The following is a 164002-nucleotide window of genomic DNA, read 5'->3' as shown; positions in this document are numbered from 1 at the left end:
GAAAATGCAGCCCGCTGGCCACAACCGAATTTACACCACGTTGACGGACACGACCCAACACACAAGCCAAAGGCCGTCCCATGGGGCGGCCTTTGGCGCATCTGGAAGATCCAAACAAATGATCAAATTCACGTTCTACGATATCGAAACGGCCTGGGATGACGATTTGCACGCAGCGTACCGCTCCATCGATCGCCGGGTGAAAGCCCGGGTAAGGATGGCAAGCAGGCGTGTCTTTGCAGCCGCAGCATTCGACGTCACACTCCACAGCGATGGCGCGATCTGCTTCGAGAGGATGGCGAGCTGGACCGAATACACCCATGGGGATGAGCAGGCCGTGGTTCGCGGCCTTTTCGACCATCTGCGCGCAGTCCCGGACAATATTGCCACGGCCTTTGGCAGTGTGGCGATGGACCTGCCGATCCTGACGCTCGCCGCTATGGAACACGGTCTGCCACTGCCGACCCAACTGCTGCTGCGCAAGCCGGCTCCCAAGCGCGGGCCGATCCGGCCGCATCTCGATCTTGGGCTGCAGCTGAAGGCTACAGGCAAATCCTGGACGCACCTCAGCGAAGTGCTGATTCGTCTTGGCCTGCCGGCGACATTGATGCAGGGCAAGAAGCGGGTCGAGTTTCCGACCGATCCGGCTGGCTGGGCCGCTGCCCGTGCTCACTGCGAGCTCGACACCGCGCTGCTCGCCATCGCGACCATGGCTTGGCAGCGGTCCCAAGGTCAGTGCAGCCTTGACCCCAGGATCGCCAGCTTTGTGACCCTGGACTGGCTGCGGCGCAACCGGCCGCTGACACCCGCGATGCAGGACAAGCTTGCTGAAATCTGCGCAGCGATGTCGGAACAGTTGGCGGACCACCTCCTGCGCGCCGCCTGAAGGAGGGGCCGGGGGGAGGGGACTCCTCCGGCCCCGTCAGGACAGGTTGTAGGACTGCTGCAGCAGCGGCTTGCACCGCTCGAAATCCTCAAGCGACGATATGCTGATCTCAAGGTCACCCGTTCCGACGTGGCCGATCTTTCGCACGTCGCGCGTAAATCCCGGCTCGAGCTGCACCGTGTCGGGATTGACCTTCACGAACACCAGCAGCTTCTTCGCTTGGTTGCGCAGTTCGACGCTGGCAAAGTTCTTGATCCGGCGGAAGGCGATGTAGAAAGCCGTGGTCCTGGTATCCACGTCATCCCCCAGCGCGAGCATATAGTCCGCCAACAGGTGATACAGATCCAGCAGCTCCTGCGGTGCTTCCTTCATCTGTTCGGTGATCGTCTTATAGGTCGTTTTGGAGGCGCTGCCGGCCGCGGTGCCGCTGACGGGTGCGGTTGTGGCAGCGCTGGCGCTGGTGAGTTGATCGAGCAGCAGCAGGTCGCTGTCAAAGCGCCGATACCGGATTAGTGCGATATTGCGGTTCATCTGCTTCACCGCATGCTCATCATATTTGCCGAAGTCGGTGGCGATGCAGATCAGGCGCGGGCCGGTCCAGTCTACCAGCCTGGCCGCCTCGGCCCCCAGCCGCTCCAGCACCAGCCATTCGAAATCCTTGCGATGGCCCATCAGCCAGTCGAGATAATATAGCCCTTGATTGATGACATTCTCGTTCGACGATCGCTTGTACTCAATCACGACCGGGCTGTTGTTCTCGTCAATGCCCAGCGTGTCCATGCGGCCACCTTCATTGGTCGGGAACTCGCTCGCCAGAAACCGGACGCCGAGCAGCGTCTCCAGATTCCTCTCGAAAACGGTCTGCAACGATTTTTCCAGCGCCATCGCGCCACCGGCCAATTCGGTGACATCAGACCCTGCCATCCGATAAAGCTTGATGTCGCTCATTGCGCGCCATTTTCCTTCGATGCAGCCGCGCGATGCAATCGAGCCACCAGGTCTTTCAATTCCTGCGCGCGCTTGGTTTTGCGATAGCCGAGCTCGGCAAGCACCAGTGTGAGCTCAACGGGGTCGCGCTCGCTTGTTCGGGTATGGGCTTCGAGCGCCTCGATCGAGAGGTGGCCCATGGGGCGCCCTGCCGTGCCAACGCTGCGCTTCATGCCGCGTACCGTCCGTCCTTGAGCCGTCGGGCCATGCCGATGCCGGTCAGCGCGTCGAGCACCGGGCGGACGGTGGCGGCGCGCTTGCCCTTGAAGCTGCGGGCGATGTCCTGCGCGGCGAGGGGGGAGGGGGCGGCGGTGAGGATCGACTGGACGGCGCTGACCTGTTCGGGCAGCGTCTTGGGCCATGCGATGACATTGTCGGGCAGAACCACCGCCGCCTCGCCGAAGTCGAGCGTCTGGTTGACCGGGGCGGAATAGCCGGGGTCCTGAAATTCGGGGCGCAGATAGCGGATCAGGCCGCGCGCCTCTTCGGCGGCGCGTTCCTTGTTCAGCGCGACCAGCCGGGTAAGGATGTCCTCGTCGGACAGGTCCACCGGCCAGCCATAAGCCTCGGCCACCAGCGCGTCGATGGCATCATGATGCTGGCGGATCAGCGTGACCAGCCCGCGATCATGCATGTCGCGCTCCGGCTCGGTCAGCGCGCGGCCCTCGCGCAGGGCTTCCAGCACGTTGTAGAGCTTGGTCAGCGTAAGGTCCTCGTGCGCTGCCAGCACGCGCTTGCGCAGCGCGTCGAGCGCCTCGGCCTCGCTGCGGATGCGGTCCTTCAGCGGTTCGGGAACGTCGGCGGGGAAGGGGAATTTCCCGAAGCAATCTGAATGGTTGTAGTTTGAATCATTCCCCATTCCAAGCCATCCGCCGGTGCGTACAGCCCAAGCTAAATGAGTCCGGCTAGATAGCACGCCAAGATGAAACCCGTCATCGAGGCCAATCCCGATTATCTTTGCGTCCAGAATGGTATTCGTGAAGACGAAGGAAAAAATCCGATGCTTCGCTGTCCGGCAGGTGGCAATAGCACGGGGCAAGCCGTGGATTGCCCTGCGGAGGGCAGGTGCGTTCTCACCAAACAACCACCAGTTGTCGCGGCGTGTTGCTCGTCGATTTTGATCGCGCTCGGGTTTGACCGAGTTTAGGATGTGCTGATACAGGATTGGTGACGCCAAAGCAGCAGCATTTTCTGATAACCCGTGGAAATCTATGACCCATTTCGGTTCATGTCGCTGAACCAGATCTCGCCCAATAAGATACTCCTTCAGGTTCGGGGGCAGGGCATTGCGGTCAAAACCGTAACGGACAAGATCATCTGCCTGAAGCCGAAACCCAAGGCCAAGCGGGTTCATGCCCTGAACCGCCAAGCCATGGTTAGCGCGAAGGTCGCTCGTATCTTCGGCGTTGGCCCCAATATTTAGGGCGCTGTTAATGTGGCCTCGTTGGGTGTGCAAGCTTACCGCTACCTCGCCATAGGCATTTGGTAGAGCCAATTCATCGGTCACTTCAATGAGGACGCCAAACGGTTCATTCGGCGAGCCGACGGTCATGGCAATCCTCACTGCCGCACCATCCTTCTCATCAACCCACGGATGGTCGGGGATGGCGAACGCCAAGGTGCAGTTGCTGTTTTCAATCACATACCGGTTGAAAGGCTGCGTTATCGAGTTTGTCGTGATGAAACCGAAACGCCTGCAGCCTTTTGTCGTGCATTCTCGGGCGGCGATGTCCCACCAATACATCACAAAATCCACTGACGCGCTGACTTTCGGAAATGCCTTCCGCACCGCTTCGGCATAGCCGTCGCCAAGCCGCTCCCGCATGCGTTTGTTGCCAATGAAAGGCGGATTGCCGACGATGAAATCCGCCTTGGGCCATTTCGCCGCGCGCGGCTTCACATAGCTGTACACTTCCACCCGAGCGTCCTCGTCGGGCACCTTGCGGCCGGTGACGGGGTGCAGCTTCATCGTCTCGCCGTCCCAGCGGGTGACGGGCTTGCCGCTTTCGTCCTTCACCAGCTCGCGCTTGTCGTATTCGATCAGCGCGTCGCGGTTCTCGATGGTGCGGATGTCCTTGAGGATCGGCTCGGGCGGGCTGCGGTCCTTGCCGTTGACGCGGAAATGCCATTGCAGATAGCCGATCCAGAGCACCAGCTGCGCAATCGCCGCCGCGCGCGGGTTGATCTCGATCCCCAGGAAATTCTCGGGGGTGATGGTATGGCCGGACAGCTCGGCCAGATACTGGTTGTCGCCCAGTTCCTTGAGCAGTTCCAGTACCTCGCCCTCCAGTTCCTTCATTCGCGCCATCGCGACATACAGGAAGTTGCCGGTGCCGCAGGCCGGATCGAGCACCTTGGTCTGAGCCAACTGGGCGTGGAAGGCCTCCACGACCGCGCGGGCGGCATCGACCTTGTCTTCGCCCATCAGGCTTTCCACCGCCCCGCGCACGCCGTCCCAATCGCTGCGCAGCGGTTCCATGATGGTGGGGGCGATCAGCCGCTCGACATAGGCGCGGGGGGTGTAATGCGCGCCCAGCTTGGCGCGCTCCTTGGGGTTGAGCGCGCGTTCGAGCAATGTGCCGAAGATCGCGGGTTCCACCTCGGTCCAGTCCTTGCCCGCCGCCTCGATCAGCACCAGCAGCTCCTCGCGCTCCAGCGGCAAGGCCTCGCGTGACTTGAACAGGTATCCGTTGAAATGCTTGACCGGAATGCCGAGCGAGGGGGCGAACTCGCCCTTGTCCATCGCGGTCCACAAGGCGGTCAGCTGGTGGTGCAGATGTTCGGGATGGTCGAGCTGCGCCTTCAAGAGGTCGGTGAACGACTTTCTGGGCAGCAGCACGCCGGTATCCTCGGCGAACATCGTGAACAGCAGGCGCATCAGGAAGCCGCTCACGGCCTCGGCATTGTGCCCGCGCGCCTCCAGCCGCCGCGAAATGGTGGCGAGATAATCGGCAATCTCGCGCGTCGCCTTGGCGGCGCGGGTGGAAGGGTCGAGCGCCTTGGGGTTGGTCCAGATCAGCGCCAGCCGCTCGCGCACCTTCTCGTCATGCAGGTCGTCCAGCATGATGCGGTAGGATGCGCGGTCAGGGAACTGGGCATAGGCTTTGCCGGTGCCGGTGAAGTCCGCGTACACGTCGATGCAATAGCCGATGTCCGCGATCAGCAGGATCGGCGGCCAGCCATGATCGGTCGGCAGCGCCTTGGCGTAGCGTTCGGCCTGGCCCTTGGCCTGAAGCATCGCGCGGGTCCATCCGGGTGTGCCCCGCCTTGCGGTGCCTCGCTTGACGCGGGCGCTCGCGGACTGGCCGAATATGTCCAGATCGTCCTCACCGCGCGCCGCAGCCGCCTTGTCCGCCTCGCTGCCCTGCTTGGCCTCAAGGATGAAGCAGTCGCGCTTGTAGCAGTCGATGCGGCCAAAGCTCTGCGTGCCGTCGCCATTGTCCTGAAAGACCCGGCGTTCGAACACGTAATCGTTGTGCGCGTCGTCGGTCCGGCTGCCATCGGGCGCGGGCACGCCGATCAGCGCGCACAGGCCGTTGATGAAGCTCTGCGTGTTCGCCAGCTCAGACCCGCCCGTATCGCGCCACTGGGCGATGAAAGCGTCAATATGCTGCTGTGTGGAAGCGTCCCCTAGCATCGGTTCACATAAGCACCGAGGGCAGGGGGCGGCAATCAGAGATTGATCCAGGTTGGGGCTTTGGACCGGATGGACGCGGCCACTGTGTCGGCGCCAAGGCGACCGCTAGTTGAGAGCGCACGCCGGTCGACATCTCGCGCAACGAGCCTGCCATCTCGCGCGAGCGCAGCAGCCGATAATATCTCACAAGAGTGTTTGATTTTGCTCGTCCATCCAGCGCGCTGGCACTTCGGCAGGCGATCGAAATCGATCTGGAGCTGACGGCAACGAGCTTTGCTGCGATCTTGCTATAGGGGGCGCAGTGGTGACTGCCGCGCTTCGTGCGTTCAGCTGCTTCCTAATGACACTACGAACGCGATCGGGACTTGGCAGTGTACCCGCAACGATGCCGGTCTGGACCAGCTCATCCAGTATGGCTCCTGCCACAGCAACGGTTTCGGTTGCGTCCAGACCGGTGGTCATGGCGGCAACTTCATCCAGCACTTGTTTGACCAGCGCTTCCAAGTTGATGCGCTTTTCACGCTCCTCACGTGCCTTTGCGATACGCTCCTGCGCGAGGCGCTTCAATGCCTGTTCGAATCCATCGTTCACCACATAATGTTGCGATGTACGTGGTCTTACGGATGATGCTTTTGTTGATGGTAGTTTGTTTTTCGGCATACCAAGATCCTCCATTTGTTAAAATATAGGATGAATGTTTTTGGTTTGCAAACAGAAGAGAAGGGAGGATAATAAGGAGTTAACTTTAGAGAGGTAGCAAGTAATGTCGTGTCCACCTTTTTTGCCCATGGCCTCTGTCGCTTTGCTCTGTCGCCCTGGGCGGTGGAACGACTTGCCTTGGCGGGAGGAGCTTGGCCCCTCCCACGCCCACCCCAGATCCGGTCCTGGCGCATGACCCGCGCAACCAAGACCGGAAAGTCAGCCCGGCCCAAGCCGATGGATTTTCGGGTGAAGCTCACGGCGGAAAACTACAGGGCGCTGACAACTCATATTGCAGCGGCCGGTTTCGACGGGCCGCACGCAAAGCAGGCATGGCTGCGGTCTCTGATCCCTGCCATGCAGCCTGCCAGGTCGGACCGCAAAGTGAACCCAACCTGTGCAGCCGGCGCTGACATCTTCAGGCGCCTGCCGATGCCCGGTGGACAGGAGGCCCTGGCGATACTGGGCAACATCGGCACGGACCTGCGCGAGACGCGAGCGGGTCTGAAGAAAATGGTCGAATGGCTTGATCGCATCGATCCTGTCTTTATTGCCGAGGAACATAGGGCGCGTGTCAGAAACGAGCTCCCCAAATTGATGGCTATCCTACTGCAGAGGCTGGACGAAACAGAGGCCCAGGTCTCGCCACGCTTGTCATCCGCCATCGATGGCTTGCTCCAGGCGCTGCGACAGTGATCATCAAGGTCAAGCGTGGCAGCGATTTCCAGGGGCTGTTCCGCTATCTTCTGCGCCACGGCCAGCATGGGCATCGCGGTGACGCTCGGATCATCGCCATGGCAGGCGTGTACGATGAACGCACTGCAGCAGCGCAGATGGCCTACAACGCTGCGTTGGCGCCGGAACGCGCCAAACCTGTCGTACACCTCATCGCGCGAGCCGAAACAGGAATCAGTGATGAGCAAAACGTGGAGCTCGCGGAATGGATGATCCGGGACGCGGGCCTTGCCGGTCGTCCATATGTGGCAGTTGCACACGATGATGGTCATCTTCATGTCGCCGCCTGCGAAATAGACGACGAAGGCAAGGCACCAGACCGTATCCTCTGGTCCAGCGCGCTCAAGAAGGCGGTCAGTCCTGAATTGGCGAGTACGCTTCCCCCAGGCTCGGTTCGGAGCAGAGCCTGGGACAGCCATATTTCATGGCGCATGTCGAAATTGGCGAGACAGGTGGAGAAACGTTGGGAGCTTAGGCGGCTGTCATCCGCTCCACGGGCTACAGCAACCATTGAGCCCAGGATCGAGCGTTGGCAGGATGATCGCTTGCGTCATCGGGGGCAAGTTCCTCTGCAAGACCGGTATTTCGAACAGGTACGGAGCGCTCTGACCCATCCTACCTGGCAGCGGCGTGTCGATGCCCTCGCACTGCACGGCCTCGAGATCCGGGTTTTCAACTCCGGCGCCAATGCGCGTGGACTTCGCGTTTGCAGCATGTCCAACGATCGTGACTTCGCAAAAATCTCGGATTTCGGTTTGGGGGGCATGAGGAAACTCGACGCCTCTGCCGATCAAACTTTCGTGGCTTTTTGCGCCGGGCGAGGCAGTAGGCCGATCACCTTGGCAAAGCCGGAACACACCTTCGATCCGGTTATGCGGCGGGTCCAGGTTTCGTTTCGACACGAACTCAAGGAGTGGCACCGGACTGCCGGCCGAAGGCGAGCTGCGTTTGACCGGTACAAGCGCAGCCAGCGCGCTATCGGAATCGAAGTGTCGTCGCTTACCGGGTCGTTTGCCCATCATATGAGCAGTCGGGGACGGAAAGCCGCAGAATGCAAACTCAAGCGCGAACTGCTGTTTAGAGCCAGAGCCGAACTCGACTTCGCCCTGCGTGAAGCAGGCCCGGCCCGGACCAAGCCAAACTTTGCCGATTTTGTTCAGCGCGAGGCAGAACTCGGGAACACTGACGCCTTGCGCGTCCGAGATCAGCTTGTCGCGCGAGTTTCGGAAACGCAGCGACGTCGTTGTGCGGTGATGGCTTTGGTGCTCTCAAAATCGCTCGCCGAGCTAAAGGCGCGTGCCGCGCAAATTCACCAGCAGTTGTTGACGGGCACCGAGTCGCTCAAATCGGCTCGGGATAGCCTGCTGACCCAAACCAGAGCCCTGCAGGCTGCGGCGGAGGAAATCAGGGCGCGGAACGCAAGGCGACGGGCACACGAAATTGCCGAAGAGCGGCGAAGAGCTGAGGCCAAGACAAAAGCTGCTGCTGCGGCTCAACACGACAGGCTCCAGTCCGAAAAACGCCACATCGACTCTTCCAGAAGCGCGGGTGCACGGTTTGCGGCCTGGTTCGCACAGGTTGCCGCGCTCATGGTGTGGTTGACCGAATTGAAGAATGCGGATCTCGAATCCAAGCGGCTAAAGCGGGAGCAGGCAGAACGCCTTGCCCACGAACGCGAGCGCATTGCGCGGGAGAGGGCTGAAGCTGAAAACCACCAAGCAGGGCACGCCATACCTAAAATACACGCAGCAATTGCCGAGCATCGTCACCAGCCGCAGCCTAACGGGCAGAGTCGCTGTCAGAGCGATGCTGATTGCGCTCCGGCAGGCCGGACACCATCACAAGCAGTTCCTGAACGCCCGCAAGATCCGCTCGCATCTGTCCATGCGCAACGAGCGTCACTTTGGGCCGCCCTCGTCCATCGTGAGAACGATTCTGCTGCGACGCGCGAGTATCTAAATACATGGTCAGTCGGCCTTAATACGATCCCCACCGACCGGGCGATCACACGTGCCGACCTTGTCGCTATCGAGACTATGGTGATTCTCGAACTGGCAAGAGGCGGGCGTGGAATCGAGGTTATCGAGAAGATCGCAATTTCGCGCTCGCCGGCCAAGGATCATGCCAAGCCGATCTTTCTAGCTGCAATGGACAACCAGATCGTGCGCGACACGCTGGCCGAGCAAGGTGTAAAGGCCCTGCGGCGCGAGGCGAAAATTGCCCTGTACAAACGGGACCCGCAGACCGACGTTGGAGAAGAGTTTGTCACATGCTGGGCGGAGATCATTGACGAACTGCCGATCGATTTGAGCCTCCCTCCAGAAGACTATTTTCGGGCTATAGACTTTGAAGTGGCACAGATTTTGGTCAAACGCGGGCATCCCATTTTGGGGGTGGCGGGGGCGCTGGCGGTGCATTCGCCGTCAGTCGAGGCGACGGTCTGGCAAAGCCGAGGTGAGTATCTCGAAGATGTGCTGGCGGATTTGGCGGAGCGCCAAGGTTTGGTACCGGGCTGGGCTAAAGCGGTCATTGCCGCAGCATCCACTGGTGATCAATCAGCGTCACCGGCAGTGGCGTCGTCATCATATGCGGTCGGTGCGCCAGGATCCCTCACGGGCGCAGAATCGATCGCTGGGCCAATGCGGCAGCAAATACCGAGTCAGCAGGAGCGCCGTCCGGATCTCGTCGATCCGGTGTCCAGACAGGACCCAAAACAGCCCCATGCCATAGCCGATGCCCGGAGATTGCCCCCAGACGCGACACCAGGGCACTCTCGGTAGATTGCGGTCGCCCGATGGATCTGAATGGCATGAACTGGGACTTTTCGGCCGTTCGCGGATGATCCGACCAACGGCAGGTGCTGCCGTTAGCTGTCCTTAAATAAGCCGCAGCCTTGTGCGGTTTCGAACTGCACAAGGCTGCCAAACTTGTCAGCATTGAGGTTGGCGGTCTAGATCGCGGGGAAATCGACGTCCGTGCCGGCAACATTATTGATCAGGTTTGTGAAGAAGTTCTCAGCGACTACCGCCACGATCTCGACGATCTGCGCTTCACTGAACCCGGCATCGCGGATCGCTGCGAGGTCATTGGCAGTAACCTTGCCCCGGGCCTCGGCTACCTTGCGGGCGAAGGCAGCAGCGGCTGCGGCGTGGGGATCATCCGAAGTGCCCCGGCGTGCAAGCTCCACTTCCTCCCGGCTCAGCTTGGCGAGGGTGTAGCCGGTGAAGGTATGGGCCGCGTCGCAGTATTCGCATCCGTTTACCGCCGCCACGGCCAACGCAATGCGCTCGCGGGTCTTGAGGTCGAGCGCTTTGCCAAGGCCTTGGTTGAGCGCGGCATGGGCAGTGATCACGGCGGGGCTATTGGACAGGACACGGAAAAAGTTGGGCACGCGGCCCAGCTTGCCGTTGATGGCATCAAGCGTGGCCTGCGATCCCGCGGGAGCTGCGGTCGTTTCGGGGAGGGTAATTCGCGACATGATGATTTCCTTTCTTGCTCGAGAGAGCCGACTGCCACTCAGGCGCCGGTCGGGATGGGGTTTTTGACCAGACTCTGGTTGAAGGCCTCGAACAGGGCGTGTTCGCCCGCGCCAGGGTTGTCGCGCATCGGGCGGATGGCATCGATGATCACCTCGGGTGCATCGGTTGCCAGCGCCACCAGCGTCTGCTCGATGAAATCAGCCAGCGGCATCGCGCGCGGATCGCCGCTCTTGTAGATCAGATCGGTGTCGACCCACGGCGGCGCGATTTCCTGCACCCTCACGCCGGTTTTGCGCAGCTGGAACCGCTGTGACAGCGCGTAGGAATGGAGCGCGGCCTTTGTCGCCGAATAGATCGCATTGCTGGCGATCGGCACATAGGCGAGCACGCTGCTGGTGTAGAGCACGGTTGCTTCTGGCTTGGTTTTCAGATGCTCGATCAGGGCAGAAGTTACCCGGATCGGGCCGAGCAGGTTGGTGGCAATCAACTCCTGCGCCAGATCGTCGTCCACCGGCCCGCTCACATCGTCGAACGGCATGAAGCCTGCATTGTTGAATACCACGTTGAGGTCGGGGAAGCGTTCGACCAGTTCGCTGGCCGCGCCCTGGATGCTCTCAAGGCTGTTCACGTCCAGCTGGACCGAGGCCATGCCGGGGTTGGATGCGGTCACCTCTTCAAGCAGTGCGATGCGGCGGCCCGAGATGATCACCTGATTGCCGAGCTTGTGCAGCGCCTCGGCCAGGCCACGGCCGATGCCGCTGGTGCCGCCGGTGATGAAGATGGTGTTGCCGGTGAGTTTCATGTCGAATGGTCCTTTTTCTTGAGAGAATTGCGGGAGCGTGGGATCAGGCCGCGACGTGGAAGCGCGGGGCAGAACGGGTGGCCGAAAGCTGCGGGCCGAGCGCAGCACGGGCCGCTTCGAAGGCGTTCCACAGGGCGATGTCGCGCAGCGCCGGGATCGTGGCCGTTTCACCCTGGTCAAGGCCGGCCAGCGCGGCATCGACCATGTCTTCGGCGTCCATCACGATCTCGCTCGGCAGGTGCTCCACTGGCAGTCCGCCCAGTGCCCAGAAGTCGGTGCGGGTGGCGCCTGGAAGCACGGCTTGGGCGCGGATGCCCTTTTCGGCCAGTTCGTGGTTGAGCGATGTGGTGAAGGCCTGGACGAACGCCTTGGTCCCGCCATAGACGCCGTTGAGCAGTTCAGGGGCAACCGCGACGATCGAGGCGATGTTGATCACCGTGCCAGCGCCGCGCGCCACGAAACCCGGCACCGCAGCGTAAGTCAGCCGCATCAGCGCGGTGACGTTCAGCTGCACCATCGCCGCCATCTTCTCGACATCGCTTTCCAGCAGCGTGGTGTGCGTGCCGATCCCGGCATTGTTGACCAGCGCGGTTACGCTGGCATCCTCGCGCAGCACCTTCTCGACGCGGGCCAGATCGTCATCCTTGCCGAGGTCGGCCGCGAGCACTTCGATAGCACGGCCGGTCTTGTCGGCAATCTGCGCAGCCAGCGCCTGCAGCTTGTCCTTGTTGCGGGCAACGAGGATGAGGTCATAGCCGCGAGCGGCAAGACGGTCGGCATAGATCGCGCCGATACCGGTCGATGCGCCGGTGATCAGAGCAGTTCCCTTGGAATTCGTGGTCATGGTCATGGTCCTTCCTGATGTCGGTGAGAGCGCCATTGCTCTCGACACGGACCTTATGGACGCGAAGTGCTTTGGCTGATATGACGTAGAAACTACGTTTTACTGCCATCAGTTGTCGGAGGCCGCATGCCGCACGTTTCCATGGTGCTCACCCCCGGCTTCCAGTTCCTCGCGCTGGGCGTGCAGGCCGCGTTCGAACTCGCCAATGCGGTGAAGGGTGAGGCCTATTACACCCTGTCGATCGCCTCGGTCGCAGGCGGGCCGGTGACTTCATCCAGCGGCTTTGCCGTGCCTACCGTCCCCCTCGCCGAAGTCGGCCCGGTCGATACCCTGCTGCTGCTCGCCGGTCTTCTGCCCCCACCCCCGCAGGAGGAGACGACGCTCGAGACACTGCGCACCATGGCCCGCGAATCACGCCGCGTCGCCGGGCTGTGTACCGGTGCTTTCCTGTTGGGACAGATGGGCCTGCTCGACGGACGCCGCGCTACCACGCACTGGTCCTATGCCCGCCAGATGCGCGAGGATTTCCCTAATGTCCGCGTCGAGGACGATCGCATCTTCATCAATGAAGGCGCGGTCTGGACTTCGGCAGGGCTGACAGCGGGTCTCGACCTTGCCGTTGCCCTGATCGAGAAGGATCTGGGGCGCGACATGGCCGGGGCGATTGCCCGCCGGCTCGTGATGCATCACCGCCGCGCCGGCGGGCAGTCGCAGCACTCCGAACTGCTTGAACTCGCCCCAAGCAGCGACCGCATCCAGAAGGCGGTGATATTTGCCAAGGCCCATCTCGGCAATCCGCTGACGGTCGAGGAGCTGGCCGAAGTCGCCGCGCTATCCCCGCGCCAGTTCGCCCGCGCCTTCCGTGCCGAAACCGGCCAGACCCCGGCCAAGGCGGTCGAGCAGATGCGGCTCGAAGCCGCGAGGCTGATGATCGAGGAAACCCGCCACCCGATGGACCAGATCGCGCGCGAGGCTGGTTTTGTCGACATCCGCCGCATGCGCGAGGCGTTCATGCGCCAGTATGGCCAGCCACCACAGACCCTGCGCAGGCTTGCCAAAGCGCTGTAGTCTCCAAATTTGTCTTACTTGCCAACAAGTTGGCGACTGCTTGGCCCTCAAACATTGATCAGACCATAGGCAGGTTTTGGGTTAAGCTGCCATTCCGATGTCTGTTGCGTTCTGGCCAGTTCTGGGTCGGTTGCTGCCCAGCGCGAATGCCGCAGCTTTGGGCAGTTTCCGCTATTCATTAGCGCCTTGCTGAATGGCAGGCCCTATCAGCCGCCGACGGTCAATTGGCTATGCGGTCGACGGGAGCGGTGGCAAAGACGCGACGCACTGCTTCCGCTGGCCGTTCTCGCATGATGGTGACACTTGACCCTCGAGGCATTCGACAATCGCAGTCGATGCGCGGCCCCAAGAGGACGGATGCCTCCCCCACCAGCGTTGGGCTACCGAGCAGGTGGGGGCTAGAGCACCATTCAAGACGCTGGGACTCGGCTTTCGATTGCATCTTCGATCAACCCTTGCATCTCCTGTTCAAGCTCCACGCCCTTGGCATCGCCGCCGCTGGATATTTCGGTGGCGATCAGCGCGTAGTAGCCGGTCTGCCGGTCGATCCAGCCGGTCCAGCCAAAAGCGCCCGGAGACGAATTGATCTTCGAGGTTGCGCACGCCGCAGGCGTGTCGCATTCGACAAACGAGCCCAGAGCATATTCCCAGGTCGAGGCGCTGCCGGGGACGAAAAGGCGCGTCAATCCGGCGGTCCGCTGCTGCGTGAAGGTGTCCATGTCGACGATGAAGGCACCTCCCAGAAACGCGCGCAGCAGCTTGGCATAATCGCGGGCGGTGGAGTGGCCTCCGCCTGCGATCCAAGGGTTGGTCGGCGCGCTCCCTGCAGGATCGTACAGGGCCGTGCTGGTCATCCCCAGCGGCGTCGTGATGTGCTGGGCAAACAGTTCGTGAATGTTGCGCTGTCGTGCAGGGGATGTACCCGGCGCAATGCTCGTGTCCTTGGCCTCAAGATATGCTGCGGCGACCTGCAGCCCATGGGGTCCATAGCTGAACTGAGCGCCAGGCGCATTGCCGGGGCGCAAGGCATCGTACCGGAGGTCATGAATGCTCTTGGCGCAGTTATATAGCGACATGGTGGGCAGCAGCTGGCAGCCGCCCACGAGCGGATTGGCGTTGAAGCCCGATGTCATCGACAGCGTGTGCTTCAACTTGACGTCTTTCTTGGTTCCGGTCGTCGTCCAGAATACCAACGGTGGAGGCATCGGATCGTCCAGCGTTGCCAGCCCCGCCTGCACCATCCGCATCGCCAGCGCGCCGGTGAACCATTTGGAGGCCGAGGCAATGGGAGTCACCCGATCGATGCTGAAACTGCCTTTCTCGAACTCGTACAGATACTCGGAGTCCGTCGCATTGCCGACGATGATGTAGGCGTTCTCGACCTGTGCATCATCCATGATCGCTTCTTCAAGCGCGGTCCAATCATAGGTGAAACCGCCGACTGTCTTGAACACACCTGCCGGCGCGGAAGCGGGAGAGGCGACCAGGGGAACAGACGATCGCTGCGGCGATGTAGGCGGCAGCTGGACCAGAAACCCGCCGGACCCTGCCGACCCGTCCTGCTGCGATTGTGCCGCCAGCGCCAACGCACCGCTCGCCGCGGCTGCTGCCAGCCACACTCCCGTCTTCAACCTTGCCATGTCCATCTCTCCTTGCTTGCTTGGGTTTATCAATAGCTGGCAGGCGAAGCTGGCCGCTGCGGTCAGGGGTTCACCCCCGTCCGCTGCGCATGCACCTTGAGCAGATGGTCGAGTTGAGCCTTGCGAAATTGGGGCACGATAGCCGTTTGCGGGCCGAACACGGCGGCGCGGTCACTCGCGCTTTCGTATCGCGGCCACTGAGGAGCCAGCGGGCAATCCGGCGCGCTGGTCTTGGCAAATGCCACCCAGCAGGCGGATATGCTTTCGCTAAAGCTGCGATCGGCGGCACTGACCGGCCCGGCGACAGACGCGAGATAATCGAGCGTGCCGAACAAATATGGGATTTCAGACCCGTGCGCCGCGCCCTTGGCCCGCGCCCGCCGCTCTTCAGCCACGTAATCGAAATGGTAGAGGTAGCTTGGTGCGCCCTTGGCGGAACGCTGCGCTAACCAGCGCGCTGGGGCGACGAACCAGGCATCACCCAGCACCTGCCTCGCCAGTTCCTCGTCGGCCAATCCCGCCCCATACGCAGCGCGCCCGACGGCGGGATCATCGCCAAGGTATAACAGCGCAGCCTCAGGCGGCACGCCCATAGCGAGGATGACGCTGGCCTCGTTGCTATTGGCGCCAACCAGCAGCGGCACGTCGATCAGCTCACTACGGGCAAAGACCCGCCACGGTGATTCGCGCACCAGGCGGCCATCGATGAACGGCCCGGCCATCCCCCCGGGTTTGCGGACCTCGCCAGCCTTTACCAGCGCCTCGACCGGCAGCGCGCGCAGATCGTCCGCAGTTGCGGAAGAATCTGCCCCGGCCCGGGCGGCTATCGCCAGCCCGCGCGCTTCTTCATCCGCCAGCGTCTTCATATCCGCCAGACCAACCCCGGACTGAACGATGGCGCGCGCAAAAAGCCCTTTGGCTTGCGGATTGGCGAGCAGGGTCGAGATCGCGACCGCCCCGGCGGATTCGCCGAACAACGTGACCTGGCGCGGGTCGCCACCGAATGCGGCAATGTTCGCCTGCACCCATCGCAAGGCCGCCAACTGGTCCATCAGCCCGTAATTGCCAGTCGGCTCACCAGCCGGGGCCGCACGTGTGAGCGCGGGGTGCGCGAAATAGCCCAGCGCGCCCAGGCGGTAGTTCACCGTCACCACGATGACCCCCTGCTGAGCCAGCGCAGTGCCATAGAATGCAGGGAATGTTCCCGACCCGATGACGTGTGCACCGCCGTGGATCCACACCATCACCGGCAGCTTGCGCGCGCCTGCAGGCCGCCAGATGTTGAGCTGCAGGCAGTCTTCGGATTGATTATCGGCAACGCCCCCTGCCACCACCGCAGGCCGGATCGTCTGCGGACATGCCGGCCCCAGCCGGGACGCATCGCGCATGCCCGTCCAGCGCGGCGCAGGCTGCGGCGCACGCCAGCGCAACGGGCCGACCGGCGGCGCGGCGAACGGGATGGCGTGGAACCGCTCCAGTTCCCCATCGCGCTCCCCTGCCAGCTGGCCTTGCTCCACCTTGACCACCGGCCCCTCGGTCGGCTGCTGTGCCATGGCACCGGTCGGCACAAGCCATGCCAGGGCCGCAGCGATGAAGGTAAAACGGCGCATAAGTGCATGCCTTGATGTTGGACCGGCTTTCCACCGGACGATCAACTGTCGCGATCAGAACCGGGCGCGGGCCTCCACGCCGAACACGCGCGGCTGGCTGTAGCGGTTGATCGTGGGTGCCTGTGCGACGAAGTACACCTTGTCGAACACGTTGTTGGCAAAGGCGCTGATGCTGAAGCCGCCGACCTCGACGCCCAGGCGCAAGTTGACCAAAACATAATCGTCCAGATCGACCGAGGTCGCGGTCAGTTCCTGCTTGCCGCCCCATTGGCCGTTCACCAGCACGTTGCTGATCAGCGTGACATCGCGGCTGACCGGATAGCGCAGGTTGAGGTTGGCCGACGCCAGCCAGTCGGGCACCTGCGCCAGATCAAGCCCGACAAAGCGGCCCGATTTCACCTCCCCGCCCTGATGCGATCCGCTAAGCGCAAGCCGACCGGAGCCGTCCCCCAGATCGAAGCCCTGGCTGTATTCTGCCTCAATGCCCCAGCTTTCAGCGTCGCCGGCATTGGTGAGATATGCGACCGCGGCCACCGGGCAAGCCGCGTTGGTCAGCGCGCAGCCATCATCGACCTGTGCGATCAGGTCTTCCAGCTTGCTGAAATATCCGGCGATCGCGAAATATCCACGCCGCACCGGCGATCCCTTGAAGCCAAGCTCGTAGCTCGTGCTTTTCTCGTTGCCGAACAGAACCTCGACCGGGCGCGGCGCGCGGGGATCGGACAGGCGGGTGTTGAATCCCCCCGCGCGATAGCTGCTGCCGACCTTTCCGTAAGCAAGGATGTCCGGCGAGATCTTATATGCCAGCGTTGCATTGTACGACAGGTTGTCCGCCGTGATACTGTCGTCGATGATCCGGGACGGACCGCCGGTGGGCAGCAATGTCGCCAGATCGACCAGCCGGGCAGTGATCGTGCGGCTGTCGCGCGTGTAGCGCAGTTCCCCGGTGAGGTTCAGGCTGTCGGTCAGGTCATAGCCCAGCGACCCATACGCGGCGTAGCTTTCAAAATTCAGCCGCGCGGGCGCAATGTTGCCGGGCGAAGGATTGGCAGGCGTCGGCGTGCGGGTGGTGGTAACCGAAAAATCACTGTCTAGAATATAGGCGTCGGCCCCTGCAAGCCAGGTCAGCCGCCTGGATTTGCCGCTGATGTGCAGATCCTGCGAGAAGATATCGGTGGTATCGACAATGAAGCTGGCGCTGCTGGGGTCCAGCGGCGTGGCCGCACCAATCTGCCCGACCGCACGCGCCCTGGCGAGTTCAGCAGGGCTGATCGCGTCATTATCGAGGTCGTATTCCGAATGACGTCTGCGGTACGATGTCGTCCCGCTCAATTCTGCTCCGCCCAGGTCGATCTTCAGCAGAGCCTGCAAGCCATCGACATCCTGGGTGGCGCGCGGCGCGGTGTTCCAGGGGTAACTGAATCGATCTTGCACATATCCACCCGGAAAGCCTGGTGTGCCTGCCGGAATGAATATCTGATAATGGATCGTGGGGATGGTGAAGGACTGGGTTTCCGCCAGGATGGTCAGATCGACCGGGCCCCGGTTTAGCCGCAGCTGGCCGCGCATACCGTGGCCCTTTTGCTGGTCGAAATAGACATCGTTGTCGGGGTTGTAGAAAAAGCCATCGTCCTGCTCGACCAACTCACCGCTCAGTCGGAACGCAAGCCCATCGGCCACCGGCACATTCACCGCGCCCTGCACCTGCAAGGCGTTGTTTTCAAACGTATAGCGTGCGCTGCCCCAGCCGGACAGGTCGAACTCGGGCGCAGCCGAGATGATGTTGATCGCGCCGCCCACCGCATTGCGGCCATACAGCGCGCCCTGTGTCCCGCGCAGCACCTCGACGCGCCCAATGTCGAGAAAGTCGAGCCGGGTGAAGTTGCGCCCGCCGATCGCGCCGCCACCGATATACGCGCCATTGCGGTACAGGCCGATGCTGGGATCGCCGTTGGTGGCACGCGCGGTCGATGATGCGCGGATCGAGATTTCCGACGTTATCGACGAATTGAGGTTGTTGAAGCGTACGCTGGGCTGATCGGCGAGCAGTTCGCCGCTGCCGGCCGCACCGCCCCGGTCGTACAGCGATGCAGCATCGATCACCGAAGCGGCGCTCGGCACATCGGCCAGCCGCTCCTCGCGGCGGCGTGCGGTCACCACGATCGAGCCGTCATTCGCCTCTGCCGCGCTGTCCTGGGTGGCCGCCTCGGCTTCATCATCCACCGCCTGGGCAAAGGCCGGAGTTGCCATCGCCGTCCAGACTGCCGCCGAGCAGTAAAGTAGGTGCGCGGTGCCCCTCATAGATCCCTCTCCATTTTTTCCTGTTATTATTATCGATAATTCTCTGCATAAGGCGCATCGGTGTCAAGGCCAAAACCGCATGGCCGTGCTTGAGCCTTAGATCTTGGGTTGGAGAGCAGACGCGATTAGCGCGCAGCAACCTCTCGCAGCAGCGTGCAGTGCATCGGGCAGGATCGTGTCTAGCGTGTCCGAAGCCGCATGGTGCTGGCGATGCGCGCCAAAAATGCCTGCGTGGCGCGGATAGCCGGCCTTGACGATTTCCTGCAACTCGCCCGCGGCACCTTCTGCCGACGAATAGGCCGTCTCAAGCCCCGGCTGCTTGCGGAATGCTGCGCGCGCATTTGCGACCAGATCGTCCGATGTCATCAGGAAGCGGAAAGGATCGGCGCTGGCCAGAGGCAGCAGCCGATCCGGCAATTCATGCCAGTCGCGCGTGGCGACATTTGCACCCAGGTGCAGCCAAAGGGCAGTCTGCTGTGGTGGGGGACCAAAAGTCTCGATCATGCGCCTGGCACCCAGATTTTCGTACTCGTGGCCCGAGTTGTTGACCATCAGGATGTTGTATGATCCGAAGTAGCGCGGCAGCCACTGCGCCAGCGCCAGCCAGATAGCCACCCCCGGCCCACGCTCGCCGACGCAATCGGTCCAGCCCGAACGCGGGGTCGAAACCACGACCCAAGGCGCGCGCGGACCGGTGCGCTGGCCGATGATATTCTCTGCCGGACGCTGGCCCGCCTGCCCCTGAATGTGCAGCAGCGCCGCACGCCCGGCCTGCGCGGCTTCCACGACCGGTCCTGCCTCGCGCGGCGCAAGCAGTACGATCGGGACCGGTGCGAAGGGGGAATCACCACGCGCATTGAGCAGCAGGGCCTCGCCGGTCGGCCCGGTGGTGACGACGATGACTGCCACCGCCCCGCGCGCCACCGCGTCGGCAACCGGCTTGCGTACCCCAGCATCGATCAGCGACGACCAGCGCCGATAGGGCAGACGGACCACCGCGATGCTGCCTTCAAGCGTGCCGCCAATATCCGTCAGCCTCAAAGGTGCACTGGTTCCCGCTGGTGGTGTGGCCACGACGAGCGGTTGCGCAATCAGCGGGATCGCGGCATTGCCTAGCAATAGCTCGCAGCGCCCAGGCTCAAAGAACGGTGCATCAAACGCCTGCCGCTGAACTGCAAAGCCGGATGCTGCCAGCCGCTCTGCCGTCCAGTCCGCTGTCGAGCGATCCCCCGCGCCACCAGACTGCTTGTTGCCTGCCGCGGCATAAGTGCGCACATCTTCCATCAGCCGTTCGACGGATAGCGGCGCACTGCTCAGCGTCTCGGCGGCTGGCACGGCGAAGGGAGCTGCAAGCGGGACGGCAAGCCCTGTCTTCAACACGGCTCGCCGACGCATGTCGCTATGGCTCATGCCGGTTTGCTCCGGCGCCGCGCGGGCCTGGCCTTACTCCTGCGGTCCTTGTATTCCTGCAGTGCCTCGGCAAAGCTCGCCTGTGTAACGCCGATCAGCTCACGTGCGGTCGCGTCGGCCGCATCCGCCTCATGCGCCACGATATGGCGACAGAGTTTTTCGTACAATACCGCCGATTGCTTTCCGGCCTCACTGGCATGCTCGGTCAGGTAGGTTTCGGTGTAGACATTGTGCTGCCAGCGCGCGAGCAACGCGACCCGGTCGAGCAGTTCCAGCGCCAGCGGCGCGTTGCAGCGCCGGGCAATGAATCGACCGATGCGATTGGAGACGCGGATATGTTCGAACGTATTGTTCGACCGCTGGGTGATGTCCTTGTACTCGACCAGCCGGTGCATCAGTTCGCGGCCATCACGGTCACTCATTGTCTGGCTTGCCAACCGGCAGACCACACCGAAAAGAGCCTTCCACAGCTCGTACACCTCGTTGGCGGCATGGTCGTCGACATCGATCACGAACGTGCCCCTCCACGGCACCACCTTGACCAGGCCGATGCGCGCCAGATGGCGGAACGCCTCGCGTACCGGAGCATGAGAGACATCGAATCTCGCCGCGATTTCGCGCTCCCGCAGCCAGGTGCCCGGCGCGATTCGCCATTCGACGATGTCGTTGGTCAGCAGTCGCGCAATGACCCGGTCCTGGGTAGGGGGGGGTTCCTCATCAGTCATTCGGGCGGTCATGGCTTTCAAGCTGGAGCAATTCAGGAAGCAAACGACATTAACATCCTAGCCATGCTGAAACCGCTGGCAATCGATCGTTGTCAAACATATTATTATCGATAATATATGCAATGACAAGAGCAGCTGACAGAGGAGTTTCCTGTGATGAGGCATTGGCGGGCACTGGCACTGGTGACAGCCGTATGGCTTGCTCCGCAGGAGGCGGTTGCCTCAGCGCCAACCATCCCTGGATGCGATGCTGCCATCGCCTACTCAAAAGCGCATGGCGGCGTCGCGGTGCTGGTGCTGGCAGACGGTCGCGCTGTTTGCGCCTCGCCTGGCGTGGAACTGCCGCACGAATTGTGGTCCGGCACCAAGAGCTTGATTGGGTTGGTGGCAGCCGCGGCCGTGCAGGACGGCCTCCTTACCCTCGACGAGCCAGCCGCCGCCACGATCACCGAATGGCGCGGCGTCCCGCAAAAGAGCGCAATCACGATCCGGCACCTGCTGTCGATGACCAGCGGGCACCCTTCTGCCGTCGGTCGGCCGCTGAGCTATACTGAATCGTTGAGTGTGCCGCTGACGCAGCAACCGGGCGCAGCCTTTCAATACGGACCGACACCGCTGCAGATCTTCGGCGAGATTTTGAAGCGCAAGCTTGCCGCTGCAGGCCAGAGTGACGACCCCCGCGCCTATGCCGAGCGGCGCCTGCTGCAACCTCTGGGCGTGATGGTAGCTGATTGGCGCAATGGACCGGACGGCCAGCCGCTGATGCCGCAGGGCGTTGTGATGTGCGCCGAGCAATGGGCAAAGCTTGGCGAGTTCGTGCGCGCAGGCGGCATGCAGGATGGAAAGAGGCTGGTCGACGAAGCTGCCCTGCGCGCACTGTTCGACGGCAGCACGCCCAACCCTGCCTATGGCCTCACCTGGTGGCTTCCGCGCGCCACCCCTGCCCAGGACGCCATTACCGCCGCTACCGACATTACGAAGGCAGGCCCCGAGCTTCCCCGTGACATGGTGGTGGCAGCAGGGGCAGGCGACCAGCGGCTGTACGTCATCCCCTCGCGCAAACTGACCATCGTGCGGCAGGCAAAGCTCAACATGGCGGATATGCTAAGCGGAAAGCCGAGCGGCTGGTCCGACCGGCGGTTCCTCAGATTGCTTCTGGGTACCTGACCTTGCCTAGCGCCATAAACTAATGATGCGATGCTCGTTCTCAGGATTTCCGGGGAAGATGGACCCCGCATATAGTCGTTTGCGATAGTGCGACCACCGATATTGCGTGCCAGTCATTTTGACGAACGCTTGGATGGGGGCGTCTATCATGCATTTGACCGCGCAACCTCAATCCGGCGGCTTCTGTCGGGAGCTGACGTTTGCTGTGAAAGCCGTGAGCGACCGAATCTGGATCGAAAGGCGTCGCGCGATTAGGCTTGCCGAGCGTTCTCCAATCGGCCAACCCGGCCTTAGGCGTATGACTATGGACGAGTCTCCTGGCGACACCGCTGCTGCTAGACGGCAAATCGGCGATACCGGACGTGCATCTGAGGCAAAGCGCGCCGTGAAACGGCGCAGTCGCCTAGCTTTTGTCCCAGATCCAACGATCGTAAAGGCGCGGCCACAACCGACTTCACGCAACGTCGCCTGACAATATAGCGGGCGCGTCAACCAAAACATTCACCACGTTGACGGACCCGACCTAACGCGGCAAAACTTTTGCACAGTGTGTCGGGGGCGAAATGGCAAAATGCAGGGATTGGATTTCGTGGCACGCATAACAGATCGGAAATGGAAACGCTCGTTTATCGCGCTAAGCGCGACATCATGCCTGGTGGGACTGGCGTCGTCAGGGTCGGCCTTGCAGAAGAAGTTCGATCTCGACGACTCGGCTGGTAGGCCTGCCATTCAGGCACCTGCAACAGGTGAAGCGCTCTGGCCAGTACCGTCGCGCACCCAATGGGGGCAGATAATAACCCAGAAGGGTCCCAATGTCTGGCAGGACGCGGTGTTTACCGATCCCGAGGGGCGCTGGCAAATCGTCTATCCCGCAACGCTTACTGAACCGCATGGCGATGCTCTGGGGCGCGACCGCTGGTTCTCCTATCCCGGGCAGCCGCAGATTATTTGCGGTGCCATGCTGGTGCGTGGAGCCTTCAGGTCGCTCGGCGATAATGCGATAGTAGAAGCACCCGCTGCGCTGGTGCGGGATTCCGGTGCCTATGTGTCGCAGGTTGCAGACGGTGCATCGCCGGTCCTGTCGCAAAAGGTTGTCGCGCTCGCTTCGCCCGGTGGGGTGAACGGCACGCCAGTTCAGGCGGTGACGTTCGACCAGCGGGGCAAGCTTTTCGAGCTGCTGGGGGTCGACCGCGAGGTTTTCGTTCGGCATGTGCTGGTTTCTGACGGCACGGACTTGCTGGATGTGTTCTGCGGTGCGCAACCGGGGCAGAAGGGTTGGGTGGAAAAGCAGGCACTGGCTGCGGTCCGCCTGACCACAGCAGCACGGACACCGCGGTGATTCAGCGCATTGCCAAGGCCGCCTGTATGCTGGCGGCGGCATGGCTCGGCAGTGCCGCGCCCGCCTATGCGCAGGCACTAAGCATCAAGGAAAAGCTGGTTCTGGGCAGCTTCAACATGTGCTGGGAGGGCGAGGAACAGGGCAATCTTGCGACGCGTCTGAAAGAAAACGGCTTCCGGCTCGCGCCCAATTCCGAAACACTTTACATGCGGCAGGAGCAAAATACGACGATCCTATTTACCGCCTTTTACGGAAAGGATCCGGAAGGCGGGCCGGAAACCATGTGCCGCATCACGGCGCTGAAGCCGCAGATTGTCAGCCCCTGGACACCCAAAAGCCCTATTTTCGATGACTTTTCCGGTCTGCTAGAGCGGATCGTAGATGGCGCGGCAACGATGGGAAGTGGCTATCGCACGACCGCGATGCGCGAAATCGAGCCCGGTAGCCGCGATCTGCGCCGCACCAAGCTGTACCTCGACGAACGGGTACGGGGCCGTTTGATCCATATCGAGGAAGCACCCACCTATTATGAGTTCGTGTATATCAACTCGCTGCGCAGCCGGATCGCCAGCCCTGCGACCCTCTCGGAAATCATCCGGCCTGATGCGCGGGCCGCAATGCAGTTGATGGTGGATGACAGCTGGGAAGTGGCATTCTGCCGTCTTAATCCACAAAACTGTCTGACCGAGGAACAGCGGCGGCAACAGGCCGAAATGGCCGCGCGCGCTTCACAGCGGCGCGAGCCCATTCCCATCCCGTTCAGCGGGATTGGGGCCATCCGTTCAGGCGACAATCGCAGCAACGAGCAGCGTCAGCGTGATCGGGCGTTCTGGGATAACTTTCACCGCTGCGGCAGCGGACGCTGCTGATGGGGATCTGCATCGCGGACTGGAAATCGAGTCAGGCTTCATTCTCGATTGCCGATGCCAATCGCCGCAAACGTTCTTTGAGGCCGGCTGGAGCGCTTCCGCCTATCAGCCAAAATCTGTCGACATCTTCTGATGAAACGACCAGTGCGCCCGTCGAGCAGCATCAGCCTTGAGCGAATTCCGCTATTCGTCCTGGCGCTCATGATCATTCGGGCTTGGGTCGGAGGCAGACTGGGAGCTGCCCCCGACCCATCATGTGCATCCGATTAGAAGTCCATTGGCGGCGTGGCCGCAGCGCGCTCTTCCTTCGGCGCTTCGGTCACGATCGCTTCGGTCGTGATCAGCAGGCCCGCCACAGACGCAGCATCCTGCAGCGCGGTGCGTACGACCTTGGCCGGATCGATCACGCCCGCTGCCACCAGGTCCTCGTAGGTGCCGGTAGCCGCGTTGAAGCCGCGCGAGTATTCGTTGGCCTCGAGTAGCTTGCCGACGATGAACGCGCCGTCCTCGCCCGCGTTTTCCGCAATCTGGCGGGCAGGCGCGCGCAAAGCCCGGCGGACGATGTCGATGCCCGATTGCTGGTCGTCATTGGCCGCCTTCAGCCCTTCGAGCGCCTTGATGGCGCGCAGCAGCGCGATGCCGCCGCCCGGCAAGATGCCTTCCTCAACCGCCGCACGCGTCGCGTGGAGCGCGTCGTCGACCCGGTCCTTCTTCTCCTTAACCTCAACCTCGGTCGCGCCGCCAACGCGGATCACCGCCACGCCCCCGGCGAGCTTGGCGACGCGCTCCTGCAGCTTTTCGCGGTCGTAATCGCTGGTCGTGGTCTCGATCTGCGCGCGGATCTGCGCCACGCGGCCATCGATATCGCTGCGCTGTCCGGCGCCGTCGACGATCATGGTGTTGTCCTTGTCGATGATGACCTTCTTGGCGCGGCCGAGCATGGGAATGGTGACATTTTCCAGCTTGGTGCCCAGCTCCTCGCTGACCACATTGCCACCGGTGAGGATGGCGATATCCTCGAGCATCGCCTTGCGACGATCGCCGAAACCCGGAGCCTTGACGGCCGCGACCTTCAGGCCGCCGCGCAGCCGGTTGACCACCAATGTCGCGAGCGCCTCACCCTCGACATCCTCGGCGACGATCAGCAGCGGACGACCCGACTGCACCACCTGTTCGAGCAGCGGGATCATCGGTGAGAGGCTAGACAGCTTCTTCTCGTGGATCAGGATGTACGGGTCTTCCAGCTCGACCCGCAGCTTTTCGGCATTGGTCACGAAATAGGGCGAGAGATAGCCGCGATCGAACTGCATGCCCTCGACGGTCTCGAGTTCGGTCTCGAGGCTCTTGGCTTCCTCGACCGTGATCACGCCTTCATTGCCGACCTTGTCCATCGCCTCGGCGAGGATACGGCCGACCTCCTGATCGCCATTGGCCGAGATGGTCGCGACCTGCGCGATCTCGCTGTTCGACACGACCTTCTTGGCGTGCGATTCCAGATCGGCGACCACGGTCCTGACTGCCAGATCGATGCCGCGCTTGAGGTCCATCGGGTTCATGCCAGCGCCGACCGCCTTGGCGCCTTCGCGCACTATGGCCTGGGCCAGCACGGTGGCGGTGGTCGTGCCGTCGCCGGCCTTGTCATTCTGCTTGCTGGCAACTTCGCGCAGCATTTGCGCGCCCATGTTCTCGAACTTGTCCTTGAGCTCGATTTCCTTGGCGACGGTCACGCCATCCTTGGTGATGCGCGGAGCCCCGAAGCTCTTCTCGATCACCACATTGCGGCCCTTGGGGCCGAGGGTTACCTTGACCGCATTGGCCAGGATATCGACGCCGCGCAGCATCCGGGCGCGCGCGTCTTCTGCGAACACTACTTCCTTGGCAGCCATGATGGCCTACCTCCTTTTCCAGATTTCGGTTGAACACATGGAAATGACGACGGGAAAGGTCAGGCCGCCTGTTTCAGCTCGGCCACGGTCTCGACCACGCCCAGGATGTCGCTCTCCTTCATGATGAGCAGATCCTCGCCGTCGATCTTGACCTCGGTTCCCGACCATTTCCCGAACAGGATGCGATCGCCAGGCTTGACCTCCAGCGCGATCAGATCGCCCTTGTCGGAACGGCTGCCCGGGCCGGTGGCGACCACCTCGCCTTCCTGTGGCTTTTCCTTGGCAGTGTCGGGAATGATGATGCCACCGGCCGTTTTCTCGTCGGCCTCGATACGGCGAACCAGCACGCGATCGTGCAAGGGACGGAAATGCATGCATAACCTCCAATTGCAAAAACGTTGATGGAAGCCTCCCCCGGAGACACCAGCAGGAGGCGAGCGGCAAAATTGTAAGCCTGTCGGGGCAGTTCAAGAGGGCCACTCAAATTTTCAGCACTCACCGCCAGCGAGTGCCAGCAAATTACATCATATCAATGGGATAGAAGGGATTTGCGCTGCAAGCGTCCTTGACACGGCCCGCTGTTCGAAAGAAATATGCCCACGATTTTCGTCCCTATTCGCAAAGGCCATCTGAACAGCATCGGGAGAACGCACCATGGCGGGAGATCAGGATTTTCGGTTGCAGCTTCTGGGCTACAGCCTGACGACCGTGGAGATCGCCTATTATCTGCCCGACCATCCTTCGCTGCTGCAGCTGTTCGTCTGGCAGCAATATGACGAAGCCCCCGAATATCCCGGGCTGCGCCGCTTCCTCGACACGTGGCGGCGCGATATCGAGGCGGTGCTGCACTCCGTGACGATCGCCAATGACCGCAATATGGGGCCGCGCACCTGGAGACCAACCGACGCTGTCCGCTGCATTCAATAGCGGCGGCGGGCGAACGCGGTGCAGGGCCAGCCGCACAAATTCCGCGTTCGCCTGATCACGGTGCAGCGTCTGCGCCGCCCGCTGCGCGATAGAGCGCTATGCCCTGCCGCCTTGCGCTGGCCAGTGCACTGACCGCTGCCTCGGCCGATGCAAGCCGGACGCGCTCCGCTTCCAGAACGGTCAGAAAGGTTGAAAGGCCCAGGCGGTAGCGCTCGCGCGCAATCTCCGCTGCGGCCCGGTCAAGTTCGGACTGGCGCAAAAGGCCTTGTGCGTTACGCCTTGCCGCGTCGAGGCCGCCCAGCGCTGCTTCGGTTTCCCCTAGAGCGGTGAACAGCGTCTTGCGGTAATTCGCAAAGGCCTCCCGCCCCTCGGCCTCACGCTGATCGATACGCGCACCCACACGGCCGAAATCCAGCAACGGCCCGGAGATCGCGCCGCCCAGCGAACCGATGATTGCGTCCTGGGTCAGCAGATCGCCGAGCGCCAGCGAGATCAACCCCAGGCCCGCCGTGAGGCTGAAACTGGGAAAACGCTCTGCCGCCGCTGCCGCGATCTCGGCATCGGCAACAGCCAGACGGCGTTCAGCGGCGACCACATCGGGGCGGCTGCGCAGGGCCGCCGTCGCAATGGCAGCAACCGGCTGGGCAGCGGCATCCTCGGTTGGCACCGGCTGGGCCAGCTTCGACAGCACGGCATCGGCCGGCAGACCGGTGAGTGTGACGAGCCGCCCGATCACCTCGGCACGCTCGCCATCGATGGCGTCCAGACGCGCCGCAGCCTGCTCCTCGAGCGAACGGGCGCGCACCGCATCGGAGGCCGGGGCGAGCCCCGCGCGCACGCGTTCTGTGGTCAATCGGGCCAGCTGTTGCGCGCTGTCGCGGTCGTCGCCGATCACTAGGCGGCGCTGTTCGATCTCCCGGAAATCCGTGACGGCAGCTGCGATATCGGTCACCAGCGCCAGCCGCACCGCAGCAGCATCCGCCGTGGCCGCATCGAGCCGCGCGGCGCTGGCCCGCTGGCTGGCGCGCAAACGCCCGAACAGGTCAAGGTCCCAGCTCGCATCGACCGCGGCGTTGAAGCTGCTCTGATATTGCTGGATCTGGATGTTGGGCGGCAGCGCGCCGAACTGGGCGGCGCTGATACGTTCGCGCGAGGCTCCGCCGCTGGCGCTGACGTCCGGAAGGCGTGCTGCGCGTGCCCCGCGCAGCCCGGCTCGTGCTGCATCGACCCGCGCGGCTGCTACGGCAAGATCGGGCGCCTGCGCCAGCGCCTGATCACGCAGGGCGACAAAGCCGGGATCGGTGACCGGCAACAGCGAGGATAGCGCCGTGGTCGTGGTGGTGTCGGGCCGGGGGCCTTGCAGGGCAAAGCTCTCCGGCAGCGGGACGGACGACGCCGCCTGGGGCCGTTCGACCGGCGCGCAGGCGGCAAGGCCGATGGCAGTCGCCGTCAGCAGCATCCAGGATGCGGAAGGGCGGCTCATCGGGCGGCGGCCTTCTTTCCGGTGCCCGATGTGCGGGCCGGCACGAACGCATCGACCTGCTGCCCCACGAACAGTCGATGACCCTGCTCGGGCAGCGCATAGATCAGCTGCAGCACGCGGATATCGACCCGCTCGGTCGAGGCATTGGTCAGCGATCGCTTCGGCACGACCAGCGGCTCGGCGCGGACGAAGCGTGCGGTGACGCGGGCTGCGGCATTTCCGCGCGGGCTGATCACGGCATCGCGGCCGATGGCGGTGCGGTCGATCTCGTTCTCGTCGATATCGACGCGGACGTGCAGCGGCCTTGTCACGCCGAGCGTCATCAGCGGGTCGGAACTGTTGCCCGGTGCAGGCCCGGCGGTCGCATATTGCCCCTCGCGCGTGCGTACCTGCAGCACCTGCGCGGCGCTCGGTGCGCGCACGGTCAGCCGGTCGAGCGTCACGCGCGCCGATTGCAGCTGCGCCTGCGCCTCGCGCATCTCTGCTCGCGCAACGGCCAGCTGCGCGCCAGCTGTCTGCGCATTGCCTTGCCGCTCTATCACCTCCTGGCGCGAGATGGCACGATCGTCATTCACATCGCCGTACAGCCCCAGCTGGCGCCTTGCGATGGATGCGGACGTCTGGGCCGCCGCCACGCTCGCCCGCAGCCGCTCGACCCGCGCCTCGGCCTCGGCCAGGGCGGCACGGGCATCGCGGCTGTCGATCGAGAAGAGCGGCTGGCCCGCTGCCACCTGATCGCCGGCCCGGACATGGACCCGCTCGACCACGCCGGGCAGGAACGCGCCGATCTCGATCAGCTCGCTGGACGGCTCGACCACGCCCGCGCCGGCCACTGTTCCGCCTTTCTGCTCCGGGGGCACCTGGGCAGGCGTTTCCGTGACTTGAGCGAGCGCGCGATCGGGCTGGCTGCGCGCGACGAAGATCGCGGATACCAGGATGCACAGGACAGCCAGCGCGGGCAGGATCTGGCGGGAGAAGCTGAGATTGGCCATGGTTCAATGGTCCTTGGGCATGTGCTTGCCATCATGGGTGATACGGCCGTCCTCCATTGCGAGGATGCGGTCGGCGAGGTCGAAGATGCGGTTGTCATGGGTGACGACGACGACCGCGCGGTCGGTGACGAGCGCCACCTCGCGCAAAAGGTCCATCACCCGCCGCCCCGAGCGCGCATCGAGTGCGGCGGTGGGCTCATCGCACACCACCAGCCGCGGCGAATGGATCAGCGCCCGGCCGATCGCGACCCGCTGCTGCTGCCCGCCCGAAAGCTGGCGCGGCAGTTTGTCGCACTGGTCTCCGATATTGAGCTGGTGCAGCAGTTCGCGCGCGCGTTCGATCGCCTCCTTGCGGGGCACGCCGGACGCGATCAGTGGCACCGCTGCGTTGGCCGCCGCACTAATCGACGGGATGAGATTGTACTGCTGGAAGATGAAGCCGATCGTGCTCAGGCGAAAGCTGACGAGCTCGGTATCGGTCAGCCGGTAGATATCGGTGCCGAACACGCTGACACTGCCTTCGGTCGGATAGAGAATGCCGGCGATGATCGAGATCAGCGTCGTCTTGCCCGACCCGGATTCGCCGACCAGATAGGTCAGCTCGCCCGAGCGAATATCGAGATTGATGTCGTGCAGCACGCGCAGATGGCCGTCGCCCATCGGGAAATCCTTGACGACATGCTCGACATGGATGGCGCAGGCCTCGCTCACCGGAACACCTCCGCCGGCTCGGCCTTCAGCACCTGGCGCAGCGCGACAAAGCCGGTGATGAGGATCATCAGCGCGACGACCGCCGCGGCGATCAGCGGGATCTGATAGGGGGTGTAGAAGCCCTTGAAGGCGTCCGAATAATATCCACCGATCTCGAGGAACGCGACCGCCATGATGAGGCCCAGCCCATAGCCGGTCAGCGCGACCAGCGCGGACTGCGCGACGACCATCTGCCGGATGCGGGCATTGGTCACGCCGATCGCCTTGAGCGCGCCGAACTGCTTGATATTGTCGCGGATGAACAGGCTGAAGGTCAGGCCGACAATGGCAATGCCGACGATCACGCCGAGCGCCACGGTGATGCCGAAATTGATCGGAATGCCGGTATTGTCGATGATGTAATCGACGCCGTCATCGGCAAACTGCTGCGACGTGCGCGCGCGCAGGCCCGTCACTGCCTCGATCCGGCGCGCCACAGTGGCCGCGTCTTCGCCCGCGTCCGATCGGGCCAGCACGAACGACAGCCGGTTGCGCGTGCCCGGCACGTAGTTGAGCGCATTCGAATAGCGGGTGTAGAGCATCACGCCCGAGGTGAAGGTCGGCTCGGCATCGACCAGGCCGCGGATCACTGCGCGCTGGTCGTTAAGTTCGAGCCGGACGCCGAGCGCGGCAGCGTCTTCACCGAACAGCTTGCGCGCGCCGACAGCGTCGATGAACACCGCGTCGGGCTCGAACAGCATTTCGCGTTGCCCCATCAGCAGCTTGCGCGGCAGGCCTGTCAGTGTCGCATCGTCGAGCCCGATCACGGTCACCGGTTCGAGCGCGCCGTCGGGCGTGCGCACATTGGCGCCGGAGCGGATCAGCGGCACCGCCCAGTCGACGCCCGGCACCCCGCGCACGCGCTGCAGATCGGTCGATGGCATGGGCAAGGTGACATCGGATGTCCGCCCGGCTGGGTCCATCACCCAGATGTCGGCGCTGGGTATCTCGTGCACCGCCGCCGCGCCGCGCAGCAGCAGGTTGACGAAGATCGTCAGCTGCTGGGTGATCAGCAGCGTCGAGAAGGCGACACCGAAGACCAGCCCATAGAATTTCACCCGGTCGCCCGTCAGCATCCGGATCGCGATCCACATCATGCGCGGAAATCCCTCAGGAAAGCTTGCAAACAGCGAATCATGCTGTACGCTGGCGTTCAAAATATAACCTATTTAATGAACGTCAACGTTTAGTTTTTCGTTGGCTGCCAGAAGCTTGTGGGATGATCGGTAGTGGCGGGTGAAAAACGGACGACCAGCAGGGCGGGGCGGCCGCGCGACCCGGCCAAGCACGAGGCGATCGTGCACTCGGCGCTGCACACCTTTCTGGAGCGCGGCTTCAACGCTGCCACGATCGAACATATTGCCGCGCGCGCGGGCGTCTCGAAGGTCACCATCTATAACCGCTTCACCGACAAGGAGACGCTGTTCGAGCAGGTGGTGAAGGAACAGACCGACCATTTCGCCGCCGCGACGATGGACGATTCCGTGCCGCGCGGGGATCTGGCGGCAAGGCTGGACGCGTTCGGTTGCAGCCTGCTGCATTTCCTGTTCGCATCCGATCATGTGGCGCTCGATCGCATGCTGCCGCAGGAACTCGCCCATCATCCGCAAATGGCGCAACGCTTCTTCGATGCCGGGCCCGGCCAATGCCGGACGAGGCTTGCGGAAATCCTCGAACAGGCGCGGTCGGATCGGCAGGTCGACTTCGAGGACAGCGTCCAGGCGGCCGAAGACCTGATGGCCTTGTGGAAGGGCTTTGCCGATGTCGAACTCAAGTTCGGCGTGCGCCAGCGCCTGTCGGACGAGGAACTCGATGCCAAGGTACGCCACGGCACCCGGATTTTCCTGAGAGCATACGGGGTCTAGGGTGCCAACGCGCGTTCTTGCCGTTTCATTGCCATCAACTCTCATCTGTCAAACTGAGATGAGGCCCTAGCGCTGTTCGCCGATGAATATCGCGAACGGTGCGTCGCAACCGCGCTCAGGCGCCCAATTCTTGCACAATCGTGAAGTGCGAATGGCGGCATCTGGCGAGAATGGCCATTCAAGTCGACTGCCGACAGTGACTGAGTTTGGGTCGGCACCGGCCGAAGGCGGAACGCCGCATCATGGGACGAACCTGCCTATCCAAAGCACTCCCTGGAAGGGCCGGTTACGCCGGAAGCGGGCGTCGCTGCCAATATCAACGAATGACTGCGCCCGGATCAATCGGACGTCAGGATAGCAAACTCCAGCAGAAACACAGGTAGGCCAGTGTGCCGGGAGGGCAAGGCCAGCCCTCCCGGCCATCGGTCTCGTCAGAACAGTGTTTCGGTGAAGAAGGGCAGCATCTCCTGGCTGACGTTCACCGCGCTGAAATCGCTCACGCCAAGCAGCGTCACCGATCCGCCAAAGGAAAGCGTCAGTTCGAGATCATTGACGCCATCGCGGTTCACGTCGCGCACGCGGGTGCGCAGGATATCGACGCCGCTGTCGAGCAGGATCGTATCTTCAGCCGTGTTGAAGTCGGTGATAATATCGTTGCCTGCAAAGAAGCTGAACGAGAAGGTGTCGCGTCCCGCGCCGCCCGTGAGCGTGTCGTTGCCGCCATCGCCCGACAGCCGATCGTTGCCATTGCCGCCATCGAGAATGTCGTTGCCCAGACCGCCGGAGAGCAGATCGTTGCCATCGCCGCCGAACAGCTTGTCGTTGCCCAGACCACCCCACAGCTCATCATGACCGCCCAGGCCATATAGCGTGTCGTTGCCGGTAAGGCCGTAGAGTGTATCTTCGCCACCGGTGCCGTTGAGCGTGTCGGAGAACAGCGAACCATAGCGGGTGATGCCATCGGCGATGCCGGTGACCCGAACCTCGACCGTCGCGGTGCTGGTCAGGCCGCCCGCATCGCGCACGGTATAGGTGAAGCGGTCGGTGACGACCTGGCCGGGCGCGAGCTCGTCGAAGCTGTCATCGTCAGCGACATAGCGCAGGCTTTGCGTCGTCGGATCGAACACCAGCGTGCCCAGCGTCTGGCTGTCATCGATCGAGGCGATGGTGAGCGTGCTGCCTGCATCGGGGTCGGTATCGTTGCCGAGCAGCAGCGACCACAGATTGTCGGTGGTGCCGTCCTCGTTAACCGAAACCGTATCGTTGACCGCGAGGGGCGCTTCGTTGACATCGGTGACGCCGACCTGAAAGGCCTTTTCGGTGCTGAGACCGCCCTGGTCGGTTACCTTGGCGGTGATCGCGAAGGAAGGGGTCACCTCGAAGTCGAAGGCCTGGGTCGTGGTGATGATGCCGGTTACCGCATCGACAGCGAAGCGGCCGCCGGCATTGTCGACCAGTTCATAGCGCAGCGTATCGCTGGCCCGGTCGGTGGCGCTCAGCGTGCCGACCACGGTGCCGACCGCGCTGTTCTCAGCCACGCTGGCATTGCCCAGCACCAGATCGGTCGGCGCGGCATTGGGCAGCGGCAGCAGGAACGAGGCGAGCAGCGGATCGTGATCCGAGACGCGGTTGGGCCCGGCGGGTTGCTCCGAATTGATGTGAACCGCGTCGACGATGATGTTTTCCAGCAGCCCCGGAGTGACCAGGAAATTGTCGAGCGCCTGGGCGTTGCCGCCGAAATAATAGGTATAGCGCTCTGCCTCGGGCAGCTCGCGCAGAATGTTGGACAGGATGCCGCCCGCTTCGAGCAGTTCGAGCGACTCTTCGAAATAGAAGCCGTTGAAATCGCCCAGAACGGCGATGTTCGCGCCGGGATTGTTGCTCAGGATGTTGGTCACATAGGCGCGAATTGCCTCGGACTGGGCAATTCGCGCGCCTTCACCGGCATTCACCGGCGGCTGCTGTGCGCCGAACAGCGGGCTGCTGCCACCGCGCGAGGTCGAATGAACGTTGATCGCGGTGATCGTCTGCTCGTTGAAGGTGAAGGTCGCGGCAAGCGGCGAGCGGCTGTTATTGAAAGCCGCGCCGGGCACCAGCGTCGCGCTGCCCTCGACATAATCGACTCGGTTGACCTGATACAGGTAACCGTTGCGGATATTGCCGTTGGGCTCGCCCCCTGTGGTGTTGGGCGCGCTCGGGGCCACTTCGACATAGGCATATTGCGGACCGCCGGCGGCGTTGATCGCTGCGATGATCAGATTAGCGGTGACGGTGCCTGACAGGTTCGATCCGCTGCCCGCGCCATCGGCATCTTGGATTTCCTGCAGCGCGATGATGTCGGGCGCGCGCAGGTTGAACACGATGTCGCTGGCGAGCAGGTTGAACTTGACCGCGCCATCGCTGGGGTCGAGATTTTCGACATTATAGGTCGCGATGGTCAGCCGATCCGGCGTGCCGAACAGGCTGGTCGTCTCGCGCGAGAGCGGACCGGCATCGGTCGTCACGGTCACCGCCTCGGTCACCTGCAGCTCGTAGGACTGGAAATTGTAGCTGATGATGCCGGTGACGTTCGAAAGCACGTCGCCCTGCGTATAATTGGGGGTGAAGCCCGCGAACAGGTTGGTGTTGTCGTCAATCTGGATCCGCTCGGGATTGTAATCGTCGACATTGTTGGCATCGCCCGAGATGGTGATGCCGCCGCGGCTGTTGACGCCGGTCGCGCCGGTGCCGCCCGAAGCGACGACGAAGGTCTCGCCGAACTCGTTGGTGTTGCTGGTCACCAGCGGCGCAGCGATGGTGACGCGCATTCCTTCGAGCGATTCATAGAAATCGGCGGCGTCGTTTTCGGGGTCATAGACCTGGAAATTATCGTCTTCGAACACGGCGCTCGGCGGCAGAACCCCGCCCGGCCCTGCGCTGATCAGCGTGGCGGCCGGCAGCGCATTGCCGGTGGAGACCAGCGTCGCAGCCGACTGGTTGATCTGCGTGATCGTGAGATTGGTGGTGTTGTTACCCGGCAGGAACTCCGCAACGGTGCCGCGCACTTCCACTGCATCGCCGACCGCACGGCCCGGCGCGCCATTGGTGAAGACGAAGACCGCATCCGAAGTGCGGGTGTCGCCGTCGCCGGTCGCGTCCTGCAGATAATAGCCATTGGCGTCGACCGCCGTAACGATGCCCCGCGTCACCACCGTCTGGCCGACATATTCGGAACGATGGCCAAGGCCCTGGATGGTGTAGATCGCCAGGTCGACCGGATCGTCATTGGTGATCGTGCCGACGGCCTCACCATCGATGATCGTCGCATTGACGGCATTGGCGAGCGTGACGCTCAGCGTCTCGTTGAGTTCGGGAAGCGTCTCGCCCTGGACGGGCACGACGATCTGCTGAGTGCTGACGCCTGGCGCAAACGTCAGGGTGCCAGCGAGGACCGCTCCGCTGCCCAGATCCGCAGCACTGGCGCTGCCATCGAGATTGATCGTGTAATCAACCGTCGTGGTCAGGCTGCTGGCACCGGCCCGGCGCACCGTGAACACCAGGTTGCGGGTCCCGGCATCACCCTCGACCACCGACGTGTCGAGAATGCGCAATTCGCCCGGAGCATTCGGCGACAGGAACGATTGGCCGGTATTGACCGCAGCATTGGTGCTGGTCTGGGCAGGCGCCCAGACGAAATCCTCGTAGTTCGATCCCGTGCCGGTCAGTTGAAGCGAGGTGCCGATGGCATCGCCATCCTGCGCCACGCCGATATCGGTGCTGGTGAGGCCGGCAGCCGGGCCGTTCGTCGCGGTGAACGTCCCTTCATAGGACAGGAACTGAACGACACGGCCCAGATTGTCGACAAGGGCAAATCCGTCCGGAGCGCCGTTCTGGATACCCGGTGCCGGGAAGGACAGCGTGCCGAAGCCGTTGTTCTGGTCCGGGATGATGCCGCTCAGCGCGATGCCGTTCGCTGATCCCCCCGTGGCGGCATAGGCGACGCCGCCATTGCCGTTGTACAGCACGATGCGCCAGCCGGAGAGGTCGGTACCGGCGACGCCGGCAACCTCGATCGCCTCGTTTACGTCGCCTCCGGCATTGTCATAGTGGAGTTCGTTCACAAAGACGTTGGCAATGGGGGCGGGCGCAACATCGTCATTCAGGATCGTTCCGGTCGCAGTCGCCGTGCCGATCTGCGTGCCCATATTGGCATTTGACAGCGTGATGGTGAAATCTTCGTCGGGTTCGACGTCCGTATCACCCAGAACATCGAGCGTGATGACATCGACCCATTCGCCATCGACCAGCGTGACACGACCGACAAAGGCGCTGCTTGAGCCGAAATCGGCGGCATTGGCACTGCCGAAATTGACCGTGTAATCTGCGGAAGCTTCGCCGCTGCCGCTGCCGCTACGGGTCACTTCGAAACGGATCTGGGTGGTGCCGCTATTACCTTCGGTGACGGTGGCATTGGCGATCGAGAGCGAGGGCGGCAGCGGCGAGTCATCGTCGTTGATGATCGTGCCGGTCGCGGTGGCGGTGCCAATGGTGCCCGCGCTCGTGCCGGTCAGCGTTACCTCGAAAGTCTCGTCACCCTCGAACACTGCATCGTTGGTCACTGCCACGCGAATGGATTTCTGCGTTTCGCCATCGGCAAAGCTGATGGTGCCGGCAGTCGCATCAAAGTCCGTTCCGGCGGTGGCGGTGATTGCGGCCAGCGTGTAGCTGACGGTTGCCGCGCCACTGGAGCCGCCCGTGCGGGTTACCACCAGATCGACAAAGCCCTGCGCCTCGCTGGCCGAGGCTGATGCGATCGAGAAAGTGCCCGGATTGGCCGTCTGGCCGATCGCGGTGATCGAGAAATCGTCAATGCCCAGGCCGTCGTCGGACCCGCTGGCGTCGAGATCGAGCCAGCGGATCCAGAAGGTTGCACCGGCGGGGATGCCTGCCAGAATGTCGTAGGTACCCGAAACCGCAGTGCGATTGGCAGCTGCATTGCCATCGAGCCCGCCAACCGTCCCGGCCGTGGTCGGAGAGGTGAAATCTAGAGCGTCGACGTCGATCCAGGTGCCGGTGGTCAGGCTGGTCGCATCGAAGCTGATCTGGAAATCGAGCCGGTCGGCGCGGCCTGCCGTGCCCAGACGCCATTGTTCGCCGGTATAGGCGATCTGCAGCGAGGAGATGACCGTTCCGGTATCGTTGGTGAATTGCGCGCCGATGGTGGGCACGTTGGTGCCGCTGCGTAACGTGCCGAGCGCGCGATCGGTACTGCCCGCTGCGCCGAAGCTGTAGGTATCGCCGCCATTGCCCGATCCGGTGCCTGCCGCATAGAGCCCGTTCACCGTCGCGCTGGTGCCCGATTCGCTGATGAACCAGCCGCTTGGCAGCGTGCTGCTGGTGCCGGTGTTGGCCAACGTATTGAAATCTTCACGGAACGCGGTGCCAAGGGTCGTCAGGCTGGGCATGAATTTTTCCTCTTCTGTCGGGCAGGCGCGCCCTTTGCGGGGGTCTGCCCCCGAAGCCGCGCTGGCCTAGCCAACGTGCATGACGCTTCGATGAAATAGCAATTGCAGTCGCGATTTTTCTGTGGATGGCGTGATGACGGTGTCCCAATCCTGGACCGGCCCGCACTGTCATGAAAACGCCATCGAATTGCGCCAACGCGCGTTCTGGCCGACGGACCTGCCGATTCCGGGCGACCTAGGCATGAAGGATCTGCATTGCGCGTGTTTCTGGTATCGGCGGCGCTTGGCCTGGTTTTGATCGGCTCCATGGCCCGTGCGCAGCCCGCCGGTCCCTCCGCCGCACTCCCTGCCCCTGCCACCGATCCGCTGGCGATCGACATGGACGCCGACCCGCTGCTCGCGCTCGAACGGCAGGATGGCGGCCTCCATCAGTTCAAGCAAAGGCTGCAGGAGGCCGCGACCGAAAGCCCTGCCATCGCGGAGGCCGAGGCGCGCAACCTGGAAGCCGTGGCCGGGCGCCGGCTGGCCAAGGCCGGCCAACTTCCTGCAGGCGAACTCTCCATCTCCAGCTTCCGCACGCTCAGCCGCGAATTTTCCAACGATCCGCAGAACATCATCGAACGCTCGCGCGCGCGCCAGCGCACCGACGCGCTGATCTCGCTCACCCAGCCACTGATCGATTTCGGCGCGAGCGGCGACCGCATTGCCGCAGCCGAGGAGCGCGTGACGAGCAGCGAGGCGCGCTTTACTGGCGTCGCCGAGGATGTCGGGCTGCGCGCCATTTCCGCCTGGTATGATCTGTTCACGGCGCGCACGCTGGTCGCGCTGGGCGAAGCGCTTGATGAAAGCCATGTCTCGCTCGGCGAAGCGATCGATCAGCGCATCGCGCAAGGAGTGTCCGCCCGGGCCGATCGCATCCGTATCGACGGGACGATCGCGGCGGCACGCGCACGGCTCGCCGGCTTTCGTCGGTCCGAGGCCGGGGCTGTCGCGCGCTTTACGGAACTGCTCGGCGTGCCTCCCGAAACGATCGAACGCGCCCCGCTGCCGACGCCGGTGCGCATTCCTGATGCCGAGAGCATTGCCCAGGCGATCGAGACGACTCCGGCGGTCCGCGCCGTCGACGCCGAGGCCAAGGCCTCGCGCCGCGATGCCGAGGCCCTGCGCGCCGACCTTCTGCCCAGCATCTCGGCCAGCGTCGACGCCGGGCGCTATGGCGTGTTCGAAACCGATATCGATTATGACGTACGCGCGCGGCTCAATGTCCGGCTCAGGCTGTTCGGCGGCGGCGATGCCCGCGCCGACCAGGCGGCCGCGCGCGCGATGGCCGATGGCGCGCGTGCCGACCGGGTGCGCGACGAGGCGCTGCGCGAGGCCAGTATCGCAGCGTCCGACGTGCGCGCGCTGGAGGAGCAGCTTGTCGCGCTGCGCAACAACTATGTCGCCGCGCGCATCTCTCGCGATGTGCTGACCGAGCGCTTCCGCGTCGCGCGCGGATCTCTGTTCGACGTGCTGAGTGCCGAAGACGCGTTCTTCGCCACTGCGACCGCCTATATCCAGGGCATTGTCGATCTCGATCTGGCGCGCTACGTACTGCTGGCGCGCACCGGCGGGCTCCTCCCGGCTCTGGGGCTGGACCGGCTCTCGCCCACCACCTGGGAGGCTGTCCGGTGAATATCGTCGAACGCCCCCCGCGCTTTGCGCGCTGGTTGACCGAGCCGATGCAGCGCAACCGCGCCATCTATGCCAAGGTCGCGCTCGCCGCGACGGTGATCAACCTGTTCGGCATCGTCACCTCCTTGTTCACGATGACCGTCTATGACCGCGTGCTGCCGAACAACGCGACCTCGTCGCTGATCGCGCTGACCATCGGCCTTGCGATCGTGGTGATCTTCGATTTCGTGCTGCGCACCTTGCGCGCCTATTTCGCCGATATCGCGGGTGCGCGGATCGACGAGGAGATCGGCGACACGGTGTTCCGGCGGCTGCTGGCCATCCGCATGGACGTGCGCTCGGGCTCGACCGGATCGCTCGCTGCCATGATGCGTGAGCTCGAAAGCCTGCGCGATTTCTTCGCGTCGATGACGCTGACAGCCCTGGTCGACCTGCCGTTCATCCTCGTGACGCTCGCCGTCATCGCGATCATCGGCGGGCCGCTGGTGTTCGTGCCGCTGCTGATGGTGCCGCTGGTCATCATCGTCTCGCTGCTCGCCCAGCCCGCGCTGGACCGGCTTTCGGCGCGCGCGATGCAGCAGGCGCAGCTCAAGCAGGCGGTACTGGTGGAGGCGATCGGCGGGCTGGAGACGGTCAAGGCCAACAATGCCGCGCCGCTGCTGAGCGCGCGCTGGCAAGCGGCGATGGAGAAGCACTCGCATATCTCGCTCAACCAGCGGCTGGTCTCGACCTTCGCGGTCAATATCGCGGTGATCGCCAACACCATATCCTATGCGGGCGTGGTCGTCGCGGGCGTCGGCATGATCGCCAGCCAGAACCTCACGATGGGCGGGCTGATCGCCTGCTCGATCCTCGCCGGACGCGCCGTCGCGCCGCTGGGCCAGATAGCGCAGCTGATGACGCGGCTGACCCAGGCGCGCACCGCCTATGCGCAGATCAACGGCTTGCTCGAGCATCCGCCCGAGGGCCCGGCGGAAACGGCTATAGCGCCGAAGGTGACGGGCCAGATCGAGCTGCGCAAGGTCAGCTTCCGCTATCCCGGCCAGGCCGAGGCGGCGCTGAGCGATGTGTCGTTGCGCATCCGCCCGGGAGAGAAGGTCGCGATCCTGGGGCGCATGGGATCGGGCAAGTCGACCATCGCGCGGCTGATCATGGGGCTGTATCAGCCCGCCGACGGGCTGGTGCTGGTCGATGGCACCGACATGAAGCAGATCGATCCTGCCGCCTATCGGGGGCGCATCGGCGTGGCATTGCAGGAGAGCGTGCTGCTGAGCGGCGGCATCCGCGACAATATCGTGCTGGGCCGCGAGAGCGTCGACGATGCGGAGATGCTGCGCGCGGCGCAGATTGCGGGCGCACATGACTTCATCGGGGTGATGGCCAATGGCTATGACCTTGTGCTCGCCGATCGCGGCGAGAGTCTCTCGGGCGGTCAGCGTCAGGCGATCGCCATGGCGCGCGCGCTCGCCGGATCGCCGCCGCTGCTGGTGTTCGACGAACCCACCAGCGCGATGGACGTGCAGACCGAAGCGCGGCTGATCAAGCGGCTCGCGGTCGAACTGGCCGACCGCACGCTCGTGCTGATCACCCACCGCCCGCCGATGCTGCGGCTGGTCGACCGCGTCATCATCATGCAGGGCGGTCGGATCGTCGCCGACGGCCCGCGCGACGAGGTGCTGAACAGGGCGGGAGCAGCCTCGGGTGGTGAGGGTAGCGCACCGACGGTGCGGGCGGTGTGAGCATGGATGAGACGATGATCGAACAACGGCTCGATCGACTGCGCCCGACGAGTGCCTCGAACCTGCTGCTCTGGGCGATCCTGGCGTTTCTGGCGGTGTTCGTCCTCTGGGCGGCGCTTACCGAGATCGACCGCACGGTGCGCGGCGATGGCCGGGTGGTTCCGAGCTCACGGCTGCAGGTGATCTCGAACCTCGAAGGCGGGCTGATTGCGCAGATTTTGGTGCGCGGCGGCATGGACGTGAAGGCGGGCCAGGTGCTGCTCAAACTCGACCCGACCCAGACCCGCGCCGAGCTGGGCAGCAACAGCGCGGCAACGGGCGCGCTCGCAGCCAAGATCGCGCGGCTCGAGGCCGAGCTGGACGGTCGCGAGCCGGTTTATCCCGCCGGAGCCGATATTGCACAGGTGCGGATCGAGCGCGCGTTGCATGACGCGCGCATGGCAGAGCTGGCCAGCCTGCTCGCCGGGGCCGGGGCCCGCCAGGCGCAGGCGAGCCGCGCGGTCATGGAAGCGCAATCGATGCTCGCAGCACGCCAGTCCGCGCGCGAGGCGGCAGCGAGCGAGCTCGAGATGATCCGCCCGCTGGTCGAGCGCGGTATCGAGCCGCGCCTCGCGCTGGTCCAGGCGCAGAATGCCGCGCGGATCACCGCGAGCGAGGCGCTGGCGCAGACCGAAGCACTAGGCCGGGCGCGCGCCGGTGCCTCCGAAGCCGCTGCCGAAGCCAACCGCGTGCGCCAGGAATGGCGTGCGCGCGCCGCGACCGAGCTCGCCGGTGTCCAGGCCGAACTGGCTGCCCGCACTCCTTCCACCCCCGCGCTCACCGATCGCGTGCTGCGCACAACGGTGCGCGCACCGGTTGCCGGGCGGATCAACCGGGTGCTTGTGACCACCATCGGCGGCAGCGTAGCGCCCGGCCAGCCTCTGGTCGAGCTCGTCCCCCTGCGCGACCAGCTGCAGATCGAGGCGCGTATCCGCCCGCAGGACATCGGCAGCGTCCATATCAATCAGCGTGCCAAGGTGGACGTCACCGCTTTTGATTCTGCGATTTATGGTTCGCTCGAGGGTAAGGTGACCAGCATCTCGCCCGATGCGGTGGTCGATGAACGGACCGGCGAGTCCTTCTACCTCGTCCGGGTGCTGACCAGCGCCTCGGCACTCGCCGACAAGTGGGGCAGAAAACTCCCGATAGGACCGGGCATGGTCGCCTCGGTCAGCTTGCTCGGCGACAAGCGCAGCGTGCTCAGCTATATTCTCACCCCCATCACGAGGATAACCGATGAGGCGTTTCGCGAGTAAGCTGCCGCAAGCTGAGCAGAGCGGGGCCTGAACGCGGTCAAGCATGCCTAAATGGGCTCGTTAACGGCAACACCAAGTTATCGCCCAGCGGCAGCTTTTGACGAGCGCAGACATTGAAGGCAGCCATATGGAACGACCGGCTCTGGGTCGGGTGCTGCCGTTCAAAGGCAGATAGGCGAAAGTCCGGCTTTGGGTCGGCTGCTCGCATGGGTCGCACGATGCCCGGGCTACCAGGGAAGCCCGGGCAAAGGGGCTTACAACTGCTTGATCGGGTAGGCCTTGAGCCGTTTCGTGACCTTTGGGATCGTGTCGACCACCTGCTTCATGATTTCGAGCCGGGTGGCCTTGGTGTACGTTCTTGCGGTTTCGCTGGTGTTGATCGTGTGCCCCAGCAAATCCGCGCGGCGCTCTTCCGACACTCCAAGATTGGCAAGCTCGGTTGCAACAAAGTGGCGGATCGAGTGCATGTCCTTGTTTTCGGCGACCAGACCCGCTCGGATGAACGCGCGCCACCATTTCTTGTAGAACGCGTCGCCATAATTGGATGCTCCGAGACCCAGGTCGGCAAAGATGGCCCGATGCCCATGTTCACGTTGGCGCTCGACGAACTTCAGGAAACCAAGGCGAATGACTTCATCGGCGATCGGGATATCTCTAACCGACGACCCGGTTTTCACCCGTCCCGTTTCTGTGGGCCGCACCTTTATCGCCCATAGCCCCTGCATCTTCTCGACATCGCTGACCATGAGCTTGGCGATTTCTTCGCGACGCGCTCCAGTGTACGTCAGCAAGATCGGAATCCAATAGGCACTGTCATGCCAGACATGTTTGCCATGCTTGAGACGCCTGACCTTTGATTCGCTGCCGTGCCATATCGGCCCGGAGAACAGGGTTTCAAGCTCCTGTACGCTGAATGCCGGTCGCTTGTCCCGCTTAACTCGCTTGTCGGCGATGACATAGGCCGACCAGTCGATAGGTGGGCACCCCGGAATACGTTTCATGGCCCAGTCGAACACTAGCTTCAGGAAGCGCATATGGCGATTCGTCGTTGCCGAGCTAAGGCCTTTGCCCTTGTTCATTGCTGCGATCTCATCAAGTGTCATCTGAGCATGCATCGGCGTCTTGTGATGGTTCGATGGCAATGACCGCAGCGTCCTGAAAAGGTTGGCGATCATCGTCTCATCGATCGCACTGATGCTCATTTCTGGACCAAAGTACTTCTCGGCAAGGAAGATGGCCGCGTCAAACTGTGATCGCGTTTTGCTCGTCCAGCGTGACGACTCCAGGCCCTGGTCGAACGCGGGGTTGGCGTTCAGGAAAGCGGCTGCAGCGCCTGCGATCGTCATTTGGTTGCCAGCGGTTGCAAGGTTTGTGCAGAGCGGGGGAGGCACCGCCACCCGAGCGTTGTGGCTTTGTACAGGCATAACCGCGCCCCGGAGCGCATGGTGCCCGGCAATGGCAGCAGAAGCCGCCTGCCATTCGGTGGTATCTTGCTGCAACACCGAAGGGGGCATGGAGAGCGAAGCCAGCATGTCATCAAGCGCCCGTTCCGGCTCGCGGGTATCTTGTTCCGCCTCTCGCAGCGCAAGGAGTACGCCGAGGAGCATGTGGCGCCGCGCCATGACGATGTTAGCCGGTGTAATCGGCAGGTTCCGATCGAGGAGCGCTTTGCGGGCACCCGCATCGGTTGCATCGGCGAGTTGACCAGCATTCTCAAGAATTTCCTGGATGCGCAGCTGCTGCTCGAAATCGAGGTCTGGCATGCCGTTCACAAAGCGCTCGAGGAAATGATCGAGTGAACCAAACGAAGGTCCGATACCGTTGGTATACATGTCGCGTGCAACGTACCGAAGGCCTCGAAGCGTGCGAAGATGCTCGAGCGTTGCATATCTTGCATCGTCGTGCCCGTATGCCTGCTCCCGCGCATGCAGGTGCTCGAGGCCATTGCGAACTTTTATCGCGGTCGCGCGCAGGATGGACGCCTTGTCCGTTTCGTTCAGACCTTCGAGCTCGCTCACGATCTTTTGCCACTGGTCCTTCAGCAGTTGGTCCATCAGTGCCGCCCGCTGGCGTGCAACGGACCGGTCTGCGGTTCGCAGCGAAAGCCTTATCTGGTAAACCTTTCCATCCAGTGAGAATGAAGCGCGGTAATAGTACCGGCCGTCGCGCCGGGCGATATTAGGATTGCCTCTAGACATGAATGTGCCCCTCGTTGGATCCTGCGACACACAATAGGTCACAGGATGCGTCACACTCTCGGCGGCTGCCGAGTGTGGGGCGAGATGACAAATTCCTATTTATCAATCACTTGAAGCAGAACGTGGCTGGGGTGGCAGGATTCGAACCTGCGAATGCCGGTACCAAAAACCGGTGCCTTACCACTTGGCGACACCCCAATGCCGTGCTGGCCAATGCCGTGCTGTCTATGGCTGCCGGGCGAGGGGCCGGGGCAGCGCGGGAGCGGCCTATATACGGAAAAGCCTCGCCGCGCCAAGCGCCTTTTTGGGGCGTTGAACGGGGCGTGTGCCTCAGGCGATGCGGTGGACCCAGCCGTGCGGATCGGCAGCGTCACCGCGCTGGATCGACACCAGAGCCGAGCGCAGACTCGCCGTCACCGGACCCGACTGATTGCCGCCGATGGTGAAGCTGCCTTGCGGGGACTTCACCGTGCCGACCGGGGTCACCACCGCTGCGGTGCCGCAGGCGAAGGTCTCGCGCAGCTTGCCGCTCTGAGCATCGGCCTGCCACTGGTCGATCGAATAGGGCTGTTCGCTGACGGTCAGCCCCTGCGCACGGGCGAGGTCGATGATCGAGCTGCGCGTGATGCCGGGCAGGATCGTACCGGTGAGCGGCGGGGTGATGATGCTGCCGTCGTCGAACACGAAGAACAGGTTCATGCCGCCCAGTTCCTCGACCCATTTGTGCTCGGCGGCATCGAGGAACACCACCTGGTCGCAGCCTTGCGCGGTCGCCTCGGCCTGCGCGACGAGGCTGGCCGCGTAATTGCCGCCGCATTTGGCCGCACCCGTGCCGCCGGGCGCGGCGCGGGTGTAATGCTGCGACACCCAGATCGTCACAGGCGCAATGCCTCCCTTGAAATAGGCACCCACGGGCGATGCGATGGTGATGAACAGATATTGCTTGGCCGGGCGCACGCCGAGGAACACCTCGGACGCGAACATGAACGGGCGCAGATAGAGCGCGCCGCCCTCGACCTTCGGAAACCATTGGGAATCGATCCGCACCAGCTGCTCGACCGATTCGACGAAGAGGTCGTGCGGCACATGCGGCATCGCCATGCGCGTCGCGGATTCGTTAAAGCGGCGGGCATTGGCATCGGGGCGGAACAAGGCGGTGCTGCCGTCGGACAGTTTGTACGCCTTCATGCCTTCGAAGATTTCCTGCGCATAATGCAGCACCGACGAGGCCGGATCCATCGGGATCGGCGCACGCGCGGTCACCTTCGCCTCGTACCAGCCGCCCTTGTCCTCGTCATAGCGCACCACGACCATATGGTCTGTGAACAGCTTGCCGAAGCCCGGATCGACCAGCGCCGCATCGCGCGCATCTGCGGGGGTCGGGTTGGTCGTCGGCTCGATGGTGAAAGGCAGCATGGCATCCTCTGGTGGCGCAAGGATCGGAACTGGTGATCGGCATCCCGGCAATTGGCCTTGCTGCAACGCGGGCTTGCCAAGACCTAATCTCGCTGGCAATCAAGGTCAACATGCCTGTCCCATCTTCCCCCTCGGCTTCCGCGCTTTTCCTGCGCGAGGATGAAATCCGCCACGGCGTGGAGCTCTTGTTCTTCGGCTATACGCGGCTGACCAAATCGATCGATGACCAGCTCGCGGTGCAGGGTCTTGGCCGCGCGCATCACCGCGCGCTCTATTTCATCGCGCGCAATCCCGATCTGACGGTGAGCCAGCTGCTGCGCGCGCTCGCCATTACCAAGCAGTCGCTGGGCCGGGTGCTGACCGAGTTGCAGCGTCGCGACCTTATCGAGACGCGCAGCGGCGAGACCGACCGGCGGCAGAAGCTGCTGCGGCTCACCCCGGCGGGCGCGGCGCTCGAGGCCGAGCTGTTCGATGCGCTGCGCAGCCGTCTTGCCCAGGCCTATCGGCGTGCGGGGCAGGAATCGGTCACCGGCTTCTGGCGCGTGCTCGAAGGACTGGTGCCCGATGCCGATCGCGCGCTGCTGGCGGAGCTTGGGAACGATCGCCGCCCCGGCTGATGGTCCGCACTGACAGCAATGTCAGCATTTCTGCTTTGCTAATGGTATCGGTTATGCAATCAAGTGCCTAACGATAACAGGACAGGAGCGGGAAGAGGTCATGGCGACGATGCGCAGCGTGGTGCTCAAGGCACCGATCGACGGGCTGCCGCAGCCGCATGACTTCGCGATTGTCGAGCGGGAGGTTCCCGCGCTCGAGGACCAGCAATTCCTGATCGAACATCGCATTGCCTCGGTCGATCCCGGGGTGCGGTCGCGGCTGCACGCCACCGGCGCGAGCTATGCCCCGCCGATCCCGCCGGGCGGCACGATGGATGGGTTCATGGTCGGTATGGTGACCGAAAGCCGCAATGATCGCTTTCCTGTCGGCACCTGGGTGACGGGCAGCGGCGGCTGGACAACGCACTCGATCGGCAACGGGCGCGGCTATGTGATGCCGATTGCCGACAACGGCCTGCCGCGCACCCTGTGGCTCGGCGTGCTGGGCATTCCAGGCATGACCAGCTGGTTCGGCATGAAACGCGTCGGCGAATTTCGCGAAGGCGCGCATGTTCTGATCAGCTCGGCAGCGGGCGTGGTGGGCGCGACGGCGGGGCAGCTCGCCAAGGCCTTGGGGGCGGCGAGCGTGACCGGCATCGCGGGCGGCAAGGCCAAGTGCGACTGGCTGGTCGAGGCTTGCGGCTTCGATGCAGCGATCGATTACAAAGCCGTGGACGATCTCGGCGCGGCGATTGCGGCGGCCTGTCACAAGGGGGTGGACATCTTCTTCGACAATGTCGGCAATGCGATGATCGACACGGTGCTGCCCTTGATGCGGCTGCATGGCCGGATCGTGATGTCGGGCCAGGTCGCCGATTACAATGTCCCGCAGGGCGAGCGTGTCGGCATCACCAATACCGGCGAGATGATCGCTAAAAGGCTGACGATGCGCGGCATCCTGGTGTTCGATGACATTCCGCAATTTGCCGAGGCGCAGGCCGCGATGGGGCAGATGATCCGCGATGCAAAGTTGGTCTATCGCGAGGAGCTGTATGACGGGCTCGAGGCCATGCCGGAGGCGTTTTGCGGGCTGTTCACCGGCGCCAGCTTCGGGCGGCGGCTGGTGCGTTTGGGAGATATCGGATGAGCCACGAATTCCGCATCGAGGACCAGAGCTACACGCGCTTCACCTTCGAGCGCGATGGCCGCGTGCTGAGAGCGTTCATCACCTCGGACCATCCCGTCAACGGCGTCGACGGCCCGATGCACGACGAACTGGCGCGGGTGTTCACCGATCTGCAACGCGATAGCGGGAGCGACATCATCGTGCTGGCCGCGAAGGGCAGGGCGTTCTGCGCGGGCGGCGATTTTCAGTGGTTCCAGCAGCAGATCGACGATCCGGCGAGCTTCCGCGCGATCGCCTGGGACGCCAAGCGCATCGTCTCCAGCCTGCTCGAGATGGAAAAGCCGATCTTGTGCCGCCTGAACGGCGCGGCGGCGGGGCTGGGCGCGACGATCGCGCTGCTCTGCGACATCATCGTGGCCGACGAAAAGGCGGTGATCGGCGATCCGCATGTCAAGGTCGGGCTGGTCGCGGGCGATGGCGGCGCGCTGATCTGGCCGCAGCTGATCGGCTATGCCAAGGCCAAGGAACTGCTGATGACCGGCGACATGCTGAGCGCCGCCGAAGCAAAGGACCTGGGCCTGATCAACCATGCAGTGCCGGGCAATCAGCTTGATGCGAAGCTCGCTGAGATCATCGCCAAGCTGCAGGGCAACCCCAAATGGGCCGTGCGCTGGACCAAGAGCGTGACCAACATCCCGCTGCGCGCACTCGCCGCACAGATGATGGACGCTGCGATCGGCTGGGAGAGCGTGAGCAATTATCTGGGCGATCGGCGCGAGGCGGTGGCGGCGATGGCCGAGAAGCGCAGCCCCAAGCTGACGGGGGAGTGAGATGATAATCCAAGCGCCCATATGTCGTCACCCTGAACTTGTTTCAGGGTCCATTTATCCCCACGCACCTTCGGCTTTCAGGGCACGATGGATCCTGAAACAAATTCAGGATGACGGAAGGGGGGAGAGGCAAGCATGACCCTCCAGAGCTTCACCGACGAGCCCGAGCACGTCAGCGCCCTGCGCACCACGATCCAGCGGTTCATCGCCGATCATGCCCCGCGCGAGGCGCGGCAGGCCTGGGACAGGGCGGCGGAATGGCCGCGCGATGTCTATGCGAAACTCAACGAACTGGGGCTTACGGCACTTACAGTGCCCGAGGAACATGGCGGGGCAGGGCAGGATCTGGTCGCCGCCATCGCGGTGATCGAGGAGCTGGCGACCGCCGGGCCGTGCCTCGCGGGGCCGTTCATCCATACCAGCTTCTATGGCGGAATGAACCTGAGCGAAAACGGTTCGCCCGAGCAGAAGGCCGAGTTCCTGCCACGTCTGGCCAAGGGTGAAATGTTCTTCGCCTATGGCCTGTCCGAACCCAATGTCGGCGGCGACCTGGCGAGCGTCGCGACGCGCGCGGTGCGCGAGGGTGACGAGATCGTCATCAACGGTGCCAAGCGCTGGTGCACCGGCGCAGACTGGGCCGATTACATCTATTGCCTCGTGCGTTCCGGCCCGGTGGAAGAGCGCTATCGCAACCTCTCGTTCGTGCTGGTGCCGACGAAAGCGCCCGGCGTGACGATGCAGGACATCGAGCACGTCAATCTGCGCTACACGCACAGCCAGGACGTGTATTTCGACAATGTGCGGCTGCCCGTGAGCGCCATCGTCGGCGGCGAGGCGATGTGGAACCAGGGCTGGAAGCTGCTCGCGGGCCGCGCGCTCGATGTCGAGAAGCTCGAGATTTCCGCCGTCGCGCTCGGCATCGCGCGCGCCGCGATCGACGAGGCCTGGGCCTATGCGCAGGAGCGGGTGCAGTTCGGCAAGCCGATCAGCCAGCATCAGGCGATCCGGAACAAGCTGGTCACCGCGAAGACCAAATGGCAGGCCGCGCGGCATCTGCTGTATCACGCCGCGTGGCTGGCCAACGAAGGACGGCCCTGTTCGGTGGAGACCAGCATGGCCAAGCTGTTCGTCGCCGATACCGGGGTGGAGATCGCACTGACTTGCCAGCAGGTGATGGGGTCGTACGCGCTCAGCGATGCCTATGAGATGGAGCGCCATGTCCGCGACCTGCTGGGCATGCCGATCGTCGGCGGATCGAGCGACATGCAGCGCAACAATCTGGCGAGCCTGATGCGGTTATAGGCGAAGCGCGACGGAGGTTTTCTCGTCACCCTGAACTTGTTTCAGGGTCCATTGTGCCTCCAGGCAAAGATGGAGAGACATCGCAAAATGGATCCTGAAACAAGTTCAGGATGACGGTTAGGGAAGGGCGAAGGAACGAGATGCAACCACTTGAAAGCATAGAGCCGCTGGGCCATGCCATCGCCATGCTGCTGCCGGGCATCGCCTCGCGCGCGGACGAGATCGAGCAGACGCGGCATCTTCCTGCCGATATTGCGCAGTCGATGGCGAAGGCCGGTGCGTTCAACATCCTGCGCCCCAAGAGCCTGCAGGGGCTGGAGCTGACGCCGATGGAGATGGTCGCGGTGCTGCACGCCATCGCGCGCGCGGAAGCCAGCGCGGGCTGGTGCGCGATGATCGGATCGACCACCGCGCTCAACGCGGCCTATCTCGCGCACGATGTGGCGAAGGAGATTTATGCCGACCCGCATTCGATCACCGGCGGCGTGTTCGCGCCGATGGGCCGCGCGGATGACAGGGGCGATCATTATGTCGTCTCGGGCCGCTGGCAATGGGGATCGGGCAGCGCCAATTGCGATTGGCTGTCGGGCGGCGCGATGATCTTCAAGGACGGCGAACTGCAGCGCTTCGACAATGGCGCACCCTATCACCGGATGATGATCTTCCCGGCAGAGCAGGCCGAACTGCTCGATACCTGGCATGTCATGGGGATGAAGGGCACCGGCTCGGGCGATTTCGCGGTGAAGGACATTATCGTGCCCAAGGAGCGCAGCGTGTCGCTGATCGCGGACAAGCCGGTCGAGCCGGGTGCGCTGTATCAGTTCCCGATCTTTGGCCTGCTGGCGCTTGGCGTCGCGTCGGTCGCTCTGGGCAATGCGGCGGGCGCGCTCGACGAGATCGAGGCGCTCGCCAAGGCCAAGAAGCCGCAAGGGGGGCAGCGCAGCCTCGCCGAACGCGGCGTCGTGCAGACCGAACTGATGCGCGCACAGGCGAAGCTCGGCGGGGCCGAGGCCTATCTGCGCGAATGCGTCGAAGCCTGCTGGCACGGCGCGACCGCGCGCGGCGAGCTCTCGCCCGAGGAGCGCGCGCTGCTGCGCCTTGCCGCGACCTATGCCACCGAGACTTCAGCCGAGGTGGCGAAGACCGCGTTCACGATCGGCGGCGGCAGCGCGGTGTATATGACCAGCAACCTGCAGCGCCGCTTTCGCGACGCGCATGTCGCGACCCAGCATATCGCCACCGCGAGCAGCGTGTACGAGCTGGTCGGCCGCGTCGCGATGGGACTGCCGACCGACCTCGCGATGCTCTGACCTCAGGCCAGCAGCGAGACGTTCCCGCCTGCCGCGGTCGTATCGATGCAGACATGGCGTTCGTGCACGCAGCGCGGCGCGAAACCGGCCTCGGTCAGCAGCGGCAGGATGGCACCCTCGCGCGCGGCCAGCGCCTTGCGGATCGCGCGCTGGTCTTCGCTGGTGCTCCAGATGGCGACCGCGTCGAAGCCCTGGATGCGCTGCAGATCGGGGCGCTCGATAAAGCCGTCGATCGCATGCGGCCCCTTGGCGCCCTGCACCACGATCAGCGCCGCACAGCCCTCGCCGCGCGCGATTTCCGCCTGCTGCGTTGCCGCCTCGACGCTCGGCCCGAGGCACAGCACCCGCCCGCGCGCGAAGGTCGATAGCACGTTCGATTCGCCCGTCGGCCCCGGCATGGTCTGCGTGTCGAGGGGCAGCTCAGTGACGCGCGGCAGCGCAGCGAGCGCCGCCTCGACCTCGGCCTGGCCTGCGATCCGCGTCAGCGGCGGCAGGTCGATCTGCGGTCCTTCGGCATCAGCAAAGCGCGGCAGATAGCGCGGCCCGCCCGCCTTGGGGCCGGTGCCCGAAAGCCCTTCGCCGCCAAAGGGCTGCGCGCCCACGACCGCGCCGATCTGGTTGCGGTTGACGTACATGTTGCCCGCATGGATGCGTGCGGTGATCGCGTCGACACGGGCATCGATGCGCGTCTGCAGCCCGAAGGTCAGGCCATAGCCGCGCGCGTTGATCCGCTCGACCAGCGCGTCGATCTCGCCCGCCTCGAAGGTCGCGATGTGCAGCACGGGCCCAAAGATTTCCTCGGCCAGATCCTCGATGCCGTTCACCGCGATCGCGGCGGGGCCTACGAACCAGCCGGTCTCGGGCGCATCGAGCTGCTTCAGCAACCGGCCGTCGCGCCGCGCCGCCTCGATATGCGCGGCGATCTTCTCGCGCGCCGACTGGTCGATCACCGGGCCGACATCATTGGCCAGCCACCACGGATCGCCGAGCGTCAGCGCATCCATCGCGCCAAACAGCATTTCCTTCAGCGAATCGGCAATATCGTGCTGCACGTAAAGCATGCGCAGGGCTGAGCAGCGCTGGCCCGCCGACTGGAAGGCCGAGGCGACGATATCGCGCACCGCCTGTTCGGGCAAAGCGGTCGAATCGACGATCATCGCGTTGAGGCCGCCGGTCTCGGCGATCAGCATCGCATCGGGGGCGCAGCCTTCGGCCATGGCGCGGTTGATCGTCTGCGCGGTCGCAGTCGATCCGGTGAAGCAGGTGCCGGCGATCGCCGGATCGCTGGTCAGCACCGCGCCGACCACCCGGCCCGGTCCCGGCAGCAGCTGAAGCGCGGTGACGGGAACGCCCGCCTCGTGCAGCAACCGCGTGGCGAGATGTGCGATTAGCGGCGATTGTTCCGCCGGTTTTGCCAGCACGGCATTGCCCATGGCGAGCGCGGCGGCAATCTGCCCCGTGAAGATCGCCAGCGGGAAATTCCAGGGCGAGATGCAGGTGATGATTCCGCGTGGGCTCGATGCGGGCGCGGCGAGCGCCTCGGCGGCATAATAGCGCAGGAAATCGACCGCCTCGCGCAATTCGGCAATGGCGTCGGGTGCGCACTTGCCTGCCTCGCGCGCGAGCAGCGCGAAAATCTCGCCATGGTTCGCTTCGAACAGATCGGCAGCGCGGGTCAGCGCTGCGGCACGTTCGGCCACCGGCGTGTCCCAGATGCGCGCGGCGGCGATCGCGGCCCTGGCCTCGGCTTCGCCGGCATCGGTGACGGTGCCCACCTGCCGGTCGGTCTGGGCGGGGCTGAACACCTCGCGCGGTGCTGTGCCCGAACCCGCTTCGACCGCGAGGATCGGGGCGGCCTGCCACTGATGGTCGGCAAACGCCCCGCGCGATTCGAGGAATTCATTGAGGTCCGCGCGGTTGGCGAGGTCCCAGCCGCGCGAATTGACGCGCGACGGGGCATAGATCGCGGCGGGGCGGATGATCTTCGCATCGGCCTCGGCGCGCGCCGCCTCGAGCTGCTCGAACGGGTCGGCAGCGATCGCCTCGGCGGGCACGGCATGGTTGGCGAGCTGGTTGACGAACGAGCTATTCGCGCCGTTCTCCAGCAGGCGGCGCACCAGATAGGCGAGCAGTTCGCGGTGGCGCCCGACCGGTGCATAGATGCGCGAGCGGACCTTTTCGTTGCGCAGCAGCGCATGGTGCAGCGGTTCACCCATGCCGTGGAGGCGCTGGAACTCGAAATCGTCGCGGTTGCCGGCCATCTCCAGGATCGCCGCGACGCTGTGCGCATTGTGCGTGGCGAATTGCGGATAGATGCGGTCGGTGAGCCGCAGCAGCTGCGCGGCGCAGCAAATATAGGATATGTCGGTCGCGGCCTTGCTGGTGAACACCGGAAAATCGGGCACGCCATCGACCTGCGCGCGCTTGATCTCGCTGTCCCAATAGGCACCCTTGACCAGCCGCACCATGATCTTGCGGTCGAGCGATTTCGCTAGCTTGTACAGCCAGTCGATGACGAAGCTGGCACGACGCCCGAAGGCCTGGACGACAACGCCCAGGCCATCCCAGCCCGCGAGCGTGGGATCGTTCATCACCAGCTTGATGATGTCGAGCGACATGCCCAGGCGATAGGCTTCCTCGGCATCGATATTGAGCCCGATCTTCGCATCGCGCGCGGCGCGGGCGAGTTCGAGCACCCGGTCGGCGAGCGCGGGGACGCATTCGTCTGCCTTGCTCATCTCGTAGCGCGGGTAGAGCGCGGAGAGCTTGATCGACAAGCCCGGATTGGTCCGCATGTCGTCGGTCTTGGCGGCATCGGCGATCGCGCGGATCGCGTTCATGTACGATGCGAAATAGCGGTCGGCATCGGGGAAGGTGAGCGCGGCCTCGCCGAGCATGTCATAGCTGAAGGTCGCGCCTTCCGCCGCCCATTTGCGCGAGCGCTTGAGCGCCTCGTCCATGTCCTCGCCTAGCACGAACTGGTTGCCCAGCTCCTTCATCGCGCGGCGCACGGCAGCGCGGATGACGGGCTCGCCCAGCCGCTTGATCGCACCGCGCAGCGCATCGAGCGGCCCCTTGCTCGACGGGCCTTCGAGCACCGACTGCGTCATGGAAAGCGCAAAGGTGCTGGCATTGACCAAAGTGTTTTCCGACTTGCCGAAATGCTCGCGCCAGTTGGCAGGGCTGATCTTGTCCTCGATGAGGTCGTCGATGGTCTCGGCATCGGGTACGCGCAGCAGCGCCTCGGCCAGCGTCATCAGCGCGAGGCCCTCGTCGCTCGACAGGCCATAGGTGCCGAGGAAGCTTTCCATCAGCGTCGGGCCCGAGGCGGCGCGGACATCCTCGACCACGCGCACCGCGCGCGCACGGATGCGCGCACGCAGCTCGGGCGAGGGGGCGTAGTTCGCCATCAGATAATCGAGCACCGCGCCTTCATCGGCACGATGGTGAGCGCGCACGGCATCGCGCAGCGCAAGCAATTCGGTCATGGGTGTCGGCCTTTTCCGGGGAGGACCATGGCGCTGCCCCTTACAGATATTTGCGGGCAATTGAAGCCTTGCAAGGCGCCATGCGTCACAAAGCGGTGGGTAGCCGCATGGAACGCCGCCAAAACGGGCAGAAATCGCTTTGCACCGGCAATTGTTACAGATATGCGGCGGTTTTGTGACAGGGGACACGCCATTCGCCAGATAGCTGCATTGCCGTATCGCACGGCGCGTGACGATGTGAACGCGCCGGTGACGATCCTGCTCGTCACCTCGCGCGAGACGCGGCGCTGGGTGCTGCCCAAGGGCAACATGATCGAAGGGCTGCAACCGCACGCCGCCGCCGCGCACGAGGCGGAAGAAGAGGCGGGGGTTCGCGGTGCGGCCTGCCCGACGCCGCTCGGCAGCTATCGCTATCGCAAGAAGCGCAAGAACGGCGCGATGCTCAATGTGACGGTCGAGGTGTTCCCCTTCTCGGTGACCGACGTGATGGACGAATGGGAAGAGCAGGACCAGCGCGACCGGCAATGGTTCTCGCTGGAAGAAGCCGCGCAGATGGTGGATGAGCCCGAGCTCGCTGAACTGATCCGCCGCTTCCGCGCCAGCGACGCCGACCGTCGCATCGCCAAGGGCGGTTTTCTTCCAGATACGCAAAAGGCTTCACCGAAAATGGCGGTTTTTTCTTGGGTCCAGGCCCTTCTGCCCAAGCAGGGCAATTTCTTCGAGCTGTTCGAGGCGCATGCGCTGACGCTGCTATCCGGTTCCAACGCGCTGGCGCGGCTGCTCAACGGCGGGCCGGGCATGGCGGATCACGTGCAGGAGCTGGTCGAGCGCGAGCATGAGGCCGACCAGATCACCCGTGAGGTGCTGCAGACCGTGCGCCGCACCTTCCTCACCCCGTTCGACCGCAGCGCGATTACCAGCCTGATCGGCGCGATGGACGATGCCATCGACGAGATGCAGAAGACCGCAGGCGCGATCGACCTCTACGAGGTGACCGAGTTCAAGCAGGAGATGAAGGATATCGCCGCGATCATCGTCGATTGCGCGCGGATCACGGTCGAGGCGCTGCCGCTGCTGCGCAGCGTCAACAAGAACGCGCAGCGGCTGCACGAACTGACCGAACGCCTCGTCATCATGGAAGGCCATGCCGACGAGATCCATGCGCGCGGGCTGAAGGCATTGTTCAAGGAACATGGCGCGGCGAGCCCCATCCAGTTCACCGTCGGGCGCGAGCTGTTCATGCATCTGGAGCGCGTGGTCGACCGGTTCGAGGATGTTGCCAACGAGATCGACGGTCTCGTCATCGACCACGCCTGACGCGCGCCGCACCCCATGGAAACCACCATCATTGCCATGCCGCTGCTGATCGCGCTGATCGCGCTCGCGCTGGCGTTCGACTTTCTCAATGGCCTGCACGATGCGGCCAATTCGATCGCGACCGTGGTGTCGACCCGGCTGCTCAAGCCCGTGCACGCGGTGCTGTTCGCGGCGTTCTTCAATTTCGCGGCCTATTGGATCTTCGGGCTCAAGGTCGCCGAGACGATCGGCAAGGGCATTATCGATGCCGATATCGTCAACCCGCAGGTGATCTTCGGCGCGCTGGTCGGGGCGATGTTCTGGAACGTCGTCACCTGGTGGAAGGGCATCCCGTCCTCGTCGAGCCATGCCCTGGTCGGCGGGCTGATCGGCGCAGGGGTGATGCGCGCCGGGCTTGACGGCATCGTCTGGTCGGGGGTGCTCAAGACCGCCTCGGCGATCGTGCTGTCGCCAACGATCGGCATGATCCTGTCGATCCTGCTGGTGGTGCTCACCTCCTGGATTTTCCTGCGCGCCACCGCCAAGCGGGCCGAGGGCGTGTTCAAGAAGCTGCACCTGGTCTCGTCCGCCGCCTATTCGCTCGGCCATGGCGCGAACGACGCGCAGAAGACGATGGGGATCATCACGGTGCTGCTCTATTCGCAGGGCATGCTGGAGGGCGAGTTCGCGGTGCCCGAATGGGTGGTGCTGAGCTGCTACATCGCCATCGCACTTGGCACGCTGTCGGGCGGGTGGAAAATCATCGAGACCATGGGCACGCGCATTACCAAGCTGTCGCACCAGCAGGGTTTCTGCGCCTCGTCGGGCGGATCGGTGATGCTGTTCGCCGCGACGGCGTTCGGCATTCCGGTCTCGACCACGCACACGATCACCGGCTGCGTCGTTGGCGTGGGGGCGGCACGGCGCGCCTCGGCGGTGCGTTGGGGCGTCGCCGGGCGGGTGGTCATCGCCTGGCTGATCACCATTCCGGCTTCGGCTGCGGTCGGCGCGCTGTTCTACTGGCTGACGACGATCTGGGGCTAATCGGTACCGCCGGGATCAGATGATCCCGACATCCTTGCCCGCTGCCTCGAAGATACCAAGGATTTGCGTGACCTGCTCGCTTGAATGCTCGGCGCAGAGCGAGCAGCGCAGCAGTGTCATGCCGGCAGGGGTTGCGGGCGGGCGGGCGAGGTTGACGTAAAGGCCGCGTTCGAGCAGCGCCTCCCACATCTGTGCGCCCTTGAGCATGTCGGGCATGATCACCGCGATGATGCCGCTCTGCGCCTCAGGCGTACCCAGCGAGAAGCCGAGATCGCGCAGGCCCTGGTGCAGGCGCTTGCTGTTCTCCCAAAGATGCGCGCGCTTGTTGCCTGCGTGCATGAGCTTGCGGATGCTGGTCGCGGCAGTCGCGACGACGCTGGGCGGCAGGCTGGCGGTGAAGACATAGGGGCGGCAGACGAGGCGCAGCACCTCGAACTTGGGGTGGTTCGACACGCAGAAACCGCCGACCGTGCCGACCGACTTGCTGAACGTGCCGATGATGAAATCGACATCGTCGATCACGCCCGCAGCTTCCGCAACGCCCCGGCCATGTTCGCCGATAAAGCCCATCGAATGCGCCTCGTCGACCAGCACCATGGCGCCGGCGGCCTTGGATACCGCGACCATCTCCTTGAGTGGGGCGATGTCGCCCAGCATCGAATAGACGCCTTCGAGAACGACCAGCTTGCCCGCTTCGGGGGGCAGGCGCTTCAGCCGCTTTTCCAGTGCTTCGACATCATTGTGGCGGAAGGCGACGATCTGCGCGTTGCCCAGCGCGCAGCCGTCATAGATCGAGGCATGGCTGTCGATGTCGAGGATGATGTAATCGTCCTTGCCCGCCATGGTCGAGATGATGCCCAGATTGGCCTGGTAGCCGGTGGAAAAGACCATCGCATGGTCCATTCCATAGAATTCCTTCAGCGCTTCCTCGCACTCGCGGTGTCCGGCATAGGTGCCATTGAGCACGCGGCTGCCGGTGGTGCCCGATCCGAAACTGTCGAGCGCCTGCTTGCCGGCTTCGAGCACGTCGTCGTCAAAGGTCATGCCCATATAGTTGTAGGTGCCCAGCAGGATCGTCTCCTTGCCGTTGCACATCGCGACCGTGGGCGATTTGACCGATTCCATCACCAGCGAGAAGGGATCGCGCACGCCGGTGGAAAGCAGCGCCTCGCGCTCGCCGATCAGGGCGTCGAACTTGGAAAACAGGTCGGTCATTCGGGGGTCTCTACACGGTTGGGGAAGGTGCGCACGATAGCGCGGGGTCAGGCGGTGAGCTTCTCGACCGCGGCGACCAGCTGGCCGACGGTCTCGATCTCGGCCTGCATGTTCATGGTGATGATGATATCGAACTCGTCCTCGATCGCCGCGACGAAATCCATGACGGTGAGGCTGTCCCATTCCAGATCGGAGGCGAAGGTGGTGCTCTCGGTCAGCGCGACGCCCTTCTTGTTGAAGGGTTCGATCTGCGCAGCAATCCGGTCATAAATGGCGGTGTCGGTCATGTCGTGCTTTCATCCGTAACGGTTGTCTCTGCCCATGCCCCGCGAATGCGGCACAATCGCGGCAGCTTGTTGCAGCCAGAAGGGCAGTGCAGGGGCGCTTGTCAAGCGCAGTGCGGCTGTGTCATCAATCTGTCATGGAAGAGGGTGGGGTGAAAATGCGAGTCGATGCGAGCCGTCCGGCGATCCCGAGCCCCTGGCCGCAGACGCCGCACACCTTCTCTCCGCACGCGATTCACCTCATCCGTACCTCGGTGCAGACCAACCTGTCCCTGAGCCAGATGGCCGATCAGAAGGCGAGCATCCTGATGGGTGCGACGTTCGTGGTGTTCACCATCGCAGTCGGCCAGGCGCGCGGCGGCAATGTCAGCCTGCCGCTGATGGTGCTGGCGCTGTTCGCCTTCCTGTCGGCCATGTGCGCGGTGTTCGCGATCCTGCCCTCCGTGCGCGGCACGCCCAAGCCGAAGGCCGACGTGCCGCCCGGGGCGACCAATTTCATGTTTTTCGGCAATTTCTCGCAGATGACCGAGGATGATTTCGCCGATCTGGTGATCGACCAGCTGCACATGGACGAGACGATCTTCCGCACCATGCTGCGCGACGTGCACCAGAACGGCATGGTGCTGCAGCACAAAAAATACCGCTATCTGGGCCTTGCCTATCGGCTGTTCCTGATTGGTCTCAGCATCACCTTTGCGCTGTTCGTCGTCGAAATGGCTCTCGGGCACCCGCTCATCAGCGTTTGAGCCACCCGTTGGCGCGATACCAGCGCGCGGTTTCGGCCAGCCCTTTCGGCGTCGCTACTTCCGGTTGCCACAGATCGCGCGGCGGGCGACGCAGCGGATCGGATGTCCAGTCGCTATGCGCGATATAGCGCGCACGATCGGGTGTCAGCTTGGCTTTCTTGCCGCGCAGCAGCCGGTCGGCGCGCGCTGCCATGAACAGGGCCGGCTTCGGCGCGCGCGCGGTGCGCACCTTGCGCCCCACCGCGCGGCCCAGCGCATCGGCAAAGCCCTCATGGCTCCAGCCCTGCGGGGTTCCGTCATCGGCCTCGTAGATCGCGTGCACATCGCCCGCGCCGCCCGCGAGCCGCACCAGCAAGGCGGCCAGATCGGCGACATGGATCACCGACATGCGCCCGCTCGGCGGCAGCATGACCAAGCCTTTTGCCGCCATGCGGAACAGGTCGAGCATCTCGGTATCGCCCGGGCCATAGACGGCAGGCGGGCGCACCATGATCCAGTCTAGGCCGGAGGCGGTGACGCGGTCCTCGGCCTCGGCCTTGGACCAGCAATAGTTGGACAGGGCGCGCTCGCGCGCTGCCAGCGACGAGACATGAACGAAGCGATCGACGCCCGCCGCTTTTGCCGCGGCGAGCACGTTCTCGGTCCCGGTAATGTTGCCCGCGATGAAGCCTGCCCGATCGGGCGCGTTGACCACACCTGCGATATGCAGCGCGACATCCGCGCCTTCGCAGAGCTGCGCAAGGCTGGCCGGATCGTCGAGCGCGCCTCGCACCCAGGTGACGCCTTCGCGTTCGCGTTGCGGCTTGCGGGCGAGCGCGCGAACGCTGTGTCCTGCGGCAAGCGCCTGATCGATGGTCGCGCCGCCGACAAAGCCGGTGCCGCCGGTCATCGCGATCACGCTCACAGCAGCACCATCTGGTCGCGATGGACAAGTGCGCTGCGCGGTGCATAGCCCAGTATCTCGGCAATACCATCGCTGCGCAGGCCGATGATGCGCGCAGCATCGCTGGCGTCATATTCGCTGAGGCCGCGTGCGATCACTTCGCCGCTCGCCGTCACGATCTCGATCACGTCGCCGCGCGCGAACTTGCCTTCGATGGCGGTTGCGCCCGCTGGCAACAGGCTCGATCCCTTGGCGAGCGCGGAAACGGCGCCGGCATCGACCGTAATCCTTCCGCGCGCGGTCATCCGTCCGGCCAGCCACAGCTTGCGGCCCTTGCCCTGCTTGCCGGCGGTGAACACGGTGCAGCGCCCGGTCTCGTCGAGCCGCTTCAGAGGGTGTTCGTGCGTGCCATTGGCGATGGCGAGATGCGCGCCCGCGCTGGTCGCGATCCGCGCGGCTTCAAGCTTCGACAGCATGCCGCCCGATCCCATGCCCGAAGCCGAGCCGCCATCGGCCATCGACCGGATCCGCGCATCGATCCGCGCGACGTTTTCAATCAGCCGCGCATCGGGGTCGCTCTTCGGATTGGCGGTATAGAGCCCGTCGACATCGGAGAGCAGCACCACGCCACCCGCGCCCGCCGCCTGCGCGATGCGCGCGGCGAGCCGGTCGTTGTCGCCGAAGCGGATCTCCTCGGTCGCGACCGAATCGTTCTCGTTGATCACCGGAACGACATCGAGCGCGATCAGGCGACGCAGCGTCGCCGAGGCGTTGAGGAAGCGCCGGCGATCCTCGAGGTCATCCAATGTCACCAGCATCTGCGCGGCGGTGATGCCGTGTGCGCCGAGCAGTTCGGCCCAGCACTGGCTCAATGCAATCTGACCGGTCGCGGCGGCGGCCTGTGCATCCTCGAGGCTCGCGCGGCCGCCCTTGGGCAACCCGAGCCGCCGCGCGCCGAGCGCGATCGCGCCCGAGGAGACGATGACGATGCGCTGGCCGGCCTTGATCCGCGCGGCAATATCCGCGACCAGCGAAGCGAGCCATTCGCGCCGCACCTTGCCCTCGGGCGCGACGAGCAGCGCCGAGCCGACCTTGACGACGAGGACTGGGCATTGCGTGGGGGAGAGGGGTGCGGGGGCGTTCATCGGTCTCTTCCTTGTTTTCCGGCGAAAGCCGGAATCCAGAGCGAACGCAATGCTATCTCGCCCCTAGACTCCGGCTTTCGACGGAGAACGGCTTAACTCGTCAAATTCAAACCGGCGACCATGTGCCCGGCTCGTCATCGCGATCCGGGTCCACCCCTTCGGGCTGTTCGGTCGCGGTCACATGCGGCAAATATTCAAGCAGCGCATCGAACAGCTGCTCGATGCCCTTGCCGGTCGCACCCGAGATCGGGAACACCCGGTCCGCCCCCTCCGCAATCAGCTCGCTGGCGAAATGCTGCATCAGTTCGTCGTCGAGCAGGTCGCCCTTGTTGAGCGCGACCAGCTTCGGCTTCTCGTCCAGCCCAGCGCCGTAATTTTCCAGCTCGCCATCGACGATGCGCATCGCCTCGACTGGATCGTCGCCATTGGCGTCGATCAGATGGATCAGCACCTGGCAGCGCTCGATATGGCCGAGGAACCGATCGCCAATGCCTGCGCCTTCCGCCGCGCCCTCGATCAGGCCGGGAATATCGGCGAGCACGAATTCGCGGTTGCGGTGGCGCACCACGCCCAGTTGCGGGCGCAGCGTCGTGAATGGGTAATCGCCCACCTTGGCATGGGCGTTGGTCACCTGGTTGATGAAGGTGGACTTGCCCGCATTGGGCAGGCCGACCAGCCCCGCATCGGCCATCAGCTTCAGCCGCAGCCACACCCACATTTCCTCGCCCGGCCAGCCCGGCCCGTGCTGGCGCGGCGCGCGGTTGGTGCTGGTGGCGTAGCTCAGGTTGCCGCGCCCGCCATCGCCGCCGCGCAGCAGCGTGATGCGCTGGCCGGCATGGGTGAAGTCGGCGAGCACGTCTTCCTTGTCTTCGGACAGGATCTGTGTGCCCACCGGCACCTTGATGATCAGATCATCGCCGCCCGCGCCGGTGCGGTTGCGGCCCATGCCGCCGGTGCCGCGCTTCGCCTTGAAATGCTGGGTATAGCGAAAGTCGATCAGCGTATTGAGACCGCTGACCGCTTCGAAGATGATGTCGCCGCCCTTGCCGCCATTGCCGCCATCGGGGCCGCCATATTCGACATATTTTTCGCGGCGAAAGGACACTGCGCCCTGTCCGCCCGCACCGGAACGAATGAAAATCTTGGCTTGATCGAGAAAATGCATGGCCGCGCCCCTAACGGAAAGCGGTGCGAAACGCCAGAGTAACCGAATCGGCGCTAGATGGCTGCGTCAGGATGACGGGGCAGCGCGTCGCATTTTGCGCGCAGCCCCTTGCCTGAGGCCTCAGAAATACGATATTCGAGACGACCTATGCACAGCACGACAATCCGTTCAGCGTCTCCCCGACGCCTCGCTGCCATCGTGGCAGGCGATGCAGGCCTGGTCGTGCGCGCCGGGCCCGATCGCGAAGACGATGACGGTCCGCCCGATATCGGCATTGCGGTCAAGACCCGCGCCAAGTCGAAAAAGCCCAGCCAGTACAAGGTGCTGATGCTGAACGACGACTATACCCCGATGGAATTCGTGGTACTCGTGCTCAAGCGCTTCTTCAGCATGAACATGGACGAGGCGACCCGCGTCATGCTCCACGTCCACCAGAAGGGCGTCGGGGTGTGCGGGATCTTCACTTACGAGGTCGCCGAGACCAAGGTCAATCAGGTGATGGACTTCGCCCGGCAGAACCAGCACCCGCTGCAGTGCACGCTCGAGAAGGTTTGACCTTTCGGGCCTTGGCGCCCTCTTGCACCAGCCCGTGCAGCCGCTAAACAGCGGCGATGGACAAGATCATCATTCGCGGCGGCAAGCCGCTCTCGGGCCGTATTCCGATTTCCGGAGCCAAGAACAGCGCGCTGACGCTGCTGCCGTGTGCGCTGCTGACCGATGAGCCGCTGACGCTGCGCAACCTGCCGCGGCTCGCCGATGTCGACAGCTTCGGGCATCTGCTCAACCAGCTCGGCGTCTCGACGATGATCGAAGGCGCGCGGCCCGAGGATTTCGGCCGCGTGATGACGCTGCGCGCGGGCCGGGTGACCTCCACGGTCGCGCCCTATGACATCGTGCGCAAGATGCGCGCCTCGATCCTGGTGCTGGGCCCGCTGCTCGCGCGCGCGGGCGAGGCGACCGTCTCGCTGCCCGGCGGCTGCGCGATCGGCAACCGCCCGATCGACCTGCACCTCAAGGCGCTCGAGGCTCTCGGCGCGGAGATCGAGATCACCGCAGGCTATGTTACCGCGCGGGCGCCCAAGGGCGGGTTGCCTGGCGGCGATTTCGGCTTCCCCGTGGTCTCGGTCGGCGCGACCGAGAATGCGCTGATGGCCGCCGTTCTGGCCAAGGGAACGTCGACGCTGCGCAACGCCGCGCGCGAGCCGGAGATTGTCGATCTGTGCAACCTGCTCGTTGCGATGGGCGCGAATATCGAGGGCATCGGCGGATCGACCCTGGTCATCCATGGCAAGGACCGGCTGCACGGTGCGACCTATCGGGTGATGGCCGATCGCATCGAGGCGGGCAGCTATGCCTGTGCCGCCGCGATCACCGGCAGCGCGCTGGACCTGATCGGCGCGAAGCTCGACGAGATGGAGGCGACCATTGCCGCGCTGCGCCAGGCGGGCGTGCACTGCGAGGAAATCGCCGACGGCATCGCGGTGCGTCCCAATGGCAAGCTGCAGGCGCTGACCCTGTCGACCGCGCCATTCCCCGGCTTTGCCACCGACATGCAGGCGCAGTTCATGGCGATGCTGTGCCTCGCCGAGGGTGCAAGCGTGCTGACCGAGACGATCTTCGAGAACCGCTACATGCACGTGCCCGAACTGAACCGCATGGGGGCGCATATCGAGGTCAAGGGGCGCACCGCGGTGGTGCACGGCGTCGAACGCATGGTTGGCGCGCCCGTCATGGCGACCGACCTGCGCGCCTCGATGAGCCTGATCATCGCTGGGCTCGCGGCCGAGGGCGAGACCGAGGTTAACCGGGTGTACCATCTCGACCGCGGCTATGAGCGGCTGGAAGAGAAGCTGCAGGCGGTGGGCGCCGATATCGAACGCGTCGGCGGGGATTGATCATCGCGCCACGTTTTCCGGCGAAAGCCGGAATCCAGGGCGAGATGGCACAATCCGGCTCCTGGGCTGCGGCTTTCGCCGGAGAACGTAAAGCGCTGAGCACCAACCGATCAATTCGCGCGTTCCCCCCCCTGGTCAGGGAGGGGAGTCCTGTTGTGCGGCTTGACTATCCGCAGCGCCACCGCGCGCCTCTATCACATCCCTGACCAGCCAAAGCCTTATCGCACTCGCCAGATTGGGCGGCTCCTCCACCGCGATCCGCTCGACATCGATCTGCGCGACGAGGGCGTTGAGCGGCAGGCCGCGCGCTTCGGCGGCGGCCTTGAGCAGATCCCAGAATAGCGGCTCCAGGCTGATCGAGGTCATGTGCCCGGCGATCTGGATGCTGCGCTTGACCGGGCCGTGGAACAGATCTTCGGGCGGGATCGTCATGCAGGCGGGTAGAGCCGGTTCATTTCGGCGACATTGTTCGCGATGATCTCCTCGAGCACATCCATGTCCACCTGATCGAGCCGGCTGATGTACAGGCACGATTTTTCCATCTTGTGCTTGCCGAGCCGGCCGAGCAGCGCTTGCTGCTGCCGCGCGGCGGCATCGTCGCAAGTGCCGCACATCAGGTAGATGCTGTGCTTGCCCTTGCGCGGTGCGAAGCCCGAGCGCATCGCGGTGTCGCTACGGCCGCTATCATAGGTGTAATCATAGGAGCCGAAGCCGATCATGCTCGGCCCCCACATTTTCGCGGGTTCGCCGGTGATGCGCTCGTACAGCGCGACCAGCGCACTTGCTTCCTCGCGCCGCCGCTCGGGCTCGAGCGCCGCGACATAGGCCGCCACATCCGCGTTGGTGGCCACGGTCTTGTTCTGCGCCTCAGCCATCTTGCATCCCCCTTGCTGACCGCCTAAAGGCTAGCACGTCTGATGGGGAGTAGCCAACCGGCGCCATGCCGGTCCGTGCGTCAACACACTTGGCCGAGAGGCCATGGCGCAAGGGTTTCCGGGTCCTTGGGATCCGGCTTCCGGCAAGACCGATGACACCTGAACCCATTGTCCGGCCGGGCAGGGGCGATGGTGCCATTGTGTCCACTTGCTGCCCGGCCCTGAAAGTCTCGTCGGATGGAAGCCTTTCTTGCCTCGCTGTCGCTGGTCGCGCTCGCCGAAATGGGCGACAAGACCCAGCTTCTTGCGATCCTGCTCGCTGCGCGCATGCGCAAGCCGGTGCCGATCATCGCCGGCATCTTCGCCGCAACGCTTGCCAACCATTTTCTTGCGGCGCTGGTGGGGCAGCAGGTCGCCGGTTTGCTCGACAGCCCCGCCTTCCGCTTCGCCATTGCCGGCGGGTTCATCGTGATGGGCCTGTGGGCGCTGATCCCCGATAAATTCGACGAGAATGACGAGCCCAAAAGGCGCGGGGCGGGCGTGTTCGTCACCACGCTGGTCGCGTTCTTCCTGGTCGAGATGGGCGACAAGACACAGATCGCCACCGTTGCCATGGGCGCGCATTACCAGAATGTCGTCGCGGTCACCGCCGGAACCACTTTGGGCATGATGATCGCCAATGTCCCCGCCGTGCTGCTGGGTCACAGGATCGAGCGGATTTTGCCGATCCGCGCGCTGCAGATCGGCGCGGCGCTGATGTTTGCGGGGCTGGGCCTGTGGATCGCCGCACAGACCGCCGGCTGGGTGTGATGACCCTTGCCCCCATGCCCCCGCGCTGTTAGGCGGCGCGCAATCTCGTTCAGCAGGAAAGTGGCTTCATGGCTCAAGGTGTCAAGCGCGTCGTTCTGGCCTTTTCGGGCGGTCTGGATACCAGCGTCATCCTGAAATGGCTGCAGCAGACCTATGATTGCGAGGTGGTGACCTTCACCGCCGATCTCGGCCAGGGCGAGGAGCTGGAGCCCGCGCGCGCCAAGGCGCAGATGATGGGCGTGAAGCCGGAGCACATCTTCATCGACGATCTGCGCGAGGAATTCGTGCGCGATTACGTGTTCCCGATGATGCGCGCCAATGCGCTGTACGAGGGCACCTATTTGCTCGGCACCTCGATCGCGCGGCCGCTGATCGCCAAGCGGCAGATCGAGATCGCGAAAATGGTCGGTGCCGACGCGGTCAGCCATGGCGCGACCGGCAAAGGCAACGATCAGGTGCGGTTCGAGCTCGGCTATTACGCGCTCGAGCCCGATGTGAAGGTCATCGCCCCCTGGCGCGAATGGGACCTGACCAGCCGCACGAAGCTGATCGAGTTCGCCGAGGCGCACCAGATCCCGGTCGCCAAGGACAAGCGCGGCGAAGCGCCGTTCTCCACCGACGCCAACCTCTTGCACACCTCGTCCGAGGGCAAGGTGCTGGAAGATCCTTGGGATGAAGTGCCCGATTATGTCTATTCGCGCACCAACCATCCCGAAGAGGGGCCGGATACGCCGGAATATATCACCATCGATTTCGAACGCGGCGACGGCGTCGCGCTGAACGGTGAGGGGATGAGCCCCGCGACGCTGCTTGCCAAGCTCAACGATCTCGGCAAGACGCACGGCATCGGGCGGCTCGATCTGGTCGAGAACCGTTTCGTGGGCATGAAGTCGCGCGGTATGTACGAGACGCCTGGCGGCACGATCTATCACATCGCGCATCGCGGGATCGAGCAACTGACGCTCGATCGCGGCGCGGCGCACCTCAAGGACGAGCTCGCGCCGCGCTATGCCGAGCTGATCTATAACGGCCTGTGGTTCAGCCCCGAGCGCGAGATGCTGCAGGCGGCGATCGACCATAGCCAGAGCCATGTTACCGGCACGGTGCGGCTGAAGCTGTACAAGGGCAATGCGTGGGTCGTGGGCCGCAGGTCGCCTTATTCGCTGTACAGCGAAAAGGTGGTGACGTTCGAGGACGATGCGGGCGCCTATGACCAGAAGGATGCGGAAGGCTTCATCAAGCTCAACGCGCTGCGGCTGCGGCTGCTGGGCCGCCGTCAGGGCTGAGGGCGACAGGTGGCGGCGCGCGGAGCGGAAAACAACCGCCTGCTGGTGCAGGGCCTGACCTATTCGGGCGCGCTGCCGTTCATCGCGGGCGCGGTGAGCCATGTCGTCGGTTTTGGCGACGTCAATGCGGCGAACCTGACCTGCTATTGGGCGTTCACCATACTGATGTTCATGGCAGGCACGCTCTGGGGCATCCAGGTGGTCGCACCCGAGCGGGTGACGCCCAATCTGTTCCTCGCCAGCAATGCAGTGGTGCTGGGCACCTGCGCTGCGCTCTGGTTCGTGCCGTTCAACGAGGCGGCGCTGCTGTTCGCTTTGGGCTTCGGTGTGCTGTGGTGGCTCGACAAGCAGGCAGTGCGCGCAGGAGCGACCGATGCGGCCTATGGCACGATGCGCAGCCGGGTGACGGGAATCGTTGTTGCCTGCCTGGTCGTCCTCGCCGTGGTGCCGATGGGGGCGATCCCGATTTTCTGACCGTTGCGAATTGCGCTGCTGACTCCCCTCCCTGAAAGGGAGGGGCAGGGGGTGGGTCCGCGAGATTACGCTACGATCGGCGCAAACGACCCACCCCTAACCCCTCCCTGGCCAGGGAGGGGAACGCGAATCGTCGTGAGGGTGGTGCTTGCCGAAACGCCTTTGTTACGCCCCAATGAAACATTCGTGTCGGCACACTTTAATCCATTGCTATCCACCATTTTATCCACAGCGAAGCCGCGCTGGCTGTGGATAACTCATGCAATTTTGCTGGTCGCGACTCGGGTCTCGTGACACCTTCAAGAGGTCGGAAGGACAGACGGAAAGCGGACTGAAAGTCTGAAAAACCAAGCGAATACAGCGATGTAGAGCGCAGGTTTGAGAGCTGGAGAGACCGCCCGGACCGGAAGCTGGCAGCAGTGAGCGGTGCGGATGGAAGGCCGGTGTTATGCACAGGCCGGAAGGGATGGCCCCAAGGGTTCCGGAGCAGCAGTGCTAGGGAGTGCAAGGGGCGGTCTGAAAAGGTTCGGATGGACGGACGATGATCGGCAGGCAGGCAAGATGCGGGTCGCAAGACCTGGATGGAGCGGTCCGCCGGTGCGATGCCTCAGGGCAGGGCCTTAAGGCTCAGGACATTCGGTTAACGCGCACGGCTTTTCGGAGTGGTGTTGCTGGGGCCGGATGATCTGAACCGGATGGCGCAAGCCGGGGGTGTCAGGCAGAGCGCGGACTTGGGGCGAAGGTCTTCGGACCAGGGGCCCTCGGGCCAATCGACCCAAGCCTCGCGCGAAGCCGGACGCCGGAAAGGGTGATCGGGATCGCAGGCGGCACGCAAGCAGCGATGCGGGCGTGCAACCATCGACAGCCTGGAACGGACATGTCAGCCCCACCGCTCGCGGCGCGGCAGACAGACCATCTTGAGGCGGGAAACCGCTTTCACGGGCATCGGATCAACGATCCGGAAAGCCAGATCAGGCGCAGTGGGGGCCGACAGCAATGTCGGCCCCCGTTTTGCGTGTGCGCCGTGCAGACTGCGATGCGGCGCTTGATGCGGACGGGCGATGGCAATAGGCTGGGTGCCTTGAAACGCGCGGTTGAACGCCATGGGCGAGGCGCATCGGAAGGGGGATCGATGACAGGAAAGATGTTCGCAGCGGCTGCAACGGCCGTGATGCTCGTGGCACCCGCCATGCCCGCCAGTGCGGCCACTCCGGCGGAACTCGCCGCCGCCAAGCGCTATGTCGAAGGCATCTATGCCAAGCTGCCCGGCGATTTCGACTATCGGTCGGCGCGTTATGCGCCCGCGCTCAAGGCGCTGATCGCCAAGGACGATGCCTGTGCGGAAGCCGGGGGCGGCATCTGCGTCATCGACACCGTTCCGTTTTGCGACTGTCAGGATACCGGAAGCGATTACAAGCTCCTCAGCAGCACCGTCGTGGCCAAGGGCGACGCTGGCGCGCGCGTCACCGTGCAGATGCGCAACGGCGGCCCGAAGCGCTATTCGGTCGATCTGGTGTTGATCAAGGGCAGCTGGTTCGTCAGCGACATCGTCACGCCGACTACGCCCAGTTTTGCTGCCAAGCTGCGCAGGGAGCTGAAATAGGCCAGTCCGAATTGCCTTGCGGCCCCCCCGCCGATCTCAAGACCACCATGTGCCTCCCCGCACGGGGGTTGCGCATTTCCCATGGCCCGGTAGGACACGCTCAAGGGACAAAAGGGCAGGACCATGGATCGCAAGCTTACCTGGTATATTTTCGCCGGCATGGTGCTCGGCGTGGCGGTCGGTTATGCCGTCCATGTCGGCGTCGCGGCGGACAGCCCGATGTTCGAATATATCACCAAGACGTTCAAGCTGCTCTCGGACATCTTCCTCAACCTCATCAAGCTGCTCGTCGCGCCGCTGGTGCTCTCGACCATCGTCGTCGGCATTGCGCATATGGGGGACAGCAGTGCCTTGGGCCGCATCGGCGTGCGTGCACTGACCTGGTTCATCACAGCCAGCTTCATCTCGATCGGGCTCGGCCTGTTGATGGTCAACCTGTTCCAGCCGGGCATCGGCGCGCCGATTCCTGAAGCGGCAGAAGCCGCCAAGATGGTCGGCGAGGTGAAGAAACTCGACGCGTGGGAGTTCACGCTATCGATCTTCCCCAAGAACGCGCTCGAGGCACTCGCGACCAACAACATCCTGCAGATCCTGGTCTTTTCTGTGTTCGCGGGCGTGGCGCTTTCGGCCATTGGCGAGAAGGGCGCGGCGCTGGTGCGCGGGTCCGAAGCGCTGGCCGAGATGATGCTGCAGATCACCGGCTATGTGATGCGCTTTGCACCCATCGCGGTGTTCGGCGCGATCGCCAAGGTGGTAGCAGGCAGCGGGCTTGCGATCCTGGGCACCTATTTCGAGCTGCTGGTCGAGTTCTACGCCTCGCTGGTGCTGCTGTGGATCATCCTGCTGACGATGGGCTGGGTTTTCCTGCGGGCCAAGATCTGGCAGCTCATCCGCTATATCCGCGAACCGCTGCTGATCGCCTTCTCGACCGCCTCGTCGGAGGCCGCGCTGCCCAAGATGTTCGAACAGCTCGACCGGTTCGGCGTGCCGCGCCGCATCTCGGGCTTCATGCTGCCCTTGGGCTACAGCTTCAACCTTGATGGCTCGATGATGTACATGAGCTTTGCGACATTGTTCATCGCGCAGGCTTATGGCATCGACCTTTCAATCACCACGCAAATCCTGATCCTGCTGACGCTGATGGTCTCGTCCAAGGGCATCGCCGCCGTGCCGCGCGCGAGCCTGGTGGTCATCACCGGCACGCTCGCGCAATTCGGCCTGCCGGTCGAAGGCGTGGCGATCATCCTCGCCATCGACCAGTTCCTCGACATGGGCCGCACAGCAACCAACGTCGTCGGCAACGCGGTCGCCACCAGCGTCATCACCAAATGGGAAGGCATGCTGGAAGTGCCCGAGCCGGCCGAAATGGAGCTTCCCCATGCACCGCACGACACGCCCGAGCATGGCAAGCGCGGGCTCGATCTCCCTGTCGGCGAATAAGAAAAGGGCCAGCCGTTGTGCACGGCTGGCCCTTTGAATTTCAGCGTTGAACGAGCGGATCAGTCGATCGTCACGGTCACCGCGCGGCGGTTCTGGGCCCAGCTTGCCTCGTCCGAACCCATGGCGGCGGGGCGTTCCTTGCCATAGCTGACGACGCGCAGGCGCGACTCGCTGACGCCCAAGGAGACCAGATAGTTCTTCGCTGCATTGGCGCGACGTTCGCCGAGCGCGAGGTTGTAATCGCGGGTGCCGCGCTCGTCGGCATGGCCCTCGATGATCGCCTGCTTGTTAGGATACTGCGCCAGCCACTGCGCCTGGCTCTGCAGCGTGATCTGGTCGTCGGCATCGACATTGTAGCGATCGAGATCGAACAGGATGCGGTCTGAGCGCACCTTGGCGAGGAAATCGGCCTGGCTGCCGGGAACGGCGACATTGCCGACGCCCGAATTGTCCTGTCCCTGCGAATTGTCGACTGCCGGACCCGGCGCGGGCGGCAGCTCAGGCGGAGCCTTTTTGGCGCAAGCGCCCAATGCGATGACGGCAGTGGCCAGGACAAGCGTGTTGCGGACAGTTCTCATCGAGCGTCTCCTTCTTGTGGGGGGCCATACAGACGACACAGACTAGGCCCCGTGGGGAATTGCGGGGTGTCTGGCAGCATGCCGTTCGGGCCCCATTGTGAAACATAACCAATGTTAACCTGAAGGAAGTCTGACTCCATTCATCGCAAGGGTAAACCCACAGGAACCATAAAAGGCTCCCATCAGGGCAGGATCGGGCCCCAGGCGGGGTCGGACCCATCGACCGGGGTCGGCAGGCGGCGCTCGTTCGCACCGGTCAGGTCCACCTGCCACACGGTCGAGCTGACCGCGCCGCGCCCGGTGCGGAAGAACTGAATCACGCGGCCATTGGGCGCCCAGGTCGGGGCCTCGTCCTGCCAGCTGTTGGTCAGCAGCCGTTCGCCGCCGCCCGAGGGGCTCATCACGCCGATGCGGAAATTGCCCTGCATCTTGGTGAAGGCGATCAGGTCGCCGCGCGGGCTCCATTCGGGCGTGGCATAGCGCCCACCGCCAAAGCTGATCCGGCGCTGGTTCGATCCGTCGGCGTTCATCACATAAAGCTGCTGGCCGCCGCTGCGGTCGCTTTCGAACACGATCTGGCTGCCATCGGGCGAGAAGCTGCCGCCGACATCGATGCCGGGGCCGTCGGTGAGCCGCACCGGCGTGCCGCCTTCGGCCGAGATCTTGTAGATGTCGGTATTGCCGCCGATCGCCATCGAATAGAGCAGATACTTGCCATCCGGCGACCAGCGCGGCGCGAAGGTGGGGTTGCGACTCTGCGTGACCAGCCGCTGGCGACCGGTGCCGAGATCATAGACATAGATGCGCGGGTTGCCGTCGACATAGCTGAGATACGCGATCTGCTTGTAATCGGGCGAGAAACGCGGGGTCAGCGCGGTCGACTGGCCATTGGTGATGAACCGGTGGTTCGCGCCGTCCGAATCCATGATCGCCAGCCGCTTGGTGCGGTTCCCCTTGGGGCCGGTCTCGGCGATATAGGCGATGCGGCTGTCGAAGAACGGGCTTTCGCCCGACAGGCGCGAATAGATGCTGTCGGCGCATTTGTGCGCGGCGCGGCGCCAGTCCGCCGGTTCGACGACAAAGCCCTGGCGGGTCAGTTCGCTGCCCAGCGCCACATCGTAGAGATAGCAGCCCACGGTGATCTTGCCGTCGCCATTCGATTTGACAAAGCCCTGGATGAGGGCGGCGGCGCTGCGGCCCTGCCAATAGGGGAAGGTCGGCGCGGTGACCTCGTCGACGGTGATGCGCTTCACCGCATTGCGCCCGATGGGCTTGAACAGGCCCGACCGGTCGAGGTCCGATGCGATGACGTCGCTGATGCGGTTGCCGAGATCTTCGGTGGTGCCTGCGAGCGTGTTCTCGCTCTGCGGGGTGGGAAGGGCAGGGACCGCGATGACGAGGTCCGCGCTGCCGGCATTGTCCACATCCACCGCCAGCTGGGCGTGCGCGGGGGTGGCCATCATGGCGACCACACCAAGCGAGAGCCCGACAAACCACCTCCGTTTGTCCCGAGCGTGTCGAGGGACGTATGCGCTACCCTTTCGATCACGTCTCTCGACTTCGTTCGGGACAGACGGGGAAGTGGAGAGGAAAGAGGTGATGGTGCGCATAGCTTACAATCCCAGGTAGAAGGTTGGCTCGATGGTCTGCCATTCCGCATAATATTGCGCGGGGAACTTGAACGGGGCGGCGCGGCGGACGGCGGCGATGGCGCGCTCCTTGTGCAGCGCTTCCTGCGCGCGGTTGCTCGCATTGACCCCGGTGGTCGTGGCCTGCGGCGTTCCGACGATATTGCCGTTCTCATCCAGCTTCACGACGACCCGCGTGCGCAAGAGTTCCGCGTCCGCGCCGGTCGGCGGCACCCAGTGCGGCTTGACCTGGCGCAGCAGCTCACGCTGCAGCGAGGCGACCACCGCCGGGCCGATGGTGGCGGCAGGCGGGGTCTGCGCGCGGCTGGTCGAAGGCTTGTCGGTCACGCCCTCGAGAAAATCCTTGCCGATCCGCGGTGCGCGCGCGGTGGTATTGGGGCTGGCCTTGGCGGGCGACGAGGTGGACGGCTTGGCCGCTGGCGTCGATTTGGGCTTGTCGGGGCGGCGACGCTCGGACGTGTCGGCAGGGGGCTTGGGCTTGGGCTTCTCGGCCGCCTTGGGCTGCGGCTTGGCGGGCGGAGGCGGGGTGCTGCGCGCGGGCTTGGGCACGGGGGCAGGGCGCGGCTTTTCCGCCGCCTTGGGCTTGGGCGGGGCGGGGCGCTCGATTGCCTTGGGCGCGGGCGGTTCGGGTCGCTTGACCGGGGGCGGCGGCGCGGGTTCGGGCTCGCTCTGGGCGGCGGGCGCGGCTTTCTCGACCTGGGGTGCGATCTCGGGAGCGGTCGCGGTTGCCGCCTCGACATTGGGCGTAGGCGATTCGGATTCCAGCCCCACCTCGTCGGTGAGCTGCACCTCGATCGGCTTGACCGGCATCTTCAGCTCGCTGCGGCTGGCAATGCCGAGCGACAGTACGCCGAACAGCGCGACATGACCGACCACCGCCACCGAAAGCCCAAGACGCTCGCTTTTCTCCATTCCTGTGCTCGTAAGCCTTTCTGCTCAACCGGTTATGGGCGGTCGGATGAACCGGTGGTGACCAGCGATACGCGGTTGAGGCCTGCGCGGTTCAGCTCACCCATCACCAGCATCACCTTGCCGTAATCGAGCGAGCGATCGGCACGCAGCATCACCTGCGGCGCATCGCCATTATCCTCGCCGCGCTGTTTGCGCAGCGCCTCGAGCGCATCGGGCAGGTCGTCCATGCTGACCTCAGCGTCGTCGATGAACGCCTGGCCCTCGGCGTCGAGCGAGATCTGCACCGGCTCCTTTTCCTGTTCCAGCGCATTGGCGCGGCTATCGGGCAGGTCGATCGGAACGCCCGCCACCAGCAGCGGCGCGGTGACCATGAAGATGATCAGCAGCACCAGCATCACGTCGACGAACGGGGTGACGTTGATCTCCGCCATCGGCGCGCGCGAACCGCCGCGCCGCCGCCCGCTGCCGCCCGAGGGGCCAACTGACATGGCCATCAGAAGCTGTCCTTTTCGAGCTCGCGGCTGAGTTCGCCGTGGAACGCGTCGGAGAAGCGGAAGAGCTTGCCCTCCAGCTTGTTCAGCCGGTGCGAGAAGCGGTTATAGGCGATGACCGCCGGGATCGCCGCGAACAGGCCGATCGCGGTCGCGAACAGTGCTTCGGCAATGCCCGGCGCAACAACCGCGAGCGAGCTGTTCTGCTCGGCGGCGATCGCGGTGAAGCTGCGCATGATCCCCCAGACGGTGCCGAACAGGCCGACGAACGGCGCGACCGAACCCACCGTGGCAAGGAAGTTCAGCCGATCGGACAGGGTATCGATCTCGTGGCCCACGCTTGATTGCATCGCGGTGGCGAGTCGCTGGCGGGCGCCGTCGCGATCGGTGACGCGACCCTTGGTGGTGCGCCGCCATTCTGCGACCCCCGCCGCAAGCACGCGCGCGCTCGGCAGCTTCTCGTGCCCGCGCGCCTTGTAGAACGCGTCGATATCGCCTGCCTTCCAGAAATCCTGCTCGAACGCGGTGTTGTCCTTGCCGATCCTGGCGATCTTCAGCCCGAAGCTGATGATGATCGTCCAGGTCCAGATGCTGGCCAGCGCCAGCCCGATCATCACCAGTTTGACGACGAGATCGGCCTGCATGAACAGCTTGAGCGGCGACAGGGTGACGGCATCGGGGGTCAGGCCCATGGTATCGATCATAGCGGGGACGGGTCTTTCTGGTCGGTAGCAAGGATGGTGTTGAACGCCTCCACCCAGGCGCGCGGCTGGCGGATGGGGCGCCCCTCGGGGTTGATGAAGGCAGCGGTAACCTCTGCCTCCAGCAGTGTCTCAAACGATTCGACGACAGATTGGCTGCGCCGGATGACTCGTTGATGAATGATGCACGCCGCGGCGCGCAGCCGAGTGACCTGGCTCATCACGATCAGCGCATCGTCCATCTTCGCCGGGCGCACGAACTTGAGTGTCATGTCGGCGACGGCATAGACGCCGTTGCCGGTCTCGAACGTGCCGCGCTGGTCGATGCCGAGACGGCTCAGCATGTCCGATCGCGCACGCTCCAGATAGCGCAGATAGTTGGCATGATAGACAATGCCTGAAAAATCAGTGTCCTCGAAATAGACGCGCAGCGCGAAATAGTGCGTGCGCCCCTCGAACCGGCCAGCGAACGGGATGATGTCGGGAGGAACCATGGCCATCCGCTTAGAGTCTTTGCGACATCAAAGGCAAGGCTTGGCGGCCCGCATTGGAACATTAATGCCGATTGCCTGCTGCATTTTGCGCCCGACATTGCTATGGGGCGCGGCCCGGCGTACCTTGCCGGCTGTATTTTTTGGAGTGATTGACGTGGCAGGCAAGTGGACCCCCGATAGCTGGCGAACCCATGAGGCGCGGCATATCCCGGCGTATCGCGATGCCGCAGCCCTCGCCGATGCCGAAGCCACGCTCAAGACCTATCCCCCGCTGGTCTTTGCCGGCGAAGCCCGCAGCCTGGAGAAGGAACTCGCGCGCGTCGCCGCCGGCGAGGCGTTCCTGCTGCAGGGCGGCGATTGTGCCGAGAGCTTTGCCGAGTTCCACCCCAACAACATCCGCGACACCTTCCGCGTGCTGCTGATGATGGCGGTGGTGATGACCTTTGCCTCGAAGCGCCCGGTGGTGAAGCTGGGCCGGATGGCGGGCCAGTTCGCCAAGCCGCGCTCCGCGCCGACCGAGAAGCAGGGTGAAATCGAGCTGCCAAGCTATTTCGGCGACAATATCAACGGCATCGAGTTCGAGGCGGCGACGCGCGAGCCCGATCCTGCGCGGATGGTCCGCGCCTATTCGCAGAGCGCAGCAACGCTCAACCTGCTGCGCGCCTTTGCCAGCGGCGGCTATGCCAGCCTGCAGCAGGTGCAGCAGTGGATGCACGATTTCATGGGTCGCAGCCCCTGGGCCGAGCGCTATGCCGAGACAGCGGACCGGATCAGCGAGGCGATGGACTTCATGCGCGCCTGCGGCATCAGCACCGATACCGTGCCGCAGCTTCAGGGCACCAGCTTCTACACCAGCCATGAGGCGCTGCTGCTGCCGTTCGAGGAAGCGATGACCCGGCGCGATTCGCTGACCGGCGATTGGTACGATACCTCGGCGCATTTCCTGTGGATCGGCGACCGCACCCGCTTCGAGGGATCGGCGCATGTCGAGTTCCTGCGCGGCATCGGCAACCCGATCGGCATCAAGTGCGGGCCTAGCCTGAGCACCGATGCGCTGCTGAACATGCTCGACACGCTCAACCCCTCGCGCATTCCGGGCCGGATGACGCTGATCAGCCGCTTCGGGCATGACAAGGTCGAGGCCGGGCTTGCTCCGCTGGTCCGCGCGGTGAAGAAGGAAGGCCATCCGGTCATCTGGTCGTGCGACCCGATGCACGGCAATGTCGTGAAGTCCGAAAGCGGCTTCAAGACGCGGCCGTTCGAGCGGATCATGGCCGAACTGCGCGGCTTCTTCGCCGTCCACCGCGCCGAGGGCACGCATGCCGGCGGCATTCATATCGAGATGACCGGGCAGAATGTCACCGAATGCACCGGCGGCGCGATCGCGATCACCGACGAGGCGCTTGGCGACCGGTACCACACCCATTGCGACCCGCGGCTCAACGCGGCGCAGTCGCTCGAAGTCGCCTTCGAGGTGGCCGAAATGCTGAACGCTGAGGTCGCGGCTTCCACCCGGAAGGCAGCATGAGCGAACGCCGGGTCATCGTCCAGAAAGAGGTCGTCCGCAACGGCGTCGGCTTCGGCAGCGCGCTCGCCATCGCGATCAGCTATACCGCGCACAAATCGGTGCTCTGGGCGATCATCCACGGTTTCTTTTCGTGGTTTTATGTCGTGTATTTCCTGCTGACGCGGGATTAGACCTATCTGTTCCCCTCCCTGGACAGGGAGGGGCCAGGGGTGGGTCGTCTGCACCAGGGATGCGTCTGGACGCTTCACCCACCCCCAACCCCTCCCTTGAAGGGAGGGGAGCAAGATCGATACAAGGGGAAGCCATGACCATCCGCCGTTTCGTTGCCACGCTTGCGCTGAGCGCCACACTCGTCGCTCCCGCCTTCGCGCAGGACGCCGCTGCCGCCAAGACCGCGCTGGCGGGCGATTATGACCGCATCGTCCAGGAACTCATCACCATCACCGAAATCCCCGCGCCGCCATTCGGTGAGCAGGCGCGTGCGGCCTATTTCCAGCAGCAGTTCAAGGCGCTGGGCCTAACCGAAGTCACGATCGATGCCGAGGGCAATGTCACCGGCATAAGGCGCGGGACGGCCCCGGCGGGCGGGCCGCTGGTCGCGATCACCGCGCATCTCGACACCGTTTTTCCCAAAGGCACCGATGTGAAGGTGCGGCGCGAGGGCAATACGCTCAACGCGCCGGGCGTCGGTGACGACACGGTCGGGCTGACCGGACTGCTCGCCTGGATCCGCGCGATGAACGCCGCCAAGGTGGAAACGAAGCACGACATATTGTTCGTCGCGACCGTGGGCGAGGAGGGGCCGGGTGATCTGCGCGGCGTGCGCTTCCTGTTCACCAAGAATGCCTACAAGGACCGGATCGCCGCTTTCGTCTCGGTCGATGGCTCGGACCCCTCGCGCATCGTCAACCAGGCGGTGGGCTCGAAGCGCTACAATGTCGCGTTCACCGGCCCCGGCGGGCACAGCTATGGCGCGTTCGGCATCGTCAACCCGATGGTGGCGATGGCCGACACTGTGCGCCGCCTCTACGAGACCGACGTGCCCGCAAGCCCGCGCACCAGCTATGCCGCGAGCGTCGTCTCGGGCGGGACCTCGGTCAACTCGATTCCCGACCGGATCGAGCTTCAGGTCGACATGCGCTCGCCCGATCCCAAGGCGCTCGACCGGCTCGAACAGCGCTTCCTGGCTATCGTCGACGAGGCGGTGACCGCGGAAAACTATGCCCGGTCGACCAATGTCGGCGTGATCTCGGCGGAAAAGAAGCGGATCGGCGACCGGCCTGCGGGCAGCACGGCCGACACGCATCCGCTGGTCGTCACCAGCCGCAAGGTGCTCGGCGATCATGGTTTCGAAACGCAGCTCCAGGCCTCTTCGACCGATGCCAATATTCCGATGAGCTTGGGCATTCCGGCGATCACGATCGGCTCGGGCGGTGGCGGCGGCCGTGCGCATTCGGTCGACGAATATGTGAACATCGAACGCAACGCCTTCATCAACGGGCTCTCGTCCGGCCTGGCGCTGGTGGTCGCGGTGGCCAATCTCGACTGGACGAAGAAATGATCCGCGCATCGGCGCTGGTCGCGGCAGTGTTGCTGGCGGGATGCGCCTCGCCGGTGTTGACGCGGGTCGATGCCACCGCGCCTCGGCCGCTGCCGCCGCGCGCCAGCTTCGATCTGGTCGCCACGGCCGATGACGGTGACATGTTTCCCGGCCAGGCGCGCGACATGGTTGCCGCCGCACTGCGCCAGCGTGGCTGGAACCAGCAGGCAGGGGGGGACTATCTGCTCGCGGTGACGCTGGCCGAACGTCCGGCGAACATCGCGGTCAAGGCTGGCGATGATCTGGGCAAGGTTGCAGGCACCATCGCCCCGGCGGCGGACCGCAGCAACAATAGCGGCTGCGCCAGAAGCGACCATCGGCTGACGATCACGCTGACCGAACGCGTGACAGGCGACGTCGCCTTTGCGAGCGACGCTGCCGAATTTCACTGCAGGGCGCGGCTCACCAACAGCCTGCCGCATCTGGTCAGCGCTGCCGTCGACCGGCTGGATGTCGGCCCGGGCAGCGTGCAGATCGCTCGCAAGGGCACGCGCTAGTCGGGATCGTCCAGCGGCAGCGTCAGCTCGAATGCCGCGCCGCCATCTGCGGCATTATGCGCAGCGATCGTGCCGCCATGGCGCTCCACCACGGCTGCGACATAGTTGAGACCCAATCCCACGCCCTTGACGATATGGCCGGCATTCTCGCTGGCAAAGCGTTCGAACAGGTGCGGCATGACTGCGGGGTTGATGCCCTTGCCCTGATCGCGAATGCTCAGCCGGACCTGCCCCGACACGCGGTCTATCTGTACCGTGACCGTGCCGGAATCCGGGCTGTACTTCACCGCATTGTCGATCAGATTGGCGACGGCGCGGAACAGGCTTTCGCGTTCGGCCGAGACAAAGGCGCAGTCGCTTTCGTCGACGACGCGGATCTGCACACCGCGCTGCTGGGCGATCGGCCAGAGGCTGTCGGCAGCCTCGCTGGCAAGGTCCGCCGCGATCACCGGCTCGGGATCGAAGCCGCGCTCCTGCATCCGGGCGAGATCGACGAAGCTGTCGGCCAGGGTCAGCGTCTGCCGCGCGTGCCGCGCGATGCGCGCTCGGTCGACCGAGTCGCCATCGGTGGACAACAGGGCCAGGATCGCCGCCTGGGGCGCGCGCATGTCGTGCGACAGCAGTTGGAGCACCCGCTCGCGCTCCCGCCGGGCCTGCGCGATGACAGTGATGTCGGTGAGATAATCGATCCGCCCGCGCGGCTGCCCGTCAGCACCCACAATCGCGGCGCGCCGCAGCACGAAAGCGCGGCCATCGCCAGCCTCGAATTCGATATGGCCGCTGTCCGGGGTGGCGAGATAGGCCGCAATCGGCTTGCGCGCTGCCGTCTCGGCGATATCGGCAAGCAGACCGTCGACTTCCGCCCCGATCAGCCCATCGCCGAAACCGGATGTTGCCGCAGCATTGGTGAGCACGATACGGCCCGACAGATCGCTGACCAGCGCCGGATCGGGCAGGCCCGCCAGCGCATCGCCGACCAGCCGCTTGAGATCGCGCAACTGGGCTATCGCGCGCGCCAACTGCTCGGCCTGGCGGGTCACATGGTCGCTATCGCCTGCCACTGGAAGGCTCAGGGGAAGCGAATCTTCGTTCTCGAGCCGCGCGAGTTCGCTGCGCATGTAATCGCTGGTCGCCTGCAGCCTGCGCCAACCCCAGAGCGGATAGACCAGGGCGATACCCAGCAATGCAGGGCCGGGCTCAATCCAGCAGTTTGCTGCCAGCGCCGCTGTGCTGAGCAAGAGCGTTCCCAGCATCAGTCCGATCGCGAGCAGGCTGGCGGCGCGCGGGCGGATGCGCCAGAAGCCGAGCATCAGCAGCCAGGCCGGAGCAAGCGCGAGGGCGATCTGCAGCGGGCGCGGGAGCGAATGCACCCAGCCATCCTGCAACTGGGCATTGGCGACGTTCGCGTTGATCTCCACCCCCGGCATGATGCCGCCATCGGATACGGGCACCGGATAGCGATCGCCCAGGCCCTGCGCCGTCATGCCGATCAGCACCCTGCGGCCGGTGAGCAGGGCAGGCGGGACCTCGCCGCGCAGCACGCTGACATAGGAAATGGTCGCAAAGCTTTCGGGTAGAGCAAAGCGCAGCCGCCGCGCCGTATTGCAGGCGCGCGCGGGCGGTCCGAGCGCCATGAGATGCGGTAGCGGGTCGGTATCGTCCGTGGCGGAAAAGCACAGCGCCGCAGCGCGCACGGTGCCGTCGGCGTCGATTTGCGTGTTCGCATGGCCGATGGCAGCGGCCCTCCGCGCAAGTGCGTCCACCGGATCGATCCGCTCGAAGGCCTGGCCGTTGCGACCGGGGACGAGGAATTGCACGGGGAGACGCACGCCCAGGCGCTGCATGGCTTCGGCCAGCGCCGGATCATCGGCGGCAGGCTCGGTGAGCAGCAGGTCCATCGCTACCGATTGCGGACGCGCATCGGCGAGCCGCTGGAGCAATTCTGCATGCAGGCGGCGCGGCCAGGGCCAGCGGCCGAGCGCGGCCAGGCTAGGCTCGTCGATCGCGACGATCAGGATATCCGGATCGGCTTCGGCCGGGGCAGCGCGCATTGCGGCATCGTAGAGCAGATCGTCGGCGGGGCGCGTCCAGCCGCCGAGCAGGGCGGCGATCACGAGCACCGACGAGAGCGCCGTGACCCAGACCCACTCGATATGGAAGCGGCGGCGCAATCCTGCCGATCCGCCCGGTGCGCCTTTCCTCGGCTCATTCACCAAGGACAAAGCTCTCCATCGCGGTCCAGTCGGTATCGGTCTCGTCCTCGCTGTGCGTCGTCGTGCCGACACGCCAGAGATAGCGGCCCGGCGACAGGTCGCTCAAGATGATCGAAGATCCGGCCAGCCCCGCTTCATCGACCAGCCAACTTGGGCTGTCCTCGCGGCGCAACTGGAAGCGGTAGCGCCGCATGCCCTCGCCGGAACCAATCCATCGGAAGACATAGCCATCCTGACCGGGCACCGCCGGCTGGGTGGTAGTGGCCAGCCGCCGCCGGAAGGCGATGGTGCCGGGCAGGCCTTCGAGGCCCGATGCGGCAATCGCTGTGAACCGGGCGAAATAGCGTCCATTCTCGAGCGAGGGCACAGTGAAATCCGGGCTGTTGCCAGACACATCCTCGACGATGTCCACAAAACCGCTGTCGCGGCCTATCTGCAACCGATAGGCTTGCGCACCGGCCACGGGCTGCACCGCAAAGGCAACCATCGGGGCGCGCTGGACACCTGCTCCGCCGATTAGCTGTGGGGCGGGCAGGAGGGGCTCTACGGCGATGGCGCCGGTCTTGCCGATCACTGCGCCGAACTCGGGTTCGAGCTGCGTGTCTTTTGCCGATCCCGTCGTCAGTGCAATGCCACCCTCAAGCAGCTCGGATCGCGAGGTTTCGGTGCCGGCATCGAAATGCGTGCGGAAATCGGTCCCGCGAACGGCGGACACCGCAATCGGGTTGCGCAGGCGGAAGCGGTCGTCGCGGTTGCGGAACGGCGTAACACGGCTGCGGGCCGATCCGGTCTCCAGCGTCAGGTCGTAATCGATGCTGTCGGTAATCAGCAGCTTGCGCAGTCGCCCGATTCTCAGCGCACTGTTGGACGGCAGGGTGATGACCGACCCATCGGTTAGCGACAGCGAGAGCGAGGAGGCAGGCCCGGTGGTCACGCGCGCGCCTTCGCCCAGCACCTGGCCCATGGCTACGCTGCGCAGTGGAGCATTGGCCACCGATGCGAGCGCCTGACCTCGAAAAGCAGCGACCGTGGCGCTGGCCGGGCGCGACCGCAAAAGTCTAATCGGCAGCGACAGCTGGCTGGCGATCGGCAGCTTGTAGGGATCGGCCACGCGGTTGATCCGCTGGACCTCCCTCCAGTCGGTCTCGCGCAGCATGTAATCGCGCGCTAGCGCGATCAGAGTGTCACCCCTGCGGACGGTATAGACGATGGCGTCGTCATCGCGCGCCTGTGCTGCTGCCGGCTCGGCCAGGGCCAGGCCGCCGGCGAGCAGCATCAGCAACATCAGCCAGAACGTCGGCACGGCACGCAGGGTCATCCGGTTGCTTCAGGGTCCTTGGACGGATCGGTCGTTTCGAGCCGATAGCCATAGCCGAAAACGGTGAAGATGCGAAAACCGTTTTCCGGCTTGAGATTGAGCTTCGCGCGCACCCGCGAGATGTGCATGTCCAGCGTGCGCGTCGCGAGATCCGCGCTCGTGCGCCAGATCGTTTCCATGATGTACGCGCGCGACAGCGTCCGGTCCCGGTTGCGGAACAGCAGGTCGGCCAGCTCGAATTCCTTGGCGGTGAGCACGATATCGGCGCCATCATGGCGGATCGTCTGCGCCATGCGGTCGAGGCGATAGCCGCCGAACTCGGCAATCTTCTCCATCGTCGCGCCGCCATGCGTCCGCCGCAGCACCGCTGCAATGCGCGCGGCAATCACGCTTTCTTCCTCGGGCTTGCAGATATAATCGTCGGCCCCGGCGTTGAGCGCATCGGTCACGTCGCGCTTGGCGGTGCGCGCGGTCAGCATGATCACCGGCGGCGGGCTCTCGAGCGTCGTGTGCATCCACTCGACAACTTGCAGACCGGACTTGCCAGGCATGTTCCAGTCCAGCATGACAAGATCGAACGTATCTCTTAACAGCGCAGCCGCAAGCCTTTCTCCGTCGCCGAATTTGGCGCAGATATGACCCATGCCAATGACAACGTTTTCAAGAAAGGCCAGACTGCCTGCGTCGTCATCCGCGATTGCGATGCGCATCAAATTCCCCCGACATGCGCCCGGATTGGTCTTAACTCTTGTTAAGCATGCAAATGCCTGTTTTTGCGGTAATTGGCGAGTCCCCTCGTATACGTTTTTACATAGCTTTACACGAGAATGGTCTCAGGGCGGCGGAATTCCGGGACTTTTCGTATCCAGGCCGATCAAGAATTGACATCAGAGGACAAGATGAACCCGAGCAAAGTTGATATTGGATATATTTACTCCACTTTTGGTGTGGCCATTCCGGAAGGTAATCGCGAGATATTCAGCCCGGTAGACGGAATGACGATCGGCGGCTTTACGCCCGCCTCGGCGGATCAGGTCGGCCTTGTCGCGGATCGCGCCCTGGCGGCTTTTTCCCATTGGCGTTCGGTACCTGCGCCTCGCCGGGGAGAACTTGTCCGGCGTTTCGGTGAGGCGTTGCGCGCACGCAAGACCGAACTGGGCCTGCTCGTCACGCTCGATTGCGGCAAGCCATTGTCCGAGGGACTGGGCGAAGTGCAGGAGATGATCGATATCTGCGATTTCGCGGTCGGCCTTTCGCGCCAGTTGCATGGCCTGACCATTGCCAGCGAGCGCCCCGGCCACCGCATGAGCGAGACCTGGCATCCGCTGGGCCCGGTCGCGATCATCACCGCGTTCAACTTCCCCGTCGCGGTATGGGCCTGGAATGCGGCGCTTGCCCTGGTCTGCGGTGACAGCATCGTGTGGAAGCCATCGGAAAAGACCCCACTGACCGCGATCGCGGTGCAGGCGCTGTTCGACAAGGTGGCGGGCGAATTCGGCCCTGATGCGCCCGATGGCCTGTCGCAGCTGGTGCTCGGCGACGCCACGACCGGCGCGGCGCTGGTCGATCATCCCGCCATGGCGCTCGTCTCTGCCACCGGCAGCACGGCGATGGGCCGTACCGTCGGCCAGGCTGCGGCGAAGCGCTTTGCGCGCAGCCTGCTGGAGCTGGGCGGCAACAACGCGACCATCGTCGCGCCGAGCGCGGACATGGAGCTGGCGCTGACCGGCTGCGCCTTCGGCTTCATGGGAACCACCGGTCAGCGGTGCACCTCGCTGCGGCGGCTGCTCGTGCATCGCTCGGTCTATGACAGCTTCGTGCCGCGCATCATCTCGGCCGCGGCCCGCCTGCCGATCGGGGATCCGCGCGATCCGGCCAATCTGGCAGGGCCGCTGATCGATGGCGCCGCCTATTCGGCCATGCGCGACGCGCTGGCCGACGCGCGCGCGGCGGGTGCCAATGTACACGGCGGCGAACGGATCGCGGGGCCGGGCCAGGGGGTGTATGTCCGCCCCGCCGTGGTCGAGATGCCGGCGCAGACCGGGCCGATGCTGCGCGAAACCTTCGCGCCGATCCTCTATTGCCTGCGCTATGACGATCTCGACGAGGCAATCGTGCTCAACAATGCCGCCACGCAGGGCCTGTCGTCTTCGATCTTCACCAATGAACTGCGCGAGGCCGAGAGCTTCGTCGCGGCCGCGGGCAGCGATTGCGGTATCGCCAACGTCAATATCGGAACCTCGGGTGCAGAAATCGGCGGCGCGTTCGGTGGCGAGAAGGAAACTGGCGGAGGCCGCGAATCGGGATCGGACAGCTGGAAGGCCTATATGCGCCGTCAGACCAGCACGGTGAATTATTCGCGCGCACTGCCGCTGGCGCAGGGCGTGCGGTTCGAATTGTGATGGGCGGTCAGTTGATCGAAGGACCCAGCGCGTCGATGATCTTCCTGGCGAGATCGTCCACGCTATAGGGTTTGACCAGCAGTACGACATCGCTGTCGATCACGCCGTTGTGCAATATGGCATTGCGGGTATAGCCGGTGGTGTAGAGCACCTTGAGATCGGGCCGGGATTCACGCAGCCTGTCAGCCAGCTGGCGCCCGTTCATGTGCGGCATCACCACGTCGGTGAACAGCAGGTCGATGGCCAGGCCATTCTCGATCAGCTGCACCGCCTCGATCGGGCTGTCGACATCGTGCACGATGAAGCCCAGTTCGATAAGGCTGGCGCGCGCCATCGCGCGGACCCCGTCATCGTCCTCGACCACCAGCACGGTAAGATTCTGGGGCGGCGTGAAGCGCATGGCGGTCTGGCTGCCGGGCTCTTCCTCTCCGGACAGCTCGGGCGCGCGCGGCAGATAGAGCTTCACCGTCGTGCCCTTGCCCTGTTCGGAATACAGGTTGAGGTGCCCGCCCGACTGCTTCAGAAAACCATAGACCTGGCTGAGGCCGAGGCCGGTGCCCTTGCCGACATCCTTGGTGGTGAAGAAGGGATCGAGCGCACGCGCCTGCACCTCGGGCGACATGCCGATCCCGGTATCGCTGATCGCGATACGGACATAATCGCCCGGCGCAAGGTCTTCCTGCTGACCGGCATAGGCCGCGTCGAGCGTGACATTGGTCGTCTCGATCATCAGCTTGCCGCCATCGGGCATGGCGTCGCGGGCGTTGACCGCCAGGTTGATGATCGCGGTTTCCAGCTGGGTCTGATCGACCGTACAGGGCCAGACATCGCCATCGAGTTGCAGTTCGACGACGACCTGTTCGCCCAGCGTCCGCTCGAGCAGCGCATGGACCGATCCGACGAGCGCGTTGATATCCAGCCGGCGCGGGTCGAGCGGCTGCTTGCGCGCATAGGCAAGCAACCGGTGCGTCAGCGCTGCGGCGCGGTCGGCGGCATTGGCGGCATTGTCGATATGGCTGACGATCCGGGCATCGCCCTGGCTGCCTAGCCGCCGCTTGGCCAGATCGAGCGAGCCGGTAATGATTGCCAGCATATTGTTGAAGTCATGCGCGATGCCGCCGGTAAGATGCCCGATCGCATCGAGCTTTTCCGCCTGGTGCAGCCGGGCCTCCGCAATCTGGCGCTCTGCGACCTGCTGTTCGAGCTGCGCGGTGCGTTCTGCCACCAGATCGTCCAGCCCGGCATTCAGCCGAGCCAGTTCCTCGGCCACGGCCAACCGATCGTCATGCGCCCGGAACACGCTCTCGATGATCAGCGAGATCATCAGGCTGGTGAGCAGGAAGAAGGTCATCGGCAGCCAGTCGAGATCATGCGATCGTGCCAGTGCCATGCTTGGCATGATCAGCACTTCCAGCGCGATGGCCCCGAGCACCGTTGTCAGCATCGCCGGCCAGAAGCCTGCGAAAAATGCGGCGATGACGATCGCTCCGAACAGCGTGATGAAGGGCACGCCGGTCAGATAGGCATCGAGCGCCAGCCGCCCGCCCACGCCCACCGCAAACGCCGCGATCGCGATCCCGATGCGCAGGGCCGGGGAGCGCCGCGTTCTGCGCGCCCAACCGGTTGCGATGGCCAGTCGTTTCAGCATGGATGATGTTCCGTTCGGAAAGCATCCCTTGATAGACCGGTTCGCGTCGCCGACGCAAACTTATGTTGGTTTTGCAAAGCTTTGCGACATTACTGGTCGCTTCACAGCGATGCGGTCGCGAGGTCCTCTGCGCCCGACCGCGCACCATGGCCCAAGGCCAGATAGCTGTCGGACTGCATTTCCATCAGGCGCGAGATCGTCCGGTCGAATTCGAACCGGCCATCGCCGCTGGCATACAGGTCGGCAGGCTCTGCATCGGCCGCGGCGATCAGCTTGACCTTCATCTCGTACAGCGCGTCGATCAGCGTGACGAAGCGCGCCGCTTCGTTGCGGTTTTCCGGACCCAGGCGCGGGATGCCGACCAGGAACACCGTGTGGTAGCGCCTTGCAATGGCGAGATAGTCCGGCGCACCACGCGCCTCTCCGCACAATTTCTTGAACGAGAAGACGGCAACGCCCTTGAGCGACTTGGGCACATGGATGGTGCGGCCGCCGCTGATCGGTACATCGGCGCTCGGCACGTGCGCGGCATCGTCCGGCGAATAGTCGGTCATGCGGAAGAACGCGGCCCGCAGCGCAGCGGTCGCTTCCGGGCCGTTGGGCACGTGCCAGGTGTCGGTGCCCGACAGGCGCTCGAGCCGGTAATCGACCGGGCCGTTTAGTGAGAGCACGTCGAGCCGCTGCTTGATTAGCGCGATAAAGGGGAGGAAATGCTCGCGGTTCAGCCCGTCCTTGTAAAGATCGTCGGGCGGACGATTCGATGTCGTGACGATGGTGACCCCGGCCTCGATGATCGCGGTGAACAGCCGCGACATGATCATCGCATCGGCGCTGTTGTTGACGACCATCTCGTCGAACGCGATCAGCCGGTAATTGTCGCTGAACTGGCGCGCGACCGGCGGGATCGGGTCGCCCTGCATCTTGTCGCGCTCGACGCGCAGACGCGCATGGATGTCCTGCATGAACTCGTGGAAATGGACGCGGACCTTGCGGTTGATCGCGACCGATTCGTAGAACAGGTCCATCAGCATCGATTTGCCGCGCCCCACCCCGCCGAACATGTAGAGGCCGGGCACGGGGTCGGGCTTGGCCTCGCGCGCCATCAGCCGCCACAGCAGCGATCCGCGCGGCGGCACCGCCTCCAGCGCATCCTGCATCGCCTGCAGCCGCACGGCAGCGGCGCGCTGATCGGCATCGGGTCGCAATTCGCCCGCGCTGACCATCCTGTCGTAGCGGGCGAGCGTTCCGGTCATTGCGATTTCGCGCGCGGGGCAGGGGTCTTGCGGATGGTGCCGGTGAATGCGCAGACGGTTTCTCCCGCCTGCACCACCAGCCCGCGCAGGAACATCAACCGACCGGTTTCGCGGATGATCTCCACCTCGGCATCGAGCGGCTGGCCGACCTTGCCGGCGCCGACGAAATGGCTGTTGAGATCGAGCGTCACCGCAGGCCCATGACGCAGCGCACCATGCAGCCGCGCGCAGACGAACAGCGATATGTCGACCTGAGTCAGGATAGCGCCGCCATGGACGTTGTTGGCGAGATTGCCCTGCAGATGCCCCGGTTCGGTGCGCACAACGACAATGCCGTCATCGCGCTTCATTACCCACATCGGCCCAAGCGTGCTGTTATAGCGGTTCTGCTCGCGCAGTGCCCAGCGCATCCAGCCCGGACGGTCGGGGTCCGGGCCGAACGCGAAATCGTCGGGCATGTCGAGAGTGGTTGCGTCCACCTTTGCGGGGGTATCGAACGGGTCTGTCGGCGGATGCGCCGATCAGACGTGCCGTTCGACCTCCATTTTCTTGATCTCGGCAATGGCGCGCGCCGGGTTGAGGCCCTTGGGGCAGACATTCGCGCAGTTCATGATGGTGTGGCAGCGATAGAGGCGGAACGGATCCTCCAGCTCATCGAGTCGTTCGCCGGTCATCTCGTCGCGGCTGTCGGCCAGCCAGCGATAGGCCTGGAGCAGGATGGCCGGGCCCAGGAACTTGTCCGAATTCCACCAATAGCTCGGGCAGCTGGTCGAGCAGCAGGCGCACAGGATGCACTCGTATAGCCCGTCAAGCTTGGCGCGATCCTCGGGCGACTGCAGCCGCTCCTTGCCCGACGGCACCGGCGTCACGGTCTGCAGCCAGGGGCGAATCGACGCATATTGCGCATAGAAATGGCTGAAATCGGGAACCAGGTCCTTGATGACGTCCATATGCGGCAGCGGGGTGATGCGCACCTCGCCCTTGCAGTCCTCGATCGCGGTGGTGCAGGCCAGGCCATTGCGGCCATTGATGTTCATCGAGCACGATCCGCAAATGCCCTCGCGGCACGAGCGGCGGAAGGTGAGCGTCGAATCCTGTTCCGACTTCATCTTGATCAGCGCGTCGAGCACCATCGGGCCGCAATCGTCGAGATCGATGTCGAACGTATCGTAGCGCGGGTTCTCGCCGCTGTCGGGATCGTAGCGATAGACCTTGAACCGTTTCAGCCGCCCACCGGTCTTCGCGCTGAACGCCTGGCCCTTGCCAGTGATCTTGCTGTTCGCCGGGAGCGTAAACGTAGCCATGGAAAATCCCTCGTCCTTCAATGCGTCCGGGAGCCTAGATAGTCATTTTGGTGCCTAGGCTCAATTGCATATGGCACCTTGAACCGAAAAGGATTTTCAATCCATCAACCCGTGGCTGCGCAGGCTTTCCGCGACGATCGTCTCGATCAGCTGTTCCTGCGTCCAGCCGGCGCGCACGGCGGAGCGGCCGAAGACCTTCTGGCTCCACAGATTGCAGTTGAGATTGACCTCAAGGAAGTTCAGCTCGCCCTTTTCCTCGTCCAGCCGGAATTCGTAGCGACCATAATCGAAGGGCACGAATTCCTGCGCCAGATTGGCGGTATGCGCGGCGATCTCTGCCTCGAACGGCGAGCCTTCGAAATCGACCAGCTCGTACTTGCTCGCGCGCTCGACCAGGTCGCGCTTTTCCCAATAGGTGCGCAGGTGCGTCGGATCGGCCTGTTCGAACAGCATCATCGGCAGGATCAGCGGGCGGCCGTGCATCGTCACCACCGGCACCTCGACATCGCTGCCGGTCAGGAAGGGCTCGACGATCGCGTCATGGCCTTCCTCGTGGATCGCGGCGATGGCGTCCTTCACGCCCGCCCAGTCGCCTGCGTCGCGCACGCCCCAGCTCGCCGACGAGGCGTTGGGCTTGATCACCATGCGCTCGGCCATCGGGCACAGCTTCTCGTCGACCGGGCCTCCCTTGCGATAGATCGCCCAGTCGGCCGTCGGGATACCGCGCGCGCGGGCCACGAGCTTGGACAGGTGCTTGTCGTCCGAAAGGCCGCGCAGGATGGGGCTGCCGCCCAGATAGGGCAGGCCCTTGCGGTTGCACAGCAGCGGTACCAGCATTTCCGAATTCACGAAGCCACCGCGGTTGAGCAGCGAGAAGACGAAATCGACTTCCGGCGGATCGAACAGCATCGCGTACTGGTTGCCCACCAGCAGATTGTCGAACAGCCCCTCCAGGATGGTGCGCACCTCGTTGTGGTACACGGCATGGTTGCCGTCCTCCGGATGCAGCGAGCCATCGCCCAGCGCGTGCTTGGCGAGGAACAGCACCTTGAGCGTCTCGCGGGTCTTCGCATCGATGGTCAGCGGGGCAGGATATTGGTTCACGGCAAAACGCACTTTCTTTGAGTTTGCGGACGGGCGTCGGGCCAAAGCGGCTTGCCTTAATGGCCAGCGCCCCTATAGCCGCGCCCTTATCCGCTTCGGGGGCGCAGCGAAAGATAAGTTTGATGCAACAGGAATTGCACAAGACGGTCAGCCATCTGCTCACGATCGGCGGAGACGAGCGAATCGTCCCGGCGCATGCCGATGGCACCAACAAATATTTCAGTTCTCCCTTCCCGCGTCAGACGGTGACCTATGCGTCGTCGACCGCGAACGATATCTCGCAGCCCGCCTTCGACCATCTGTGCGATTTCGTGGCTGATCATGGGCTGAACGCGGACATGGTGGGCACCGATTACGCCGGACACCTTTCTGTCCTGCGCGATCGCATCGCGGTCGCCTATGGCCTGCCCAAGGGGACGGATATCGCGTTCTCCGCCTCGGGCACGGACCTCGAATATATCGCGCTCCAGGCCTTTGCCGGCCGCGCGCCGCAGGGCATCCACAACGTCTTGCTGGGCGCCGACGAAGTGGGCAGCGGCTGCATCCTGAGCGCGGCAGGCCAGTATTTCGCAGGCCAGACGGCACTGGGCGTCCCGACGAGCAAGGGACAGCCGGTCGCTGGTCTCGCGCCCGTGTCGCTTTCCGAAGTGTCGGTGCGCAACGGTTTCGGCGAGGCGTTCGACAGCGCGGTGATTGTGGCTGCGATGCGCAGCGAGATCGAACGTGCGCTGATCGCGGGCAAGTTTCCGCTGCTGCATGTGGTGCATGGATCGAAAACCGGGCTCATCCTGCCGCATCTCGACGATATCGATGCGCTCATCACGCAATTCGGCGACTCGATCGGCTTTGTCGTCGATGCCTGCCAGGCGCGGATCACGAGTCCCGCGATCAGCGCCTATCTGATGCGCGGCGCGGTGGTGCTGCTCACCGGTTCCAAGTTCATGGGTGGTCCGCCCTTTGCCGGCTTTGCGCTGGTGCCGCGCGCGACGGCGCAGCGGATCGCGCCGCTGGGCGAGGGCATGGCCACGATCTTCCGCCGCGCGGAGCTTCCCGATAGCTGGGCAGGGGCGGAAAAGCTTCCGATGAGCGGCAATGCCGGGCTGACGGTTCGGCTGGCGGCAGCCTTGTTCGAGCTGGAGCGATTCCAGGCGCTCGATTTCCACACGATCGCGCGGGTGGTCGAACAGTTCCGCTGCGCCTCGCTGGCGCTCGTCGATCGGATCGGCGGCACGCGCGTGACGCCCTATCCCTTTGCCGATCGCGAATCCGCAGGGGCACATCCCATCGAGATGCGCACGCTGACGACCGTCGATCTGAGCGGGGAGGGGCGTGCGATCGATTTCGACGGTGCGACCGCGATCCAGCTGAGGATGATGCAGTCGGGCGTGCGGCTGGGCCAGCCGGTCAAGTGCGCGCGCTTCCAGGGGCCGGACATGATGGGCAAGGTGCGCGGCACATTGCGCATCGGCATTTCGATGCCGCAGATGGTGGCGCTGGCGGCGCTGGGAGACGCGGCCGAAGCGCAGCTCGATTCCGATATGGCGGCGATTGGCGACGCGTTCGAGGCGGCGCTCGCGGCTGATTGAGCCCGGCCCGCCCGACCAGCACGAAAAAGGGGTGCCCTGCCGGTCTGGCGGGGCACCCCTTTTTGTTGCGACTTAAAACCCTTTAATTGCCGAAAGTGCGCTGCCACCAGCCGCGACGCGGCGGTTCGGTGCTTTCGGCGGGTGCTTCGGCGGCCTTGGCCGTATCGGCTGCGGCAGGTTCTGCCTCGGCCACCGGCTCGGGCGCAGGTTCGGCTGCAACCGTTTCGGCGGCTTCGGCCTTCGGCGCTGCCTTCTTGCGCGGCGCGCGCTTGGCCTTGGGCTTGGCGACAGGTTCGGCTTCCGCAGCAGGCTCAGCCTCGGCAGCGGGCGCTTCGGCAGGTGCCTCTGCCTCTGCCTCGACGACCGGCTTCTTTGCCCGCGAAGCGCGCTTGCGCTTGGGCTTTTCGGCCACCGGCTCGGGCTCAGGCGCTGCGGGTGCTTCGGCAGGCGCTGCTTCTTCCTCGCTCACCGGCTCGGCAGGCGCTTCTGCCGCAGCGTCGTCGCCAGCGGTTTCGACGCTGTCTTCGCTAGCCTCGCCAGTCTTGCGGTTGCGACCGCCACGGCGACCACGGCGGGCACGCTTCGGCTTGGCCTCGCCACCATCCTCGGTGGTTTCGCCGGCTTCAGTCGCCTCGGCTTCGGCCGGGGCTTCGGCGTCAGCCGATTCGACCGGTTCCGCGACCTCTTCGCCGTTATCGATCTGCGCCTCGCTACCGATTTCGCCCTGGGGGAGATCGCCATCGCGCCGTCCGCGCTTGCCGCGACGCCGACGGCGACGCTTGGAACGGCCACCGCCTTCGCCTTCCTCGCTGCTGCGCTGCTCGGCGGGGCGCTCGCCGCGCTCGCCGCGATCCGCACGATCGCCACGGTTTCCGCGGCCGCCGCGCTTCTCGCTGACCTCTTCCTCTTCCTCGATCTCGTCGATTTCGTCTTCGATATCGTCGTCGTCATCGTCGATGATCGGCTGGAAGGTGACGACCTTTTCCGGACGCGGGCCGCTCGCGGTCACTTCCATCTTCGCGCCTTCATTCTCCCCATTGGGCAGAATTTCAATGCGCACGCCGAAGCGCTCCTCGATCTCGGCAATGTCGCGGCGCTTGTTGTTGAGGACGTAGATCGACGCTTCCTGGCTGGTGCGCAGCGTGATGATGCTGCCATGGCCGCGTGCGGCCTCTTCCTCCAGCAGGCGCAGCGCCGACAGGCCCGCCGACGATGCGGTGCGGACAAGGCCCGTGCCGTCGCAATGCGGGCAGGTGCGGGTCGATGCCTCGAGCACGCCGGTGCGCAGACGCTGGCGGCTCATTTCCATCAGGCCGAAGCCCGAGATGCGGCCGACCTGAATGCGCGCGCGGTCGCTCTTCAGCGCATCGCGCATGGCCTTCTCGACCTTGCGGATGTTTGAGCCGTATTCCATGTCGATGAAATCGATGACCACCAGGCCCGCCATGTCGCGCAGACGCAGCTGCCGGGCGATCTCGCGCGCCGCTTCCAGGTTGGTGTTGAGCGCAGTCGCCTCGATCCCGTGCTCCTTGGTGGAGCGGCCGGAGTTGATGTCGATCGATACCAGAGCCTCGGTCGGGTTGATGACCAGGTAACCACCCGACTTGAGCTGCACCACCGGTTCGTACATCGCCGAAAGCTGGTCTTCGGTGCCATAACGCTGGAACAGCGGCACCGGGTCCGAATAGCTCTTCACCCGGCGCGCATGGCTGGGCATCAGCAGCTTCATGAAGTCCTTGGCGGCGCGGTATCCGGCTTCGCCCTCGACCAGCACTTCCTCAATGTCGCGATTGTAGATGTCGCGGATCGCGCGCTTGATGAGGTCGCTGTCCGAATGGATGATCGCAGGCGCGGAGGCCTTGAGCGTCTTTTCGCGGATCTCGTCCCAGAGGCGGGCGAGATAGTCGAAGTCGCGCTTGATCTCGGGCTTGGTGCGCGAAAGGCCGGCGGTGCGCACGATGCAGCCCATGGTCGCGGGCAGCTTCATCTCGGCGATGATCGACTTCAGCCGCTTGCGGTCCGACGCGTTGCTGATCTTGCGGCTGATGCCGCCGCCATGCGCGCTGTTGGGCATGAGCACGCAATAACGGCCCGCGAGCGAGAGATAGGTGGTTAGCGCCGCACCCTTGTTGCCGCGCTCTTCCTTGACGACCTGCACCAGCATGACCTGACGGCGCTGGATGACGTCCTGGATCTTGTAGCGGCGGCGCAGCGCCATGCGGCTGGTGCGTGCCTCGTCGCTGGCCTTGGCCTTGCCGCCACGGCCATCGCGACGACGACGACGACCGCCATTGCGGCCATTGCCGTTATTCTCGCGCGATTCTTCGGCTTCGCTTTCGCTCTCGCCTTCGTCGCTGTCGGAATCGCCGTCATTGTCGCCCGAAAGCGTCTCGGCACGGATCGGCTCTTCGTCGGTCTCGATCAGACCCTCGTCCGACAATCCGTCGTCATAGCTGCCTTCTTCGCCACCGCGGCCGGCGGCGTCATCTTCCTCTTCCTCGGCGGCGAGGGCTTCGGCCTCCTCGCGCGCGTGGCGAGCCTCTTCGGCAAGCAGCGCGATCTTGTCCTCGCGCGGAATCTGATAATAGTCGGGATGGATTTCCGAGAAGGCGAGAAAGCCGTGCCGGTTGCCGCCATAATCGACGAAAGCCGCCTGCAGCGAGGGTTCTACGCGAGTAACCTTGGCGAGATAGATATTGCCCTTGATCTGCTTGTGTTCGGCAGATTCAAAGTCGAATTCCTCAATCCGGTTTCCCTTGAGCACCGCCACCCGGGTTTCTTCCTGGTGGCGCGCATCGATCAACATGCGCGTTGTCATTCAATATTCTCCGTGCGCGCGCACCGGGCGGAACCGGCCGGGTCGCTGCGCTTCTGTCTGTTATGGCGCTGCCGCTCCCGATCAGGGGGGCGGTGCGCAAACGGGTTTGTTCGATAAGGATTGTGTCTGCTGAACGGGTTTGCAGGGCGTCAAGCGCACTGGCCGCGTCGCTTTTCCGCAGCCAACCGCTCGGAAGCGGGGTGGCGGAAAAGGCGGTATTCAAACCCATAAAGCGTCAACCTGGTGATACGGCATCCGCGGCAATCGAGGCCGCAATGCTGTCAGTGAGTACGGGCGATGGCCGTCAAGCCAATGAGCCGCAAGGCTTTGCTAGCATCGCCCGCGCAATACAGCAACAAAAAGCTCAACCGCACGAACGCCCGGCCGTTATTGAACAGGGACGCGGCGCAATAGCGTATGTTGCCCGCGCCCAGTCTTGCCGATTCATGCTGAAATTCCTGTTAACCAGGTCGTTTCACAGGGTTTTTCCCGCTTAACCCTAATCCTGCCTTCATCAAGCGATCAGGCAGGAATCCGGGAATCATGAAATTGCACTGGACCGGACATTCGCGCCGGGGGCATAACAGGGCTATGCTGTGGCTGACCTCCCTCTGCGCGTCGATGGCATGCACCATGCCCGTCCATGCGGGCGAGGTTTCGAATGTCGAAATCCGCGCCAACCAGGTGGTGCTTCATTTCAATGATCCTATAGAAAGCGCCAGCAGCTTCGTTTTGAGCGGCCCCGACCGCATCGCGATCGACATCAAGGGGGCCACCGCGCGCGCCAATGCGCTGACCCAGCAGGGCCTGTTCCGCAATGTCCGCATGGCGCAGTTCGACAGCGATACCGCGCGGATCGTGCTCGATCTCGATCGGCCGGCGATGGTGAGCGCAGGGACTTTCTCCGACGATGGCCGGAGCCTGACCCTGTCGGTCAAGGAGCTTGGCTCGTCCGAGCTTGCCGGCGTGCTCAATGCCCCGCGCCAGTCGTTCGTCCCCCCGGCCAATTTTCGCGCAGAGCCGCCGCAGCGCCGCTACAGCGTGCGCATTCCGCTGCCCAAACCGAGCAAGGCGCCGCCGCTGCCCAGAATTGAAGGCCCCAAGGATGACAGCCGTCCGCTGGTGGTGATCGATGCCGGGCATGGCGGCCACGATCCGGGCGCGATCAGCCCGCATGACGGGACGCGCGAAAGCAAGGTCACATTGCAGGTCGCCCGCGCCATTCGCGACGAACTGCTCAAGACCGGCCGCGTGCGCGTGGCGCTGACGCGCGACAGCGACACCTTCCTGGTGCTGCAGGAACGCTATGGCATTGCGCGGCGTCTGGGGGCGGACCTTTTCATTTCGGTCCATGCCGATGCCGCCGCCTCGCAGACCGCGCGGGGCGCCACCATCTACACGCTGTCCGAAGTGGCTTCGGATCGCGAGGCCGCTCGGCTCGCCGCGCGCGAGAACAAGGCCGACATACTGAACGGCGTGAACCTCGCCGATGCGCCGTCGGACGTGTCGTCGATCCTGATCGACCTGACCCAGCGCGAGACGATGAACCTCTCTGCCGATTTCGCGCGGTTGCTGCGGCGTGAAGGCGAGGCGAAGATGAACTTTCGCACCGATTCCCACCGTTTCGCCTCGCTGATGGTGCTGAAGGCGCCCGATGTGCCGTCGGTGCTGCTCGAGACAGGCTATGTCAGCAACGAGGAAGACATCGCGCTGCTCAATTCCCCCAGCTATCGCAAGCGCATCGCGGAATCGGTGAGCCAGGCGGTAACCGTATTCTTCGCGCGCAAGCTGGCGTCGCGCTAGGAACTGTAAACTCCTCCCGCAGCTTGCTGGGGAGGATTGAATGTCTCCAATCCGCTCTGGCCCAATCCGCTCTGGCCTTGTTCAGGAATCCTGTGCTAGTCGCGCGGGCATGAGCGAGGGTGAAAGCGGCGGTTCCGCCTATAGCATGCGGCGTGACGGCGAGGGCGCGATGGTGGCCCTGCGCGATGCGTGGCAGAAGCGCTGGGTGCGCTGGGCGACCTATCTGCTGGGTTTGGCCTTGCTGGGCGTTTTCCTGATCTGGGTGATCTTCGCGCGCGATCTGCCCTCGGCCGATACGCTGGTCGACTACGAACCCGATCTGCCGACCATGGTGCGCGGCGTCGATGGCGAGATCGTCAACAGCTATGCGCGCGAGCGCCGCGTGCAGTTGCAGTACAAGGATTATCCGCTGCCGCTGATCCGCGCGTTTCTGTCTGCCGAGGACAAGAACTTTTTCTCGCACAATGGCCTTGATTATCCGGGCCTCGCGTCTGCCGTGTTCGATTATGTGACCAAGCTGGGATCGGGCCAGCGCGCGCGCGGCGGTTCCACGATCACCCAGCAGGTCGCGAAGAATCTGCTGCTGGGCGACGAATATTCGATCACCCGCAAGATTCGTGAGGCCATCCTCGCCTATCGCATCGAGGACGTGCTGACGAAGCAGGAAATTCTCGAGCTCTATCTCAACGAGATCTATCTCGGCCGTAACGCCTATGGCGTGCAGGCAGCAGCACGCGCCTATTTCGGCAAGGACGTGGCCGACCTCAAGCTGCACGAGGCGGCGTATCTGGCGATCCTGCCCAAGGCGCCGTCAAACTATCGTCCCGAAGTCCACATGGAACGCGCGCTCGAGCGCCGCAACTGGGCGCTGGGCGCGATGCAGTCGAACGGCTGGATCACGCGAGCGCAGATGCTTGCCGCGCAGGCCGAACCGCTTGGTACCATCCCGCGCACCGGCGACAATTTCGAGAAGGTCGGCGGCTATTTCGTCGAGGAAGTCCGCCGCCAGCTCGTCGAGAAATTCGGCGAGAAGCGCGAGGACGGCCCTAACAGCGTCTATGCTGGTGGCCTCTGGGTGCGCACCTCGCTCGACCCCGCTATGCAGCGGGCCACCACCGAGGCGTTGCGCGATGCACTGCTGCGCTATGATCGCGGCAGCGGCTGGAGCGGTCCGCTCAACACAATCGAGATGGACGATCAATGGGCCTCGCGCCTCGCATCGACCTATATCGATATCGATTACGAGAACTGGCGCGTCGCGGTGGTGATCGACAAGTCGGCCAGTGCAGCCGAAATCGGCTTTGCCAATGGCGACAAGGGCGTGCTGCCGCGCTCGACCGCGACGATGCCGCGCAAGCGCGTCGGCAGCACCGCGTTCGATTCGATGAAGCCCGGCGATATCATCGCGGTCGCGCCGATGGCGGGCGATACCTATGCGCTGCGCAACGTGCCCGAGATATCGGGCGGCATGGTGGTGCAGAACCCGCGCTCGGGCCGGGTCTATGCGATGCAGGGCGGGTTCGATTCGCAGATTAGTCCGTTCAACCGCGCCACCCAGGCCGATCGCCAACCGGGTTCGACGATCAAGCCTTTCGTCTACGCGACCGCGCTCGACAACGGGATGACCCCGGCGACGCAGATCGTCGATGGCACGTTCTGCGTCTATCAGTCGGCGAGCCTGGGCAACAAGTGCTTCCGCAATTTCGGCGGATCGGCGGGCGCGGGTCCGCAGACGATGCGCTGGGGCCTCGAACAGTCGCGCAACCTGATGACGGTGCGCGCCGCCAATGATGCGGGCATGACCAATGTGGTCAAGACGATCAAGGCGGTCGGCATCGGCGACTACAAACCCTATCTGTCGATCGCGCTGGGCGCGGGCGACACCACGGTGATGAAGATCACGAACGCCTATTCGATGCTGGTCAACCATGGCCGCGAGCTCAAGCCGACACTCATCGATTATGTGCAGGACCGTCGCGGCAAGGTGATCTTCCGCTCGGATCCGCGCGTGTGCGAACGCTGCAACATGCCCAAATGGGATGGCAAGCCGATGCCGCGCTTTGCCCAGCGCGGGCGGCAGATCCTCGATCCGATCACCAGCTATCAGGTCGTGCACATGCTCGAAGGCGTGATCACGCGCGGCACGGCGGTGACGCTGGCAGACCTCAAGCGGCCGATGTTCGGCAAGACCGGCACCACCAGCGGCCCGACCAATGTGTGGTTCGTCGGCGGCACGCCCGATGTCGTGGCCGGCGTCTATCTGGGCTTTGACCAGCCGCGCAGCATGGGTGGCTATGCCCAGGGCGGCAGGCTCGCCGCGCCGGTGTTCAAGCAGTTCGCCAAGGAAATCTTCCCCAGCCTGCCGGTCAGCGAGTTCCTCGCCCCGCCGGGCACGCGCATGGTGCGCATCGATCGCCGCTCTGGCCGCCGCGTCTATGGCGCCTGGCCGGGCAACGAGGCCAAGGCGGCGGTGATCTGGGAGGCGTTCAAGCCCGAAACCGAACCGCGCCGTTCGATCCGTCCGGAAGAAATGGCCGCAGCGGTCAAGGCAGTGCAGAAGCGCACTGGTCCAGCCGCGCGTGCGCGCAGCGACAGCGAGTTCCTGCAGCAGCAAGGCGGCATCTACTGACGCGCCGAGGGCGACGCATCGCGCAGGGCGTTTCACTCTACCGTTCGGGTTGAAAAATCGGGCTGGGAAGCGTAACGGGCATTGGACCATGCTCAGCCAGAAAGTCCGCTACACCATCCGTGCCTTGCAGCACCTCGCCGATCATTACGGCCAGGGGCTGGTGCATCTGGACGAGATCGCCTCTGCGCAGAACATTCCGCCGAAATTCCTGACCGTGATCCTGTCGGAAATGGCGCGGGCAGGGCTGGTGCATTCGCAGCGTGGCAAGGATGGCGGCTATGCGCTGGGCCTGGCGCCGGTCGATATCCGCTATGGCGATATCGTTCGCATCACCAGCGGATCGTTGGCGCTGGTGCCCTGCGCCAGCCGCTATGCCTATGAAAAGTGCAAGAACTGCCTGGCCGAGGATGAGTGCCGGCTGCGCGCGCTGATGCTCAAGGTGCGCGACGAGACGGCGGTGATCCTCGATCAGATCACGCTTGCCGATCCGATCGCACCGGTGGCTGCATTCGAAGGCGCCATGGTCGATTGATTCCAGGCGCTGGCCGGTTCAGGCGGCGAAAACCACCTGCCAGGCCGCGCCCTTGCGCAGTCCGGTCAATGCCTTGACCTCGCCGCCCAGCTGCGCGGCAAGCGATTGTACAATCCGGGTACCCAGGCCTTTGCCTGCCGTGATATCGACACCCTGCGGCACTCCGCGGCCATTGTCGCTGACGGTCAGTGCGAGCCGCTGAGGATCGAGCTGTTCGAGCTTGAGCGTGATCGTGCCGCCATCCTCGGCAAAGGCGTGCTTGAGGCTGTTGGTGACGAGTTCGGTGACGAGCAGCGACAAGGTGGTCAGCCGTGCGATGTCGAGCTTCACCGCAGGCATGTCGACCAGGCACACGATGTTGCGCGCGCCTGTCGCCTGCAGCAGGTCGGTGCAGATTTCCTGGAAATATTCGGCCACCGGCAGATCGACCGAGGCGGGATCGTAGAGCCGGCGGTGGATGCGCGACATCGTCTCGATCCGGCTCTGCGCCTCGTCGAGCGCCGAGCTGGCCGAGGCCGGATCGGTCGCCACCTTGCGCTTCTGCAGCTGCAGCAGCGCCGAGACGAAGGTCATGTTGTTGGCGACACGGTGCTGCAGTTCCTGAAACATGGTGCGCTGCTGGTCGTACAGCTCTTCGGTGACCTGCTTCTTGGCTTCCAGCCGATCGGCGGCGCGGTGCATGAAATGGATCAGCGCAATGTCGACCGTCACGATGAAAATGTAGAAGCCGATCGCGATCGTGCTCGCCCCGTCCATCACGAAGCTGTTGACCGGGGGGATGAAGAAATAGAGCGCCGCAAGGCCGCACAGCACGGCACACAGGACCCCTGGCCACAAGCCGGCCAGAAAGGTCGTTACGATCACGGCGGGGAAAAAGGTGAGATAGGGGAATCCAGGCGGGAGCGTGCCCTGCAGGTGGAAGCGGCTGAACAGTGCCAGAGCGAAAGTGCCGATCGAGAGGCCATAGCCCAATCGCCAGTCACGACGAAACAGCGTGCCTGCCTTTACGAACCGGTTCATCGTCACTCTCGTCAGCAGGATAGCGGATGCAAACGTCCGCGAAACGTCTTGTAAAAGCCAATTTTTGGCGGTGCAAGCCGATGACGTGGTCGATTTCGCCCAGAAATGGCGCGATTTTGCGCTCTGGCGCTTGCCCGAGGCGGTTGGTCGTCCGGCTTGGGGGAGCAAGAAAATCTATCTTGCCAACTGGAATGGTAGAGAATAGCCTTTTTGTTGCGGGCCATGCTGCATGCAGCCGGTCCGCACCAGATTTTCTCGAGGAGTGAACCGATGCCTCCTGCCAAGTCCGACACCGCCGCACTGCGTGCGCCGCTGCCGATCTCGACCATTTCCGATGCCATTTCCCGACTGCGCTATGGTGCCATCGTGCTGACCGTGCACAACGGCAAGCTGGTGCAGATGGACGTGACCGAGCGCCAGCGCTTCAGCTGAGCTTCCACGCCAAGCTATCCCTCTGACTGCCGGGACCGGGCTGACCGGACGGGCATTTTTCGAGCGTTTCTCCATGTTGCCCAACACGCTGCGTGCCGACCGGACATCCGGAAGCACTTCCAATTCCGGGGGTCTTTCCAAATGTCCATTTCCGTATCCGCGCGCGCATCGCTTGCGGCGCTGGCCTTCGCACTCGCCATCCCTTTCCAGGCGCAGGCAGCCGAAACCGATGGCGATGCCGTGCAGGCCGATTCCGTTGATCAGGCCGATGCCGCCGATGATCAGGGCGATAACGTGATCATCGTGACCGCGCGCCGCCGAGACGAGGATATCCAGGACGTGCCGATCGCGCTGTCCGTGATCGATGCGGCGCAGGTGGATTCGCAGGGCTTGTTCAACATCAACCGGTTGACGCAGATCCAGCCAGCGCTGCAATTCTATTCGACCAATCCGCGCAACACATTCATCAATATCCGCGGCATCGGTGCACCGTTCGGCCTCACCAATGACGGGTTCGAACAGGGCGTCGGCATTTATATCGACCAGGTCTATTACAACCGCATCGCCTCGGCGACGCTGGACTTTGTCGATGTCGAACAGGTCGAGGTGCTGCGCGGACCGCAGGGCACGCTGTACGGCAAGAACACCACCGCAGGGGCGATCAACATCCGGACGCGCGCGCCAAGCTTCACCTTCGAGGGTCGTGCGGAACTGAGCGTCGGCAATTACGATGTCAAGCAGGCCAAGGCGACGATTTCCGGTCCGATCTCGAACACTCTCGCGGCGCGGCTGAGCCTGTCCTCGACCGATCGGCGCGGCACTATACTCAACGTGAAGACCGGGCAGAACGTCAACAGCCTGGATAATCTGGGCATTCGCGGCGCGCTGCTGTGGCAGCCGAGCGACAGCTTCAAGGTCACCCTGTCGGGCGATTACAATATCCAGGATCCGATCTGCTGCGCGCAGATCTATGCCCGTGTCGGCACCACCCAGCGTGCGGCGAACAGGCAATATGCCGCGCTGATTGCGCGCTTCCCGGGCTATCGGGTGCCCAGCACCGATCCGTTCGATCGCGTCACGGATCTCGATGCCAATATCCGCGCGCGCAACGAACATGGCGGGGTGTCGGCGCTGGTGGAATGGGAGCTCGGCAAGTTCGCGCTGACCTCGGTCAGCGCCTATCGATACTGGGACTGGACCCCGGCCAATGACCGCGACTTTACCGGCCTGCCGATCTTCCTCAAGGTCAACAACCCGACCCAGCAGAAGCAATATACCCAGGAATTCCGCCTGAACTATGAGGCGGAGCGGCTGAACTTCGTGCTCGGTGCATTCGCCTTCTATCAGGAAATCCGCACCCAGGGCATTCAGGAACAGGGCCCGGCGGCGAGCGCCTGGCTGCTCAACCCGACCAGCGCGCTGTCGAACAACCCGGCGGTGCTCAACGGCGTGGTCGCGAACAACGACATCCGGCTCGACAACACCAGCCTCGCCGCCTTCGGAAAGCTGAACTGGAAGGTCACCGATCGGTTGACCGTCTCGCCCGGTATCCGCATCAATTACGACAAGAAGCAGGGCCAGTATGACTCGGTGGTGACCGGCAATGCCTCGAACGGCACGCGGCAGATCGTCAGCAATGTGCCGACCAGCCCGTTCTTCGACGATCCCTGGATTGCCGCGCAGCGCGGGGTTCAGGCCTCGCAGTTCTTCGAGGTCGATTTCAGCGACTGGAATCTCTCGTACGACCTCAATCTGGGCTACGAGATCAGCGATACCGTCAACGCCTATGCAACCTATGCGCGCTCGTTCAAGACCGGCGGCGTCAACCTCAACGGCGTGCCCGGCCGCGCGGACGGTTCGGCGGCGCTTGAGGTCGCGGTAATCAAGCCCGAAAAGGTCGACCATTTCGAGATCGGCCTGAAGACCAAGCTGTTCGATCGCAAGGCGACGCTCAATCTCGCCGCCTTCTGGACCGACATCCAGGATTTCCAGGCCAGCGTCATCAGCAATATCAGCGGCAGCAACGTGCTGCGCGGGTATCTCGCCAATGCCGACAAGGTGCGCAGCCGCGGGGTCGAGGCGGACTTCCGCGTCCAGCCTTCGGATCGCTTCACCGCCTATGTCAGCGGGGCGTTCACCGATGCCGAATTCGTGCGCTTCGTCGATGCGCCGTGCCCGCCGGAGCTGGCCGGCGGCACCACGGTGACGGGAACGCAGGTGCCGGGCCCGGCCGCAACGCCCGGCGCGCTCAGCCCGGCCAATTGCGATGTCTCGGGCCAGTGGCTGCCGGGCGTGTCCAAATGGGCCTTTTCCTGGGGTGCGGAGTACAATGTTCCGGCCACGGTGTTCGGCCTCGATGGCAATGCCTATGCGGGCTATGACGCGAACTTCCGCTCGAAATTCTCGTCAAACGCATCGCGGTCGATCTACACCGATATCGATGCCTATTCGCTGCACAATTTCCGCGCCGGATTCCGCACCGACAAGTTCGATTTCTTCGTGTGGACCCGCAATGCCTTTGACGAGGAATATTTCGAATCGCTCGCCGTTACCCCCGGCAATACCGGCCTCATTTCCGCTCAGATGCCCGATCCCCGCACCGCTGGCCTCACGGTCTCGGCGCGGTTTTGAGGGTGATTGAAACTTCCTCCAGCAGAAGGGACCGCACGTGCCGGACCTTGGAATACTGAACCCTGCCGATATCTGGCCCTATATCCTGGTCGGCGTTGCCGCGCAGATGGTCGATGGCGCCCTGGGCATGGCCTTTGGCGTCATCTCCAGCACGCTGCTGGTCTCGGTGCTCGGCGTGCCACCGGCGCAAGCCTCGGCAGGCGTGCATTTTGCCGAAGTGTTCACGACCGGTGCGTCGGGGCTCAGCCATGCCTGGCACCGCAATATCGATTGGGGGCTGTTTGCCAAGCTGGTGCTTCCGGGGGTCGGCGGCGGGATATTGGGCGCCTATGTGCTCGCCAATGTCGATGCGGGGGTCGCCCGGCCGCTGGTCATGGCCTATCTGACCGGCATCGGGCTGGTGCTGCTCTATCGCGCCTGGCGCTTTCCCACGCCAAAGTTCCATGATCCGCGCATCGTCGCGCCGCTGGGTGCGGCCGGGGGCTTTCTCGACGCTGCGGGTGGCGGCGGATGGGGACCGGTCGTCACCTCCAACCTGCTCATCCAGGGCGGCGAGCCGCGCAAGACCATCGGCACGGTCAGCGCGTCCGAATTCTTCCTCACCGTGTCGATCTCGGTCACCTTCATCCTCACCATGGGGTTCGAGGCCTTCACCACCGCGACGATCGGTCTGCTCATCGGAGGGGTAGTGGCCGCGCCATTTGGCGCGATCCTCGCCAAGAATGTGCGTCCGCGCCTTTTGCTGTTCATGGTCGGCACGGTGCTCACCATCACCAGCGTTTACAGCATCTGGAAGGCGCTCAGCTGACCGACCGGGCTCAGATCTCTTCGCGGACCTGTGCATAGGCCAGGGCCGCGAAGATCACCGTACCGCCGATGACATTGCCGACCAGCGCCGGGAGGATGCCGCCGAACACGGCCTCGATTGGACTGATTTCACCCTTGAGCATGACGATGAACAGCTCGGTCGATCCGGCGACGACATGCGAGAAGCCGCCCAGACCGATCATGTAGGTGACGATCGTGATCATCAGCACCTCGCCCGCGCTTTCGATCCGCGGCAGCATCCACACAAGCGAAGCGATCATGAACCCGGCCGGCATGCCCCAGAGCATATGGTCAAGCGGGGCGACCTCGGCATAATGGCGCGAAACGCTCAGCACGCCTGACATCTGGAGCGGCGGAATGATCCCGGCATGCACCATCAGGATGGCCGCTATCAGGCATCCGGTCATGTTGGCGGCAAACACGATACCCCAGAGCCGTGCTGTCCGGTTGAGCCGCGAAATCGACGGGTAGGCGAGCAGTGGCAGGATGGGGGTGACCGTATTCTCGGTGAACAGCTGCATCCTGCCCATGATCACGACGAGAAATCCCACCGAATAACCCAGGTTAGTGACCGCCGGTGCCCATGCAGTATCGGGGAGCAGGGCGGTCAGGATGCCCTTGCACAGGATCGACAGGCTGATGGCCAGCCCGGCCCCGACGCCCGACCACCACAGGGCGGAAAACGGGCGGGCAAGCTCGTGGCGGCCCGAGCGGCTGATCGCGCGATAGATCAGCGCGGTGGTGACGTCCGCCAAGTCCTCGAGCGCGGGCTCTGTCGTCTTGCGCCTGCTGTTTCGTGCCATGTGCCCCCCGTGTGAACGCGCGTATCGCTGTCCAACGCGCCAGGGGGAGCGATCGTTGCCTTCGGCCTAGAAGCTGACCTTGGGCGCTGCGCCGACCGTGGCGCGCTCGTCGCTGCCCAGTTCCCAAAATCCCTGCGGTTTGAAGCCCAGCGCGCCTGCGAACAGCACGGCAGGAAAGGATTCGATACCCGCATTATAGTCGGCGCTCGCGGCATTATACGCGCGGCGCGCGGCGGCGAGCTTGTCCTCGACATCGGCCAGTTCGTGCTGCAGCGTCTGGAAATTGGTATTGGCCTTGAGGTCGGGATAGGCCTCGGCCAGTGCGAACAGGTTCTTCAAGGCACCGCCCAGCGCCATTTCCGCGCCCTGCGCCTCGGCCGGGCCATGGGCGGCCAGCGCACGGCCGCGGGCCGCGATCACCGCTTCGAGCGCGCTTTTCTCGTGCGCGGCATAGCCCTGGACGGTGCTCACCAGATTGGGGATCAGGTCGTGCCGCTGGCGCAGCCCCGCATCGATATCGGCCCAGCCCTGGCGGCAATTGGCGCGGAGCGACACCAGCCGGTTGTAGATCAGGACCACCGCCAGCAGGACGATGACTACGATGCCGAGTATGATCCATTCCATAGACAGTCCCCCGATATACGGCCTAGCATTACCATGGCGCTAGAGGCGGGGGAATGCCGGTGATCACAATAGCCGATGTCGATACGCTGCTGGCGGGCGAACTTGGCCAGTGGCTGCAGGCCCAGACGAGCGCACGCGAGGAGGCCAAGCGCAAGGCAGCAAAGCGCATGGTGGGCGGCCTTGTCCTGGGGGCGCCGTTCCTGCTGGGCTTTTTCTGGGACGGTGGCTGGGGGCAAGCCGTCGGTTTCGTCGGCCTTGCCATCATCGCCATCGGCTTCACCATGGGGGGCATCATCCGCCAGAACATGGTGAGCAGTCTGAAGCGCGAGATCAACAGCGCGCTCGCGCGCAGCCTCGGCGTCGAATACAGCCCCGAAGCCGCCTTCGGAGACGAGTTCAACCTCGCTTATGCCTATGATCTGCTCCCGGGCTATACCCGCAAGACCTGCGAGGATTGCTGGCAGGGCGAGATCGGCGGCACGCCTTTTCACCTGTACGAGGCGCATCTGATCGAGCGGCGCGGGTCGGGAAAGAATCGGCGCGACGTCACGGTGTTCCGCGGGGTCATTCTCAAGATACGCTTCGCGCGGCAATTCCATGGCGTGACCCTGGTGGAGCGCCAGCGCATGCGGCTGACCTGGTTCGGCGACAGCCAGACCAAGAACGGCATGAAGCTCGACCGGGTGAAGATGGTCGACCCCCGGTTCGAGGACACGTTCGACGTCTATGGCAGCGATCCCGTGGAGGCGCGGTATCTTGTCCACCCCGCTTATTGCGAGCGGCTGGTCGCGCTGGAGGACAAGTTCGAGGGCAAGGGCCTGAAGGCCCTGTTCCACAAGGGCGATGTCGTGGTGACCGTGAAAAGCGAGGATCTGTTCGAGAGCGCTTCGCTCAATCCTGATCGCGACCGCGAATTGCTCGGACGGACGATCGAACAGTTTCGCGCATTGGCCGAGATGATCATGAGCTTGAATGAACGGCGAAGGGAAGGGGCTTCAACGTGAGGCATTCGTCACCCCCGCGAAGGCGGGGGGCCGCTATTTCGAATGAGCGTAGAACAACAGCGGGATTCCCGCTTTCGCGGCAATGACGTAGCAATAGCGGACGCCTAAAGCCCCATGATCGCAGCGGCGATCCAGCGCTCCTCGGAGCGCAATATGCCCCAGGCGCGGGCGGCGGCGCGGCTGTCCATCACCTCGACGCCGATACCGCGCTCTTCCATGGCCCGGATGAAGGCGCGGGGAGGGTGGGTCATGGCGCCACCTGTGCCGAGCAGCATGAACTCGGGCGGCGGGTCGAGCGCCAGCACCTGGCCCATCGCGCTGACATCCAGCGCCTCGACCGCCGGTGCGTCCCAGGGCATGGCCGAAACCGGCGTCAACACCAGCGCGCCGTCGACCCGGCGCTGGCCCAGATTGTCGCCGTCTAGCTTGAAGCCGCGCGCGGTAAAGCCGGTAATCACCGGGCCGGACGCGCGCGGATCCTGCGTGAACTCAGCCATGGATGACGCGACCAGCGAATCCGGCGATCACAGGCCTTCCTTGAGCTTGGCCTCGGCCTTGTCCGCCTCTGTCTGCTGCGGCACGAAGCTGTGCGGGCCGACGCCGAGCCAGACCAGGATGGGGTTGGCCATGTAGATCGACGAATAGCAGCCGACGAACAGACCCAGCGTCATCGCGGCCGTGAAGCCGAAGATCACGCCCGGGCCGATGAGCAGCAGCGCCAGCAGCGCGATCAGCATCGTCAGCGAGGTCATCACCGTGCGCGACAGCGTCTCGTTGGTCGACAGGTCGAGCAGCGAGATCATGTCCATCTTGCGATATTTGCGCAGGTTCTCACGCACGCGGTCGAACACCACGATGGTATCGTTCAGCGAATAGCCGATGATCGTCAGCAGCGCGGCGATGATGTTGAGGTTGAACTCGAGCTGGGTGAGCGCGAAGAAACCGAAGGTGATCGCCACGTCATGGAACAGCGCGAACAGCGCCGCGACCCCGAACTGCCATTCGAACCGGAACCAGATGTACACCGCGATCGCGATCATCGCGAAGACCAGCGAATAGACGCCGGTGGTCAGCAACTCTTCCGACACCTTGCCCGAGACCGAATCCACCCCGTCGATTCGCGCGCCCTGCGCCGCATATTCCTTGGTGATCATCGTGGTTACGCGCTTGGTGACGGCGTTGACCTCATCCGGATTATCGCCGTCCAGCCGCATGCGGACCGAGACCTGGTTGGGCTGGCCGAAGCGCTGGATGGTCGATTCGCCGAGGTTCAATGCCTCGATATCCTCGCGCAACTCGGCCACCGGGGCTTCGGCCACCTTGTCGAACGTCACCTGGATCATCTGGCCGCCGACGAAATCGACGCCGAGGTTGAGGCCTCGCACGCCGACCAGCACGAGCGATGCAACGATCGAAAGCAGGCTGATCGTCATCGCCAGCTTGCGCCAGCGCAGGAAGCGGAAATTGGTGTTGTCGGGGACAAGCTTGAGGAGCTTCATGGTTTCAAGCCTTCCTTAAATGTGCAGTTCGCGCGGACGTTCGCGCTTGAGCCACAGGGCGACGAACATGCGCGTCACATAGACCGCGGTCCAGACCGAGGTGACGATGCCGATCATCAGCACCACGGCAAAGCCGCGCACCGGGCCCGAGCCGAACAGGAACAGCAGCACGGCCGCAATGACGTTGGTGATATTGGCATCATAAATCGCGCGCGAGGCTTCGGTATAGCCGACCTCGATCGCCTGGATGATCCGCCTGCCGTTCTTGCGTTCCTCGCGAATGCGTTCGTTGATCAGCACGTTGGCGTCCACCGCCGCGCCGATGGTGAGCACGAAGCCGGCAATGCCCGGCAGCGTCAGCGTGGCGTTCATCAGCGCCATGATGCCCAGGATCAGCAGGATGTTGAGCACCAGTGCGATATCGGCATAGACCCCGAACCGGCCATAGGTGAGCACCATGAACACCAGCACCGCCAGCGTGCCGAGGCCGCCTGCGATTAGACCGAGCTGAATCGATTCCGTACCCAGATCAGGCCCGACCGAACGTTCCTCGACCACCTTGAGCTCCACCGGCAGGGCGCCGGAGCGCAGCGCGATCGCGAGCTGGTTGGCGCTTTCAGTGGTGAAGCTGCCCGAAATCTGCGCCGATCCGCCCAGGATGGGCTCGTTGATATTGGGTGCGGAGAGCACTTCGCCATCGAGGATGATCGCGAACGGCTTGTTGACATTCTCCTGGGTCAGCCGCGCGAAACGCGCGCCGCCATCACGGTCGAAGGTGATCGACACGACAGGCTCGTTGGTTTGCGGGTCGAAGCTCGCCTGCGCATTGGTCAGCTTGTCGCCGCGAATGCCGCCCAGACGCCGTACCGCGATCGGGGTGCCGCCTGCAGGGTTGGTCGGATAGGGAATGATCTCGCTGCCCACCGGCGCGCGGCCGGCGGCGATATCCTCGGGGCTGGCGGCCTGGTCGACCAGCTTGAACTCGAGCTCGGCGGTCTTGCCCAGCAGATCCTTCAGCGCCTGCGGATCGTCAAGGCCGGGCACCTGCACCACGATACGGTTGTCGCCCTGGCGGATGATCGTCGGCTCGCGCGTGCCCATTTCGTCGATGCGCTTGCGCACGACTTCGGTCGCGGTTTCCATTGCCTGGTCGAGCGCCTGGGTCAGGCCCGCCTCGGTGGGGGTGAGCACGATGCGGCTGGTATCGCGCACCTCGATGTCCCAGTCGCGCTGCCCAGTCAGGCCCGCGCCGCTGGTCAGCGGCAGGATAAGCTCGCGCGCGGCATCGACTTGGCTGACGTCGCGCACCAGGAAGGAGAGCTTGCCGCCCTCGCGCGAGATATCGCCGATGCCGATCCGCGGCTTGGCGCTGCGCATCGCGGCGCGCACGGTCTCTTCCATGTTCTGCAGGCGTTGCGCGGCGACGTCCTTCGGGTCGCCCTCCAGCAGGATATGGCTGCCTCCCTGAAGGTCGAGCCCCAGGTTGATCTTTTCCTGCGGCAGGAACGAGGGATAATATTTGGCCGCGCCCGCAGGCAGCAGGCTGGGGATCGCCATCAGCACGCCCAGGGCGAGGATCAGGCTGATCGAGATCGTTTTCCAGCGCGGAAAATCTAGCATTCGTGTTGCTTCCTTGGCAGTGCTGGCTCGGACGCGGCGGTGTGCCTGGTCCGCTCAGCGCGGGCCGGATGTGCGCGCCATATATTCATGCGCGCAACAGGCGGCAAGGCGGCAGGTCGTTCCCGCTCGCCGCTCAATCGTTGGCGGGCGCGCCGCCCGGCTGGATGACGTCGCTCAAGGTCGCCTTGACCGCGCGCACCTTGGCGCCACCCAGATCGATCTCGACATAGGCGTCGTCGACCTTGGTCACCTTGCCGACCAGACCGCCGCCGGTGATGACCTGATCGCCGCGCTTGACCGCATCGATCTTGGCCTTGTGCGCCTTCATCTGGCGCTGCTGTGGGCGGATGATCAGAAAATAGAAGATCGCCAGCAACGGCACGAACATCAAAAGCTGGGTCCAGGCCGGTGCGGCGCCAGGGGCAGCGGCGGCCAGTGCGAGCAGGAGTGTCGAGTCCATGGGCGTGATATCCGAATGTCTGAAAGGAAAAGGGGAGCGATTGGCCGATAAACAGCCGGTCGCAGCGATGCGCGCGCCTATCATCATCGGCCGCGCAAGGCAATTGGCGATCACCTTGCGCCAACTTGTGCATCACGGGGTTGCCAAGCGCGCCGCATCGCCATATAGGCGCGCTTCGCTTTTGCCGCAGGCGCGGTGAAAGCCCGGTCGGGACGTAGCGCAGCCTGGTAGCGCATCACACTGGGGGTGTGGGGGTCGGAGGTTCGAATCCTCTCGTCCCGACCAATTCATCGCCGCAACATTGGTGCGGACGACTTACCCGAACATCTCCGTCTCGATCGTCCGCTGCATCGCCTCGCTGTAGCGCGGGCCGCTGACGGTGTGTTCGTTGATCAGTTCGTCGATGCGGGCTGCGGCGTCAGCCGGGATGATCCAATCCTTGCGCGCGAAATTTTCTTCCATGTGCGCGATCGAGGCAGTGCCGGGGATGGCGACGATATGGTCGCCGCGCGAGAGCACCCAGGCGAGGGATAACTGCGCCGGTGTCACCTCCAGCTCGGCGGCGATCGCGTTGAACGCTTCCGCCAGCGCGCGGTTCTTCGGCCAGTTCTCGGCATTGAAGCGCGGCATTCCGCGGCGTAGGTCCTTGTCGGTCAGCGCGTCGGCATCCTGCACGCCATTGGCCAGCACGCCGCGCGCGACCGGCGAGAAGGCGACGAATGTCGTGCCAAGCTCTGCGCATGCATCAAGCACGGCGATTTCCGGCTCGCGCGTCCATGGCGAATATTCGGTCTGCATCGCCGCGATCGGGTGCTCCTTCGTCGCACGACGCAGCGTTTCGGCCGACATCTCGGACAGGCCGATGCTTCCGATCTTGCCCTCCTTGATCAGGTCGGCCATCGCGCCGACCGATTCCTCGATCGGCACGTCGCGGTCGCGGCGGTGCATGTAATAGAGGTCGACATGGTCGGTCTGCAGGCGGGTGAGCGATTCATCGATACAGCGCCGGATCGTCTCGGGACGGCAGTTGATGCCGCGCTTCTCGCCTTCGATGACGATTCCCATCTTGGTTGCCAGGAAGAATTCCTGCCGCCGCCCTTTCAGCGCCTCGCCGATCAGCGTCTCGTTATGCCCCAGGCCATAGATATTGGCAGTGTCGAGATGGTCATAGCCCAGGTCCAGCGCGCGATGGAGCAGCGCGGTGGCGGTCTCGCGCGCAGGCAGATTGCCATAGCCCCAGCTCAGCGACATGCAACCCAGGCCGATCGCCTGGACGGGGCGGTTGTTGATCGTGCGTGTGGTCACTGGTGGTTCCTGCGGAGTGAGGGGGGAAGAGCGTTCGTGCCGATTGCGCTCGCACACCCGGCAAGCTCAGGTCAAGACGCTGATTCGGGCGTCGGGGCATCGGCGAGTGGCGCTGATGCCCGTCTGTCCCAACCGGGTGCTGCTCGCGCGCTTCAACTCAACGCACGGCGTGCTGACGTTCCTTGGCTTGGAAAGCCAAGGGGGCAAGTAAGTAACGGAAAAATAGGGGTGTTCGTTCATCGTCTTGCCACCTGGGGTCATGGTCCCAGCGCGCATGAAGGGGCTGCACTGGACATTCGTCAGGCTGTGTTTTTCGGAACAAAAGACACCTTGGCTGTCAGTATTTTATCCTCTTTTCGCCCCCTCACAAACCGGCTATATGCACGGTTCCCAAGGGTGCGGGGGAAAGGGGTCGGGCCGATGCGGCGTGTCCTTCCTGCGCCAGTGCAAGAAATAAATCTTGCCAGAGTCCCTAGGGTGTCGATACAACGCGGGCTCTTGTTTCCGCAACGAAGGGGAAAAGTACCATGAAGTCCATTCTCAAGCTGAGCCCGGTCTTCGCCGTCGCTGGCGTTCTGGCTCTCGCCGCTTGCTCGCCGGAAAAGGCTGAAGAAGCTCCCGCCGAAGAAGCCACCACCGAAGCTCCGGCTGAAGAAGCCGCTCCGGCTGCTGACGCCGGCATGGAAGCTGGCATGGAAGCCGGTGCTGAAGCTGGCGCCGAAGCCGGTGCCGCTGCTGGCGCCGAAGCTGGTGCAGAAGCTGCTCCGGCCGCTGACGCTGCTGCTCCGGCCGCTCCGGCTGAAGAAAAGAAGTAAGCTTCACGCTTGCTTCGCCCGAAAGGGCCAAGCCTTAAAGACGCCCGGTAGCCTCGTGCTGCCGGGCGTTTTTGCGTCTGCGGTGACAGCGCGCTTCGGACGGGGTCCGCCTGTCGTCATGTTTTCTTCACCTATGTTTACGCTCGATTAGGCTCTGTGCGCTATATCGCCGGGCGGTTGCACTCCTGCCGTTTTCCCCCGGGCGGCACCGAGCCAAGAACGAGGGTTGCTGGAGGCCGTTATGGCAGCGTTGACAGGCAGGCAGGGCCAGCCAGGCGAGCAGGCGGCGGAACGTCGCTTCGCCATTCGCATCAACGTCAATATCGAGGCCGATCTGGTGGATCAGGGCCGCAGACACTGCACTGTTGCGCTGACCAACCTCTCGATCACCGGATGCCGTTTCGAAAGCGACCTCCCGCTGCGCATGCATGCACCGGTGACGCTCACGATCGATGGTGTGGCCCCGATCGAGGGTGAGATTGTCTGGGCGGAAGGCAAGCTGATGGGGTGCCATTTTGCCGAGGCGCTGAGCCCGACCATCTGCAACCGCATCATCCGCACCCTGCGCGAGCGTCAGGAGCGCCGCTGAAACGACAGCAGCCGTGAAAAATGCCGGTGCAACTCATCGGCATTGCGGTTCCACGTAAAATTGGCGACGGCGCTGCGCACGCGTTCGCGGTCGGGTGCCAGCGCCAGCAGCTCGCCGATCGCGGTGGCCAGCGCCTCGGGCGTCGGCTGCACGATCCGGCCTGCGACAGGGTCGGTCAGCAGCTCGCCCGCACCGCCTGCATCGCTGATGACGATCGGCGTACCGCAGGCGAGCGCCTCGACCCAGGCATTGGCCAGCCCCTCGGACTTTGACGGCAGGACCATGATGTCGGCTGCGGCCAGCCAGCGGGGCAAGTCGTCATGCGGCAGCGCACCTGCAAAGATCACGCGCGCCTCCACACCCAGCTTTTGCGCCAGGGCGCGATAGCTGCTCTCCTGCTCGCCGGCACCCGCCAGCACCAGCGTGGCATCGGGCAAGTCGGGCAGCGCCTCGATCACCAGATCCTGTCGCTTGCGCGCGATCAGCGCACCCACCGTGATCAGCATCGGGCCTGCTATCCCGAGCTCGGCGCGCAGCCCGTCATCGGCGCGGGGCGCAAAGCGCCGTTGGTCGCAGCCGGTATAATGGACAGTGATCTTCTCCTCGGCCATGCCGAGCGCGACCATGTCGCTCTTCATCGCCGCCGACACCGCAAGCAGCCCGGCCGCATCCAGCCCGGCGCGCAGCACCTGCTCGCGCGTCTTCGGGTCGCTGCCCCAATGGTGGATATCCGCACCGCGCGCCTTGACCGAATAGGGGATGCCCAGCCGCTGCGAGAGCTCGCGCGCTGCGGGGCCGTCGGGATAGAAGAATTCGGCGTCGATCAGATCGAACGGCCTGGCGCGGTGCAGCCTCTCGATCAGCGGCCAGATAGCGCGGACCATCAGCTTCGGCTGAAGATGGTTGCCAAGGCCGGGCAGGTGCGGGAACTGGGGGCGATACACGTCCAACCCGCGCCAGGTTTCACGAAACGGCAGCTTTGCCAAGGTGCGATAGCGCGGATGGCGGGAAAGCGGCCAGGGGGGGAGGGCTTGCGGGCTGATCACCGTGATTTCGACATCGTCGCGCGCTGCCAGCGTTGCGGTCTGGCGCTCGACGAAGATGCCGAAATTGGGGCGCGCTGCATTGGGAAACAGCGTGGCGAGGGTGAGGATGCGCATCACCGCGCCAGCCTTACAGCGCGCGGATTAACGTTTCTGCCACAGCCAGCCAAGGTGGATCGTTGACCACCTGCTGGCGCGAGCCTGGGCCGGGGGGGAGGATCTGCATTCGACCGCCCTCGCGCGCGATCAGCCTGCCGAAGACAAAGCGTCCCGCCGGACGCGGCACCAGCACGTCGCGGTTGAGCGCGCTGGCAAGATCGGCCTGCTCGACCCGGCGCAGCCAGACAATGTCGCCGCTGCGATAATCGCCGATGCTGCCGATAACGCGCAACGCGACGAGATTTTCGGCCGGTACGGGCGGCAGCGCCCGTTCGCTGCGCGTCGGTGCGCGCGCGCCTTCGGCAGAGAGAAGGGCGGCCAGCGGCAGATCGGCAGCCGCCGTGCTGCTTACCAGCGCGCTCGATTCCACTTCGAGCGCGGCAGCGATCCGGTTCAACCAGTCGAGCGACAAGGTGCGCGTGCCCGTTTCCAACCGCCCGATGGTCTGCGCGGTAGTCGGCGGGTCGCAGCGCTGGGCGACCTCTTCGAGCGTCAGGTTGCGGGCGCGGCGCACATCGCGGATACGGTTGATCATGAGCGGTATCCTAACCTATATGGATAATCTTCTTTCCTACAATCCAACCTCTGTGGCAAGTCCTTCATCCATCACGAACCATCAGGGGTGTTGAAAATGGCGCAGAGGCAAGCATCGCATGGCGTGCGGGCAGAGGCGGGCAGGCTGCTCGCGGAAAAGGTGATCGAGGGCGAGATGGTCGGGCGCCGGGTCGATGGCGCGCGGCGGCCGGCGCGTTCGGTCACGGTCAACCTTGCCGAATCGCCGCTCGGCTGGCTGCTCGCGCGAGGGCTCATCGGCGAGCGGCAATTCGATGCGGGCGAGAAGCTGCGCAGCGACTGGGAGCGCGCGAACCTGTCGCCCTCGCTCACTATGCGCTGGGATGCCGCTCCGCGCTCAGGCGCACGGCGGGGCAGCGACGATCATCTCGAGCCGACCGAGCGCCAGACGGCCGCACGCCAGCGTTTCGATGCGGCGATGACGGCACTGGGGCGGGACCTCAACGATATTGCTTGGCGGGTGATCTGTTCGGGCGAGGCGATGCCGGTCGCGGAAAAGGCCCTCGGCTGGCCGGTGCGCTCGGGCAGGCTGGTGCTGCGGCTGGCGCTCGACCGGCTCGCCGATTTCTACCGGCTGCCGGGGTAAGGTGGGCGGAATAAATCGCCAGATTTCAGCCGCATGTTGTTTAGAATCGTCATTCCCGCGAACGCGGGAATCCCGCTTCTGGCTCTACCATGCTGAAGAAGCGGGGCTTCCGCTTTCGCGGGGGTGACGGCGTTTCAGCACTGAGTTCAGCTCACCGGCTTGCGTGGCGGCTTGGCGAGCGTGCTCAGCACGCCGCGAAAGGTGCGCACTTCATTGCTGTTCCATTGCGGCTTGGTGATGAGGTTGCGCAGCGTCCTGCGGCTGGTGGCGGCGCGGCTCTCGGGGAAGAAATAGTTCTTCTCCTCCAGCATGCCGCACAGCTGATCGAACATGCCGTCCAGTTCTTCCATCGGCGCGGGCGGATCGAGATCGACCTGAGGCGGAGAGGCGAGGCCCTGTCCGCCGGTCTTCGACCATTCATAGGCGACGAGGATCACCGCCTGGGCGAGGTTCAACGATCCGAATTCGGGATTGATCGGCACGGTCAGGATGTCGTGCGCAATCGCCACGTCATCGGTCTCCAGCCCCGAACGTTCGGGGCCGAACAGGATGGCGCTGCGGCCCGGCGCGGCCACCATCGCCCGAGCGGCGACCTCCGGGGTAACGACGGGCTTGGTAACGCCGCGCTTGCGCACCGTGGTGGCATAGACATGGTGGCAATCAGCGACGGCCTCTGCGACGCTCTCGAACACCTGAGCGCGTTCCAGCACCACATCCGCGCCCGAGGCTGCGGGGCCGGCGGATGGATTGGGCCAGCCATCGCGCGGTGCGACCAGGCGCATGTCGGTCAGCCCGAAATTGAGCATTGCCCGCGCCGCCTTGCCGATATTCTCGCCAAGCTGCGGACGGACCAGGATGAACACCGGCGGTGGAACCATTGTCTCAGGCACCGCCGACATCCTTCACCGTGCTGGCGAATTCCTCGAAATCCTTCGCCTCGCTGAAATCGCGATAGACCGAAGCGAAGCGGATATAGGCGACCGAATCGAGCATGCGCAGGCCATCCATCACCATCCCGCCGATCTCGCGCGAATGGACCTCGTTCTCGCCCGAGGTTTCGATCTGGCGCTGGATGCCGGAGACGAGCTGGTCGATCCGCTCCTGATCGATCCCGCGCTTGCGGCAGGCGACCGCGACCGATTTCTCGATCTTGGCACGGTTGAACGGCTCGCGGCGGTTCTCGCTCTTCACCACCATGATATCGCGCAGCTGGATGCGTTCGAACGTGGTGAAGCGCGCGCCGCAGCTTTCGCACTGGCGACGCCTGCGGATGGCCGCCCCGTCTTCGGTGGGGCGGCTATCCTTGACCTGGCTGTTTTCGTGCGCGCAAAACGGGCATCTCATCGGTGAGCGCCAGCTTTCAGGGGCGCAGGCGCTTGTAGAGCATGAAGCCCGCGCCCGCGAGCAGGCCGACCGGCCAGCTGATGACGGGCAGGACAGCCCCGGCGACCGCGCCGATCGCGCCTGCGGTCAGCACCGGCTTGGTCGAAGGGTGCGCCATGCCCTGCTTGGCCATGCCCACGATTTCCTCGCGGGCGTCGGAAATCAGATCGCCCGAATTGTTCGGATCGTCAGGGTTCTGCATGGCTCAAAGCTCCGGATAGATCGGGAAGCGGTCGCACAGCGCCTCGACGCGCAGGCGGACGGCGGCCTCGACTTCGGGGTCGCCATGCTCACCCTTGGCGCGAAGGCCATCGAGCACGTCGGCGATCATGTCGCCGATCTCGCGGAATTCGGCGACGCCGAAGCCGCGCGTGGTGCCGGCCGGCGAACCGACGCGGATGCCGCTGGTCTTGGTCGGCGGCAGCGGGTCGAACGGGATGCCGTTCTTGTTGCAGGTGATGCCGGCGCGCTCGAGCGCCTCGTCGGCATCCTTGCCGGTAACGCCCAGCGGGCGCAGATCGATCAGCGCCAGATGCGTGTCGGTGCCGCCGGCGACCAGATCCGCACCGCGCTCCTTGAGGCGGCTGGCCAGCGCCTTGGCATTGTCGATCACGGCGCGCGAATAGCTCTTGAATTCAGGCGTCAGCGCCTCACCGAACGCGACTGCCTTTGCGGCAATCACGTGCATCAGCGGGCCGCCCTGCATGCCGGGGAACACGGCGGAGTTGAACTTCTTCGCCAGCGCCTCGTCATCGGTCAGGATCATGCCGCCGCGCGGGCCGCGCAGCGTCTTGTGCGTGGTCGTGGTGGCGACATGCGCGTGCGGGAACGGCGAGGGGTGGACGCCGGCGGCGACCAGGCCTGCGAAATGCGCCATGTCGACATGCAGATACGCGCCGACCTCATCCGCGATCTCGCGGAACTTGGCGAAATCGATATGGCGCGGATAGGCCGAGCCGCCGGCGAAGATCAGCTTGGGCTTGTGCTCGAGCGCGAGACGGCGGACTTCGTCATAGTCGATCAGATGCGTATCGGGGGTCACGCCGTACTGGACGGCGTTGAACCACTTGCCCGACATCGCGGCGCGCGCGCCATGCGTCAGGTGGCCGCCCGCATCGAGCGACATGCCGAGGATCGTTTCGCCCGGCTTGACCAGCGCGAGCAGAACTGCACCATTCGCCTGCGCGCCCGAATGCGGCTGCACATTGGCGAAACCGACGCCGAACAGCTTGCAGGCGCGCTCGATCGCCAGCGCTTCGACCTCGTCCGAAGGGGCGCAGCCTTGATAATAGCGCTTGCCGGGATAGCCTTCGGCATATTTGTTGGTGAAGACCGAACCCTGCGCCTCGAGCACCGCTTTCGACACGATGTTTTCCGAAGCGATCAGCTCGATCTGCTTCTTTTCGCGGCGGACTTCCTTGGCGATCGCGGCCGCGACGGCGGGATCGGTCACCGCCAGACCTTCGCTGAAAAAGCCGGAAGAGCGGATTTCATTGATCGCGGTATTGGTCGACATGTCAGGCTCCATCGGGGCGAGTGAACGGGGTTGTATCAGGCGGGGGTCAGCTTGGCCACGCGGCGTTCGTGGCGACCGCCCTCGAACGGGGTGGCGAGAAAGGCGGCGAGGCAATCCTTGGCGGCATCGATGCCGATGAGCCGCGCGCCCATGGCGATGACATTGGCGTTGTTGTGCTGGCGTGAAAGGCGCGCGGAGAGACTGTCCGAGACGAGCGCGCAACGGCAGGCCGGGTTGCGGTTGACCGCGATCGAGATGCCGATGCCCGATCCGCACAAGGCGACGCCGAATTCTGCCGCGCCGCTGGCGACATGCGCGGCGAGCTTGAAGCCGTAATCGGGATAATCGACGCTGTCGGTGCTGTCCGGGCCCAGATCGGTCACGACGTGGCCCTGCTCGCGCAGCCATGCGGCGAGTTCCGCCTTGAGCGCGACGGCGGCATGGTCCGATGCCAGGGCGATCTTGACGGGCGTAGCGGTCATCGGGCGGTGCGATCCAGTTGAAGCCAGGGTGCGGGCCGAATCCCGCCTCGCGCGCTATCTAGGCGAGCGAGGCGTCCGATGCCACCAGTGATTGTGGATCGGTGGCAGTTTTGTGACTCGAGGCATTGCGATCACGAGACGCCTCTCCCTGGATGGGAGAGGCAGCGAGACTTGGCGACGAAGGAGCCTGGTCGCAGCGGTGAGGGTGATCGTCGGGCTGGGTGAGGCATCGCTAGCCAGGCTCAATCCGGCACCATCACCCCCACCCAACCCTCCCCCATCGAGGGGGAGGGGTTTTACGCGGGGCTCAAAACAGCCCTGGCACTTCGCGCTGCGCCGGGCTGGGCGCATCCGGCACCAGCAGTTCTCGGTCGCTGGCGATCAGGCCGCGCTGCGACTGGCCGGCGATGTTGCCCGATGGGCCGCTGAGCGCAATCGCGGTGCAGCTGCGCCCGGCGAGGAAATCGAGCGCGCCGCGGATCGAGGCTTCCTGCGGATCGCCGAGCGGCCGGGTGAGGTCGTCGGGTGCCTGGCAGGTGACGTCGAGCGTGCTGGCCAGGCCGTTAAAATATTCGCCCTGGTTGCGGCTGTTGACCGAGCTGAACGCGACGACGCGGACCCGGTCGTCGCACGCGCTGCGGTCGAGCGCGATCTGGCCTACCGGCTTGCCGAAGGTGTTCGCGCCGATCAGCGCCAGGTTGCGGCCGAGATAGGGGGCCATTGAGTTGATCACCAGTTCGCTGGCAGAGGCGGTGGCGCCGGTGCCGATGAACGCGATCTTGACCGGGCTCACCGATTCCGCGCGCGGCGCAAACAGGCGGTTTTCATTGCGCGAAGATTTCGAGGCGCGGAAGCGCACGCCCGAAAAGAGATCGTTGCTGCTGCGGTTGCCGCCGAGCAGATCGCCCATCAATTCTGCGGTCGAAACCAGCCCGCCGCCATTATAACGGAAATCGATGATGAATTCGGTAATGCCGGCTGCACGGAAGCTGGCAAAGGCCTCGCGCAGCGGCGTATCGGCGGACGAGATGAAGGTGCGCAAATTGATATAGCCGATCTGGCGGTTGCCGTCCTGGATGATCCGCGAACCATAGCGGCCGGAGACGGCGGGCAGATCGAACACCGCCTTGGTCACGCTGACCTCGCGCGATGCGCTTCCGCGCGTAACCCTGAGCACGCGGGTGAGCCCCGCCGTGTTCGGCCCCAGCGCATTGGTGATTCCGGCAGAACCTTCTGCCGCGATGATGTCGCTGACGCTCCTCAGGCTCGCGCTGCTGGTGCCGATTGCGGTGATCTCGTCGCCGCGGTCGACTCCGGCGGCGAGGCCCGGCGCGCCTTCGAACGCCTCGCTGACGAACACCCGGCGCGCCGGTGCATCGATCGACAGCCGTATGCCGATTCCGGCGCTCTCGCCGCTCGCGAGGAACGCATTTTCTTCGGCAATCGAGGTGATGAAGGTGAAGAACCTGTCCTTGCCCTGCTGCCGCGCGGTCGCGGTGAGTGCGTCGATATAGCCCTGCACCGTGGTGAAGCTGGCCGGATTGGTGCTGGTCACCAGCAGTTCGGGGAAGAGATACCATTCGTCGAGCACGTCGCGGGCGAAGGCCTGGCGGTTGGCGAGCGAGCAGGTGGGGCTGGGCGTCGGGCCGGGCGTGGGCGCTGGTGCGCTCGCGACCGGGGCTGGCGTGGGCGTGGACGATCCCCCGCCTCCGCCACAACCGGTCAGGAGCAGAGCGGAACTGGCCAGCAGGCCGATCAAATGGCGCATGGAGCGAAGAATCCGAAGCGAGAACGATGGGCCGCAATCTAGGCAGACAGCGACGATCAGGCGACAGGTTTTTGCAGCGATCGCATCTGCAACGCCGCATTTTCGGTGCGGATGCGGATGAACAATATGCCTGCGTTGAGCAAGGTCCAGAGGATCGCAATCGGCAGATGCCCGAAGATCAGCGGAATGGTGAGGATTTCCAGTGTCACCACGACATAATTGGGATGGCGCACGAAGCGAAATGGGCCGCCGATGATGCGCGGAAAATCGGGTGCGGAGATGATCCGCGTCGTCCAGTACGGCCCGAGCGTCGCCAGCACCCACAGGCGCGCGGCCTGGAGCAGTGCGAAGGCGATCAGCAGCGGCCAGAGCATCGGCGCATACGGTGCCGTCGAAAACCACAGCGCGCCGAGGAAGCTCGCATGGATGGCGACCATCGCCGGGTAATGCCCGCGCCCATGCTCCACCGCACCGCGCGCCAGCAGGGCCCTGGTGTTCTTCTGCGCGTATACCAGTTCGAGCAATCGCTGCGCGGTGAGGAACGCCAGCACCGCCCATGCGGCAGGCCAGGCGGGTGACCAGATCAACGGGGCGAGGGCAGGGCTTGCGATCATCGGTGCAGCACCCCCATCGCGCCCGTAAAACCGGGCCCCAAAGCCGTCATCAGCAAGGGGCCGGTCTGCCCCCGTGCCAGGATGCGCTTCAGCACGAAATGCACGGTGGGCGACGACATGTTGCCATGGTCAGCCAGCACCGCGCGGGTTTCCGCCAATCCGCGCGGCAGGTGCGCAAAACAGCGTTCCAGCGCATCGATGACCTTGCGCCCGCCGGGATGGCACGCCGGTTCGGTGAGCGCCGCCTTGTCCAGCCCTTCGCGCGCGAGAAAGCCGTCGACCACCGGCGCGAAACGCTCGCGCACGAAGCTCGGCAAGTCGCGCGAGAGGATGAGGCCGAGGCCCAGCTCGTCGACGTCCCAGCCCATCATTGCCCGGCTGTCTGGCCAGGTATGCTGCGCGAAAGCCCCCAGCGCCGGGCCATCGCCTGCCGCCGACAGCACCACCGCGCTCGCGCCATCGGCGAACAGGGTGGAGGCGATGATCGCCTTTTTGGTGAGGTCGCCGAAGCGGAACGCGAGCGAACACAATTCCACTGTTAGCAGCAGCACGCGGCGCGCAGGATCGGCACGCACCAGATCGCCCGCCACCTGAAGGCCCAGCACGCCGCCCGCACAGCCATAGCCGAACAGCGGCACCGTCAGCGCATCGGCGCGAAAGCCCATCGGTGCAATCATCTGGCTCGCAATCGAGGGCGTCGCGATGCCGGTGGAAGAGACGCAGACGATGGCGTCGATCTGTCCCGGTTCCAGCCGCGCATCGGCCAGCGCCTGCGCAGCGGCGCCCTCGAGCAGTCTCTGCCCTTCGGCGAGATACACGGCATTGCGCTGCGGAAAATCGGCGCGGCCCAGGTAGAATTCGGGCGGCTGCGCAATGGCGCGGCATTCGACGCCGGTGCTGTCATAGATCGCCGCGATGCGCTCCGGCAGGCCCTTTTCGGTCGCTTGCCCCACAAACTCGCGGACCTGCGGCTGGCTGATCCTGTGGTCGGGAACGACGGTGGCGATGGACTGGATGCGGGGAAGCATTGGCATAAGGTGGTCACAGTGCGCAGCGCTTGGCAAGCGATTCCCACGAGCCGGTGAATCGCGCTTGGCAGGGCGGGCCCAAATCTGCTTTAGCGGCCCACAAGTTAATGTTGCGCGGGACTCACCGCCTGTTGCCCTTGCGGCCAGGCCCGGCCCTGTCCACATCCGCCGCATCCGTTCGAGAAAGCCAGACCATGACCGAAACGATCAAGACCCGCATGCTGATCCTGGGCTCCGGCCCCGCCGGCCTTTCCGCCGCGATCTATGGCGCGCGCGCAGGCCTCAAGCCCATCGTGGTGCAGGGTCTGCAGCCGGGCGGGCAGCTCACCATCACCACCGATGTCGAGAATTATCCCGGCTTTCGCGACGTGATCCAGGGTCCGTGGCTGATGCAGGAAATGCAGGCCCAGGCCGAGCATGTCGGCACCCAGATGATCTACGACACCATCGTCTCGGTGGACCTGTCGCGCCGTCCGTTCCGCCTGACCGGCGATGGCGGCCAGGTGTACGAGGCGGAAACGCTGGTGATCGCCACCGGCGCGCAGGCGAAATGGCTCGGCGTTCCGGGTGAGCAGGAGCTGGGCGGCAAGGGCGTATCGGCCTGTGCGACCTGCGACGGCTTTTTCTATCGCGGCAAGAAGGTCGCGGTGATCGGCGGCGGCAATACCGCGGTCGAAGAGGCGCTGTACCTCACCAACCATTCGGACAATGTGACGCTGATCCACCGCCGCGATTCGCTGCGCGCGGAAAAGATCCTGCAGGAACGGCTGTTCGCGAACCCCAAGATCACGGTGCTGTGGAACAAGGGCGTCGAACGCTTCGTTGGCGGCGGCGAGCCGCACGGGCTGGTCGGCATCGATCTGAAGGACACCGTGACCGGCGAGCGCTCGCACCTCGCGGTCGATGGCGGCTTCGTCGCCATCGGCCACGCGCCCGCGACCGAATTGTTCAAGGGCCATTTGCCGCTCGACCGGGACGGCTATATCGAGGTGAAGCCCGGCACGCCGTACACCACCATCCCCGGCGTGTTCGCGTGCGGCGACGTGATGGACAAGGTCTATCGCCAGGCGGTGACGGCGGCCGGCACCGGCTGCATGGCCGCGTTGGATGTCGAGCGGTTCCTGGCAGAAGCGGATTTCGAGGCGATTGCGGCGGAATAAGGGGGCGGGCGCGCACTCCCGGCGATGATCGTCGAGCAACTCGACGCCGCCCTTCGCGCCGGGGCAGCGTGCACCTGCCTGCTGCTCGCCTGGCTGATGCTAGCGTACTGGCGGCAGCTCGGACAGTCATCGCTGCTGTTCGCTCCGCTCGCGATCTGTCTTGCCAGTTTTGTCCTCGGCAACACGCCGCTGTCGTTCGCCGTGCCGCTCGGAGTGCCGGGCGACATTGCCCATGGCCTGAGCGGCTTTGCCGTCATCTTCCTGTGGTGGTTCTCGCTCTCCTGCTTTGACCGCCGGTTTCGGCTGAAAGGCGGGGTGCTGGTGACGGGCATCGCCTGGGCGCTGATCGCGGCGGCAGATCGCGGGCTGTTCGGGGCATGGCTTGATCAGCTCGGGCTTTCGCGCGTGCTGGTGGTGATGGGTTTTGGAATCGTCGGACACCTCGTCTGGCGGCTGCTGGCCGAGCGTCAGGACGACCTGATCCAGCGCCGCCACGAAGCGCGCGTGCTGGTCGCGGCGCTGCTCGGCGGTATGCTGTTCATCGACCTCGCCGCTGACGCCTTGTTCGGCTTCGCCTGGCGCCCGCTCGCCTTTTCGATGACGCAGAACGCGATGATCCTTGCCTTCGGACTATGGCTCGCGGGCAAGCTGCTGACCATCCGGACTGATGTGCTAACCTTTGGCGCGGGTGCCACGAATGCAAGCGCGGCCCCGCCTGCCAATACCGGTCAAAATGCAGCGCTAATTAGCCGATTGCGCGACCTGATCGAGCTGGAGCGGGTGCATCTCGACCCCGAACTCGGCTTTGCCCGGTTCGTCGAACTGATGGGCGCGCCCGAGCGCACCGTCCGGACGCTGGTCAATCAGCAGCTGGGCCATGACCATTTCCGCGCTTTCCTGAACCATTATCGGGTCATTGAGGCGTGCCGTTTGCTCGAAACGCGCGGGCACGACGATAAACTAATCGCCATCGCGCTCGACAGCGGCTTTGCCTCGCTCGCGAGCTTCAACCGCGCCTTTCGCGCGATCATGAGCTGCACTCCGAGCGACTATCGCAGCCGCGCCGCGCTTCTCGCCGAAGCTGCGCCAAATCCCGCAAAATCCGGGTTCTGAGCAACGATCTGCCGTCTTTTGAGGAGCCTTGCGATCCGCCCAAGGCTAATCCCGGCACGCAATATCAACGAAAGGCAAAGGCGTGATCGGACTGGCAGCCACCCTGACGATACTGCTCATGCTTGGTACGGCTATGGGCTTGGCGGATCGCCGGAATTTCTCGCCCCGCTGGCTGCTGATCGCCGCGCTGCTGATCGCGGTCAATGACGCCTGCCTCACGCGGTTCTACGGATGGCTTCCCGATCTGATCGGCGGGGAATGGAACTGGCAGGGCAAGCTCATGGCGCTCGCAGCCACGCTCGTTCTCGCCGGCCTGCCCGCGCTCGGCTGGCACCGGATCGGCCTGACCCTGGCGCAGACTCCCGGCAGCCTGAAGGCCGCGCTGCCCGTCGCCGCCGCCTATTGCGCGTTCTTCGTTGCGATTGCGCTGGTGTTCGGCGGAGACAAGGCCGATGCGGAAGCGATCGGCTTCCAGCTGACCATGCCAGGGCTCGAGGAAGAACCCTTCTATCGCGGCCTGCTGCTGTTTGCGCTCGACCAGGCGTTTCAGGGCCGCAAGCGCCTGCTCGGGGTCGACTGGGGCTGGGGCGCGCTGCTGTCCTGCTGGCTGTTCGGCATGGCGCATGCGTTCGGCTATTCCGATGGCAGCTTCTCGTTCGAGCCTGCGATCATGGCGCTTACCGCCATCCCCTCGCTGATCGCCGTATGGCTGCGCCTCCGCACGGGGAGTCTGGTGCTGCCGGTGGCGCTGCACAATTTCGGCAACGCGTTCTCGTTTCTGGTTTGAGAGGGAGAGGCGGCCTGGCCCTGGTTGCCATCAAAAGCCCCTCTCGTTGAGCTTCGCTCGTCTGCGACCCAGGGGAAGGGTTGGGGTGGGGGGCTTCGGTTGCGTCTTATGGCTGCGCCAGCGATGGCAGAGATGCAATCGCCCCCAACCCTACCCATCCCCTGAAGGGGAGAGGCTTTAAGTGCGCAATTCCGCCATAATTCGCTCCTTGAGCCACGCCTTGTCGGCCGCGCTCGCGAAGCTGTGCGAGCCGCTGTCGAGGCGGTGGAGCGACAGATGCGGGTTGGCACGCGCCTTGGCGAAGGCGTCGCTGGCCCAATGTTCGAGGAACCACATTGCGGTGCGGTCGTGTTCGGCGACGAGCAGTGTGGTGGGGCGGTCGAGCGTGGCGAGTGCCTCGCCGAGGCGGGCGACCAGGCCGGTGACTTCGGTCTTTGCGGTCGCCTGTTTCAGCCCGCGCAGCAGCTTGCCGATATTCACCCCGCCGCTCGCCAGCCGCCAGAGCTCGCGCGGGTCCTTGAGCTTGGCAAGATAGCGGCTGCGGATCGCGCTGGCGGTCATCGTGCTCGCGGCCTCGGCCTCGTCGGTTTCGCTTTCCGTGTCGCTCTCGATCGTCCACAAATTGGCGAGGATCAGCGCGTCGATGCCCGCCGCCGGGCCGAACAAGGCGAGGGCGCTCGCCGCATCACAATTGCCGAATGCGACCAGCCGGGTGAGCTGCGGGCAGCGTTCGCGAAACGCGCGGGCCGCGGCGGCGATGTCCTCGGCGCTCGATTCGAAACCGGCGTTCTCGCCCGTGCTGTCGCCGATACCGCGCCGGTCATAGCGCAGCACCGGATGGCCTGATGCAGCGACCGAAGCCGCGAGCGCCGCCATTCCGGCATGCGCACCCGAGCGGATCTCGTTGCCGCCACTGACGATCAGCAGCCCGGTGCTGCCGGTGGCGCTGTCGAGCGTCGCGGCCAGCGTCTCGCCCGCGCAAGCAAAGGTGAAATGCTGCCTCATCCGCGCATCCATGCGGCAATATCGGCGGCGATCGACGCGGCCATCGCGGAATCGTGGGCGGGTTCGGCGCGCAGCCAGAGCGGCGCGCCGGTGATCCGCGCATCGGCTTCGAGCGGATCGTCGGCAAAGCGCGCGAGCCGCACCGCTTTGCCTTCGGAAGGCGCGGCGGCATCGAGTTCGCGGATCATGCAGGGCGACAGGCTGTTGCCTGCCAGTTCGATACCTTGGGTGCGCGCCAGTTCCATCAGCGCCTCGCTGCTGCTGGAGATCCCTGCCTCGCGGTCGCTGGCAATGCGCGTGCGCAGCATCGTGCGGAGCAGTTGCCCGCCCTTGACCGGCGCGAGCCGCCAGCGCGGCAGATCGCCCAGCGCGCCATCGAGCAGCGCGCCGCCGCGGATCGCGGCGACATGGGTCACCGGCCCCAGTTGCTCGGCGCAGGCGATCAACGCCGCCTGCCACAGGCTGATGCTGGCGCGGTCGAGCGGGACGAGGCTTTCGTTGCAGCCGGGAAGGTCGGGCAACAGGCTGGCGACGCCATGGTCTGCCAATGCCCGCGCGGTTTCCACCATCAGGTGGCGCACGCGGTTGGCCTCATCGAACAGCGGCGGCAGGATCAGCAGCGCCGGGCCGGTATCGGGCCCATGGCAAAGGCACAGTTCGTCGTTGCCGTCGAACCGGTAAGCGCGGATCACGCGGCGGCCTTGGCCCGCGCGAAATCGACAAGATTGCCGAAATTCTCGAACAGCTCGCCATCGACCTCGTCATCCTCGATCAGGATGCCGAGGCGATCCTCCATCTCGGTCAGCAGGCCGGCCACCGCCATCGAATCGAGCTCGGGCAGCGCGCCGAACAGCTCGGTATCGCGTTCGAAGCCTGCGACCTGCGCTTCGGACAGGCCCAGAATGTCGCGCAGCACCTGGCGCACCACGGTTTCGATCGCGTCGCTCGCTCCGCTGGTCTCGATCTCGCTCACATATCCCTCGCTGGCTTGTCGCCTTGGACAGTCCTCCCCCCGGACTGCGTGCTGGCGGCCTTAGTCTTTCGCAAAACGGGCGGCAAGCCCTGCGACGCGGCTCTTCGCCATATAGGGCCAGGCCTTTGGCGACCGGGGCCAGATCAGTTCGAGCCGATAGCGCGGGCGCATGTCTTCCATCCAGTCGCGCTTGTAAGCGTCGCTGCCGGTGCCGAAATCGACGAGATCGACGCCATCCGTATCTATGACATGTGCGAACAGCGCGTGCGTCAGCAGCGTGCCGGGCGAAGCCTGGATATGCCGCTCGTCATGCGCCAGCTTGTGGATATATGCGGTGCCGTTTTCCACCGTCCAGAACTGCGCGGCGACCGCCTGGCCGTCGATGCTCGCCATGCCCATCCGCAGCCGTCCGGCTTCGGATTCGCGCTCGGCGAGCCAGCGCAGGAATTCGGGATTGCCCTCCTCGGGCTTCCAGCTGCGCGCATAGATTGCTTCGTAATCGGCCCAGTCCTGCGCATCGAAGCGATGTTCGACGCGGAGCGAGACCACGCCCTTGCTGCCCTTGCGCTTGACGGTGGAGCGCAGCTGGCCCGGCCGATCCTGCCAGTATTCGGCAAAGCTGCGCCCTTTCAGGTGCAGCACATGATTCTCGTCGCAGCGCTCGCGGCGGACCGTCCAGCCGGTCGCGGCGAAAGTCTCCTCGATCAGCGTTGCAGAGCCGCATTCGTCGGGCACGGGGGAGAGGATCAGCCGATGCGTCGTCTTGCTCAGCTTCTGGGCGACCGACAGCATGAGTGCGCGCCGACGCTGCGCATCGGGCGTGCCGCCGAAAACGGGGCGCCAGATGAAGCTGTACCAGTTGGCCATCGAGCCAAGGCCCGACCGGCCGTTGTCGATCAGGTGCAGCTTCACCGCATCGCCACGATCGGCGGCATAGGCGATGTGCGGGGCGTGATCGGCAAGGCAGTGGCGGTGCAGCCCGTCGAACCAGAGCGCGCGGTCGAACAGCCCGACCCGGCCCGGATCGTCGAGCGCAGAAAGCCGGTGCGCGCACGCAGCCTTCCGGTTATCATGATATTCATCATTCAACGTCATGAACCCCATGATGCCGCGTCTTCCTTATGAGCCAAACCGTTCGTGATGTCTCTCGATCCCACTCCGCAGCCGCTCGATCATCTGGTACTGAGGGGCGAGGGCCCCGCGAACGCGCTGATATTGCGTGAAGGCTCTCTTAGCTACGACACGTTAAACTTGCGTATCGGATTGCTTGCGGCCTGGTTAACCACGATGGGGCTGGAACATGGCGACCGGGTCGCGACCTGGCTGCCGAAGAACGAGACCACTTGCCTGATGCCGCTGGCGGCGGCGCGTGCCGGGATGGTGCATGTGCCGATCAACCCGGTGCTCAAGCGCGCGCAGGTCGCGCATATCCTGGCCGATAGCGGCGCGAAGCTGCTGATCGCCAATCGCACCCGGCTGACAACCCTCATCGAGGGAGATGTTCCGCAAGGCTGCCGGACGCTCGACGATGACGAGGCGATGGCGGCGTGGAAGGCGGGCGAGACCAGCCTGGGAGCATCATCGCATGATCCCAACGACCTGGCGGCGATCCTTTACACTTCGGGTTCGACCGGCAAGCCCAAGGGGGTAATGCTCAGCCATGCCAATATGTGGCTCGGCGCGATCAGCGTCGCGAACTATCTCGGGCTGGAGAGCGACGACAAGACCTTGTGCGTGCTGCCGCTGAGCTTCGACTATGGACAGAACCAGCTGCTTTCGACCTGGGCGGCAGGCGGCACGGCGGTTCCGCTCGATTATCTGATGCCGCGCGATGTTGTGAAATCCTGCGTGCGGTACGGCATCACCACGCTCGCTGCGGTCCCGCCGCTCTGGACGCAGCTGGTCGAGATTGAATGGCCGGTTGAAGCGACCGCGACGATGCGGCGGCTCACCAACAGCGGCGGCGCACTCAGCCCTGCGCTGGTCAAGCAACTGCGCGGGATATTCCCCGCGACCCGCATTTTCGCGATGTACGGCCTGACCGAGGCGTTCCGCTCGACCTATCTCGACCCCGATCTGATCGACGGCAACCCGACCAGCATCGGCAAGGCCATCCCCTTTGCCGAGATTCTGGTGGTCAACGATGCGGGCGAGGATGCCGCGCCGGGCGAGGAGGGCGAGCTGGTGCATGCAGGGCCGCTGGTCGCGCAGGGCTATTGGCAGGATGCCGTACGCACGGCGGAGCGATATAAGCCGGCGCCGGCCTTCTCGACCTATGGCGGCATGGCGGTCTGGTCGGGCGACCGGGTGCGGCGCGACGAACAGGGGCTGCTCTATTTCGTCGGTCGGCGCGATGCGATGATCAAGTCCTCGGGCAACCGCATCAGCCCGGCAGAGATCGAGGATGCGGCGACCTCGACCGGGCTTGCGGCGGAAGCCGTGGCATTGGGCATTCCCGATCCGCAGCTTGGCCAGGCGATCCTGCTGCTCGTCCGCCCCGCTGCCGTGCCGCAGCCCGAGCAAGTTGTCGACGATCTGGTGATCGCGATGAAGCGCGATCTGCCCGCGTTCATGCTGCCGAAGGTGGTCGAATTGCGCGACGAATTTCCCAAGAACCCCAATGGCAAGATCGACCGCGCGCTGCTGGTCGCCGAGATCGAGGAACGTGACGCATGAAGCCTTTGGGGCCGATACCCGCCGGTTTTGCGGCAATCGACGGTGAGCTGGCGGTGCAGGGCCTCAAGGCCAGCGAACTGGTCGACATGGCCGGGGACAGCCCGTGCTTCGTCTATTCGTCGGACATGCTGCGCGCGCGCGTCGCCTCGCTGCGTGCGGCCATGCCCGAGCCCCTTTCGATTCATTATGCGATGAAGGCCAATCCCTTCGCGCCGGTGCTCAAACTGATGGCCTCGCTGGTCGATGGCATCGACATCGCCTCGGCGGGCGAGCTGGCGCTGGCGCAGGCGGCGGGGATGGATGCCGCGCGCATCAGCTTTGCCGGACCGGGCAAGCGCGACCGCGACCTTGAGGCCGCGATTGCCGCAGGCGTCACGCTCAACCTCGAATCCGAAGGCGAAGGCGAGCGCGCGCTGGCGATTGGACAGCGGATCGGCGTGCAGCCGCGCGTCGCAGTCAGGGTCAATCCGGATTTCGATCTGCGTGGGTCGGGGATGCGCATGGGGGGCGGCGCCAAGCCTTTTGGCATCGATCAGGCTCGGGTGCCCGCGCTGGTCCGGCACATTCTGGCCGAGGGCGCGCACTGGCGCGGCTTTCATATATTTGCCGGTTCGCAGGCGCTCGATGCCGATGCGATCATCGAGACCCAGGGCAAGACGCTCGACCTCGCCGCGCAGCTCGCCGAAGAGGCGGGCGCAGTGCCGGAGCATGTCAATCTCGGCGGCGGCATGGGCATTCCCTATTTTCCGGGCGACATGCCGGTGGACATTGCCAAGGTGGGCTTGGCGCTGGGCGAGCGGTTCGCGGCGCTGCCGGACGCACTCAAATCAACGCATTTCGCGATGGAGCTGGGCCGCTGGCTGGTGGGCGAGGCGGGGGTGTATCTGACGCGCATTGTCGACCGGAAGACCAGCCATGGCGAGCTGTACCTGGTCACCGACGGCGGGCTGCACCACCAGCTCGCCGCCAGCGGCAATTTCGGCACCGTCGTGCGGCGCAACTATCCGGTCGCGATTGCCAGCCGCTTCGATGCCGAGCCGGAAGAAGAGGCCAATGTCGTCGGCTGCCTGTGCACCCCGCTCGACCGGCTCGCCGACAAGGCGTATCTGCCGCGCGCGGAGGTCGGCGATCTGGTCGCGGTGTTCTGCGCCGGGGCCTATGGCGCCACCGCCAGCCCAGCCGATTTCCTCGGCCATGGCAAGGCGGCGGAATTGCTGGTCTAGTTCAGGCGAGCGCGCGGGCTGCGGCAGCGTTGCGCTGGATCGCGGCGGTATCGATCGGCCCTGCCGGGATCATCCAGCTGCCGCCGACGCACAGCACCGGATCGATCGCCAGCCAGTTGCCCGCGGTCTCCAGCGTCACGCCGCCGGTGGGGCAGAACTTGCACTGGCCGAACGGCGCGGCGAGTGACTTGAGCGCGGGGATCCCGCCTGCCGCCATCGCCGGGAAGAACTTGAAATGGGTGAGACCCATGTCGAGCCCGCGCATGATATCGCCCGCATTGGCGATGCCGGGCAGGAAGGGAATGCCGCTCTCGATCGCCGCCTTGCCCAGGTTCTCGGTAAGGCCGGGTGAGACGATGAATTCCGACCCCGCCTTGAGCGCCGCGTCGAGCGTCTTGGGATCGATCACCGTACCGGCGCCGACGATCGCGCCCTCGACCTGCTTCATCGCGGCGATCGCTTCGAGCGCAGCAGGGGTGCGCAAAGTCACCTCGAGCACCTTCAATCCGCCTGCGACCAACGCCTCGGCCATCGGCACCGCGTCGGCGACATCGTTGATGACGATCACCGGAATGACCGGCGCGGTCAGCATGATGGTTTCGATCGCGGGTGCAGTCATGCGGCATTCTCCTGGGCAAAGGCGGCGGCGGCCCCGAACAGGCCGGGCTGGGGATGATCGATCAGCTTGACGGGGATCGTCTCCATCAGCTGCTGGAACCGGCCCTTGGCGACAAAGCGCTCCTCGAACCCGGACTGCGGCAGACGGTCGGCGATCCGCTGACCAAGGCCGCCCGCGATTACCACTGCGCCCGCGCCCTGTGCCAGCGCAAAATCGCCCGCCGCAGCGCCAAGGCTGAGGCAGAACCGGTCGAACGCGGCGGCAGCCAGACTGTCCTCACCTGACAGCGCGAGCTGCCACAGCGCCTTGTCTTCCATGCTGACCACCGCGCGGCCTTCGATGCTCGCGAGTGTCTCATAGATCGCGGCGAGCCCGGGGCCGGAGCACACGCGCTCGACCGAGACACGGCGGTGCTGGCGGCGCAGCCGGTTGAGGATCGCGTCCTCGATCGAATCGAGCGGCGAATAGTCGATATGCCCGCCCTCGGTCTCGACCGCACGATAGCCGTCAGCACTGCGGACGACATAGGCGACGCCGAGGCCCGTGCCGGGGCCGATGACGGTGATGACGCCCTTGTCCGGCAGGTCGCCCTCAGGGCCGCACAAATGCGAATAATGGTCCGCCCCGCAATGCTGCACCGCATGCGCCACCGCGCCGAAATCGTTGATCAGGATATAGTCGTCGACATTCAGCTTCTCGCGCACCAAAGCGGGGCGGATGACCCAGGGGTTGTTGGTCATCTTTAGCACTTCGCCGCGGATCGGCGTGGCGAGCGCGATGGCCGCCGCGCGGGGCAGGGGCTGTCCGATCGCCTGGCCGAAGGCTTCCCAGGCGGTCTGCAGGCTGGCATATTCGGCGCATTTCAGTGTGACCGGTTCGCCCAGATGGGTGACGCGGCCATCCTCGATCGTGGCCAGCGCAAAGCGCGCATGGGTGCCGCCTATGTCTGCGGTGACGATGTGCATGATGAGTTACCTCAGAATGTCGAGAACAGATAGCCGCATGGGTCCGGTGCAACTTCCCTCGACTGCGCTCGGGACAAACGGAAGGGGGTTTAGCTTGGGGTCATAGCAAAACTTTCCGAGTTCCCGAGCGAAGTCGAGGGACGTGATGCGGGGAGGTTGCGAGATCAAGCGATCACAACCCCGCCACCGCGAGCATCGCGCTCGCGCCAGCCTCGGCATTGTCGCTGCTCGCCCGCATCAGCGCGAACAGCTCGCGGCCGGTGCCCATCGGCTGCGCGGGCTGGCTTGCGGTCGGGCGGCTCTCCCAGTCCGCGCCGTCCGTCACAACGCTGATCGTGCCTGCGACCGCATCGAGCCGCACGATATCGCCATCCCTGATCCGCGCCAGCGGGCCGCCGTCGCACGCCTCGGGCCACAGATGGATCGCCGCGGGCACCTTGCCCGATGCGCCCGACATACGGCCATCGGTGACCAGCGCGACCTTGAACCCGCGATCCTGCAGCACGCCGAGCGAGGGGGTGAGCTTGTGCAGCTCGGGCATGCCGTTGGCGCGGGGGCCCTGGAAGCGGACGACCACGACGACATCGCGATCGAGTTCGCCCGCCTTGAACGCGGCGATCACCGCATCCTGATCGTCGAACACGCGCGCGGTGGCCTCGATCACCCAGCGCGAGGGATCGACCGCACTTGTCTTGACGATGCCGCGCCCCAGATTGCCCTCGACCAGCCGCATCCCGCCATCGGGCTGGAACGCCTGGGCGACCGGACGCAGCATCGCCTCGTCGCGCGTCGCCTCGGGCGAGGGCACAAACGCCAGCGCCCCTGCATCATCGAGCACGGGATCGACGGCATAATCGAGCAGCGACTGGCCAGATACGGTGAGGATATCGGTGTGCAGCAGCCCCGCGCCCGCCAGTTCGCGGATGACAAAGCCGATGCCACCGGCGGCATGGAAATGGTTCACATCGCCCGATCCGTTGGGATAGACGCGTGCGAGCAGCGGGATGATCGCGGAAAGCTCGCTCAGGTCCTGCCAGTCGATATGGATGCCCGCCGCGCGCGCCATCGCGGGCAGGTGGATCGCGTGGTTGGTCGATCCGCCGGTAGCGAGCAGCCCTATGCACGCGTTGATGATCGCCTTCTCGTCGACGCAATGGCCGAACGGGCGGTAATCCTCGCCATCCCAGCCGATCTGGGTGACGCGGTGCGTGGCGGCGCGCGTGAGCTCCTGCCGCAGCTTGGTGCCGGGGTTGATGAAGGCGGAGGCGGGGACGTGCAGCCCCATCATCTCCATCATCATCTGGTTGGAATTGGCGGTGCCGTAGAAGGTGCAGGTGCCCGCGCCGTGATAGCTCGCGGCCTCGGCTTCCAGCAGCTCCTCGCGCCCCACCTTGCCCTCGGCATAGAGCTGGCGGACGCGTTGCTTCTCCTTGTTGGCAAGGCCAGAGGGCATCGGGCCTGCGGGCACGAAGATCGTCGGGATATGGCCGAAGCGCGCGGCGGCGATGAACTGGCCGGGCACGATCTTGTCGCAGATACCCAGCACCAGCGCCCCTTCGAACATGCCGTGGCTCATCGCCACCGCACTGCTGAGCGCGATCGTGTCGCGGCTGAACAGCGACAGCTCCATGCCGAGCTGGCCCTGCGTCACGCCATCGCACATCGCGGGCACGCCGCCCGCCACCTGCGCGGTCGCGCCGACCTCGCGCGCGAAGATCTTGATCTGCTCGGGATAGCGGCCATAGGGCTGATGCGCCGAGAGCATGTCGTTATAGGCGGTGACGATGCCGATGTTCATCGCCTTGCCCGAGCGGATGACGGGCTTGTCCTCGCCCGATGCGGCGAAGCCGTGCGCCAGGTTGCCGCACGAAAGGGTGGGGCGGTGGACGCCCTTGTCGCGTTCGCGCGCGATGAAATCGAGATAGGCCTGACGGCCGGGACGCGAGCGTTCGATGATCCGCTGGGTGATCCGTTCGAGCTCGGGATGAAGGCTGGTCATGTTTCGCTCCAGAAGATGGTGACCGGTGCGTGCGCAGCCTTGAGCAGCCGCGCGATCGGCAGGTCGTTCGCCCCGGAAAGGGCATCGTCGAGCACCTTGCGCTTGTCCGCACCCTTCAGCACCAACATGATATGGCGCGCGCGCACCAGCGCCGACAGGGTCAGCGACAGCCGGTCGAACGGCGCTTCGGGCGGCAACGGATGGGGGGTCAGTCGCACCACCTCGAGCGCGCCATCGGCATGCGGATCGGTATTGGGAAAGAGCGAGGCGATATGCCCGTCTGCGCCCATGCCCAGCCAGACCAGATCGAAGGGCGGCGGGGTCGCGCCCTCTTCTAGCGGCACCAAGGCCGCGCCGGTGGCGGCGAGCGAGCGTTCGAGCAGGCCGAAATTGCTCGCCGCGTGGTCGGTCGGCACGCAGCGGTCGTCGGTCAGCCAGACCGCGACATCGACCCAGGCGATGTCTTCGCGTTCGGCCAGAGCGGCGAGGATCGGCCCGGGCGTGCTGCCGCCGGGCACCGCGATCGCGCGCGGCTTGCCGCCCGCCAGCATGCCGGCGATGAAATCGGCGATCGCCTCGATCGAGGCATCGGCCGCGTAGCTCGCACCGGCGGCGGAGGTGGCGGCGTCAGTCATTCCAGCTCACCCCATCGCGTTCGGTCAGCGCGATCGCGGCGCTTGGCCCCCAGCTGCCCGATCCATAGGATTTGGGCTCGATCGCATGGTCCGCCCAGGTCTTGCGGATCGCATCGATCCAGCGCCACTGCGCCTCCACCTCGTCGCGGCGGACGAACAGGGTGGGCTCGCCATCGATGAGGTCGAGCAGCAGGCGCTCGTACGCAATGCGGCGCTGTGCCTTGGAAAAGGCGGCGGTGAGCGACAGGTCGAGCGGCACCTCGCGCAGGATCAGGCCTCCCCGGTCGAGCCCTGGCTCCTTGGCCATGACCAGCAGGCGGACATATTCCTCGGGCTGCAGACGGATGACGAGGCGATTGGCCGAAAGTCTGCCGCCGCGCTGTGCGAAGATATTGTGCGGCACCTGCTTGAACTGGATCACGATCTCGCTGCGCCGTTCGGCCAGCCGCTTGCCGGTGCGGAGGTAAAAGGGCACGCCCTGCCAGCGCCAGTTGTCGACATGCGCCTTGATTGCGACAAAGGTCTCGGTGTCCGATGGCTTGCCGAGATCGTCGGCATAGCTGTTCACCGAATGGCCGCCGACCGCACCCGCGCCGTACTGGCCGCGCACCACTTCGTTGGGTGCGACGGGGCGCAGCGAGCGCAGCACCTTGACCTTCTCGTCGCGGATCGAGGTCGCATCGAACTCGGCCGGAGGCTCCATCGCGGTCAGCGCGACCAGCTGCAGGATATGGTTCTGCACCATATCGCGCAGCGCGCCGGTATCGTCGTAAAAGCCGTGGCGGCCTTCGAGGCCTACGGTCTCGGACACGGTGATCTGGATATGCTCGATGCCGTTGGCGTTCCACAGCGGCTCGAACATCATGTTGGCAAAGCGCAGCGCCATCAGGTTCTGCACCGTCTCCTTGCCAAGATAATGGTCGATGCGGAAGGTCCGGTCTTCGGGAAAGGCGTGCGCGACGGCATCGTTGATCGCGCAGGACGAGGCGAGGTCGTTGCCCAGCGGCTTTTCGAGGCCGATACGCACCATCTCGCCTGCCAGGCCAGCGGACTTGAGGCCCTGGATGGTCGGCGTGAACAGGAAAGGCGCGGTCGACAGGAAGATCGACATGCCGCCCGAGATGTCGCCCAGCCGTTCCGCCAGCGCCGCAAAGCCCTCGATCTTCGACGCGTCGAGAGGTTGGTAGCTCAGCTGCTTGAGGAAGCTCGCGATCTTGGCGTCATCCTTGCGCGCTTCGGGCAGGAATTGCGCCAGCGCTTCGCCCGCCATCGCGCGGAAAGCTTCGTCGTCGAGCTCGCTGCGCGCCGTGCCCATGATGCGCAGATCGGCGGCGATCAGCCCGTCGCAATGCAGCGCATAGAGCGAGGGCAGCAGCATGCGCTTGGACAGGTCCCCCGTCGCGCCAAAGAGAAGGAGCGTCCGGGATTGCGCATTCGCCATGTTTGAATCCTATCCTTTTTCGTGACCGCAGCCGCAGCGGGTCATCTGTTAGGGTCGGGTCGCGCCGGTGTCCACCGGTCAAACCCGATGTATAGCTATGCATTGTTTTGCAATCGATTGCAATCGATTGCAATTGCCCTTGCCGTATCATGAATCGGTCATCTGCCGCTAGGGAACGCGACTTTTGTTGCGTGTCAGCCGAGCGCCCGCTCGAGCGCTGCGGCGAGCCGCAACCCCGAGCGCAGCACCTGGGTGCGCACCACCGGGATCAATGCCTCGATATCGGCATCGCTGTGCCGCGCACGCTCGTCCTTGCCCAAAGCAGGGCCGCAAGCGGGGCCATGCTGCGCAGTGGGATAGGCGACATCGCGCGACAGCTCCCAGGCCTCGCGCGCCCAGTCTTCGACAGTGCCGCCGGTGACAGCGGCGCGCTCTTTGGCCGAATAGGCGCGCACCAGCGGCAGGCCTTGGGTGATCGCGCGCTCGGCAATCGGGCCGTCCCATAGCCGGTGCAGATTCATCCGCCCTTCGACAATGCCATAGGCCGCGCTCACCCGGTTGCCGCCCAGATCGCCCCGATCGCCTGCGTGCATCGGCTGGTGCATGTCGCCCACCGTGTGCAGCAGAAAGGCCAGCGCCTCGAGCCGGACATGCGTCGGCAATTTGCGGTCGGCCAGCAGTGCCTCGTTGCGCGTGACCTGCGCCGGCACGCAGCTGCCGTTGGGGCAATTGGCCTTGATGTCGAATGGCTTGCAGATGTCGATGTTTACGTAATGCCAGGGCGCGGTATAGCCCCAGCGCAGGTCATCGCGGCGGATGCAATCGGCCCAGACACTGGCATCCTCGATCGTCTTCAGCGGACATTCGGGGGTTGCAAGCTGCTTTTCCTGCGCCAGTAGCGCGCGGATCCGCGCGCGCACCTTCGGCGAGACATTGGCCTCGGCAATCTGCGCGATGACGCGGTGGCCATAATCGCCCCAGGCGAGCGCGGGGCGCGCAGCGAATGCCGTCACCGCGAGCGCGGCGACCATTGCCAATCGAAGCAGAAATGTCATCTCAATTCCTTGCGGATCAACAGCTTCAGCCCCGACCAGGTCGCATCGACCGCGCAGACCTTCACATCGACGAGCCCCATCGGCAGGGCCACGCTGCGGATAACGTCCTCGGTGATGTCGGTATCCATCTTCGCCGCCTTTTTCGGCCAGCTGACCCAGATCATGCCGTCGCGGTCCATGGCTTTCATCAGCCGGGCGAATTCGCGCTCGAGCACCGCGCGTTTGGTGGTGAACAGGTGCGCGGCGGCAAAGCCTTTTGCGGGATCACCCACGGCTTCGAGCGCCTCGACCTCGGCTGCGATTTCCGCCCGCGCGGTATCGGGCATGCCATCGAACCACACACGCATCCCGGGCTTCAGGCCCAGCTTGCGGGCGAGGGGGGTGCCGGAATAGCCTGTGGTCATTGGCACTGCCCCCCTGCTCAGGTTGCGTGTGGCTTAGCCTTCCATCCACTGCCGGAAGAAGGCGAGATTGCGCTCGCGAAGCTCGGCGACCGAAACGTTGGCCCCGGACGCAAATGCCACGGCATCCCCGCCCGTAGTACCGATGACCTGCGCGCGCACGCCCGCAGCCTCGGCTGCCGCGACCACCGCGTCAGCATCCGCCGTCGCCACGACATAGCGCGCCTGGCCCTCGCCGAACCAGAAGCCCGCATCGCCATCAGCCGAAAGCGCAGCTCCGATGCCCGATGCCAGCGCCATTTCGGCGACCGCGACCGCGAGGCCGCCGTCCGAAATGTCGTGCACTGCGCTCACCTTGCCCCCGGCGATCAGCGTCGCGATGACACCGCCCGATTCCAGCTCGCCCTTGAGATCCACCTGCGGCGGCGCGCCCTCGCGGCGACCGTGCAGCACGTCGAGCCAGAGCGACTGGCCAAGTTCGGCGGTGCCGTTGCCCCCGATCACGACGATGGTCTCGCCCGCTGCCTTGAACGCCAGGGTCATCATCTGGCCCAGATCCTCGATCAGCCCGATCGCGCCGATGGCGGGCGTCGGCAGGATCGCGCGGGCGATGCCGTCGGGGCCGGTGGTTTCGTTGTAGAGGCTCACATTGCCGCTGACGATCGGCATGTCGAGCGCCTGGCAGGCCTTGCCCATGCCTTCGATACAGCCGACAAACTGGCCCATGATCTCGGGCCGCTCGGGGTTGCCGAAGTTCATGCAGTCGGTGGTCGCAAGCGGACGCGCGCCGGTGCTCACCAGGTTGCGATAGCATTCGGCGATCGCCTGTTTGCCGCCCTCGAACGGATCGGCAAAGCAATAGCGTGGCGTGCAGTCGGTGGTGACCGCAAGCCCGCGATTGGTGCCGTGGATGCGGACGACACCGGCATCGCCGCCGGGGATCTGCACCGTATCGGCCATCACCATGTGATCATATTGCTGCCAGATCCAGCTGCGGCTCGCGAGCGCGGGCGAGGCCATCAGCGCGGTCAGATCAGCTGCCAGATCGGTGCTGGCGGGCACATTCGCCAGCGGCGGAGGCGGCGGCGTGGTGACATAGGGCCGGTTATAGCTCGGTGCATCGTCGGCCAGCGGTGCGAGCGGAATGTCGCACACCGTCTCGCCCTTGTGCTTGAGCACCATATGGCCGGTCTCGGTAACATGGCCGATGACCGCGAAATCGAGCTCCCATTTGCGGAAGATCGCCTCGGCGAAATCCTCGCGGCCGGGCTTCAAGACCATGAGCATGCGCTCCTGGCTTTCCGACAGCATCATCTCGTACGCGGTCATATTGGTCTCGCGCTGGGGGACGTTGTCGAGGTCGAGCTCGATGCCGACGCCGCCCTTGCTCGCCATTTCGACGCTGGAGGAGGTGAGACCCGCAGCCCCCATGTCCTGGATCGCGACGATCGCATCCGATGCCATCAGCTCGAGGCACGCCTCGATCAGCAGCTTTTCGGTGAACGGATCGCCGACCTGCACGGTGGGGCGCTTTTCCTCGCTGTCCTCGCCGAATTCGGCCGAGGCCATGGTTGCGCCGTGGATGCCGTCGCGCCCGGTCTTCGATCCGACATAGACGATCGAATTGCCCGGACCGGAAGCGGCGGAATAGAATATCTTGTCCTGCTCGGCGATGCCAACGGCCATGGCGTTGACCAGGATATTGCCGTCATAGGCCGGGTCGAAATTGGTCTCGCCGCCCACGGTCGGCACGCCGACGCAATTGCCGTATCCGCCGATGCCTGCGACCACGCCCTGCACCAGATGCTTCATCTTGGGATGGTCAGGCCGACCGAAGCGCAGCGCGTTCATAAGCGCCACGGGCCGCGCGCCCATGGTGAACACGTCGCGCAGGATGCCGCCGACCCCGGTGGCCGCGCCCTGATAGGGCTCGATATAGCTCGGGTGGTTGTGGCTCTCCATTTTGAAGATGGCGGCGAGCGGCTTGCCGTCGGGGCCGGGGCCGATATCGACCACGCCCGCATTCTCGCCAGGGCCGCAGATGACCTGCGGGCCGGTGGTCGGCAGCGTCTTCAGATGCACGCGCGAGCTCTTGTAGCTGCAATGCTCGGACCACATGACCGAGAAGATGCCCAGCTCCACCAGATTGGGCTCGCGCCCCAGCGCGGCCAGGATGCGCTGATATTCATCCGGCTTCAGGCCGTGCTCGGCCACGATTTCCGGGGTGATGGTGCCCTTGGGCGCTGCAAGAGTGTCGCTCATGGCCCCGCGCTTTACGCGGCTGAGCGCGCATTAGGAAGGGGGAGAATGCGCGGAAAATGAACGCCGCGCCAAAGTGTCAATGGCGGGCTCGCCACGGCATGCGAGCCCGCCCGTCAGGTGTCAGCGGTCGCTGGTGGTTTCAGTCTGCGCGAGCGGGGTGACGTCGCTCCGCTTGAAGCGAATCTGGCTGTCGCCCACCGTGCCGGTGACCCGCTTGTCCGACACGCGCAGATTAAAGCGCTTGCCCGAGCGGGTTTCGGTGCCGTCGATGATCTTGGTGTCGCCCACCATCTTGACCGTATAGACATAACGCGAACCGTCATGTTCGAACGTAACCTGCTCGGGCTGAGCGGTCTGGGCCGCTGCGGGTATCGCCAGCAGGGTGAGCGGAAGGGCGGCAAGGCTGAGCTTTTTCATGATGGTGGTCCCTGTTCTGTTGAATTGAACTGCCGTCATCATCCTCTGTTATTGTGCGATGCAGCATGTCCAAACGTCGGTAAACTGGCAAATGCAATTGTGGCCTTCGCAGTTGCAACATAATCAATCGCGCAAGTCCGGCACAGGCGACGCTGTGCAATCGCCTTGACCGGGCGCAGGCCAGCGGTCAAAGCTGTGCGCATGAGTGAAGTCCAAGCCATAGCTGCCGATCTGTCGTTCGAAGATGCCCTGAAGGAGCTGGAGGTCATCGTCCGCCAGCTGGAATCGGGCGATGTCCCGCTCGACGCCTCGATCAGCCTGTACGAGCGCGGCGATCTCTTGCGCGGCCATTGCCAGAAGCGGCTCGATGCGGCGCAGGCGCGGATCGAGAAGATTCGCGTCGGGGCCGATGGCCAGGCGGCGGGCACCATGCCGTTCGATGCGGGCTGACGGCTGCACGATGCGCGCATTCAATCAAACCGGCGGGCAGACCGGGGCAGGGGAGCAACAGACATGACCACCGCCATCAGCGAAACCGCGCTGGCCGATGCCTTTCGCCAGATTTCCGCTGACGTGGATGGCTGTTTCGATGCGCTGCTGGCGGTGCCGGACGATCCGCGCGCGGTCCTCTACCAGGCCATGCGCCATGCCGCGATCGGCGGCGGCAAGCGGGTGCGTCCGCTGCTGCTGACCGCGACGGCCGCGATGTTCAATGTCGATCGGGGGCTTTCGGTTCGTGTCGCCTGCGCGGTCGAGGCGATCCATGTCTATTCACTGATCCACGACGACATGCCCTGCATGGACAATGACGACATGCGCCGCGGCAAGCCCACCGTGCACAAGGCGTTCAACGATGCCGTCGCGGTGCTGGCGGGCGATTCGCTCCACGCGCTCGCGTTCGAGATTCTTGCCGGGCCGCAATCGCATCCCGATCCGTTCATCCGCTCCGAGTTGATCTACACGCTGGCCGAAGCGAGCGGCCCCAATGGCATGGCCGGCGGCCAGATGATGGACCTGGAAGCGGAAAAGGCGAAGTTCGACCTGCCTACCGTCACCAAGCTCCAGCGGCTCAAGACCGGCGCGCTGATCGCCGCATCGGTGGAAATGGGCGCGATCCTGGGCAATGTGCCCGTCGAGGGGCGCAATCCCTTGCGCGCCTATGCCCGCGATATCGGCCTCGCCTTCCAGATTGCCGACGACATCATGGACGAGACCGGCGACGAGGCCAAGGCCGGCAAGGCGCTGCACAAGGATGCAGCGGCGGGCAAGGAAACCTTCCTGTCGCTGCTGGGGCTGGAGCGTGCGCGCGAGCAGGCGTTCTTCCTCGTCGATCAGGCGGTCGGTCACCTCGCCAGCTACGGGCGCGAGGCGGATACCCTGCGCGCGCTGGCGCGCTACATTGTCGAACGCGACAACTGATTGCAAAAGCGGCATCGCAAAGGGGAAGAAGATCATGCGGATTGGCGTTTACCCGGGGACGTTCGATCCCATCACGCTGGGTCATATGGACATCATCCAGCGCGGGGCGCAGTTGGTCGATCATCTGATCGTCGGCGTCACCACCAATATCGCCAAGAGCCCGATGTTCTCCGATGAGGAGCGCATGGAGATGGTGCGGCGCGAGGTTGCGCAGATTCCGGGTGCCAATATCAGTGTGGTCGGGTTCAGCTCGTTGCTGATGGACTTTGCCGAGGCGCAGGGGGCATCGGTGGTCATCCGCGGCATTCGCGGGGTCACCGATTTCGAGTACGAGTATCAGCTCACGGGCATGAACCGCCAGCTCAACGACCGGATCGAGACCGTCTTCCTGATGGCGGACGTCGCGCTGCAGCCGATCGCCTCGCGGCTGGTCAAGGAAATCGCGCTCTATGGCGGCGCGATCCACCGTTTCGTGACCGATGCGGTGCGGATCGATGTCGAGAAACGGGTGCGCGAAACCGGCCTCAAGGGGTGAGGCTGCGCACAGCACGCGCTGCCCAAGTTCATTCATGACAGGCTCAGATGCTTTGGCTATAGCCGTGCCCGAAATGGGGCAGGCTTTGCCACGCCGCCCCGGATGAATGGAACAGGAATGCCCGGTTATATGCCCAATATCTTGAAATCGCTTGCTGCCCTGTCGTTCATCCCGATGCTGCTCACCCCCATCGCTGCCCAGGCGCAGGATTCCGCGCCGACCGAACAGTCGCAGATCGAGGCCGACAGGGCCGCCGCGCGCGCTGCCCGCGAGGCCGAGAAGGAAGCGGCCAGGGTTCGCAAGCAACAGCAGGAGGAAGCCGAAAAGGCGGCCAAGCAGGCGCAGAAGGAAGAGGACAAGAAGGCCAAGGCTGCCGAAAAGGAAGCGCGTAAGGCTGCCAAGGAGCAGGAAGAGGCGTCCGAAGACAAGGACAAGGAAGCCCGCAAGGCGGCGCGCGATGCCGAAAAGGAATCGTTGGAAAAGCGTGATAACAACGCTGCCGACGCTTCGGCTGTCGGCGCATCGCTGGTGCCGACGCCCGACAAGGCCGATCCCGACAATATCCTGTATCTCGACCTGTCGACCGGTGGCCGGGTGACCATCCAGCTTTACCCGGAAATTGCCCCCAACCATGTCGAGCGGATCAAGACGCTGACCCGCCAGGGCTTTTACGACGGCATCATCTTCCACCGCGTGATCGAAGGCTTCATGGCGCAGACCGGCGATCCCACGGGCACCGGCACCGGCGGTTCGGACCTTCCCGATGTCGCGGCCGAGTTCAACAAGTTCCCGCATCTGCGCGGCAGCGTGTCGATGGCGCGCGCGCAGGACCCGAACAGCGCCAATAGCCAGTTCTTCATCGTCTTCTATCCGCGCTTCTCGCTCGACAACAGCTACACCAATTTCGGCCGGGTGATCTCGGGCATGCAATATGTCGACGCCGTGCCGCGCGGCGAGCCGCCGAGCACTCCGGCGCGCATCCTGCAGGCTTCGCTCAAGTCGCAGAACAAGCCCGAGCCCAATTACGCAGCCCAGGCCCAGCCTGCCGAGCGCGCGATTTCGGTCGACGAGCTGAACGCGCCGATCAGCAACTGATCGCTCTCCAGCCAATCTTGCAATCCATCGTCATTCCCGCGAAAGCGGGAATCCCGCTCGGCACCTGAGGGTGAACAGAAAGCGGGACCCCCGCCTGCGCGGGGTGACGAACCTTGCTGGATGGATTGCACCCGACGATGCGCGTTGACGAATTCGACTTCGACCTTCCCCAGGAACGGATAGCCCTGCGCCCTGTTCGCCCGCGCGATGCGGCGAAAATGCTGCATGTGCAGGGCAGCAGCATGACCGACGCGACGGTGCGCGATCTGCCGCGCCTGCTGAACCCTGGCGACTGCCTGGTGTTCAACGATACCCGCGTCATCCCCGCGCAGCTCGAGGGGGTGAAGCTGGGCAGCCAGGCGCGCATCGGCGCTACGCTGCACAAGCGGATCGATCTGCGCCGCTGGCAGGCGTTCGTGCGCAACGCCAAGCGGCTGCGCGAGGGCGATGTCGTGCATTTCGGCGCGGGCGTGATGGCTGGGGTCGAGAGCAAGGCGGAGGATGGCTCGATCGTGTTCGCCTTTCAGGGCGACGAGCCCGTCGAGATTCTGCTCGAGCGGGCAGGTACAATGCCGCTTCCGCCCTATATCGCGAGCAAGCGCGAGATCGACGAGGCCGATCGCGAGGATTACCAGACCCGCTTTGCGCAAAAGGACGGTGCGGTCGCCGCGCCCACGGCCTCGCTGCACTTCACCGACCGGCTGATGGCCGAACTTGGCGAAGCCGGGATCGAGCATGCCATGCTGACGCTGCATGTCGGCGCAGGCACCTTCCTGCCGGTCAAGGCGGACGATACCAACGACCACCAGATGCACGCCGAATGGGGCCGCATCGACGCCGAAACCGCCGACCGCCTCAACGCCATCCGCGCGCGCGGCAACCGCGTGATCGCGGTGGGGACCACCGTGCTGCGCCTGATCGAAAGCGCCGCGGGCGACGACAATATCATCCGCCCATTCGAGGGCGACACCTCGATCTTCATCACGCCGGGCTATCGCTTCAAGGGCATTGACGGGCTGATGACCAACTTCCACCTGCCGCGCTCGACCCTGTTCATGCTGGTCTCGGCACTGATGGGGCTCGATGTTATGAAGGCCGTTTACGCCCACGCGATCGCGAACGAGTACCGCTTCTATTCCTATGGCGATTCCTCGCTGCTGCTGCCCGGAGACACGATCAGCTGATCTAGTCCGTCACTAACATAGATCAGTATTTTCGGTTTTCCCGATCAACTCGTCCCGGATTAATCTCCAGTGAACGGCGAATGCGCCGTCCCATTGCAGGAGATCAACCCGATGAGTCGCACCTCCGTTTCCGTGATGGCCTTGCTGGCTTTCACGCTTTCGGCGCCTGCCGCCTTTGCGCAGCCCGCCACCCAGCCGCAGGTCAATCCCGCTGCGGCCAATTCGAACCAGGACTGGTGGCCCGAGCGGCTCGACCTGTCGCCGCTGCGCCAGCATGCGCGCGAGTCGAACCCGATGGGTGACGATTTCGACTATGCGAAGGAGTTCCAGACGCTCGACCTCGCGGCGGTCAAGGCCGACATCAAGACGCTGATGACCACCTCGCAGGACTGGTGGCCGGCGGATTACGGCCATTACGGTCCGTTCTTCATCCGCATGGCCTGGCACAGCGCGGGCACCTATCGCACCGCCGATGGTCGCGGCGGCGCTGGCGGCGGTCAGCAGCGGTTCGAACCGCTCAACAGCTGGCCCGACAACGCCAATCTCGATCGCGCGCGCCGTCTGCTCTGGCCGATCAAGGCGAAGTACGGCCGCAAGCTCAGCTGGGCGGACCTGATGGTGCTGACCGGTAACGTCGCGCTCGAATCGATGGGCTTCAAGACCTTCGGCTTTGCCGGCGGTCGCACCGACGACTGGGAAGCGGACAAGGTCTATTGGGGCCGTGAGAAGAAGTTCCTCGCCGCCGATCGCTATCATGGTGATCGCAAGCTCGAAAAGCCGCTCGCTGCGGTGCAGATGGGCCTGATCTACGTCAATCCTGAAGGCCCGAACGGCAATCCCGATCCGCTGGCCGCTGCCAAGGACATTCGCGAAACCTTCGGCCGTATGGCGATGAATGACGAGGAAACCGTCGCGCTGATCGCGGGCGGCCACACCTTCGGCAAGGCGCATGGCGCGCACAAGGCCGAAGAGTGCATCGGTGCCGATCCGGCGGGTTCGCCGACCGAACAGCAGGGTATCGGCTGGGTCAACAAGTGCGGCACCGGCAAGGGTGTCGATGCGGTGACCAGCGGGCTGGAAGGCGCCTGGTCGGTCAACCCGATCGCCTGGACCACCCAGTATCTCGACAATCTGTTCGGCTTCGACTGGGTGCAGACGCGCAGCCCTGGCGGCGCGATCCAGTGGATCCCCAGCGACAAGAGCGCCGCGAACCTGGTCCCTGACGCGCATGACAAGACCAAGCGTCACGCGCCGATCATGTTCACCACCGACCTCGCGCTGAAGATGGACCCGGAATATCGCAAGGTGTCCGAGCGCTTCCACAAGGACCCGGATGCGTTTGCCGATGCCTTTGCCCGCGCCTGGTTCAAGCTGACCCATCGCGACATGGGCCCGCGCTGGCGCTATCTGGGCGCTGACGCGCCCAAGGTCGATCTGATCTGGCAGGACCCGGTTCCGGCGGTCGATCACCCGCTGGTCGATGCGCAGGATGTGGCGTCGCTCAAGGCGCAGATCCTGGGCTCGGGCCTGACCACGCAGGAACTGGTGCGCACCGCCTGGGCAGCAGCGGCAAGCTATCGCGACACCGACATGCGTGGCGGCACCAATGGGGCACGCCTGCGGCTCGCCCCGCAAAAGGACTGGGCGGTCAACAACCCGGCGGAAATCACCAAGGTCGTCGCCAAGCTGGAAGCGATCCAGACCGGCTTCAACAAGGCGCAGAAGGGCGGCAAGAAGATCTCGCTCGCTGACACTATCGTGCTTGCAGGCAATGCTGGCATCGAGGAGGCCGCGCGCAAGGCCGGCCACAGCCTGACCGTGCCGTTCAAGCCGGGCCGCGGCGATGCCAGCCAGGCGCAGACCGACGTGGCCGCGTTCGAACCGCTCGAGCCGACCGCTGACGGCTTCCGCAACTATTACGGCGCGGGCAGCGTGATGTCGCCGGTCGACATGCTGGTCGATCGTGCGAACATGCTGAGCCTCACCGTGCCGGAAATGACCGTGCTGGTTGGTGGCCTGCGCGCGCTCGATGCCAATACCGGCGGCGCGAAGCATGGTGTGTTCACCAGCACGCCGGGCCAGCTCAACAACGCGTTCTTCGTCAACCTGCTCGACATGGGCAACAAGTGGACCAAGTCGCCGAGCGAAGCGGGTCTGTACGAAGGTCGTGATATCAAGTCGGGCCAGCTGAAGTGGACCGCGACCCCGGTCGACCTGATCTTCGGATCGAACTCGGAACTGCGCGCGGTCGCGGAAGTCTATGCCGCCAGCGATGGCGAAAAGAAGTTCGCTCAGGACTTCGTGGCTGCCTGGACCAAGGTGATGAACCTCGGCCTGCAATAAGCTTCCCCGCCCCGGTGGCGGCGGCCCACATGCCGCCACCGGCTGTAGGCCTATTTTTCCTTCATCACCCAGACCCCGTCCCACTCCCCATGGGGCGGGGTCGCTTTGAGGATGCGGCAGCGCTCGACATAGGTGCGTGACAGGCCGTCGCCGGGGTTGAGCGACACGCATTTCTCGAAGCGCGTGATCGCCTCGTCCCAGCGCGCCGCGCGATAGGCGGCAATGCCGTCCTCGAAATGGCCGAGCACGTCGCGCATCGCCGGGAAGGTCTGCGCGTCGTGATAGTCGAGCAGTTCATAGACGCGCACCGGTGCGGTCTTGCCCTTGACCACGACCAGGTCGATGTCGCGCATCCGGTACGTGCCGTTGAAGCGCGAAACGGTGTTCTCGCTCGCCAGGATGCGCGCGGAATAGGCCTTGCACGCGCTTTCCAGCCTGCTGGCCAGGTTCACGCCATCGCCGATGACGGTATAGTCCATCCGCTTGGGGCTGCCGATATTGCCGGAGACGATATGGTCGGTATGGATGCCGACGCCCATGTCGACGGTCTTGAGGCCCCGGTCGCGGCGCTGGGCATTCCATTCCCACAGGGTGCGGATCATGTTTATCGCGGCGCGCGCGGCGCGGTCCGGATCGTCGTCGTGGCGGACGGGCAGGCCGAAACAGGCCATGATCGCATCGCCGATGAACTTGTCGAGCATGCCGCCCTGCGCGGTGATGCAATCGACCATCAGGCTGAAATATTCGTTGAGGAACGAGACGGTGCCTTGCGCGCCATATTCCTCGGTGATGGTCGTGAACCCGCGCACGTCAGTGAACATGATCGTCGCCTCGGCGCTGACCCCGCCCAAGAGGTCGAGCGTGTCATCGTCCATCATCTGCGCGGCGATCACCGGGTCCATATAGCGCGACATGGTGGACTTCATGCGTTTTTCGCTGCTGATGTCCTCGACCATCAGCATCGAGCCGAGCTTGCTGTCGTCGCTTTCGGAGACGAGCGGCATGACTGTGAGGTTGACCGACTTGACGACGCCGGAAAGCGCCACCTCGGCATCGGGGAAGATGTCGCTGCTGCGTTCTTCCTTCACCTTCTCGATGCGGTCCAGGATCCAGCTGCCGCGTTCGTCGAGCAGATCAGACAGCAGCCGTCCCTGCAGATCGGAAGCCTTGCACGACCAGATGCGCTCGATAGCCTGGTTGCAGGTGATGATCTTGCCCAGCGGGTCGAGCGTCAGCACGCCGTTCGACATGCTCTGCAGCACCGATTCATTGTACAGCTTCATCCGCTGCACATCGTCGAACAGCTTGGAATTCTCGAGCGCGATGGCGATCTGCCCGGTAAAGGTCTTGAGTTGCTGCTCGTCCTTGTCGGTGAATGCACCGGTCTTCTTGTTGAGCACCTGGGTGACGCCGATGACCTCGCCCTGCTTGTTGATGATCGGCACGCACAGGATGCAGCGGGTGAAGAAGCCGGTCTGCCGGTCGAAGCTGGGATTGAAGCGCAGGTCCGCATAGGCGTGCGGAATGTTGAGGCTCTGACCGGTCGTGAACACCGTGCCCGCGATGCCGACATTGGACGGGAAGCGGATCTCGTTGACCTTGCCGCCCGCCGAGAAAAGCGAGAACAGGGTATCGGTCGCCTTGTCGTGGATGAAGATCGTCGCGCGCTCGGCCTCGAACATCCGCACCGTCTCTGCCACCACGCGCTGGAGCAGCCGGGTGAGATCCACCTCCGAGCTGATCTCCGAGATCATCGACAGGAACGCGAGTTCCTTGGCGCGGACCTGCTCGATCTCCTCGATTGATTGAAGGCTCTGCAGGAAAACGGTCGCCTGGCTGGTCATCTCCTCGAGCAGCGCAACGTCATCGGTGGTGAAGTTGCCGTCATGCTTGTTGATGTTCTGCATCACGCCGATGATCTGGCCCAGCGGCGTGCGCACGGGCACGCAGACGATGTTGCGCGTCTTGTAGCCGGTGCGTTGGTCGACGGTGCTGTTGAAACGCGGATCGGCATAGGCATCGTCGACGAGCAGGGGCTCGCCGGTCTGAAAGACATGGCCCGCAATGCCTGAATTGTTGAGAATCCGGATTTCCAGGCTCTGGCTGCCCTGGGCGAAGCGCGAATAAAGCTCGCCCGTCTTGGGATCGTTGAGGAACAGCGTGCCACGATCGCAATCGAGCTCGCGCGAGGTGAGCTCGACCAGCATCGCCAGCACGCCATCGATCTGCGTCATCGTCGCGCATTTGCGGGTGACCTCCAGCAGCACCTCGGTGCGGCGCAGCGCGGCGGCGCGCTGGCTCTCGGTCATGGGACGCGCCAGGGTATCGGTGCCCACGCTCATCAGGCCTTTTCCCTCGTCATCTCTTCCATCCGCTCGCGCAGCGCCTGGATCTGTTGCTGCAGCGCCTGTCGTTCGAGCGCATGATCCGATTCCTGGCGAGCCCGTGCCTGGTCGGCGGCGGTGCGCTCGGCATCCAGCGTCTGGCGCAGCGCATCGATGCTGCCCTTGAGCTGCACGATCTCGGCCTGCGCCGCCGCGCGCTCGGCCTGCAGAGCGTGGTCGGACGCACGCTGCTGCGCTTCCATCTGGTTGCGCATCTGCTGGATTGTCGTGGTAAGATCGGCGATGCGCGCCGCCTCCTCGGACCGGGCGCGCGTGATCTGCAGGTCGGCGTCGTTGGCGGCGGCTTCCAGTGCCTGGCGCAGCCCGTCGATCGTCGCCTGAAGGTGCAGGTTGGCGGCGCGCATTTCCGAAAGCGCGTCCGGAATGGAATTTGATGTCATGCCGATCGTCCCCGCCAAACTGGTCCTATTGGTAACGGCGCATGTCAAGCACGGTTAACCGCTGATTTGCCATAAGGGGGACAATAATCTGTGACAGCGCGCACGCGCCCGGTCATTTGTTGCAATCAGCCGATTGCGCGAAGTTAATCCTTGAGCTTCAAGACCTTGCGCAACTCGGCATTGATCCGGCTCTGCCAGCCGGGGCCGGTGGCACGAAACCCTTCGAGCACCGCCCGATCGAGCCGCAACGTCACCTGCTGCTTGGGATTGTCAGACTTGGGGCGGCCAGGCTTGGTGAGCGTACCGTCAGCGGGGCGGATGAGCTTGTCGCCATGCCACACGGCGGCGCGGCGGAACATGTCTTCCGTCCATTCGGGAGCATCGTCCGGATCAATCCAGGGCTCTTCGGCGGTTTTCAAGCTCTTCGGCATGCACATGTCTCATTGAAATTATGCGGCGAGCGTCACCCCGCCAAGTCCATACCATCGCGATCGCCCGGCCATTGAGTTCACCATAGCTAATGAACCGTTCTTCGCCGTATTCGAAGCGATCATCTGGGATCACCAACCAGACACCTTCAAACACTTTCGGCGCGTCTCGAAAATCCAATCCGCGCTCATTCAGCGTCTTCAACCGTTTGGCTTCATCAAAGCTAATCTTCACAGCCGCCCCCGATGGATGAGGGCCAAGTCCCTCAGAGCATAAATCTCGTCATGACTTTCGCGTCCTTTTCTTGGCCTGCCTGACTTGGGAAGATGGCCATCCTTCACCGGCAGATATTTATGTAACTACAAAAAGCCGCCCCGTCAACCTATTCCATCGCCAGCAGCCGCTCGGCACCGCCCAGATCGACCGAGACCAGGCGGCTCACCCCGCGCTCGACCATGGTCACGCCGAACAGGCGGTGCATGCGGCTCATCGTCACGGCATTGTGGGTGACGATCAGGTAACGGGTGTCGGTGACTGCCGCCATGTGATCGAGCAGGTCGCAGAACCGGTCGATATTGGCATCGTCGAGCGGCGCATCGACCTCGTCGAGCACGCAGATCGGCGCGGGGTTGGTGAGGAACAGGCCGAAGATCAGCGCCACCGCCGTCAGCGCCTGCTCGCCGCCCGAAAGCAGCGTCAGCGAGGACAGGCGCTTGCCTGGCGGCTGGGCCATGATCTCGAGCCCGGCTTCGAGTGGGTCGTCGCTGTCGATGAGTTCGAGATGCGCCTTGCCGCCGTTGAACAGCCGCGCGAACAGCGTGCGGAAATGGCCATCGACCGTTTCGAACGCGGCGAGCAGACGCTGGCGACCTTCGCGGTTGAGCGCGCCGATCGATCCGCGCAATCTTGCGATCGCCTCGACCAGTTCATCATGCTCGGCCCGGATCGTCGTCATTTCGCTTTCGAGCGCGGCAAGCTCGTCGGCGGCGATCAGATTGACCGCGCCCAGCCGCTCGCGCGCCTGATGCAGTCGCTCGTGCTCGGCGGCTTCGGTCTCGGCCGCCATGATCTGAGCCGGATCGAAGGCGAAGCGTTCGGGCAGCAGCGGGGGCGGGCATTGGAAGCGCTCGCCGCAGCCCTGTGCGAGTTCGATCCGGCGCTGGTCCTGATGCTCGGCGCGGGCGGTGGCGCCGGCGCGCTGCTCGCGGGCGAGGGCGAGCGTTTCGGATGTCGCCGCAGCGAGACGCTCGGCCTCGGCCAGCGCCTTTTCCGCGGCTTGCGACGCCGCTTCGGTCAGAGCTTGCGCTTGGCGTGCCTCGGCGAGCGAGGCCTGGAGCGCTGTTATCGTCTCGCCGAGCCTCTCGGGCTTGTCGGCGATGCCAGCACGCTCTTGCGCCAGCTCGGCGGCGCGAACCTGCATCTCGCGCAGCCGCTGTGCGGCCTCGCCCGATCGGCCCTGCCAACCCTTGATCTCGGCGCGCACGGTGGCGCGGCGCTCGCGGAGCGCGGAAACCGCCTGGGCCTGCGCCGCCAGCGCCGCCATTGCGGAGCGCAGCCCCGTCTGCGCAGCTTGATTGCGCTCGCCCAGCAGCGTCACCTGTTCGCGCTGTGCCGTGCCATCCGGCAGCATCGCGCGCGCGGCTTGGGCGGCCTGGCGATCCTGCGCGGCAGCGTCGGCGTCGGCCGTCAGACGTTCGATTCGCTCTGCGAGGTCATCACGGCGCTCGGCATCGCGCTGCAACGCGTGCTCGGTCTGGTCGCGATCGCGCAGCGCCTGGCGTTCGGCAGCTTCGGCTGTGCCCAGCGCGCGGCTATGCTCGGCCATCCGCGCCTGCAGATCGGCGAGTTGCTGTTGCGCCAGCGCCAGAGCCGTCTCTGCGCCTTCCAGCCGCTCGGCCAGCGCAGGCCGAGCCGCCTCGAGCTCGGTCAGCCGGGTGCGCCGCTCCAGCCGCTCTGCCGCCGCCGCACCGTCACCGCTCGAAACGAATCCGTCCCAACGACGCACGCGGCCATCGCGTGTGACGAGCCGCAGCCCGGGATCGAGCGTTTGTCCGGCATCGATCTGCGCAACCATGACCAGCGACAGCCGCGCGGCGAGAGCCTCCGGCGCGCGGACATGGTCGGCAAGCCAGGTGCAGCCATCGGGCAGGGCAGGGCGACCGGCGGGCATATCGGCCCCGGTCCAGAAGCGCCCATCGCCCTTGGCCTCGGCAATCGGCGCGCCAAGGTCATCCCCCAGCGCGGCGGCGAGCGCCTTTTCAAAACCCCTGTCGGCCTGAACCTGGTCGAGTGCGCGCTCGCCTCCGCCCGGCTTCTTGGCCAGATCACGCGTCAAGGCGTCGATCTCGCGCGTCATCGCGTTCAGCTCGGCGCGCAGCGTCGCAAGCTCGCTCTGCGCCGCATCGCGCGCCGGAACGACCGCATCGCGATCCGATTGCGCCTTGGCCAGCGCGGCGCTTGCCGCCGCCTTGGCCTGCCCCGCCTGTTCGCATTCGGCCAGCGCATCGTCGCGCAGCCGTGCCAGCTCGGCTGCATCGCCCAGCCCGGCCAGCTGCGCCCGGGTCCGCTGCAGCTCCTCATCGGCGCGGCGGTGGCGGGCCAGCGCAGTGGCGAGCGCGGCATCGGCTACCTTGATGTCGGCGTCGGTACGGGCGAGTTCGGCGCGCGCCTCGGCCAGCGCCAGCTCGGCCTCGCGCACGGCGCGTTCGGCATTGTCCTGCGCATGCGCCAGCACCGGTCCGCGCGCATCCTCGGCCGCGAGATCGGCCTGCACGCGGGCGTTTTCAGCTTCCAGCCGTTCGAGCGCGGCGGTGGCATCGTGCGTGAGCCGGTCCTCGCGCGCGCTGTCTTCGGCGATGCGCGTCTGCTGCCGGTCGAGATCGGCCAGGCGCTGCACGGCGGCATCGCGCTCTGCGGTCAGCGACGAGAGCCGAAACGCCAGATCCTGGGCATCATCGCGCGCCGATTGCAACGCGGCGCGGGTCTCGGCCAACGCCTCGATCGCCGCACGTTGTCCGGCCTGGGCCTCGTTCTGCGCGGCCTGTGCCTCGACCACCGCAGCCTCTGCCGCCGCAGCCTCTTCCCGCGCCTGCTTCGCCGCATCGGCCGCAGTGCGCCAGCGGGCGAAAAGCGCGCGCGCTTCGGCCACGGCGATCTGCTGGCTCAAGGCGCGATAGCGTTCCGCCGCCTTGGCCTGACGTGCCAGATTGGCCGAGCGCGCCTCCATATCGGTCAGCACCTGCTGCAGCCGCTCGAGATTGGCCTCGGTCGCGCGCAGCTTCTGCTCGGCATCCTTGCGGCGTACGTGCAGTCCGGCAATGCCCGCTGCTTCTTCGAGCATCTGCCGCCGCTCGACCGGGCGGGCGGAGATGACGGCGGCGATCCGCCCCTGGCTGACCAGCGCCGGGCTGTGCGCACCGGTGGCGGCATCGGCGAAGAGCAGCGCGACATCCTTGGCGCGGACATCGCGGCCATTGGCGCGATAGGCGCTGCCCGCGCCGCGCTCGATCCGGCGGACGACCTCGAGTTCGCCATCCTCGACCGTGACCGCGGCGAGCACGGGCTGACTGACCTCGGTGAGCAGCGCCACTTCGGCGAAATTGCGCGCCGGGCGGGTGGCGGTGCCGGCGAAGATCACGTCTTCCATGCCGCCGCCGCGCATCGACTTGGCGGAGCTTTCGCCCATCACCCAGCGGATCGCCTCGAGCAGGTTGGACTTGCCGCAGCCATTGGGCCCGACAATGCCGGTGAGGCCAGGTTCGATGCGCAGTTCGGCGGGCTCGACGAAGCTCTTGAAGCCGCTGAGTTTCAGTCGCTTGAAACGCATGGGGGCGGTGAAGGCGGGCGCATTGACGGGCTGACCAGAGGCATCCCCCTGATCGGCTCCGTCAGCAATCAACCCCCCTTGCTCCATTCAACCCCTTTCGCGGCTGGGGGTCAGCGCGCCCCCATTGCCTGGATTTCGGTTTCCAGCGCCGGCCAGCCAGTGAAATCGACCTTGCGACCGTTGATATAGAAGGTCGGCGTGCCCTGGATATCGTCTTCCTTGGTCGCGGTCTGGGTTGCTTCGGCCAGCTTCTGCGCGGTTTCGACATTGGTCAGGCACTGCAGCGCCTGATCGCGCGAGATGCCGCGCTGGGCGAAGAAGTCGATCAGGCCGGTGCCTTCGGCCAGTGCGACGAAGCGCTGATTGTCGGGCAGCGCGAGCGCTGCCTCGAAGCGCTGCTGGCCCATGGCCTGCGCCTTGGTGAAGATGTCCGCCTGGTTGGCCAGCACCTGCTCGCTGAGCGCGAAGAAGCTTTCGTTGGGTCCGCAACGGGTCAGCATCGATGCGGTGAGATCGAGCGGTTCGCGCACGAAATTGCGGAATTCATAGCTGACCCGGCCGCTGGCGACATATTTGTCGCGGATGGTGGCAAAGGCCTGTTCGGCGAATTCGGCGCAATGGCTGCAGGTGAGCGATGCATATTCGACCAGCTTGATCGGCGCATCGGGATTGCCCATCACATAATAGCCCTTGTCGGTCTTGGTGACGGTTTCGGTCCAGTTCTTGCCAGCAGGCGCGGGGATGGCGGCAATCGGCTCGCCGGAGGGCGCGCCTTCCGCAGCCTTGTCGGCTTCACCGCTGCATGCGGCGATCGAGAGCATCAGGGGCAGGGCGATCAGGCTGGCAAAACGCTTCATAAAGGCTTGGTCCTTGTCATCGGAAACATGGGGGAAGTTCGACCCCGCGGGTCGGCAATTGCGTGGGTTCTGCTTTAGCGGCTGGCCAGCAGCGGTTCCAGACTTTTCCAGTCATAGACATTGGCCTGCAGCTTGCCGTTGATGGTGAAGCTGGGCGTTCCCTCGATCTTGACGGTCTCGCTGGCAAACTTGGTCATCGCCAGCACCTTGCCCTGTTCGGCCTTGTTGGCCAGGCACGCATCGATCTGGGCATTGGTGGCGAGCGGCGAATGGCGCCGCAGCTCGTCATACAGGCCGAGATCGCTGGCAATGCGCTTCAACCGGGCGTTGATGTCGCCCTGATACCAGGCGGCCTGGCCGTCGCGGCCCAGGCTGCCCGCCTTGGTCATCCAGGTGCGCTGGCTGGCAAGCAGGCCGTGATGGCGGCGGAAGAAGCTGCGCGGTTCGCCGCAACGTGCAAGCAGTGCGACGGTCATGTCGAGCGGATCGCGGATGAAGTTGCGCACCTCCAGGCTGGTCTTGCCCTTGGCGATGAAGCCATCGGCCAGCGCGGGATCCGATTCCTGATCGAACGCCGCGCAATGCGGACAGGTATAGCTCATATACTCGACGATCTTCTGCGTTGCCGCCGGGTTGCCCAGAACATGCCCGCCGACCTGGCTCTGGCTCACGCGGTTGGACCAGTCGGCCGGCGCTGCGGCCTTTTGCGCGGTACCGGGCGATACGGCGAACAGGCTCGCGGCGGCAGCAAGCGCGATGGCGGAAACGGCAAGAAGCGGGCGCAACGGCGCAATCATCGATCGACCTCATCAGGCAGGGGCGGCGCAAACAGGCGCACGGGTTTCAGATTGTCGCTCCTTAGCTGAACCGGGGCTTGCCGGGGAGCCCTTGCAGCGGCCTCGCGCGCTTCCTTTTCCTCCAGGCTGCGCGCCAGCGATTCGAGCACGGACTGCAGCTCGGGGTCGGCAATGGGCTTGAGGCCGTCGGCGGGCGCAATGCTGATTGGCCGCAGCGAAGGTGGGGGGGCAGGGCGCGGCTCGGGCCGTTTGGGCGCCGTAAGCGTGCCGTGGCGATATCTGACGCGCGCCACCGCTGCATAACCGAAGAACCGGTTCACCCGTGCGATGATCTCGGGCTCGGCATGCTGCATGAAGATCGCGGTGGCGCTGGTCACGACGAGATGCAGCGTGCCGTCGGCCTTCTTGCCGCGGGCAAAGGCGATAGATTCCGGGCTGGCCATCGCGGCATAGCGCGGCCCTGCAATCTCGGCCCAGCGGCTGACCAGCGAGCTCTGGATGAAACCGAACTTGCGAAAGCTGGTATCGCCGATCGACGGAATCAGGTCGGCAATACCGCGCGCATCGCCGCCGCGCCTGCGCCGGGGTGCCGGGGCAGGCTGCGCTGTCTTGCGCGGCTTGGTGGTGACGGGCTTATCGCTTTCCATTTCGCGTACGACCATGGCATAGCGCCCCCATGTCCGTCGAGTGTCGCGATGATATTGTGGAAACCGGCACCGGCGCGGTCGCTGAAGCGCTGCTTGCGCATTATGATGTGCATGCCCGTGATCTTCCGTGGCGTGTTTCTCCCGCCGCGCGCCGCGCCGGTTCGAAGCCCGATCCCTATCGCGTCTGGCTGTCCGAGGTGATGCTGCAACAGACCACGGTCGCCGCAGTGACCGGCTATTTCCAGCGCTTCACGACTCGTTGGCCGACGGTCGAGGCGCTCGCCGCCGCGCCGCAGGAAGACGTGCTCGCCGCCTGGGCAGGGCTGGGCTATTATGCCCGCGCCCGCAATCTCATCGCCTGTGCCAACGCGGTGACGAACGAGCATTGCGGGCGTTTTCCCGATAGCGAGGCGGGCCTGCGTGCCTTGCCGGGGATCGGCGACTACACCGCAGCGGCCATCGCAGCGATTGCGTTCGACGAACCTGCGGCGGTTGTCGATGCTAATGTCGAGCGGGTGGTCGCACGGCTGTTCGCGATCACCACACCGCTGCCCGCAGCTCGGACCGAAATCCGGATGCGCACCGCCGAAATCACCCCGCGCGAGCGTCCTGGCGACTTCGCGCAGGCGATGATGGACCTGGGCGCGACCATCTGCACGGTGCGCAACCCCTCGTGCCTGCTCTGCCCGCTCGCGCCGCATTGTGCCGGGCGCGCGCAGGGCATCGCCGAATCGCTGCCGGTCAAGCCGCCCAAAAAGGCCAAGCCGCAGCGCACCGGCACCGCGTTCTGGATCGAACAGGACGGCCAGGTGCTGCTCGTCCAGCGGCCCGGCAAGGGGATGCTCGGCGGGATGCGCGCGCTGCCCGACGATGGCTGGGCTGCGGGCCGCGACGGAACTGCCGAGCCGCCCGTCTCCGGCCAGTGGCAGATCCTCGACGGTGTGGTCGCGCATGTCTTCACGCATTTTTCGCTGCAGCTTGCATTGGCGCTTTATCGTGGCCCTCAAATCGATAAGGTTGCCATTGAAAACCTGAATGGCATCTGGTGGCCGGTGGAACATATTGCGCAAGCCGGGCTTCCTACGCTGTTCGCCAAGGCGGCGGCCGTGGCCATTCAGTATCGATAAAGCCGGACTGGCCAAAGGTGCAGATCCGATGAACGGGAGAAACACATGTCGAAGCTTATGAGCCAGATGCCGCAGATGAGTCGCCGCCACATGCTGGGTTCGGCGGGTCTGCTGGGCCTGTTCGCTGCGATGCCCGGCTATGCCCGGGCGATGGCGAGCGGGGATTTCAGCCTGATCCGCAAGCAGGTGGAGGATTATGTCGCGACCAAGAAAGTGGCGGGCATGCTGGTCTCGCTCGGCTTTGGCGCGCAGCCGGCGGCTCTGATCGGCGCGGGCAATCTTGCGCTCGACATCCCGACCCCTGTCGATGCCAATTCGCTCTGGCGCGTCTATTCGATGACCAAGCCGATCACCGGCATGGCCGCGATGATGCTGATCGAACAGGGCAAATTGAAGCTCGACCAGCCGATCGCCGATTTCATCCCCGAATTCGCCAACATGAAGGTGCTGACCGATCCGGCCAAGAACCTCGATTCGGTACCCGCCAAGACGCTGATCACCCCGCGCCACCTGATGACGCACACGGCGGGGCTCGGCTATAGCATCGTCACCAAGGGACCGCTGCTCGAGGAATATCTCAAGCAGGGCATCAATCCCGGTGCGGTCAGCAAGACGCCGATCCCCGGCTTCCCGGTACCCGCGCCAACCCCGCCAATCGACGAATTCGCGCGCCGTGTCGCTGCGCTGCCGCTGATTGCCGAGCCTGGCACGATCTGGAGCTATTCGATCGGGCTCGACCTGCTCGGCTATGTCATCCAGATCGCATCGGGCATGGAATTCGGCGCGTTCCTGCAGAAGAACATCTTCGATCCGCTTGGCATGACGAGCAGTTACTGGACCGTGCCCCAGAGCGAGGTCGCGCGGCTCAGCACGAATTACGCGCCGTTTGCCGGTGCGCTGATCCCGATCGATCCGGCGCAGGACAGCATCTTCACCGTGCCGCCCGCCTTCCCGTTCGGCGGGGCAGGGCTGGTCAGCAGCGCGGCGGATTATGACCGCTTTCTCGCGATGCTGGTCGGCAAGGGGCAGCTGAACGGCACCCGGATCATGTCCGAGCAAACGGCCTTGATGGGCATGTCCAACCTGTTGCCGCAGACCGCGGTGACCAAGGGGACCTGGGTCGAAAACCAGGGCTTTGGCGCGGGCGGACGCGTTGGCCTCGGCAACGACAAGGGGCCGGCGGGTACCTATGGCTGGGGCGGCGCTGCGGGGACCGTGGCTTTTGTCGATCATGTCCGCGGCATTCGCGCATCGGGCTATACCCAGTACATGCCGTCCGATACCTATCCGTTCCAGCGCGAATTCCCGCAGATGGTGTACGAGCAGCTCAAGGCGATGGGCTGAGCGCGGGCCGGGGGCATCGTCATGAGTCTGTCGCTGATTGCACCGGCACTGACCGGCAACCGCATGGACCGTGCCGACCAGGTGCGCGTCGATCCGGACCGGCTCGCCGGATACATGAACTGGAAGGCGAAGCTGCTCAGCCTCAACGGGCTTGAGCCCGAGGTGGATTTCGAAGGCCGGCTGGTCTGGCGCAGCCTGGCCGATGCCGCGCCCGACAGCGAGTTCATCTTCCTTGGCCTGATCGACGATAAGGCGCATTTTGCCGAGCTGAAACGCGGCGAACGCGGGTCTGGGCTGCAATACAATCCGCGTGTCTGGCAGATGCTCGCAGGGCTGCCCGCCGACGAGCTGGCGCTCTATGGCGGCGCGCGCACACTTGTCGACTGGCATGCCCGACACCGCTTCTGCTCGCTGTGCGGCGCGGCGAGTGCGATGAGCAAGGGCGGCTGGTCGCGCACGTGCACCGGCTGCGGCGCGGAGCATTTCCCGCGCGTCGATCCGGTAACGATCATGCTCTCCGAATATCAGGGCAAGGTGCTGCTCGGCCGCCAACCGCGCTTCCCGGCGCGCCGCTTTTCCGCGCTGGCCGGGTTCGTCGAACCGGGCGAGGGCATCGAGGAAGCGGTCGCGCGCGAGCTGTGGGAAGAAGCGGGCGTGCGCGTGAGGAACGTGCGCTATGTCGCCAGCCAGCCCTGGCCGTTCCCCTCGTCGCTGATGATCGCGTGCACCAGCGAGGCTCTGAGCGATGAACTGACGCTTGATACCACCGAGATCGAGGAGGCAGGCTGGTTCAGCGTCGATGAGGTCCGCGCCGCGATGGCGGGAGACGAAAGCGCCCCCTTCATCGCGCCGCCGCCCTTCGCGATCGCGCATGATCTGCTGAAACACTGGCTGGCGCAGCAATAGGGGCGGGGATAGCGCTGGGGCCAGGGGCTCAGCCGGTCGCGGCGCATCACGCCAGATATTGACGCGCCCCGCATCCGGTGGCATGTGCGCCCGACCACGCCACACGGCGCCAGGCGCGCGGGTATAGCTTAGTGGTAAAGCTCCAGCCTTCCAAGCTGGCTAGGCGGGTTCGATTCCCGCTACCCGCTCCAAGGCCTCTCTCAGGGGGTCCGAAAACGTCGCGTAAGCAGCTGTTTTACAGCACTTTTTTGTGATATGCTTTCCCAGCAGTTCCAGTAATGTTCCCCTACACATTGCCCATTTGATGGGGTTTTTGATGGACCTGCAGCCAAACTTGCTGGTGAGAGGTCCATCACAATGGCTGGAAGTGCTAGAATACCGGGGCTTACAGCGGCAGCCGTCGCTCGCGCCAAGCCCAAAGCCAACGATTACAAGCTGTCTGACAGGGACGGAATGTACCTGCTGGTGAAGCCCAGCGGCACCAAATACTGGCGGATGAACTACCGTCATTTCGGCAGCCAGCGGACGGTGTCGTTCGGTCGCTACCCCGAAGTCAGTCTGGCTGAAGCCAGGCAGCGCCTCATTGAGGCCCGGCGGCTGATCGCGGACGGTATCGATCCCGTCGACCAGGCCAAGCTGGACAAAATCGCCGATAGCGTTGCGGCGTCCAACTCCTTCGAATTGGTGGCCGCCGAATGGTTGGAGAAGGTCAAGCTCGAGGATAGGGCGGCAGCATCGATCAAGAAGTACGAGTGGCAGCTTGGTCTGGTGACGCCCACCATCGGGCGGCGACCGATCTCCAAGATCACTGCCCATGAGGTTCTGGTTGCGCTCAAGAAAATCGAACGGACCAAACGGTTCTATACCGCAACCAGCGTACGGACCACCTGCAGTCAGGTTTTCCGCTTCGCGATCGCGACTGCGCGGGCCGAGCGTGATGTGTGCGCTGATCTTCGTGGCGCGCTGGTGACGCCTAAAGTTGTGCACCGTGCTGCAATCACCACGCCTAACGAAGCAGGAGCCTTGCTGCGCTCAATGGACGGCTATGAGGGCGACGTTCTGACTCGGATCGCGATGCAATTCCTCGCAAACGTTTTTGTTCGCCCTGGCGAGCTCCGGCATGCTGAATGGGCTGAGTTCGACTTTAGTCGCAAGGTTTGGACGATTCCTGCGCACAAGATGAAGATGCGAAGGCCTCACGCCGTGCCCCTGTCACGCCAGGCTTTGGAAATCTTGCGCCAGATCGAGCATGACGCAGCTTACAGCATCTATCTCTTTCCGTCATTGCGGTCAGTAAACCGACCGATGTCGGATAACACCATCAACGGCGCGCTGCGCAGAATGGGGTATACCAAGGACGAAATGACCGCGCATGGGTTCCGCGCCATGGCAGCAACGCTGCTGAATGAGATGGGTATCTGGAACAGCGATGCCATCGAACGGCAACTTGCCCACGTAGAAGCCAACGCCGTGCGCAGAGCCTATACTCGCGGGCAGTATTGGGAAGAGCGGGTCCGCATGATGCAGCATTGGTCTGATTATCTCGATCAGCTCAAAGGTGGCGCCAACGTTCTCCGGCCTAAGTTTCCGCAGGCTGCTCGGAGATAAAGGCTGGAGTTGGCCAGTTTGTTGAATGGCGGGTAAGGGGGTGATTGGCGGAAAGCTACCGTCAGATCTGCCCCTCAGTAACGGTAGGCCTCGACAATCAGGCGTCCCGCACGCAATGACCGCAAAGTCACAGAACCTTCCGGCGGCCGCCGACCCACAATCGGTCATTCGAAATGTTGACTGCAGATGTCTGTGTCGGACACAAGCTGCCGATAGTTTGCGGCGAATCACAAAGTCCGAAAACCAGCGGCAAACACAAGCGCAATTCTGTGCGATTGCCACTTGCCGCCAGCAGGTCTTCCTGATGGCACGCATTTATCCCGCATGCACCGGCTGTTTGTACCCATCATGATGCAACTTGAATGACGGCCGCCTTGCGGGTCAAATCTCGTCATTGGCAGAAACAGTCAGAAAGTTGGCAAAACCAGACGTGGTCTCCCGGTCCGTTCGCAAGTGAAATGCGGACATCAACAAAAGCACGCGCCTACCTTCGCCCTGTGCGTGCAGCAGCCAGAACGAGAGGATATTGACTGTGTCTCAGGTACTCGAAGCCGCATTGGACCATGCACCGGGCGAAGTTGAAGCCTTTGACGTGTTGGTTGTGGGTGCGGGGATTTCCGGGATCGGCAGCGCCTACCATCTCAAGACCCAATGCCCCGGCAAGAGCTTTGCCATTCTGGAGGCCAAGGAGAGTTTCGGCGGTACCTGGCACACGCATCGCTATCCGGGTGTTCGTTCCGATTCGGACCTTTATACTTTCGGCTATCGTTTCAAGCCCTGGGTCGGCGCGCCCATCGCTTCGGGCGAGGAGATCCTCAAATATCTCTCCGGCGTGATTGCCGAAAACGATCTCGATCAGCACATCCGATACGGCACAGTCATCACCCGCTGCGCCTGGTCGAGCAGCGAGCGCCTGTGGACGGTCGAAACCCGTACGCCCGATGGTGCCGCCGGAAAGACCTACAAGTGCAACTTCCTGTGGATGTGCCAAGGCTATTACGATCACGAAAATCCGTTTCTGCCCCAATGGCCCGGCATGGAAGATTTCAATGGCACCCTGGTCCACGCGCAAAAATGGGATGGCAGCGTGGATTATGTCGGCAAGAAGGTGGTCGTCATCGGCTCCGGTGCCACGGCGGCTACGGTCATTCCGGCCATGGCCGACAAGGCAGCCCATGTCACGATGCTGCAGCGTTCGCCCACCTATTTCTTCTGCTATCCCAACCGGTCCGACCTTGCCGATCGTCTTCGGGAAATCGGCGCGGACGAGGACACGGTCCATCAATGTGCAAGGCTCGACTATCTGCACCAGCTCAAGACCCTGGACCGCCGCTCAAGGACCGAGCCCGATGCGGTGGTAGAGGAACTGAAGGAGCTGGTCCGGCTCTATGCGGGTGAAGAGTTCGAATTCGCGCCGCATTTCGTGCCGCGTTACCGGCCATGGCAACAGCGCCTTGCGTTCATTCCCGATGGCGACCTGTTCGTGAAGATGCGCGAGGGCAAGGTCTCTGCGGTAACGGACCGGATTGCACATTTCACGAGCTCGGGCATTGCCCTGGAATCGGGCGAGCATCTGGAAGCCGATCTCGTGGTGGCGGCCACGGGCTTCAATCTGCTGGTCATGGGGGGAATTGTCTTCGAAGTCGATGGCCAGCCGGTCGACTGGGGCAATAGGACGACATTCCGCGGCATGATGTTTGACAACGTGCCCAACCTGGCATGGGTGTTCGGCTATTTCCGCGCGGCTTGGACGTTGCGTGTGGACCTGCTGGGCGATTTCGTCTGCCGGTTGCTGCAGCACGCTGACGCCAAGGGTGCCAGGGAAGTCAGGATCGTCATTCCAGGGG

Annotated in this window: 144 protein-coding genes, 3 tRNA genes, 1 pseudogene and 1 riboswitch (1 of these 149 running past the window's edge); of the genes and pseudogenes, 63 read left to right on the top strand and 85 right to left on the bottom strand. The window is 64.4% G+C overall.

Going from position 1 to position 164002, the window contains the following annotated elements; all coding sequences use genetic code 11:
• The first annotated feature begins 118 nt into the window (after positions 1-118).
• Positions 119-886 (top strand): hypothetical protein, encoded by a 768-nt coding sequence (locus AX725_RS09195; RefSeq protein WP_066114572.1) that lies wholly within the window; start codon positions 119-121, stop codon positions 884-886.
• A gap of 36 nt (positions 887-922) precedes the next feature.
• Here AX725_RS09195 and AX725_RS09190 read toward each other — a convergent pair whose 3' ends face one another.
• From AX725_RS09190 to AX725_RS20905, 4 genes are all read right to left on the bottom strand, one after another.
• Positions 923-1834, bottom strand: coding sequence for a DUF5655 domain-containing protein (locus AX725_RS09190; protein WP_066114570.1), 912 nt, complete (start codon positions 1832-1834; stop codon positions 923-925).
• Positions 1831-2046, bottom strand: a complete 216-nt coding sequence (locus tag AX725_RS09185) for a hypothetical protein (RefSeq protein WP_066114568.1) — start codon at positions 2044-2046, stop codon at positions 1831-1833. The genes AX725_RS09190 and AX725_RS09185 overlap by 4 nt, the downstream gene beginning before the upstream one ends.
• Positions 2043-5510: a class I SAM-dependent DNA methyltransferase gene (locus tag AX725_RS09180; RefSeq protein ID WP_066114566.1), complete on the bottom strand. Its 3468-nt coding sequence runs from the start codon at positions 5508-5510 to the stop codon at positions 2043-2045. The genes AX725_RS09185 and AX725_RS09180 overlap by 4 nt, the downstream gene beginning before the upstream one ends.
• 183 nt (positions 5511-5693) lie before the next feature.
• Complete coding sequence (locus AX725_RS20905; RefSeq protein WP_155645646.1) at positions 5694-6170, bottom strand: hypothetical protein; 477 nt, start codon at positions 6168-6170, stop codon at positions 5694-5696.
• A gap of 231 nt (positions 6171-6401) precedes the next feature.
• Between AX725_RS20905 and AX725_RS09170 the strand changes: the two genes are divergently transcribed.
• Positions 6402-6905 (top strand): hypothetical protein, encoded by a 504-nt coding sequence (locus AX725_RS09170; RefSeq protein ID WP_066114563.1) that lies wholly within the window; start codon positions 6402-6404, stop codon positions 6903-6905.
• Complete coding sequence (locus AX725_RS09165) at positions 6902-9724, top strand: relaxase/mobilization nuclease domain-containing protein (protein WP_066114559.1); 2823 nt, start codon at positions 6902-6904, stop codon at positions 9722-9724. The genes AX725_RS09170 and AX725_RS09165 overlap by 4 nt, the downstream gene beginning before the upstream one ends.
• 170 nt (positions 9725-9894) lie before the next feature.
• Here AX725_RS09165 and AX725_RS09160 read toward each other — a convergent pair whose 3' ends face one another.
• Genes AX725_RS09160 through AX725_RS09150 form a run of 3 tightly spaced genes read right to left on the bottom strand, consistent with a single transcriptional unit; the run spans position 9895 to position 12069 of the window.
• Positions 9895-10422, bottom strand: a complete 528-nt coding sequence (locus AX725_RS09160; RefSeq protein ID WP_066114557.1) for a carboxymuconolactone decarboxylase family protein — start codon at positions 10420-10422, stop codon at positions 9895-9897.
• 38 nt (positions 10423-10460) lie between these two features.
• The gene (locus AX725_RS09155; protein WP_066114553.1) at positions 10461-11225 is read right to left on the bottom strand and encodes an SDR family oxidoreductase; all 765 of its coding nucleotides are present in this window, start codon (positions 11223-11225) and stop codon (positions 10461-10463) included.
• A gap of 43 nt (positions 11226-11268) precedes the next feature.
• Positions 11269-12069 carry an SDR family NAD(P)-dependent oxidoreductase gene (locus AX725_RS09150; RefSeq protein ID WP_066114551.1) on the bottom strand — a complete coding sequence of 267 codons (801 nt, stop codon included), beginning with the start codon at positions 12067-12069 and terminating at the stop codon, positions 11269-11271.
• 126 nt (positions 12070-12195) lie between these two features.
• On the opposite strand from AX725_RS09150, the gene AX725_RS09145 reads away from it, so the two are divergent.
• Positions 12196-13137, top strand: coding sequence for a GlxA family transcriptional regulator (locus tag AX725_RS09145; protein ID WP_066114548.1), 942 nt, complete (start codon positions 12196-12198; stop codon positions 13135-13137).
• Between the two features lie 410 nt (positions 13138-13547).
• Here the strand turns inward: AX725_RS09145 and AX725_RS09140 are convergent, their stop codons facing one another.
• The 5 genes from AX725_RS09140 to AX725_RS09120 all read right to left on the bottom strand — a co-directional run bounded on the left by AX725_RS09140 (position 13548) and on the right by AX725_RS09120 (position 20823).
• Positions 13548-14777, bottom strand: a complete 1230-nt coding sequence (locus AX725_RS09140; protein WP_286131991.1) for a serine hydrolase domain-containing protein — start codon at positions 14775-14777, stop codon at positions 13548-13550.
• 62 nt (positions 14778-14839) lie between these two features.
• Complete coding sequence (locus AX725_RS09135; RefSeq protein WP_066114544.1) at positions 14840-16387, bottom strand: carboxylesterase/lipase family protein; 1548 nt, start codon at positions 16385-16387, stop codon at positions 14840-14842.
• 54 nt (positions 16388-16441) lie between these two features.
• Entirely contained in the window at positions 16442-18688 is a 2247-nt protein-coding gene (locus AX725_RS09130; protein ID WP_082737499.1) for a TonB-dependent receptor, read from the bottom strand.
• Between the two features lie 96 nt (positions 18689-18784).
• Positions 18785-20098: a hypothetical protein gene (locus tag AX725_RS09125; RefSeq protein ID WP_155645754.1), complete on the bottom strand. Its 1314-nt coding sequence runs from the start codon at positions 20096-20098 to the stop codon at positions 18785-18787.
• On the bottom strand, positions 20095-20823 hold the full coding sequence (locus AX725_RS09120) for a GntR family transcriptional regulator (protein WP_066114537.1): 729 nt from the start codon (positions 20821-20823) through the stop codon (positions 20095-20097). The genes AX725_RS09125 and AX725_RS09120 overlap by 4 nt, the downstream gene beginning before the upstream one ends.
• A 156-nt stretch (positions 20824-20979) precedes the next feature.
• Here AX725_RS09120 and AX725_RS09115 point away from each other — a divergent pair, with 156 nt between their 5' ends.
• The 3 genes from AX725_RS09115 to AX725_RS09105 all read left to right on the top strand — a co-directional run bounded on the left by AX725_RS09115 (position 20980) and on the right by AX725_RS09105 (position 24198).
• Positions 20980-21990: a serine hydrolase domain-containing protein gene (locus AX725_RS09115; protein WP_073976455.1), complete on the top strand. Its 1011-nt coding sequence runs from the start codon at positions 20980-20982 to the stop codon at positions 21988-21990.
• A gap of 682 nt (positions 21991-22672) precedes the next feature.
• Positions 22673-23329 (top strand): hypothetical protein, encoded by a 657-nt coding sequence (locus tag AX725_RS09110; RefSeq protein ID WP_155645755.1) that lies wholly within the window; start codon positions 22673-22675, stop codon positions 23327-23329.
• Positions 23326-24198 carry a hypothetical protein gene (locus AX725_RS09105; RefSeq protein ID WP_156442013.1) on the top strand — a complete coding sequence of 291 codons (873 nt, stop codon included), beginning with the start codon at positions 23326-23328 and terminating at the stop codon, positions 24196-24198. Before AX725_RS09110 ends, AX725_RS09105 begins: the two co-directional genes overlap by 4 nt.
• A 266-nt stretch (positions 24199-24464) precedes the next feature.
• On the opposite strand, the gene groL is transcribed toward AX725_RS09105, so the two are convergent.
• Positions 24465-26084 carry a chaperonin GroEL gene (groL, locus tag AX725_RS09100; protein WP_066114529.1) on the bottom strand — a complete coding sequence of 540 codons (1620 nt, stop codon included), beginning with the start codon at positions 26082-26084 and terminating at the stop codon, positions 24465-24467.
• A 59-nt stretch (positions 26085-26143) separates the two neighbouring features.
• Positions 26144-26458 (bottom strand): co-chaperone GroES, encoded by a 315-nt coding sequence (gene groES, locus AX725_RS09095; RefSeq protein WP_066114526.1) that lies wholly within the window; start codon positions 26456-26458, stop codon positions 26144-26146.
• A gap of 280 nt (positions 26459-26738) precedes the next feature.
• On the opposite strand from groES, the gene AX725_RS09090 reads away from it, so the two are divergent.
• A complete protein-coding gene (locus AX725_RS09090; RefSeq protein ID WP_066114524.1) occupies positions 26739-27011 on the top strand; it encodes a protein usg in 273 nt (90 codons plus the stop codon).
• Positions 27012-27066: 55 nt separating this feature from the next.
• Here AX725_RS09090 and AX725_RS09085 read toward each other — a convergent pair whose 3' ends face one another.
• From AX725_RS09085 to AX725_RS09070, 4 genes are read right to left on the bottom strand one after another with little or no spacing between them, the layout of a single operon-like run.
• Complete coding sequence (locus AX725_RS09085) at positions 27067-28494, bottom strand: efflux transporter outer membrane subunit (RefSeq protein WP_082737498.1); 1428 nt, start codon at positions 28492-28494, stop codon at positions 27067-27069.
• Complete coding sequence (locus AX725_RS09080; protein ID WP_066114516.1) at positions 28491-29486, bottom strand: efflux RND transporter periplasmic adaptor subunit; 996 nt, start codon at positions 29484-29486, stop codon at positions 28491-28493. The genes AX725_RS09085 and AX725_RS09080 overlap by 4 nt, the downstream gene beginning before the upstream one ends.
• Positions 29487-29489: 3 nt before the next feature.
• Positions 29490-30197, bottom strand: coding sequence for an ABC transporter ATP-binding protein (locus AX725_RS09075; protein ID WP_230962438.1), 708 nt, complete (start codon positions 30195-30197; stop codon positions 29490-29492).
• Positions 30194-31333 (bottom strand): ABC transporter permease, encoded by a 1140-nt coding sequence (locus AX725_RS09070; RefSeq protein WP_066114514.1) that lies wholly within the window; start codon positions 31331-31333, stop codon positions 30194-30196. The genes AX725_RS09075 and AX725_RS09070 overlap by 4 nt, the downstream gene beginning before the upstream one ends.
• A gap of 132 nt (positions 31334-31465) precedes the next feature.
• On the opposite strand from AX725_RS09070, the pseudogene AX725_RS21785 reads away from it, so the two are divergent.
• Positions 31466-31660, top strand: a pseudogene (locus tag AX725_RS21785) (TetR/AcrR family transcriptional regulator); the annotation flags it as partial.
• Positions 31661-31798: 138 nt separating this feature from the next.
• Positions 31799-32101, top strand: a complete 303-nt coding sequence (locus tag AX725_RS21780; protein ID WP_502685933.1) for a TetR/AcrR family transcriptional regulator C-terminal domain-containing protein — start codon at positions 31799-31801, stop codon at positions 32099-32101.
• Between the two features lie 431 nt (positions 32102-32532).
• On the opposite strand, the gene AX725_RS09060 is transcribed toward AX725_RS21780, so the two are convergent.
• Positions 32533-37545 (bottom strand): DUF8508 domain-containing protein, encoded by a 5013-nt coding sequence (locus AX725_RS09060; RefSeq protein WP_066114510.1) that lies wholly within the window; start codon positions 37543-37545, stop codon positions 32533-32535.
• Between the two features lie 261 nt (positions 37546-37806).
• On the opposite strand from AX725_RS09060, the gene AX725_RS09055 reads away from it, so the two are divergent.
• From AX725_RS09055 to AX725_RS09045, 3 genes are read left to right on the top strand one after another with little or no spacing between them, the layout of a single operon-like run.
• Positions 37807-39219, top strand: a complete 1413-nt coding sequence (locus AX725_RS09055; RefSeq protein ID WP_066119120.1) for a TolC family protein — start codon at positions 37807-37809, stop codon at positions 39217-39219.
• A complete protein-coding gene (locus AX725_RS09050) occupies positions 39216-40958 on the top strand; it encodes a type I secretion system permease/ATPase (RefSeq protein ID WP_081097101.1) in 1743 nt (580 codons plus the stop codon). The genes AX725_RS09055 and AX725_RS09050 overlap by 4 nt, the downstream gene beginning before the upstream one ends.
• Positions 40959-40960: 2 nt before the next feature.
• Positions 40961-42253: an HlyD family type I secretion periplasmic adaptor subunit gene (locus AX725_RS09045; protein WP_066114506.1), complete on the top strand. Its 1293-nt coding sequence runs from the start codon at positions 40961-40963 to the stop codon at positions 42251-42253.
• A gap of 254 nt (positions 42254-42507) precedes the next feature.
• On the opposite strand, the gene AX725_RS09040 is transcribed toward AX725_RS09045, so the two are convergent.
• From AX725_RS09040 to AX725_RS09030, 3 genes are all read right to left on the bottom strand, one after another.
• On the bottom strand, positions 42508-44307 hold the full coding sequence (locus AX725_RS09040; protein ID WP_066114504.1) for a site-specific integrase: 1800 nt from the start codon (positions 44305-44307) through the stop codon (positions 42508-42510).
• Between the two features lie 267 nt (positions 44308-44574).
• Positions 44575-44649 (bottom strand) — tRNA-Gln (locus tag AX725_RS09035).
• Positions 44650-44781: 132 nt separating this feature from the next.
• Positions 44782-45867, bottom strand: a complete 1086-nt coding sequence (locus AX725_RS09030) for a branched-chain amino acid aminotransferase (protein WP_060977493.1) — start codon at positions 45865-45867, stop codon at positions 44782-44784.
• A 110-nt stretch (positions 45868-45977) separates the two neighbouring features.
• Between AX725_RS09030 and AX725_RS09025 the strand changes: the two genes are divergently transcribed.
• The 5 genes from AX725_RS09025 (at position 45978) to AX725_RS09005 (ending at position 51031) form a co-directional block, all read left to right on the top strand.
• Entirely contained in the window at positions 45978-46484 is a 507-nt protein-coding gene (locus tag AX725_RS09025; protein ID WP_060977500.1) for a MarR family winged helix-turn-helix transcriptional regulator, read from the top strand.
• Between the two features lie 100 nt (positions 46485-46584).
• Positions 46585-47610, top strand: coding sequence for an NADP-dependent oxidoreductase (locus tag AX725_RS09020; protein ID WP_067512590.1), 1026 nt, complete (start codon positions 46585-46587; stop codon positions 47608-47610).
• Entirely contained in the window at positions 47607-48419 is an 813-nt protein-coding gene (locus AX725_RS09015; RefSeq protein WP_060977494.1) for an enoyl-CoA hydratase/isomerase family protein, read from the top strand. Before AX725_RS09020 ends, AX725_RS09015 begins: the two co-directional genes overlap by 4 nt.
• A 135-nt stretch (positions 48420-48554) precedes the next feature.
• On the top strand, positions 48555-49721 hold the full coding sequence (locus tag AX725_RS09010) for an acyl-CoA dehydrogenase family protein (RefSeq protein WP_060977495.1): 1167 nt from the start codon (positions 48555-48557) through the stop codon (positions 49719-49721).
• 140 nt (positions 49722-49861) lie between these two features.
• Positions 49862-51031 (top strand): acyl-CoA dehydrogenase family protein, encoded by a 1170-nt coding sequence (locus AX725_RS09005; protein WP_060977496.1) that lies wholly within the window; start codon positions 49862-49864, stop codon positions 51029-51031.
• 2 nt (positions 51032-51033) lie between these two features.
• Here AX725_RS09005 and putA read toward each other — a convergent pair whose 3' ends face one another.
• Positions 51034-54519 (bottom strand): bifunctional proline dehydrogenase/L-glutamate gamma-semialdehyde dehydrogenase PutA, encoded by a 3486-nt coding sequence (gene putA, locus AX725_RS09000; RefSeq protein ID WP_066114502.1) that lies wholly within the window; start codon positions 54517-54519, stop codon positions 51034-51036.
• A 162-nt stretch (positions 54520-54681) separates the two neighbouring features.
• On the opposite strand from putA, the gene AX725_RS08995 reads away from it, so the two are divergent.
• Both AX725_RS08995 and AX725_RS08990 read left to right on the top strand, forming a co-directional pair.
• Positions 54682-55836 carry a DUF47 family protein gene (locus AX725_RS08995; protein WP_231725735.1) on the top strand — a complete coding sequence of 385 codons (1155 nt, stop codon included), beginning with the start codon at positions 54682-54684 and terminating at the stop codon, positions 55834-55836.
• A 15-nt stretch (positions 55837-55851) separates the two neighbouring features.
• The gene (locus tag AX725_RS08990) at positions 55852-56859 is read left to right on the top strand and encodes an inorganic phosphate transporter (RefSeq protein ID WP_060977498.1); all 1008 of its coding nucleotides are present in this window, start codon (positions 55852-55854) and stop codon (positions 56857-56859) included.
• 15 nt (positions 56860-56874) lie between these two features.
• On the opposite strand, the gene spt is transcribed toward AX725_RS08990, so the two are convergent.
• Positions 56875-58074, bottom strand: a complete 1200-nt coding sequence (gene spt, locus AX725_RS08985; RefSeq protein ID WP_066046184.1) for a serine palmitoyltransferase — start codon at positions 58072-58074, stop codon at positions 56875-56877.
• A 47-nt stretch (positions 58075-58121) separates the two neighbouring features.
• Positions 58122-58361: an acyl carrier protein gene (locus AX725_RS08980; protein ID WP_023836291.1), complete on the bottom strand. Its 240-nt coding sequence runs from the start codon at positions 58359-58361 to the stop codon at positions 58122-58124.
• 155 nt (positions 58362-58516) lie between these two features.
• Here AX725_RS08980 and AX725_RS08975 point away from each other — a divergent pair, with 155 nt between their 5' ends.
• Positions 58517-59104 carry a Pycsar system effector family protein gene (locus tag AX725_RS08975; RefSeq protein WP_060978837.1) on the top strand — a complete coding sequence of 196 codons (588 nt, stop codon included), beginning with the start codon at positions 58517-58519 and terminating at the stop codon, positions 59102-59104.
• Here the strand turns inward: AX725_RS08975 and AX725_RS08970 are convergent.
• The 3 genes from AX725_RS08970 to obgE form a co-directional block, all read right to left on the bottom strand.
• Complete coding sequence (locus AX725_RS08970) at positions 59094-60008, bottom strand: NAD-dependent epimerase/dehydratase family protein (protein ID WP_060978824.1); 915 nt, start codon at positions 60006-60008, stop codon at positions 59094-59096. The genes AX725_RS08975 and AX725_RS08970 overlap by 11 nt on opposite strands.
• Entirely contained in the window at positions 60005-61132 is a 1128-nt protein-coding gene (gene proB / locus AX725_RS08965; protein WP_060978825.1) for a glutamate 5-kinase, read from the bottom strand. Before proB ends, AX725_RS08970 begins: the two co-directional genes overlap by 4 nt.
• 106 nt (positions 61133-61238) lie before the next feature.
• Complete coding sequence (gene obgE, locus AX725_RS08960; RefSeq protein ID WP_060978826.1) at positions 61239-62297, bottom strand: GTPase ObgE; 1059 nt, start codon at positions 62295-62297, stop codon at positions 61239-61241.
• A gap of 147 nt (positions 62298-62444) precedes the next feature.
• On the opposite strand from obgE, the gene clpS reads away from it, so the two are divergent.
• Complete coding sequence (gene clpS / locus AX725_RS08955; RefSeq protein ID WP_081096850.1) at positions 62445-62852, top strand: ATP-dependent Clp protease adapter ClpS; 408 nt, start codon at positions 62445-62447, stop codon at positions 62850-62852.
• Between the two features lie 56 nt (positions 62853-62908).
• Complete coding sequence (gene murA, locus AX725_RS08950) at positions 62909-64192, top strand: UDP-N-acetylglucosamine 1-carboxyvinyltransferase (RefSeq protein ID WP_060978827.1); 1284 nt, start codon at positions 62909-62911, stop codon at positions 64190-64192.
• Positions 64193-64327: 135 nt separating this feature from the next.
• On the opposite strand, the gene AX725_RS08945 is transcribed toward murA, so the two are convergent.
• Together AX725_RS08945 and AX725_RS08940 are read right to left on the bottom strand one after the other, a co-directional pair.
• Positions 64328-64624, bottom strand: a complete 297-nt coding sequence (locus AX725_RS08945; protein ID WP_060978828.1) for a ribbon-helix-helix domain-containing protein — start codon at positions 64622-64624, stop codon at positions 64328-64330.
• Positions 64621-65067 carry a DUF1801 domain-containing protein gene (locus tag AX725_RS08940; protein ID WP_060978829.1) on the bottom strand — a complete coding sequence of 149 codons (447 nt, stop codon included), beginning with the start codon at positions 65065-65067 and terminating at the stop codon, positions 64621-64623. Before AX725_RS08940 ends, AX725_RS08945 begins: the two co-directional genes overlap by 4 nt.
• A gap of 38 nt (positions 65068-65105) precedes the next feature.
• A riboswitch (yybP-ykoY riboswitch) is annotated at positions 65106-65283 on the top strand.
• 21 nt (positions 65284-65304) lie between these two features.
• Here AX725_RS08940 and AX725_RS08935 point away from each other — a divergent pair.
• The 3 genes from AX725_RS08935 to AX725_RS08925 all read left to right on the top strand — a co-directional run bounded on the left by AX725_RS08935 (position 65305) and on the right by AX725_RS08925 (position 67637).
• A complete protein-coding gene (locus AX725_RS08935) occupies positions 65305-65877 on the top strand; it encodes a TMEM165/GDT1 family protein (protein ID WP_060978830.1) in 573 nt (190 codons plus the stop codon).
• Between the two features lie 68 nt (positions 65878-65945).
• Complete coding sequence (locus AX725_RS08930; protein WP_060978831.1) at positions 65946-67163, top strand: argininosuccinate synthase; 1218 nt, start codon at positions 65946-65948, stop codon at positions 67161-67163.
• 9 nt (positions 67164-67172) lie between these two features.
• Positions 67173-67637: a DUF3429 domain-containing protein gene (locus tag AX725_RS08925; protein WP_060978832.1), complete on the top strand. Its 465-nt coding sequence runs from the start codon at positions 67173-67175 to the stop codon at positions 67635-67637.
• A gap of 880 nt (positions 67638-68517) precedes the next feature.
• Here the strand turns inward: AX725_RS08925 and AX725_RS21270 are convergent.
• Positions 68518-68742, bottom strand: coding sequence for a hypothetical protein (locus AX725_RS21270; RefSeq protein WP_156444711.1), 225 nt, complete (start codon positions 68740-68742; stop codon positions 68518-68520).
• Between the two features lie 27 nt (positions 68743-68769).
• Between AX725_RS21270 and AX725_RS21265 the strand changes: the two genes are divergently transcribed.
• Both AX725_RS21265 and AX725_RS08915 read left to right on the top strand, forming a co-directional pair.
• Complete coding sequence (locus AX725_RS21265; RefSeq protein ID WP_066044247.1) at positions 68770-69240, top strand: YqhG/Tai3 family protein; 471 nt, start codon at positions 68770-68772, stop codon at positions 69238-69240.
• Between the two features lie 123 nt (positions 69241-69363).
• Positions 69364-70680 (top strand): dicarboxylate/amino acid:cation symporter, encoded by a 1317-nt coding sequence (locus AX725_RS08915; RefSeq protein WP_060978834.1) that lies wholly within the window; start codon positions 69364-69366, stop codon positions 70678-70680.
• A gap of 59 nt (positions 70681-70739) precedes the next feature.
• Here the strand turns inward: AX725_RS08915 and pal are convergent, their stop codons facing one another.
• The 6 genes from pal to AX725_RS08885 form a co-directional block, all read right to left on the bottom strand.
• Positions 70740-71258: a peptidoglycan-associated lipoprotein Pal gene (pal, locus tag AX725_RS08910; RefSeq protein WP_060978835.1), complete on the bottom strand. Its 519-nt coding sequence runs from the start codon at positions 71256-71258 to the stop codon at positions 70740-70742.
• Positions 71259-71440: 182 nt separating this feature from the next.
• Positions 71441-72721, bottom strand: coding sequence for a Tol-Pal system beta propeller repeat protein TolB (tolB, locus tag AX725_RS08905; protein ID WP_060978836.1), 1281 nt, complete (start codon positions 72719-72721; stop codon positions 71441-71443).
• 150 nt (positions 72722-72871) lie between these two features.
• Complete coding sequence (gene tolA / locus AX725_RS08900) at positions 72872-73819, bottom strand: cell envelope integrity protein TolA (RefSeq protein WP_066119113.1); 948 nt, start codon at positions 73817-73819, stop codon at positions 72872-72874.
• A 32-nt stretch (positions 73820-73851) separates the two neighbouring features.
• Entirely contained in the window at positions 73852-74313 is a 462-nt protein-coding gene (tolR, locus tag AX725_RS08895) for a protein TolR (RefSeq protein WP_060977971.1), read from the bottom strand.
• A complete protein-coding gene (tolQ, locus tag AX725_RS08890; RefSeq protein WP_060977972.1) occupies positions 74313-75014 on the bottom strand; it encodes a protein TolQ in 702 nt (233 codons plus the stop codon). Before tolQ ends, tolR begins: the two co-directional genes overlap by 1 nt.
• Positions 75011-75511, bottom strand: coding sequence for a YbgC/FadM family acyl-CoA thioesterase (locus AX725_RS08885; RefSeq protein WP_060977973.1), 501 nt, complete (start codon positions 75509-75511; stop codon positions 75011-75013). The genes tolQ and AX725_RS08885 overlap by 4 nt, the downstream gene beginning before the upstream one ends.
• 148 nt (positions 75512-75659) lie before the next feature.
• Here AX725_RS08885 and AX725_RS08880 point away from each other — a divergent pair, with 148 nt between their 5' ends.
• The 4 genes from AX725_RS08880 (at position 75660) to AX725_RS08870 (ending at position 79130) form a co-directional block, all read left to right on the top strand.
• Positions 75660-77033, top strand: coding sequence for a class II 3-deoxy-7-phosphoheptulonate synthase (locus AX725_RS08880; protein ID WP_060977974.1), 1374 nt, complete (start codon positions 75660-75662; stop codon positions 77031-77033).
• Entirely contained in the window at positions 77030-77203 is a 174-nt protein-coding gene (locus AX725_RS21260; protein WP_167348196.1) for a hypothetical protein, read from the top strand. The genes AX725_RS08880 and AX725_RS21260 overlap by 4 nt, the downstream gene beginning before the upstream one ends.
• 134 nt (positions 77204-77337) lie before the next feature.
• Positions 77338-78594: a M20/M25/M40 family metallo-hydrolase gene (locus AX725_RS08875; RefSeq protein ID WP_060977503.1), complete on the top strand. Its 1257-nt coding sequence runs from the start codon at positions 77338-77340 to the stop codon at positions 78592-78594.
• Positions 78591-79130: a hypothetical protein gene (locus AX725_RS08870; RefSeq protein WP_060977504.1), complete on the top strand. Its 540-nt coding sequence runs from the start codon at positions 78591-78593 to the stop codon at positions 79128-79130. Before AX725_RS08875 ends, AX725_RS08870 begins: the two co-directional genes overlap by 4 nt.
• Here the strand turns inward: AX725_RS08870 and AX725_RS08865 are convergent.
• From AX725_RS08865 to AX725_RS08855, 3 genes are read right to left on the bottom strand one after another with little or no spacing between them, the layout of a single operon-like run.
• The gene (locus AX725_RS08865; protein WP_156439036.1) at positions 79127-81343 is read right to left on the bottom strand and encodes a CHASE2 domain-containing protein; all 2217 of its coding nucleotides are present in this window, start codon (positions 81341-81343) and stop codon (positions 79127-79129) included. The genes AX725_RS08870 and AX725_RS08865 overlap by 4 nt on opposite strands.
• A complete protein-coding gene (locus AX725_RS08860; RefSeq protein WP_060977506.1) occupies positions 81336-82661 on the bottom strand; it encodes a FecR domain-containing protein in 1326 nt (441 codons plus the stop codon). Before AX725_RS08860 ends, AX725_RS08865 begins: the two co-directional genes overlap by 8 nt.
• Positions 82658-83371, bottom strand: a complete 714-nt coding sequence (locus AX725_RS08855; RefSeq protein ID WP_060977507.1) for a response regulator transcription factor — start codon at positions 83369-83371, stop codon at positions 82658-82660. Before AX725_RS08855 ends, AX725_RS08860 begins: the two co-directional genes overlap by 4 nt.
• A gap of 189 nt (positions 83372-83560) precedes the next feature.
• Between AX725_RS08855 and amaB the strand changes: the two genes are divergently transcribed.
• Entirely contained in the window at positions 83561-85063 is a 1503-nt protein-coding gene (gene amaB, locus AX725_RS08850; RefSeq protein ID WP_082730744.1) for an L-piperidine-6-carboxylate dehydrogenase, read from the top strand.
• Positions 85064-85070: 7 nt separating this feature from the next.
• Here the strand turns inward: amaB and AX725_RS08845 are convergent, their stop codons facing one another.
• From AX725_RS08845 to AX725_RS08825, 5 genes are all read right to left on the bottom strand, one after another.
• Positions 85071-86711, bottom strand: a complete 1641-nt coding sequence (locus AX725_RS08845) for an ATP-binding protein (RefSeq protein ID WP_060977509.1) — start codon at positions 86709-86711, stop codon at positions 85071-85073.
• Positions 86712-86812: 101 nt separating this feature from the next.
• Entirely contained in the window at positions 86813-87964 is a 1152-nt protein-coding gene (gene zapE, locus AX725_RS08840; protein WP_060977510.1) for a cell division protein ZapE, read from the bottom strand.
• Positions 87961-88443: a PaaI family thioesterase gene (locus tag AX725_RS08835; protein WP_208597835.1), complete on the bottom strand. Its 483-nt coding sequence runs from the start codon at positions 88441-88443 to the stop codon at positions 87961-87963. Before AX725_RS08835 ends, zapE begins: the two co-directional genes overlap by 4 nt.
• 42 nt (positions 88444-88485) lie before the next feature.
• Entirely contained in the window at positions 88486-89268 is a 783-nt protein-coding gene (locus AX725_RS08830) for a succinate dehydrogenase iron-sulfur subunit (RefSeq protein WP_023837976.1), read from the bottom strand.
• Positions 89269-89364: 96 nt separating this feature from the next.
• A complete protein-coding gene (locus AX725_RS08825) occupies positions 89365-90372 on the bottom strand; it encodes a D-alanine--D-alanine ligase family protein (protein WP_060977536.1) in 1008 nt (335 codons plus the stop codon).
• Between the two features lie 122 nt (positions 90373-90494).
• Between AX725_RS08825 and AX725_RS08820 the strand changes: the two genes are divergently transcribed.
• Positions 90495-91958 carry a hypothetical protein gene (locus tag AX725_RS08820; RefSeq protein WP_060977511.1) on the top strand — a complete coding sequence of 488 codons (1464 nt, stop codon included), beginning with the start codon at positions 90495-90497 and terminating at the stop codon, positions 91956-91958.
• An 82-nt stretch (positions 91959-92040) separates the two neighbouring features.
• Here the strand turns inward: AX725_RS08820 and AX725_RS08815 are convergent, their stop codons facing one another.
• Positions 92041-94776, bottom strand: a complete 2736-nt coding sequence (locus tag AX725_RS08815; RefSeq protein WP_060977512.1) for an Rne/Rng family ribonuclease — start codon at positions 94774-94776, stop codon at positions 92041-92043.
• A gap of 543 nt (positions 94777-95319) precedes the next feature.
• Here AX725_RS08815 and AX725_RS08810 point away from each other — a divergent pair.
• The 3 genes from AX725_RS08810 to AX725_RS08800 all read left to right on the top strand — a co-directional run bounded on the left by AX725_RS08810 (position 95320) and on the right by AX725_RS08800 (position 99740).
• Complete coding sequence (locus AX725_RS08810; RefSeq protein ID WP_060977513.1) at positions 95320-96579, top strand: N-acetylmuramoyl-L-alanine amidase; 1260 nt, start codon at positions 95320-95322, stop codon at positions 96577-96579.
• Between the two features lie 109 nt (positions 96580-96688).
• Positions 96689-99208, top strand: a complete 2520-nt coding sequence (locus tag AX725_RS08805) for a penicillin-binding protein 1A (RefSeq protein ID WP_060977514.1) — start codon at positions 96689-96691, stop codon at positions 99206-99208.
• Positions 99209-99296: 88 nt separating this feature from the next.
• The gene (locus AX725_RS08800; RefSeq protein ID WP_060977515.1) at positions 99297-99740 is read left to right on the top strand and encodes an RrF2 family transcriptional regulator; all 444 of its coding nucleotides are present in this window, start codon (positions 99297-99299) and stop codon (positions 99738-99740) included.
• An 18-nt stretch (positions 99741-99758) separates the two neighbouring features.
• On the opposite strand, the gene AX725_RS08795 is transcribed toward AX725_RS08800, so the two are convergent.
• Complete coding sequence (locus AX725_RS08795) at positions 99759-100760, bottom strand: sensor histidine kinase (RefSeq protein ID WP_060977516.1); 1002 nt, start codon at positions 100758-100760, stop codon at positions 99759-99761.
• Positions 100761-101030: 270 nt separating this feature from the next.
• On the opposite strand from AX725_RS08795, the gene AX725_RS08790 reads away from it, so the two are divergent.
• The 3 genes from AX725_RS08790 to AX725_RS08780 all read left to right on the top strand — a co-directional run bounded on the left by AX725_RS08790 (position 101031) and on the right by AX725_RS08780 (position 104631).
• The gene (locus AX725_RS08790) at positions 101031-101192 is read left to right on the top strand and encodes a YezD family protein (RefSeq protein ID WP_081097200.1); all 162 of its coding nucleotides are present in this window, start codon (positions 101031-101033) and stop codon (positions 101190-101192) included.
• A 141-nt stretch (positions 101193-101333) separates the two neighbouring features.
• Positions 101334-103823 carry a TonB-dependent receptor gene (locus AX725_RS08785; protein ID WP_060977518.1) on the top strand — a complete coding sequence of 830 codons (2490 nt, stop codon included), beginning with the start codon at positions 101334-101336 and terminating at the stop codon, positions 103821-103823.
• A gap of 37 nt (positions 103824-103860) precedes the next feature.
• A complete protein-coding gene (locus AX725_RS08780; RefSeq protein ID WP_066114140.1) occupies positions 103861-104631 on the top strand; it encodes a sulfite exporter TauE/SafE family protein in 771 nt (256 codons plus the stop codon).
• 10 nt (positions 104632-104641) lie between these two features.
• Here AX725_RS08780 and AX725_RS08775 read toward each other — a convergent pair whose 3' ends face one another.
• Complete coding sequence (locus AX725_RS08775; protein ID WP_060977520.1) at positions 104642-105454, bottom strand: formate/nitrite transporter family protein; 813 nt, start codon at positions 105452-105454, stop codon at positions 104642-104644.
• A gap of 66 nt (positions 105455-105520) precedes the next feature.
• Positions 105521-106078: a LemA family protein gene (locus AX725_RS08770; RefSeq protein WP_060977521.1), complete on the bottom strand. Its 558-nt coding sequence runs from the start codon at positions 106076-106078 to the stop codon at positions 105521-105523.
• A 53-nt stretch (positions 106079-106131) separates the two neighbouring features.
• Here AX725_RS08770 and AX725_RS08765 point away from each other — a divergent pair, with 53 nt between their 5' ends.
• Complete coding sequence (locus tag AX725_RS08765; RefSeq protein WP_060977522.1) at positions 106132-107082, top strand: DUF3137 domain-containing protein; 951 nt, start codon at positions 106132-106134, stop codon at positions 107080-107082.
• Between the two features lie 104 nt (positions 107083-107186).
• Here the strand turns inward: AX725_RS08765 and AX725_RS08760 are convergent, their stop codons facing one another.
• The 4 genes from AX725_RS08760 to yajC form a co-directional block, all read right to left on the bottom strand.
• Positions 107187-107579: an Mth938-like domain-containing protein gene (locus AX725_RS08760; protein ID WP_060977523.1), complete on the bottom strand. Its 393-nt coding sequence runs from the start codon at positions 107577-107579 to the stop codon at positions 107187-107189.
• Between the two features lie 27 nt (positions 107580-107606).
• A complete protein-coding gene (secF, locus tag AX725_RS08755) occupies positions 107607-108581 on the bottom strand; it encodes a protein translocase subunit SecF (RefSeq protein ID WP_060977524.1) in 975 nt (324 codons plus the stop codon).
• Between the two features lie 15 nt (positions 108582-108596).
• A complete protein-coding gene (gene secD / locus AX725_RS08750) occupies positions 108597-110201 on the bottom strand; it encodes a protein translocase subunit SecD (RefSeq protein ID WP_060977525.1) in 1605 nt (534 codons plus the stop codon).
• A gap of 133 nt (positions 110202-110334) precedes the next feature.
• Positions 110335-110661: a preprotein translocase subunit YajC gene (yajC, locus tag AX725_RS08745; RefSeq protein WP_060977526.1), complete on the bottom strand. Its 327-nt coding sequence runs from the start codon at positions 110659-110661 to the stop codon at positions 110335-110337.
• On the opposite strand from yajC, the gene AX725_RS20900 reads away from it, so the two are divergent.
• Positions 110660-110860, top strand: coding sequence for a hypothetical protein (locus AX725_RS20900; RefSeq protein WP_155646055.1), 201 nt, complete (start codon positions 110660-110662; stop codon positions 110858-110860). The genes yajC and AX725_RS20900 overlap by 2 nt on opposite strands.
• A gap of 9 nt (positions 110861-110869) precedes the next feature.
• Positions 110870-110946, top strand: a tRNA-Pro gene (locus AX725_RS08740).
• 30 nt (positions 110947-110976) lie between these two features.
• Here AX725_RS08740 and AX725_RS08735 read toward each other — a convergent pair.
• Positions 110977-111966: an aldo/keto reductase gene (locus AX725_RS08735; RefSeq protein WP_060977527.1), complete on the bottom strand. Its 990-nt coding sequence runs from the start codon at positions 111964-111966 to the stop codon at positions 110977-110979.
• Between the two features lie 527 nt (positions 111967-112493).
• On the opposite strand from AX725_RS08735, the gene AX725_RS08730 reads away from it, so the two are divergent.
• Positions 112494-112781, top strand: coding sequence for a hypothetical protein (locus AX725_RS08730; protein WP_060977528.1), 288 nt, complete (start codon positions 112494-112496; stop codon positions 112779-112781).
• A gap of 241 nt (positions 112782-113022) precedes the next feature.
• Positions 113023-113370, top strand: a complete 348-nt coding sequence (locus AX725_RS08725; RefSeq protein WP_060977529.1) for a PilZ domain-containing protein — start codon at positions 113023-113025, stop codon at positions 113368-113370.
• On the opposite strand, the gene AX725_RS08720 is transcribed toward AX725_RS08725, so the two are convergent.
• Both AX725_RS08720 and AX725_RS08715 read right to left on the bottom strand, forming a co-directional pair.
• On the bottom strand, positions 113355-114530 hold the full coding sequence (locus AX725_RS08720; RefSeq protein ID WP_060977530.1) for a glycosyltransferase: 1176 nt from the start codon (positions 114528-114530) through the stop codon (positions 113355-113357). The two genes, AX725_RS08725 and AX725_RS08720, sit on opposite strands and share 16 nt — an antisense overlap.
• A gap of 13 nt (positions 114531-114543) precedes the next feature.
• A complete protein-coding gene (locus AX725_RS08715; RefSeq protein WP_060977531.1) occupies positions 114544-115107 on the bottom strand; it encodes a helix-turn-helix domain-containing protein in 564 nt (187 codons plus the stop codon).
• A gap of 96 nt (positions 115108-115203) precedes the next feature.
• On the opposite strand from AX725_RS08715, the gene AX725_RS08710 reads away from it, so the two are divergent.
• Positions 115204-115731 carry a DUF6456 domain-containing protein gene (locus tag AX725_RS08710; protein WP_208597837.1) on the top strand — a complete coding sequence of 176 codons (528 nt, stop codon included), beginning with the start codon at positions 115204-115206 and terminating at the stop codon, positions 115729-115731.
• A 146-nt stretch (positions 115732-115877) separates the two neighbouring features.
• Here AX725_RS08710 and AX725_RS08705 read toward each other — a convergent pair whose 3' ends face one another.
• The 8 genes from AX725_RS08705 to AX725_RS08670 form a co-directional block, all read right to left on the bottom strand.
• Positions 115878-116609: an RNA methyltransferase gene (locus AX725_RS08705; RefSeq protein ID WP_196490585.1), complete on the bottom strand. Its 732-nt coding sequence runs from the start codon at positions 116607-116609 to the stop codon at positions 115878-115880.
• Between the two features lie 4 nt (positions 116610-116613).
• Positions 116614-117075 carry a transcriptional regulator NrdR gene (gene nrdR / locus AX725_RS08700; RefSeq protein WP_060977532.1) on the bottom strand — a complete coding sequence of 154 codons (462 nt, stop codon included), beginning with the start codon at positions 117073-117075 and terminating at the stop codon, positions 116614-116616.
• Positions 117076-117091: 16 nt separating this feature from the next.
• Complete coding sequence (locus AX725_RS08695; RefSeq protein ID WP_060977533.1) at positions 117092-117316, bottom strand: hypothetical protein; 225 nt, start codon at positions 117314-117316, stop codon at positions 117092-117094.
• Between the two features lie 3 nt (positions 117317-117319).
• Positions 117320-118630 (bottom strand): serine hydroxymethyltransferase, encoded by a 1311-nt coding sequence (glyA, locus tag AX725_RS08690; RefSeq protein WP_060977539.1) that lies wholly within the window; start codon positions 118628-118630, stop codon positions 117320-117322.
• Positions 118631-118665: 35 nt separating this feature from the next.
• Positions 118666-119112: a ribose 5-phosphate isomerase B gene (rpiB, locus tag AX725_RS08685; RefSeq protein WP_060977534.1), complete on the bottom strand. Its 447-nt coding sequence runs from the start codon at positions 119110-119112 to the stop codon at positions 118666-118668.
• A gap of 307 nt (positions 119113-119419) precedes the next feature.
• Positions 119420-120880 (bottom strand): S41 family peptidase, encoded by a 1461-nt coding sequence (locus tag AX725_RS08680; RefSeq protein ID WP_060979944.1) that lies wholly within the window; start codon positions 120878-120880, stop codon positions 119420-119422.
• Between the two features lie 56 nt (positions 120881-120936).
• The gene (locus tag AX725_RS08675; RefSeq protein WP_060979943.1) at positions 120937-121494 is read right to left on the bottom strand and encodes an isoprenylcysteine carboxyl methyltransferase family protein; all 558 of its coding nucleotides are present in this window, start codon (positions 121492-121494) and stop codon (positions 120937-120939) included.
• On the bottom strand, positions 121491-122528 hold the full coding sequence (locus AX725_RS08670; RefSeq protein WP_067511831.1) for a type III polyketide synthase: 1038 nt from the start codon (positions 122526-122528) through the stop codon (positions 121491-121493). Before AX725_RS08670 ends, AX725_RS08675 begins: the two co-directional genes overlap by 4 nt.
• Before the next feature lie 188 nt (positions 122529-122716).
• Between AX725_RS08670 and trxB the strand changes: the two genes are divergently transcribed.
• From trxB to AX725_RS08655, 3 genes are all read left to right on the top strand, one after another.
• Complete coding sequence (gene trxB, locus AX725_RS08665; RefSeq protein ID WP_060979941.1) at positions 122717-123682, top strand: thioredoxin-disulfide reductase; 966 nt, start codon at positions 122717-122719, stop codon at positions 123680-123682.
• 24 nt (positions 123683-123706) lie between these two features.
• Positions 123707-124795 (top strand): AraC family transcriptional regulator, encoded by a 1089-nt coding sequence (locus AX725_RS08660; RefSeq protein ID WP_067511829.1) that lies wholly within the window; start codon positions 123707-123709, stop codon positions 124793-124795.
• Positions 124796-124877: 82 nt separating this feature from the next.
• Positions 124878-125582: a CPBP family intramembrane glutamic endopeptidase, BDIM_20840 family gene (locus tag AX725_RS08655; RefSeq protein ID WP_208598091.1), complete on the top strand. Its 705-nt coding sequence runs from the start codon at positions 124878-124880 to the stop codon at positions 125580-125582.
• Positions 125583-125759: 177 nt separating this feature from the next.
• On the opposite strand, the gene AX725_RS08650 is transcribed toward AX725_RS08655, so the two are convergent.
• From AX725_RS08650 to AX725_RS08635, 4 genes are read right to left on the bottom strand one after another with little or no spacing between them, the layout of a single operon-like run.
• Positions 125760-126587: a hydrolase 1, exosortase A system-associated gene (locus AX725_RS08650; RefSeq protein ID WP_060979952.1), complete on the bottom strand. Its 828-nt coding sequence runs from the start codon at positions 126585-126587 to the stop codon at positions 125760-125762.
• A complete protein-coding gene (locus AX725_RS08645; protein WP_067511827.1) occupies positions 126584-127279 on the bottom strand; it encodes an alpha/beta hydrolase family protein in 696 nt (231 codons plus the stop codon). Before AX725_RS08645 ends, AX725_RS08650 begins: the two co-directional genes overlap by 4 nt.
• Positions 127276-127560 (bottom strand): acyl carrier protein, encoded by a 285-nt coding sequence (locus AX725_RS08640; protein WP_060979940.1) that lies wholly within the window; start codon positions 127558-127560, stop codon positions 127276-127278. Before AX725_RS08640 ends, AX725_RS08645 begins: the two co-directional genes overlap by 4 nt.
• A gap of 60 nt (positions 127561-127620) precedes the next feature.
• Positions 127621-128655, bottom strand: a complete 1035-nt coding sequence (locus tag AX725_RS08635; RefSeq protein WP_081097026.1) for a GNAT family N-acetyltransferase — start codon at positions 128653-128655, stop codon at positions 127621-127623.
• Between the two features lie 45 nt (positions 128656-128700).
• On the opposite strand from AX725_RS08635, the gene AX725_RS08630 reads away from it, so the two are divergent.
• Together AX725_RS08630 and AX725_RS08625 are read left to right on the top strand one after the other, a co-directional pair.
• A complete protein-coding gene (locus AX725_RS08630; protein ID WP_060979939.1) occupies positions 128701-130236 on the top strand; it encodes an acyl-CoA ligase (AMP-forming), exosortase A system-associated in 1536 nt (511 codons plus the stop codon).
• Positions 130233-131459, top strand: a complete 1227-nt coding sequence (locus AX725_RS08625) for a pyridoxal-dependent decarboxylase, exosortase A system-associated (RefSeq protein WP_060979938.1) — start codon at positions 130233-130235, stop codon at positions 131457-131459. The genes AX725_RS08630 and AX725_RS08625 overlap by 4 nt, the downstream gene beginning before the upstream one ends.
• Before the next feature lies 1 nt (position 131460).
• Here the strand turns inward: AX725_RS08625 and eda are convergent, their stop codons facing one another.
• The 9 genes from eda to AX725_RS08580 all read right to left on the bottom strand — a co-directional run bounded on the left by eda (position 131461) and on the right by AX725_RS08580 (position 141253).
• Positions 131461-132078 carry a bifunctional 4-hydroxy-2-oxoglutarate aldolase/2-dehydro-3-deoxy-phosphogluconate aldolase gene (eda, locus tag AX725_RS08620; protein ID WP_060979937.1) on the bottom strand — a complete coding sequence of 206 codons (618 nt, stop codon included), beginning with the start codon at positions 132076-132078 and terminating at the stop codon, positions 131461-131463.
• Positions 132075-133043, bottom strand: coding sequence for a glucokinase (glk, locus tag AX725_RS08615; RefSeq protein ID WP_060979936.1), 969 nt, complete (start codon positions 133041-133043; stop codon positions 132075-132077). Before glk ends, eda begins: the two co-directional genes overlap by 4 nt.
• 172 nt (positions 133044-133215) lie before the next feature.
• Positions 133216-135042 (bottom strand): phosphogluconate dehydratase, encoded by a 1827-nt coding sequence (edd, locus tag AX725_RS08610; protein ID WP_060979935.1) that lies wholly within the window; start codon positions 135040-135042, stop codon positions 133216-133218.
• Positions 135039-135677: a 6-phosphogluconolactonase gene (locus AX725_RS08605; RefSeq protein WP_060979934.1), complete on the bottom strand. Its 639-nt coding sequence runs from the start codon at positions 135675-135677 to the stop codon at positions 135039-135041. Before AX725_RS08605 ends, edd begins: the two co-directional genes overlap by 4 nt.
• Positions 135670-137118, bottom strand: coding sequence for a glucose-6-phosphate dehydrogenase (gene zwf / locus AX725_RS08600; RefSeq protein ID WP_060979933.1), 1449 nt, complete (start codon positions 137116-137118; stop codon positions 135670-135672). The genes AX725_RS08605 and zwf overlap by 8 nt, the downstream gene beginning before the upstream one ends.
• Positions 137119-137312: 194 nt before the next feature.
• Positions 137313-138173 (bottom strand): S1/P1 nuclease, encoded by an 861-nt coding sequence (locus tag AX725_RS08595; protein WP_060979932.1) that lies wholly within the window; start codon positions 138171-138173, stop codon positions 137313-137315.
• On the bottom strand, positions 138170-138577 hold the full coding sequence (locus AX725_RS08590; RefSeq protein WP_060979931.1) for a DUF3052 family protein: 408 nt from the start codon (positions 138575-138577) through the stop codon (positions 138170-138172). Before AX725_RS08590 ends, AX725_RS08595 begins: the two co-directional genes overlap by 4 nt.
• A gap of 33 nt (positions 138578-138610) precedes the next feature.
• The gene (purL, locus tag AX725_RS08585) at positions 138611-140836 is read right to left on the bottom strand and encodes a phosphoribosylformylglycinamidine synthase subunit PurL (RefSeq protein WP_060979930.1); all 2226 of its coding nucleotides are present in this window, start codon (positions 140834-140836) and stop codon (positions 138611-138613) included.
• A 120-nt stretch (positions 140837-140956) separates the two neighbouring features.
• Entirely contained in the window at positions 140957-141253 is a 297-nt protein-coding gene (locus tag AX725_RS08580; protein ID WP_060979929.1) for a hypothetical protein, read from the bottom strand.
• 201 nt (positions 141254-141454) lie between these two features.
• On the opposite strand from AX725_RS08580, the gene AX725_RS08575 reads away from it, so the two are divergent.
• The 6 genes from AX725_RS08575 (at position 141455) to katG (ending at position 147829) form a co-directional block, all read left to right on the top strand.
• Positions 141455-141703, top strand: a complete 249-nt coding sequence (locus AX725_RS08575) for an exodeoxyribonuclease VII small subunit (protein ID WP_060979928.1) — start codon at positions 141455-141457, stop codon at positions 141701-141703.
• Positions 141704-141766: 63 nt separating this feature from the next.
• Positions 141767-142672 carry a polyprenyl synthetase family protein gene (locus AX725_RS08570; protein ID WP_060979927.1) on the top strand — a complete coding sequence of 302 codons (906 nt, stop codon included), beginning with the start codon at positions 141767-141769 and terminating at the stop codon, positions 142670-142672.
• Positions 142673-142706: 34 nt separating this feature from the next.
• A complete protein-coding gene (gene coaD / locus AX725_RS08565; protein WP_060979926.1) occupies positions 142707-143207 on the top strand; it encodes a pantetheine-phosphate adenylyltransferase in 501 nt (166 codons plus the stop codon).
• Positions 143208-143681: 474 nt separating this feature from the next.
• Entirely contained in the window at positions 143682-144302 is a 621-nt protein-coding gene (locus tag AX725_RS08560; RefSeq protein WP_060979950.1) for a peptidylprolyl isomerase, read from the top strand.
• A gap of 137 nt (positions 144303-144439) precedes the next feature.
• Complete coding sequence (gene queA, locus AX725_RS08555) at positions 144440-145486, top strand: tRNA preQ1(34) S-adenosylmethionine ribosyltransferase-isomerase QueA (protein ID WP_060979925.1); 1047 nt, start codon at positions 144440-144442, stop codon at positions 145484-145486.
• 111 nt (positions 145487-145597) lie between these two features.
• Positions 145598-147829, top strand: coding sequence for a catalase/peroxidase HPI (katG, locus tag AX725_RS08550; protein ID WP_060979949.1), 2232 nt, complete (start codon positions 145598-145600; stop codon positions 147827-147829).
• 50 nt (positions 147830-147879) lie between these two features.
• Here the strand turns inward: katG and AX725_RS08545 are convergent, their stop codons facing one another.
• From AX725_RS08545 to AX725_RS08515, 8 genes are all read right to left on the bottom strand, one after another.
• Positions 147880-150171, bottom strand: a complete 2292-nt coding sequence (locus tag AX725_RS08545) for an adenylate/guanylate cyclase domain-containing protein (RefSeq protein WP_230962339.1) — start codon at positions 150169-150171, stop codon at positions 147880-147882.
• Positions 150171-150614, bottom strand: coding sequence for a hypothetical protein (locus AX725_RS08540; protein ID WP_155645703.1), 444 nt, complete (start codon positions 150612-150614; stop codon positions 150171-150173). Before AX725_RS08540 ends, AX725_RS08545 begins: the two co-directional genes overlap by 1 nt.
• Positions 150615-150757: 143 nt before the next feature.
• Entirely contained in the window at positions 150758-151045 is a 288-nt protein-coding gene (locus AX725_RS08535) for a BrnA antitoxin family protein (protein WP_060979947.1), read from the bottom strand.
• Positions 151005-151277: a BrnT family toxin gene (locus AX725_RS20490; protein WP_081096893.1), complete on the bottom strand. Its 273-nt coding sequence runs from the start codon at positions 151275-151277 to the stop codon at positions 151005-151007. Before AX725_RS20490 ends, AX725_RS08535 begins: the two co-directional genes overlap by 41 nt.
• 148 nt (positions 151278-151425) lie before the next feature.
• On the bottom strand, positions 151426-154869 hold the full coding sequence (gene smc / locus AX725_RS08530; protein ID WP_060979946.1) for a chromosome segregation protein SMC: 3444 nt from the start codon (positions 154867-154869) through the stop codon (positions 151426-151428).
• A gap of 110 nt (positions 154870-154979) precedes the next feature.
• Positions 154980-155726 carry a thioredoxin domain-containing protein gene (locus tag AX725_RS08525; protein WP_060979923.1) on the bottom strand — a complete coding sequence of 249 codons (747 nt, stop codon included), beginning with the start codon at positions 155724-155726 and terminating at the stop codon, positions 154980-154982.
• A 74-nt stretch (positions 155727-155800) separates the two neighbouring features.
• The gene (locus AX725_RS08520; RefSeq protein ID WP_060979922.1) at positions 155801-156523 is read right to left on the bottom strand and encodes a thioredoxin domain-containing protein; all 723 of its coding nucleotides are present in this window, start codon (positions 156521-156523) and stop codon (positions 155801-155803) included.
• Positions 156520-157185 (bottom strand): DUF721 domain-containing protein, encoded by a 666-nt coding sequence (locus tag AX725_RS08515; RefSeq protein WP_060979921.1) that lies wholly within the window; start codon positions 157183-157185, stop codon positions 156520-156522. The genes AX725_RS08520 and AX725_RS08515 overlap by 4 nt, the downstream gene beginning before the upstream one ends.
• 14 nt (positions 157186-157199) lie before the next feature.
• On the opposite strand from AX725_RS08515, the gene mutY reads away from it, so the two are divergent.
• From mutY to AX725_RS08485, 6 genes are all read left to right on the top strand, one after another.
• Positions 157200-158297, top strand: coding sequence for an A/G-specific adenine glycosylase (gene mutY / locus AX725_RS08510; RefSeq protein WP_060979920.1), 1098 nt, complete (start codon positions 157200-157202; stop codon positions 158295-158297).
• Positions 158298-158342: 45 nt separating this feature from the next.
• On the top strand, positions 158343-159641 hold the full coding sequence (locus AX725_RS08505; protein ID WP_067511823.1) for a serine hydrolase domain-containing protein: 1299 nt from the start codon (positions 158343-158345) through the stop codon (positions 159639-159641).
• 21 nt (positions 159642-159662) lie between these two features.
• Positions 159663-160547: an NAD(+) diphosphatase gene (gene nudC, locus AX725_RS08500; RefSeq protein ID WP_060979919.1), complete on the top strand. Its 885-nt coding sequence runs from the start codon at positions 159663-159665 to the stop codon at positions 160545-160547.
• Between the two features lie 117 nt (positions 160548-160664).
• A tRNA-Gly gene (locus tag AX725_RS08495) sits at positions 160665-160738 on the top strand.
• Between the two features lie 166 nt (positions 160739-160904).
• The gene (locus AX725_RS08490; protein WP_066114137.1) at positions 160905-162155 is read left to right on the top strand and encodes a tyrosine-type recombinase/integrase; all 1251 of its coding nucleotides are present in this window, start codon (positions 160905-160907) and stop codon (positions 162153-162155) included.
• Positions 162156-162687: 532 nt separating this feature from the next.
• A protein-coding gene (locus tag AX725_RS08485; protein WP_230962360.1) for a flavin-containing monooxygenase crosses the window boundary here: on the top strand, positions 162688-164002 show its 5' portion. It continues 194 nt past the right edge of the window; the window shows 1315 of its 1509 coding nt (coding positions 1-1315); the start codon lies at positions 162688-162690; the stop codon falls past the right edge of the window.

The organism is Blastomonas sp. CCH9-A1, assembly GCF_001557175.1.
Classification (GTDB): Bacteria; Pseudomonadota; Alphaproteobacteria; order Sphingomonadales; family Sphingomonadaceae; genus Blastomonas; species Blastomonas delafieldii_A.
The sequence above is the reverse complement of the archived record's forward strand: the minus strand, read 5'-3'. Positions and strand labels throughout refer to the sequence as shown.

Excerpts from the sequence above, each read along its gene's own strand:
- zapE (WP_060977510.1), bottom strand. The coding sequence starts at position 87,964 with ATGACCGGAACGCTCGCCCGCTACGACAGGATGGTCAGCGCGGGCGAA.
- AX725_RS08990 (WP_060977498.1), top strand. The coding sequence starts at position 55,852 with ATGGAAACCACCATCATTGCCATGCCGCTGCTGATCGCGCTGATCGCG.
- AX725_RS08720 (WP_060977530.1), bottom strand. The coding sequence starts at position 114,530 with ATGCGCATCCTCACCCTCGCCACGCTGTTTCCCAATGCAGCGCGCCCC.
- AX725_RS08515 (WP_060979921.1), bottom strand. The coding sequence starts at position 157,185 with ATGGTCGTACGCGAAATGGAAAGCGATAAGCCCGTCACCACCAAGCCG.
- AX725_RS09115 (WP_073976455.1), top strand. The coding sequence starts at position 20,980 with ATGAGGCATTGGCGGGCACTGGCACTGGTGACAGCCGTATGGCTTGCT.
- amaB (WP_082730744.1), top strand. The coding sequence starts at position 83,561 with ATGAACCCGAGCAAAGTTGATATTGGATATATTTACTCCACTTTTGGT.
- AX725_RS08705 (WP_196490585.1), bottom strand. The coding sequence starts at position 116,609 with ATGGTTCCACCGCCGGTGTTCATCCTGGTCCGTCCGCAGCTTGGCGAG.
- AX725_RS08525 (WP_060979923.1), bottom strand. The coding sequence starts at position 155,726 with ATGAAGCGTTTTGCCAGCCTGATCGCCCTGCCCCTGATGCTCTCGATC.
- tolB (WP_060978836.1), bottom strand. The coding sequence starts at position 72,721 with ATGATGGCCACCCCCGCGCACGCCCAGCTGGCGGTGGATGTGGACAAT.
- nrdR (WP_060977532.1), bottom strand. The coding sequence starts at position 117,075 with ATGAGATGCCCGTTTTGCGCGCACGAAAACAGCCAGGTCAAGGATAGC.
- AX725_RS08635 (WP_081097026.1), bottom strand. The coding sequence starts at position 128,655 with ATGACGTTGAATGATGAATATCATGATAACCGGAAGGCTGCGTGCGCG.
- AX725_RS08760 (WP_060977523.1), bottom strand. The coding sequence starts at position 107,579 with ATGGCTGAGTTCACGCAGGATCCGCGCGCGTCCGGCCCGGTGATTACC.
- AX725_RS08995 (WP_231725735.1), top strand. The coding sequence starts at position 54,682 with ATGCGGCGGTTTTGTGACAGGGGACACGCCATTCGCCAGATAGCTGCA.
- AX725_RS09025 (WP_060977500.1), top strand. The coding sequence starts at position 45,978 with ATGCCTGTCCCATCTTCCCCCTCGGCTTCCGCGCTTTTCCTGCGCGAG.
- AX725_RS08885 (WP_060977973.1), bottom strand. The coding sequence starts at position 75,511 with ATGGCCATGGTTCCTCCCGACATCATCCCGTTCGCTGGCCGGTTCGAG.
- AX725_RS21270 (WP_156444711.1), bottom strand. The coding sequence starts at position 68,742 with ATGGCGTTCAACCGCGCGTTTCAAGGCACCCAGCCTATTGCCATCGCC.
- AX725_RS08815 (WP_060977512.1), bottom strand. The coding sequence starts at position 94,776 with ATGACAACGCGCATGTTGATCGATGCGCGCCACCAGGAAGAAACCCGG.
- glyA (WP_060977539.1), bottom strand. The coding sequence starts at position 118,630 with ATGTCGACCAATACCGCGATCAATGAAATCCGCTCTTCCGGCTTTTTC.
- AX725_RS08580 (WP_060979929.1), bottom strand. The coding sequence starts at position 141,253 with ATGAAAAAGCTCAGCCTTGCCGCCCTTCCGCTCACCCTGCTGGCGATA.
- AX725_RS09005 (WP_060977496.1), top strand. The coding sequence starts at position 49,862 with ATGCAACCACTTGAAAGCATAGAGCCGCTGGGCCATGCCATCGCCATG.
- AX725_RS08765 (WP_060977522.1), top strand. The coding sequence starts at position 106,132 with ATGCCGGTGATCACAATAGCCGATGTCGATACGCTGCTGGCGGGCGAA.
- AX725_RS20905 (WP_155645646.1), bottom strand. The coding sequence starts at position 6,170 with ATGCCGAAAAACAAACTACCATCAACAAAAGCATCATCCGTAAGACCA.
- AX725_RS08490 (WP_066114137.1), top strand. The coding sequence starts at position 160,905 with ATGGCTGGAAGTGCTAGAATACCGGGGCTTACAGCGGCAGCCGTCGCT.
- AX725_RS08625 (WP_060979938.1), top strand. The coding sequence starts at position 130,233 with ATGAAGCCTTTGGGGCCGATACCCGCCGGTTTTGCGGCAATCGACGGT.
- AX725_RS09190 (WP_066114570.1), bottom strand. The coding sequence starts at position 1,834 with ATGAGCGACATCAAGCTTTATCGGATGGCAGGGTCTGATGTCACCGAA.
- AX725_RS08630 (WP_060979939.1), top strand. The coding sequence starts at position 128,701 with ATGTCTCTCGATCCCACTCCGCAGCCGCTCGATCATCTGGTACTGAGG.
- AX725_RS08830 (WP_023837976.1), bottom strand. The coding sequence starts at position 89,268 with ATGGCTACGTTTACGCTCCCGGCGAACAGCAAGATCACTGGCAAGGGC.
- AX725_RS08575 (WP_060979928.1), top strand. The coding sequence starts at position 141,455 with ATGAGTGAAGTCCAAGCCATAGCTGCCGATCTGTCGTTCGAAGATGCC.
- murA (WP_060978827.1), top strand. The coding sequence starts at position 62,909 with ATGGACAAGATCATCATTCGCGGCGGCAAGCCGCTCTCGGGCCGTATT.
- yajC (WP_060977526.1), bottom strand. The coding sequence starts at position 110,661 with ATGGACTCGACACTCCTGCTCGCACTGGCCGCCGCTGCCCCTGGCGCC.
- AX725_RS09070 (WP_066114514.1), bottom strand. The coding sequence starts at position 31,333 with ATGATGTGGATCGCGATCCGGATGCTGACGGGCGACCGGGTGAAATTC.
- AX725_RS08805 (WP_060977514.1), top strand. The coding sequence starts at position 96,689 with ATGAGCGAGGGTGAAAGCGGCGGTTCCGCCTATAGCATGCGGCGTGAC.
- AX725_RS08820 (WP_060977511.1), top strand. The coding sequence starts at position 90,495 with ATGCAACAGGAATTGCACAAGACGGTCAGCCATCTGCTCACGATCGGC.
- AX725_RS09020 (WP_067512590.1), top strand. The coding sequence starts at position 46,585 with ATGGCGACGATGCGCAGCGTGGTGCTCAAGGCACCGATCGACGGGCTG.
- AX725_RS08915 (WP_060978834.1), top strand. The coding sequence starts at position 69,364 with ATGGATCGCAAGCTTACCTGGTATATTTTCGCCGGCATGGTGCTCGGC.
- eda (WP_060979937.1), bottom strand. The coding sequence starts at position 132,078 with ATGACTGCACCCGCGATCGAAACCATCATGCTGACCGCGCCGGTCATT.
- AX725_RS08795 (WP_060977516.1), bottom strand. The coding sequence starts at position 100,760 with ATGAACCGGTTCGTAAAGGCAGGCACGCTGTTTCGTCGTGACTGGCGA.
- AX725_RS08520 (WP_060979922.1), bottom strand. The coding sequence starts at position 156,523 with ATGATTGCGCCGTTGCGCCCGCTTCTTGCCGTTTCCGCCATCGCGCTT.
- AX725_RS09080 (WP_066114516.1), bottom strand. The coding sequence starts at position 29,486 with ATGGCCAATCTCAGCTTCTCCCGCCAGATCCTGCCCGCGCTGGCTGTC.
- AX725_RS09155 (WP_066114553.1), bottom strand. The coding sequence starts at position 11,225 with ATGAAACTCACCGGCAACACCATCTTCATCACCGGCGGCACCAGCGGC.
- AX725_RS08670 (WP_067511831.1), bottom strand. The coding sequence starts at position 122,528 with ATGCCAATGCTTCCCCGCATCCAGTCCATCGCCACCGTCGTTCCCGAC.
- AX725_RS08785 (WP_060977518.1), top strand. The coding sequence starts at position 101,334 with ATGTCCATTTCCGTATCCGCGCGCGCATCGCTTGCGGCGCTGGCCTTC.
- spt (WP_066046184.1), bottom strand. The coding sequence starts at position 58,074 with ATGACCGACCTGTTTTCCAAGTTCGACGCCCTGATCGGCGAGCGCGAG.
- AX725_RS08540 (WP_155645703.1), bottom strand. The coding sequence starts at position 150,614 with ATGACATCAAATTCCATTCCGGACGCGCTTTCGGAAATGCGCGCCGCC.
- AX725_RS08810 (WP_060977513.1), top strand. The coding sequence starts at position 95,320 with ATGAAATTGCACTGGACCGGACATTCGCGCCGGGGGCATAACAGGGCT.
- AX725_RS08935 (WP_060978830.1), top strand. The coding sequence starts at position 65,305 with ATGGAAGCCTTTCTTGCCTCGCTGTCGCTGGTCGCGCTCGCCGAAATG.
- AX725_RS08505 (WP_067511823.1), top strand. The coding sequence starts at position 158,343 with ATGTCGAAGCTTATGAGCCAGATGCCGCAGATGAGTCGCCGCCACATG.
- clpS (WP_081096850.1), top strand. The coding sequence starts at position 62,445 with ATGCACAGCACGACAATCCGTTCAGCGTCTCCCCGACGCCTCGCTGCC.
- AX725_RS08695 (WP_060977533.1), bottom strand. The coding sequence starts at position 117,316 with ATGCAGAACCCTGACGATCCGAACAATTCGGGCGATCTGATTTCCGAC.
- mutY (WP_060979920.1), top strand. The coding sequence starts at position 157,200 with ATGTCCGTCGAGTGTCGCGATGATATTGTGGAAACCGGCACCGGCGCG.
- glk (WP_060979936.1), bottom strand. The coding sequence starts at position 133,043 with ATGCACATCGTCACCGCAGACATAGGCGGCACCCATGCGCGCTTTGCG.
- AX725_RS09180 (WP_066114566.1), bottom strand. The coding sequence starts at position 5,510 with ATGCTAGGGGACGCTTCCACACAGCAGCATATTGACGCTTTCATCGCC.
- AX725_RS09010 (WP_060977495.1), top strand. The coding sequence starts at position 48,555 with ATGACCCTCCAGAGCTTCACCGACGAGCCCGAGCACGTCAGCGCCCTG.
- AX725_RS09045 (WP_066114506.1), top strand. The coding sequence starts at position 40,961 with ATGGATGAGACGATGATCGAACAACGGCTCGATCGACTGCGCCCGACG.
- groES (WP_066114526.1), bottom strand. The coding sequence starts at position 26,458 with ATGCATTTCCGTCCCTTGCACGATCGCGTGCTGGTTCGCCGTATCGAG.
- AX725_RS08595 (WP_060979932.1), bottom strand. The coding sequence starts at position 138,173 with ATGACATTTCTGCTTCGATTGGCAATGGTCGCCGCGCTCGCGGTGACG.
- AX725_RS08775 (WP_060977520.1), bottom strand. The coding sequence starts at position 105,454 with ATGGCACGAAACAGCAGGCGCAAGACGACAGAGCCCGCGCTCGAGGAC.
- zwf (WP_060979933.1), bottom strand. The coding sequence starts at position 137,118 with ATGGCGAATGCGCAATCCCGGACGCTCCTTCTCTTTGGCGCGACGGGG.
- AX725_RS08710 (WP_208597837.1), top strand. The coding sequence starts at position 115,204 with ATGGCGCAGAGGCAAGCATCGCATGGCGTGCGGGCAGAGGCGGGCAGG.
- AX725_RS08870 (WP_060977504.1), top strand. The coding sequence starts at position 78,591 with ATGATCCGCGCATCGGCGCTGGTCGCGGCAGTGTTGCTGGCGGGATGC.
- nudC (WP_060979919.1), top strand. The coding sequence starts at position 159,663 with ATGAGTCTGTCGCTGATTGCACCGGCACTGACCGGCAACCGCATGGAC.
- secD (WP_060977525.1), bottom strand. The coding sequence starts at position 110,201 with ATGCTAGATTTTCCGCGCTGGAAAACGATCTCGATCAGCCTGATCCTC.
- AX725_RS08945 (WP_060978828.1), bottom strand. The coding sequence starts at position 64,624 with ATGACGATCCCGCCCGAAGATCTGTTCCACGGCCCGGTCAAGCGCAGC.
- AX725_RS08545 (WP_230962339.1), bottom strand. The coding sequence starts at position 150,171 with ATGAGCGTGGGCACCGATACCCTGGCGCGTCCCATGACCGAGAGCCAG.
- katG (WP_060979949.1), top strand. The coding sequence starts at position 145,598 with ATGAGTCGCACCTCCGTTTCCGTGATGGCCTTGCTGGCTTTCACGCTT.
- AX725_RS09040 (WP_066114504.1), bottom strand. The coding sequence starts at position 44,307 with ATGGACCAACTGCTGAAGGACCAGTGGCAAAAGATCGTGAGCGAGCTC.
- AX725_RS08940 (WP_060978829.1), bottom strand. The coding sequence starts at position 65,067 with ATGGCTGAGGCGCAGAACAAGACCGTGGCCACCAACGCGGATGTGGCG.
- AX725_RS08875 (WP_060977503.1), top strand. The coding sequence starts at position 77,338 with ATGACCATCCGCCGTTTCGTTGCCACGCTTGCGCTGAGCGCCACACTC.
- AX725_RS08570 (WP_060979927.1), top strand. The coding sequence starts at position 141,767 with ATGACCACCGCCATCAGCGAAACCGCGCTGGCCGATGCCTTTCGCCAG.
- AX725_RS08790 (WP_081097200.1), top strand. The coding sequence starts at position 101,031 with ATGCCTCCTGCCAAGTCCGACACCGCCGCACTGCGTGCGCCGCTGCCG.
- AX725_RS08930 (WP_060978831.1), top strand. The coding sequence starts at position 65,946 with ATGGCTCAAGGTGTCAAGCGCGTCGTTCTGGCCTTTTCGGGCGGTCTG.
- AX725_RS08730 (WP_060977528.1), top strand. The coding sequence starts at position 112,494 with ATGAAGTCCATTCTCAAGCTGAGCCCGGTCTTCGCCGTCGCTGGCGTT.
- edd (WP_060979935.1), bottom strand. The coding sequence starts at position 135,042 with ATGACCAGCCTTCATCCCGAGCTCGAACGGATCACCCAGCGGATCATC.
- AX725_RS09120 (WP_066114537.1), bottom strand. The coding sequence starts at position 20,823 with ATGACTGATGAGGAACCCCCCCCTACCCAGGACCGGGTCATTGCGCGA.
- AX725_RS09015 (WP_060977494.1), top strand. The coding sequence starts at position 47,607 with ATGAGCCACGAATTCCGCATCGAGGACCAGAGCTACACGCGCTTCACC.
- AX725_RS09030 (WP_060977493.1), bottom strand. The coding sequence starts at position 45,867 with ATGCTGCCTTTCACCATCGAGCCGACGACCAACCCGACCCCCGCAGAT.
- AX725_RS08675 (WP_060979943.1), bottom strand. The coding sequence starts at position 121,494 with ATGATCGCAAGCCCTGCCCTCGCCCCGTTGATCTGGTCACCCGCCTGG.
- AX725_RS08605 (WP_060979934.1), bottom strand. The coding sequence starts at position 135,677 with ATGACTGACGCCGCCACCTCCGCCGCCGGTGCGAGCTACGCGGCCGAT.
- tolA (WP_066119113.1), bottom strand. The coding sequence starts at position 73,819 with ATGGAGAAAAGCGAGCGTCTTGGGCTTTCGGTGGCGGTGGTCGGTCAT.
- AX725_RS09170 (WP_066114563.1), top strand. The coding sequence starts at position 6,402 with ATGACCCGCGCAACCAAGACCGGAAAGTCAGCCCGGCCCAAGCCGATG.
- AX725_RS08855 (WP_060977507.1), bottom strand. The coding sequence starts at position 83,371 with ATGCGCATCGCAATCGCGGATGACGACGCAGGCAGTCTGGCCTTTCTT.
- tolQ (WP_060977972.1), bottom strand. The coding sequence starts at position 75,014 with ATGATCGATACCATGGGCCTGACCCCCGATGCCGTCACCCTGTCGCCG.
- coaD (WP_060979926.1), top strand. The coding sequence starts at position 142,707 with ATGCGGATTGGCGTTTACCCGGGGACGTTCGATCCCATCACGCTGGGT.
- AX725_RS08860 (WP_060977506.1), bottom strand. The coding sequence starts at position 82,661 with ATGACCCTGCGTGCCGTGCCGACGTTCTGGCTGATGTTGCTGATGCTG.
- queA (WP_060979925.1), top strand. The coding sequence starts at position 144,440 with ATGCGCGTTGACGAATTCGACTTCGACCTTCCCCAGGAACGGATAGCC.
- AX725_RS09085 (WP_082737498.1), bottom strand. The coding sequence starts at position 28,494 with ATGAGCCGCCCTTCCGCATCCTGGATGCTGCTGACGGCGACTGCCATC.
- AX725_RS08660 (WP_067511829.1), top strand. The coding sequence starts at position 123,707 with ATGATCGTCGAGCAACTCGACGCCGCCCTTCGCGCCGGGGCAGCGTGC.
- tolR (WP_060977971.1), bottom strand. The coding sequence starts at position 74,313 with ATGGCCATGTCAGTTGGCCCCTCGGGCGGCAGCGGGCGGCGGCGCGGC.
- AX725_RS08715 (WP_060977531.1), bottom strand. The coding sequence starts at position 115,107 with ATGATCAACCGTATCCGCGATGTGCGCCGCGCCCGCAACCTGACGCTC.
- obgE (WP_060978826.1), bottom strand. The coding sequence starts at position 62,297 with ATGCATTTTCTCGATCAAGCCAAGATTTTCATTCGTTCCGGTGCGGGC.
- AX725_RS09060 (WP_066114510.1), bottom strand. The coding sequence starts at position 37,545 with ATGCCCAGCCTGACGACCCTTGGCACCGCGTTCCGTGAAGATTTCAAT.
- AX725_RS09195 (WP_066114572.1), top strand. The coding sequence starts at position 119 with ATGATCAAATTCACGTTCTACGATATCGAAACGGCCTGGGATGACGAT.
- smc (WP_060979946.1), bottom strand. The coding sequence starts at position 154,869 with ATGCGTTTCAAGCGACTGAAACTCAGCGGCTTCAAGAGCTTCGTCGAG.
- AX725_RS09135 (WP_066114544.1), bottom strand. The coding sequence starts at position 16,387 with ATGCGCCGTTTTACCTTCATCGCTGCGGCCCTGGCATGGCTTGTGCCG.
- AX725_RS08975 (WP_060978837.1), top strand. The coding sequence starts at position 58,517 with ATGCGAGTCGATGCGAGCCGTCCGGCGATCCCGAGCCCCTGGCCGCAG.
- AX725_RS08845 (WP_060977509.1), bottom strand. The coding sequence starts at position 86,711 with ATGCTGAAACGACTGGCCATCGCAACCGGTTGGGCGCGCAGAACGCGG.
- AX725_RS08680 (WP_060979944.1), bottom strand. The coding sequence starts at position 120,880 with ATGCGCCATTTGATCGGCCTGCTGGCCAGTTCCGCTCTGCTCCTGACC.
- AX725_RS08650 (WP_060979952.1), bottom strand. The coding sequence starts at position 126,587 with ATGAGGCAGCATTTCACCTTTGCTTGCGCGGGCGAGACGCTGGCCGCG.
- AX725_RS08725 (WP_060977529.1), top strand. The coding sequence starts at position 113,023 with ATGGCAGCGTTGACAGGCAGGCAGGGCCAGCCAGGCGAGCAGGCGGCG.
- AX725_RS09090 (WP_066114524.1), top strand. The coding sequence starts at position 26,739 with ATGGCGGGAGATCAGGATTTTCGGTTGCAGCTTCTGGGCTACAGCCTG.
- rpiB (WP_060977534.1), bottom strand. The coding sequence starts at position 119,112 with ATGACCGCTACGCCCGTCAAGATCGCCCTGGCATCGGACCATGCCGCC.
- putA (WP_066114502.1), bottom strand. The coding sequence starts at position 54,519 with ATGACCGAATTGCTTGCGCTGCGCGATGCCGTGCGCGCTCACCATCGT.
- AX725_RS09130 (WP_082737499.1), bottom strand. The coding sequence starts at position 18,688 with ATGAGGGGCACCGCGCACCTACTTTACTGCTCGGCGGCAGTCTGGACG.
- AX725_RS09125 (WP_155645754.1), bottom strand. The coding sequence starts at position 20,098 with ATGAGCCATAGCGACATGCGTCGGCGAGCCGTGTTGAAGACAGGGCTT.
- pal (WP_060978835.1), bottom strand. The coding sequence starts at position 71,258 with ATGAGAACTGTCCGCAACACGCTTGTCCTGGCCACTGCCGTCATCGCA.
- AX725_RS21260 (WP_167348196.1), top strand. The coding sequence starts at position 77,030 with ATGAGCGAACGCCGGGTCATCGTCCAGAAAGAGGTCGTCCGCAACGGC.
- AX725_RS09160 (WP_066114557.1), bottom strand. The coding sequence starts at position 10,422 with ATGTCGCGAATTACCCTCCCCGAAACGACCGCAGCTCCCGCGGGATCG.
- AX725_RS20900 (WP_155646055.1), top strand. The coding sequence starts at position 110,660 with ATGGGCGTGATATCCGAATGTCTGAAAGGAAAAGGGGAGCGATTGGCC.
- AX725_RS21265 (WP_066044247.1), top strand. The coding sequence starts at position 68,770 with ATGACAGGAAAGATGTTCGCAGCGGCTGCAACGGCCGTGATGCTCGTG.
- AX725_RS09150 (WP_066114551.1), bottom strand. The coding sequence starts at position 12,069 with ATGACCACGAATTCCAAGGGAACTGCTCTGATCACCGGCGCATCGACC.
- trxB (WP_060979941.1), top strand. The coding sequence starts at position 122,717 with ATGACCGAAACGATCAAGACCCGCATGCTGATCCTGGGCTCCGGCCCC.
- AX725_RS08590 (WP_060979931.1), bottom strand. The coding sequence starts at position 138,577 with ATGACCACAGGCTATTCCGGCACCCCCCTCGCCCGCAAGCTGGGCCTG.
- AX725_RS08980 (WP_023836291.1), bottom strand. The coding sequence starts at position 58,361 with ATGACCGACACCGCCATTTATGACCGGATTGCTGCGCAGATCGAACCC.
- purL (WP_060979930.1), bottom strand. The coding sequence starts at position 140,836 with ATGAGCGACACTCTTGCAGCGCCCAAGGGCACCATCACCCCGGAAATC.
- AX725_RS09145 (WP_066114548.1), top strand. The coding sequence starts at position 12,196 with ATGCCGCACGTTTCCATGGTGCTCACCCCCGGCTTCCAGTTCCTCGCG.
- AX725_RS08535 (WP_060979947.1), bottom strand. The coding sequence starts at position 151,045 with ATGCCGAAGAGCTTGAAAACCGCCGAAGAGCCCTGGATTGATCCGGAC.
- secF (WP_060977524.1), bottom strand. The coding sequence starts at position 108,581 with ATGAAGCTCCTCAAGCTTGTCCCCGACAACACCAATTTCCGCTTCCTG.
- proB (WP_060978825.1), bottom strand. The coding sequence starts at position 61,132 with ATGAACGCCCCCGCACCCCTCTCCCCCACGCAATGCCCAGTCCTCGTC.
- AX725_RS09140 (WP_286131991.1), bottom strand. The coding sequence starts at position 14,777 with ATGGCAAGGTTGAAGACGGGAGTGTGGCTGGCAGCAGCCGCGGCGAGC.
- AX725_RS08800 (WP_060977515.1), top strand. The coding sequence starts at position 99,297 with ATGCTCAGCCAGAAAGTCCGCTACACCATCCGTGCCTTGCAGCACCTC.
- AX725_RS08770 (WP_060977521.1), bottom strand. The coding sequence starts at position 106,078 with ATGGAATGGATCATACTCGGCATCGTAGTCATCGTCCTGCTGGCGGTG.
- groL (WP_066114529.1), bottom strand. The coding sequence starts at position 26,084 with ATGGCTGCCAAGGAAGTAGTGTTCGCAGAAGACGCGCGCGCCCGGATG.
- AX725_RS09185 (WP_066114568.1), bottom strand. The coding sequence starts at position 2,046 with ATGAAGCGCAGCGTTGGCACGGCAGGGCGCCCCATGGGCCACCTCTCG.